Genomic DNA, 227,992 nt, shown 5'->3' on the forward strand with positions numbered 1-227,992 from the left:
GCGGCCAGCAGGCGGTCGGAAATCTTGCGGGCGCGATCCTCGTACTCGCCCGCTTCCTTGCGCAGCGCATTGCCCAGCAGCAGCGAGAACATCTGCCCGAACAGTTCGGCGGCGCTGCGTTCGGCAAAGCTGGGCAGGCGCGGCGAATAATGGTGGCATGCGAACAGGCCCCAGAACTTGCCGTCGACCACGATGGAAACCGATAGCGAGGCGCCCACGCCCATATTGCGCAAATATTCGATATGGATCGGAGACACCGCGCGGAACAGCGACATCGACAGGTCGAGCGGTTCGGCGCGCTCCACCGGCTCGACCGGACAGGGCGTGTCGGACACATCGGCGATGATGCGAAAGAAATTGCGCACGTAAAGCGCGCGGGCCTGTTGCGGAATGTCGCTGGCAGGGAAATGCAGCCCTAGAAAGCTGTCGACGCCGGGCTCCAGCGCTTCCGCCACCACTTCGCCGCTGCCGTCGGGGTCGAAGCGATAGACCTTTACCCGGTCGAAACCCGTCAGCATGCGCAATTGCCGCGCGCCTTCGCGCAGGATCGCGGACACCTGCTCGGTCGCGCCCAGCCGCGCGACCATGCCGCGCACCATCGACGACACCTCGATCTCGTCACCCTTGGCGGGTTCGCATTCGATCACGATGCTGCGCCCCGACAGGTGCAGCGCGACATCGAATTTGGGCTTGTCTGCGATCAGGCGGACAGAGAACATGCGTTCCACCGCGTCCTCTCCGCGCAGCGCGGACAGCCTTTCGCGCAGCAGGGTGATCGCCTGCGGCAGAAAGGTCGTGGCGGCCGACATGCCGATCAGGCCGCGCGGCTCGATATCGAGAAAGGGCTGCGTATTGGCCGCGCGTTCGACCACCCAGTCGCCGTTCAGCGCCAGCAGAAAGCCGAAGGGCTGGATCGAGCCCGGAATATGGATCGGCTCGCGGTCGCAATTGGTCAGGTCGACCGCACCGCTGCCGCCCGTGTCCTGATAGTTCAACGAAGATCCTCCGCAACAGCGGTCGCGGCGCGCCGGAACAGCTGGAAACATTCGATGGCGGCCGTTCCCGCCTCGTCCAGCCATTCGGGCGTGGCGGCACTGGCGGCTTCCTCGAAACCGGCGCAGAAATCCTGCCAGTCCGCGCTCATCGTGTCGGCAGGCGTCAGATAGGTCGCGGGCGCGTCATCGGGCACCGATTTCGCCAGCAGCCGCCCGCCCAGCTTCGATCCTTCCAGCACATATTGCGCGCCCCATACGCCCGCATCGCTCAGCTCTGCGGTGACCATCGGGGCGGGCAGCCATGCGCCAAGCGCAGCCAGATCGTCGGCCAGCAATGGCAGGCGGGGGGCGAAACCCTTCCACCCGCGGCCCGTTGCGGCCAGCTCGATTCCCGGCAGCGCGGCGGCATGGGCCGTCAGAAAAGCGCGGTAATGATCGGCACGCGACAGATCGTATCCGGCAAAGGCTGCCTCGGTCGCCTCGTGCTGCCGGCGCGTCTGTTCGCGCATCGCGAAGCGTGCGCCGGAGGCCGATCTGCCGCCTTGCGGCGCATGACCGGGTTCGGGGCGGAGGGCAGGGTTCATGCAGAGAGGAGTTTCGATTCGATCCGCGATACGGGCTGTCCGGTCAGCGTCTTGGCTTCTTCCGCGATCAGAATGTCTTGCAGCGCCTTGTGATAATGGCGGCGCATTTCGCCCAGCGACTTGGGATCGGCGACGATCGCCAGCCGTTCGATGGTCTTGTCCAGTGCCGCGCGGTTCAGCCATTCGGCGGCTGCGGCGGCATGGGCCAGCTCGTTCAGATCGGTGCTGCCGTGGCGCTGGCCGATATCGTCCTGATGGCGCACGCCCGCGCTGAAATTCTGACCGTCGAGTTCAGGGCTGGCGAATTCGCGCAGGGTGGGATCGTCGGGCGATCCGTCGTTCACCATCACCACGAAACGTTCTCCATCGACAATGGCCAGATGGGCTTTGTGAGGCAGTCGCATGGTGGAGTCTCCCGAAATGATTGCACCTAGGCGCCTGTAACGGACGAGGGCGCGTTTTGTGCCCCGCGCCGGTGATATGACGTTTCGGGATGTGGGGCAGTGTACAGCAAAGCTGAGCGTTGGATATAGCAACGCAAAAGAAAAGGGGCGCCCGCAAAGGGCGCCCCTCTCTTTGGTCCGATCGGGTCGGGAAACGGCCTTAGAAGCCGCCCATGCCGCCCATACCGCCCATGCCGCCCATGTCGGGCATTGCGGGGGCGGGCTTGTCCTCGACCACTTCGCTGATGGCAGCTTCGGTGGTGATGAGGAGGCCGGCAACCGATGCCGCGTCCTGCAGAGCGGTGCGAACGACCTTGGTCGGGTCGATCACGCCTGCGGCGGTCAGGTTTTCATAGGTGTCGGTCGCAGCGTTGAAGCCCTGCGTTTCGTCGTTTTCACGCAGCAGGTTGCCCGACACGACCGCGCCGTCGAAACCGGCATTGGCCGCGATCTGGCGAACCGGTGCCATGATCGCCTGACGCACGATGTCGACACCGCGGGTCTGGTCGTCGTTCTCGCCCTTCAGGCCGTCGAGAGCCTTGGTGGCGTAGAGCAGCGCCGTGCCACCGCCGGGGACGATGCCTTCTTCGACGGCTGCGCGGGTTGCGTGCAGCGCATCGTCGACGCGGTCCTTGCGTTCCTTCACTTCGACTTCCGAAGCGCCGCCGACCTTGATCACGGCCACGCCGCCAGCCAGCTTTGCCAGACGTTCCTGCAGCTTCTCGCGGTCATAGTCTGAAGTGGTGGACTCGATCTGCGCGCGGATCTGCTCGACGCGGGCCTTGATGGCTTCCGCATCGCCCGAACCGTCGACGATGGTGGTGTTGTCCTTGTCGATGGTGACGCGCTTGGCCTGGCCCAGCATGTTCAGCGAGACGTTTTCGAGCTTGATGCCCAGATCTTCGCTGATCATCTCGCCATTGGTCAGGATCGAGATGTCCTGCAGCATGGCCTTGCGGCGATCGCCGAAGCCCGGCGCCTTGACGGCAGCGATCTTCAGGCCGCCACGCAGCTTGTTGACGACGAGCGTTGCAAGGGCTTCGCCCTCGATATCCTCGGCGATGATCAGCAGCGGACGGCCCGACTGCACCACGGCTTCGAGGATCGGCAGCATCGACTGCAGGTTCGACAGCTTCTTTTCGTGGATCAGGATATAGGGATCGTCGAGTTCGACGGTCATCTTTTCCGGATTGGTCACGAAATAGGGCGACAGATAGCCGCGGTCGAACTGCATGCCTTCGACGACGTCGAGCTCGAATTCGAGACCCTTGGCCTCTTCGACCGTGATCACGCCTTCCTTGCCGACCTTTTCCATGGCTTCGGCGATCTTCTCGCCGACTTCCTTGTCGCCATTGGCCGAGATCACGCCGACCTGCGCGATTTCACCGGTGCCCGACACGTCCTTCGAACGCGCCTGCAGGTCTGCGACGACCTTGGTGACGGCGAGGTCGATGCCGCGCTTCAGGTCCATCGGGTTCATGCCCGCTGCGACCGACTTCATGCCTTCGCGCACGATGGCCTGCGCCAGCACGGTGGCGGTGGTGGTGCCGTCGCCGGCCGCGTCATTCGCCTTCGATGCGACTTCGCGCAGCATCTGGGCGCCCATGTTCTCGAACTTGTCCTTCAGTTCGATTTCCTTGGCGACCGAAACACCGTCCTTGGTGATGCGGGGTGCGCCGAAGCTCTTGTCGATCACGACATTGCGGCCCTTGGGGCCCAGCGTGACCTTTACCGCGTTGGCGAGTGTGTCGACACCCTTCAGGATGCGTTCGCGTGCATCACGCGAAAATTTCACGTCCTTGGCAGCCATTGTGATTTCTCCTCTTGGGAATTCTTGGAATCAGGAAACGCGAAACGCTCAGGCGATGATGCCGAGCAGGTCGCTTTCCTTCATGATGAGCAGGTCTTCGCCGTCGACCTTGACTTCGGTGCCGGACCACTTGCCGAACAGCACGCGATCGCCAGCCTTGACGTCGAGCGGGGTTACCTTGCCGTCTTCGGCCTTGGCGCCTGAACCGACTGCCACGATCTCGCCCTCGCTGGGCTTTTCCTTGGCGCTGTCGGGGATGATGATGCCGCCGGCGGTCTTTTCCTCGGCTTCGATGCGACGGACCAATACGCGGTCGTGCAGCGGACGGAATGCCATGATGATGACCTCTTCCAGTTGATATGGCGGGCAGGGGATGTAAGAAGCCCCCGAACCGCTTGGGTTGATGTGCTTTGGCACTCTCTGCCTGAGAGTGCCAGCGGCGCGGATATGGTCCGCCGTGACGGGGGCGTCAAGAATGGCGCGGCAGATTTTTTTGCGGTCTTTTCCCTGCAGCAAGGAAAAGGGGCGACTCCGCGTGGAAGCCGCCCCGTTGTTTACGCTGGCGCGATGACGTTTATGTTGCGCTTGTCACGAGGCCGAGACGTTCGCGCCGGTGCCAGCGCCATCCCATCAGGACGCTGGTGACGAGCAGCCCCAGGGCAAGGCCCAGCCACACGCCCTTGCCCGCAAGCGGGGTGTGAAAGCCGAGGCCCCATGCGGCGGCAAAGCCGAACACCCAATATCCGATCACTGCCATCACGAAAGGCACCCGCGTATCGGCCAGCCCGCGCAGCAGTCCTGCCAGCACGGCTTGCGCGCCGTCGAACAGCTGGAACCCGGCTGCGATCAGCAGGAACGACATGGCCAGCGCCAGCAGGTCCGCATTCGCCGGATCGTCCACCGCGATATAGATCGACAGCAGCAGTTTGGGCGCGGCCAGCATCAGCGTAGCGAACACCACCGCCATGCCGCCCGTCAGCGCCAGCACGGCCAGCCCCGCGCGGTGGATGCCTTCGCGCGATCCGGCGCCGTTGTGGATGCCGACGCGGATCGTGGCCGCCTGCGAAATGCCGAAAGGCACCTGAAAGCACAGGGCTGCCAGTTGCAGCGCCACCGTATGCGCGGCCAGTTGCAACCCGCCCAGCGCGCCCGTCAGGAACGCTGCCGCGCCGAACAGCCCGCCTTCGGCCAGGGTGATGGCCGCGATGGGCAGGCCGATCTTCCAGATTTCGCCCAGCCGCTGCCAGTCGGGCCGCCACAGCCGCCCGAACAGATAATGCCGCCGCATCCGCCGGTCGGACTGGATCACCGCGATATAGGCCGCGAGAACGGACAGGGCCGTAATCACGCTGGCGATGGCCGCGCCGCGCAGGCCCAGCGCGGGGGCGCCCAGATTGCCGAAGATCAGGATCCAGTTGCCGGTGGTATTGACCAGCAGGGCCAGCACGGTGATCCATGTCGCCACGACCGCGCGGTCCATCGTCGACACGAAAATGCGCAGCACGTTGGACGCGACGACGGGGATCGCCGCAAAAGACAGCACGAACAGATATTCGCCCGCCATGGCCGAAACCGTCGGGTCCTGCCCCGTCGCATGCATCAGCGGCTCTCCGCCAAGCGCCACGGTCATCACGAACAGGCCTGCGAACAGGCTCATCCAAAGGCCCATGCGGAACGAGCGGCGCATTTCGCGCAGCGCATGGCGCCCGCGCCCCAGCGCCGTCGCGGCCATCGGGGCGACCGCGCCGATCAGCCCCAGTGCGCACCACAGCGACAGCCCGTAGACCGACGTGGCAAGCGTAATCGCCGCCAGCTGCTGCGTGCCCAGCTGCGCCACGAAGATCACGTCGATGGCATAGACCGCCATCTGCAGCAGGTTCGCCGCCGCCAGCGGGATTGCCAGCCTTGCGGTCGCGATAAATTCCTCGCGCATGGGCCGCGCGCCCGGTGCGGGCGGAGCGGTTTGCAGCGGCGCGGAGTGTAAGGTCGTCATTACTATTCTCGAATCTCTATCGGGCAAAAAAATTGGGGCGGCGTCTTTGCGGACGCCGCCCCAGAGAGCTTCGAAGAGTTTCGAGGCTGTGAAAGTGGACCGTTCGGTCCGGACTTTCTTACTTGAGCTCGACAGTACCGCCGGCTTCCTCGATCTTCTTCTTGATCTCTTCGGCTTCCGCCTTGTTCACGCCTTCCTTGACGGGCTTCGGCGCGCCTTCGACCAGAGCCTTCGCGTCGGCGAGGCCCAGACCGGTGATCGCACGGACTTCCTTGATCACCTGGATCTTCTTGCCGCCGTCGCCGGTCAGGATAACGTCGAATTCGTCCTTTTCTTCAGCAGCGGCGCCAGCGTCGCCACCACCGGCCGGTGCCGCAACGGCAACGGCTGCTGCAGCCGAAACGCCCCATGCTTCTTCAAGCGCGGTTGCGAGTTCAGCGGCTTCGAGAACGGTCAGCTGCGACAGCTCTTCAACAATCTTCTGGATATCGGCCATTTCAATTCACTCCATTTCGTGTCGGGCGCCGGTCAGTCAGGCGGCCCGTAAATCGATCAGAACATATGTCCCTGTGTCGGGGCGTCTTATGCAGCGTCCTTGGCTGCATAGGCGCCGAACACGCGGGCCAGCTTGGCTGCGGGAGCCGTCGACAGCTGGGCGATCTTCGTCGCCGGGGCGTTGACCAGCCCCACCAGCTTGGCACGCAGCTCGTCGAGCGACGGCATCGAGGCGAGAGCCTTGACCCCTTCGGCGTCGAGCAGCTGGCCACCCATGGAACCACCGACGATTTCGAGCTTGTCGTTGCTCTTGGCGAAATCGATGGCAACCTTCGCAGCGGCCACCGGATCGACCGAAGTCGCGATCGCGGTGGGGCCGGTCAGGAACTCTTCAAGACCCTTATAGGGGGTCTCTTCGAGGGCCCGCATGGCAAGACGGTTCTTCGCGACCTTGTAGGTGGCACCGGCGTCACGCATCTTCTGGCGCAGGTCAGTCGACTGGGCGACCGAAAGGCCGAGGTTGCGGGTGACGACCACCACGCCCACCTCGTTGAAGATGGCGTTCAGCTGTGCGACCGAATCGGCTTTCTGCGAACGATCCATGCTTACTCCTTCACGTATGATCGCCCGCTTGCGGGCAGGCGATCGGCTCATTGTGTCCACGCACGCGGCATTGCGGCCGCCTGCGCAGTCGAGTCCGTCGATCAGGGAAGGAGTGCGCCGAAATGGCGCGGGCTGCGGCCGTTCCCCGCATGCGAGGGGGCCGCGTAAAACTCTTTTCCCCGTCTAGGCTGGACATTAAGACCGGCATATTCCGGTCACCAACTGTCTCGGACGGATGACGCGAATCCTGCACGGGGCGGGAAACGGTCGGGCGGCCCTTTGAAGCGGCGGGGGGCGAAAGTCAAGCCGGATGCGCGCTAGACGATGCGGGTCGCGATCCCGATGAACAGCCCAAGCCCGCACAGGAACATGACCAGCGCGATGGCAAGGACGGGGCGGCCGATATGGAACTGTTCGGTCCGGCGCAGGCCCGCCAGCGTGGTCCAGTATTCGATGGCCCCGATGGCGATGGCCGAAATCCCGATGCCGGCAAGGACCAGCGCGACGATCCGCGGGCTGTCGCTTCTGGCCAGCGTTCCCCCGGCCGCCATCGTGTCGAGCACCTTGTAGATGGTGAAGCCGAAGCTGAACATCGACAGCGCGGTGCGGATCCATGCCATCAGCGTCCGGTCGGCCGCCATGATGGTCCGTTCGGTGCCCAGGTCCAACGGCGGCTGGGTATTCTCGGCTGCGCTCATCTCGTCCCTCCTGAATGGCGGCCCCTTACTGCGCGGCGAGCATTAGGGGACGGGGCGCGCGGGGCTATCGGGGCTTACCCTGATGCGTCCCCGATATCTCAAAGCCCCGATATCATGCAGCAAGGCCGCCGGATTGCGCAGGGGCAATCCGGCGGCGGTGCGGGGCGGGTGGCCAGCCTTGCGTTCAGTCCGCCTCGTAACTCAGCAGATCGCCCGGCTGGCAGTCCAGTTCGCGGCAGATCGCTTCCAGCGTGGAAAAGCGGATCGCCTTGGCCTTGCCCGTTTTCAGGATCGACAGATTGGCAAGGGTCAGCCCGACGCGTTCGGCCAGTTCGGTCAGGGTCATGCGGCGTTCGTAGAGCAGGTCGTCCAGTTTCACGGCGATCCTGCTGATGCCGTCGTCGGTATCGGTTTTGGGAGGCATCAGACCGTTCCTTCCAGCTCTTCGCGCATTTCGGTTCCCTTGCGGAACACGCGGGCGAGGATGAAGAGGATCAGGACCAGCAGGATCGCGCTGAACGAAAAGCCGTCACCCACGTTCTCCGCATGGCCGTCCTCGGTAATATTGTTCAGCCAGATGGCCGCGGCGCTGATCGGAAATCCGATGATCTGGATGGTCAGCATGATCCACGCCATCCGGCTGAGCCGCGTGGCGTTTTCGGGCACGAAGGGATCGCCGTCGCGCACCGTATCGACCATCTGCCACAACAGCCGCGCGACCCAGAAGATCAGGGTGACCGCAACCCCCGCCATCGCGATCAGCAGGGCAAGCGCGGTAAAGGCCTCCAGCGGAACGCCCTCGCTGACCAGTTCGGCCTCGACCTGCGAGCGGAAGATGAAGATCGCGGGCACCGCCAGCAAGCAGGCAAGCGCGCCTAAAGCGGTAAGGCCCTGCATGACGACCAGCACGACCCGCGCGATGGCGAGCAGCGGATCGAGCTTTCGGGGCGGGGTGGTCAGCGGCATCGTATGTCCCTCCTTACAACTTTGGTGTTCAGGCCATTTCCGGCGCGGCGGCAACCGCGACGGTGACCGTGTCGGCAACGGGCGCCACGGTGGGAACCCACAGGCCCATGGCCAGCACGAAGGCGGCAAGGGCGGCGAAGCTTTGCGTGGTATAGCGTGTCATTTCATGTTCTCCGATATGTTCAATATCGAAAATCAATAAGGGCGACATCGTTTATCGTCAATCAATAAATATCGAAAAACGATAATTCCCTGATTGTTTTACGGAAAATTCCGGCGTTTCGCCCCTTGGCATGGCTGACCTGACGGCTGGATAAGCGAATCAATCGCATCCGCACCCTTTGACACTGTGGGGGTGCGACCCTATATGCAGCGGCGTCCGACAGCTTCGAGCAAGGCGGCCTTTGCGCGTAAGGTCACCACGGAATGGAAGCGGGGCATCAGCGAACGACGCGACGGCTGCAGGCCACGACTCACCGGATACAGGTGCTTTCGTGCTGTCTTGCGGCCTTTTGTCGTTTCTGGACCACCCCCTCGTGCACCAGATTTGCGGGCGGCCGTGCCCTTTCGAATCGCGATGGCGAATCGGAACAGGCGGCCACCCGACCGAGACGAACACCAAGGCGAAAGAGGCTCCCTTTCTATGGCGACCCAGCTCGACGATAACGCTATCCGCCAGGGCGGCAGCAAGAAAAAGCGCATCCGCAAGATCTTCGGCGACATTCACGAAGTCGTGCAGATGCCGAACCTGATCGAGGTTCAGCGCGAAAGCTATGAGCAGTTCCTGCGCTCCGATCCGGCCACCGGCTATGTCTCGGGCCTTGAAAAGACGCTGCGCTCGGTGTTCCCGATCCGCGACTTCGCCGGCACGTCCGAGCTGGACTTCGTTCATTACGAGCTTGAAGAGCCCAAGTACGACACGACCGAATGCCGCCAGCGCGGCATCACCTATGCAGCCCCGATGAAGGTGACGCTGCGCCTGATCGTGTTCGAAATCGACCCCGATACCGAAGCGCGCAGCGTTCTCGATATCAAGGAGCAGGACGTGTACATGGGCGACATGCCGCTCATGACCTCGAACGGCACCTTCATCGTCAACGGCACCGAGCGCGTGATCGTGTCGCAGATGCACCGTTCGCCGGGTGTGCTGTTCGACCACGACCGTGGCAAGACGCACTCTTCGGGCAAGTATCTCTTCGCTGCGCGCGTGATCCCGTATCGCGGTTCGTGGCTGGACTTCGAATTCGACGCCAAGGACATCGTCAACGTGCGTATCGACCGCAAGCGCAAGCTGCCGGTTACCGCGCTGCTGTACGCGCTGGGCCTCGATAGCGAGGAAATCCTCGAGCATTTCTACAACACCGTCGTGTGGCAGCGTGGTGAGGGCGGCTGGAAGATTCCGTTCACGCCCGAGGCATGGCGCGGCCAGAAGCCCGCGTTCGACATCGTCGATGCATCGTCGGGCGAAGTCGTCTTCCCCGCCGGCACGAAGATCAGCCCTCGCGCCGCGAACAAGGCGCAAAAGGACGGCCTGACCGACCTGCTGATCCCGACCGAGGAAATCTTCGGCCGCTATGCCGCCAAGGACATGATCGACGAGAGCACCGGCCGCATCTGGATCGAGGCGGGCGACGAAGTCTCGCCTGAGAACCTTGAAGCGCTGGACAATGCAGGCGTGGACCGGCTCGAGCTGCTGGACATCGACCACGTCAACACCGGTCCGTGGATCCGCAACACCATGCAGGCCGACAAGGCCGAGAACCGCGACATGGGTCTGGAAGCCATCTACAAGGTGATGCGTCCGGGCGAACCGCCGACGAAGGAAACCGCCGAAGCCCTGTTCGAAGGCCTGTTCTTCGACGGCGAACGCTATGACCTTTCCGCCGTGGGCCGCGTGAAGCTGAACATGCGCCTTGGCCTCGACGCCGAGGATACGATCACTACCCTGCGCCGCGAAGACATCCTTGCGGTCGTCAAGGAGCTGGTCGATCTGAAGGACGGCAAGGGCGACGTCGACGACATCGACAACCTTGCCAACCGCCGCGTGCGTTCGGTGGGCGAGCTGCTGGAAAACCAGTACCGCGTCGGCCTGCTGCGCATGGAGCGTGCGGTGAAGGAGCGTATGAGTTCCGTCGACGTGTCGACCGTGATGCCGAACGACCTCATCAATGCGAAGCCTGCCGTGGCTGCCGTTCGTGAATTCTTCGGCTCCTCGCAGCTCTCGCAGTTCATGGACCAGACCAACCCGCTGTCGGAAGTCACCCACAAGCGCCGCGTTTCGGCGCTTGGGCCGGGCGGTCTGACCCGTGAGCGCGCCGGCTTTGAAGTCCGCGACGTTCACCCGACGCACTATGGCCGCATCTGCCCGATCGAAACGCCCGAAGGCCCGAACATCGGTCTGATCAACTCGCTGTCGACCTTTGCGCGTGTCAACAAGTACGGCTTCATCGAAACGCCTTATCGCAAGGTCATCGAAGGCAAGGTCACTGGCGACGTCCAGTATCTGTCGGCGATGGAAGAGCAGAAGAACACCGTCGCGCAGGCATCGGCCGAAACCGACGCCAGTGGCCAGTTCGTCGAGGATCTCGTCTCGGCCCGCCAGAACGGCGAATTCGTGATGAGCCCGTCGGATCAGGTCACGCTGATGGACGTTTCGCCCAAGCAGCTCGTTTCGGTCGCGGCATCGCTGATCCCGTTCCTGGAAAACGATGACGCCAACCGCGCGCTGATGGGATCGAACATGCAGCGTCAGGCCGTGCCGCTGGTCAAGGCCGAAGCGCCTTGGGTCGGCACCGGCATGGAAGAGACCGTGGCCCGCGATTCGGGCGCCGCGATCGCTGCCAAGCGTGGCGGTATCGTCGATCAGGTCGACGCGACCCGTATCGTGATCCGCGCGCAGGGCGACGTCGAGGCCGGCCAGTCGGGCGTCGACATCTATCGCCTGCAGAAGTTCGAGCGTTCGAACCAGAGCACCTGCATCAACCAGCGCCCGCTGGTGAAGGTGGGCGAAGTGATCGAGACCGGCGACATCATCGCCGACGGTCCCTCGACCGATCTGGGTGAGCTGGCGCTGGGCCGTAACAGCCTCGTCGCCTTCATGCCGTGGAACGGTTACAACTACGAAGACTCGATCCTGATCAGCGAACGCATCGTGAAGGACGACGTGTTCACCTCGATCCACATCGACGAATTCGAAGTGATGGCCCGCGACACCAAGCTTGGGCCCGAGGACATCACCCGCGACATCCCGAACGTGGGCGAGGAAGCGCTGCGCAACCTCGACGAGGCGGGCATCGTCTATATCGGCGCCGAAGTGCATCCGGGCGACATTCTGGTCGGCAAGATCACGCCCAAGGGCGAAAGCCCGATGACGCCGGAAGAAAAGCTGCTGCGCGCCATCTTTGGCGAAAAGGCCAGCGACGTGCGCGACACATCGCTCCGCCTGCCGCCGGGCGTGTCGGGCACCATCGTCGATGTGCGCGTATTCAACCGCCACGGTATCGAGGTGGACGACCGTACCCGCGCCATCCAGAACGAGGAAATCGAACGCCTCGCCAAGGACCGTGAGGACGAGCGCGCCATTCTGAACCGTGCGACCTATAACCGCCTGCGCGACATGCTGCTGGGCCAGATCGCTTCGGCGGCTCCCAAGGGCGTGAAGAAGGGCGGCGAGATCACCGAGGACCTGCTGGACGAAGTCGAGCGCCACGAGTGGTTCAAGTTCGCGGTGGCCGACGACAACCGCCAGCAGCAGCTGGAAGCGGTGAAGAGCCAGTACGACGAGAGCGTGAAGGCCATCAACGCCAAGTTCGAGGACCGCAAGGAAAAGCTGGAGCGTGGCGACGAGCTGGCTCCGGGCGTGCTGAAGATGGTCAAGGTCTTCGTCGCGGTGAAGCGCAAGCTGCAGCCGGGCGACAAGATGGCGGGCCGTCACGGCAACAAGGGTGTGATTTCGCGCATCCTTCCTGCCGAGGACATGCCCTTCCTTGAAGACGGCACCCCCGTCGACCTCGTGCTGAACCCGCTGGGCGTGCCGTCGCGCATGAACGTCGGTCAGATCTTCGAAACGCATCTGGGCTTCGCGGCACGCGGGCTTGGCATGCAGATCGCTGAACAGCTCGACGAATGGCGTGCGAACAATCCCGACGCGATGGCAGGCCCGCCGCCCGCCGCGCTGATGGACAAGCTGAACGATGTTTATGGCGACAACTACGCCGACGACATCAACAGCCGCACGACCGAAGAAGTCGTCGAACTGGCGAACAACCTGCGCCGCGGCGTTCCGATGGGCACGCCGGTGTTCGACGGTGCGCGCGAAAGCGACGTGACCGACATGCTGCTGAAGGCAGGCTACGATTCGTCGGGCCAGTCGACGCTGTATGACGGCCGGACCGGCGAGGCGTTCGACCGCAAGGTGACCGTGGGCATCATCTACATGCTGAAGCTGCACCACCTTGTCGACGACAAGATCCACGCCCGTTCGATCGGCCCCTACTCGCTTGTCACCCAGCAGCCGCTGGGCGGTAAGGCGCAGTTCGGCGGCCAGCGCTTCGGCGAAATGGAGGTCTGGGCGCTGCAGGCATACGGCGCTGCGTACACCTTGCAGGAAATGCTGACGGTGAAGTCCGACGACGTTGTCGGCCGCACCAAGGTCTATGAAGCGATCGTCAAGGGCGACGACACGTTCGAGGCCGGCATTCCCGAGAGCTTCAACGTTCTCGTCAAGGAAATGCGCTCGCTGGGTCTCAACGTCGAACTCTCCTCGCTTGTCGATGAGAGCGATGACGAAGGCGGTCCGGCCCTGCCCGAGGCGGCGGAGTAAGGGGAGCGGGCCGTCCGAAACGGCGGCCTTCCCATCCGTCACCCAAGGTTTTCCCCTGATAGGGATGTGAGAAATGAACGAACTGACGAAATTCGCTAATCCGGCCGCAAAGCCCGAGACCTTCGACCAGATCCAGATCGGTCTGGCGTCGCCCGAGCGTATCCGCAGCTGGTCTTTCGGCGAGATCAAGAAGCCCGAGACCATCAACTACCGCACGTTCAAGCCCGAGCGTGACGGGTTGTTCTGCGCGCGCATCTTCGGTCCGGTAAAGGACTATGAGTGCCTGTGCGGCAAGTACAAGCGCATGAAGTACAAGGGCGTCGTCTGCGAGAAGTGCGGCGTCGAAGTCACCGTGACCAAGGTGCGCCGCGAGCGCATGGGCCATATCGAACTGGCCGCGCCCGTCGCGCATATCTGGTTCCTGAAGTCGCTACCCTCGCGCATCGGCCTGCTGCTCGACATGCAGTTGAAGCAGCTTGAGCGCGTGCTCTATTTCGAAAGCTATATCGTGACCGAGCCGGGCCTGACCCCGCTCGAGAAGTTCCAGCTTCTGACCGAGGACGAGCTGCTCGACGCGCAGGACGAATATGGCGAAGACGCGTTCAGCGCCGCCATCGGCGCCGAAGCGGTCAAGACCATGCTCATGGACCTCGACCTCGAGCAGGAACGCGAAGATCTGATGGAAGAGCTGGCGACGACCAAGTCGGCGCTGAAGCCCAAGAAGATCATCAAGCGCCTGAAAGTCGTCGAAAGCTTCATCGATTCGGGCAACCGTCCCGAATGGATGATCCTTGAAGTCGTGCCGGTCATCCCGCCCGAACTGCGCCCGCTGGTGCCGCTGGACGGTGGCCGTTTCGCGACGTCGGATCTGAACGACCTGTATCGCCGCGTGATCAACCGTAACAACCGTTTGAAGCGGCTGATGGAACTGCGCGCGCCGGACATCATCGTCCGCAACGAAAAGCGCATGTTGCAGGAAGCCGTCGACGCGCTGTTCGACAATGGCCGCCGCGGCCGCGTGATCACCGGCGCCAACAAGCGTCCGCTCAAGTCGCTCTCCGACATGCTCAAGGGCAAGCAGGGCCGCTTCCGTCAGAACCTGCTCGGCAAGCGCGTCGACTATTCGGGCCGTTCGGTCATCGTGACCGGGCCTGAGCTGAAATTGCACCAGTGCGGCCTGCCCAAGAAGATGGCATTGGAACTGTTCAAGCCGTTCATCTACGCGCGCCTCGACGCCAAGGGTCTCTCGATGACCCTGAAGCAGGCGAAGAAGTGGGTCGAGAAGGAGCGCAAGGAAGTCTGGGACATCCTTGACGAGGTGATCCGCGAGCATCCGGTTCTGCTGAACCGCGCGCCGACGCTGCACCGTCTGGGCATTCAGGCGTTCGAGCCCGTGTTGATCGAAGGCAAGGCGATCCAGCTGCACCCGCTCGTCTGCTCGGCCTTCAACGCCGACTTCGACGGTGACCAGATGGCCGTCCACGTGCCGCTTTCGCTGGAAGCCCAGCTGGAAGCCCGCGTGCTGATGATGTCGACCAACAACATCCTGTCGCCTGCAAACGGCAAGCCGATCATCGTGCCTTCGCAGGACATGGTGCTGGGTCTCTATTACCTCTCGATGGATCTTGAGGGCGAGCCCGGCGAAGGCAGCATGCTAACCGACATGGCCGAGGTGCATCAGGCTCTCGAAGTCGGCGCGGTGACGCTCCACTCCAAGATCCACACCCGCGTTCCGCAGGTGGACGAGGACGGCAAGACCTATCTGAAGCGCGTGGAGACCACTCCGGGTCGCATGCTGATCGGCGAATGTCTGCCCAAGAGCCACACCGTCCCGTTCGAGGTCGTCAACCGCCTTCTTACAAAGAAGGACATCGGCGACGTGATCGATCAGGTCTATCGTCACACCGGCCAGAAGGACACGGTGCTGTTCGCCGACGCCATCATGGTGCTGGGCTTCCGCCACGCATGCCGTGCGGGCATTTCGTTCGGCAAGGACGACATGATCATTCCGGACGCCAAGGTGCCGCTGGTCGAAGAGACCAAGGCGCAGGTTGCCGAGTATGAGCAGCAGTATCAGGACGGCCTGATCACCTGGCAGGAAAAGTACAACAAGGCGATCGACGCGTGGAGCCGTTGCGGCGACCAGGTCGCGGCCGCCATGATGGACGAGATCAAGGCCCAGCCCAAGGACGAGGAGACCGGCCGGATGAAGCCGATCAACTCGATCTATATGATGTCGCACTCCGGTGCGCGTGGCTCTCCGGCGCAGATGAAGCAGCTGGCGGGTATGCGCGGCCTGATGGCCAAGCCTTCGGGCGAGATCATCGAAACGCCGATCATCTCGAACTTCAAGGAAGGCCTGACCGTTCTTGAATACTTCAACTCGACCCACGGTGCCCGTAAGGGTCTGGCCGATACCGCGCTCAAGACCGCGAACTCGGGTTACCTGACCCGCCGTCTGGTCGACGTGTCGCAGGACTGCGTCATCGTCGAGGAAGATTGCGGCACCGATCGCATGCTGGAAATGCGCGCGATCATTCAGGGCGGTTCGACCATCGCATCGCTGGGCGAACGTATTCTGGGCCGCACGCTGGCCGAGGATATCGTCCACGCCAAGACCGGCGAAGTGCTGGCCACCAAGGGCCAGCTGCTGGACGAGGCGGCGATCAAGGTGATCGAGGATGCGGAAACGCAGGTTGCCAAGATCCGCTCTCCGCTGGTTTGCGAGGCGCAGCAGGGCGTGTGCGGCAAGTGCTATGGCCGCGACCTCGCTCGCGGTACGCCGGTGAACATCGGTGAGGCTGTTGGCGTGATCGCCGCGCAGTCGATCGGTGAGCCGGGCACGCAGCTGACCATGCGTACGTTCCACATCGGTGGTGCGGCGCAGCTCAATGAAACCTCGCACCTCGAAGCGGTGTCGGACGGTAAGCTTGTCTATCGCGACATGCCGACCATCACCGACAAGCGCGGCCGTCGCCTTTCGATGGCCCGCAGCGGTGAAATCCTCGTGATCGACGCCGAAGGGCGCGAGCGCGAAATGCACCGCGTCCCCTATGGTACCGTCATCCTGTTCGACGACGGCGCCGAGGTGAAGCAGGGCGACCGCATGGCAGAGTGGGATCCGTTCACCCTGCCGATCATCACCGAGCAGTCGGGTATCGTGAAATATCAGGATATCCTCGACGGCAAGACCATGACCGAGCAGGTCGACGAAGCGACGGGCATCGCCCAGCGCGTCATCACCGAATATCGCGCCGCGGGCCGTTCCAAGAAGGAAGACCTGCGTCCGCGTATGACCCTGCTGGGGCAGGCCGGCGACGAGACGGAGGCGGCACGTTACATGCTGGCCCCCGGCACGACGCTGTCGGTCGAGGACGGTGCGGAAGTGCAGGCCGGTGACATTCTGGCCCGTGCGTCGCGTGAAGCCGCCAAGACCCGCGACATCACCGGCGGTCTGCCGCGCGTTGCCGAGCTGTTCGAGGCGCGCAAGCCCAAGGACAATGCGGTTATCGCCAAGGTGTCGGGCCGCGTCGAATTCGTCCGCGACTATAAGGCGAAGCGCAAGATCGCGATCATTCCGGAAGAGGGTGATCCGGTCGAGTATCTGATCCCGAAGTCGAAGGTGATCGACGTTCAGGAAGGCGACTTCGTCAAGAAGGGCGACAATTTGATCAGCGGCTCGCCCGATCCGCACGATATTCTGGAAGTTTTGGGGATCGAGGCCTTGGCCGAATATCTCGTGAACGAGATCCAGGAAGTCTATCGCTTGCAGGGCGTGAAGATCAACGACAAGCACATCGAGACGATCGTTCGTCAGATGCTGCAAAAGGTCGAGATCACCAATGGCGGCGACACCACGCTGCTGCCGGGCGAACAGGTCGATCTGGAAGAAATGCTCGAAACCAACGCCAAGCTGGCGAAGGGCAAGGAACCGGCCGAAGGCAAGCCGATCCTGCTGGGCATCACCAAGGCGTCGCTGCAGACCCGCAGCTTCATCTCGGCCGCTTCGTTCCAGGAAACCACCCGCGTGCTGACGCAGGCGGCGGTCGAAGGAAAGAAGGACTCGCTGATCGGTCTGAAGGAAAACGTGATCGTGGGCCGCCTCATCCCCGCCGGTACCGGCGCGGGCATGAACCGCGTCCGCGTCGCCGCCTCCAGCCGCGATGCGGCGCTGCGCGCCCAGTATCGAAAGATGCAAGAAGCGCTGATCGCCGCCGATTCGGCAGAGGAAGAGCATGCAGCCGAACTGCTGCGCGATCCGGCCGACGATCTGGGCGACGATCCGCTGGCAGCGGTCGAGGGTGAAACCCACGGCACCGATGCGGATGCAGGCGATTACCTGAACCCCGAAGCGGCGGATGGTGACGGCGACAACGAAGCCTGATCGCTGACCGGCTGGCGGGGCAAACCGCCCCGTCGGTATGATTGAAAACGCCCTGTCGAGGTTCGTCCCCGGCGGGGCTTTTTCATAAGCGGCGCTTGTCCGCGCCGACTGTTTTACATGGATCTTAACTTCTTGCCGTTAACCCCTCGGCCATCGCAACGCGCGTTGAAGGTAAGGGGGCAATGGGGGCAAGGCAGGAAGCGGTGCTGAACCGCGACGAATTGCTGCTTGCCCGCAGGTTGGGCGATTATGCCGCGCATGCGCCGGTTGCCGCGATGTTGAGCGGCCTTTCCGCCATGATCGCCTGTGCCATTGCCCCGTCCGAACTAATGGCCATGTGGCACGCGCTGTGCGGCATCTGGCTGCTTGCCATCGGGGCGGTCAGCACCCTGCGCGTGTTGCATGCCGGCAGGATAGAGCCGGACACGATCGATTTCGGCTATATACGGCGGCAGGCTCGCAAGGCCGAGGCGCTGGCCTATGCCGATGCGGCGTTATGGGCACTGGGCCTGTCTTTCATCGCCTCGATGCTCGACCCGTCGACCCGCGTGACGGTCAACATACTGATCACCGGCATGCTGGCGACGGCGGCGATCCGCTTGCGGTCAATGCCGCGCATCGGGATCGCACTGACGCTGGCCTTTGTCGCAGGTGGAACCGCATCGACTGCGCTGCGCGGCGATCCGGTCGATTTCGTCAATGTGCCGATCATGCTCTTCTATGCGACGGTTGTGCTCTATTGCTTCCGCGCCGATGCGGCGGCCTATGAAGCGCGCTTCAACGCCGAATTCGCCGTGTCCGAAAGCGCCGAAACGATCCGCTTGCTGCTGCATGATTACGAAGCGCAGAGCGCGGACTGGCTGTGGCGTGTCGATCATTCGGGCTGCCTTGTCGGCGTGTGCGACCGCTTTGGCGAGGCGGCCTCGATGCCGCGGCCCGAACTGGAAGGAAAGGAACTGGTCAGCCTGTTCCGCCATGGCCCCGCGCGCGAGCATTTGTCGCACCGGCTGTTGCGGCGCGAACCGTTCCGCGATCTGACGCTGGAACTGGCCACCCGCGACGACGATCCGCTGGGCGGGCGCTGGTGGATGCTGTCGGCCTCTCCGCGTGAGGATGGCACGATCCGCGGTGTCGCCCGCGATGTAACCGCCACGCGCCGCACCGAACAGCGCGTCGCATACATGGCGCATCACGACGGCCTGACCGGCCTTGCCAACCGTTTTCTGTTTGGCGAGACGCTGGCCGGACAGCTGGCCCGCCAGCGCAAGGGCGACAGCTGCGCGCTGCTTTACCTCGACCTCGACCACTTCAAGACGATCAACGACACGCTTGGCCACAGCTGCGGCGATCTGCTGCTGACCGAAGCGGCGCGGCGCATAACCAGCAAGGTCAAGGGTCACGATCTGGTCGCGCGGCTTGGCGGCGACGAATTCGCCGTATTGCTCACCCGCTTCCGCGATGCGGAAGAAGCGCTGGCCGTGGCCGACCGTATTGTCGGGGCCATCACCGATCCCTTCCGGATCGAGGGACAAAAGCTGCATATCTCGACCAGCGTGGGCGTGGCGTTCTATAAGGGGCAGGGCGGCAATTCCGACGATCTGCTGCGACAGGCCGATCTGGCGCTCTATGCCGCCAAGGCGCGCGGACGCGCCTGCTTCGCGCAGTTTGAGCCATGGATGGAAGACCGCGAGCGAGAGCGGGCCGCGCTGGAAGCCGATTTGCGCAATGCGATCAAGCAGGGCCAGTTCGCGCTGCATTTCCAGCCGCTCGTCAATATCGATACGGGCGAGGTGGCCGGGTTCGAGGCGCTGGTCCGTTGGGAACATCCCACCATGGGCGTCGTCATGCCGGGCGAATTCATCCCGATTGCCGAGGATACCGGCCTGATCGTGCCGCTGGGCGAATGGATCATGCGCAATGCCATCGCGCAGGCGGCCGGTTGGCCCGGAGGGCAGCGCGTGGCGATCAACCTGTCCCCCATCCAGATGCGCAGCCCGCGCCTGATGTCGCAACTGGTGACCGCGATCGCCCATACCGGTATCGATCCTGCGCGGATCGAGCTGGAGATTACCGAAAACGTGCTGATGCAGGAGTCCGAGGCGAATGTCGCCTTGCTGCACAAATTGCGCGAACTGGGCGTGCGCATCTCGCTCGACGATTTCGGGACGGGCTATTCCTCGCTCAACTATCTACGCAGCTTTCCGTTCGACAAAATCAAGATCGACAAATGCTTCGTCGCCGATCTGGAAAAGCGCGAGGATTGTCAGGCGATCATCCGCGCGGTTACCTCGCTGGCGGGCACTTTGGGGATGGACACGGTGGCCGAAGGCGTGGAGCGCGAGGAACAGCTGGATTGGCTGCGCGCGGCAGGCTGCACCGAGGTGCAGGGCTATTACATATCCTATCCGTTCAATGTCGAGGAACTGAGCGACGGCCGCCCGTTCGACAGCGAATGCGAACGCTGGCGCGCGTCGATCCGGCGCCTTCCCAGCGCAGCCTGATCGTAGGGCCCGGCATAGGGTAAGGGCTTCGGGCGGCCCGTAAAATCCAAGTTCGGGGAAATCGCCCGATTTTGCAGTTGTCGGTTCCGCGCCCGCTTCCTAGACGATGCATATGGCCGATACGCTTACCATCACTTTCGCCCAACATAACCAGCGTGTCGGCGATATCGCCGGCAATGCCAAAGCCATGCTGGCCGCGCGTGAACGCGCCAAGGCGGCGGGCGCAGACCTGATCGTGTTCCCCGAAATGCACCTCATCGGCTATCCGCCAGAGGATCTGGTGCTGAAACCGGCATTGATAGAGCGTGCGGCGGCGGAACTGGACCGGCTGGCCAAAGCAACGGACGAGGACGGGCCGGGCATGCTGGTCGGCAGCGTGTTCGTGCGCGACGGGGCGCTGCATAACGGGGTGGCGTTGCTGGATGGCGGGCGCATCACGGCGACGCGTTTCAAACACGAACTTCCCAATTACGGCACGTTCGACGAACAGCGCCTGTTCACCCCCGGCGATCTGCCCGATCCGGTGCTGTTCCGCGGCGCGATGCTGGGCCTGCCCATCTGCGAGGATATATGGCACCCCGATGTGTGCCGCCATCTGGCCGATATGGGCGCGCAGATCCTGATCTGCATCAACGGCAGCCCCTATGAAATCGATAAGGACGTGCTGCGCATCGACGGCGTGGCCAAGCGGCGCGCGATCGATACGGGCCTGCCGCTGGCCTATCTGAACCGCGTGGGCGGACAGGACGAACTGGCGTTCGACGGGGCGAGTTTCGTCATCAACGCCGATGGCACGCTGGCCGCGCAATTGCCCGATTGGGAAGAGGTCGAGATTTCGACCCGCTGGGTAAAGGGGCGCGATGGCTGGTCCTGTGTGCCGGGCGCATTGCACCGGCTGGCCGATCATCCCGAAGATATTTATTGCGCCATGGTCACGGCATTGCGCGACTATGTCGATCATAACGGCTTTCCCGGCGTGCTGCTGGGCCTGTCGGGCGGGATCGACAGCGCGCTATGCGCCGCCGTCGCGGTCGATGCGCTGGGTGCTGACCGCGTGTGGAATGTCATGCTGCCCAGCCGCTTTACCAGTCAGGAAAGTCTGGACGATGCCCAAGCCTGCGCCAGGGCGCTGGGCTGCCGCCTGTCGACCATACCGATCCAGCCTGCGGTCGCCGGATTCGACGCCATGCTGGAGGATGATTTCGCCGACACACAGGTCGACATCACCGAAGAGAATATCCAGTCGCGTATTCGCGGGGTGACATTGATGGCCCTGTCGAACAAGTTCGGCCACATGCTGGTGACGACCGGCAATAAGAGCGAGATGAGCGTCGGCTATGCCACGATCTATGGCGATATGGCGGGCGGCTATAACCCGCTGAAGGACGCCTATAAGACGACCGTGTTCGAACTGGCGAAATGGCGCAACCGCGCCAAGCCCAAGATCGGCAAGGGTCCGCTGGGCGAGGTGATCCCCCAGAACATCATCGACAAGCCGCCCAGCGCCGAATTGCGCCCCGACCAGAAGGACAGCGATTCGCTGCCGCCCTATGACGTGCTGGACGGCATCCTCCACGGTCTGGTGGAACATGAAAAGAGCGTGGACCAGCTGGTCGCAGAGGGTTTCGAGCGTGAGACGGTGCGCCGGATCGAACGCCTGTTGCATCTGGCCGAATACAAGCGGCGACAGGCGCCCCCCGGTGTGAAGCTGGGTGCGCGCAATTTCGGCCGCGACCGGCGCTATCCCATCACGCACAGCTTCCGTTCGGGCTGAATGGCGCTATAGGGCTGGGCATGATCGTTACCCGCTTCGCTCCTTCGCCCACCGGCCATCTTCATGTCGGCAATATCCGCACGGCGCTGCATAATTTCCTGCTGGCCCACAAGGCCAGGGGGCAGGCAGGCGGGCGGTTCATGCTGCGTATCGACGATACCGATGCCGAACGCAGCCGCGAGGATTACGTCGACGCGATCCGCGCCGATCTGGCGTGGCTGGGCCTGAACCCCGATGGCGAGGAGAGGCAGTCGGCCCGGCTGGCGATCTATGATTCTGCCTTTGAACGGCTGAAATCGGCGGGGCGGGTCTATCGCTGTTATGAAACGGCGCAGGAACTGGATCTGAAGCGCAAGATCCTGCTGGGGCGCAAGTTGCCGCCGATCTATGACCGCGCGGCACTGGCGCTGACCGATGACGATCACGCGCGTTTCGCTGCCGATGGCGTGGCTCCGCACTGGCGGTTCAGGCTGGACCATGACGAGCCGATCGCATGGGAAGACGGCGTGCGCGGGGCGCAGCATTTCGATGCGGCATCGATGTCCGATCCGGTGGTGCGCCGGGCCGACGGTTCGTGGCTTTATATGCTGCCCAGCTGTGTCGACGATATCGACATGGGCATCACCGATGTGCTGCGCGGAGAGGACCATGTGTCCAACACAGCGGTGCAAATCCAGATGTTTACCGCACTGGGCGCCACCCCGCCGCGCTTTGCGCATGAGGCTTTGCTGGTCGGTGCCGAGGGTAAGCTGTCCAAGCGGCTGGGATCGACGGGCGTAGCCGATTTCCGCGAACAGGGGCTGGAGCCGATGGCAGTGAATTCGCTGCTGGCGCGGATCGGCACGTCGCAACCGGTCGAAGCGCAGCATGACATGGCGGCGCTGGCGCAGGGGTTCGATCTGACGACATTCGGCCGCGCCCCCGCCCGTTTCGACGAGGCGGAACTGCTGCGCATCAATGCGCAGTTGGTGCATGCGATGGACTACGCCGATGTCGCAGGCCTGCTGCCAGAGGGGATGGACGAAGCAGCATGGCTGACGATCAGACCGAATCTGGAAAAAGTGACCGAGGCGCATGAATGGTGGACGGTCGTGACCGGCCCCGTCGCCGCGCCCGAATTATCGGCAGAGGATGCCGCATTCGCGCAAGCCGCTGCCGATGCGGCGCAGACGCTGGACTGGAACGCAGCCGATAGCGGCGATGGCGCGTGGAAGGCGCTGACCAATGCGTTGAAACAGGCGACGGGCCGCAAGGGCAAGGCGCTGTTCCTGCCGCTGCGACTGGCGCTGACGGGCATGGACCACGGGCCTGACATGAACGCCCTGCTGCCCCTGATCGGTCAGACCCGCACGGTGGAGAGATTGCGGGCGGCGGCATAGCGCCTGCCCGCCGGTCTTACCCGCCGGCGGGAAGCGGTTGCACCACGGGGCGCGATTCCAGCACGGGTTCGGCAGGTTCCGGTGCTTCTGCCGGAGCAGGCTTTTCGGCCGAAACGGCATCGGGGATTTCGGTCTCGGCTTCGGGTTCGGCCTCGAACAGGCCTTCTGCCGCAGCTTCGGAACCGGCCGACCCGTCGATCAGCGTCGTGCTCTGCCGCACGAAATCGGTCTGTTCGGTGACGCCGGTGGGCGTGTCGCTGATCTCGATATCGCAGTTGAATTCAAGCCGCTCGCCAATCTCGCCCAGATCGGGGTTGTGATTGCCCTTCAGCGCCTCGATCTCTGCCGCACGCTGCACCAGATACAGGTCGCGCTCTGCCGCATAGGGGTCGCCGCATTTGTCGCGGACCGATGCGATCTGCGCATCCTTGTCCACTCGGTCGTTCAGCGAATTGAGCGTGCCTGCGGGGATCACGTAATAGGGGCTGTTGAACGGCTTGCCGACAACGGTAGGCAGAAATGCCAGATCGACCGTCCGCCCGACAAGGTCGCGCACAGTGGTCGATCCGATCAGCGGCAGATAGAGATAGGGGCCGGGGCCGACGCCGTAATAGCCCAGCGTATTGGCAAGGCCATTGGGTTCGTATTCCATGCCGAACGGCTCTTTCGCGGCAACATCGAACAGCCCGCCGATCCCAAGAGTAGTGTTGATCGCGAAACGGCCCAGCGTTTTCAGCGCCTTGCCCGGTTTCAGCTGCAACAGATAATGCAGCGCGCTGACCGGTTCGCCCAGGTTCGACAGGAAATTATCCACCCCGTCGCGGACCGGTTCGGGGATGCCGCTGCTATAGGCATCGGCGATCGGTTCGACGACGGCCATATCGACCTTGTCGACCACTTCGTAGCTGAGGGCGTTGATCCGTTCGGCAGGGTCGCCCTTGGGCGCGCCGACTTCGCCCGAGACGATGATTTCGCCCCCGTCGGCCACATCGCCGCCGTCAGAGGGCGGGGTTTCGGGTTCGGTGGCGGCGGGCTGTCCGGCCGATGCCGCTTCTTCGGGAGAGGGGAGGGGCTGTTCGGCGTCCTGCCTAAAGGCAAAGCTCTTGCGTTCCAGCACGCGCAGCACATCGGACGGCAGCGGCGTCGCCACGGCCATCGCGGCGGGCGATCCGCCATTGAGACTTTGGGCGAAACCCGCCTTGCCCGATACCGGCGCATTATCAGCAACACCGGCGCCGCCCATGACAAGCGCCGCCGCCAGACCCGAAATTACCATTCCACCTCACCTGATCCGGCCCGTACGGGGCCGCCCGTCTGTCGCAATTGCCCGATGTGTTCGGGGTAATCCCTCGCGGTAGCAGGATCGTATAAACCGCGAATGAACTCATGCGGTAATGCATAATCGGCCGCTTTGTGCCCATGTCGCACGTAAGCATTTGTATTGAATAGTATTTATGTCACGCGGCGGCTTCCTCGGTCGCTTGCACCGCTTCCAGCAATTTCGCCTCGATCTCTTTCATCCGGCTTTTCGAATGGATCTTGTCGCCCAGAAGATCGGTGACATAGAACGTGTCGGCGGCCCGTTCGCCGTAATTGGTGACATGGGCCGACTGGATCATCAGCCGTTCTTCGAACAGGGCGCGGGCCAGACGGTTCAACAGGGCGGGGCGGTCGCGCGCGCTGACTTCTATCACCGTAAAGCGGTTCGATGCGTCATTGTCGAATTCGATGCGCGGGCGCACGATGAACGCATGGGCGCGCGGGCGCGGCATGGGGCGGGCGGCCAGTTCGGGCACCAGCTCGTTCCGGTGGGCCAGCGAATCCTCGATCGCCTGTTTCAGCCGGTTGATCTGGTGCTGTTCGTGAAACGGGCGGCCCAGCGGGTCCTGAACCAGCAGATTATCGACCGCGACGCCATTGCGGCTGGTGTGGAAACGCGCGTCGATGATGTTTCCGCCCGCAAGATGAATGCCGCCCGCGATGCGGCTGAACAGACCGGGGTGGTCGCCCACGATCACGGTGACCAGCGTAGCGCCGCGGTTTTCCGAATAATGGCACTCGATCGACAGGCTGCGCTGGCCTTGCATCGCGTCGATCTGGCGCAGGTTGGGCACGATCACTTCGGGTGCTTCTGCAATCCAGTAACTGGCCAGCATCGCACTGCCCGCGCTGTCGACCAGTCCGGCGTCATCGCCCAGCAATTCGGCAACTTGCGCCTTCTTTATCTCGACGCCCTTTTCACGGCCCACGCTCTTGTGGCCAAGGCGGATGCGTTCTTCCGCCGCGAAGTAAAGATCGGTCAAAAGCTGGCTTTTCCAGCTGTTCCACACGCCCGGCCCGACCGCGCCGATATCCACCACGGTCAGCACCAAAAGCAGGCGCAACCGTTCGAGCGATTGTACCTCTGCCACGAAATCGGCGATGGTCTTGGGATCGGCCAGATCGCGCTTGAACGCGGTCGCGCTCATCAAAAGATGCTGGCGTACCAGCCATGAGACGAGCTCGGTCTCTTCGTCCTCCAGCCCCAGACGCGGGCCGACTTTCAGCGCATCCTCGGCCCCCAGCACCGAATGGTCGCCGCCGCGCCCCTTGGCGATATCGTGCATCAGCACCGCGACATAGAGCGCGCGGCGATGCTTGATCTTGCCGATAATCTCGGTCGCGGTGGGGCGGCTTTCGGCGCTTTCGCCCGATTCGATGCGGGCCAGCGCGCCGATGGCGCGGATCGTGTGTTCGTCGACCGTGTAATGGTGATACATGTCGAACTGCATCTGCGCGACCACGCGGCCGAATTCGGGCATGATGCGGCCGAACACGCTGGCCTCGTTCATCCAGCGCAGGGCCAGCTCGGGATTGTCGCGGCTGGTGAGCAGGTCGAGGAACAGGGCATTGGCGCGCTTGTCGCGGCGGATCTTGTTGTCGATCAGCCCCGAATCGCGGTCGGCCAGCCGCATGGCATTGGGGTGGACTTCCACCCCTTCGGCATTGGCGAGGGTGAATATCTCGACCAGCCGGACAGGGTCCTGCTGAAAGAAATCGTCGGTTGGCACATTGATGCGGCCGCCCGCTATCTCGAACCCGTGCACATGGCGCGTGCGTTCGCGCAGCCGTGTCATCAGGCTGGGGCGTTTGGACTTGGCGAATTGCTCGTCCAGCTGGGCAAGGAACACGCCGGTCAGACTGCCCACGCGCTTCGCCTGCAGGAAATAGAACCGCATGAACCGCTCGACCGCGCTCTTGCCGGGGCGGTCGACGAAATTCATCCGCGCAGAGACTTCGCGCTGCAGGTCGAAGGTCAGCCGGTCTTCCTCGCGCCCCGTGATCGTGTGCAAATGGCAGCGCACCGCCCAGAAGAAATTCTCAGCACGGCGGAACGCGCGATATTCGGCGCGGGTCAGCAATCCGGCATCGACCAGTTCGGATGCGGTGCGCACCTTATGAATATATTTGCCGATCCAGTACAACGTGTGCAGGTCGCGCAGGCCGCCCTTACCCTCTTTCACATTGGGTTCGACGACATAGCGCGAATCGCCCATGCGCTTGTGCCGCTCCTCGCGCTCCAGCAGCTTTTCGGCAACGAACTGCTTTTCCGATCCCGCGACAACTTCGCTCCAGAACCGTTCGCTCGCCCGTTCGTAGAGCGCCTGATCGCCCCACAGGAACCGCCCTTCCAGCAGGGCGGTGCGGATGGTCAAATCCTGCTTCGCCATCTTGACCATATCGTCGAGGCTGCGGCTGGAATGGCCGACTTTCAGGCCCAGATCCCACAGGAAATAGAGGATCGCCTCGATCACCTGTTCGCACCATGGCGTGTTCTTGATCGGCGTGATGAAGGCGATGTCGACATCGGATTGCGGCGCCATCTCGCCCCGTCCGTACCCGCCGACGGCGAGCAATGTCAGATGCTCGCCCGCGCTGCGGTTGGCGGCGGGATAGACATGGGTGATGACATGATCGTGGATCACGCGGATCAGCTGGTCGACCAGAAACGACTGCGCGGCCGCCATCTTGTGCCCTGCCGACGGCTCGGCCTCCAGCCGCGTGGCGATTTCCTTGCGGCCACTGGCCAGCGCGTCCTTGAAGATGGCAACAAGGGCGGGCCGCTTAACCTTGCCGCCCGCATCCTTGATCGCGGCATCCACGGCGGCGGACAGTTTCCTCCGGTCGATGATGGCGCGCTGGTTGGGAATGCGGGGCTGGCTCATGCAAATCCGTCGATTGGGGGCGGGCCGTGCGGCCCATTGCCTGACATATTGGCCGCACTAGCGCGTTTTCCAAGCCGGGGCCAATCTGCATATGCCCGTCTGCACAGGCAAGCGCGCGGCAGCGCACTCTTTCATAGGGCTGCGCCATGTGCCAAAGAGCGCGCGCCGCGGGACACCAGCATCGCCCGTGCGCCAAATGGAGAAATGCGAGTGTCGCTCGAACTGGCCGCCGCGGCGGCGAATGCGCCGATTTACTGGGAAAACCTGGGTCTGCGCCCGGGAATCGACCTCGGCTTCTTTACGCTGCGCTGGTATTCTCTGGCCTATCTGGCGGGCATTGCGCTGGGCTATTTTCATTTGACGCGCATGATCAAATCCCCCGGCGCGCCGCTGGCGCAGCGCCATGCCGAGGATCTGTTCTTCTGGTGTACGCTGGGCATCATTTTTGGCGGGCGGCTGGGCTATGCCACATTTTACGAACCGTCGCTGTGGGGCGATCCGATGGCTTTACTGTCCGTCTGGAACGGGGGGATGAGCTTTCATGGCGGGCTGATCGGCACGGTGCTGGCAATCGTGTGGGTGTCGTATCGCGGCAAACTCAACTTCATGCGCGTGGCCGATTATATCGCGGTGAATGTGCCCTTCGGCCTGCTGTTCGGACGACTGGCGAATTTCGTGAACGGTGAATTATGGGGCCGCGCCGCGGGGCCGGACGTGCCATGGGCCATGGTATTCCCGCATGGCGGTCCGGTCGCGCGCCATCCCAGCCAGCTTTACGAGGCGCTGCTGGAAGGTCTGGTACTGGGCGTGGTGCTGCTGTGCCTGTTCTGGCTGACGCGGGCGCGCTGGCGCACCGGCCTTTTGGTGGGTGTTTTCACGCTGGGATACGGGCTGTCGCGCTTTACTGTCGAGTTCTTCCGGGAGCCTGACCAGCAACTGGCCGAATTCGCGGTGCGCACCGGGTTTTCGATGGGCCAGTGGCTGACCATGCCGATGATCCTGATCGGGCTGGCGCTGATCGTCACCGCGCTGATCCGCCCCGCGCAGGGAGCCTCCGCCCGCGTCGCATCGGCGTGACGGCGCACGGCGTTGACAGGCCCGGTACAAGCCTGACCGACCGGTTCGCGCGGACCATCGCCCATCTGGGGCCGATTCCGCTGGCGCAATACATGGCCGAGGCGAACGCACATTATTACGCGCACCGCGATCCGCTCGGCGTGGCGGGCGATTTTATCACCGCGCCCGAAATCAGCCAGATGTTTGGCGAGATGCTGGGCGGCTGGCTGGCCGATATCGCGCTGCGGGCGGGCGCGGCAAATGGATGCTATGTCGAATTGGGGGCGGGGCGGGGCACTCTGGCCCGCGATGCGCTGCGCGTGATGAAGGGCGCGGGCCTGACGCAGCCGGTGCATCTGGTCGAAGGGTCGCCGGTTCTGCGCAAGGCACAGGGAGAGCTGCTGGCCGGATATGCCCCCACATTCCACGACAGCGTGGACAGCCTGCCCGAAGACCGGCCTCTGCTGATTCTCGCCAATGAATTTTTCGATGCGCTGCCGGTGCGCCAGCTGATCCGGACGAGCGAAGGCTGGCGCGAAATGGTGGTGGGGATGGCAGGCGGACAGTTCGTGCCCGTGCCCGGCGACCGCCCGATGGATGCGGCGGTGCCCGATGCCCGCCGCGATGCGCCCGAACATACGATCATAGAGGTATGCCCCGCCGCCAGTGCCATCATGCACGAACTGGCAGGCCGGATCGCGAAGCAGGGCGGCGCGATGCTGGCGGTGGATTACGGGCATTTGCAATCCTTCACCGGCTCCAGCCTGCAGGCCGTGCGCGCGCACCGCAAGACCGACCCGTTTACCGATCCGGGCGAGGCGGATCTGACGGCGCATGTCGATTTCGCGGCCTTGGCACAGGTGGCGCAAATGGCCGGATGCCGGATCGACGGCATGGAAACGCAGGGCGAGTTCCTGCTGGCGCTGGGCATTGCGCATCGCGCTGCGGCGCTGGCGCGGGCCAATGCGGATGCCGCGAAACCGGTGGGCGAGGCGCTGGACCGGCTGGTCTCTCCCCAGCGGATGGGGGCGCTTTTCAAGGTTCTGGCGCTGGCCGCACACGACTGGCCGCAAGGGGCCGGCTTCGCGCCTGCGGTACAATAGCGCAAAATCGCTGTTGGAAAATGACGGCATCGTGTCTATGGGGTGCGCGGACCGAGGCTTGCCGTGGCCCTGCTTTTCGTGAATTCTTTGCGAAACGGGACGCGGTCGGACGGGACATTCGTAGCGAAGCGGCGGGGCGCATCCTGTGTTCCGCGCAGTCAGTTCAGGGATTTGGCATGGCAGACGCGACCATCGACACCACAGGGACCGTCGAGGGTACCAGCGAAGGCGAGACCACAGTTCGCCGCCGCGACTTTATCGAGATTGCGGCCGTCAGCGCTGCGGGCGTGGGCGGTCTTGCGGTGCTGTATCCGCTGATCAGCCAGATGGCCCCGTCCAAGGACGTTCTGGCCGAATCCACGACCGAGATCGATTTGTCCGCGATTCAGCCGGGGCAGGCGATCAAGGCTGTTTTCCGCAAGCAGCCGGTATTCGTGCGTAACCTGACCGCCAAGGAAATCGCCGAAGCAGATGCCGTTTCGGTGTCGTCGCTGCGCGATCCGGAATCGCTGGAAGACCGCACGGCCGAGGGCAAGACCAACTGGCTGATCACCATGGGCGTTTGCACCCATCTGGGCTGTGTGCCGCTGGGCGCTGCCGAAGGTGAGAACAAGGGCGAATTTGGCGGCTATTTCTGCCCCTGTCATGGTTCGCACTATGATACCGCAGGCCGCATCCGCAAAGGACCCGCGCCGCTCAATCTGGAAGTGCCCGAATACGCATTCACTTCCGATACCACCGTGGTTCTGGGCTGAGGATAGAGTACGATGAGCTTCCCCTGGGCAAAGCATTACGAGCCGAAGAACCCCGTGATGAAGTGGGTCGACGAGCGCATGCCGCTCCCCCGCCTCGTCTATAACGCGATCGGCGCGGGCTATCCGGTGCCGCGCAACCTCAACTATTTCTGGAACTTCGGCGTTCTGGCCGGTTTCTGCCTCGTTCTGCAGATCGTGACCGGCGTCATCCTTGCGATGCATTACGCGCCGAACGCTCTGGTCGCATTCGATTCGACCGAACACATCATGCGCGACGTCAACTGGGGCTGGCTGATGCGCTATGCGCACGCCAACGGCGCCAGCTTCTTCTTCGTCGTGGTCTATATCCACATCTTCCGCGGCTTCTTCTTCAGCAGCTACAAGGCTCCTCGCGAGATGATCTGGCTGCTGGGCGTGGTCATCTTCCTGCTGATGATGGCGACCGCTTTCATGGGCTATGTGCTTCCATGGGGTCAGATGAGCTTTTGGGGCGCCAAGGTGATTACCGGCCTGTTCGGTGCGATCCCCGTGGTGGGCGAACCGCTGCAGATCTGGCTGCTGGGCGGATTTGCGCCCGACAATGCCGCATTGAACCGCTTCTTCTCGCTGCACTTCCTGCTGCCCTTCGTGATTGCGGGCGTCGTGATCCTGCACATCTGGGCCCTGCATATTCCGGGTTCGTCGAACCCCACGGGTGTCGAGATCAAGTCGGAGTCGGACACGGTGCCGTTCCACCCGTATTACACGGCGAAGGACGGTTTCGGGCTGGGCGTGTTCCTGGTGCTCTATACGCTGTTCGTGTTCTTCATGCCGAACTCGCTGGGCCATCCGGATAACTATATTCCGGCCAACCCGCTTTCGACGCCTGCGCATATCGTGCCCGAATGGTATTTCTGGCCGTTCTACGCGATCCTGCGCGCCTTTACCCAGGACTTCCTGTTCATTCCGGCCAAGCTGATGGGCGTGATCGCGATGTTCGCCGCCATCCTCGTCTGGTTCTTCCTGCCGTGGCTGGACCGTTCGCCGGTGCGTTCGGGCCTGTATCGCCCGCTGTTCAAGAAGTTCTTCTGGTTCGGCCTGATCCCCGCAATGGCAGTGCTGTTCTATTGCGGCGGTGCGCCTGCGGAAGAACCCTATGTGATGCTGAGCCAGATCGCGGCGCTGTATTACTTCGCCCACTTCCTCATCATCCTGCCGCTGGTCTCTTCGTTCGAGACGCCCAAGCCGCTGCCCGGTTCGATTACCGAAGCAGTTCTGGGCAAAGACCAGACCGCGGCTTCGGCCTGAGACTGACGAGACAAGAGAAAGACGCGTAAAGATGGCACGCCTTATTTCAATTTTCGTCGGCCTCGGCTTTGTCGTGGTATTGGCTTACAGCTTCATCGTGGGCGCCTATACGGCCGCGACCGAACCGCACGAACCGACGGCAGAGCACGAGTTCCACCTGCACACCCGCGACGCGCATCTCCAAAGCGCGGGCTGGACCGGCACGTTCGACGTGCAGCAGGTGCAGCGCGGCTATCAGGTTTACAAGGAAGTGTGCTCGGCCTGTCACTCGCTGCGCCACGTTGCCTTCCGCAATCTGGCAGAGCTGGGCTATTCCGAAGCCGAGGTGAAGGCCGAGGCCGCGGCATGGCAGGTTCCGGGTATCGATCCCAATACGGGTGAGGCAAACATGCGTCCGGCGCTGCCGACCGATGCATTCCCCTCGCCCTATCCGAACGCGGTGGCTGCTGCTGCTGCCAACAACAATGCGATCCCGCCCGATCTTTCGCTGATCGCCAAGGCGCGTCATGATGGCGGCAATTATGTTTACTCGCTGCTGACCGGCTATGCCGATGCAAACAGCTATGAACATGACGGCAAGGTTCTGAAGGAAGAATTCCCCGACTTCTCGACCCCGACCGGGCTGCATTTCAACCCCTATTTCCCGAACCTCAACCTCGCCATGGCGCCGCCACTGACCACCGATGGTCAGGTGACCTATGCCGACGGGACCGAGGCGAGTGTCGACCAGATGTCGAAGGACGTGGCAGCGTTCCTGGTCTGGACGGCAGAACCGACGCTGCAAAAGCGCCACCAGACGGGCTTCCCCGTGGTGCTGTTCCTGATCTTTGCCACCGTGCTGGGCTTCCTTGCCTATCGCAACGTGTGGCGGAACGTGAAGCACTAAGGCTTCGCGCTAGGGCACAAGAAAAGGGCCGCCGGTTCATACCGCGCGGCCCTTTTTCTATTCTTGCGAATTTCGTCTTAAACGCCGAATTTGCTGTGATCGGCGATTGACGAAGCCCCCTGCATAATGGCAAGCACCGCGGCGCCGATCAGGCACCGAGCGGGCGGGTATAGCATAGTGGTAATGCTCTAGCCTTCCAAGCTAGCTAGAGGGGTTCGATTCCCCTTACCCGCTCCAGCTCACTCCATGAGGACTTTGTGCGGTCGCCTGGTGTCACCCCGCCCGCCGCGGGAACAAGCGTTCAGTCGTGCGATTTGTCTTTCCGCGCCCCGATCCAGCGGGCAGCGGAAAGCGCAATGCCGAACAAGGTCACGCCCAACCCCAAACCCAGGTTGGTAGGGTCGATGGCTGCGTCTGCAAATGGCAGACTTGCCGAATAGGCACCGCCGATCACTGTCGCGCCTAAACCGACGGCGGAAACGGCAGGTGGCTTCTGCTGATCGATCCTGTCGGTTAGCAGGGGAAGCTGTTCTGGCGCGAATTCCAAGGCCTTTTGGATCGAGCGATTGAGGAAATAGCTGGACAACATCCGGCGCAACTCCGCCAAAAGGAATACGGGTGCCGCCATCACGACTGCGACCAAAGCCAGTTCTTCCATTGATGCTCCTTTCGACAGCCCCTTAAACGTCGTCGGCGCTGATCATTTCGGCACGGTCGATCTCACCCGTCATGACCGCCACGGTGGTCGCCACCGCGGCATCGCCCGACACATTCGTCGTGGTGCGCATCATGTCCATGATCCGATCGACACCCGCGACAAAGGCGATGGTTTCAAGCGGCACGCCCACGCTGGAGAACACCAGCGTCATCATGATCAGCCCCGCCCCGGGAATTCCCGCCGCGCCCACAGCGCCCAGCGTCGCGGTGATCGAGATCATGAAATAATCCGCCCATGAAAGGTCCACGCCGAAAATCTGCGCGCCGAACAATGTCGCCAGCCCCAGATACATTGCCGTGCCGTTCATATTGATCGTCGCGCCAAGCGCGATCACGAAGCTGGCGACCGAATTGGAAACGCCAAGGTTCCGCTCTGCACAGCGTAGCGTGACTGGAAGCGTCGCATTGGAACTGGCGGTAGAGTAGGACACGGCCATGGCATCGACGATGCCGCGAAAGAAATCCCGTACCGGCAGCCGCGCCAGAAATTTGATCATCGCCGAATAGATGCCGAAAATGATCAGCAGGCAGCCAAGGTAATTCAGCCCCACCAGCTTGGCGAGCGAGAGCAGCGCATCGGTGCCGAAACTGCCCGCGACCCACGCCATCAGCGCGAATACGCCAAACGGGGTCAGCTCCATCACGATCATGGTGATTTTTTGCATCACCACCGACCCCGCATCGAAGATTTTCGGCAACGGATGGCCTTCTTCGCCCGCCATCAGAATGCCGATGCCGATCAGCAGGGCAAAGACGATCAGCGGCAGCACATTGACGTCGGCCATCACCTGCACGGGGCTTTGCGGCACGATCGACAACACCATTTCGCGCCAGCTTTGCGTCGCCGCCTCGGGCACGGTGCCCATTTCGATGCGCGACTGGTCCAACCCTTCGCCCGGTTTCAGCAGCGTGCCCATCGTCAGGCCCAGCCACACCGCGATCTGGCCGGTCACTACGAACAGCATCATCGCCCGCCCGCCCACGGCACCCAGCTTGCGCAAGTCGCCGATGGCGGCCACGCCCGATACCAGGCTGAAAAAGATCAGCGGCACGACCAGCATCTTGATCGATGCGATGAAGACGTCGCCCACGATCTTGATGCTTTCCGCCCTCGGACCCCACACCAGCCCCGTGATCACGCCCAGAACCAGCGCGGCGATAACCCGCTGCCACAGCGGAATTCGGAACCAGGTGGAAAGCATAGGCGCGGTGTGATCCCTTTGATGGCCAGTTTCTGCGTATGACCGTTTCAGCGTAAGACTGTTTCAGGGGAAACTTGTGCCCGTGTGCCGCCGTGCCCGCAAGGGGGGCAGACGGTTTGCGCGGCGCGTGATCCCCGCCTAAAGGCGGCTTCCATGCGGATTATCGACAAGATCATTTCGGACCGCGGATCGAAATATGCGGTTTCGGGTGCGCCCTGCGCGTCGGCGGCAGAGGCGGGGGACTTGCTGGCGCAGCTGAAGCGCAACAAGCGTTTCGCCAAGGCCACGCATAACAGCTGGGGCCTGATCTGCGCCGACGGCCCGGTCAAGAATGACGACGGCGAGGCAGGGGCGGGCATGGTGATCCTGCGCATGCTCGAGCGCGAGGGACTGCGCGACCATCTGATCGTCGTCACCCGCTGGTATGGCGGCAAGCATCTGGGCGGCGACCGGTTCCGCCACGTGCAGGATGCGGTGCGGATCTATCTCGAAGGCTTGAGCTAAAGCGAGAGGGCCGCCAGCGCCGCGCGCTCGTAAATCCGGACCAGCGCCTCAAGATCGGGAATGGCGATCGCCTCGTCACGCTTGTGCATGGTGGCATTGCACGGGCCGAATTCGATGACGGGGCACAGGTTTTTCAGGAAGCGGGCATCCGATGTGCCGCCGCTGGTCGACATTTCGGGCTCCACCCCCGTCTCGGCGCGGATCGCATCGGCCAGCAGCGTGCTGAAATCGCCCGGCGCGGTCAGGAACGGCTCGCCGCTGATGACGGGACGGGCCACGCCGCCGTGGCGTTCGGCAATCGCCATCACGCGGGTCGCCAGCTCGTTGCCCGTGTGCCGGTCGTTGAACCGGATCGAGAGCCGCGCTTTGGCGACGGCGGGGATCACATTGGTCGCCGGATTGCCGACCTCAAGATCTGTAATCTCCAGGTTCGATGGCTGGAACCATTCGGTCCCCTCGTCCAGTACCAGCGCGTCCAGCTCGGCCAGCATGGCGACAAGGCGCGGGATCGGATTGGCGGCCAGATGCGGATAAGCGACATGCCCTTCGTTCCCGTGCACTTCCAGCCAGATATTCACGCTGCCGCGCCGCCCGATCTTCATCATGTCGCCCAGCCGGTTCACGCTGGTCGGTTCGCCGACAAGGCACAGATCGGGCCTTATCCCGCGCGCGTCCATGTGTTCCATCAGGGCCAGCGTGCCGAAACGGGCGGGGCCTTCCTCGTCACCGGTGATGATAAAGCTGATCGTCCCCGCCTCTTGCGGGATATTCGCTGCCGCCGCGACCATCGCCGCGATCTGGCTTTTCATGTCGACCGCGCCGCGCCCGAACAGCATGTCGCCGCGCACTTCGGGCGTGAACGGATCGCTGTTCCAGCCATGGCCGGTGGGCACCACGTCAAGATGGCCGGCAAAGGCGAAATGGCGGCTGTTTTCAGGGCCACTGCGCAGCGCCAGCAGGTTTTCGACCGGCCCGTCGGGCGCTTCGCCATCCATGCTGCGCCAGACGGTGAAGCCCAGCGGGTGCAACATCGCTTCCAGCGCGTCGAACACCGCGCCGGTGGCGGGGGTCACGCTGGGGCAGGCGATCAGACGGCTGGCAAGGTCCAGCGGCGAGAGTGTGGCGCTATCGGTCATCGCCGCACCGCCTAGCCCAAGGCGTCACAGTGGGGAAGGGGCCGCGGTGAAGACTGCGGCACGCGGATCAGAAAGGGAGGAACGGCCCGGCAAGGATCAGCGCGGCGGCGCTGCCGGCCACGATCGCAAAGCGCGCAATGCCCGTGGCCACGTGGGCGGTCTGGATTTGGGTAGCGGCGCGGGCGATTCGTTGAGCCATGGGGCGATGATGCGCCCGCAAACCCTACCAAAAGGTAAACAGGGCTTAACTCTCTTTCAGCCAGCGATAGAGCGCGTCGAGGCAACTGCGACCCAGCTGGGACGATCGCTCCGCGCTCCACCCCTGTACCGGATCGGGCAGATCGTCGTGATCCTTGAACGGCATTTCCAGCGTCATCGAGACACAGCCATAGCGCGCTGCAAGCTGGTTGGTCGCCATCGCCGGATTTCCCCGTCCGGCCGGCGTGATGGGATAGCCGTGCCGCGTCTGGAAATCGGGCGTCTGCGCGTCGAGCAGGGCGCTGTAACGGTCGAACCCTGCCTGCTGATGCGGTTGCAGCCCCGCCATCCCCTCAAATCCCGCAAGGAACACGTGGGGAATGGCTTCGTCGCCATGCACGTCGATGGCGAAATGGACGCCCGTTTCATCCATTGCATTGCGGATCGCCAATACCTCGGGCGATTGTTCTGGCGTCGGATTGTCCCATTCGCGGTTGAGGTTGGTCCCAACCGCATTGGTGCGCAAATGGCCCCTGAAAGAACCGTCGGGGTTGCAATTGGGCACGATGTGGAACCGCACCGCCTTGCGCAGTGCACGCGCGACCGGATCGCTGTGGTCGGTCAGCTTGGCGAGCGCACCTTCCATCCACCATTCGGCCATGCTTTCGCCCGGATGCTGCCGCGCGAATAGCCAGACGTGCTTTTCGCCTTCCCCCAGTTCGAGGCAATCGATCGGCCGCCCGTCGAGCGAGTGGCCCAGCACGCGATGGCCGACCCCCTTGGCCGCCGCGCTGCGCGCAACCAATTCCATGTGCCGTTCGAGCGAAAAAGGCGCGAAATAGGCGAACCACGCCAGATCGCCCGATGGCGTGTAACGGATGGTCAGCGTGCCGCCATCCTCGTTCGCGTCGAAACTGCTGGTCGCGCGGTTCCAGTGCAGCCGGTCCTCTGTCACTGCAGCGTGATATCCCGGCCAACCGGCGGGATAGGCCGAGTTGTTGAGATCGCCGATCTTTAGAACCAGCTCGCGTCCGTGTGCGCCGCTGATGCCGAAATGGAACCATTGCTTGAAGGCATTGCCGGGATCGGGGCGCAGTTCCAGCCATGCCTGAGCGCCCGAGATCCGGCGTGTTTCGATATTGCCGCTGTCGAAGGCGGCGTGGATGGCGATGGGCTGCACGGGATATCCTTGAACGGAAGGCTACTTCTGCTTGACGCTATAGCTTTCGCCGTTCTCGCCCGGAAAGTCCACGAACAGCGCCTTGGCCAACGCCTGTGCCGAGGCTGCGGGCTGGGCCAGCTCCTGCTTGGCCGCGACGACCTGTTCGGCGCGCCCTTCCCAGACGGACTGGCCGCTGGCGCGGTCGCGGATCACCACCGACATATGGGTGCCGACCTGTTCGGGCGGCGGGCCCGACAGATCGATGCCAAGGCCGACGCCTACGCCCGATCCATAGCTACCCGTCGATCCGCCGACGCCCACGCTGACGGGGCTGCCATCGCGGCCCGGTTGCCATGTGCTGCGGGTCAGCTTCACCTCTGCCACGCGGGTGCTGCTGCCCGATGCGGCGGGCGTAAAGCCGATGCGTACCAGTTCGGCCAGAACGGCGTCGTGATAGGGCGCGACGGCGAGCGTGGCCCCGCTCTCACCCCCAATCTCTCCGGCGCCAGATGGTGCCGACACGACGGAGATGCTGCCATATTGGCCTGCATTGGCGATTTCGGGTGCGTGAAAACGCGTAACCTGTATCGGTTGAAGCGAGGGTGCGCAGCCGCCCAGCATGGCGCTGGCCAGCACGGCGGGTATCAGGGTGGATCGCGTGAAATTTGTCGTCATCGGCTGTCCGCCTCTTGCAAAGCCCGCGCGTTGCGAGCCGTCAGTCAGTGGAAACTGGCCCCAAAGCGGCGTCAGTTCAAGCCATTAGGGACAGCGATACCGTTCGAAGCGGTCGGTCAGGGCGCAAGGAACAGGATCAGCGGCACCGCAAGGAACAGGGCAATCACTGCCATGCGCGGCAGCCACATGCGGCACCAGTCGCGGATATGGCCGAAATCGCGGATTTCCTTGTATTCCGCCTCCACAATGGCGTTCGCCTCGCGGTGGCGGCGCTGCGCGCGCGAATGTTTAAGCCGCTGGAACCGGCCCGTATCGTATCCGGCCGCATCGTCGGGCTGGGCGGAAAAGCGGTTCGAAATCCCGTCGAAGAACGAGGTAAAGCGGTGATGCTCCTCGCGATAGCGGCCGTCGGACGTCACGACCAGCGTACGGCTGGATGCCTCTGCCACCATGGTCGAACCGTCGCCGTCCTGCCACCAGCGCGATCCGCATTCGCCGCAGCGCATGGCACGGCCATCGCCCCCGACCAGATCGGAAGGGATGCTAAAGGCTTTGTCACATTGGCTACAGGTCACGCGCATGATGAGAACCGTTTGCTTTCAATAGCATTGGCTTTCAAGCGACCTGCCCGATCTTTACCGCCTTTTGCTGTGAGTTTAAACCAGAGCATTAATGCTACTCATTCCGCATAGGTAGTCCGCTTTCGACCTTTCGGAGAAGACGGGGCTGGGGCAAAATCGGCAATATGGAAGAACATATCCAGCCGAGTCCCGCGATGGCGGACGACGTGCCTGCCACAGCGGAACCCGCAGGACCGCTCTTGCGCAGCGCGCGTGCGTTCGGCATCGGCCTGCCTGTGTTGCTGGCGGGCGTGGCGATGGTCGCATATTGGCCCGATGGTGGCACAAATGGTGCCAAACCGGGCGTTCCAGCGGCCAAAGCAGCGCCCGTCACCGTTCCGACCCCTGCGATAGAGGTCGCGGCGGACGAGACAAGCGCCCTCAAAATCATGGAAATCGACGAGGAGAGCGCGGCGGAGCTGAACGCGACGCGGCCCTTCGACGGCAAGCCCGAAATCCCCGGCGCATTCCGCTTCGCCGCTGGTGCGGACGACCGCGTGCGTGCGACCGACTGCCTTGCCGCCGCCGCTTTTTACGAAGCGGGGGTCGACCGCGAAGGCCAGCGCGCTGTGGCACAGGTCGTGTTGAACCGTGTGCGCCATCCGGCCTATCCGAAAACCGTTTGCGAAGTCGTGTTCGAAGGGGCGGAACGCAAGACCGGCTGCCAGTTCACCTTTACCTGCGATGGCGCGCTGCGCCGCCGCCCCAGCGAGGTGCAGTGGCGCGCCGCGCAAAAGGTGGCGAGCGAGGCTCTGGCAGGATCGGTCGACAAATCGGTCGGCACCGCCACGCATTATCACGCGGACTATGTAGTCCCCTATTGGAGCCCGAACCTGCAGAAAATCGCGCAGGTCGGACCGCATATCTTCTATCGCTGGCCGGGCGGCTTCGGAAGTCGCCGGGTCTTCCGTGACCAAGGCAAGCGCGAGGAGCCGCAAATCGCCAAGCTGGCGTGGCTGTCGAACCATCGCGCCATGGACGATGCCGAAGCGCCCACCGGACCCGAACCGCAGAGCTTTGCCGAAATGGTCGGTTCATTGCCCCCGTCGCAGGCAGGGCAGACCGCCGGACGGCGCATCGTGCTGGGTCTGGACATGAAACAGCCGTCGGGCCGCTGGGCAATGACCGCGCTCGACAGCTGTGGCGGCAGGGCGGATTGCCAGGTCGTCGGCTATCCCGCTGGCCGCGCGGCAGAGGGGCGACCCGCGTTTCTTTATACGCGAGACGGCAATTCCGGCCTTGACCGCGCATTGTGGGACTGCCGGACCGTCACGCGCCCTTCGGCGGACCAGTGCCTGCCCGAGGACGACGCGGCGCTGAGACATCTGATGCGTGATCGCAGTCGCCTAGCCGCCAATTAGATAACAGGCTTATCAACTGCGAGCCAACAAAAAGGCGGCGCGGTCCCCCCGAACCGCACCGCCTTTCAATGGCGTAATTCGCTGCGGCTTACATCGCCAGCAGCTGTGCACCCATCGGCGAATGAGCGCCTACGCTTTTGTTCGTGGCCCAGATCGCCGCCTGCGTGCGATTGCCGACTTTCAGCTTGCGCAGGATCGCCTTGACGTGAACCTTTACAGTCGCTTCGCTGACATCCAGCGAACGGGCGATCACCTTGTTCGAATGGCCAGCCATCAGGCAGCACAGAACATCCGTTTCGCGCTGCGAAAGATTGGCCGAATCCAGCGCTTTTTCGGCACCAGCGGGATCGGAAAAGCTGATCGCCTGCCCTTCCAGAGCGTCGATGATGTTCGGCGGGACGATCTTCTGCCCCTGCGCAGCCAGCTTGAGCGTGGTGACTAGCGGGACATAGTCCATGTCCTTGACCAGATAGGCATGGGCACCGGCGCGGAAAGCATCCAGCATGACGCGCATATCAAGCATATCGACCAGAAGCACGCATTTCAGCGTGGGGTTCTGGGCCAGAATTGACTGGACCGCGCCCACCGCGTCGGTGGTGACATCGGTATCGACAACCGCCAGCGCATCGGCATCGGTGGCCGCCCAGTCGATATCGCGCACATCGGCGGCCGAGGACAGCACTTCGAATTCGGAAGCGGACAGAATACGTGCAAGCCCTTCACGCTGAAGCGGATTGCGGCAAACAAGAGATACGAGATCGGACATTTAGAAACCCCCACATGCGAGCCGAGTGAACGGCGTTAACGTCGCGAGCGGATGATCGTTTCAGACCCCGATCCCCCCCAGGAGAGGTCGAATCATCCGTTCGCAGTCGCAAAAAAAGGGAATCCGTCGAAAAACGCAATTTCAAAAGTTTACGGATTTTTAATGTCCCGATCTGGGACAATCAAAGGAACGATTCCTCGATCATCACAGTGTCGCCCGGAGCGATCATAAGTGGCTCGTCAGTAAGCTTAATCGTGCGGGGCGACGACCATGCGGCTCGCTGCAGAACAACCATTGTTTTGTTCGCGCGCGGCGTAAAACCACCAGCCTTGGCGATCGCCTGAAAGAAAGTGAGGTCCGGCGAATAGGGATATTCACCGGGCTGCGAAACCTCGCCAAGAACATAGACGGGGCGATAGGCCAGCACTTCGACCGATACCTTGGGGTCGAGCACATAGCCGCCCGACTTCAGTTCGGCGCCGATCAGCGCGGCGACCTCGTTCGGGGTTTTGCCCGTTACGGCAACCTTTTCGATCAGCGGCATCGCCAGATTGCCTGCACTGTCGACCTGAAATTCGTTCGTCAGCGAGGGTTCGTCAAAAACGGTGATCTTGAGATTGTCGCCCGCTGCGACGGCATAGCCCGAGCTGACGGACTTATTCGCTTCCGACACGCTGGCCGTAGGATAACCGGTGCTGGCGCAGCCGGAAAGGCCGAGGCCAGTGATGGCGATCGCGCCCGATACAAGCGCCGCGCGCAGAAACCGGCGGCCCGAAACCGCAGCGGTGCGGCGAAGATCGGCAGGCAAGGTCATCTCTATTCTCCCGTCGAAACAGATGGTTGCGAATCCCCGTCATAGGAGCCGCATGCACGAACATTAGGGTTGTCGAGTTATTTCAACCATTACCAATCGGAGACAACCCCTTTTGCCTTGGCGGATCGCTCCACCGGATAGGCAGGGGTAGTTCCTATGCGCGTTTGCCCGAAAGCGTAAGGCGGGCAATCATGTGACGTAGATTGACGTAACATGGATTCTGCATTGCCTGACTGCTTCACCCTCGATTCCTGCCTTTATGACAGTGCCTCGGCATCGCATGTGCGGTGTACGATTCGCGCTGTTCGAACAGGCGGTCTGTGGGGCGATCGCGATTCGGCAGTGAAAGCGGCGCCCTTGCGTTCGGGCATAGTTTCGGCGGGCAAAGCGCCATCTGCGGCGGACGTTGCGGCCCCAGGCCAACAGTTGAAACGCACGGGTGGCATGGTCGGAAGGCGTGTTTTTCCTAGATTTACCAATGCATTGATTTCATGTTGGCCGGGCGTGTGCATCCGTTTTGCTGGACAGCAACCCGCGAACGATAGAAACCGCTCCTTTACAGTTAACGCCTATAGCGGCGCGGCATTTGGCCGCGAGGCAGATTGCGGGGCCAGTATCTCTGCCTTGCGGATGGGTGGCAAGTATCAAAAGAGTTACGACTTTTGGGGGTCTAAGATCATTCTGAAGAATAGGGAGGGCCAGGCGGCCCGCACGTTCACTCGCGGTTTCAAACACAGTCTGCGCCGTACGGTGTCGGACCGGAGCCTGTTTTCGCGCCCTGCGGCACGCACCGCTGCCGCCATAGCGGCGGCAGTTGCGATGCAGACGGCCGCGCATGCGCAGCCGCTCGATGTCGATACGCCCGAAAGCCTGCTGCTGCGTCCGGAGACCGATGGCGTGCGCACAGGCAATGTGCTGATCCTTCCGCGTATCGAATATGATATCGAACACGACACCAATATCTATAACACCGACAGCTTTGAGGTTGAGGACACGCTTGCCGTCTTTCGCCCGAGTGTCACGGTAAGGCCCGACCTTGCGCGTCACGAAATCGCGCTTGAGGCCGACGCCATGTTGCGCCGCTATTTCGATACGACAAGCGAGAATTCGGACCAGTGGGGCGTTGCTGCCCGCGGGCGGCTGGATTTTGCCGAACGTACATCGGCCGATGCCTCGGTGCGCTATGCGCAAAGGATCGAGGCGCGCGGCACTTACGGCGACCAGTTCCTGACCGACGAGCCGCTGGCCTATGACGTGTTCGAGGTGCGCGGCGGGCTCCAGCGTACCGGGGGCGTGCTGGAACTGCGCGCTGGCGGCAATTTTTCCAAGGTGCGCTATGACGATGCCACGCTGGACGGGGTGGAACAGCCCAGCGATTGGCGTGACGAGAATACGCTGGGTGGCTTTGTCCGGGCAGACTACGAAGTGTCGGGCAAGCTGCGCACTTTTGTCGAGCTGAACGCAAGCCAGATCGATTACCAATCCAGCCCTGACGATACGCCGCGCGACTCGAACGGTTATGGCGTTCTCGTCGGCCTGCGGACCGAGGTGTCGGATCTGGTCGATGCCGAAGCGGCCATCGGCTATACGCATCGCAGCTTTGACGATCCTGCGGTCGAGAATTTCGACGGCTTCAACTTCCGCGTGTCGGGCCGCTGGACGCCTACTCCGCGCTGGCTGTTCGGGCTGGAAGGTGCACGGACTTTCGAACGCTCGCCGCAAGTGAATGTACCCGCCGTGCTGCAGACGCGCTTGCGTGCCGTCGCACAGCGCAGCCTTGGCCGCCGCATGCTGACGGGATTCGAAGTGACTTATGACAACTGGGACTATCAGGGCATCGACCGTGACGAGGCGCGCGTAGGCGGCGAGCTGACGCTGCGCTATCTAATCATCGACGAGATAACGGCCATCGCCGGTGCGGGCTATCGCAAGCAGACCGGTTCGGGCGTCGATGTCCCGCGCGAATACGAGGGGGCCAGCTTCCGCGTCGGCCTGTCGATAACGCTTTGATCCCGGCAACCCGCCTTTACGCCACGGCACATGCTGAGGCCTTCCCGAACCGATCAGGTCAGATTGTGGAATGGACATGCCCATGAACGTCTCTCAGCAGATTATGCAGCCGGGCATGCCTGGCCGGGCGCTTGTAGAGGTGGGGGACCAGCTTCCCGCTCATACCGACCGTGTCGATATTTCGAAGTCGATCTCTTTCCTGCAGCGGCATTTCTGGCTGATCGGGGCGGTGATCGCGGCTTGCATGCTGCTTGGCGCGCTCTATTCGGTGCTGGCGGAAAAGACCTATACGGCCACGGCTGTCACCAGCCTTGAAACATCGAACGAAGAGCTGATCAACACCGACGGTCAACAGAATAGCGCCGCTCCCGATCTGTCGGCCGCTTTCGTAGAGACGCAGGTGGAGATTATCTCTTCGCGCGAAATGGCAACGCGTGTCGCAACCGCGCTGGAAATGCTGGAAGGGTTGAGCGCTGCCGATCAGCGCGAGCTTATCGATACTCTTCAGGAAAACGTCGGCGCGGGCCGAACGGGCGAAAGCTATGCGCTTTCGATCTCTTTCGATGCGCCGACTCCCGAAGATGCGGCCAGGATCGCAAATGAATATGCCCGCCAGTTTACCTTGTGGAACGTGCTGGCAACCCAGACCCGCGCGGGCGAGGCCATGGGCACGATCAGCGAGCGGCTGGAGGAATTGCGTGCGCAGGCACAGGCCGATACCGCGGACCTGCAAAGCTATCGCATCGCCAACGACCTTCTCTCTACATCGGGCAGTTCGCTGACCGAACAGGAAATCTCGAGCTATAACCAGGAAGTGACCCGCGCACGCGCCGCTGCTTCCGAAGCACAGGCGCGGCTGAACACGGCCACGGCGCAATTGCGCAGCGGGTCGAGCGGCGAGGACGTTGGTGCCGCGCTGGGTTCGGGCGTGATCGGTTCGCTGCGTGCGCAGGAATCGACTCTGGCCGGACAGGTTGCGAATCTGTCGGCCCGCTATGGTCCCAATCATCCCGAACTGGTCCGCACCCGCAATGAACTGGACGAGGTTCGCCAGCGCATCCAGGCCGAAATCAACCGCGTCATTTCGAATCTGCGGGCAGAGCGCGACGTCGCCAACCAGCGCCTCGGTTCGCTGACCGGATCTTTGGGTGCGGCTCAGGCCAAGCTGTCGCGTTCGAACGCGGCCATGGTCGGGCTGAGCGAGCTGGAGCGCAAGGCCGAGGCATCTCAGGGCCTGTATGAAGCCTATCTCTCGAGCTATAAGCAATTGCTCGCCGCCGAGGGGACCGAACGGCCTAATGCGCGCATTATTACGCTCGCAGAAGTTCCCGCCAAGCCGAGTGCGCCCAATACGGTGCTGAACATGGCGCTGGCCTTGGTCTTGGGTGTGGGCTTGGGCGTTTTCGCTGCGATGATCGCCGACGCGACCGCCAAGGGCATTTCCACCCCCGAACAGATCGAGCAGGAGCTGGGCCAGAACTATCTTGCCTCGATCCCGCTGCTTCAATCGGTGTCAAAGGGTACAAACGGCGTGGGCGCTGTTCTGGAAGAGCCGCGCTCGCCCTTTACCGAGGCGTTCCGGTCGCTGATGATCGCGGTAGAGCAGCAATGCGATACCCCGCCGCAAGTGATTGCGATTACCTCGACCTTGCCCAAGGAAGGCAAGACGGTCACCTCGACCTGCCTTGCGCAAATGCTGGCGATGCAGGGACATCCGACGCTGCTGGTCGATTGCGACTATGTAAAGCGCGGCGTATCGCGCCTTCTGAACCTTTCGGACGAGACGCAGGGCCTGCTTGACGTGCTGTCGGGCAAGGCAACCCTGTCCGAGGCAATCCGCCACGGCAAGGAAGGCTTGGCCATCCTGCCCATCGTTTCGACCAGCGAACGGGCGGAATCGTTGATGAGCGGGCCGGAGTTCGAAGAATTCCTGACCGCGCTGCGGCAGGGTTTTAAATATGTGATCCTCGATCTTCCTCCGGTGCTGCCGATCGCCGCGACCCGCTCGATCGCGCAATATGCCGATACAACGATCATGTTGGCGCGCTGGCGCAGCACTACCGTTCAGGCGGTGCAGGCTGCGATCCGTCAGCTGCCGCGCGGCCGGGTGTCGCGTGCGGGGATTGCGCTGACGCAGGTCGATCTGCGCAAGCGGAGCCTGTTTTCCAAGCGTGACCCCAATTTCTATTACAAGGAATACCGGGAGTATTACGCGTGAATGCGGTCCAACCCGTAACATTCCACCGCGGTGACGATGCGCCCCGGCCGCGCTTTTCGGTGCCGCGCGTTGCCATCGTTCACTATTGGCTGGTATCCATGCGCGGCGGGGAACGCGTGCTCGAACGGCTGTTGCGCCTGTTCCCGCAGGCCGACATATTTACCCACGTCTATGATCCGGCGAAAATGTCCAACGCCATCAACGAGGCGAAGGTCACGACCAGCTTCATCAACAAGATGCCGATGAGCCGGAAGTGGTATCAGTATTACCTGCCGCTGATGCCCATGGCGCTGGAGCAGTTCGATCTGAACGGTTACGATCTGATCATTTCGTCGGAAAGCGGTCCGGCCAAGGGCGTGATCACCGATCCGACAAGCCATCACATGTGCTATTGCCACTCGCCCATGCGCTATTTGTGGGACCATTATCACCAGTATCGCAAGGGCGCGAACCCGCTGGCGCGGGCGGCGATGCCGATGATGTATCACAAATTGCGCGAATGGGACGTATCGTCCAGCGCGCGGGTCGATAACTTCGTCGCCAATTCCAATTTCATCCGCCAGCGCATCATGAAGAACTGGCGGCGTGAGGCGGATGTCGTCCATCCGCCGGTGGAAACGAACCTGTTCACGGCCTCGACCGAAATTGACGATCATTATCTGTGGGTCGGCCAGATGGTCCCCTACAAGCGGCCCGATCTGGCCGTTGCCGCATTCAATGCCAGTGGCAAGCCGTTGTTGATGGTGGGCACCGGCGGGATGGAAAAGCATCTGAAAAAGATCGCCAAGGCGAACATCAAATTTGTCGACCGCCTGAATTTCGACGAGCTGCGCCGCGCCTATGCGCGCGCGCGCGCGCTGGTGTTCACCGCGGAAGAGGATTTCGGGATTGTTCCGGTCGAGGCCATGGCGTCGGGCCGTCCCGTTTTGGGGTTCGGTCGCGGCGGCATTCTCGACAGCGTGGTGCATAACCACACCGGCATCTTCTTCGACCGGCAGACGCCCGAATCGCTGGCCGCCGGGATCGAGGAGATGGAGAACTGGCTGCCCCATTTCAATCCGTCCGACGCCGTCAGCCACGCGCAAAACTTCGCGCCGGAACGGTTCGACCAGCAGATCCGGCAACTGACCAAGCAATATAGCTGATGCGAGCGTACCCCGCTTGCGCTAGGCTTGGCACTGGCTCGGGCGCGCCTTGTGTGCGGCGGCAAACAACGCAAAACCGTCCGACAGGGGGACGGACCATGGGGAATGGCGCGGATCCTTCATGACGGTAACGTTCATCGGGTTGATCATGGCCGCCATCGGCCTGCTGCTGCTTATTCGCGGATCGCTGGCGGGCATGCTGGCTTTTCTGATGCTGTCGGGCATGATGGGCGGCTCTGCGGCGATCATCTTAACGGCGGTGGGTGGTTCATCCATCCCGCCAGCCCAGTTTGCGCTGGCCTTTATCTGGCTGCGCATGGTGATCCCAGGCAGTCGATTTCTCGACTCGCTCGGCCCCGCGTTTAAGGAAAATCTCTGGCTGATCGTTTTCGTCGTTTACGGTCTGGTGATTGCTTATGTCGGGCCGCGCCTTTTTGCGGGGCAGATCAATGTTACGCCGCTGCGATTCGAAGGGGGTGACGGCGGTCTTTTCGATACATCGCCGCTGATGCCGACATCGCAGAACATGACCGCGTCGGTCTATCTGATCGGCGCATTACTGACGGCGGTGGCCACCTATGTCGCCTGTATCTATCGTGGCGGCGCCAATGCACTGGTCAAGACTGCAGTGGTGATCGCATGGTTCCATTCGATTACGGGCATTATGGGGGCGGTCGGGCGCGGCACTCCGATTGAAACCTTCTTCACACTGCTGCGCAACGCCAATTACACCCAGCATAATCAAGCCTATGAGGGGTTCATCCGCATCAACGGCATCTTCCCCGAACCGTCGTCATGGGCCGCCTTTGCCTTTTCGTGGTTCGTGTTTCTGGCAGAATGCTGGTATCGCTCGATCGAGCCAAAGGCGACGGGTCGCGCGGCATTGCTGCTGGGGCTGGTGATGTTCTTCTCCACCTCTTCTTCTGCCTATGTCGGGCTGGGCGGTTACGCGCTGTTCTTCGCGGCGCGAATTGCGCTGTTCCCCACACTTGCCAGCCATTCGCGCATCAAGGAGGCGGCGATCATCGGGCTGGCCGGCGCGGTGCTAACGGCGATCCTGCTGGCCGCACTGCCAGCCTTTACCGAAGCGATCGGCGAGATGATCGACGACATGCTATTTGCCAAGGCCGATAGCGAATCCGGACGCCAGCGCTTGTTCTGGGCGCTGCAGGGCCTGGACAGTTTCGTTGTTTCATGGGGCCTAGGCATCGGGCCGGGCAGTTTCCGATCATCCAGCCTTGCGACGGCCATTATCGGTTCGTGCGGCGTGATCGGTGTGGTCAGCTTTGTGGCTTATCTGCTGGCGGTATTCGAACCGCGACGCGGTTCTTCATGGGGTGCGTCGGGGTCGCTTGCTGCACGACTTGGCGGGGCGGCGGCGACCGCGGCGGTGGTCTCGCAAATTCCTTCGCTGGTCGCAGCGCCTTCGCCAGTGCCGACAGGGGAATTCGCCATTCTTGCTGGCGCGGCGCTGGCATTGCGGCGCGTGAAGCCGCGCAACATGCAGCAAGGTGGCGACGGCGAGGCGGATGCCGGAATCGAGGTGGAGGAATTACCTCCCCTCCGTCGCGGCTGGCGTATCAGCGAGTAGCAGGTAAATAAGCGGCTTCGCGCCATTCAGTTGAATCGCCGGAAGAATTTGCGCGGGGCCGTTGAGGCCGCCGCGCGCATTGCCGGGATCAATTCGCCGGGATCAATGGACGGCGTCGTCGCTGTCGATGCTGTCTGCCATAGAGCGGAGGAGGTCGGGCAGGACATCGCGCATGCCCAGCATGTCATAGAAATTCACTGTCGCACCCAGCATGGCCATGCCTATTGCTTCAGGGCGGAATCCGCTGCTGATCAGCAGGCGATACCCGTCCAGCATGCGCTTTGACACATGGGCGAACGCTTCGAACGGCGGAGTGCCGCCATCGCCTTGCGGATCGGGAAGGAAAGGCAGAGCGGGGGTGCCGTCTTCGTCGTCCAAATTCCATCCTTCCTGCATCAGACCCGCTTTCAAATTGTGATCGAACATATGCCGTCGCCTCTTGTGGCCGTGATTGGAAATGTTCCGCGATGACACATCCTGCGCCAATCTAGCCGATGCAATTGACATGAAAAGTATCCCTATCCGTGCGCGCACCCTATGACTCGAAATCGATGGCCGAAGTCCGAAAGGCTAGAGAAACACCGCATTCCTGCCCTTCCCGTTGGACAGGAGGCAATTTCCCGACAGGATTATCAGGGTTTGTCAGAAACATGCGGGTCGGTCGCAAAACGGTGCAACGATCGCGGCAGGTGCTAAATCGGGGTATGCCGCGAATAGATTATGGCCGAACCTGCCCCCTTGGCGCATGGTCGCGGCGGATTTCCCGGCATTCTGGCGCTGCGCGCTTTTTCACTGCGCATTAGATGTGCCAATTTGAAATCAAACCGGCAAAGCCGTTTCATGGCTGTAATCTATGTTATTGAATTCGGAACAATACCGATGAGAGTCGCTCTACACTAATGCTAGCCCGCAAAGTCTTCGCATCCTCGGCATTTCTGACCGGCAGCCGGTTTCTGGGTCGTGGCCTGGATATTCTGGCTGCGCTGGTCATGGCGCGTTTCCTGTCGCCCGCCGATTTCGGTGTGGTGACAATCGGCCTTGCCGCGCTGATGGTGCTTGAATCCTTTACCGAATTGCCGGTTGAGGATGCGCTGCTGCGGGAAAAGCAGCTGCTGCGCGAGGATGTCGACACGGCCTTCACCCTGTCGGCGCTGCGCGGACTGGGCGTGGGCGCCCTGTTGTGCGCGGCGGCAGTGCCGCTGGCGATGATCTATGACGATAACCGGCTGGTGCTTCTGATCGCCCTTTTGGGCATCGCGCCGGTCGCGCGCGGCTTGCGAAGCCCGATGATGGTCGCCTTTGCGCGGGAGGTGAATTACAAGCCCGCAGCGACGATCGACGCGATTTGTCGCATCACCTCGTTTGTATTGGCGGTCGCGTGTGCCTGGTATACGCAATCCTATCTTTCGCTGGTGCTGCTGTCGGTCACGCCGCAAATTATCGAGATGATCGCCACCCATGTGCTGGCGCCCTATCGCCCGCATTTCACATTGCGCAAGATGCGTTTCATCCTGTCATTCGCGGGACAGGTCACGATCTCTCGCGTTATGGCGACCATCTCGACAGAGGGCGACCGGTTTATCGTGGGTGGCTTTGTCGGCAAGGCTGCGCTGGGCTTCTTTTCGATGGGTCGCAGTGTTGCGACGACGGCAAGCTGGTCGATGGCCATGCCCCTGCTGGCGGTGATGTATCCCGGCCTGGCGCAGATCAGGGAAGAACCTGCGCGCTTCCGGCGCAGCTATCTGCGCGGGCAGGCGATGGTTGTGTTCGCGATCCTGCCGCTGTCGCTGGCGCTGGCCGTATTGGCCGAACCGCTGGTGCGGCTGGGGCTGGGCGAGGAATGGCTGCCGGTCGTGCCTGTGATGCAGGCAATTTCAATATTGAACGCGGCGGCGACCTTTTCGATGCCGGCCCATTCGCTGGCCATGGCGACCGGCGAGATACGGCAAATGATCTGGCGCGAGTTCGCGACCCTGATTGTTTCGATACCGGCCGTGACGTTCGGCGCGATCCATTACGGATTGATTGGCGCGGTGATGGGGCGCGTGCTGGCAGGGCTGGTACATACTGCGATGAGCCTGCAGATGGTGTCGCGTCTTGCCGATGTCAGTATTGGCACGCAACTCGCGAACCCGTGGCGATCGGTATTGTCGAGCGCGGTATTCGCCGCCACGCTCTATATCGTTTCGAACGGAATGCCCGGCGACAGCTGGATCGAACTGGTCGTGCAACTGGGCGTGGCGGGCATTGCTGCAGGGCTGGCCTATGTGGCGGTGCATTTGGCACTGTGGAAGTTGTCGGGCCTGCCCGGCGATAGCCCCGAACATTTCCTGATCGATCTGATGCATTCAGGCTTGCGCCGTTTCGGCTCTGCACAAGCCCAGTCCTGATTGGCCTAGGCGCCATCCCCGCTGCCGCCGGGGATCTCCAGCGTGATCATCAACGGCAAATGGTCCGATCCGCGTTTGGGGCCAGTGCGGACATCGACGGCGCGTACCCTGCCGCGCAGATACAGCTGGTCCAGCGGCAGTCGCAACATTGCCGAATTGCGTGCAGGCCAGCTGGTTGCAAAGCCGGTGGCAAGGCGGAAATTACCGCTATCGCCAATGCTGCGGACAGCATGCGTCCATGGTGCCGAATTGAAATCGCCGGTCATGACCGACGGTCCGTTCACTCCTGCCGCAGCCTTGCGCATGGGGACGACCCAATCTTTCTGTTCGCCCATCGGCCAAGGCCGGTCGAGATGCGCGGCAAGGACGGTAAATGCCCTGCCATTAACATCCAGCGTCGCGGTCAGCGCCGACAGTGCCTTGCGGTTGTCCGCATCGCCATCGCCCGCAAGCGATTGCGAAGCCAGCAGCGGATAGCGTGAGAATAACACGGTCGAACATGGATAATGCACCGAACAGGACACCATCGTGGGATATTTGTCCTGCAACGCCTTGCCCCAATGCTTTTGCATTCGGCTAGCTTCCAGCAGAACAAGTATATCTGCATCCTGCGCCGCCAGCCATTCGGCATCGCGCGCGGATTGCGGATTGGACTTCAGCATATTGAATTCGATGATGCGGATCGTTTGGGTGCGGTGCTCCATGGGTGGGGCGCTTTTCAGCAGCGGACGAAATATCAGCAGTCCGGTAGCCAGCGCGGCCAGCATTACCGCGATACCCACTCCCAGCGCTCGCAGATCGCGCAGGAACCAGCAGGCAGCAGCAGTGCCGATCACCAGCAGTGGCCACCAGATGGCGGCGCCGATATTGATGTTGTCGGCCAGCGGCAGAAATACGCCCGACCATGAAACCGCCATCGTCAATGCTGCCAGCACCAGTATCGCCACCGCAGCCTTGCGCCGCAACCGATGCCGACGATGCCTGTCCGTCAAAGCGAAAGCAGGGTGTTGATCAGGTTCCGCGCAGCGCGGTCCCATGTCAGCTGATCGGCGCGGTCGAGGGCCCGGGCGGACAGATCGCTGCGATCCCGCGATCCGTCATAGACAGCCGCGATCGCAGCGGCCCACGCCGCAGGGTCGTCCTGCGCGACATATAACGCACCATCGCCGCAGGCTTCGGGCAGGGCGCCGCAAGGCGCGACGATGGCCGGTGTGCCTAGCCGCATGGCCTCCAGCGGGGGCAGCCCGAAACCTTCGGTCGTGGATGGAAAAGCGAAAACCGCGGCACTTTCGTACAAAGCGCGCAATTCGCCATCGCTGACCCGGCCGGTGAAAAGGACATTCGATGGAACGTCATAGCCTGCCGACACGAATTTCTCGCGGCTGGTCGAACCGAACAGCACCAAAGTGCGATCCTGCAACTCGGGACGAGCAAAGGCGCGCAACAGTACCGCGATATTCTTGTGCGCCTGAAGGCTGGAGAGAGCCAGCGTATAGCTGCCCTTTGCCAGATTCAGCCGTTTCAGCACAGCATCGTCTGCATTGTCGGCCAGCACATGGTCACATCCGTTATGGATAACGGTGATCTTTTCGGCGGGGGCGACCTTTGCGCTGATGATCTGGTCACGCGAATATTCCGATACCGTCAGTATGCGCCGGTGTCTTTTGCCCGCCATCGGCTGTTGCAAACGATACCAGCGGCGAAAACTGGACGAATAGCTTGCGGGCGATAGCAGAACCTGCACATCATGCATCATCGTCACCGCATTGCGGCGCAGCACGGGCCCCACGTTGCACAGGCTGACCACAGTTGCGCGACCTGCGCGCAGTGGCAACGTCAATTGTTCCCATGCGTTACCGTTCAGCGGGCCCACCACCCGATAGGGCAGGCCCAGCACTTTCGCGCGGCTTTGTGCGTCGGACGGTATCCATAATTCCAGCGATATGCGGCGGGCAAGCGACAGATCACTGGCGATCAACGCATGGGCATGACGGACCAGTTCCGTCGCAACCCGGTGCACGCCGACCGGCTCGGTAGCCAGAAACCGGCCATTCACGATGAAACGCCGTGCCGCCCTGCCGGCGCCGCTGGAATCGGACGGCAAAACGCAATCCAGCACAGGGGTGTGCGAAACCGGCGCGGCCTCGGCAGCGGGATGGCGGGCTCCGTTGTCGAGCAGGTCGTGCATAATACCCCCAAGCTGCAGCCTTGGCTTGTGAAGAACAAGCGCGCAAACGGATGATCGGCCGATCTTACGGGCATCCGGCGGCAGCACCAAGTGCAAGAATGATGTCGACTTAAACGATGCGCGGCTGCGGAAGCGGCACAATGAATTTGCCGCCTGCCTCGCGATAGGCGCCTTGCTGGGCAAGAATCTCATCGGCAAAATTCCATGCCAGCAGCAAGGTATATTCGGGCCGTTCCTCGAACAGAGCCTCTGGCGGGCGGATCGGAATATGGACGCCGGGCATCAGCAGGCCCTGCTTGTGCGTCGATATATCGGCGACGAAATTGATATGGTGCCGTCCCAGACCGCAGGCATTCAGCAATGCCGCTCCTTTCGCCGCCGCGCCATAGGCTGCAACGGAATGACCCCTGGATCGCAAATCCTCGATCATGGCGACAAGGCTGTCGCGCAGCACGGCCGCGTCATCCGCCAGATCATCGAAAAACGCGCGCGATGCGATGCCGATGGCGCGCTCTTCGGCTAGCAGATCCAGCACGCTGGCGTCGCGATCCTCGACCTTCTCGGCAAAAACACGCAGCGAACCGCCGTGGATCGACACGCGTTCGACCCGGTTGATGAACAATCCGTGGGCGCCCAGCAGATTATCCAGCGCGGTCAGCGAGAAATAGCACATGTGCTGATGGTGGATCGTATCGAACTGCACGCTTTCGACCAGATCGCGCAGATAGGGCACCTCGATCACGGCCGTACCATCGGGCTTTAACAAAGTGGCGATGCCGGTGACGAAACCGCGCAGATCGTCGGCATGGGTCAGCACATTATTGGCATGGACGATATCGGCGGGTCCGCGCCTTTGCCGCACATCATGGGCAAGGTTGGATGTGAAGAATTCGGGCATGGTATCGACCCGCCCTGCCCGCGCCGCCTTGGCCGGACCTTCCGCCGGATCGATGCCCAGCACGGTCACGCCCGCCGCGACGTAATTCTTCAGCAGATAGCCGTCATTGCTCCCGATCTCGACCACAAGGCTCGATCGGTCGAGCCGCCGCTCTGCCAGTCGCGCGTCGACATTGGCCTTCGCATGGTCGATCACGGTGCGCGAGACTGAAGAGTAATAAGGGTAATCGTCGGCGAACAGCACTTCGGGCCGCACGGTTTCGGTCAACTGCACCAAGGCGCATTCATGGCACAGGGCGACCACCAGATCGAAACGCGGTTCAGCGCGGCAATCCCATTCCGACGTCAGCAACCGGTCGGCCAGCGGCACTTCGCCCAGATCGAGAAATCGGTGCAGCCGGTCCGATCCGCAGGCGCGGCAGCGATCTTCGGTATGCGAGAGCGGCCGGTTGTCGAACACGGGGTTCAAAAGGCGACCGTCTACAGGCATCAGGCAGCGAGTTTCCGTTCCAGCGGAAAGAAATCGCGGGTTGCGCTGCCCTCGGCCACGCGCTGCCGCAAATGGGCGATGCGGTCGAAACCGGGCCCTTCGAACGCGGTGCCCGACAGACCCTGCGCTTCATAGGCTGCCAGCAATTGCGCGATCCCGTCGCGGCAATTCCAGCGCGGCTGCCAGTCGGGCAGGGCATCGGCGATATGGTCTGCGCTGACGCGATAGCTGCGCGGATCGCGCGCGGCATCGGCGGCATGGGCGATCAGCGCGCCGGGCACCATATCGCGCACCATGCGGGCAAGATCGCGCACGCGGAAATTTTCGGCCGAACGCGCCACGTTGAATATGCCGCGATGCACCTTGTCGCGCGGAGCCTCTGCCGCAGTGGCGAAAGCGTGGGCCAGATCCTCCACATGGATCAGCGGACGCCACGCGCTCCCTTCGCTTTTCAGGCGGACGGTGCGTCGGGTAAAGGCCCATGCGACCAGATTATTGACCACCAGATCGAAACGAAGCCTCGGCGACACGCCATAGGCCGTAGCCCCGCGCAGCGACACGGGGCTGAACCCGCTGTCGGCCAGCGGCATGATGGCGCGCTCTACCTCAACCTTGGATGTGGCATAGGCGCTGACCGGGCGCGGCGCGGCGCTTTCGCCTGCCATACGTCCGCGGCTGTCGCCATAGGCCGCGCAACTCGATGCAAAAATAAAGCGTGAAACGCCCGCAAGCTTGGCCATGCGGGCCAGCACGATCGAGGCAGTGCAATTGATGTCGTCGGTGAGGTCGGGGCGGTATGCGCCCAGTGCATCGTTCGACAATCCGGCCAGATGGATTACCGCGTCGAAACCCGACAGGCGTTCGACCACATCGGGCGCTGCGATGAAATCGCGGATATCCTGACCGATCTGCGGAATCTGTACCGGCGGCGCGCCGAAATCACAGCCGCCGAACAAGTCCGAATCCAGCCCCGCCAGATCGTGCCCGCGATCCAGCAAGACCGGCACCAGAACCGAGCCGATATAGCCCATATGTCCCGTGACCAGGATTTTCATTGCCCCAACCCCTTATTCGACGCGGAGTTCTTTCCGAAAATAGAATCCGACCGAGCCGAGACTAGGGAGCATGACTTAACGATTCGATGCAACTGCGCATAGAGCCATTGCCATGCCCGAAAGGGGCATAAAGCTGTGGGCACCCCGAAAAGGGGGCGATTTATCAGAATGTCAGCTTGATCTGGTGCGGTCGAGAAGACTCGAACTTCCACGGGCTTTCGCCCACAACGACCTCAACGTTGCGCGTCTACCAATTCCGCCACGACCGCATCCAAAGGGGAGAGGCAGGCCCGTTCGCAAATGGGCTGCCCCGTGGTAGGCGCGTGCCATTAGCAACGTCGTTGCGCCTGCGCAACCGGCAAATGCAATTGGCTGAAATGCCCGTGCGCGATGCGGTTTTATCGGCCCGCTATGCGCAATGGCGTCAGCTGGGTTTCCAGCCGATGTCCATGATTTCCGCCGATCGCGGCACATCGGTCACCATCTGGCTGACCTTGACGCTTTCGCCGGGGCCAAGCTCGCTGCGGCTGGCTTCCATTTCCCAGCTATAGACGATCCGCTTTTGCGAATCGCGCAGCACCACCAGCACCGGCGGCACGTGTTCGCTGCGACTGCCGGTATTGGTGATGGTGCCATTGGCCGCGAACAGCAGGCGGCCATTGGGCAATTCGCGGCGGTCCTGATCGTCGAGCGGGAAGTCCAGCACCAGGTTTTCCGATGCAGGTGCAAATGCCGTTTGGCCAAAGGGCAGCCAAGCGGGCGCCCCGAAATAGCGCGCCGCGCCATAAACCACCGCAGCCGCGACCACGAGCAGGACCGCGCAGATCAGCAGCAGGCGTTTCCACCGGCTTTCGCCCTGATCGAGATCTTCGTATTCGGCATCGACCGGCTCTGCATCCACCTCGGCAAAGGCGGGGGCAGCGGCGGCGGGCTCTTCCTCGACCACCGGGTCGGGTTCGACGTCGATCTCGACCTCGTCGACGATGGTGGCGGTTTCGGTGAATTCATCGATGTCCGCGTCTGCTTCGGCGACTTCGGCAACGGGTTCGGCGGTCGCGGTTGCGCCCACATCGGCCCAGCCGCGCGGCGCGGGCGGCGCATCGCTCCACGCGGTTTCGCTGGCGAAAGGCTCTGGCGCAGGCTCGGCAGGCGCAGGCTCGGCAGGGGGAGGCGCGGGTTCGGCAGCGGGCGCGGGTTGCGGTTCGGTGCTTGCGGCAGGAATTTCTTCCGCCGCCGCGCTCTCGAAACCGTCCTGATGCCAGCTGTGCCGGCATTTGGCGCAGCGAACGATGCGTCCTTGCGCGCCGATGGCGTTGTCGGGCACCGTATAGCGCGTGTGACAGGCGGGACATGCGATCTGCATAAGAAGAATCTAAGCCCGAGACGCGAATCAGGGCAAGTGTTGCGCAGCGAAGGGTTAACGATAGCGCAGTGTTATCCACATCAACGGTCCGCCAAGGGCTCGATTGCGCGCGCCAGATGCTATTGAAGCCATGGTGAAGGGGCGTCCGGGCCCCGCTTAACCCGCTGACGAGAAGAAAGATGCAGGCCACAGGCAGCGGATCGTCCCGTCCAGACCTTGTGAACGATGCCGCATTCGGCAGCGGCGGCCCGCAGGGGCCGGTCGCGCCCGGCGCGCAGCGTTCGCGCGAACCCATTGTGCGGTTCGAAAATGTCGGCCTGCGTTACGGGACCGAGCGCGAGATCCTGTCCGATATCTCGTTCCAGCTGCATCGCGGACGGTTCTATTTCCTGACCGGCCCGTCGGGCGCGGGCAAAACATCGATTTTGAAGCTGCTCTATCTGGCACAAAGCCCGTCGCGCGGGGAAATCGCGCTGTTCGGCGAAGATGCTGTGCATCTGGAACGCGCGGCCCGCCCCGCGTTGCGCCGCCGGATCGGTGTGGTTTTTCAGGATTTCCGCCTGGTCCCCCATCTGACGGTTTACGACAATATCGCCCTGCCGCTGCGGCTGGCGGGGGTGAGCGAGGAAGAAATGCACGGTCCCGTCGACGATATGATCGACTGGGTGGGGCTGGGCGCCAGCCGGCATGCGCGTCCCGAAACCTTGTCGGGCGGGGAACAGCAGCGTGTGGCCATTGCCCGTGCCGTCATCACGCGGCCCGACCTGCTGGTCGCGGACGAGCCGACGGGCAATGTCGATCCCGATATGGCGGTGCGGCTGTTGCGGCTGTTCGGCGCGATGAACCGGCTGGGCACGACCGTTGTGCTGGCAACGCATGACATGACGCTGATGGGGCGGATGAAGGATGCCTCGGTCATGCGGCTGGAGCGCGGGCGGCTGACCGATCCGACCGGCGCACTGCGCAACCCGCCGCACAGCTGGCAACCCGCCGAACGGAATGGCGATCCATGGTAGGGGGCGTGTTTTCCCCCGGCAGGCACGATCTGCGCATCCGGCTGTCGGCGCTGCGGGTCAATCCCGCGCGCTGGACGTTGAAGGCGGGGTCAGATCCCATCATCAAGCAGCGGGCCATCGTGGGGCCGGTGCCATGGGTGATCGCCATCATGACCGCGCTGACCGTGATCGCGGCGGCTGGCGGGCTGGCGCTGGGTTCGATCGCATCGACAGCGAGGGACGAACTGGCGGGCGGGGTGACGATCCAGATCGCCGGTCCGCCCGAGGCAGAGGCCGCGCGGCAGGCCGAAGCGGTCGTGGCGATCCTGTCCGAAGGCGATGGCGTGCAATCTTTGCGCCGCATGGATGAAGACGAACGCGCCGCCCTGATCGAGCCGTGGCTGGGTGATCTGGGGGCGGACGATTCGGGACAGGAAGCGGGTGAGGCCGATGACAGTCTGCTGGTCCTGCCGGAACTGATCGAAGTGCAACTGGCGGGCGAGGCGGACGGGGCAGCGCTGGCCGGATTGCGCGCGCGTATCGTAAAAGCCGCGCCCGACGCGCTGGTCAATGCCGATACCGGCTGGCTGGAACCCGTGGGTCAGGCGATCGAAGCGATGCAATGGCTGGCGTTGGCGCTGGTGGGCGTGCTGGCGCTGGCGACGCTGGCGGCGGTGCTGCTGGCCAGCCGCAGCGCGTTGGCCGCCAATCGCGAGATTATCGAACTAATGCATCTGCTGGGCGCAGCGGACCGGCAAGTGGCGCAATTGTTCCAGCGCGCGGCGGCCGTTGGCGCAGGCATCGGCGGTGCGGCGGGCTTTGCCGTCGCGGTGGCGGTGGTGATCGTTCTGGGCGGACGGTTCGCGGCGCTGGGGCCGGGCGAGGCTGCGCGCGGTTTAAGCGTCTGGCACTGGATATTGCTGGCATTGATCCCTGTGATGGCGACCGTTCTGGCGGCGATCACGGCACGTCTGACGGTGCTGGCGACGCTGCGGCGCATGGTGTGACGGCGCATCACGCTGTGCATCGAAATACGACATTTGCAGCCGGGCGATTGCCCCGCCGCGAAGTGCGGCTTAAAGCCCGTTTGTCATGATCCGCCGCATCCTGTCCTTTCTGTTGCTTGTCTGGGCGATCGGCTTCATCTGGTTCGCCGCCGTTCCTCCGCAACCTGCGGGAGAGGACAAGACCGATGGCATCGTCGTGCTGACGGGCGGCGCGGGCCGTATCGAGCGCGGGGTAGAGGCTTTGCGCGAAGGATGGAGCGGGGCCATGCTGGTATCGGGCGTGGGCCGCGAAGTGAAAGAGGCCGAACTCGCCGCGCAATTCGCCATTCCCTCCAGCCTGATGAACTGCTGCATTACGCTGGGCTATGACGCGGTCGACACGCGCACCAATGCCGAGGAAACGGCGGCATGGATCGCGGCCAACGATGTCGCCAGCATCCGTCTGGTCACGGCCGATTACCATATGCGCCGCGCGGCATCGGACCTGCGTCGCCAGATCGGTCCCGACGTGACGATCCTGCGCGATGCGGTGCACACCGAACCATCGCTCGCCATGCTGTTCCTTGAATATCACAAGCTGCTGATCGGCTGGGTCGCGGCGCTGTTCGACCTGTAGTGCAGCGGATGATGGCGTGGGCTCGCACGATCCTGTTCGCGGTGATCTTCTACACCGGATCGCTGTTCTATGTGCTGGGGGCGACATTGATGCGAGTCCTCTCGCAGCCTGCCTTGATGCGCGTGGCCGAAGGGTGGTCCCATTTCCACCGCTGGTGCGTGCGCCATATTCTGGGCATCGACATCCGGATAGAGGGCGCGCGGCCCGCGATTCAGGCCTTTTATGTGCTGCGCCACGAAAGCTTTTTCGAGGCGATCGATCTGCCGACCTTCTTGCCGGGCCATCCGGTGCCCTTTGCCAAGATCGAATTGATCCGCATCCCGCTATGGGGCGCGCTGGCCACCCGCTATGGCGTGGTCGGCGTGGACCGCGAACGCGGCGCGGCGGCGCTGCGCGACATGAAGCGCAAGGCCGACGCGATCAAACCCACCGGACGCGATTTCGCCCTGTTCCCCGAAGGCACGCGGGTAGAGGTCGGCGCGTCGCCCAAAATGCAATCGGGCCTTTATGGCATTTACCGCCTGCTGGGCCTGCCGATGGTGCCGGTCGCGGTGAACAGCGGGCATTTGTATCACCACATGCCCAAGCGGCGCGGCACCATCATATATCGCATCGGAGAGGTGATCCCCGCCGGTCTTGAACGCGCCGAAGTGGAACGCCGCGTGCGCGAGGCGCTGAATGCGCTGAATCCCGAATTTCAGGCCTGACCCGACTATTTGCCCTGCGTTCCGCCGTGGTCGCGGCGGCCGAAGTCGGGGCGGGCATCGTCCTGCCCTTCCTCGATGATAGAGCGGCGCACGGCGCGGGTCTGGGTGAAATGGTCGAATAGCGCATCCCCGTCGCCCCAGCGGATAGCGCGTTGCAGCGCCGACAGATCCTCGCTGAACCGCTGCAGCACTTCCAGCACGGCCTCTTTGTTCGACAGGAAAACGTCGCGCCACATGGTCGGGTCGGATGCGGCAATGCGGGTGAAATCGCGAAATCCGCCTGCCGAATATTTGATGACTTCGCTGCGGGTCACGTCCTCAAGATCGGATGCGGTGCCGACGATGGTATAGGCGATCAGATGCGGCACATGGCTGGTAATCGCCAGCACCAGATCGTGATGGCGCGCGTCCATCATCTCTACCTTGGCGCCAAGCGCCGTCCAGAATGCGGCGGTGCGATCCGCATCGTCCGGCGCCGCGCCATCGGCAGGCGTCAGAATGCACCAGCGATTGCGGAACAGGCTGGCAAAGCCCGCGTCCGGACCCGAATGTTCGGTGCCCGCGACGGGATGGGCGGGCACGATCGGCTGGCCGGGCAGGGCGGCGGCGATCGCTTCGGCGACCGACTGCTTGCACGATCCCACGTCGCTGATGATCGCATCGGGTTTCAGCGCGCCCTGCAATGTGGCGGCGGCAGCGCCCATCGCATTCACCGGCACGCACAGCACGACCAGATCGGCACCGGCGACGGCGGCCTTGGGGTCGTCGAACACCTCGTGCGCCAGTCCCCGATCGAGCGCGCGGATGCGCACGGCTTCGTCCGCGTCAAATGCGGTAACGCGCGTGTCGGGCAGGGCCTCTTGCGTGGCAAGGCCGATCGACCCGCCGATCAGGCCAAGGCCGATGATGGCGATCTGCCGGAACGGGGTATCGGTCACGACGCGGCCTTTGCGGCGGTGCGGATGGCGGCGGTGATGTCGTCCATCTGCGCATCCGAACCGATGGTGATGCGCAAGGCATGGGGCAGGCCTTGCCCCGGCAAATGCCGCACCGCATAGCCTGCCGCCGCAATGGCATCCTGCGCCGCCTCTGCCGTCAGCGCGCCCTGAAACAGCACCAGCACGAAATTCGCTTCGCTGGGAACGGCGGACAGGCCGTGATTGCCCAATGCCTCGATCGCCGAAACGAAACGCGCGCGGCTGGCGGCATTGGCGTTGCGCGAACGGGTGACGAAATCCTGATCCTCCAGCGCGGCCAGCGCGGCGGCCTGACCCGACAGGGTCACGTTGAACGGTCCGCGAATGCGGTTCAGCGCGTCGGCGATGGCAGGCGCGCCAAAGCCCCAGCCGATCCGTTCGCCCGCAAGGCCATAGATCTTGGAAAAGGTGCGCGTGACCAGCACATTGTCATGCGCCTTGGCCAATGCGATGCCGCCGTCGTCCTCACCCTCGGCCAGATATTCGCCATAGGCCTGATCGACCACCAGCAGCACATCGTTCGGAAGGCCCGCATGCAGCCGCGCCAGCTCTTCCGCGCCGATATAGCGGCCCGTGGGATTGTTCGGGTTGGCAAGAAACACCACGCGCGTCTGCGCGGTCACGCAGGCCAGCAATGCATCGACATCGGTGCCGTAATCGCGGTCGGGTGCGACGACGGGCGTTGCGCCGCAGCGGCGCGTGGCGATGTCGTAAACCGCAAAGCCATAGCGGACATAGACAATCTCGTCCCCCGGCCCTGCATAGGCCTGCGCCGCGATATGCAGGATTTCGTCACTGCCGGTGCCGCACACGATCTGCGCAGGGTTCAGGCCGTAAATTTCGCCGATCTTGGCGCGCAGGGCTTTGGAATCGGGATCGGGATAAATCGCGGGCCCCGCCACCGCCGCCCGCGCGGCCAGCGCCAGCTCGCTGGTGCCCAGTGGGTTTTCGTTGGCCGACAGCTTGATCAACGGCTTGCCGTCCGCGCCCGCCGACTTGCCGGGCACATAGGCATGGATCGCCTCGATCCACGGCTTCATGCGGGGGCCGCCCTTGGCTTCGGGCGCGGTATCGGGGCTGATCTGGCTGTTCATGGGGCTGCGCATTAGCCGCCTGCACCGCATTCGCCAATCGTGCAATTCGCGAAATCACGCCCGCGCGCGCATTGCTATCGTTGACAGAAGGGGCAAGTCGATCCAAGCGCGCCCGAATGGCAGACGCTGGCACGATCCATACCGAAGCCCATGTGCTGAAACTTTCCCGGCCGCTGCTGCTCGACAGCGGACGCAGCCTTGCGCCGGTCGAGGTCGCCTATCAGACATACGGGCGGCTGAATGCGGCCAAGGATAATGCGATCCTTGTCTGCCATGCGCTGACGGGCGACCAGCACCTTGCCAGCCCGCACCCCAAGACGGGCAAGCCCGGCTGGTGGCAGCGCGTGGTGGGGCCGGGCTTGCCGATCGACACCGACCGGTTCTTCGTCATCTGTTCGAACGTGATCGGCAGCTGCATGGGATCGTCCGGTCCGTCCAGCGCGGCAGAGGATGGCGCGCCTTTTGCGATGCGCTTTCCCGTCATCACCATCCGCGACATGGTCCGCGCGCAGGTCGCGCTGGTCGATCAACTGGGTATCGACCGGCTGCATGCGCTGGTCGGCGGGTCGATGGGCGGGATGCAGGTGCTCAGCTGGGCGGCGAACTGGCCCGACCGTTTCGGCGCGGCGCTGGTGCTGGCATCGGCGGCGCGGCACTCCGCGCAGAATATCGCGTTCCACGAAGTCGGGCGGCAGGCGATCATGGCCGATCCCGAATGGAAGGGCGGCGATTATTATGCGGAAAATGTCGACGATCCGCGGAAAGTCGGCCCCGAAAGCGGGCTCGCCGTGGCGCGCATGGCGGCGCATATCACCTATCTGTCGGAACAGGGCCTGACCGAGAAATTCGGACGGAACCTGCAGGACCGCGAAGCCAAGACATTCGGCTTTGACGCCGATTTCCAGGTCGAAAGCTATCTGCGTTATCAGGGTTTGGCCTTTACCGACCGGTTCGATGCGAACAGCTATCTCTATATCACCCGCGCCATGGATTATTTCGATCTGGCCGAGGAACATGGAGGCCGTCTGGCCGAGGCGTTCGCGGGGCTGAAAGCGCGCATGTGCCTCGTCAGCTTCGATACCGACTGGCTTTATCCCACCAGCGAATCGCGGCGGATTGCCCATGCGGTGAATGCGGCGGGCGCGCCGGTCAGCTTCGTCGAATTGTCGGCGCCGTTCGGGCATGACAGCTTTCTGCTGGATGTGCCCGCGCTCGACCGCGTGATCGAGGGTTTCCTGTGATGGTAGCGCCCCAATCCGGCCTGCGGCCCGATCTTGCCGTGATCGCGCAACATGTCGTGCCTGACAGCCGCGTGCTCGACGTGGGGTGCGGCGATGGCGCGTTGATGGCGGCGCTGGTGGCGGGCGGCTGCGACGCGCGCGGGCTGGAGATCGAGCCTGCCAATGTGGCCACCTGCGTATCGCGCGGGCTGTCGGTGCTGCAGGGCGATGCCGACAGCGATCTGGCGTTCTATCCCGACAACAGCGTCGATGTCGCGATCCTGTCGCAAACCTTGCAGACCACGCGCCGTCCCGATCTGGTGATCGAACAATTGCTGCGCATCGCGCCGCGCGGTTTCGTGTCGTTTCCCAATTTCGCCCATTGGCGGGTGCGCGCCAGCCTGATGTTCGGTGGCCATATGCCGGTCACCCGGCTGCTGCCCGAAACATGGTACGACACGCCCAATATCCACCATGTGACGATCGACGATTTCCGCGCTCTGGTGAACCGTCTGGGCCTTTCGGTCGAACGCAGCTGGTTTCTGAAAGGCGGGCGCGTCACCGCGTCGGCGGCGGCGAATTTGCGCGCCGAACATGCGGTGTTCCAGCTCGCCCGTTGACGGTCGCGAGCTAAAATCCGCGCTTCACAAGACGTTCCACGATTCCCCACAGGGGGTGGATAAATCCTGCCCTTAATCCGCTTGATGCTTGCCGGTGTGATAGGCATTACCCTGCTCTATGAATCAGTACGACCCTGTCCCCCTTCATGCCGTTTCCCCTGCCGATCAGGATGCACCCGCGCGCGTGCTGCCCTCTAACGTAGAGGCGGAGGCCGCCTTTCTGGGCGCGGTGCTGATTGACAATCGCGTTCTGGAAGAATTGCCGGTCAATCTGAACGCGGACCATTTCTTCGAACCGCTGCATTCGCGCATTTTCGAACGCATCATGGTGCTGATCGACCGCAAGGCGGTGGTCACGCCGGTCACGCTGAAACCGTATTTCGAGGATGACGAGGCGCTGAAGGAGCTGGGCGGGATTTCCTATCTCGCCCGGCTGACCGCCGATCCGCACGCACTGCTCGCGCCCAAGGAACTGGCGCAGCAAGTGTTCGATCTGGCGCTGCTGCGCGAACTGGTATCGGTGGGCCGCCAGCTGGTGACCGATGCGATGGACACGTCCGAAACGGTCGAGCCGATGCAACAGATCGAGCGGGCCGAAAGCTCTCTGTTCAAAGTGGCCGAGGGCGCATCGACCGGCAGCGAAACGCAGAGCTTTGCTGATGCGACGCGGACGTCGATCAAAATGATCGAACAGGCGCTGAATTCCGGCGGCCATGTTTCGGGCACCACGACCGGCTTCAACTCGATCAACGAGAAGACCGGCGGGCTGCACGATTCCGACCTTATCATCCTTGCCGGTCGGCCCGGCATGGGCAAATCCTCGCTCGCCACCAATATCGCGTTCAACACGGCGAACCGGCTACGCCGCGATCTGGCGGACGGGATCAGTGAAGAGGAATCGGTGGGCGCGGCGGTGGCGCTGTTCTCACTGGAAATGAGCGCGGACCAGCTGGCCACGCGTATCCTTGCCGAGAATTCGGGCATCAGCTCGCACAACCTCCGCATGGGCAAGATCAGCCGCGAGGATTTTCAGGCGCTGTCGCGCGCGTCGCAGGAGCTTAACGAGCTTCCGCTGTTTATCGACGATTCGCCGGGCCTGTCGATCGCGGCGCTGCGTGCGCGTGCGCGGCGGTTGAAGCGGCGGCATAATATCGGGCTGGTCGTGGTCGATTATCTGCAATTGCTGCAGGGTTCGGGCCGCGCAAACGACAACCGCGTGAACGAGATTTCGGAAATTTCACGCGGCCTGAAAACGCTGGCCAAGGAAATCCAGGTCCCCGTGATCGCGCTGTCACAGCTGTCGCGTGCGGTGGAACAGCGCGACGACAAGCGCCCGATGCTGTCCGACCTGCGCGAATCCGGCTCGATCGAGCAGGACGCCGATATGGTCTGGTTCATTTATCGTGAAGATTACTATGTCGCCTCGCGCGAGCCGAAACGCCCGCTGGAAACCGACGAGGCCAAGGTGCACGAGGCGCATGCCGCATGGGCCGCCGAAATGGAACGCGTGTTCGGTCTGGCCGAGCTGATTGTCGCCAAGCAGCGCCACGGCTCCACCGGCAAGGTCCGGCTGCGCTTTGAACCGCGTATCACCCGGTTCAGCGATCTGGCCGAGGACGATTATTCCAGCGATTACGATTAAGAGGCGGCAGACCTAGTCAGCGCGCATCTGTGCCTATTCAGCCAGTTCCTTCTTTGCCAGTTCGGCCTGCGCCCTGAATACCGGATCGGCCTGAAGTCGGGCGAAGGTGGCCGATGCGATGTTCCGGCCCGATACGGTGTCGCTATACCAATGGACGCGGCAGACGACGCGGCTTTGGCCAAAATCATAGCCGCGTTTCAGTATCTCGTTCTCTTTCGCGGGGACCAGTTCGGTCAGCACCAGCGCCAGCATCCAGCCGATGGCGGTGTGGCCTGACGGGTAAGATCCGTCGGTCCGCAGCACCTCTTCCTCGTCGGGCGTGCAGCTTCCCGCCTCGTTCTCGACAAAGGGGCGAACGCGCTGGTAATGGTTCTTGGCGCGATAGGTGGACAGGCCCGCATCGGTCATCGCGCGGCGCAGCAGCATTTCGGTATGGGGTTTCGACCCGTCGGACAGCGACATGCCGACGATGGGTTCGAACGACGATACCACATGCGGCCAGTTCAGATCGGCGTCCGACGCAGCCAGGGCCTGTCGTTCGGGCGGGGCGGAAATCGCATCGACATAGGCTTGCTGGTCGGCGGCCTTGGCAGCGGTTCCTGCGGCAGGTGGGGGTGGCAGCAAGGCCAGGCTATCGGGCGCATCGGCAGGGGCTAAATAACCTTTGGGCAGCGGGTAATTCTCGCTGATCACACCGACTTCCTCGATCGAGGTGGGAGGGGTGTTGGCGGTCGTATCGACCGGCGCGAGGGCTGTTGTGGCGCAAGCGGCGGGCAGCCACGCGGCCCCCGCGATCAGCAGCAGTGTCCATGATTTCGCCATCATACAGTCCCCCGGTTATGGATCGTCGGGACCGGTGCTATCGGTAGAACGGAGCGGGGAATATCGGTATTTCCCCCGAAAGCAATCAGTCGGCGGTGGTCGGAATGGTCGTGGTGTCCCGTTTCTCGCGCTCCATCCTGACGCAATCGAGGATTTTCGCGCCCGCCAGAAAGACTGAGCCGGTGCAAGCCAGAAACAGCAAATATCCGCCGTATCCGGGATATTGGTCGAGGTAATGCGTACCGCGCTCCGCCGCGCCAAGCCCCAATGCATAGATGACCAGATAGGCCTCTATCCGCGTCTTGATGACGAACAGCCGACCCAGCTTTTTGAGTTTGGCGGCGAACAAGGCTTGGTCAACTCCTCAACAGTTGCGGGCGAATCCTCTTGTTAAGAACTTGGTAACCTTTCTGACGGTTCCCGACAAAGTTGTTAACCATAATCCTTGAGCCCAACGGCCTCGCACAGGTGCCCGTGCGCGTTGCGGATATGGTCGGCGAGGGCTTCGTTGCCGATTTCGGCAGAGGATATCCGCTCGGGCCAATGGCGCGCGATCACCCCTTCCAGAAGGTCGGCCTTGGCGTCGTCCAGCATAAAGCGCGGGTCCACCGTTGCAGGGTCAGCCACCACGCGAAGCCGCAGACATGCTGGCCCTCCGCCATTGGCCATGGATTGCCGCACGTCGACGGGCAGCACCTTGCGAATGGGTCCGTTGCCTGCGACCATCGCATCCAGAAAGGCGCGCACGGGCGCATTGTCCCACGCTTCGGTCGGCACGATCAGCGCCTGCACCCCTTCGGGCAAAGTCACCAGCTGCGCGTTGAAGAGGTAACTCGAAATGGCATCGGCAAGGCTGACGGCACTGGCCGGAACCTCGACGATTTTGGCCGTGGGCAGCTTTTCGCGGATCGCGGCATAGAGCGCGTCTTTATCGGCGAAGGCCTGGTCGTGGCAGAATAGCACATCCTCGTTCGCGACGGCCACCACGTCATTGTGGAACGCCCCTGCGGCAATCGCCTCGGGCGCCTGTTCGGCAAAGATGCAGCGTCCCGGGTTCAGGCCGTGGCGGCGCGCGATGGCGCGGAACGCCTGCTCGTGCTGGCGGGCGGGAAATTTCCCGCCGGGGCGGCCATAGATGAAAATTTCGACCCCTGCCTCGGCATGCGAAGCGCCCATGCGCATATGGTTTGCCGCGCCTTCGTCACCGAAAGTGGGCGGCACGGGGCCGTGGACGGCAAAATGCGTCTGGTCTGCAAAGGCGATGCGCAATTGCCGCAGAGTGTCGGGCCATTCGATCGACCGGTGCGGCATGGTCACCAGATTGGCGACCGTCAGATGGCAACGCCCGTCCGCCGTATCGGGCGCGGGGGAAACGGTGGCGGCATTGGCGGTCCACATCGAACTGGCCGACCATGCCATGGCCGTCAGTGCCGGATCGAACTCTTCATTGGCGCACATGTCGTGCAGAAAAGCGCGGTTCGGGCGCGGCAGCGGCAGGAAAAAGCCCTGTCCCAGCCCCAGCCGCAAATTATGGCGCATCTTGGCAATGCCCTGCAGCGCCGCCTCTCGCGGAAAGGCCGTATCGCCCGCGTGGCGCGTAGCGGCCAGATTGCCAAGGCTGAGTCCCGCGTAATTATGCGAAGGGCCGACGATCCCGTCGAAATTGATCTCGCGCAGCATGGGCATGGTCCTTTATCGCGGCGCCCAGAACAGCGCATCGCCGGGGCGCAGTTGCAGCGCGGCGGCAGCCTCTGCCTCCACCGCCAGCGATCCGTCGTCGCGCGGCTCTACCCGTGCCATGGCGCAGCGGAAATCCTGTAACGCCCCCGCCGCGACCAGCGCGCGCTGGCAGTTCGCCGGTTCGCCCGTCGCCATGGAGGCACCGCGCGTGGCGGCAATCGTCTTCACCTGATCGGTGCGTGCGATCATCGTCGGGCCGGCATCGAAAATATCGACATAGTTTTCAAAGCGGAAACCCTCTGCCTCCAGCATGCGGCGGGCGGGGCGGCCGCTTTCGTGGGTCACGGCGATGGCATCGCGCGCTTCCTCGCTGATCATATTCACATAGATCGGGTTCTTGGGCATCAGATCGGCAATGAACTGGTTGCCGTGCAATGCGTTGAATTCGTCGGCATCGCGAAAGCTCATGCCGAAAAACCGGCCCGCGACACCGTCCCAGAACGGCGCGTTGCCCTGTGCGTCGACCACGCCGCGCAATTCGGCCAGCAACCGGTCGCCGAAACGCGCGCGATGCATGGCGATGAACAGATAACGGCTGCGCGCCAGCAACATGCCTAGCCCGCCCGCACGCGCATTGGGGTGAAGGAACAGCCCGCCGACCTCGCTCGACCCTTCCAGATCGGTGACGAGGTTCAGCATCTGGTTGCGGAATGTGCGGTCAAGCTCGCGGCTGTGGGTCGTCAGCGTGGCGATGCGATAGGAATAGAACGGCAGATCGCCGCCGATCCGGCTGAAGATCTGGCATGTGCCCAATATCCGGCCGCTGGCTGCATCCTCCAGCATCAGCACGAACAGATCATTGCCGATTTCGGAGTCGGCCGGTCGGGAGAAAGCGCGCGCGCTGGCGTTCAGCTTGGCGGTCAACGCGGGCCGGTCGGGCGGAAGGTTGGTAAAGCCGCCGCCGGTCAGCTTCGCCATTTCATACAAGGCTTCCAGATCGTCGGGACGCGAAGGGCGGATGATATGGGTCATGCATTCTCCGAAAGGTCGGGCGCGCCGTCGCCAAGACCATGCTGCGCAAGGCGGCGCAAAACCAGCGCCGACAATTGTGCGCGTTCGGCCAGCGATTCGACGATCAGATATTCGTCCGGAGAGTGGATCGCCCCGCCGCGCACGCCCATCGTATCGACCACGGGCACGCCGCAGGCCGCGATATTATTGCCGTCGCACACTCCGCCCGTATCGCGCCGCGCTGCGATCAGGCCCAATGCGCGCGCGCTATCGTCGACCAGAGCGAACAGGCGCGCGGCTTGCGGATCGACGGGTTTGGGCGGGCGCGATATGCCGCCGTGCAGATGCACCTCCACCTCGTGCTGCGCAGCAATCGCGTTGAGCAGGCCGGGCAGGCTGCCCTCGAACGCCTCCGCGACCTTGCGGCTTTTGGGGCGGATGTTGAAACGCAGCACCGCATGGTCGGGCACGACATTATTGGCGCTGCCGCCGTCGATCTTCGCCGGATTGATCGGCAGATCGGTGGTTTGCATTGCCTTCAGCCGCAGGACCAGATCGCTGGCAGCGACCAGCGCGTTGCGCCCGTCCTGCGGATTGCGTCCCGCATGCGCCGAACGGCCCGTGAAAATTACCGAGTAATTGCCCGAACCGCCCCGCGCGCCCGCCATCGTGCCATCGGGCATGGTCGCGGGTTCATAGGTCAGCGCCGCCAGCTTGTCCGCCGCCAGTCGCGCGATCAGCGGGGCAGAGGACTGGCTGCCCACTTCCTCGTCCGAATTGATCATCACATCATAGCCCAGCGTGGATGCCAGCGGGCTGCGCTCGAACGCCAGTAATGCCTCTGCCATGACCGCGATGCCGCCCTTCATGTCGGCAAGGCCGGGTCCGTTCAGCACGCCCCGTTCCAGTTCGCGGATCGTCTGGAACGGGTGGTCGGCGGGAAAAACCGTGTCCATATGCCCCGTCAGCAACACCCGCCGTGCCGCGTCGGGACGGACCGAAAGGACGAGATGCTGCCCACGCTGCAAGGCGATTTCGCGGCCCGCCGCATCGATGGCGCTGACGGGGGCGGGGTCTTCCATCCGCACCTCGCCCGGTAATTCGCCAAAGCAGGCCGCCAGCAATTCTGCCTGATGCGCCAGCCCGTCCAGATTGCCCGTCCCGCTGTTGATCGCGCTCCACGCCAGCGTGCGGTCCAACATGCGGGCGGGCTCGATGGCGGCCAGCATGGCGGCCTGTGCGGCGGTAATGGCGGGATCCTCTGGTTTCATATGCAACAAGAGGTAGTGCAGTCGGGGTCGTAATGAAACCCGCTCAGGTAAGTTCGCGCGCGATGGCGCAGAATTCCGCGATCGACAAAGTCTCTGCGCGGCGAGCGGGATCGATATCCAGCGTGGCCAGCGCGTCCAGCGCGCCCGCCACATTTTTCAGCGACTGGCGCAGCATTTTGCGCCGCTGGCCGAACGCCGCCTCTGTCACGCGGGCCAGCACGCGCATCGACACGCCCCGCGGCGCGGCGGCGGGGACGGCGTGGACGATGGCGCTCATCACCTTGGGCGGCGGGGTAAAGGCGCTGCGATGCACTTTCATCGCGATCCGCGCTTCGGCCCGCCACTGACCCAACACGGCCAGACGGCCATAGGCGCTGCTATTGGGACTTGCGACGATGCGCTGCGCGACTTCCTGCTGGAACATCAGCGTCAGCGACGTCCATCGCGGCGGCCATTCTTCCTGTCCCATCCAGCGGGTGAACAGCGCCGTGCCGACATTATAGGGCAGGTTGGCCACAACGGCATAAGGCCCGTCGAACAGGCTGTCGTGATCGATGGCCATGGCATCGCCCTCGATCACCGTAAGCCGGTCGGGAAAGGTCTCTCCCAGTTCGGCCAGAGCGGGCAGGCAGCGGCGGTCCATCTCAATCGCGGTGACCTTTGCCCCTGCGCGCAGCAGGGCGCGGGTCAGCCCGCCGGGGCCAGGGCCGATTTCCAGCACATCCCGGTCCTTCAACGAGCCGGGTATTGCGGCGATGCGGTCAAGCAATTGTTCGTCGAACAGGAAATTCTGGCCCAGTGCCTTTGACGCGGACAGCCCGTGTTTCGCGATGACTTCGCGCAAGGGGGGCAGTTGGGGCGCGTTCATGCCGCGATCCTGTGTCGCCGCGCGGCGCATTCGCCTGCCATGCGCAGCGCCGCCAGCATCGGCCCCGCATGCGCACGGCCCGTGCCCGCGATGTCGAACGCGGTGCCATGATCGGGCGAGGTGCGGATCACCGGCAGGCCCAGCGTGACATTGACGCCTTTGTCGAAATCCAGCGCCTTCAGCGGGATCAGTGCCTGATCGTGATACATGCACACTGCAAAATCATAGGTTTCGCGCGCGGCGGCGTGGAACATGGTGTCGGCAGGCAGCGGCCCGCGCACGTCGAACCCGTCCGCGCGCAATTGTTCGACGGCAGGCGCGATAATCGCCGCATCCTCGCTGCCCATGCGTCCGTTCTCTCCGGCATGGGGGTTCAGCCCCGCGACGGCAATGCGCGGTGCGGCAATGCCGAAATCGCGCTGCAGGGCGCGGGCGGCGATGGCGGTGCGGCGATGGATCAGCCGGGCGGACAGCAATGCGGGCACGCGCGACAGGGCGACATGGACCGTAATGGGCACGACGCGCAGCGACGGTCCGGCCAGCATCATCACCGCGTCGTCGGCGGGCGCGCCGCAGGCTTCGGCCACGAATTCGGTCTGGCCCGGATGGGTAAAACCGACCTTCGCCAGTTCGGCCTTGGCGATCGGGGCAGTCAATATGCCGCCAGCCTCACCCGATACGGCCATGGCGCTGGCACGGGTCAGGCTGTCCAGCGCCAGCCGCGCCCCCTGCGCATCGGGCTGGCCGGGGCGGTACGGGACATCGCCCAGATCGATCACCGGCAGCGCATCGGCAAACATATCGCCCGCCTGTGCCATGGTTTCGATGCGCGCGACCGGCAGATCGATGCCCACGCTGGCAGCGGCGGCCTGCAACAGGGTGGCGCTGCCGACGCAGGCGAAGGGAGGCAAAGCCTCTGCCCCGCGCATTTCCCACAGCCGCGCGATCAGTTCCGGACCGATTCCGGCCGGATCGCCTGTCGATACGACAAGCCCCGAAGGCGCCTGATGGAGCATCGGGGCCGCCGCTTCGATCAGTTATACTCGACGATGGCGTCGCGGCGCAGGTCGCGCATATAGTTCTGGGCGCGGCGTTCGATGCGCTCGTCCTCGATCTGGTTCATCACCTGATCGAAAGTCGGGCCGTTCAGCATCGGCGGGTCGGACCGGCTGCACACCATCATCGCGCGCAGCGGCTGGCTCGCGTCGCTGGCGGCCACGCCATAGGGGCGGGTCACGCCGCCGTCGGGCGTGCTCATCACCATTTCCTGCAGCTGGTTGGGCAGCTGGCGGATCGCGATCTGGTTCACCAGCACCGCTTCGGCACCGATCTTCTTCGCATCGGCCTCGACCGTGGAGCAACCGCCGGTGAACCCCTGCGTCTTGGTGCCGAAATCGGCGGCAAAACGGTTCATCTCGTTCATCGACAGGCCTGCGGGCATGTTGATCGTGATCTGGGCAAGGCTGACCTGACCGTCGCGCGGATCGGCCACCATCACCTGCCGCTTGTCGCGCATATACAGGATGGAATAGCCGCCGCAGCACGGGATCGGACCTTGCAACTGGCCGGTTTCCATCTGCGGCACGATCGCGGCCAGTTCGGGCGGCAGGCGATCCAGCCGCACGAAGCCCAGATCGCCGCCGCGCGCCGCGGTCGAGGCCTGCGAATATTGCGCCGCGACCGCCGCGAAATCGCCGGTTTCCTGCAATTGCGTCATGATCGCCTGCATGCGCTGTTCAACCTGTGCGTCGGCGCCTGCGGGGGCGGCCACGTAAATCTCGCCCAGCCGGTATTCGGCAGTGCCCTGATCGGCCTTCATCCGCTCGATCTGTTCGTTCACCTCGCGTGCGGAGACATTGACCAGCGGCGCGACATTACGGCGCAGCAATTGCTGCCACGCAGTCTGGGCCAGCAACATGCGTTGGATCGACGCGGGCGAGGAGCCGACCGACCTGGTCAGCTCGTCCAGCTCGGCCGAGGTGACGCCCAGTTCGCGCTGGGCATAGCGGTCGTACATCTGCAACACCTCTTCCGAGGTGATGGTGATCTCTGCCTCGCGCGCGTTCTGGATCTGGATCAGCTCGTCCACCAGCTGCTGGACCACCTGTTCGCGTTCCTGCGGGGTCAGGCGGCGCTGGTTCGTCGCTTCCAGCCATGCGACGCGCTGGTCGATATCGGTCTGGGTGATGATCTCGCCATTGACCTTGGCGCTGGCGGTGCGGACGCCGGAAGTACCGTTTGCCGCAGGGGTGCTTTCCATTCCGACCGACGGGCCGATCGAGGGTTGCGCGCTTTGCCCCTGCGCCGCTGCCGGAAGCACGGCGATCAGCGCCGCGGCACAAATTCCCGCCGCACCGCGCTGCAATCTGGCAATCGTCACATCTGTCGTCATCATCAGCATCCCTTGCCGCATCTGCCCCTTACGCCGGACAGGCGCGGTAAAATCCTTGTGTCACGGTCCGTTACCGGAGCGCCGCTTGCCGGAAAGGCAGCACGGCCGGTCCTGCCCGCAGCGTCCCCTGTGCCGTGATCCGGCTTAACCGTGGCTGAGCCGGTTCACCATGAAGCAGCCCGCCATGTGCATCCCGGGGGAAAGGCCGTGTAGGGCGGCAGCGCCCTTTCGGCAATGGCCCTATGGGCGTGCATGCACCGGCCGGACCTATCAGAACCCGATGCCTTTCAGCCGGAAACGCAGCAGAAACGTATCGCCCGCCTGCGCATCGCCGGTGCTGCGTGTGTCGCGCCGCCATGTCAGGCCCAGTTCGATGCACTCATCCTCATACGCAACGCCCAGCCGCGTGCGCAGCGGATCGAAACCGTCCGACGTATTGCCGGGGTCCTCGGCCGCGTCGGTCAGGTTGATCACGGTCGATCCGAAAACCGACATGTGGTCCATGAACGCGACCCGGCCCGCAAGGCGGATTTCCTCGCGGTCGCGCAAATCTTCCAGCGTGTCGGGAATGTCGCGGTTCAAGCGCAGATAGCCCGCTTCCAGATAGGTGTCGCGCGTACCCACCGCGACGTCCCATTCGTTGCGGCGCACGGCCAGCGTATCCTTGTCCACGCGGAAGCGATGCGCGAATTTCACCCATTCGCGCCAGCGCACATCGACCCGCCCGACGATATCCGACGTATCGCCGGTAAGGCCGGTGCCGTCGGGATAGAGGTCTGAATTGCCCGACATGCGATAGCTTTGCCCAAGGCTGGCATCGATCCGCCAGCCCGGCGCGGTCCAGCGCCAGTCGAATCCGTATGTCAGCCGCACCCCGTCTTCCACGCGGTCGTAACCGGGAAAGCGGTTGAGCGAGAAGAGATTGGTATCCTCAAGGTCGAAGGCGCGCGAATCCTCGTTCGGGATGTCGAGATTCTTGATGTCGGGCGTCGCGACCAGCTGGATGTGCGGGGTCAGAACCTGTGTCCCGCCCAGAAAGGCGCCCGTCAGCGGATAGGTCACATCGATCGCGCCCAGCGCCACCCCGCGACCCTGCCAGCCCGACCGGCCCCGATACAGATCGACGCTGGTCAGCGCGTTGTCGGTGGAGTGATAGGCATCGCCGCGGGCCAGCGCGGTCAGTTCCACCACCTGTCCCCACGGGGTTAGTTCCCGCAGGTTCCATTCCGCACTGGCAAAGGCACGCTGCGTATCCTGTCCGTCAGCGCGGAACAGGGCCATCGAATTGGCCTGCAGCATGATTTGCCCGCCCAGCAGCGGATCGGCGATGCGGCGGCGGTAATCGATCGCGGGCAACGCCATCGGCACCAGCCCCTGTTCCTCGTCCACGCGCAGGGTCTGCGTCGCCCAGCCGGCAAAGGATAAATAGGAATCCTCGTCGATCCGCTCGACATTCACCATCGAACGCAGGCGGTCGTCGCGGCTGATGTCGTAACGGCGCAGGAAAGTGCGGTCGCTGGCGACGCGGATCGATCCGGTAACGCTCCAGTTCTCGTCCAGCTGGAACCGGCCGTTCGCATCGAAATAGCCGCGCAGGTCCTTTTCCTCTTGCGGCGTGATCTCGGTCGCATCGCCGATGGGCACGCGCGAGGACGAGGTGATGTACCCCGTCAGCTGATAGGCTCCGTCCTCGGTCAGCGCGGCATAGCGCGCCTGCGCCATGGGCAGCACTTCGGTATAGGCGGTGCCCTTCAGCGTCAGCTCGCGATTGGCGGCGATGCGCCAGTAATAGCCCGCCTCGACTTCCATCCCGTTCGATGCGGAAAAGCGCAGGTCGGGCGTGACAAGGCCCGATACCGGCTGGCCGTCGGCGCGGATTTCCATCCACGGCAAAGGCACCAGCGACAGGCCGAACAGTTCCAGCTTTGCCCCGCGGAACCGGATCATCTGCGTGGCGGGGTCATAGGCGACATTATCCGCCGTAATGCGCCAGCTCGGGTCCTGTCCGCAGCCGTCGGCATCCTCGACCGGGCAGGGGCTATAGGCCGCGTCGGTCAGCGTGACACGCTCGTCGTCCAGCCGCTCGCCCCGACGTGCGGCCATGCGCCCGCCCTGTGCCAGCACCAGCAGCATGTTCTGCATCGCGCCCGCGCGCAATTCGTCGGTCAGTTCCAGCCGGTCGGTGAACAGCACATTGCCGCTCTGGTCCACCAGCCGGATATCGCCGGTCGCCACGATCTGTCCGGTGGAGCGGTTCCAGCGCACTTCATCGGCCTGCAACTGCTGGTCCTGCCGGCGCAGCAGAACGCGGCCCGACGCGACGATGATTTCGTCGCCGCTTTCATACCCCAGTTCGTCCGCTTCGAATGCGATCTGGTTCTCGTCCTCGGGCGCCTCGATCCCGAATGGCGATTCCGGCGTGCCTGCGGGGGGAGGGGGCGCATCCTCGACACTGTCGGGATAAAGCGCGTGATCTATTTCGTCCCAAAAGCCCGGTTCGTCGATAGTGACGGGCGGCATGTCTGCGGGCGTCTGTTCCAGCAGATCCGCTCCGCTTTGCGGTTGGGCATTGGCATTCTGACCGTTGCTATCCTGCGCCATGGCAGGCAGCGCTGCGACCAGCGCTGCGCCCGCCAGCAGGCGCGCGGAAAAGCCCGCGATCACGCGGTTGGCAGCCATAACTCGATGAGCCGGCGGCAGAATTGGGGCCTGACCGTTCGCGGGAATTCGCATGTGACGCTGATGCTCGATCTCGAAAGGCTCTGATACGCGCGGGCGATGCGCCGGGGGTTGCAAACTATGGCCCGACGGGTCGCATCGGGCGGGACGGCTTGCCTATCGCACCGCCGCTCCCTAACTGCAATCGCGTAAAACCAGTGCTTGCCGGACACCGAAACCGGTTTGCCGTGCCGCCAACCCCTTCCGGCGGTGCATGAAAGCAGAATGACAGCAGGATAAAGGTCACTCCCATGAAGATTACTTTCGCCGAATCGCTTCCCGCCGATCTGCGCGTCACCGTCCTGCCGGTGGGCGAGGGGGCGCTGCCCGAAACCCTGCCCGCCACGGTGCGCGACGGGGCCAAGGCCAGCCGCTTTGCGGGCAAGGCGGGCCAGCTGTTCGACGGCTTCGCCGAAGTGGACGGAACAGTGCAGCAGATCGTTCTGCTGGGAACGGGCAAGGGCGATGCATCTTCGCTGGAACGCGCGGGCGCGGTGCTGTCGGCGAAATATCTCACATCGGGCAAAAAGGCGCTGGGCATGGATCTGTCCGCGACCGGCATCGACGCATCGGGCGCGGCGGCGCTGCTGCTGGGTGCGCGGCTGCGGGCGTGGCGGATCGACACCTATCGCACCACGCTGAAGGACGAGCAGAAGCCTTCGCTGACAGAAATCGTCGTGACCGGCGCGCCCGCGGGCAGCGAAGCGGCATGGGATGACGCCGCCGCGGTCGCAACCGGCGTCGAATTCACGCGCGAACTGGTCAGCGAACCGGCCAATACGATCTATCCCGAAACCTTCGTCGAACGGTGCAAGGCGCGTCTGGAAGGCAGCGGCGTGGAAATCACCGTGCTGACCGTCGACGATATGGCGCGGCTGGGCATGGGCGCGCTGCTGGGCGTGGGGCAGGGGTCGATCGACCGGCCTGCGCGCATCATCGCCATGCACTGGAAGGGCGGCGGCGACGAAGCGCCGGTCGCTTTCGTGGGCAAGGGCGTGACCTTCGATTCGGGCGGCATTTCGATCAAACCTGCTGCCGGCATGGAAGAAATGAAGTGGGACATGGGCGGCGCGGGCGCGGTCGCAGGCACGATGCTGGCGCTGGCAAAGCGCAAGGCCAAGGCCAATGTCGTGGGCATCTGCGGCCTGACCGAGAATATGCCCGATGGCAATGCGCAGCGCCCGGGAGACATCGTGAAATCGATGTCGGGCCAGACGATCGAAGTGATCAACACCGATGCCGAAGGACGCCTTGTGCTGTGCGATGCGCTGACCTGGGTGCAGCAGACATTCAAACCCGCCAAGATCGTCGATCTGGCCACTTTGACCGGCGCCATCCTGATCTCGCTGGGCAAGGAACACGCGGGCCTGTTCTCGAACAATGACGAGCTTTCCGAGGCGCTGACTGCCGCGGGCAAGAGCGTGGGCGAGAAATTGTGGCGTTTTCCGCTGGCCCCCGAATACGACAAGCTGCTCGATTCGCAGATTGCGGACATGAAGAACGTGGGTCCGCGTTTCGGCGGCTCTATCACGGCTGCCCAGTTCCTGCAGCGTTTCATCCAGAACGATACGCCTTGGGCACATCTGGACGTGGCAGGCATGGTCTGGGCCGACAAGCCGGGCGCGACCTGGGACAAGGGGGCGACCGGCTATGGCGTGCGGCTTCTCGACCGGTTCGTGCGCGACACGCTGAAGGGCTGATGCAACAGCCGTGGCGCGGGTCGATTTCTATCATCTGACGCGCGACAGCGCGGAATCGGCCCTTGCCATGCTGGCGGGCAAGGTGCTGGGCGCGGGGCAGCGCATGATGGTCGTCAGCGCCGACCCCGCCCAGCGCAGCGCGATTTCGCGGCAATTATGGGAAGCGCCCGGTTTCCTCGCCAATGGTGAGGCGGGCGGTGAAAACGATGCGCGCCAGCCGGTGCTGATCGGCGAAAGCCCCGCTGCGGCCAATGATGCGGGCATCGTCGCGTTGGCCGATGGCCGCTGGCGCGAAGAGGCGCTGGGATTCGACCGTGCGCTTCTGCTATTCTCCGAATCGACGATCGCAGATGCGCGTGTATGCTGGCGCGCATTGGGCCAGCAGGCCGGTATCGAACGTCATTACTGGAGCCAGGATGCGTCGGGACGCTGGCGCGAGGGGCCCTGATTTAGAACGCTAACGTCCGGGGGGAACGAAAGCATGAAGACAGATCGCATGACCGCCATGGCCGCACTGGCCCTTTCCGCCTTGACCCTTGCCGCGTGCGGCGGCGGGGGGGATGCCGATGACGGCGGCACCACCATCACCACGCCCGACGGCAGCGTCACGGTTGGCGATGACGACGATGGTACCATGACCTTGCGTGCCGACGGGGCCGAGGCCGTGGTGAAAACCGGAACCGGCAGTGCGGAAAATCTGCCCAAGGGCTTTACCGCATATCCCGGCGCGAAAATCACCATGAGCGTCGAGGGCAATCAGGGCGGCAAAAGCGGCGGCATGATCGCCATGGAAACCTCTGCCCCGCCCGAAAAAGTGATCGCCTTCTATAGGAAACAGGCTGAAAACGCGGGGCTGGAGATCGAGAGCGAGGGCCAGTTTTCGGGCAGCCAGGTACTGGGCGCCCGCAGCGACGCTTTGGGCGTGAACGTGGTCGCCAATGGCGGCGATGGCAAGACACAGGTGCAAATTGCCTATGGGACCGAGGGATAGGGATCAGGGCGCGCGCCGTGGCGAGAGGCAATCTTAAAGGGCCACTCGGCCCCGTCATGCTGGCGCTATTGATCGGAGTGGCGCTGTTCATGGTCGTGGCAGTCAATACACCCGATCAGGCGGCGCAATTTTCCCGTCCTGACGGATTTTACGACAATATGTTCGGCAAGATCGGCACTGCGCTGCTCTTTGCGGCGGGTGTTTCGATCGTCGTGTTCATCGTGCGAAAGCTGTTCGGCAAATGACCGACGCGTGTAATTCCTTTCGCAAGTTCGGTCGCTCCGCATAACCGGCCCCACAACAGGCCAACCACAACAGGGTTGTGCCCGTCCGTCCGCGCGGCTAGGGGCGCGGGCATCGCGCGGCTGCCGATTTTCACCCGCGCGCACCCGATTTCACGCAGAGGAATAATACCATGGCGGTTACCCGCACCTTTTCGATCATCAAGCCCGATGCCACCCGCCGCAACCTGACCGGCGGCGTCACCAAGATGCTGGAAGAAGCCGGCCTGCGCGTCGTCGCTTCCAAGCGCATCCAGATGAGCCGCGAACAGGCCGAAGGCTTTTACGCCGTTCACAAGGAACGCCCCTTCTTTGGCGAGCTGGTCGAATTCATGATCAGCGGCCCCGTGGTCGTGCAGGTGCTGGAAGGCGAAGACGCCGTAAAGCGTAACCGCGACGTGATGGGCGCGACCAATCCCGCCGATGCAGCCGAAGGCACCATTCGCAAAACCTATGCCGAATCGATCGAAGCCAATTCGGTCCACGGTTCGGACAGCGACGAAAACGCGAAGATCGAGATCGACTTCTTCTTCAAGCCCGAAGAAATCGTCGGCTGATCATCCCGTTTCGGGACATTACAGCCCCGCAAGGACCATTAGGTTTCTGAACGGGCTTTGTAATATATTAGGCCCCCTCGATTTGCTATCCTGCCCCGATAAAGGGCATGAAGGGATCGAGGGGGCCTTTGTCATGTTGCGGGTATTTGCGCTGATCTATCTGTTGGTGGGCATTGCCCTGTCCGCGTGGATCGGCCTGTATCTGATGGCCGTCGTAGCACAGCCCGACCCGCTGGCACCCACCGTGCTGAACGCCATGTCGGTGCCGGGATCGTTCCTGACCCGCTTTACCGGACCCGATCAGCCATGGATGGACCTCTTGGTCTGGGCCGGATCGGTGCTGGTAAATTTCGGCTTGCTCAGCTGGCTGGCCGATAATCTGGGCGAATAGGGGCCCTAGAACTCATCAGCCGCGGCGCGCAGGCCCGCCAGCCGTTTGGGCGCGACCGCGCGCCAGCTGCGTTCGACCCATTCACCCACATGGTCCCAATCGACGCCGGGGCGGTTGAGGATCAGGCCGGCCCAGCCGCTGGCCCCGTAATAGGCGGGGCGGAACCAGATTTCGGGATCGCGGGCGGCCATTTCCTCCACCTCGTCCACGCCGGAGGTTTTGACCAGCACGGCAATATGCGCCTCGCCATGGTGGCGGTCGGCAAAATGAGCAAAGAACTTCCCGCTCTTCCCGCCGGTGTGCCACGCGGGACTGCCATGCGAATCGCGAACCTCTGCCTCGGGCAGGGCCAGCGCGATGCGGCCGACCCGTTCGAACAGCCAGTCGGCGCGAAACGGGCGGCTGACCAGATCTTCCAGACAGCGCGAATAAAGCTGGTGTTCGGCAAACAACACGCGCGCGGCCAGCGTTTCGCCGGTGTCGTCGGGCAGGATCGCCACCGGCGTCTGGCCCAGCACCGGCCCGTCGTCCAGCTCCGCCGTGACCAGATGGACCGAACATCCGCCATGGCTGTCACCGGCTGCAATCGCGCGGCCATGCGTGTCCAGCCCCTTGTATTTCGGCAGCAGCGAAGGATGGATATTGACCATGCGACCTTCCCACCGGCCCACGAATGCGGGGGTCAGGATGCGCATATATCCGGCCAGTGCGACATATTCCGCCCCCGCATCGCGGATCGCGGCATCCATCGCATCGTCATGCTCGGGCCGCTTCATCCCTTTGTGCGGCAGGGCAAAGGTCGCCACACCTTCGGCCCTGGCCAGCGCCAGCCCCTTAGCATCAGGATTGTTCGATGCGACCAGCACGATCTCATACGGACAGTTTTCGCGGCGGCTGGCGTAAAGCAGCGCGGCCATATTGCTGCCCGTGCCGCTGATCAGCACGGCGACGCGGGCCTTGGCGGCAATGGACGTCGATGACGGCGCGATCATGCCCGATCCGCCATTTGCGGAACCGGCCCGCCTGTCCGTTGCTGTCCGTGAAGCAATGTCATTTCCATACCCGATAGCGCACCAGTTAGCGCGGTCTCTCCCTATTGGCTTGGCAGGGCGGCGGCAAGACGGACAGGCGGGATAATGGCGGTTTCACTGTTGCCGCAACTGATGCGCGCGGCTAGCTAGAGCCCGACGGGCGCTCGCAAAAGGAAGTTGTGATGCGCGGCCTATGGCTTGGAATTATTGCATTAACATTCGGGACCGGTTCTGCCGCCCATGCACAGGAAAGCGCCGGGGAAGGCATAGTCGAAGAAGCGGAAGGGCCGCATCATCTGTCCCTTGTCATCGGCGGAACCCATGTGGACCAGGCGGATGAAACCGCGTTCACTCTGGGTGTCGACTATGAATACCGGATCAGCGAATTGCTGGGTGTCGGCTTTGTCGCTGAACACGCCTTTGGAGAGCTGGATTCGACCACGCTGATCGCGGCGGCCGACATCCATCTGTTCGAGGGGCTGGCCGTGCAGGTCGGACCCGGCGTGGAGTTTGCCGAGGGCGAGGAATTCCTGATGGGCCGACTGGGGGCGGTCTATGAATTCGAACTGGGTAACGGCATGACGCTGTCACCCCAGCTACACTATGATTTTTCCGAAGGGGAAGATGCGGTGGTGTTCGGCGCAGCCATCGGCCGCGCCTTTTAAACACTTGGCGAACCGCGGCGCACGCGTCCTATTGCGCGTGCGTTGCGGTCCAGTCGGCGCGGGCGGACCAATCGCCAGCCTTGCCCGAAACGGTGCAGCCGCGTGCGCCGGTGCGGATTTCGCCGATGCGGAACACGGTTTCGCCCGCGGCTTCCAGATCGGCGGTCAGCGAAGCGGCTTCATCAGGCGCAACCGCCAGCACCATGCCGATGCCGCAATTGAAGGTGCGCGCCATTTCCTCCGGCTCGATATTGCCCTGCGCCTGCAGGAACGCCATCAACCGCGGCTGGTCCCAGCTGCCCGCGCCGATATGGGCATGCAGATGATCGGGCAGCACGCGCGGCACGTTTTCCAAAAGGCCGCCGCCGGTGATATGGGCCAGCGCATGGATGCGGCCCGCCCGGATCGGGCCAAGCAGCGTCTTCACATAAATCTTCGTCGGCGCGATCAGCGCGTCGATCAACAGGGTTTCGTGATCGAACAGGGCGGGGTGGTCCAGCTTCCATTCCTTGTCCGCCGCCAGACGGCGCACCAGCGAATAGCCGTTGGAATGCACCCCCGAACTGGCAAGGCCCAGCAGCACGTCTCCGTCAGCGACCTTGTCGCCCGTCAATTGCTCGCCGCGTTCGACCGCGCCCACGCAGAAACCGGCCAGGTCGTAATCGCCCGCCGCATACATGCCGGGCATTTCCGCCGTCTCGCCCCCGATCAGCGCGCAGCCGGCCATCTTGCACCCTTCGGCAATGCCCGCGACGACACGTTCCGCCACGCCGTTTTCCAGCTTGCCGGTCGCGAAATAGTCGAGGAAGAAGAGCGGTTCGGCCCCCTGCACGATCAGATCGTTGACGCACATGGCGACCAGATCGATGCCGATATGGTCGTGCCGGTCGGCATCTATGGCCAGCTTTACCTTGGTCCCCACGCCGTCATTGGCGGCAACCAGCAGCGGATCGGTATAGCCTGCCGCCTTGGGATCGAAGAACCCGCCGAAACCGCCCAGCTCGCTGGTGGCGCCGGGGCGGGCGGTGGATTTCGCCAGCGGGGCGATCGCCTTTACCAGCGCATTGCCCGCGGCGATCGACACGCCGGCCTGTTCGTAACTATAGCTTTTCGGGCTGTCGCTCTTGTCGTTCATCGCATTTCCCGGCTGGGCACACAGGCCCCGATCAAGTCTGCGGTGCGCGGCAATATGCGCGACGCACCGGTGAAGGGGCAGCGCCTATCGCTTTCCGGCTTGGATTTCCACGGCCATTTGGGCAAAGAAGCGGGCATGAACGCCATTATGCTTCTTGTGCGTGGCCGCTAGGCCGCCCTAAGCCTTTTTCCGATATGTCGATTTCGCTTTCGAATCCTGTTCGCGACACGCTGCCTTACCGCGCGATTTTCGTCGTATTCGTGCTGACGGCGCTGGCTTTGGCGGGCTGGCGCGTCGCCGCGCAGGTCGAAGGGGATCGCGGCATCGCCCCCATCGCCAGCAGCGGCGATTTCGAAGTGGACGGCATTTCGGTGAACGCCACCGGCAAAACGGCCGAGGAAGCGCGCACCAATGGCTGGCTTCAGGCGCAGCGCAAGGCGTGGGACGTGCTCTATGCCCGCACCCATGCCGGTGCCAAGGCACCGCAAGTGCCCGATTCGCGTCTGGCTCAGATGGTATCCGCCGTGGTGGTAGAGCGCGAGGAGATCGGCCCGCGCCGCTATGTCGCAAAGCTGGGCGTGATTTTCGACCGCGCGCGCGCAGGGGAATTGTTCGGCCAGACCGATGCGATGGTGCGGTCCGCGCCGATGCTGGTGCTGCCGGTGACCTATTCGGGCGGAGTCGCGCAGCTTTATGAACATCGCACGCCGTGGCAGCGCGCATGGGCACAGTTCCGCACGGGTTCCAGCCCGATCGATTACGTGCGCCCGTTCGGCGCGGGCGGCGAATCGCTGCTTTTGACCGCGGGACAGGCTAGCCGCCGCAGCCGTAGCTGGTGGCGCAACATCCTTGACGAATTCGGCGCGGCGGACGTGCTGGTGCCGGTGGCGCGGCTGGAACGCCAATGGCCGGGCGGTCCGGTGGTGGGAACATTCACCGCGCGCCACGGGCCCGACAATGCTTATCTGGGCAGCTTTACCATGACGGCGGCGGACGATGCCGAATTGCCCGCCATGCTGGAACGCGCGGTCGAGCGCATGGATGCGGTCTATGCGCGCGCCATGGCCGATGGTCGCCTGCGGGTCGACAATACGCTGAACGTGGAAGAGGCGACCATCGACCCCGCCCTGATCGAGGCGCTGACACGCGAAGCCGCACCTGCTGCTCCGGCCAACGCGCCGCAGCCGGGCACTGCCGCACCGGTGCCGCAGCCGGTAACCGCGCAGCCCGCCGCTCCGCTCAGCCGGTTCGCGGTGCAGGTGGCCACGCCCGACCCCGCATCGCTGGATGCCGCGCTGACGGGCATCAACGGTACGCCGGGCGTTGCGAATACCACGGTCGGCAGCCTTGCCATCGGCGGCACTTCGGTGCTGCAGGTGGGCTATGCCGGCAATCTCGACGGTCTTGCCGAAGCCCTGCGCGCCCGCGGCTGGCAGGTGACGCAAGGGGCCGATGCGCTGCGCATTTCGCGTTAGGCCATGGCCGCGCCGCCCAAACCCTTTGCCGGACAGATCCCGCTGCCCCTAATGCGGCACGGCGGTTCGACCCGCATCGTGATCGGCCCCGCGAACGAGGACGTGCTGGAGGCCTGTCGCCTTGCCGATAGCTGGCCGTTTCGCACCGCGCTTTTGTGGGGAGAGCCGCGATCGGGCAAATCGCTGATCGCGCGCTGGTTTGCTGAAAGCGGTCTGGGCGACGCCATCGATGATGCGCAAGCGCTGGACGAGGACGCGATCTTCCACCGCTGGAACCGCGCGCAGGAAGCGCGCCGCCCGCTGCTGATCGTCGGGCCGCCGGTGCCGGACAGCTGGCAAGTCACCCTTCCCGATCTCGGCTCGCGGTTGGGCGCGGCGCTGAATCTGCGGATCGAAACGCCCGATGACACGATGATCGAGGGGTTGATCGAGGCGCATGCCGAAGCGCGCGGGCTTGCATTGGCGGACGGGGCCACCACTTACCTCGTGCCGCGCGCGCCGCGCAGCTTTGCGGGGGTAGAGGCTCTGGTCGCGGAAATCGACCGCATCAGCCTTGAACGCAAGATCCCCGCGACGCTGGCGGTCTGGCGCGAGGCGCTGGACATTCTGGGCGGCGGCACGGGCGAGCAGGGCGATCTCCTTTAACAGGCGGCCTGCTTTAAGTTGCGGTGATCGCCCAACCGATTGAGCTAAAACGCGCACGGCTTGCCCCGCGGCGCTGCAAATGCGAGTATAGAGCCATGTTTGACCGGCTGATCGCCTATCTCGACTCCGTGGCGGAACGCGATCCCTCGCCCCGATCGCGCTGGGAAGTGTTGCTGTATCCGGGCGTTCTGGCGCTGGGCATGCACCGGATCGCGCACTGGTTCTATGGCGGCGGGCTGTTCTTTCTGGCGCGCTTTGTGAACCATACCGCGCGTTTTCTGACCGCGATCGACATTCATCCGGGTGCGAAAATCGGCCGGAATTTCTTTATCGACCACGGGTTCAGCGTGATCGGCGAAACCGCCGAAATCGGCGATAATGTCACGATCTATCAATGCGTGACCCTGGGCGGCACCAACCCCACAAACGGCATTCCGGGCAAGCGGCATCCGACCCTGCTCGACGGGGTGATCGTGGGGTCGGGCGCGCAGATCATCGGCCCCGTCACCATCGGCGAGCGCGCACGCATCGGCGCCGCTGCCGTGGTGATCGAGGATGTGCCCGAAGGCGCGACCATGATCGGGCAAAAGGCGCGTTCGACGCTGGTGGCGGCGGAAACCTATCAAAAGCGGTTCATGCCCTATGGCACGCCCTGCAAGGACCCGTGCGAACCGGCGATGCCCCGCATGGACGAACTGGAAGAGCAGATCGCCACGCTGAAGGCCGAGATCGACCGGCTGCGCGCTGCCAAGGGACAGGGGCCGCTGCCAATGCCCGAGCGCAAGGTAGAGCCCGCGCCTGCCGGTGAAGAGATCATCGACGAGGTGGGCAACGGATGATCGTCGCCCGTCCGCGCTTTCGTAACGGGGGCGCTGCGTGAATAATGTCGTTCCGATCCATGGCGGATCGCCGCCGCGCGGCGGGGTGCAGCAGATCGGTTTCGACCGGCTCGAACTCAACCGCATCCTCGACCTTTACGGCCGCATGGTCGCCGCCGGACAATGGCGCGACTATGCGATAGATTTCGGCAAGGACGCGGCCAGCTTTTCCGCGTTCCGCCGCGCCGCCGAACGCCCGCAGGTCCGGATCGAGAAATGCCCCGCACTGCGCAGCCGCCAGGGCATGTGGACCCTGTTCGGCGAAGCGGGCCAGGTGCTAAAACGCGGGCACGAGCTGGCTGGCGTGCTGTCGCTGATCGAACGACGCTTGCTGAAGGTCGTGGACGACTAGGCGGGGGTCCTGCTGGCAGTTCTGTCAGCAATCGTATAGGCTGTTAGCCTGACAGGGCGGGGGTGCCAGTGTATAGCGAAGACGATCTGAATTCCGCGATCGCGGCGGGCGCGATCAGCAGGCAATCGGCACAGGCGCTACGCGATCACGTGGCCCATCTCCGCGGAATGCCTCGCGGGAGTGAGGAGAATTTCCGCCTGCTCAACAGCTTCAACGATATATTCGTGACTATTGCCGCGGTGCTGCTGATGGTTGCGGTGGGCAGTATCGGTGCGCTGGTCTATGCGCCGCTGGGCGCGCTGGCCGTGGCGGCTCTGGCATGGGCGTTGTCGGAATATTTTGCGCTGAAACGTCGCATGGCTCTGCCATCAATCGTGCTGGCGCTGGCATTTATCGGCGGCTGTGCCCTATTTCCCATATTGCTGGGATCGGCTTTGCAAATGGAGGAAGGCTGGTTCGCCATTCCCGCCGGACCGCTTGCAGCCATCGCGGCATTTGCCCACTGGCGGCGGTTTCGCGTGCCGATAACCATTGCTGCGGGGGCGGCGGCGCTGATCGTTATGGCGATCGTCGGCCTGCTGGCCATTGTCGAACAATTCGCGGGCGTACTGGCCCAAACGATGACCACGCCTCTGGTGTTTATCGGCGGGCTGATCACATTCGGATTTGCGATGGCGTGGGACACGCAGGATCCACAACGGCTCACGCGGCGCAGCGATGTCGCGTTCTGGTTACACCTTCTGGCCGCCCCGCTGATTATCCACCCGCTGTTTTCATTCTATGGCGTGTTTTCAGGCGTGGGCACCAATATGTGGGGCGCGGTGGCGATCCTTGCCACCTATGTCGTGCTGGGGCTGGTTGCGCTGGCCATCGACCGGCGCGCGCTGCTGGTATCGGCACTGGCCTATGTGCTTTATGCTTTGGGCGAAGTGGTGCAGGCCTTTGGCGCGATTGAGGCGAGTGTGTCGATCACCACCTTGGTCATTGGATCGGCGTTGCTCATGCTTTCGACTTTCTGGACGAAATTGCGCATGCGGGTGGTGCCGCTGGTCCCCGCCGAGTTGCGGGCCAAGCTGCCCCCGCTGTCACCGGATATGGACAATGCGCAAGTCGCAGCGGGATAGTTAGGTTCCCGCAACCCAACTTTGGGGAAGGGGGCATGCGGCGCCCCGCTCGGTCAATCGGCCCCTCTGCCTGTTAAAGCGCCGCAAGCGCGGGCACCAGCTCGTCATAATGGTCGATGATCCGGTCGGCCCCCAGCGCATCCACTGGCATGCCGGGATAGCCGAAGCTGACCGCGATGGCGGGCATGCCTGCCGCTTGCGCCGCTTTGACGTCGAACGCGGAATCGCCGACGAAGGCCATGGATTTGCCGCCGCACAGGTGGGCCAGATGATTCAGCATGTCGGGCAAAGGCTTGGCCCGGTCGGTTCCCAGCGTATCGCCGCCGACAATGGCGGAAAAGCGGTTCTTCAGCCCGATCTGATCCAGAAGATCCACGGCAAGCGCTTCGAGCTTGTTAGTCGCAACGCCCAACTTGATCCCGCGGGCCGCCAAAGCGTCCAATGCGCGCTCCATCCCGTCAAAGGCGCGCGTTTCCACCGCGATATTCGCGCGATAATGCGTCAGCAACCGTTCATATAGCGGTTCCAGCTCTCTGGCGGGCACGCGCTTTCCATCGCCCAATGCTTTCGCCAGCAGCTTTTTGGCACCGCCGCCGATCATAGGGCGTATCTCTTCCAGCGGAAGTGCGGGTCGCCCCGCCAGCATCAAGGCGTGGTTCAGGGCATGTGCGATATCGGGAGCGGTATCGAGCAAGGTGCCATCGAGATCGAAACCGATGACGTCGAAGCGGATCGGGGAATGGTCGGGTTCGGACATTGCCTGTGCGCGCATGCCCTGTCCCTATGGAAACCGCAACAAATTGCTGGCAAGTCAGCCCCACACGAATTCATCAAGCCCGAAACCACTACCCCTTATCCGACCGGAATTGCCGTGACCGAACCAAGAGAGCTTGCCGTCATTATCCTCGCCGCGGGCAAGGGCACGCGCATGAAAAGCGCGCTGCACAAGGTGCTGCACCCTATCGCCGGCAGGCCGATGATCGACCATCTGCTGGCCAGTGCCGCCGCGCTGAACCCCGCGCGTACCATCGTCGTCACTGGCGATCTGCGCGAACAGGTGGAGCGCGCGCTGGCAGGCAAGGCCGATTTCGCGGTGCAGGACCGGCAATTGGGAACCGGCCACGCGGTGCTGCAAGCGCGCGAGAAGCTGAACGGTTTTACCGGCGATGTGTTGATCCTGTATGGCGATGTGCCCTTTTTGCGCAGCACGACCATGGCTGAAATGCAGCAGAGGTTGCACGCCGGCGATGCGCCGCCCGCCGTGGTGCTGGGCTTCCGCCCCGACGATGCACGCAGCTATGGCCGGATCATTGCCGACGATAACGGCCGGATCGTGAAAATGGTCGAGCATAAGGATGCTACCGATCAGGAGCGCGCCTGCAACCTGTGCAATTCGGGCGTGATGGCCGTGCGGGGCGAGGCGTTGTTCGCCCTGCTGGACCGTGTGGGCAACGATAATGCGCAGGGCGAATATTACCTGCCCGATATCGTGAACCTCTCCACTGCCGACGGGCAGGCCTGTGCCGTGGTCGAAACCGCCGATCCGTCCGAAGTGGCCGGTATTAACAGCCGCATCGAACTGGCCGACGCGGAAAGCCAGTGGCAGCAATTCCGCCGTGCCGAAGCCATGGCCGCGGGCGTCACGCTGCGCGCACCCGAAACCGTGTTCTTCAGCTGGGATACGGCGCTGGGCGTGGATGTGGTGGTCGAACCGAACGTGGTTTTCGGCCCGGGCGTGACAGTCGCCGCCAATGCCACGATCCGCGCGTTCAGCCATCTGGAAGGGGCCCAGGTGGGCGAGGGGTGCGAAGTCGGCCCCTATGCCCGACTGCGCCCTGGCGCAGTGATGGAACCGGCGGCGAAGATCGGCAATTTCGTCGAGGTGAAGAACAGTACCATCGGCGAAGGGGCGAAAGCCAATCACCTTACCTATCTGGGCGATGCCACGGTGGGTGCAGGCGCAAATATCGGGGCGGGCACGATTACCTGCAATTACGACGGCTATTTCAAACACCGCACGGTCATTGGCGACCGGGCGTTTATCGGATCGAATTCGGCCCTGATCGCGCCGTTGAAGATCGGGGCCGATGCCATCGTCGCGGCGGGCAGCGCGGTGACCCGCGACGTGGGCGACGGCGAATTGCGGCTGGTGCGCGGCGAGCAACTGGTCAAGCCAGGCTGGGCGGACCGGTTTCACGACGCGATGAAAAAGAAGAAGGAAACGAAATGAGCGGGCTGGCGATAGAAGGGCGTTACAACGGCAAGCCGTTCCTGCGCTTGCTCGACAGCTATGTGCTGGCGGCGACCGGCTATCTGGACCCGATTGCCGACCGGTCGCTCACCGCGATGGAGCCGCAGTTTCACAAGGCATTCGGCCAGACCGGCAGCTGGCGGTCCATCGTGGAGCAGCGGATGAAATTCCGCCCCGGAATGCCCGGCGCCATCCGCGAGGTGTGGGACAAGGGGCGGCTGAAGTTCCTGCAGGCCAATGGCAAGGAACCCGATCCGCGCGAATTCACGCGCCATTTCGTCGACACCAATTTCCCGCACTGACGGGGCAAAAGGAAACCTATTAAATGTGCGGGATTATCGGGATCGTCGGTGCAGAGCCTGTCGCGGACCGGCTGGTCGACGGGCTGAAACGGATGGAATATCGCGGTTATGACAGTGCGGGCATCTGCACCATACATGACGGCGCGCTGATCCGCCGCCGGGCAGAGGGCAAGCTGGCCAATCTGGCCCGCGAAGTGGCCGCACGCCCTGCCGCAGGCGATGTCGGCATCGCCCATACGCGCTGGGCCACCCATGGCGCTCCGACCGAGGCGAATGCCCATCCGCATGCCACCCACGAAGTAGCCCTGGTCCACAATGGCATCATCGAAAACTTCAAGCCGCTGCGCGACGAGCTGCTGGCGCAGGGGCGCAAGTTCGAAAGCGAAACCGACAGCGAGGTCGTGGTCCATCTGCTGTCGAGCCGGATCGAGCAGGGCATGTCGCCGCAGGACGCCGTGCGCGAAGTGCTGCCCATGCTGCGCGGTGCATTCGCGCTGGCCATCGCATTCCGTTCCGCGCCCGACATGCTGATCGGCGCGCGTCTGGGATCGCCGCTGGTGGTGGGGTACGGAAAGGGCGAGACCTATCTGGGCAGCGATGCGCTGGCTCTGGCTCCGTTGACGCAGGACATCACCTATCTGGAAGAGGGCGACTGGGTCGTCATCACGCGGCAGGGCGCGCAGATTTTCGATGCGGATGGCCAGCCGGTCGAGCGGCCGGTCACCAAATCGGGCGCCAGCGCCGTTGCGATCGAGAAGGGCAATTACCGCCACTTCATGCAGAAGGAAATCTTTGAGCAGCCGACCGTGGTGGCGCAAACGCTGCGCAGCTATATCCGGCAGCTGGAACGCACCGTCGCCCTGCCGCAGATCGATTTCGATATCACCAGCATCAAGCGTGTAACCATCGTTGCCTGCGGTACCAGTTACTATGCGGGGATGGTCGCGAAATACTGGTTCGAAACTTTCGCCCGCGTGCCCGTCGATATCGATGTGGCTTCCGAATTCCGTTACCGCGATCCAGTGCTGGAGGATGGCGGGCTGTCGCTGTTCATCTCGCAAAGCGGTGAGACAGCGGACACGCTGGCCGCGCTGCGCCATTGCAAGCAGGCGGGGCAGACCATCGCGGTCGTCGTCAACGTGCCGACCAGTTCCATGGCGCGCGAGGCGGATTTGCTGCTGCCCACCCATGCGGGGCCGGAAATCGGTGTGGCATCGACCAAGGCCTTCACTTGCCAGCTTGCCGTGCTGGCGGCGCTGGCGGCGCATTTCGCGGTCAAGAAGGGCCGACTGAGCGCGGCGGAAGAGCGCGAGATCGTCGACCATCTGTTGGAGGCGCCCGCCAGCCTGAACGATGCGCTGGCCCATGACGACGATATTGCCGCCATGGCGCATCTGATCGCGCCTGCGCGGGATGTGCTTTATCTGGGTCGCGGTCCGGATTTTCCGCTGGCGATGGAAGGCGCGCTGAAGCTGAAGGAAATCAGCTATATCCACGCCGAAGGCTATGCCAGCGGCGAGATGAAGCACGGGCCGATCGCGCTGATCGACGATCTGGTGCCGGTGGTGGTGCTGGCACCGTCGGGCCCGCTGTTCGAAAAAACCGTCTCCAACATGCAGGAAGTGCGCGCACGCGGCGGCAGGATCGTGCTGATCAGCGATGCGGAGGGGATCGCAGAGGCCGGTGAAGGCTGCCTTGCCACCATCGAAATGCCGCGGGTCCACCCGCTGATCGCGCCGCTGGTCTATGCCGTTCCGGTGCAATTGCTGGCCTATCACGTTGCCGTGGCCAAGGGGACCGACGTGGATCAACCGCGGAATCTGGCCAAATCGGTAACGGTCGAGTGAATTGGCATGACAGAATGGATTGATAATTTATCGATCTAGGGTTGACAGAGATATAAGTCCGGTTATTCCTTCCGCAAATAAAGTTGTGGGAGGGAGTTATGGACATGCGTCGCCATTTCGCGCGTGCCGGAAAATCATCAGTTCAGTCGGTCCTGCTGGCCGGAACCGCTCTGGCGCTGGTTGCAGCGCCCGAGGCGCAGGCGCAGGACGCGGAAGAACCGCAGACCGATGACGAGGTTATCGTCGTTTCGGGCATCCGCGCGACCATTCAGGGCTCGATTGCGGAAAAGCGCGATAATGATCTGATCTTCGACGCGCTGGCAGCCGATGAAATCGGTGATCTGCCTGCCCTTTCCATCGCAGAGGCGCTGGAAACGCTGACGGGTGCCAGCTCGCACCGCGAAAACGGCGGCGCGACCGAAATCTCGATCCGCGGGCTTGGGCCGTTCCTCAGCTCGACCACCATCAACGGGCGCGCGGCCACCAATGGCAGCGGCGACCGATCGGTCAATTTCAGCCAGTTCCCTTCGGAGCTGTTCAACAAGGTCGGCATCTACAAGACCCAGTCGGCCAGCCTGATCGAGGGCGGCGTGGCGGGCCAGATCACTCTGGAGACGGTCAAGCCGATCGATTACGGCAAGACCCGCGTGCAGGGCGAATTCAAGCTGAACGTCAATCCCGACAACCTCGACATCGAAGAGGATCAGCGGTTTCAGGACCTCGGCTATCGCGCCACGCTGAGCTATATCGACCAGTTCCAGCTTGGCGATGGCGAACTGGGCATTTCGCTCGGCTATTCGCGCAACAGCTCGACCAATCCCGAACAGGAAGCTGCGATCAGCAATACGCTGAACTATTGCTCTAACGTGCCCGGTTCGGGCACCGGCGTGTTCGGGTCGGGCAATTGCAACACCGACCGTCCCGACACGGCCGGTACCGAAGATTACGTGATCGCGCAGAACGGCTATTCCTATCGCCAGAACATCACCGAGGATGAACGCGATTCGTTTTTCGCGGCCCTGCAGATGCAGCCGGGGCCGGGCGTCGACATCAATCTCGACTTCCAATATTCGAAGCGGGATTTCCGTGAAAAGCGCCACGACCTCAACTTTTCCGAGGGACGCCGTATTGACGGCGTGGGGGATGCATTCGGCCTCGATTACGATCTGATCACTGGTCCCTATGGCGAACTGTACCAGTTCACCGGCGAGACCAGCATCGAATCGAACAGTGAATATTTCGAACGTCGCGAGGATTACTACGGCGGCGGCCTGAACTTCGAGGTAGAGGCGACCGACCGGCTGACCTTCTCGGGCGATGTTTCCTATTCGGAAACGAAGCGTATCGAAGAGGCGACGCAGGTGCGCATGCGTATCCGCGACGGCGAGGATATCTTCGGCAATGAAGACCAATACCCGCTGGCCTATCAAAGCAATGGCAGCAGCACCGACGACCGTGTGGAAACTGCCTATCTGATCGCGCAGAACGGATCGCAGATCCCCAATTTCGTGGTGCTGGGTTTCGACCCCGACAATTACGATCTGTACCGCGACAATGCGCGCGTTCGCTACGATCTGGAATCCGACCGTTTCAACTCGATATTCTCATGGCGGGGCGATCTGAATTACGAATTCGACGGCTTCCTGAAATCGGTTCAGGGCGGCGTGCGTTTTCAGGAACTGAAATACAGCGACGTTCCCGGTGCTTCGACCGGCACCAGCCGGATCGAGAACGTGTATAGCAACGAGGCGCTGGCAATCGCCAATCAGGCATGCCGCACCGCCTTTCCCGAAAGCGGTTTCCTGAGCTCTGTCTCGGGCGGCAATCCGCTGGTCACGATCGTCGACGAGAACGGCAATGTAACCGGCAGCACCAATACGTTCGCGACATGGGATGCATTGTGCCTTGCCCAGACGCTGGAGGCGAACGACCCCAGCGGTCTGATCGAGTTCGACGAGAATGCCGTGCCGATCTATCCCGACGGATCGTTCGATTCCATCCAGAACAGCGATGTCCGCGAAAAGACCAAGGCCGTCTATCTGCAGGCCAATTTCGACGGTGATCTGGGCGGTTTGCCCGTCTTGGGCAATTTCGGCGTTCGCGTGGTCGAAACTACGGTCAGCTCCAAGGGTTTCCGCGGCGCACTGACCGCCGAATTCGACGATGTGACCGGCGAATTGCTGTCGATCAGTGAAGACCAAAGCACTCTGAGCGAGGTAAAGGCCAGCAACAGCTATACCGAATTCCTGCCCAGCTTTAACCTGACGGCCGAATTCCAGCCCGACCTGCTGGGCCGTTTCGCGGTCTATCGCGCGATGTCGCGCCCCGATCCGTCGTCCATGTCCTATGGCCGCACGTTCAACGCGCTGGCCGAAGGCGATACGCCGATCTATTCGATCGAGGATGCGATCGGCACGGCCAATGCCACCGGCAATCCGTTCAGCGATCCGCTGATGTCATGGAACGCCGATGTCGCGGTGGAATGGTATCCGGATGCGGATTCGATCCTGGCCGTGGGCGCCTATTACAAGAGCTTCAACGGCGGGTTTGAAACCGTTGGCCGGTACGAAACCTTCACCGTCGACGGGCAGGATCTGCAAACGCTGGTCACCACGACCAACACCACCGACGATACCAGCACGATCTGGGGTTTCGAAGTGACGGCGGCCCACCGTCTGGCCTGGCTGCCGCAGCCGCTCGACGGGCTTGGCTTCAAACTCAGCTATAACTTCGCGGATTCGAATTTCGAATTCGAGGACGATACGCTGGGCGCGATTACGACGGTCAATCCCGATGGCACGACTACGGTTAGCGAGGGGCTGATCCCGCCTGCCAATATCTTCGGCCTGTCCAAGCACGTATTGTCGGCACAGGCGTTCTATGAAATCGGCAATCTGGAGCTGCAGGGCGTGTACAAGTATCGCAGCAGCTATTTTCAGCAGTTCGTCTCTACCCCCGGGCGCGTCCGCTATGTCGATGACACCGGCGTGTTCGAGGCGCGAATTTCATACAAGCTGACCGACAATATCAGGTTGAGCGCGGAAGGGCTAAACCTCTTCAACGAACCGCGAACCGATTATCGCGGCACGACAAACAATATTAGTCAGGTCCTTTCCTATGGCCCCCGCTATTACTTCGGGGTCCGGGCAAGGTTCTGATCGTGGTGCCCGGTGCAAACCTCTCCAGTGCACCGGGCACTCTTTTTGTCCTACCAAAACATGCGCTATCCTTGCTAACGGCCCTTTACAAAATCGGGGCAATCTCGGACGACGGTGCGCTATGACTGGAACAAGACTATACCAATCGATCGCCGAGCAGATCGCTCAGCTGATCGACGACGGCGCCTTCCCGCCCGGCACCCGCTTGCCGGGAGAGCGCGAAATGGCCGAACGGCTGGGCGTCAGCCGCGTCACCATCCGCGAGGCAGAGATTGCGCTTCAGGCCGTGGGCAGGCTTGAGATCAAGACCGGATCGGGCGTGTATGTCAGCGAGCGTCAGCCAGAGCTGATGGGGGCACTGCCCGGCGCGTCGGCATTCGAAGTGACCGAGGCCCGCCTGCTGATCGAATCCGAAGCGGCGGCGCTGGCGGCGCATAACATCACCGAAGAAGGCATCGAAACGCTTGAAAAGCTTGTCGAAGACATGCGGTCGAGCGACGAGAAGATTTCGAACGAGGCGGACGAGAAATTCCACCTGACCATCGCCAAGGCATCGAATAATGCGGCGATCCTTCACACGATCCAGACCTTGTGGCGCATGCGCGAGGATATTCCGGACGTGAAGGCCACCTATGAATCGGTGTGCGTCCACGATGCCGACACCCGCACAGAGGAACACCGCGCCGTGTTCGACGCGTTGAAGAACCGCGATGCGGTCGCCGCGCGGGCAGCGATGCGCGAACATTTCCACCGGCTGTTGCAGGCCATGCTCGACGCGACCGAGCAGCAGGCTTTGGAGGAATTGCGCAAGCGTGCATCGGAAAGCCGCGAACGCTTTACCACCGCGCAAAAAATTGGTTAGCCAAATTGGATTTATAGAAAATCCTGCACTGGTCTGCCAAACTGCCTTGACATAACTGGCTCATCGTTTCAGTCTCTTTCCATAATAGGAAAGGGATTTGAGGATGCTTGCCCGATACGGCATTGGCGTCGCATTGACGCTGGCGATTGCTGCTCCGCTGCATGCGGAGGAATTTTTCGTTCGCAACCAGAACGAATATGCCCATGCGCTCAAGGGCGTCGAGGCTGGCGACATCATCATCCTCGCCAATGGCGAATGGAAGGATTTCGACCTTGTCATCACTGGCAAGGGCACGGCGAAAAAGCCCATCACGGTGATTTCGGAAGAGGCGGGCAAGGTCTTTTTGACCGGCCAGTCCAGCCTGCGCATCGGCGGCGAGCATATCCTTGTGACCGGTCTGGTCTTCAAAGATGGCTACAGCCCGCGCGGCGAAGTCATCTCGTTCCGCCGCAGCAAGGACGATCAGGCGCGCAACAGCCGCGTGACCGAAGTGGTCATCGACCATTTCAGCAAGCCTGACCGCACCGACGACGATTACTGGGTCGGCATTTACGGAAAGAACAACCGGTTCGATCACAACAGCCTTGTCGGCAAGACCAACAAGGGCGTGACCCTTGCCGTCCGGCTCGACAGCGCGGAAAGCCGCGATAACGGACACCGGATCGACCATAACTATTTTGGCCCGCGCCCTGTCCTGGGATCGAATGGCGGAGAGACGATCCGCATCGGTACCAGCCAGTATTCAATGTATAATTCGGGCACGATCGTCGAAAACAACATCTTCGACCGCTGTGACGGCGAGGTCGAGATCGTCTCGAACAAGTCGGGCGGCAATATCTATCGCGGCAATCTTTTCCTGCGTTCGCGCGGGACGCTGACCTTGCGTCATGGCGACGGCAATCTGGTCGAAAGCAATGTCTTTCTGGGCCACAGCAAGGACTACACCGGCGGCATTCGCGTCATCAATCGTGACCAGATCGTGCGCGGCAATTACATGGAAGGGCTGCGCGGCACCGGCTTTTCCAGCGCGCTGACCGTGATGAACGGCGTGCCCAATTCGCCGGTGAACCGCTATGTTCAGGTCGAAAATGCACAGATCGAACGCAATACGGTTATCGACAGCGCACGGGTGACGCTGGGTGCCGGCGCCGATGACGAGCGATCGGCACCGCCCGTCAAAAGCGTGATGCGTGCGAACCTGCTGGGCGGGCTCGACTCCGGCACATTTGTCGAAGTGGATGCGGATATCTCGGGCATTCAATTCGCGGACAATGCCGTCATCAAAGGCGATGTGCACAGCGATGCCGCTGCCCTGCGCCGCGTCGATACCGAAATGGCGCGCGCGGGCAACGGGCTGCTTTATCCCGCCGATCCTGCATTGGCGGAAATCGGCGCGCCCCGCGACCTGAAGGTGATGCCGCTTGCCGAAGTCGGCCCAGACTGGTGGCCGAAGCCTGAGGCCGAGGCGGAATTTGCCAGCGGGACTACCACCATGGTGCCGGCGGGGGAAGGCACGCTGGCGGACGCTGCGGCATCAGCCGCGACCGGCGATGTGCTGCAACTGGCAGCGGGCGAATATGGTGTCGATCAGGCCATCGCCGTGACCAAGGTGCTGACGATCAAGGGGGCGGGCGCCGACACGGTGATCCGCTTTACCCGCCCGTCGCTGTTCGATCTGCAACAGGGGGGCAATCTGCAACTGCAGAACCTGTCCATCGACGGATCGATGGCGCCCGATTCGGTTGGAAATTCGGTCATCCGCACCGGCAGCTTTCCGATCCAGTCGAACCTGATCGTAGAGATGGACGGCGTCAGCGTATCGGGTCTGACCGTCAATAAATCATTCAATGTGCTGACCATCGGGAAATCGGTGTTGGCCGACCGTATCGCGATCCGCGGCAGCAGCTTTGCGGACATCACCGGCACCATCGTTTCCGCTTCGGCGGAAACGGACGATTACGGCCTCTATAATGTCGAATATCTCGACATCGTGGACAGCCGCTTCGCCAATGTCGGAGAGGCGGTGGCGAATGTCTATCGCGGCGGCACCGATGAAAGCACGTTCGGCCCGTCCGTGACTTTTACCGGCAATACGCTGGCCAACATCGGCAAGGCTGCCACCAATGCCGAGGGCGCCTCGCTCTATCTGCATGGCGTGCAAACCGCCGATGTCGCACGCAACACGGTTACCGGTTCCGCACCGTTCAAAGTCGTCCACACCGTCGGCACGCCCGTCACCCGCATTCGTGACAACAGCTTTGCGAAAACACCCGCGCCGGTAGTGACGGAGTTGAATTACGAAGGACTTCCGCGCGCCGCGATGCAGGGCAATTCGGTCGACGGAAAGGCCCTGTGATGCGGACTGCGATGCATCGGGCGTTCGCCTCCCTGCTTGCCGCTACCGCGCTGACCTGCGTTGCGCCTGTGCCTGCGCTGGCCTCTGCCGCGACGGCGCAGCAAACGGCCGAGGGGCTGCCCCCGCTTTATGCCGAAGAGCTTGAGCGGGCGAAAAACTTCGTCGACACCATGATCGAGGCAGGTATCAATGTGCCCGTGCCCAGGGATCCGGGCGGCGGTTATACCCATGAACAGCACAAGCGGAATTTTCAGGCGATCCATCTGGGCGGCGATCTTTATCGCATCACCAAAGACCCGCGCTACGCCGCTTTCGTGCGCGACATGCTGCTGGAATATGCCGAACTTTACCCGACGCTAAAGGGCGATCATCCGGCTGCCAGCAACCAGTATAGCGGCCGCCTGTTCTGGCAGGTGCTGAACGATGCGATGTGGCTGGTCCATGCGGTTCAGGGCTATGCCGAAATCCGCGATACGCTGTCCGATGCCGACCGCGAACGCATCGACAATGACGTCTTCCGCCGCGCTTCGGACTTTCTTTCGAAGGATCAGGTCAGGACGTTCGACCGCATTCACAACCACGCCACCTGGGCGACCGCAGGCGTGGGGATGACCGGCTATCTGCTGGGCGACCGCGACATGGTGGACCGCGCCCTGCTGGGTTCGGACAAATCGGGCAAGGCGGGCTTTCTACGGCAGATGGACCTGCTGTTCTCCCCCGACGGCTATTACACCGAGGGACCCTATTACCAGCGGTTTGCCCTGCTGCCGTTCATGGTGTTCGGTCAGGCAATTGCCGACAACGATCCCGCGCAGCAGATTTTCGAGCGTCGCGACGGCATTCTGCTCAAGGCGCTGCGCGCGACGATCCAGTTGACCTATGCGGGCTATTTCTTCCCCTTCAACGATGCGATGAAGGACAAGAGCCTTCGCACCGCCGAACTCTATGACGGTGTCGCCATCGCCTATGGCCAGACGCGCGACCCCGCGCTTTTGTCCATCGCGCAGTGGCAGGGGCGCACCGTGCTGGGCGAAGACGGCTTGATGCTCGCCCGCGATCTGGAGGCGGGCAAGGCGCAGCCCTTTCCGTTCCGCTCCATGCTGTTCAGCGACGGTCCCGACGGCGATCTGGGCGCGGTCGCGGTTCTACGCGCGGGTGAGGGGGCGAAGCAGACCGCTCTCGTCGCCAAAAACAGTTCGCAAGGCATGGGACACGGCCATTTCGACAAGCTGAGCTGGCAGTTTTACGACAACGGGAACGAGATCGTGCGCGATTACGGCGCGGCCCGCTTCCTGAATATCGAGGCGAAGCAGGGCGGGCGCTATCTTCCCGAAAACGAAAGCTGGGCCAAGCAAACCATCGCGCATAATACGCTGGTGGTGGACGAGGTCAGCCATTTCGGCGGCGATGCCAGGCTGGCCGACACCATTGCTCCGAAACAGCTCTATTTCTCCGACGCGGACGGCCTTCAGGTTTCCAGCGCGGAAGTGACGGGCGCCTATCCCGATGTTGCGTTTAATCGCACCTTGGTGCTGACCGGCATGCCCGGCGGTGGCGGCAGGCTGGTGATCGATCTGCTGCGCGCCGATGCGCAGGGCACGCATGTCTATGATTTGCCGCTTCACTATAACGGCCACATCATGGAGGCCGACTTCGCGATCGAGCGGAATCTGGCGACCCGCCCGGTGCTGGGCGGCGACCATGGCTATCAGCATCTCTGGGTCGACGGCACGGCGACGCCCGATGCTGGCGATGCAGCGCTGACATGGCTGATCGACGGACGGTTCTATAGCTATCGTTTCGTCACCGACGGCACGACGCAGGTCGTGCTAGGCGAAAGCGGGGCGAACGATCCCGAATTCAATCTGCGCCGCGAACCGATGGTGATGCTGCGCGCACGGGCCGATGGCGGGCGCAGCTTTCTGTCGGTGCTGGAAAGTCACGGCCAATATGATGGCGCAGCCGAACGCACCGTCGCCAGCCGCAGCCAGATCGCATCGCTGCGCCATGTCGTGGCGGACGGCAATGACATCGCGGTGATCACGCCCGTCGGCGGCGCGCCGTTCGCCATCGCTATTTCGCACAATCCCGATCCGGCCCGGCGCCACCAGGCGAAGCTGGACGGCCAGACGATCCGCTGGACCGGCTTTGCCGCGCGCATTGCCCTTACCCCCAAGGAACAACGCAAATGACGAAGAACCGCCTCCGCTGGCTGGTCGTCGGACTGGTCGCCCTTGCGGGCATCATCAACTATATCGATCGCGGTGCGCTCAGCATTCTCTGGCCCGAAATTTCGGAAGAGCTGGGGATGACGAAGCTCGACTATGCGATCATCCTCAATGTCTTCACCTTCGCCTATGCATTCGGGCAGACCCTGTTCGGCAAGATTTTCGACTGGATCGGCACGCGCCTCGGCTTCGTGCTGTCGATCGCGGTGTGGTCGCTGGCGACGATCCTGCATGCCTTTGCGCGCGGATTGTTCAGCTTTGCGCTGTTTCGCGGGCTTTTGGGCGTGGCAGAGGCAGGCAACTGGCCCGGCGCGACCAAGGCCAATGCCGAATGGTTTCCGATCCGCGAGCGCGCATTGGCGCAAGGCATCTTCAATTCGGGCACGGCCATCGGCGGCATCATTTCTGCACCCGTCGTCGCCTATCTGTTCGTGTTTCTGGGGTCGTGGCACGCGACATTCATCACCATCGGCGTGCTCGGTTTCCTGTGGCTGGTGCCGTGGCTGATCGTTTATAAAAGCGGCCCCGATGCCCATCCGTGGATCGGCGCGGAAGAGCGGGACTATATCCTGACCGGGCAGCGCAATGCTGCATCGAACGATACCGCCGACTACGCCCCCGGATCGGGCGAGATCCTGTCGCACAAGGAAAGCTGGGGCGTCATTGCCGCATCCTTCTTCATCGATCCGATCTGGTGGCTGTTTGTCGGCTGGTTGCCGCTGTATCTGGCCGAAACCTATGGCTTTGGCGTGACCGATATCGGGCTTTACGCATGGGTCCCCTATGTCGGCGGTATGTTCGGCGCATGGTTCGGCGGGCTGATGGCGCAGAACCGGATCAAGGCCGGCTGGACCGTCAACAAGACGCGCAAGGCGACGATCGCACTGGGCGGGTTGATCATGCTGGTATCGCTGCTGTTGACGATGAAGGCGGCTACCCCCTTGATGGCCGTGCTGCTGATGGCCGCGATCCTGTTCGGGTTCCAGACCGCCATCGGCAATATCCAGACGCTGCCCAGCGATTTCCTCAGCGGAAGGTCGGTCGGCACGCTGGCGGGCTACGCCGGTACGGCGGCCAAGCTGGCGGTCGTCGGCCTCAACTTCCTCATCCCGATCATCACGATTGACAGTTACACGCCCGCCTTTGCGGTGGGTGCGGCGCTGGCGATCATGACGGTGCTGTCGGTGCTGGTGCTGTGTCCGGAAATCCGGCCGCTCAAGCCCAGGGCCGCTCGTTAATTCCTCTCCTACCCTCTCCAGATCAAAGGTTTGACATGAGCAAATTTACCAACAAGACCGCAATCGTAACCGGCGGGAGCCGCGATATCGGGCGCGCCGTTTCGATCGACCTTGCGAAGAACGGGGCGAATGTCGTCGTGAATTATCGCGGTGACGAGGCTGCCGCCGATGCCACCTTGGCCGAGATCGAGAAGTTCGGCGGCAAAGCCATCAAGGTTAAGGCCGACGTGACCAAAGCGGCCGAGGTCGATGCGCTGGTTGCGGCCGCGCGCGAGGCATTCGGCGATGCGATCCATATTCTGGTCAACGTGGCAGGCGGCATGGTCGAACGGCGTCCCCTGGCCGACATGGACGAAGAATTCTTCAACTATGTGATGCAGCTGAATGTCACCTCGACCTTCCTGACGACCAAGGCGGTCGCACCCTTCATGCCTGAAGGTTCGGCGATCGTGAACTATGCCTCGCAAGCAGGGCGCGATGGCGGCGGTCCGGGCGCCAGCGCATATGGTACGTCGAAGGGCGCAGTGATGACCTTTACCCGCGCCATGGCGAAAGAGCTTGGCCCCAAGGGCATTCGCGTCAATTCGCTCTGCCCCGGCATGATCGCCACGCTGTTCCACGACACGTTCACCAAGGATGAAGTGCGCGCCAATGTGGCCGCCGCTACGCCGCTGCGCCGTCAGGGCAATGTGGAAGAAGTCGCGCAGACGACGTCCTGGCTGGCGAGCGACGAAGCGGCCTTTGTCACCGGCGCGAACATCGACATCAATGGCGGCATGTTCTTCTCCTGATGGCTGCCACGAAAGGCCCGGCGGTCCCCCTCCCTGCCCGTCAGGGAGCGCCGGGCGTTTCTATGTTTAGGAGAGTGTAAACTGGTATGACAGTTTGGCATTATATAAAATATCAAACTGCACTAGAATAAATATTGACCAGATTGGCCGAATCCCGTAATTTCGGCTTCAAGAATAAAGCAAGGGGAGTCGGCGCGTTTCGGGCACGCCAGTGACGGTGCGAAGGGCGCGCCGATGGCGCAGGTCCGGCCTGCAATCTACGGTTAACAGCAATATTTGCGGTCCTGGTCAGGGCCGGTTTTCACGGTCCCGTCCGCGCGGCGGGGCGCGGGTTCTTACGCCCGAAAAGAACAGAACGATTTTGGGAGAAAATGGCATGGCTTTCGATACACGCTCGCAATCCGTCCTGAGGAAGCTGCCCGCCAGCGCGGCGCTGCTGGCCAGCACGGCATTGTTCGCAACCCCCGTTTTCGCACAGGATGCAGACCCGCAGCCCGCGCCTTCCGCAGCGCAATCGGCCCCTGCCGAAAGCGAGGCGATCGTCGTCACCGGCATCCGCAGCTCGCTGCAAAGCGCGCTGAACCAGAAGCGCAGCGCCGACAGCCTGATCGAGGTGATCGAGGCCGAAGACATCGGCAAGCTGCCCGACCAGAATCTGGCCGAAGTGCTTGAAAACATTCCCGGCATCCAGATCACGCGAGAGGCCGGCGTCGGCACCGGCGTGCAGATCCGCGGCACCAATGACAACCGGACCGAAATCAACGGCGTGTCCACTGTCGGTTCGGGCTCGGGCCGCGGCGGGATCAGTTTCGAAGACGTCAGCGCCAGCATCATCTCGTCGGTAGAGGTGATCAAGGCGCCCGAGGCGAAGACCATCGAAGGTTCGGTCGGCGGCACGATCAACCTGCGCACGATCCGCCCGCTCGACCTGAACGAACCGCTGATCGCGGCGCGCGTGCAGGGCGAATATAGCGAGCTGTCCGACAGCACCAAACCGCGCCTGTCGGGGACTCTCGGCAATCGCTGGGATACGGGCGTTGGTGAAATCGGCATCGTGCTCAGCGGCAGCTATGCCGAGCAGGAGGCCACATCGTTCCGCCCGCGCGTCGACCGCGATGGCGGTCTGGTGGAAAATGTGAATGCCAATGTCGTGCGCAATGGCACCGCGCAAAACCCTGCGGCCCGTCCTGCCGCGCAGGATTTCGACTTCGTCGGTATTCAGTTCCTGAATCAGGAGCTGGAGAATTTCGAATATGAAACGGTGAATTTCGCCGGCACGCTGGAATGGGCGCCGTCGGACAAGCTCAAATTCTATTTCGATACCGTCTATAACGATCAGGAACGCCGTCAGGACAGCTCGCGCGTGCAGGCTTCGGGCGTCAGCGCTCTGGTCGATCACATGGTGCCCGACACGTTCGAAACGGTCGATTTCGGATCGCTCGACGGAGTTGATCTGGGCAGCATCCAGGTGGCGGAAACCGGCGTGATCGAACCGATCCTCTCGGTCGATGGCGACGATCCCAACCTGCGTTTTTCCAGCGACGTGGGCGCGCGCCTGACCACCAGCGAAATCTATCGCCTGGGCACCGAGTTCGAGGCAGGCCGCTTCTCCGCCCGTGTAGAGGCATCGCGCTCGCTGGCCAATACGACCAGCCCCGACCTCAGCACCACGATCAATTTCATCAACCCGCATACGCCAACCGGCAATGGCAACGACAATGCCGTGCCGTTTGCCTATGATCTGTCGGGCAATTCGCTGACCTTCGGGATCAACCAGAATTCGCAATATGCGCCGACAACGGCCGAATTGCTCGACCCCGCAAATGTGGTGCTCCAGCAGATCGTGATCGGCAACGACAGCCAGCGGAACAAGGAAGATGCATTCCGCATCGACGCATCGGTCGATGTTTATGGCACCAATCCGTTCTTCACCTCGTTCGACTGGGGCTATCGCTACAGCAAGACGACCAGCACCTATAACGATGTCGGTTCGACGCTGACCCTCAGCCAGATGAACGATAGCCCGCGCGGCACCGCCTTTGCCGAGCTGCTGGTCCCCGGACCTGACAATTTCGGCGATGCCGACGGGCGAGAGCTGTATTTCGGCGACTTCCTGCTGATCGATCCCGACCGCGCCTTCAGCGACCGCGAAGGCACGCTGGCGATCCTGCAGGACGCGCTGAATTCGGTTCCCGGCATGCGCCAGATCGGCGAGGCTTCGGAGAATTCGGCCGGCTATTTCTCGATCGATGAAACGACCCATGCGGTCTATGGTCAGGCGAATTTCGAATATGGCCCGATCCGCGGCAATATCGGCCTGCGCTGGATCGACACCAGCCTCGATTCCACGGGTAATTCGGTGACCGGATCCGACGTTACGCAAGTCGTGACCAAGGGCGGCTATGCCAAGCTGCTGCCGCGCATCAACCTTGCCGCAGAGGTGACCGACGACGTCATGGTCCGCGCCAGTTGGGGCAAGGATATCAACCGTCCCGACTATGACCTGCTGTCGACATCGGTGTCCTTTGTCACCAGCGAGAATGCGGCGGTCCAGATCGGCAATGCAAATCTGAAGCCGGAAACGGTGACGTCCTATGATTTGTCCGCAGACTGGTATTTCGCCCCGTCTTCGGTGCTGAGCGTCGCGTTCTTCCACAAGAACCGCAAGGATCTGTTCGTAACGCAGCTGGAAGATGCGCCGCTGGACGCCAACGGTTTCCGCGACATCACCGCGCCATGCGAAGGGGGCGGCATTTACAACCCCATCGCGTTCCGCAACCAGCTGTCGCCCATCGGCGGTTCGGGCATGTGCGTGCCCATCCTGACCACGATCAACGATACGGGCAGCACGACGCAGACCGGCGTGGAAGTCACCTTCCAGTACGATCTGTCGCAGTTTGAAGACACGCTGGGCTTTGCGTCTGGCTTTGGCCTGCTCGCCAATTATACCTATCAGGAATATGGCGGGGGCGAGGCGTTCAATACGTCGGCGACGCGCGGTACCGATATCTTCAACGCGATCAACGGCATTTATGACGATGCGGACTTCGTGACCTATACCGCCAAACAGGGCCTGCTCGATTTCTCGAAACATGCCTATAACGTGACCGTCTATTACGAGAAATACGGCCTTTCGGCGCGTGCGCGCTACACATGGCGTGACTCTTTCCGCACGCTCGATACGGTCGGTGGTGCGACACTCAGCAGTACATTGGGCTTTCCGGTCGTCACCGCCGCGCGCGGCCAGCTGAACGGCAGCATCAATTACGACATCACCGAATGGCTGGCGGTCGGGGTAGAGGGCGTGAACCTCACCAAATCGACCATCAAGCAATATTGCGTGAACGACGGCGCACTGCTGTGCGGCGAGGGGCTTCCCGACCGCCGCCTGATCGCGGGCTTCTCGGTCAAGTTCTAAAAGCGGCCGGACGGGACCGGCTGGCGCAGGAATATCCCTGATCCGCGCCAGCCGGAAACCGGCCTGTCCATCCGGCAGCGCGGCTCTGCGTCCAATGCGGCCGAACAATGCGTGAAGGGACGCAAAAGGCCCACACCAGATTTTACTGCATCATGCGGGTCTTTGCGCGGCGATTGCCCCGATGCAAAGATTTTTGCAGCCAAAACGCGCCAAACCATGTATGCGGCGCGCCAACAGCCGTGTGATCGGCTGCGCGATTGCGGTTTCCAGCGATCCGGCCACAGGCCGAACGCCAGCGCAATTCCCCCGTTTATACCGCCCGCCGCCCCAGCGTCCGGCCCGCATTGTTCAGAGCACTATGACCTTTACGAATCTTCCGCCCCTTCTTGGCGACGCATTGGCCGATCGCGGCTATGAAGCCCCCACATCGGTACAGGCCGCCGTGCTGGCGGACGAGGCGCAGGGCCGCGACCTGATCGTCTCGGCCCAGACCGGATCGGGCAAGACCGTGGCGTTTGGCCTGTCGCTGGCCGGCGAATTGCTGGACAGCTTTGGCGAACTGGCCGGTGCGCCGCTGGCACTGGTGATTGCGCCCACGCGCGAACTGGCGCTGCAGGTGGGGCGCGAACTGGGCTGGCTTTATGCCAAGGCCGGCGCGCGCATCGCGACCTGCGTGGGCGGGATGGACCCTTCCAAGGAACGCCGCAACCTGCAGCGCGGCGCGCATGTCGTGGTGGGCACGCCGGGCCGGCTTCGCGACCATCTTGAGCGCGGCGCGCTCGACCTGTCGCGCCTGTCCGCTGTCGTGCTGGACGAGGCGGACGAGATGCTGGACATGGGCTTTCGCGAAGATCTGGAAGAAATCCTCGACGCGACGCCTGCCAGCCGCCGCACCCTGCTGTTTTCGGCGACCATGCCTGCCCCCATCGTGGCGCTGGCCAAGCGTTACCAGCGCGATGCGCTGCGCATTTCGACCGCAGGCAATTCGCGCGGCCATGGCGATATCGCGTTTCAGGCCGTCACCGTCGCTCCGGCAGAGATCGAGGCGGCAGTCGTCAACCTGCTGCGCTTGCACGAGGCGGAGACCGCGATCCTGTTTTGCGCCACGCGCGATAATGTGCGCCGCCTGCACGCCACCTTGCAGGAACGCGGCTTTGCCGTTGTCGCATTGTCGGGCGAACATTCGCAAAGCGAGCGCAACCATGCGCTGCAGGCGCTGCGCGACCGGCGTGCGCGGGTTTGCGTGGCGACCGATGTGGCGGCGCGCGGGATCGATCTGCCCAGCCTGTCTCTTGTCATCCATGTCGAAATTCCGCGCGATGCCGAAACGTTGCAGCACCGTTCGGGCCGCACGGGCCGCGCGGGCAAGAAGGGCACTGCCGTCATCATCGTTCCCTATCCGCGCCGTCGCCGCGTCGAATCCATGCTGCGCGGCGCCAAGATCGAGGCGGAATGGATGGGCGCGCCGACACCCGACCAGATCCGCGCGAACGATCGCGACCGCCTGCTGGCGGCACTGTTGCAGTCGCAGGAATTCGACGAGGAAGACCGCGCGCTGGCACAAAAGCTGATGGCAGAGCGTTCGGCCAAAGACATTGCTGCCGCGCTGGTGCGCGCGCATCGCGCATCGATGCCGCAGCCCGAGGATATTACCGAGGACACGCCCGAAGCCCGCCGCGCCGCGCAAAAGGAACGCCATCGCCCCGGTTTCGAGGATGTGGTGTGGTTCCGCATGGATATCGGCCGCAGGCAAAATGCCGATGCGCGCTGGATCCTGCCGCTGTTGTGCCGTCGCGGCCATATCACCCGGAACGAGGTCGGCGCGATCCGCATCGGCGGGCACGAGACTTTTTTCCAGGTGCCCCGCGCGATTGCCGACCGCTTTGCCCAGTCGGTCCAGCGCACCGCGCAGGACGAAAGCGGCGAGGAAAGCGTGCATATCGAGATGTCGGGACCGCCGCGCGAACAGGCCCGCGAAAATCTGCGCGACAATGCGCGGGGCAGGCCGCGCCCGCGCCCCCGCGCCAACCGCGCCGAGCGGCACGATGGCCCGCCGCGCGGAAAGCCGCGAGCAGACGGGCCGCGTTCGGACCAACCACGCGCTGACAGGCCCCGCTCTGACAAACCCCGCGCCGCCAAGCCGTTTGCCGGAAAGCCGAACGGGGGAAAACCGCATGGTGGCAAGCCGCATGGCGGCAAGCCGCACGCGCGCAAGCCCAAGCGACCCTCTGGCCCCCGCCATTGATCGGCCCAACTGATCGCCCCAACTGATCGCGCCGTTGATCGCCCAAACTGATCGCATGGCCGTTTAATTGCGCCCTGCGGTCCCCATCTGCCGTCAGGCGCGTTAGGGACGCATAGGGCGCAAGCAAGCGGAGGTATCGGACAATGGGCAAGCGGATCGTGGTCACCGGCGCTGCGGGTGCGTTGGGCAAGGCAGTGATCGCTGCGCTGACATCGCAGGGCCATGACATTGTCGGTATCGACATTGGCGACGCACCCGAAGGGGCGGGCGCTTTCGTCGGCGGCGTGGACCTGACCGACGAGGCATCGACCCGCTCCGCGTTCGAGCGGATTGCCAAGGACGGGCCGATCCACGGCCTTGCCAATATTGCGGGCGGTTTCGTCTGGGAAACCGTGGCGGACGGCGATCTGGCCAGCTGGCAGCGCATGTTTGCGATGAATGTGGTCACCGCTCTCAATGCCAGCCGTGCCGCCCTGCCCTTTCTGGGATCGGGCGCGTCGATCGTGAATATCGGCGCTGCCGCCACGGCAAGGGCCGGAACGGGCATGGGCGCCTATACCGCCAGCAAGTCCGGTGTCGCCCGCCTGACCGAGGCTTTGGCCGAAGAGGTCAAGGACAGGACCATTCGCGTCAATGCGGTGCTGCCCTCGATCCTCGACACGCCTGCGAACCGCGCCGACATGGGCGAGGCGGATGCAGACAAGTGGGTGAAGGGAGAGGAGCTCTCTGCCGTGATCGCCTTTTTGCTGTCCGATGCCGCCAGCGCGGTGACGGGGGCCAGCATTCCGGTTACGGGCCGCGTCTGACGCGGCCGATCGACCGGCGATACGGACCGGTCAGGCCGCGCGCTCTTCCAGGCCGGCGCGGTCGACGATCACCACTTCGCGGCGCGAGGGCAAGTCGATCAGCCCGTCGGCTTTCATGCGGGTAAACTGGCGGCTGACGGTTTCGATGGTCAATCCCAGCACATCGGCGATCTGCTGACGCGACAGCGGCAGGACCAGCAATTGCGCATGGTCAAGCTGCGCAGGGACCGCGTCGGCCAGCCGGTCGGTCATTTCGAGCAGAAAGCTCGCCAGCTTTTGCTCCGCGCTCATCCGGCCCAGCAACAGCATCCAGCGGCGGGTCCGGTCAAGCTCTGCCAGCGTGCGTTCCAGCAGGCGGTGTTCCAGCCGCGGATGTTCGCGGGCAAAGCGGTCGAAATCCTTGCGTTCGAACACGCAGACATGCGCATCGGTCAGCGCCTCGACCCCATAGGGTGTCGTCTCGCCAAAGGGGCGGCCAAGAAAGTCGGACGGATAGACAAGCCCAAGGATCTGCGCGCGTCCATCGGCGGTCTGCGTCGACAGTTTCAGCACGCCTTCGATCACATTGGCGACCAGAACGGCTTCCTCCCCCTCCCACAGTAATTGCTCGCCCGCTTTCAACGCGCGGCGGCGGCCAATGCCGTTCAGCAGGTCGATCTCTCCATTATCGAGATCGGCACAGATCGCGCGATTGCGGATCGAGCATGCCTCGCAGAAATGGCGCGCGCGTTGCTGAATAGTGGCCGACATCGCGCAGCCCATAACCGTTGAAACCGGTTTGGGCCAGTAAAACTGGCCAATGCGGGTTGTTAGACTTTGGTCTGGTCCAGATCGTCGAACCGGCCGTAACCGCCGCGGAAGAACAGTAGCGGGCCGACATCGCGCTCGGTCGTCAGGCTGACGACGCGGCCCAGCACGATCAGATGATCGCCCGCATCCATCTCGCTTTCGATGGTGCATTCGATGGTGGCGACGACATCGTCGAGCACGGGCATGCCGTGGTCGGACAGGCGATGCGCGATATCGTGGAACTTGTCTTCCTTGCGACTGGCGATCTGCTTGCACAGCTCCAGCTGATCCTCGCCCAGAACGTTCACGCAGAAATGCCCGCAATCGCGCACCTGCGGCCAGCTGCTGGACCCCTTGCCGACATAGAACGCCACCAGCGGCGGATCGAGCGAGACCGAACCGAAGCTGCCGACGACCAGCCCGACCGATCCGGCCTGTTCATGGGTGGCGGTGATCACGCATACGCCGGTGGGGTAATGGCCCAGCACGGTCCGGAAATGGGCCGGATCGATCTCTACGTCGATATGGGGCGTGTCTTGCGTCATCCCTGCTCCTTTGCCGTGCGCATGGTACCATTCATGTTCCAAGGCGCTTCCCTTGGCGCGCGCCGCGCGATAGGTCGCGGGCCATGTCGCATAAGTTCCGCCCCCAGACAATCGTGCTTTCCCTTGTGGCGGGAGCGTTGATCGCGGCCCTGATCGCTTGGCGGTCAGTGTCTTTCGGCACATCGTCCGGGGATGAAACGGGGTCCGGCCCCGTCGTGCTGGCTGCGGCAAGCATGCATGACGCGCTGGAAGATGCCGCCGATGCATGGGCGGCGCGCGGCCATGCGCGGCCTGTGCTGTCCTTTGCCGCCAGCTCTGCCATGGCCCGCCAGATTCAGGCGGGGGCGCCAGCCGATCTGTTCGTTTCGGCGGACGAGGAATGGATGGACGTGCTGGAGGAGAACGGCCTGCTGGTCGCCGGATCGCGGGGGGTGATGGCCAGCAACAGCCTTGTGCTGATTGCGCCCGCCGCGTCCGATGTCACGCTGGAGCCCGCCGCCGGCTTTCCGCTGGCCCGTGTGCTCCATGGCGGGCGGCTGGCCGTGGCGGAAACGCAAAGCGTGCCCGCGGGCCGCTATGCCAAAGCGGCGCTGGTTTATCTGGGCGTGTGGGACAGCGTGGCCGATCGGCTGGCCCCTGCCGAAAACGTTCGCGCGGCCTTGCAACTGGTGGCGCGCGGTGCGGCGCCTTTGGGCATTACCTATGCCACCGATGCCATGTCCGAACCTGCCGTGCGGATCGCAGGCACATTTCCCGCGTCGAGCCATCCGCCGATCCTCTATCCCGTGGCGCGGGTGATGGCGGGCGAGCACCCCGATGCCGAGGCGTTTCGCCGGTTCCTGCTGTCGGACGAAGGCGCGGCGATCCTTGCCCGCCATGGTTTTGGACCTGCCGCATAATGGGCGGGCGGTATAGGGTGCGCGCATGCTGACGCCCGCCGAATGGCAGATCGTGGCGCTTTCGCTGCGCGTCAGTCTTGTGGCGATTGCCGCCGTGCTGCCGCTGGCCTTCGCGCTGGCCTGGCTGCTGGCGCGGCGGCGGTTTCCGGGCATGGTGCTGATCGACGCGCTGGTGCATCTGCCGCTGGTGCTGCCGCCGGTGGTAACAGGCTATTTGCTGCTGCTGGCGTTCGGGCCGCAGGGTCCAGCGGGCAGGCTGGCGAAAAGCCTGCTGGGCATCACATTCTCGTTTCACTGGACGGGCGCGGCGCTGGCGGCGGCGGTGATGGCCCTGCCGCTGATGGTGCGGGCGATCCGATTGTCGATCGACGCAGTCGATACGCGGCTGGAAAGCGCGGCACGCACTTTGGGTGCGGGCCGGTGGGACGTGTTCCGGCGGGTGACCCTTCCGCTGGCGGCGCCGGGCGTGCTGGCGGCGCTGGTGCTGGGCTTCGCGCGCTCTATCGGCGAGTTCGGGGCGACGATCACCTTTGCCTCGAACATTCCGGGTGAAACCCGCACCTTGCCGTTGGGCATCTATACCGCCTTGCAGGTTCCGGGCGCAGAGGGAGAGGTGACGCGGCTTGCCATGATCTCCATCGCTTTGTCGCTGGCGGCGCTGGTCGCGTCCGAATGGCTGGTGCGGCGGGGCACAAACGGCAAGGGGCGGCCCGTATTATGAGCGGTCCGGCATTCGACATCGATATCGCGCTCGACCGGCCCGATCGCCGGATCGCGGTGCGCATTGCCGCGAGCAATAATCTGGTCGCACTGGTCGGCCCGTCGGGCATGGGGAAGACCAGCGTGCTGGACGCCATCGCAGGGTTGCTGCGGCCCGCGCGCGGCCATATCGCGGTGGGCGGCACCACATTGTTCGATGCGGCAGCGCGGATCGACCTGCCGCCCGAACGGCGCGGCGCAGGCTATGTGTTTCAGGACAGCCGCCTGTTTCCGCATCTGACCGTCGAACAGAACATTCGCTTTGGAATGCGCTATGCGGCGGGGCAGGCGCCTTTTGCCACGGCAGAGGAATGCGCCGATCTGCTGGGTATCGCCCATTTGCTGCATCGCCGCCCGCGCGCATTGTCGGGCGGGGAAATCCGCCGCGCCGCCATTGCCCGCGCCCTGCTGCGCGCACCGCGGTTTTTGTTGTTAGACGAACCGACGGCCTCTCTCGACGATGCGCGGCGGCAGGATATCTTGCACATTGTCGAGGAAATCCGCGACCGTTTCGCGCTGCCGATCCTGTATGTCAGCCATGACCGGAGCGAAGTGGACCGTTTAGCGGGACTTGTCGTCGAGCTTTAACCAACGGCGTCGATAGGGGGGCGTGACCCCGTATCGGGGCGGTTGATGAAAGCTTGGAAAATTGGCAGCGCAAAACAGGATTCTGGTCACCGGAGCAGCGGGCTTTATCGGCGCGGCGGTTGGCAGGGCGCTATTGCTGCGCGGCCATTCGGTTTTGGGGATCGACAATCTCGACGCTTATTATTCCGTCGCCCTGAAGCAGGCGCGGGTAGCGCAGCTTTGCGATGAATTCGGCGATCGGTTCGACTTTCGGCGCGCCGATTTTTCGGATCAGGCCGCACTCGACACAGCCGCCAACGGGGCAGATTTCGATGCCATAGTGCATCTGGGGGCACAGGCGGGCGTGCGCTATTCCATCGAGAATCCGCGGGCCTATGTGTCGTCGAATATCGCCGGCCATCTGAACCTGCTCGAACTGGCGCGGGCAAGACAGGTGCCGCATATGATCTATGCCAGTTCCAGCTCCGTCTATGGCGGTAATGACAGGCTGCCCTTCGCGGTCGAGGACAGGGTGGACAATCCGGTTTCGCTCTATGCAGCGACGAAGCGCGCAGACGAGTTGATGAGCGAAACCTATGCCCATCTGTTCCGTATTCCGCTGACCGGGCTGCGGTTTTTCACCGTCTATGGGCCGTGGGGAAGGCCGGACATGGCCATGTGGAAGTTCACCCGCAGCATGTTCGATGGCCGCCCCATCGACGTTTACAATCATGGCAGGATGAGCCGCGATTTCACCTATATCGACGATATCGTGTCGGGCATTATCGGCTGCCTTGCCAATCCGCCGGTCGATGATGGACAAGTGAAGGCGGGCGGCAGCGTAAAGCCCCATGCGCTATATAATATCGGCAATAACAAGCCGGTGCCGATCATGCATCTGATCGATGTTCTGCAACAGGCCTGCGGTGTAAGGGCGGACATCAATTTCATGCCGATGCAGGCTGGCGATGTCGCCTCTACCTTTGCCGATATTACGGCGTTGAACCGCGACACGGGCTATACGCCCGCCACCTCTATCGAAGCGGGCGTGCCCAGCTTTGTGGACTGGTTTCGCCGGTATCATTGCATGTAACGGAGCGCGTCGCCCCTGACACGGCAGGATTTTACGGCAAGCGACCTAGTCCGAACCGAACAGGTCGCGGGTAAACACTTTGTCTTTCACATCGGCGATATCGGCCGTCATGCGATTGGCGATGATAACGTCGCACTCGCGCTTTAGCGTATCCAGATCGCGGATAACGGTCGAACCGAAGAAATTATCTTCTTCCAATGCCGGTTCATAGATCACCACCTCGATCCCCTTGGCCTTGATCCGCTTCATGATGCCCTGGATCGAGGATTGGCGGAAATTGTCCGATCCCGCCTTCATCACCAGCCGGTAAACGCCGACCTTGGCAGGATTGCGCGCGATGATCCTTTCGGCCAGAAAATCCTTGCGCGTTTGGTTTGCGTCCACGATCGCGCGGATCAGGTTTTGCGGCACTTCGGAATAATTGGCCAGCAGCTGCTTGGTATCCTTGGGCAGGCAATAGCCGCCGTAACCGAAGCTGGGATTGTTATAATGCCCGCCGATCCGCGGATCGAGGCACACGCCGTCGATGATCTGGCGCGTGTCCATCCCGCCCGCAATGGCATAGGAATCGAGCTCGTTGAAAAAGGCGACCCGCATGGCGAGGTAAGTATTGGCGAACAGCTTGATCGCCTCTGCCTCGTTCGCGTCGGTGAACAGCACGTCGATGTCCGTCTTTTCCGCACCCTCCACCAGCAGGTCCGCGAAGATTCTGGCACGTTCGGATTGTTCCCCGACGATGATCCGCGAAGGATGAAGATTGTCCCACAAGGCGCGGCCTTCGCGCAGGAATTCGGGGCTGAAGATTACTTGATCCGTACCCAGCCGCTGGCGCACATCCTGTACGAAACCGACGGGGATGGTCGATTTGATCACAATGGTCGCATCGGGCGCATGTTCGGCCGCGCTGCGGATGACCGTTTCGACTGACGACGTATCGAACTTGTTGGTATGGACATCGTAATTGGTGGGGGTCGCCACCAGCACATAATCGGCACCTTTCAGCGCCTCTGCCGCATCCAGCGTTGCGGTCAGGTCCAGCGGACGGTTCGCCAGAAACGCCTCAAGCTCGGCATCGATAATAGGCGACTTGCGCCCGTTCAGCATGGCTACGCGCTCGTCCGAGATATCGACGGCGACGACTTTGTTGTGCTGGGCCAGCAGGACCGCATTGGACAGTCCGACATAACCGAGGCCAAAGATCGCGATTTTCATTCGGGCATTCTCACCTGATTAATCCGTATCCGCAATGCTGCAAGGCAATGAGATGGCCATTAGGAACATAAGGCAACAAAAATAAGACAGTTCTGCCGCGCTGTGTGGCCCTTTCCCTAGCGCATTTCAAAATTTCGACAATGCGGTTGCCTCAGCGAATCCTCTTTCCTATGCCGCACTGCGAAATGGGTTTAATTTCCGGCAATTGCCGGACCGGCGGCAATTCGGGGCCTGATGATGAACGTGCAGCGCGGGAATATCTTGCAACGAAAGGGTATCGTGCTTGCCGGAGGTTCGGGCACGCGCCTCTATCCGCTGACCAAGGGCGTTTCCAAGCAATTGGTGCCCGTTTACGACAAGCCGATGATCTATTACCCGCTGGCCGTGCTGATGCTGGCGGGCATCCGCGAAATCCTGATCATCACCACGCCGGAAGACAAGCCGCAGTTCCAGCGCCTGCTGGGCGACGGGTCGGCATGGGGTCTGTCGCTTGAATATGCGGTGCAGCCCAGCCCCGACGGGCTGGCGCAGGCGTTCCATATCGGCGCCGATTTCGTAAAGGGCCATCCCAGCGCGCTGGTGCTGGGCGACAATATTTTCTATGGCCACGGCCTTCCCGAACAGCTTGCCGCCGCCGATGCGCGACGCGACGGGGCCAGCGTTTTCGCCTATTGGGTGGCGGACCCGTCGGCCTATGGCGTTGTCGGTTTCGATGGCGAGGGAACGGCCACCAGCCTTGAGGAAAAGCCAGCCAATCCCAAGTCGAACTATGCGGTGACGGGGCTGTATTTCTATGACGACACGGTCGTCGACCGCGCCCGCGATCTACGGCCTTCTCCGCGTGGAGAGCTGGAGATTACCGATCTCAACCGGCTGTATCTGGATGAAGGGTCCCTGTCGGTGGAAATCATGGGCCGCGGCTATGCATGGCTCGACACAGGCACGCACGGATCGCTGCTGGACGCAGGCACCTATGTCCGCATTACCGAGGAGCGGCAGGGCCTGAAAATCTGTTGTCCCGAAGAGATCGCGTGGCGCAAGGGCTTTATCGGCGACGACCAGCTGCGCGCCATTGCCGAGCCGCTCAAGAAATCGGGCTATGGCCATTATCTGCTGCGGCTGCTCGATCATGGTTTGCGGTAAAGGGGCGGCGCGATGAATATCGTCGAAACCCGACTGCCCGGCGTGCTGATTATCGAGCCACGGGTGTTCGGGGACGAACGCGGCTTTTTCATGGAAAGCTGGAACAAGGCCCGCTTTGCCGAGGCAGGGCTGGACATCGACTTTGTGCAGGACAACCATTCGCGGTCCAGCCGCGGCGTTCTGCGCGGCATGCATTTCCAGAACCCCGGCCCGCAGGGCAAGCTGGTGCGGGTCGTGTCGGGCGCGGTGTATGACGTGGCGGTCGATCTGCGCCGGTCTAGCGAGACTTTCGGGCAGTGGGTCGGGGTGGAGCTGAGCGCGGCCAATCACCGCATGTTGTGGGTGCCCGAAGGGTTTGCCCACGGGTTCCTGACCTTGGAGGACGGAACCGACTTCCTCTACAAATGTCGCGGCGCATACGATCCGTCGGCCGAACATTCGCTGGCGTGGGACGATCCCGATGTCGGCATCGAATGGCCGCTGGACGGTATCGAACCGATCGTATCGGCCAAGGACGCGCACGCTGCGCCGCTGGGGCAGGTGGAGGCGTTTGCATGAGAGTCGCGGGCGCGTGAAAATCCTGATCACCGGCGCGAACGGACAATTGGGCAGGGCGCTGGTGGGGACCGCGCCCGATGGTCATGCGCTGGCCGCGCTGACCCGCGCCGATATGGATCTGGCCGACGCGGACAGCATCGCCGCTGCCATGGCGGCACACCGGCCCGATGTGGTCGTCAATGCCGCAGCCTATACCGCCGTCGACAAGGCCGAGAGCGAGCCGGAAATCGCGCAGCGGATCAATGCCGATGCAGTGGGCCTGTTGCGGCGGTGCTGCGCCGAAACCGGTGCGCGACTGGTGCATGTTTCGACCGATTTCGTGTTCGACGGGTCCGCATCGCGCGCCTATTGCGCGTCCGACATGCGCAATCCGTTGTCCGCCTATGGCCGCAGCAAGGCAGCCGGAGAGGATATGGCGGGCCCCGACGCGCTGATTGTGCGCACTGCCTGGGTCTATGCGGCGGGCGGTGCCAGCTTTGTCGCAACCATGCTGCGCCTGATGCGCGAGCGGGAGGAGATCGGGGTCGTCGCAGACCAGATCGGCGCGCCGACATGGGCAAGCTCGCTCGCCCGCACGATCTGGGGGCTGGTGGCAGGCGGTGCCAGCGGTATCCACCATTTCTCCGACGCGGGGGTCGCAAGCTGGTACGATTTCGCGGTTGCCATCGGCGAGGAGGCGGCCGCCATCGGGCTGATCGACCGGACCATCGCCGTCAAGCCGATCACGACCGCCGATTACCCCACGCCCGCCGTGCGCCCCGCTTTCTCGCTGCTCGACAGCCGGGAGACGCGCAAGGCCGCGGGCGTCGATCCCGTTCACTGGCGCCAGAATCTGCGCCTGATGCTGCAAGAGGTGAAAGCGCTTGGCTAACCTGCTCGTTACCGGCGGGGCCGGCTTTATCGGCGGCAATTTCGTGCATTACTGGCGCGCGAAATATCCGGACGACGCCATCGTCGTGCTGGATGCGCTGACCTATGCCGGCAATCGCGAGACGATCGGGGATGTCCGCGATGTCGATCTTGTCGTCGGCAATATCTGCGATACGGGCCTGGTGAACCGGTTGCTGGACGAACGCGGCATCGACACCATCGTCCATTTCGCGGCGGAGAGCCATGTCGACCGATCGATCAGCGCGCCGGACGAATTTATCGAGACCAATGTGATCGGCACGCACAGCCTGTTAAAGGCCGCGCGCGAGCAATGGGTGGAGAAGGGATCGGGTCGTCCGCACCGCTTCCACCACGTTTCGACGGATGAGGTTTACGGCTCGCTCGGCCCCAATGACCCGGCGTTCAGCGAGACGACGCAATATCAGCCGAACTCGCCCTATTCGGCGTCGAAGGCGGGGTCCGATCATCTGGTGCGCGCCTATCACCATACTTTCGGTCTGGAAGTGACGACCAGCAATTGTTCGAACAATTACGGTCCGTATCAGTATCCCGAAAAGCTGATCCCGCTGTTCCTGCTGAACGCTCTTTCGGGCAAGCCGCTGCCGATCTATGGCGACGGCATGAACGTGCGCGACTGGCTGCATGTCGAGGATCACTGCCGCGGGATCGAGGCGGTGCTGAAAAGCGGCACGCCGGGCGAAACCTATAATATCGGCGGCGGGCAGGAGCTTCCCAACCTCACCGTGATCGAGGAAATCTGCCGCGGCGTCGATGCGATCTTCGCTGCCGATCCGGCGCTCGCCCAGCGCTATCCCGATGCGCCCGCGGCCAATGGCCAGCCGACCGACACGCTGAAAACCTTCGTCACCGACCGCAAGGGGCACGACCGCCGCTATGCCATCGATGAGACCAAGGCACGTGAGGAAATCGGCTATGTCCCCAGCCGCGATTTCCCGACCGGCTTTGCAGACACATTGCGCTGGTATCTGGACAATGAGCACTGGTGGAAGGCCATTCTGGCGCGTGGCTGATGGCATAATTTCGGCCGTGAGCACCGGCGCGCGGAAAGGCTGATATGCGGCATCTGGTCCTGACCCGTTTCAACATCGCCAGCCCCGGGCGCGAAGTGGCGATCCGCAATTCGCCGGGCTGGCTGGACCGGCGGTTCGACCTGTTCGAAAAATACTGCCTGCCCAGCATGGCGGGTCAGGCCAATCGAAATTTCGAATGGCTGATCTATTTCGACAGCGGCACGCCCGCATCGTTCCGCGAACGGATAGAGCGTGACCGGAGCATTTGCCCCTTTACTCCGCGATATGTGCCCATGTTTGACGGACAGACGGCGGCACATGACGTGCGGCCCTTATTGGCAAATGGGGTGGGGCCCGTTCTGACGACACGGCTGGACAATGACGATGCCGTCGCGAGTGATTTTATCGATCGCATCCAGCAAGAGGGCGCATCGGCCCCCGCGCTGACGGTGCTGAATTTCACCAATGGTATCGCGATGCGGGACGGCCTGCTCTATCATGCGCAGGATCGCAGCAATCCGTTCACCACGCTGGTCGAACACGACCTTGCCGCTGTCGACACGATCTGGGGCAAGCCCCATCACCAGCTCGGCGATAAATGGACGATCCGGCAAGTGGGTGGCCCGCCGGTCTGGCTTCAGGTTGTGCACGGAGAGAACGTGACCAACCGGATCAAGGGCAGGCTGGTGGCTGAAACGGCGGTGGTAGATTCGTTCCGCCTTGCCGACAGAGTGGCCGTCGTACGGCCCGGCGCACTATCCGTTGCGGTCGATCATGCCGTTCTGGCCCCGTGGAGGCGTCTTCGCGAAGCGGCTTTTCGCGCGATCAAACCGCTGGTGGTAAAGGTCAGGGGCGAATAGGAGCCAAGGTGTGGGCCTAGCCACCCATTTCGCGGATCGGCAGGCCCATGCGGCGTAATCGGCGCAGGACGCGCTGAACCAAAGTCTTGCGCTGGCGCGAGCTATTGGTCTGCACGAATGATCCTTCGGGCACGGCTTCTCCCAGAAATTGGCCCAGCTTTTGCCAGCCATCGCCGCGCTCAAGCTCCATCACGAGCAAATCGCCGGGCCGGTCCCGAAAATACTCGATCACGTCCTTGTTATGCGCGTCATAGACCTCGCGATAGCGCGCCTCGTGCCCGACAGGGGCGGGCGCGTCGTCGCCATAGGTCAGTTGCTGGATGTGATAGGGATTGTCTCCGAAATGGCCGGCGATCGACTTGTACCATTTGTCCGTCTCTCGCAGGGTCAGGATAAAGCGCGAACCGGGAAAAGCCGCATCCAGTTCGCGGAACATCAGGGGCCACGGCATATCTTCGACCGCGTCGTAATCGCGCGCGATGGCCAGCCCCGTTTCGACGAAACCGGCGCGCAAGTCATCCAGCGGTGTGTCGCGTCCGAATACTCCGACAACACGATAACCAAGCTGTTGCAGCGCATCGCGCATCGAAGATGTGCCGGTCTTTTGAAAGCCGATACAAAATACTTTCGTCTTTTTCATGCAAAGGCTTTCCCGGTTCTGGCGGCAAGGGCCAGTTCCTGTTCGATGGCATCGCCCCAGGCTGTCCAGTTCAGAACACTCTCATACCGCTCGCGCGCGGCGCGGCGCATGGCATCGTATCTGCCGCGATCGTTCCACAGTGACAGGATCGCATCGCCAAAGTCGACAGGCGCTGCATCCATTGGCAGCAACAAGCCGGTTCGGCCGTCGTCCACGATGGTCGTAACCCCACCCGTCCGATAGGCGATAGAGGGCACGCCAAATGCCGCCGCTTCGCAATAGACTAGGCCAAAGGCTTCCTCGCGGCTGGGCATGACGAACAGAAAGGCGCTGGCGAACAGATTCAGCAGCTTTTCGCGCTCTGCCGGATCGCTTTTCCGCAAATAGCCGTGGACGGTCACGCCGGGCTGATCCTGCGCCTGTGGCGGAGTGACGCCCACAATATGCAATCGCGCCTGCGGCATGCGTTCGCGCAATGCGGCAAAGGCGGCCAACAGCACGGCTCCGCCCTTGCGTTGCCAATCCACGCCGACCCACAACAGGTCGAGCGCAGGCTTGGCCCGGTCGATCCACGAACGGCCGGGATCCTGTTCCAGATTGGCGCCGATCGGCACGACGCGCACACGACTGGCCGGAATGGAATGGGCGGCCATCGCAGTGTCGGCGGCCCATTGCGACATCAGGGCAAAGCGGTGACTGGCTGGACGGGTGAAATCCCGTTCCAACCGCATGGCACGCTGGCGCGTGGCAGGCGAAAGTGCCCGAAACTTGGCGTAATAATCGACGACTGAACAGAACAGCCCGTCCGATACGAAGACGACAGGCCATCGGTCACTGATCCGGGCCAGCTTATACGCGCCGCCCACTGCCAGAACGGCATCGGGGCGGAACGATTGCAACTGGCCTTCAATGCTTTGGGCATAGCATCTCTGCACCAGCGGGTTGCGGGTGATATCCAGACCCAGCCGCCGGCTTGGTCCGACCAGCCTGCCGGTCAATCCGTCCAGTCGCGGCGTTTCGATGACGGCCAGATCAGGCAAGCGCCGTTGCATTTCCTGTAATGCAAAGAATGGTGTCCCGCTCCAGTTGGAACGGTCGCGGGGATTGCCCATGGAAAGATATGCAACGCGCATCAGCGTGAACTCTCGTCCCGTTGCCAGCCGATTTCACTGCCGCCAATCCTTTTCAATCTGGTCAGGATCCGGCTGCCGACCATGATGCCCAGATAAATCGCAATATCGCCCATAGAGACCTGCCCGCTGGCAAGCAGGCTGCGCATGGTGGTCGATCGCTTCGTATCGGGAGTGGGATATAATCGCTGCAATTGCTCGTTCCCGCGACGCCGCCTTACCGCGACATGCAGCAGCGAGCGAAGGTCGCGCGGCGGAAATACAGTGAACGATATGTCCATGCTATCGCATCGCGCGACCGAACGCCGTTCCGTTGATGCAAAACGCGACCGGACATAGGCATCGTCGGCAATGATGTCGGGAAACGATCCGATACGGTCCACCCCTTCGCGCGAGAGGCCGAATACGCCCGATCCGACAAGATTATCCGTTATATAGGGCTGCTGCTGCCAGACCCGGTAATAGGCCTGCACCCCCGACGACGCGCCCGACAGGTCGAAGCGGATAGCAGGCGCGGCGGCCAGGACTTCGGGCTCTTCTAGTGCCTTGGCAGTGGCCAGCAGATCGCGATGGGTGACCAGCACATCGGCATCGACGAAGAAGCGGGGAAACGCGCTGGCCTGCGCATTTCCAGTGTTGAGCGCAAGCGGTTTCGAACCCCGATCCAGCTCTATAACACGGCAGAGCGGCTCCCTGGCTCGCGCAATCGTGGCCGTGTCATCGCTGCATCCGTTGCAAACCACGATCACCTCTGGCGCATTCGGATCACCGGGTGCGAACTGCCCCAGCAGCCCGTCGAGCAGACGGGCGATGACGCTGCCTTCGTTATGGGCAGGGATGATGACGGAATAGGGAGCCATGGAGCGTGTCAGTCCATGCCTTTAACCACGCGACGGACCTGCGCTGCCGCGCGGCGCAAGCGGCGCATTGCAATGGGGCGTGTGTATCGGCCCGATCGGTAATCCGCGATGAATTTTGCCCGCCATTCGGCATTGCGATCGCCGCCCTGCTGGCGCGTTCTTTCCGCAATGGCGGGGCCGTGATCGGCCAGTGGAACATCCATAAGGGCGGCAATCTGCGATACGGCCTGCGACAGGTCTGTTTTCGCATCTTCGAAATCCAGCGCAATGGCAGGACGGCCGCTGGTCGCAATCAACCTTTGCCAATCGGCATTGTGATCGGTCAATTGTACCAGGCAATCGTGGATGGCCAAGAAATCATATCGCGGTTCGGCGCCATTGCCCTGTTGCCTTGTGATCCACACGCCCGTCTGTCGTGCGATGGCAAAGGATATTGCCTGCCCCATAATGTCGCGCCGCCGCAAATGGACGAAACGCGCGTCCGGCAGCAGGGCCAGCATTGCGGCTATGCCGCCGAAATTGTCGAGATGCTGGCGGTGGACCTTGATCGAAAACACGCCATTCGGGGATGTCCGCCGCGCCTGAAGTCCATTGATGACATCCGGGAGAGGCCGACGGTCCAGCACTTCGCGCCATTTGGCCAGATTCGCCGGATTGGCATATTCGAACGGCGATCCGAACAGTCCGAGCGGTTGGATCGCGTGGCCAAGGAAATGGCTGCCACAACGCGGTGTCGAAGCGATGACGAGCGTTCGCTGCGCGACCGCTTCGGGAAAATCGAAACGGGCATCGAACTGATCGCTGTAGAGTGCCATGTATTCCACTATGCCAAGGATCGGTAAATCGTCATAAGATGCCGATTTCGCAGCTGCAACAACAGTCGGTTCGATAAAGCGATTTTTGCTCGCACAGCTTGCTGCACTGCACGATTTTGCGATACCAAGGAACGCGGGAGCATGTTTCCGTCAGCTCCTGTTGCCTTGCCGCCTGCTTCTGCCACGCCCTTACCGCGAGATTTCGAGTGAACCTTAAGCGCAAGGCAGTCTCTGGCGTCGCGTGGTCATCGGTCGCGAATATCGGCGAACGCGCGGGTGTGTTCCTGATCATGCTGTTGTTGCTGCGGCTGGTCAGCGTACAGGAATTCGGTACGGCGACCACTGCGATCATGATTGTGACGGTGCTGTATCCGGTCGCCCGTTTCGGCAGTTTTGAATATCTGATCCAGCATCCCGATCCCGACGATGCGCATCAATCGGCAGGTTTTGTCGCAACGCTTGCGTTCAGCATCCTTGCCTCGCTTGGCCTGTTCGCTGCTTCCTGGCCGCTGGCTCTGTTGTTCGACGATCCGGCATTGCAACCGGCCGTTGCGATGCTCAGCCCGATCTTTGTGCTTCGCGGCCTTGGGACTGTCCACGAAGCCATGCTGACCAAGGCATTCGGGTTCCGTGCCTTGGCCATTCGCCGTTTGTCCGGTGTGGCAGCGGGCGGTCTGGTCGCGATCGTAATGGCAAGTTACGGTTATGGCGTGATGGCGCTGATTGCCCAGCAACTGGTCAATCACGGGGTTTCCACGCTGTTGATGACGATCAGCCATCGATGGAGAGCTGACCTGTCTCGACTTGGCGAACTTGTCCCGCAAGTCTGGAAAATGGGCGCCCGTTATACCGTGTCGCAATTGTTCAGTTCGATGAACCTGTCAGGCTTCGGGCTGGTGATCGGGCTGTTCCTCGGCACAGCCGAAGCGGGGTTGTTCCGCCTCGCCTTTTCGGCGGTCGATCTATGCGTGCAACTGACGGTGATGCCCTTTGCCAGGGTGTCGGTTCCGATCTTCGCGCAGTTCCGCAGCGAAGTCGGGCGGCTGGGCGAGGCCTATCTCAAGGCATTGCAAGCGACCAGCCTGATGACCTTTATCGTCTTTGCGCTCATGGGTGTGCTGGGTCGTGAAATCGGGACGCTGATCTATGGCACCCGGTTTGCCGAGGCCGGGCCACTGGTGTCGGTATTATGTCTTTCGGTTTTCGCCAATACGTCAAACCGGCTGATCGCAAGCCTGCTTGGGGCCATCGGGCAGCCCGGCGAGCTGATCAGGATCTCTGCGGTGCAAGCAGTGGCCAGCTTGTTGTTCGCATGGCTTGCCGCGCCCTATGGACTGATCGTGGTGGCGGCGGCACATGTCGCGCGCAGTGCGATCACGACGCCGCTGGCCTATCATTTTCTGCGCAAACACGCCGGAGTGGCGCCGTCCGATGTCGCCCGCGTATTCGTCATACCGGTGGCCGCAGCAATCGTGGGCGTATTGCCGGTCGTTGCTTTCAGCCTGTTGCCCTTGTTCGAACAATTGCCGGTTTTCGTCCGCGTGGGGATCGGCGCGTCGCTGGGCGGTGTGACCTATCTCGTCTTTGTGGTGCTGGCGCAGCCCGCCCTGCTGCGCGGGACGCTGACCGCCGTCTCTCCGGCACTGGCCCGACGGGTCATGCAGATGCCGGTTCTGGGCGCAATGTTGCGTCGCGGCGCTGAAGCATAGGCGCACATCATTCTATTGGGCGGAGTGCTGATCGTTGGACCTTCTCTATTTCAAGATCGCCAGTGGAAATTTCGGTGACGATCTCAACGACTGGCTTTGGGACGGCTTGATCCCCGGCTGGCGCGATTGGGCGCCCGAAACGGTTCTGGTCGGCCTTGGCACAGTGCTGAAACAGGGCTTTGTGCCTGACGACCGGCGCAAGCTGGTTTTGGGATCGGGTTATGGCTATGGCGCGGCACCCAAGGTGAGAACGGCGGTGCAAAATTAGACCACGGTAGCGGCGGCGAAGTGCTGCTGCGGGCGGCGTAAAAGTCGTCCACTTTTTCCCTTTTCGCGATGCTGGCGAGGAGGGATGAGGGATTTACACCGTGGAACTTTACCTGAAGGTTCGTCTTGCCTGCGCGGGCGGCATGAGCGCCCGGGCGGCAGCGAAGCATTTCAACATATCGCGCGACACGGTCCGCAAGATGCTGTCGTATTCCGAGCCGCCCGGTTACCGTCGCAGCGCCCCGGTGCGGCGACCGAAGCTGGAAGCGTTCATACCGATCATCGACGGCTGGCTGGATGGGGACCGGTCGGTCCCGCGCAAGCAGCGCCATACGGCGAAGCGTGTGTTCGATCGCCTTCGCGAAGAGCATGGCTTCACCGGAGGCTACACGATCATCAAGGATTACATCCGGGATCGGGATCAGCGCAGCCGGGAGATGTTCGTGCCGCTGGCACACGCACCCGGCCATGGGCAGGCAGATTTTGGAGAAGCTCTGGTCGAGATCGGCGGGGTGGAGCAGAAGGCGCACTTCTTCGTGCTCGATCTGCCGCACAGCGACGCCTGCTACGTACGCGCCTATCCGGCTGCCGTTGCCGAGGCCTGGATGGACGGCCATGTCCACGCCTTTGCGTTCTTCGGCGCGGTGCCGCTGTCGATCGTCTACGACAACGACCGCTGCCTGGTCTCGAAGATCCTGCCTGACGGGACGCGGCTGCGCGCGAGGCTGTTCAGCGCCTTCCTGTCGCACTACCTGATCCGTGATCGTTACGGCCGCCCCGGCAAGGGTAACGATAAGGGCGGCGTTGAAGGCCTTGTCGGCTATTGCCGGCGCAACTTCATGGTGCCGATCCCCCGGTTCCCGACATGGGAGGCGTTCAACCTGTGGCTCGAGGAGCAATGCCGCAAACGGCAGAACGACCGGCTGCGGGGCGAGAGTGAGACGATTGGCGAGAGGCTGCGGCGCGATCTGGCGGCGATGCAGGAACTGCCGGCTTCCCCCTTCGAGGCCTGTGACCAGACCAGCGGCCAGGTCTCATCGCAGGCGCTGGTGCGTTACCGGACCAACGATTACTCGGTGCCGGTGCGCTTCGGCCACCAGGAGGTGTGGATCAGGGGCTATGTCGACGAGGTGGTGATCGGTTGCCGGGGCGAGATCATTGCCCGCCATGTGCGCAGCTACGAGCGCGAGGATGTGATCTTCGATCCGATCCATTACCTTCCCCTGATCGAACAGAAGATCAATGCCCTCGATCAGGCCGCACCATTGCAGGGCTGGGACCTGCCCGAGGTATTTACAACGCTGCGCCGGCTGATGGAGACGCGCATGGGCAAGCATGGCCGGCGCGAATATGTGCAGGTACTGCGCCTGCTGGAGAGCTTCGCTCTGGCCGATCTGCATGGCGCGGTGAAGCAGGCCCTTGATATGGGCGCGATCGGCTTCGATGCGGTGAAGCATCTCCTGTTATGCCGGGTGGAGCGCCGCCCGCCCCGACTGGACATGGCGATCTATCCCTACCTGCCCAGGGCCAGAGTGGAGACAACATCGGCGCGCTCGTACATGCGGCTGTTGACCGGCGGAGCAGCGGCATGAGCAGCCAAGCTCCCGAACTGCTGCTCGCCAGCCACCTCAAGACGCTCAAGCTGCCAACCTTCCTGCGCGAGCATGACAAGCTGGCCCGGCAATGCGCAGCAGAGGGCGTAGATCATGTCCGCTACCTTGCTCGGCTTGTCGAACTGGAACTGATCGACCGGGAACGCCGGATGGTCGAGCGCCGGATCAAGGCCGCGCGGTTCCCGGCCGCCAAGAGCCTCGACAGCTTCGACTTTGCCGCCATTCCGAAGCTCAACAAGATGCAGGTGCTCGAACTGGCGCGTTGTGACTGGATTACCCGTCGCGAGAACGTCATCGCCCTTGGCCCGTCGGGGACCGGCAAGACCCATGTCGCGATCGGTCTTGGCCTGGCGGCCTGCCAGAAGGGCCTGACGGTCGGGTTCATCACTGCTTCCGCGCTGGTCAGCGAGATGATGGAGGCACGCGACGAACGCCGCCTACTGCGCTTACACAAGCAGATGACCGGCTATAAGCTTCTCATCATCGATGAGCTGGGGTTCGTGCCCCTCTCCAAAACCGGCGCGGAACTGCTGTTCGAGCTGATCTCACAGCGCTACGAACGCGGCTCGACGCTGATCACCAGCAACCTGCCGTTCGACGAATGGACCGAGACGTTCGGTTCCGAGCGCCTGACAGGCGCGCTCCTCGACCGGCTCACCCACCACGTCAGCATCCTCGAGATGAACGGCGAGAGCTATCGCCTGGCCCAGAGCCAGGCACGCAAAGCACGTCCCAACCCCTGACAGAAACGGCAATCCGGGTGTTGGCGACCCCCGCTCGGGCTACGCCCTCCCGGCGCTCGCCAACACCCGGATCAAGTGGCCTGGTTTTGCTCCGCCCAATGGACGACTTTTACGCCGCCGTTGACAGACCAGCAGGTAAAGCGGGGCCAGTGCCGCAATCGCCAATCCGGAAACCGAGAAATCGATCATCCGCTTGATCGCCCGGTTGCGCAGCGACAGTGGCCGCGCCGCGACGATCATCGACGTAAAATCGCGATGCTGGCGCAGGCCGATAGCGCCCAGTTCGTGGCCGACTTCGGTGACCACCTCGCCATCGACACCGGCGGCGCGCAGAAAAAACGCCCAGCGCTTGCGCTTTTCCATGGGGCAACTGACGATAACCCTGTCCATGTTTTCAACATAGCGGCCCAGCCTGTCGAGCGTGCGGGGATCGTCAAACCCGACGTCGAGCATATCGGCCCCAACACTCACCTGATAGGACGAGGGCTCTGATATTATCGGGCCGCCATCGTCGATGACCAGCACGTTCTGCGCGCCCGGGCCCCAGTTGCGGCGGACATATCGTACCATGGCGATCCTGACGATCGACATCAGAACGATCGAAAGGGCGGTGCCCACGGTAAAGGCAATGCGGGAGAAATCTTCGGAGATTTTCGCGTAGAATGTGACGAATAGCAGCAGTCCGGTCGCCAGCATCATGGCAGAAATCACGCGCGAGACGGCAAAACCGGCATGGGTGAGTGCCTGCGCCGAATAGGTGCGATTGAAGAGGGCAAGCACTGCAAACATAGGCATCAGCAGCATTGCCTGGCGCATGGCCGAAGGCAGCAGGAAATTATCCTGGCGGAGGAAGCCGGAAATCATGAACGAGACCATGATAATCGCAAGATCGCAGAGCGCCACCAGCACATAGCTTTGCAGCCGCAGCCGTTCGAGGGACGGGGCAAGGGGCCGGATTGCGATCTCGCGCTGGGGCGAGATGTTCGCATATGTGTTCATCGCACTGGCATCTCCGGCGGGCGCTCTGCAATCGAAGCGTGTGATACTGGCCAGATTACCGGCAGCAACTTCACACATGGTCCGATTGAATTTACCATGTAGAGAGTATCAAACGACCTTTAGCGTCAAACTTCCAGTGTCTTAACCGCCTTGCACACAGATTGTGATGTCGCAGTGGCGCGAAACCGCGCTGATACGATGGTAAACGTTGTGACACTATGTAACTGGCCGGACAGACCGGCATGCTGCGCGGCGTAGACCATTTTGCGGTTCTTGTTGCAATGCAATATCGCCTTTTGCGTCATGGCTGTCCGGGCCTGCTTGCGCGGCTGGTCTGCGGTTCTGCGCATATCTGGCGCATGCCGGTGGCAATCCTTGCCAATAATGGTGTGCTGTTTTCCGAAAGCGCGCAAAAGGGCGCGCATTTCATCGAACTGGCCTGCCAGCGCCGCATTCCGCTGCTGTTCCTGCATAACATTTCCGGCGTCATGGTCGGCGGCAGTTTCGGCGCGGGCAATTGCGGCATGTGCGGCCGGACCTATTCCCCGCGTTTCATGTTCACATGGCCCAATGCGCGGATCAGCGTGATGGGCGGCGAACAGGCCGCCAGCGTGCTGGCCATCGCCCACCGCCCACCGTCGACTGCGACGCCGCGAAATGGAGCGAGGAGGATGCAGAGGCGTTCAAGGCCCCGATCCGCCAGAAATACGAGGACGAGGGCAATCCATACTATGCCATCGCGCGGCTGCGGGATGACGGGGTGATCGATCCGGCGCAAACGCGCGACGTGCTGTGCCTTGCGCTTTCGGCTACGCTCGAAGAACCCATAGCCGAACGCGCCCCGTTCGGCATCTTCAGGATGTGACGATCATGACCCTTGCTCTTATCGCTTCCGCCGCGCTGGTCCTGTCTGCCAATGCCGCCGTCCCGCCTCCCGCCGAAGGTGACGACCGAACGGCCATCCTTGCCACCGTCAATGCGCTGTTCGACCGGTTGGGCACCGCAGATGCCGAAGAATTCCGCGAAGTGATCGCGCCCGAAGGCATGATCTTCATCCATAACCGGATGGAGCCCGATGCCCCAAAGCTGCTGATCCGGTCCAATGCCATCATGACCGACCGCGAAGGGCCGGACGAGCATAAGCTGACTGAGCGGATGGGCATTCCCACTGTATTGCAGCATGGCGATATGGCGCATGTCTGGGCACCCTATGCGTTCTGGATCGATGGCGAGAAATCGCATTGCGGCATGGAATCGATCTCTTTGTCGCGTAGCGAGGGGGTGTGGCGCGTGACCAATATGACCTACTCGGTCGAACCCGTCGCCCAATGCGCCGCACTGGGCGCGCCGGAGAATTCCGAATGATTGCCAGGCTTCTTGTCGCCAACAGGGGCGAGATTGCCTGACGCATCATCCGCACAAAACGCGCCATGGGCGTGGCGACGGTTGCGGTCTATTCCGGTGCCGATGCCAAGGCGCTGCATGTGCGCATGGCGGACGAGGCGGTGCATATCGGCCCGTCGCCCGCTGCCGAAAGCGACCCGCGTCGACGCCGTCCGCGCCGCCAAGGCGGTGGACTATGAAGGCGCGGGCACCATCGAATTCATCGCCGACGCATACAAAGGGCTGCGCGCCGACCGCATCTTTTTTATGGAAATGAACACCAGCCTTCAGGTCGAGCATCCGGTGACCGGGGCCGTCACAGGCGCCGATCTAGCCGGATACAAAATTCCGGTTTGAAACCGGCGTTGAAAAAGGGGAAACCATATCTCCCCATGACGACCCAATGATCGCCAAACTGGCGGCGCACGCACATGATCGATCCATGGCACGGACCGATCTCGCCCATCTGGCTGCGCTGATCCAGATTTATCCCTTTCGATCAACTTCGCGGGTGAAACGCGGACAAGCGACAAGGCGGAACTCGACCAGAATTCGGTTATTTTTTATGGGGCGATTGGCGATGACCTGATTGTTTTTGATGAAGGGCGCTATTTCCAATTCTCGTGAGCATCGCGCGGCACCGGTCACCACTCCGCCGCAGACGGCGCCATCCTTGCCCCCATGCCGGGCAAGGTCATCGCATTGGACGTGGCCGAAGGGGACAGCGTCACCGAAGGTCAGCGCCTGATGGTGCTGGAAGCCATGAAGATGGAGCACGCGCTGACCGCGCCTTTCGCGGGCACGGTGCGCGATCTGGCGGCCAGTGTCGGCGGGCAGGTCGAGGTGGAGGCGATGCTCGCGCAGATCGAGGCCGAGGAAGGCGAGTAACCGGGGCGGGTTGAACCGGCCCGCCATTTCCGGCATCCGCCCGCGCCATGTCGGAACTTCTTACGCTTTTCCACGAACAGCCGCTTTGGGCGCAATCGGCCATCGGCCTTGTGCTGCTGGCGCTGGCGGCGCTGGTCGTCAATTTCCTGCTGAAGAAGGTGCTGCTGCGCGCGGCGGCGCCATTCCTCGACACGCGCAGCCTGACGGCGGATCGCGCGGCGGCGCGGCTGGCCAATGTCGCGCCGACCATGGTGGTGGGCAATGGCATCAATCTGGTGCCCAACCTGCCCGACGAGGCGGTGATCGTCGTCCACAATGTCTGCAATGCGCTGATCGTGGTGTTCATCGCCTTCGCCATCAGCGGGGCGCTGAACTATGTGAACGAACTCTACGCGCGCAGGCCCGAGGCGAAGAACCGCCCGATCAAGGGCTATGTGCAGGTGGTCAAGATCGCCGTCTATTGCGGCGCGGCGATTCTGGCCATTGCGACGCTGATGGACCGGTCGCCGCTGCTACTGCTGTCCGGTCTTGGCGCGATGGCGGCGGTGCTGCTGCTGGTGTTCAAGGACACGATCCTGTCGCTGGTCGCATCGGTGCAGATCGCGTCGAACGACATGCTGCGCGTGGGCGACTGGATCGAGATGCCGTCGATGAGCGCGGATGGCGATGTGATCGATATCGCGCTGCACACGGTCAAGGTGCAGAATTTCGACAAGACGATCACCACGATCCCCACGCACAAGCTGATTACCGACAGCTATCGCAACTGGCGCGGCATGACCGAGGCGGGCGGTCGCCGCATCAAGCGCGCGATCCATATCGACCAGAGCGCGATCCGCTTCATGTCGGACGAAGAGGCCGACGGGCTCCGCCGGTTCCACATTCTTGGCCCCTATCTGGCGGCGAAAGAGGCCGAGCTGGGCGAATGGAACGCGAAAAATGCCGGTGAAACGCATTCAGGCGATAGCCCCGTCAACGCGCGCCGCCTGACCAATATGGGCACGTTTCGCGCCTATGTGGTCGCCTATTTGCAGAAACACCCGCATGTGCGCGCGGATATGACGATCATGGTCCGGCAATTACCGCCCGCGCCAGAGGGTCTGCCGCTGGAAATCTATTGCTTTACCGACACGACCGCATGGGGCGAGTATGAGGCGATCCAGTCGGATATTTTCGACCATCTGATCGCGATCCTGCCCGAATTCGGCCTGCACCTCTATCAGCAGCCCAGCGGCATGGACATGCGCGCGGGTCTGGCAGGGGCGTCGGCCAAGGCATGACCGGCGCGGGCCTGATGCCCGCGCCGGTCGGCACCCTGATTACCAGTCATAGGCCTTGGGCAGATCGCTGCGATCGAGGTCGCGATAGCGGTTGCGCAATGCGCTTTGATGGTTGTCGAGCGGTTGTTCCACCCCGTCGATCCACACGCGTTCGGGGGCAGAGGACAGTTCCAGCGGATCGCCGTCCCATACCACCACATCGCCATGTGCGCCGGGGGCGAGCACGCCTGCCTGTCCTTCCATCCCCGCGATCCTGGCGGGGACCGAGGTGATGGCGGCGAATGCTTCGCCCCATGTCAGGCCGGTCGCGCCGGGCACTTTTTGCAGGCCCACAAGATTACCCGCATATTGCGGGGCCTGACGCGGTTGGAAATCGTCGGAGAACGGGCCGATGGCGACGGTCACGCCCGCGTCCTTCATCCGGCCGATATTGCTTTGCGTCGCGGCCAGCTCCTCGAACGCGACGGGCAGATCGTCCAGCGCAAAGGCGATGACGGGAACGCCCGCCGCCGCGATGTCCTGTGCAGCCAGCCAGCCTTCGTGCGCGCCCACCAGCACAAGGTCGAGCTTGGGAAACTCACCCTTCAGCGCCAGCACCGAACGAATGTCGGCTGCGCGATCGACCTGCACGTAGAGCGGCTGTGTCCCGTTCACCACCGGCACCAGGGCGGCAGCGTCGAAACGGGTGAGCAGCGCATCGGACCCGCGATCGGCATTGCTTTCCACCATGCGCGGGTCTTTGGCCGAAGATGCGCCTGAACGCGCGCCATATTCCTTCGCCTCGCGCAGGGCATTGCGCAGCAGCGCATGGGCCGCCGTGCGGCTGCCGCCCGCAAGCCGCGCGCCGGTTTCGTCGAGGTTGATGAACTGGAACGCCCGCGCCTTTGTCACCGCATTGGCATCGGACCCCAGATCGATGATTGCGCCCTGGCCCGAGAAAATCGTATTGCCCGCCGTGCCGATCACGCTGGCGCGGGTGACCCCGCCCATGCGGCTGACAAGGATATGTTGCGACTGGGGATTGATCGCGACCGACATGTCGAGCGCGGCGGAAAACGGCGAGCCGTCCGCCTCGCGGTCGTTGCTTTCGCTGACGGCGGCAACGTCCCACAGGCCCAGATCGGTGACGGCGGCGAACAGGCCGGGGGTGACCCATTTGCCGGTGCCGTCCACGACCGGAACGCCGGCCGGCACGGCAACGCCCGCGCCTGCCGCCACGACCTTGCCGCCGCGCACGACGACGGTGGCGTTTTCGACCGGCTCGCTGCCGTCGCCGGTCGCAACGGTCGCGCCGGTGATGGCCATGTCCTGCGCCGCGGCGGGGGCGGCGATGGCGGCGCAAAGCGCCAATGCGCTGATCAGCCTTTTCATTTCACATCTCCCTCACCGGGCTGGCCCAGTTCGAAATCGCTGACGGGGCGGCGTTTGGGGTCGCTGGAATCGAACATCAGCGCGCCGTCGATCCACACTTTCTCGGGCCGCGAATAGACCGACAGCGGATTGCCGTTCCACAGCACCACATCGGCGTTCTTGCCGGTTTCAAGGCTGCCGGTAACGCCGTCGATGCCCATGGCCTTGGCCGGATTATGCGTGATCCAGCCGATCACCCTGCCGTCGGGAATATCGATGCCCATGCGCCTGCCCGCGGCCTGCGCCTTGGCAGCTTCCTGATTAAGGCGCTGGATACCGTCCTGATCGTCGGAGTGGATGACGACGCAAGCGCCCGCGTTCTCGATCAGAGCGGCATTTTCGAGGATGCCGTCATAGGCCTCCATCTTGAAGCCCCACCAATCGGCCCAGACGGCCGAGCAAATGTCGTTCTCGCGCAGCAGGTCCGCGATTTTATAGCTTTCGACCGCATGGTGGAAGGTCGATACCTTATAGCCGAATTCCCTGGCCATATCGATCACCAGCGCCATCTCGTCCGCGCGGTAACAATGGTTGTGAACCTGGATCTCGCCGTCGAGCACGGCCTTTAGCGTTTCCTTGGCCAGATCGCGGTCGCTGCCGTCGTAATCCTGCGCGTCGATCCACGTCTGCCGGTTCACCGCGAAATTGCCCATGCGGGTCGAAGGCGCCTGCCCCCTGCCGCCATAAACGCGCTTGGGGTTTTCGCCGCAAGCCATTTTCAGCCCATAGGGCGCATCGGGAAATTTCATCCCCTGCACGGTCAGCGCGGGCACGTTCTTCAGCGTGACCGAACGCCCGCCCATCAGATTCGCCGAACCGGGCAGGATTTGCAGCGCGGTCACGCCGCCATTGGCCAGTGCGCGCGAAAAGCCGGGATCCTGCGGCCATACCGAATGTTCGGCCCATACTTCGGGGGTGGTGGGCGACGTCGCCTCGTTCCCGTCGCTGTGCGCGCCGACATCGGGCGAGGGATAGTCGCCAAGATGCGAATGGATGTCGATGATGCCGGGGGTGACGAATTTGCCCGTTCCGTCGATCCGGTCATAACCTGCGGGCACCCCCAGCGATGCATCGCCGATGCCGGTGATCCTGCCGTTTTCGAACAGCACGGTGGCATTCGCGATCTCGCCCCCCTTGCCGTCGAACACGGTCGCACCGGTCAGCGCGGTCGGTCGGCCCGGATAGGGGGTGTATGTCGATGGATAGGGTTGGGACGATACCGGCGCGGGCGACGCCGATTGCGTGCCCGTCCGGTCGGCGGCGCAGGCCGAAAGCGCAATTGCGGCGCAGGCCAGCAGCGCGGCTTTGGTGACGAAACTTCTGGAAGGCAAGATCAGGCTCCCTTTTCCGAAAGGGTGGGGCGGTTCGCACCATTCGCGCGATGCGCAAGATGGTATCAGTTGAACCTATCTCTTGCCTTGGCCGCCGCGGTCAAGGGGCTTTGCCTGCGCCTCGGCCTTACCGCGCTCTCGCTCTTGCCGCTTTACCAGCTGACTACCGGCAGGATCGAAGCATTGTCGTCGGTCCATGGCCGATGGCTGGCGGGCGGCAATTGCGCCCATGACGGACCTTCGGCCTCTATCAGCCGGTTGTATGCATCACGGTCGCGTGTCAGCGCGATCCAAAGCGATGGCGTGGTTCCGGTGGCCAGATCTTCGCTATCCTCGCGCATTGCACCGTGCCAGCGACCCTTTTTAGCCAGTGCGGCCACCATGGGCGCAAGGTCGAGATAGCGGTTGGAAACATGGACCAGCAGCAAACCGTTATCGGCCAGTACATCGCCGTAAATATCGAACGCCTCTTGCGTCAGCAGATGGACGGGGATCGCATCGGACGAAAACGCGTCGATGGCCAAAAGGTAAAGGCTGTCATGCGCCGCACGATCCAGCGCGATACGCGCGTCGCCGATCACGATGCGCGCATCGGGCGTGCAATCGGACAGAAAGCTGAACTCGCCCTCTTCCGAAAAGCGCACGACCTGCCGGTCGATCTCGTAAAAGACCCATTGCTGGGCGGGTTTGCGATAGCAGGCCAGCGTGCCGACCCCCAGTCCGACGATGCCGACCCGCGCATCTTCGGGCGCCTGTTGCAGTGCGATGCCGATGCCCGATGTAGTGCCGTAATAGCTGGTCGGATTGTCCTTTTTCGTGGGGTCGGTGAATTGCTGGCCATGCAGCGTGGTGCCATGGGTCAGGTAACGCAGCGCGCCGCTGGGCGAATTTTCGATGTGATAGGCCCCGAAATAGCTGCGTGCCCGATCTCCGTCGAGGCTGGACCGGATCGTCGACCATCCCTGATGGCCCAGCATCAGCATGACCAGCACCGGCACATAGAGCCAGCGGCGCGACGCGACGAGCAGGCCGATACAGGTGATCAGTACGACAAAGCCCGCCACTTGGACCTTTACGCCATAGATGGCGGCCTGCGAAAGCTCGTACGCAAGCCACGCCGTCAGCAAGAGCGCACCCGCCGCCAGCGCCGCCGAGAGCCAGCCACGCCGCCGCAGTAGCGGTGTGACAATGGGCAGTTCCAGCGGCCGCAGCAGCATGGCCGCCGCGATCAGCAAGATGGCGTGTTCGTAAATCCAGTCGAATACCAATGGCGCGATCAGGGCGCAGAAAATGCCGCCGATCGCCCCGCCCAGTGCCGTCATCAGATAGAACAGCGTCAGATGGCGCGGATCGGGGCGCAGGTCGAACAGCCGCTTGTGCAGGGCCACGGCGACCAGAAACAACAACGCCGCCATCGAGATCGCGATTTTCATGCTGGCCTGTCCGGCGGGCGACACGGCCAGCGCGCCGACGAACAGCAGGGTGATCGGCGCGATGGTCGAAAGATGCCCTGCCAGCGTCCCCTCTTCACTGAACGCGACCGAATAGCTGAGAAGATAGAGCCCCAGCGGAATCACCCACAGCATCGGCGCGGCCATGATATCGGTCGTCAGCAGGGTGGTGGTCGACAGCATCAGGCCCGACGGCACCGCCGCCAGCGCCAGCCACAGCGCCATCAGTTTTGGCGTGGCGGCGGGTGCCTCGCGCTCTTCCTCGTCAGGAGAGACATATTCGGCAAAATCGCTGCTGGCGTGCCAGCGCGACCAGCCCGCGAAGCCGACCATCACGATCAGCGCGACAAATCCCGCGCTCCATAAATGGCTTTGCGTATCCAGCGGCATGGTGGGTTCGAAGATCAGCGGATAGGCGATCAGCCCGCCGAAACTGCCCAGATTGGATGCGCCATAAAGCACATAGGGATCGCCTGCTTCGGGAGAGGCGGCGAACCAGCGCTGCATCAGCGATGCCTGTGACGACAGCATGAAGAACACCGGCCCGATCGACAGCAGGAACAGGGCGGGCACCCATAATGCTTCCCAACCCGGCGCAGCGGGCGGCAGCGGGAATAGCGCGATCGGCAGGGTCAGGGCGGCGGCGACCAGCAGGGCCAGATGTAGCACGATCTGTCGCCGCATCGGTTGGTGCGCAATGGCATGGCTGTACAGATATCCGCCCAGCAACAGCAGTTGGAACACCACCATCGCGCTGTTCCAGACATTGGGCGCGCCGCCCACCACCGGCAGCGCAAATCGCGCAACCATCGGCTGGATCAGGAACAGCAGGAAACTGCCGGTCAGGATCGTGGCGACGAACAGGTTCTGGCGCGCGAAAATGGTGCGCGGCTGTCTGGCAACGGCTTCGGTCAACGGTAAATCGCCCTCATCGCTTCTATGCATAGGGGATCGGCTGGCCCTTGCAATCCGGGATGGGGGGATATTCCCCGCGTTTGAGCAGTTGCAGGAAGGGGCGCGCTTGGCCTAAGGCGCGGCTTGGTATGAATGGCGGCCACAGGCTGCGACAGCAAAGGGCACGACATGTCGGTTTTGAAGGGCAAGCTTGTCACACTGATTGGCGGTAGCGGCTTTTTCGGAACGCATGTGGCGCAGGCCCTGCTGGAACGCGGCGCACGGCTGCGGGTGGCATCGCGCAATCCCAAGGATGCGTTCTCGCTGCGTCCGCTGGCCAATCTGGGCCAGATTCAGTTCGCGCGCTGCGACATCCGCAGCGAGGCTTCGTTGGCGGCGGTGATCGACGGGGCCGATGCGGTGGTCAATCTGGTCGGCGCGTTCGCGGGCGATTTAAATGCGGTAATGGGCGAAGGCGCGGGCGATGTCGCGCGGATCGCGGCGGCCAAGGGTGTGTCGGCACTGGTCCATGTGTCGGCCATCGGCGCCGATGCGGCGTCGGACATCGATTACCAGAAGTACAAGGGCGAGGGCGAACTGCATGTTTTGGCCGCCTTCCCCAAGGCGACCGTGCTGCGCCCGTCGATCCTGTTCGGATCGGACGATCAGTTCCTCAACATGTTCGGCGGGATGATCGCTGCCATGCCGGTGATGCCTGTGTTCGCGCCCGACGCGAAACTGCAGCCCCTGTTCGTCGACGACGCGGCAGAGGCGGTGGTGGCCGCGCTGGAAGATCCGGCGAAACACGGCGGCAAGATTTACGAGATCGCAGGCCCCGAAGTGGTCACCATGCTGGATCTGAACGAACGGATTGCCGCCGCGCAGGGCCGCAATCGCCATTTCGCCGCGCTGCCCGACATGGTCGGATCGGCCATTGCAACGGCTTCGGGTTTCCTGCCCGGCGCGCCGATCAGCGGCGACCAGTACAAGATGCTGGCGCAGGGCAATGTGGCCAGCGACGATATGCCGGGGATCGCAAAGCTGGGCATCCAGCCCCGTCCGCTAAGCCTGTTCCTCGACCGCTGGATGGTCCGCTATCGCAAGCATGGCCGGTTCGGCGACGAACGCGCTGCCTGAGTTCGTGGATCCTAAATTACTGGACCCCGAATTCGTGCACTAGGCGTTGACGTCGGCGTAATGGCGCGGCGGCGGGACGCCATCTACCTTGTCGGATAGCAGCGGTTGAAAGCTGGGCCGGCTTTTCAGCACCGAATACCAGCCGCGCGTGGATTCGTGCCCGCGCCAGTCGATCCCGCCCAGATAATCGACCACCGAAATCTGCGCCGCCGCCGTCAGATCGGCCAGGCTCATCGTCGCGCCCGCCAGCCAGCGGCGGTGGTCGATCAGATAGTCGCAATAATCGAGATGCTGGTCCGCCAGCCGCATGGCATCGCGCAGCGCGCGCGAATCGGGCGCCTGTTTCAGCACCACCCGCTTGGCATAGCGTTCCGTGAGGAGCGGGGCAGTGACATCGCCCCAGAAATTTTCGTCGAACAGCGCGACCAGACGGCGGATTTCGGCCCGGTTGGCGGCAGGCCCGTTGATCATCGGGTTCTTTTCGACCGTCTCTTCCAGATATTCGGCAATTGCGCGGCTGTCGGCAAGGACGGTGTCCTTTTCCTCATGCCGCAAGGCAGGGGTCCGCCCCGCCGGATTGATCAGATAGAATTCGTCGCGCAACGCCCACGGATTTTCGGGCTCCAGCGTATAGGGCACGCCCTTTTCGCTCATCAACAAGCGCAGCTTGCGACTGAACGGGCATAAAGCGAAGTGATGAAGCCGCCACATGGCTGTTGAAAATTCGTCCCTCGATTGCCTTTCGCCGGCGATCCCTGTCCCTCTCGCACCGCCTGCGAATCCACTTTTTCGATAGACTCCTGTCATGGGGCCGCGTCAACAAGGCTTACCAATAATAGTGTGCCTGTTCATAAGGTGTTGCGTGGCTTTGCGGCAGCAGGCGGCGGGGCAGGCGGGCGGTTCTTGCCAAAGGCGCTTGTGCGCAAAGCCGCCATTTGCGATGGCACCGCCCTTATGGCGGACGCACGCATCATCGATATCACTCTGGACGAGGCCACGATCGTGTGGCGCAATCCGGATATCGAGCAGGAACGCCGCGTCGCCATCTTCGACCTGATCGAGGAAAACAGCTTCAAACCGCTGCGGTCGTGGGAGGCAGGGCATCTGGGCCCCTATCGTCTTTCCTTGTCGGTGGTTGACGGCAGGCTGTCGATCGCGGTCAAGGACGAGGAAGACCGTCCGCTGGAAACATTGCTGCTGGGGCTGGCGCGGTTCCGCCGCCCGATCCGCGAATATTTCGCCATTTGCGACAGCTATTACCAGGCGATCCGCAAGGCGACGGCGGGCGAGATCGAGACGATCGACATGGCGCGGCGCGGCATTCACAACCGTTCGACCGAATTGCTGATGGAGCGGCTGGAAGGCAAGGTCGAAACCGATTTCGCCACCGCGCGCCGCCTGTTCACGCTGATCTGCGTGCTGCATATCCGGGGTTGATGGCCGAAATCGTGAAGAAATACAGGCGTATATGGCGTATGGGCGCGGTCGTGCTGGCGGGCGCGTTGCTGACGGGCGCGGGATCGGCATGGTGGCACGCGGCCCATTGGGAACCGTCCGCCAAATCCTATCCGGTGCAGGGCGCATGGCTGGACCAGCGCCACGATGCGCGCACCGTGCTGACCCTTGCCGAAGGGGGCGCGGATGGCGCGCCGCTGGTCCGCTTTCTCTATGCCACGGCCAGCATCGGCGCATCGGGCCGCAACGAGCGCTTTGCCGAAGAGCATGAGCGGGCGGGGCGTTCGGGCCTGCCCGTCGGGGCGGTGCATGTGTTCGACCCTTGCGTCCCTGCCGACCGGCAATCGGCCAATTTCGTCACCCTGGTCCCGCGCGACGGCGATCTGCTGCCGCCCGCGGTGCAGCTGGACGCCACCGGCGAGGATTGCCCGCGCCCCGTCCGCGCGGCCGAGGTGGAGAGCGAGCTGGTTACATTCCTCAACCAGATCGAGGCGCATGCAGGCCGCCGCGCCATTCTGGCCCCCAGCGCCGCGTTCGAGGAAGCCTATGGCTTTGGCGCGCGGTCGCAGCGTCCGCTGTGGCTGGCGCAGGACCGCGCGGAACCGGCCTATGCGGGCGGAAACTGGACGATCTGGACGGCGAACAGCGCGCTCAGCCTGCCGCAACTGGACATGTCGATCGGCTGGCTGGTGATGCGCAGCGATCCCGCCGAAGAGGCAGGCTGAGGCAATATCTTGCACAGTTAGCTGCATGCCAAGGGTTGCCCCCGCGCGGGGCGATTGGGCAGACCGGCGCGCAAATTATTGATCGGAGCAACGATGGCGATTCTCTCGGACCGGTGGATCCGCGAACAGGCACAGGCAAGCGGCATGATCGAACCGTTTGTCGAGGCGCAGCGGCGCGACGGCTGTATTTCTTACGGCCTGTCGTCCTATGGCTATGACGCGCGCGTCGCGGACGAGTTCAAGATCTTCACCAATGTCGACAGCGCGGTCGTGGACCCCAAGGATTTCGCCGCCAACAGCTTTGTCGACCGTCAGACCGATGTCTGCGTGATCCCGCCCAACAGCTTTGCGCTGGCCCGCACGGTCGAATATTTCCGCGTGCCGCGCGACGTGCTGGTCATCTGCCTTGGCAAAAGCACCTATGCGCGCTGCGGCATCATCGTGAATGTCACCCCGCTGGAACCGGGCTGGGAAGGGCATGTCACGCTGGAATTTTCGAACAGCACCCCGCTGCCCGCCAAGATCTATGCGAACGAAGGCGCGTGCCAGTTCCTGTTCCTGAAAGGGAACGAGCCGTGCGAGGTGAGCTATGCCGACCGCACGGGCAAATATATGGGGCAGCGCGGTGTGACGCTGCCCCGTCTTTAAAGCCTAGTCCAGATCGGCGGCAGAGTGACGCTCGGCAATTGCGCCGGGGGTCCGTTCGGGCGACCCATTGACGCGCAGGCCGCGCCGCACGGCGGGGCGCGCATCGATGGCCTTCGCCCAGCGCTGCACGTTTTCATAGCTGGCGACATCAAGGAACTCGGCCGCGTCATACTGGCGACCCAGCGCCAGTTGCCCGTGCCATGCAAAGATCGCGATATCGGCGATCGAATAATCGCCCGCCATGAATTCACGGGTCGCCAGATGCTGGTCCAGCACGTCGAGCTGGCGCTTCACTTCCATCGTATAGCGGTCGATGGGATAGCGGTAACGCTCGGGCGCATAGGCATAGAAATGGCCAAATCCCCCGCCCAGCAGCGGCGCGGTGCCCATCTGCCACATCAGCCATGACAGCATCTCGGCCCGAAGCTCGGGATCGGTGGGCAGGAATGCGCCGAATTTCTCGGCCAGATGCAACAGGATCGCGCCCGATTCGAACACGCGGAACGGTGTGTCGCCGCTGCGGTCTATCAGCGCGGGAATCTTGGAATTGGGGTTCACCGCGACAAAACCGCTGGTGAACTGGTCCTGCTTCATGATCTCGATCTTCCACGCGTCATATTCCGCGCCTGCGTGCCCTGCGGCCAGCAATTCCTCGAACAGGATCGTTACCTTTTGCCCGTTGGGCGTGCCCAGCGAATAGAGCTGGAACGGATGCTCGCCCACCGGCAGATCGCGCTCTTCGCGCGCGCCTGCGGTGGGACGGTTCAGCGCGGCGAATTGTCCGCCGTTCTCGCCTTCCAGTTTCCAGACCTTGGGCGGGGTATAGATGTCGTTCATTGCGGAAGGCTCCTGCGGAAAATCTCATGGGCCGGTCATGTGCGCGCCGGGGGTTGGCACGGCGGGATGCGGGGGCGATATGGGGTCGATGATCAAAGACGCAATCGCCGCCGGAATTTACAGCGATAATGCGGCGCTTCGCCGCGCTGCGACAGGTGGGGCGGCACTTTGCACCATTACCGCCATCGACGGCAGCTTTTCGCGCAGGCTGGGCGCGCAAATGGCGATCGGTGCAGACGGAGCCATTACCGGCAGCATGGCCGACGGCTGTCTCGAGGCTGCGCTGACACACCACGCGGCAGAGGCGGCGGAAGAAGGAAAGCCGCGCTTTCTGCATTTCGGCGGCGCGGGCGATCCGATGGATCTGCGCCTTCCGTGCGGATCGCGCATCGCGGTGACGGTCGATCCCGCGCCCGACCGTGCGGCGGTGGCGGCGGCGGTGGCGGCGCTGGATGCGCGCCAATGTGCCGAACTGGCGGTGCCATTGGCCGATGGCGACATATTTCTGCGCCATTTCCGCCCCGAATTGCGCATCGTCGCCATCGGCACCGGTCCCGAACTCGCCGCGTTCGAGGCATTGGCCGCGGCACATGGCGCGATCGTCGATGCTGTCCGCCCGTTCGGCGAAGGGGGCGGCTGCGGTGTAGCGGATGGCCTGTCGCTGGGCGCCGCGCCCGACCTGCCGCTCGATCCGTGGAGCGCGGTGGTTGTGCTGTTCCACGATCACGAATGGGAACGCGCGATCATCCCGTGGGCGGTCGCCAGCGACGCATTCTATATCGGCGCACAGGGCGGCGCGCCCACGCGCGATATGCGGCTGGCGCATCTGGCGGCGCTGGGGCTGGCCGACAGGGCGGCGGGGCGGTTGCACGGGCCGGTCGGGCTGATCGAGCGCGCGCGCGATCCGGCGGTGCTGGCACTGTCGGTTCTGGCCGAGATCGTCGCGTTGTACGAGGTGACCGGCCCGTGAAAGCGCGCCGGTGATCGCGCCGCAGCGCATTTTCGCGGCGACGCTGGCGGCCGGACTGTCGCGCCGTTTCGGCGCGGACAAGCTGGGGCAGCGGTGGGGCGAGACGGATATTCTGGGCGCTTCGCTGGCTGGGCTGGACGGGTTCGACTGGCTGGAGCGCGCGGTTGTCGTGCGGGCAGGGCGCGCAATCACGGCGGGAAGGATCATCGCCAACGATCATCCCGAACGCGGCATGGGCCATTCGCTGGCCCTCGCGGCGCAAGCGGCCGACGCGGCGGGGGCGGATTTCCTGCTGGTCACTCTGGGCGATATGCCATGCCTGCGCGCGGCCAGTCTCAACCGCTTGTTGCAAGCCTGTCCCGACCGCGCCGATGCCATGGCATCGCTTTGCGCGCCCGGCGCGCCGCCCGCGCCGCCTGCCGTCTTTGGTCGGGGCTGGTTCGGGCGAATAGCCCGTTTCGACAACGACAAGGGCGCGCGCGATCTGTTGCGCGATCCCGCGAACGGGGCGGTTCTGGTGCCGCTCGACCCTGCCGAGGCCATCGATATCGACACGCCCCAAGATTTTGCCCGTCACCACGGTGACGAATAGCGCCGTGCCTGTCATCTACCGGTAAGATTTGCGAAATAGCGGAAGCATCCATGACTGACATCAACCGACGCCGCTTCCTTGCGGCCACCAGCGCCTTTGCAGGGCTTGCCGCCAGCGGCTGCACCACCACCCCGTCGGGCCCCGCCGCACCGCGCGCGCTGGTCTATGGCCAGCTGGCCCAGGACCCGCTGGGCGTGCTCGACCTGCCGCAGGGTTTTTCCTATCGCGTGATCTCGAAACTGGGCGATGCGATGGACGATGGCGGCACCGTGCCCGACCGCGCCGATGGCATGGGATGTTTCCAGCTGGCCAATGGCAAGATCGCGCTGGTCCGCAATCACGAGCTGAAGCCGAACCATGATGCGGGCGGCCCGCTGAACAGCGGGTTCGGGCGCAGAAAAGACGGCACCGTGCTGCCCGGCGGCACAACGACATTGGTGATGGACCCCGAGACGCTGGCCGTCGAAAAGCAATATCGCTCGCTGGCCGGCACGATCCGCAATTGCGCGGGCGGCACGACCCCGTGGGGCAGCTGGCTGACATGCGAAGAGGCAAAGCTGGACGATGTGACCGAACCCGGCCACGGCTGGGTGTTCGAAGTGCCTGCCGCGCATGAAGGGCTGGTCGATCCCGTCCCGCTCAAGGCCATGGGCCGATTCAATCACGAGGCTGCGGTGATCGATCCGGTCAGCGGCTATGCCTATCTGACCGAGGATCGCGACGACGGCCTGATCTATCGCTTCATTCCGGACGAACCGGGCAATCTGGCCGCAGGCGGACGGCTTCAGGCGCTGACGGGTATTGCCGACACGCGCAACTGGAAGGGCCGGATCACGATGAAGCCGGGTGAGCCGATCCCCGTCGGCTGGGTCGATCTGGACGATGTAGAGGCGCCCAATGACGATCTGCGCCTGCGCGGCGCGGCCAAGGGTGCGGCGCTGTTCGCGCGCGGCGAAGGCATTCACATGGGGCCGGACGTTTCCGGTCGCAGCGAAGCCTATTTCTGTTGCACCAGCGGTGGGGCCGCCGGATACGGACAGGTGTTTCGCCTGATCCCCGGCGCGGATGGCGATATGCTGGAACTGTTTTACGAATCGACCGACCGGCACGATTTCTTTTACGGCGACAATCTGACCGTATCGGACAGCGGCCATCTGATCGTGTGCGAGGACAGCTATGACGATGTGGTCGACAACCATATCCGCGGCATCACGCCCGAGGGCGCGGCCTATCCGATTGCGCGGCTGACGATGCAGACCGAACTGGCAGGAGCCTGTTTTTCGCCCGATGGCAAGACTTTGTTCGTCAATGCCTTCAGTCCGACAAGGACATTTGCGATCACGGGACCGTGGGTCGCCTGAAGAACATATAACGCCGGTATCGCAAAGGGCCTGCCGCCATGCGCGGCGGGCCCTTTTCCTATGCGCGGGCAGCTTTTGCCGCATGCGCGGAGCGGGGAAATGCGCCGGACGCACGCACCCTTGCGGGCACGTTCCATACATTGATCATGTTCGGAAAATGGAGCGGGCGAAGGGATTCGAACCCTCGACCCCAACCTTGGCAAAATCAAAATGCCCCTACGCCACGCTTGGAGATAGAACTATAATCATATAATAATCAATATCTTGAATAGATTATCACTACGCTAGCGGGGCCTTCGGTAGCCGTCAAAACGCCTTTTTTCTGCTTACGTATTGCTTACTTTTGGAGTATGCTCAATCCGCGTAAGCAAAGCAGGATGAACGATGACCAAGCTGACCAAGAGGGCGATTGACGCCCTGCCCATCCCAGCGAAGGGACAGACCTTCCATTGGGATAGTGAAACGCGGGGTTTTGGTGTTCGCGTCGGCGCATCCGGCACGAAAACTTTCGTCGTCCAATACCGCAACGTCGAGGATCGAACGCGGCGAATGAAGCTCGGCCGCTATGGCATACTGACTGTCGAGCAGGCTCGCGATCAGGCCAAGATCAAGCTCGGCGAAGTCGCGGCCGGTGTTGATCCCGCCGAGGAAGTGGCGCAGTCTCGCCAAGACCCCACAGTGACCGAGCTGTGCGACTGGTATCTAGAAGAAGCGCGAGCCGGGCGCATACTGGGAAGGCGCAATCGGCCGATCAAGGTATCAACGCTCGACATGGATGAGAGCCGCATCAACACGCACATCAAGCCCCTACTCGGGCACCGTGTCGCCCGCCGCTTGAAGATCGCGGATGTCGAGGCGATGCAGGCGGATGTTATCGCGGGAAAGACAGCGAAGCCGCGTGCAGGCGGACGCGGCGGTGTCGCCACTGGCGGAGCAGGCGTTGCGCCGCGTGTAGTGGGCACTCTGCAAAGCGTTCTATCTCATGCAAAGCATAAGGGGCTGTTAGCAGAGCATCCTACGAAGGGCGCTCGCAAACTCGCGAGCAAGAAGAAGAAGCGCCGGCTTAGTATCGCCGAAATCGAAGATCTTGGCGCGGCGATGGTGGTGGCCGAACGTAATGGCGAGAACCCGGTTGGGATCGCCATCGTCAAGCTGCTGCTGCTGACGGGCTTCCGCCGTCAGGAAGGGCAAGCGATGTGGCGCTCCTGGCTGCGTGCCGAGGGCGGCTATGTGGCCTTCCCCGATACCAAGGGCGATGAACAGGCGCGGGCTATCGGACCGGCGGTAGTTAAGCTGATCCAAGAGCAGCCGGTGATGGAAGGGAATCCGCACGTATTCCCTTCAGCGGAAACGACCGGTCCCATCACGACCGCGCCGACTTGTCTCGCCCGCTTGAGCGCCATCGCGAAGATCGAGGAAATTACGCCCCATACCCTGAGGCATACCTTCGGCAGCGTCGCGGGCGATCTCGGCTTTTCGGAGCTGACGATTGCCGCGATGCTTGGCCATGCCTCGCAGACAGTAACGCAAGGCTATGTGCATGTGGATGAGGCGTTGCGACTGGCTGTGAGCCGCACCTCCGCGGAAATCTCGAAAGTTTTGGAGCTTGGCGCCGAGCGCGCAGCATTGCGTCTCAGAGATGCTGCCTGACAAGCTTCATTGCCTATATGTTGCAGGCGCGGGCTGTTCGCCTTCCGAAAGTTGGGCACCTATCCATATCGACGAGGCGCTGAAGCTCGCCGTGCGGCGGACCTCGGACGAAATCGAGCGGCTGCTTGAAGAGGGAGTTGCAAGACTGGAAGCGATGCAGCTTGCCTCCTGACCGCCCAAGTAGGTTGAGCCAAAGGCTTTATGCACATTGATGCCCGCAAGGATCGCGCCGGGTTGCGCGCTGGGTAAATTGTGAGTGGCACCGAGCGCAGCAAACAAGTCCGCGTATCGCGGCCAGCGGCCCGTTCGGGCGGCAAGTTGATCAACGGGCTTGAGGCAAGTTGAGCCTATGCGAGCCAGAGTTACGCGTGACGCGAAGCAGGCGACCTTCCTGCTCGTCAGTCAGAAGGTAGAGTGCGCCGTCGGACCCGGCGCGGACATCGCGAATGCGCGCACCAAGTTCGGCGAACAATGTCTCTTCCTCGCCAGTGGGAACGCCGTCGCGCAACTTCCAGCAGGCGTTTACTGGCACTGGCGCAGATGGTGCCTGCGGCGCGACCTGGGCGTCCGCGCACTTGGTTACATCGAGATCTTTTCCAGAGCCGGGGGTGCTGACTGGCCTGCGATCCTCGACCTCCCCACATAAGGCGGCGCGCTGTCCCAAAAAAAATGGGAACAATCCCAAAATCGGTTGCAAATCACTTTCAACAATCCTATAAGGTTATCGCCGAAAACAGAGTAGCAGGGTGGTGATTCCTGCGCTCTCTTCCAAGAGAGTTCTGCCTTGTCCTCGGCGTCAACCTGGCAATTCGTCGGGGTTGGCGCAGAGGCTTCCGTTTGTCGGTCTCCCCGTGCGCCTGCCCCGATTGGGGGTATTCGCGCAAATGGTCTCAATCACAAAAACTCCGCTGCTGGAGCCGCTTACAAAAGCGGTGGCAGCCCTTTCCGTTTCCGGCCTGATTTCGGTCCTCGTCGCGGGTTTCACGGACGAATTTGCCCGAATCTGGGTGATCACTTTCCTGCTGGGCTGGCCGCTCGGCTCCCTCTTTGATCGGGCGGTCAGCCGTCTTGAAAGGGGGATGGCATGAGCGCCGCCGATCAGGAACTGCCGGAGCGCAGCCGTTTCGGGGGAAGCCAGACCCGGACCCTCATTGTCACCCTCGTGATCCTGGCCGTCGTCCTGGGCGGGCTGTTCCTGTGGCGCACGATGCGCACCGGGCAGCAACAAGGCTGGCAGCAGCAGGCGACGTCCGTCGCCGCGACCGTCGTGACGCCGCAAGACGTGCCGGCCGCTCTGCAAGCGGTCGGGGGCTTGCGCGCGGTTCGGGAGGTGACGCTCTCGCCGGAGATCGCGGGGCGCGTGACCGCCATCCGGTTCGAGGCCGGTTCGCAGGTCCGCAGCGGCGCCTTGCTGGTCCAGCTTTTCGATGGTCCCGAGACGGCCGATCGGCAGGCGGCCCAGGCCAGGGCCGCGTTCGCCCGCGTGCAGGTGTCCCGTTCCGAGGAGCTTGCGCCGACCGGCGCGGAGCCGCGCGAACTGCTCGAACAGCGCCGCGCGGAGCGGGACCAGGCGGTCGCCGCCGTGCGCCAGCTCGACGCCCGGCTCATCCAGAAGCAGGTGCGCGCACCCTTCTCCGGCGAGATCGGCATTCGCCGCGTCAACCTCGGCCAGTTCCTCAATCCCGGCGATGCGATCGCCACGCTGACCGACCTCTCCAGCCTCTATGTCGAGTTCGCCCTGCCGCAGCAGGAGCTGGGACAGCTGCGGCGCGGATCGAGCGTCACCGTCACCAGCGACGCCTTCCCCGACCGGACCTTCACCGCGCGCGTCAACGCGATCGAGCCCCAGATCGGCCAGGACACCCGCAACGTCACGGTGCAGGCGGTCCTGCCCAACCCGGACCGGGCGCTACGGCCCGGCATGTATGTGACGGCCGCGCTCGAGTTGCCGCCGCAGACCGGCGCGCTGGTCGTGCCCGCGACCGCGATCCAGACCTCCGCGCAGGGCGACAGCGTGATCGTCATTCGCGGCAAGGATGCACGTAAGGCCGGCAAGGCCGAGATCGTGCCAGTGCACACCGGCCGCCGTATCGGCAACAGCGTCGTCATCGCCGGTGGCCTGAAGCCCGGTGACGTCGTCGTCACCGAAGGGCAACTGCGCGTGCAGCCGGGCGCCGAGGTCAAGGTCTCGCGCCTCGTGAAGACGGAGGAGCGCTGAGATGGCCTTCACCGACATCTTCATCCGCCGCCCGATCCTCGCGATCGTCGTCAGCCTGCTGATCCTGCTCGTGGGCGTCAGTGCGATGTTGAGCCTGCAGGTGCGCCAGTATCCGCGCATGGAAAGCGCGACGATCACCATCGACACGGCGCTGCCCGGCGCGACGCAGGACGTCATGCAGGGGTTCGTCACCACGCCGATCGCACAGGCGATCGCGACCGCCAGCGGCATCGAGTATCTGACATCGACCTCGACCCAGGGCACAAGCCGGATCAGCGCCAAGCTGGTACTCAATGCCGATGCCGACCGTTCGATGACCGAGATCCTCGCCAAGGTGCAGCAGGTCAAGTTCCGCCTGCCGGCCGGCGTCACCGATCCGGTAATCAACAAGATCACCGATGGCGCCTCGGCCATCCAGTATATCACCTTTACCAGCGAGACCGTGCCGGCGCCGCAGATGGTCGATTTTGCGACGCGCGTCGCTCAGCCGCTCATCACATCCGTTCCGGGCGTCGCGTCCGCGCAGATCAGCGGCGGTGCTCCGCTCGCGATGCGTATCTGGGTGGACCCGGTCAAGCTCACGGCGCGTGGCCTTTCGGCCAGCGATGTCGCCACCGCACTGCGGTCCAACAATGTGCAGGCGTCGCCGGGCCAGCTCAAGGGCGCCAACACCGCCATCAACATCACCGCCGGAACCGATCTGCGTGATGTCGAGGCGTTCCGCACGATGGTCATCAAGACCGGATCGGACGGAATCGTACGGCTCGGCGACATCGCGACCGTCGAGCTCGGCGGCCAGAACTACGACGCCTCCTTCATCACGTCCGGCAAGCCGGCTGTCGCGATCTCCATTTCCCCGACGCCGGACGGCAATCCGCTGGAGATCGTCGAGGCGGTGAGGACACTGCTTCCCGACATCCAGCGAGTTGCGCCGCCCGGTCTCGAAGTCACCAACACGTTCGACGTGGCGCATTTCGTGAACGCGTCGATCGAGGAGGTCCAGCGCACGCTGATCGAGGCGGTGATTATCGTGATCGTCGTCATCTTCCTGTTCCTGGGTAGCTTCCGCGCGGTCATCATCCCGATCGTCACCATTCCGCTGTCGCTGCTCGGCACGGCGGCGCTGATGCTGGCGTTCGGCTTTTCGTTCAACCTGCTGACCCTGCTCGCCATGGTTCTGGCGATCGGTCTCGTCGTCGACGATGCCATCGTGGTGGTGGAAAATATCCACCGGCATATCGAGGAAGGCTTGAAGCCCTTCGACGCGGCGCTTGTCGGCGCGCGCGAGATCGTCGGGCCGGTGATCGCGATGACGATCACGCTGGCGGCGGTCTATGCGCCGATCGGGCTGATGGGTGGGCTCACCGGCGCGCTGTTCCGCGAGTTCGCGTTCACGCTGGCCGGATCGGTCATCGTCTCGGGCGTCGTGGCGCTCACGCTGTCGCCGATGATGAGCGGCAAACTGCTCCATGCCAAGCTGGGCGAAGGCAGGCTGTCCCAGGCGATCGAGCGCAACATGCACAGGCTAACGCAGGGTTATGCCCGACTGCTTGACAAGACCTTGGCCGCACGCGGCGCCGTGCTGATCGTCGGCGTCGCCATGCTCGGTGCGATCGTGGTGCTGTTCAGCGGCTCCCAGCGCGAACTCGCGCCGCCGGAGGACATGGGCTATGTCTTCGTCCAGACGAAGGCGCCGCAATATGCCAATGTCGATTATACCTCACGCTTCAACGCCGAGGTCGATGGCATCTTCCGCTCGCTGCCGGAGTTCGCAAGCAGCTGGTTCGGCACCGGCGGAGAGAACAATGCCAATGGCGGCTTCGGCGGTGTCGTGCTCAAGGAATGGGGCGATCGGACACGCAGCGCCGACGACATCCAGGGCGAGCTGACCGGACGCAGCGGCGCGGTCACCGGCGTCTATGCCACAACCTTCCAGGACAGTCCGCTGCCCGCCGGCAGTGGCGGGCTGCCCGTGCAGATGGTGATCCGGTCGGCGGATGATTATCCCGAGATCTTCCAGACGCTCGAAGCGATCAAGGGCGCGGCCTGGGGCAGCGGCCTGTTCGCCTTCGTCGACAGCGACCTCGCCTTCGACAGTCCCGAAGCGCATATCAGCATCGACCATGAAAAGGCAGGTCAGCTCGGCATCTCCATGGCGGAGATCGCAGACACGCTGGCGACCCTGGTCGGCGAGAACTATGTCAACCGCTTCAACTGGCACGATCGTTCCTATGATGTGATCGCCCAGGTGCCGCAGGAGCAGCGGCTGACGCCCGACAATCTCGGCCAATTCTACGTCAAGGCATCCTCGGGCAGCCTCGTGCCGCTGTCCACGGTCGCCAGCGTGGAGATCCGTCCCCAACCCAACAGGTTGCCCCAGTTCAACCAGATGAACTCGGCGACGCTCTCGGCGGTGCTGTTGCCGGGCGTGACGATGGGCCAGGCGGTCGACTTCCTCAAGAGCCAGCCGCTGCCGGCCGGCACCACGGTCGACTGGCTGTCGAACAGCCGCCAATATGTGCAGGAAGGCAACCAACTCACCATCTCGTTCGGCTTCGCGCTCATCGTGATCTTCCTGGTGCTCGCGGCGCAGTTCGAGAGCTTCCGCGATCCGCTGGTGATCCTGGTGACGGTGCCGCTCGCCGTGTGCGGGGCGCTGGTGCCGCTCTATCTCGGCTTCACCACGCTCAACATCTACACCCAGATCGGCCTCATCACGCTGATCGGGCTGATCTCAAAGCACGGCATCCTGATGGTCTCCTTCGCCAACCAGATGCAGCGGCAGGAGGGAGCAAACCGGATGGAGGCTATGCGGCACGCCGCCGCCGTGCGTATGCGGCCCGTGCTGATGACCACCGCCGCGATGGCGGCGGGCCTGGTGCCGCTGCTGTTCGCGGGCGGCGCGGGCGCCAACAGCCGGTTCGCCATCGGCATCGTCGTGGTCATGGGCCTCTTGATCGGCACCCTGTTCACCCTGTTCGTGCTGCCGACCATCTACACGCTGATCGCGGGCGACCACCGCCCCAAGGCGGATGCACAGAGCGACGAACTCCCGGCCGAAGGAGGTCTGGCCCATGCGTAAATCGAGACTCTCGCTCCTGCTCTTGCCGCTGCTCGCTTCGGCGTGCGCGGCCGGCCCTGCCTATAAAAGTCCGCTCAGCCCCCCGGCGGCGGCAGGGCCGTTCGTTACGGAGGCGGCCGGATTTGATCGCGCCGCCGAACTACCGGATGACTGGTGGCGGCTCTACCGCGATCCGGCGCTCGACGAGTTGGTGGCCAAGGCGCTGGCCGCCAACACCGATCTTCGCGTCGCCTCCGCCAATCTCGCAAGAGCCCGCGCGGTCCTGTCGGAAGCACGCGCCGGACGGCTTCCGTCCACCGACATCTCCGGCGGCGTCAGCTATGGCGACGGCGTCCAGGGCGCTGCCGGCCAGGGTGGCGGGCAAGGCGGAACGCCCGTCGGCGGCGATGCGCAATGGTCCCAGAATGCAGGCGTTGCCCTGTCCTGGGAAGTCGACCTGTTCGGGCGGGTGGGCCGCGCGATCGAAGCGGCGCGCGCCGACACGCAGGCCGTCGAGGCCGCGCGCGACGCCGTGCGCGTGACGGTGGTCGCGGAGACGACACGGGCCTATCTCGACGCTTGCGCCTCGGCCTATGCGCTGTCGGTGGCGCGGGAGTCGTTCGAGACCAGCAACCAGAGCCTGCGGCTCGTCACCGCGCAGGAGCGGGCCGGATCGGTCGGCAAGCTCGATGTCGAGCGCGCCGGTGCGGCCGCCGCAACCGCGCGCGCCGCGATCCCCGCGCTTGAAGGCCAGCGGCAGATCGTCCTGTTCGAGCTGGCGGCGCTGCTCGGCACCACGCCTGACCAGGTGCCGGAAGCCGCGCGCGCCTGCGCGGTGGCGCCCGAGCCGCTTGCCGCCATCCCAGTCGGCGATGGCGCGGCGCTGCTGCGCCGCCGGCCCGACCTTCGCGAAGCCGAGCGGACGCTCGCGGCCGACACAGCGCGGATCGGCGTGGCGACGGCCGATCTCTATCCCAGGATCAGCCTGGGCGGCTCCGGCAATTTCTTCCGCAACGATTTCGTGCGCGGGGGCGACAGCTTCTCCTTCTCGCTCGGGCCGCTCCTGTCATGGAGCTTCCCCAATATGTCGGTAGCGCGCGCGCGGCTGCGCCAGGCCGAGGCCCAGGGCGACGCCTCGCTCGCAGCGTTCGACGGCCGCGTGCTGACCGCGCTCAAGGAGGTCGAGCAGGCGCTGACCAGCGTCGCGACCGAACAGGAGCGGCTCGACGCCCTGCGCGAGGCGCAGGAGCGGTCGGAGCGTGCCTATCGCTTCGCCGATCTGCGTTATCGCGCCGGCTCGGTCGGCTATCTCGACGTGCTGGTGGCGCAGGCCGACCTGCTCAACGCGCGGACCGCTTACGCCACTTCCGTTCGCCAGCTCGCTTCGGTGCGGGTCGACCTGTTCAAGGCATTGGGCGGCGGGTGGCGCGACGTGCCTGTGACGGCCGACGCCAGCGGCGCGAGCCGGAACTGAATGGAGCAAGCCCCTCGGCATCCGATCGAGGACTCCCGCGTCCGGGTCCTCGTTTCGGGCCGGGGATACGGTCGCAACGATCGGGACGCGCTTAGACCATTGTCCAGGAAGGGATGTCATGTTCAGCAGTTTCAAGGTCATTGCTGTCGTCGTCGATGAAACGCAGCGTGATAACAATGTGGCGGACCATGCCGCGCGGCTCGCCAAGCGCCATGGCGCGCATCTGATTGCCATCTACAGTGCGGCCAACCCGGAGGTCTCGCTGAGTGGCAGCTATGCCGTCGGCAAGGAGGCGATCGGTGACGTCCTCACCCACATGCGTTCCGAGCACGACAGCAAGGTGCTCAAGGCAGAGACGTTTCTGGCGGAACTCTCCCATCGCTACGATCTGAGTGTCGAGTTCCGTTTGATCTGGCGACAGGGAGACGATCTCGATCTGACAGCGCACGCACTCCATTGCGACCTTCTGATCCTCGCGCATCCCATGCCCGAGCGCGTGTCGAGCCTGCGTCCCGATCAACTGTTGCTGAATGCCGGAACGCCGGTGCTGATCGTGCCCGCGCAATGGGAGGGAGCGCGTATCGGAAGCAGGACCGTGATCGCCTGGAACGGCAGTCGGCAGGCCCGCCGGGGCATCGTCGACGCCATGCCGTTCCTCGCGCGATCCGAATGGGTGAAAGTGCTGCTGGTCGATGCCGACCGCCATCCCGAGAAGCACGGCCCCTATCCCGGCACCGACATGGCCCACTATCTTGCCCGCCACGATGTCGAGGCCGTCGAGGTCGAGCGGATAGAGGCGGGAGATCAGTCCGTCGCCGAGGCGATCCTGTCCTTCACGGCCGACCAGGACGCGGACCTCCTCGTCATCGGCGCCTACAGCCACCCGCTCCTGTTCGAGATGCTGCTGGGCGGGGTGACGCGCCCGCTGCTGACCGACACGACCGTTCCGCTGTTGATCGCACTTTGATCTCTAGGTTGGGCAAATGCAGCCAGTAAGAATCTATTGTCAGGCGACGCGATTTGATTGAACTGCGACATCTTCGTTACTTAGTAGCGGCCGCCGAAGCTGGAAGTTTCAGCCGGGCTGCACGCGCACTAAATATCAAACAAGCAACGCTCAGCCGGCATATTCTAAATGTAGAGAAGCGGCTCGGTTTAGCGCTATTCGACCGAAGGACGCGCGGCGCCACACTTACGCGAGACGGCGAGACGTATCTTCGCACCGCGCAACGGATCGTGGACGAGTGGGAAGAACTGAACGCCTGGGTGCGTTCGACGCGCAATGGAGAGGCCGGCAGGCTGGGGGTGGGCTTCTATACCTCCTTTGCGGCCGAGAACCTGCGCGCCTCCCTGAGCGAGTTTGGCGAACGTCATCCCGAGGTGAAGCTGTGCGGGTTCGAGCGCGACCGCAAAATGCTGCTGGCCGGGATCGAAAACCGGGTGCTCGATATCGCGATTATGGTTGGCGAGTCGCCTTGTCCAGGGCTGCTTAACCGATCATTCTGGAGCGAGCGGATGATGGTGGCTATGCCGGAAGACCATCGCCTTGCAGCCTGTGAAAAGATTCACTGGGCCGACCTCATCGGTGAACGCTTTCTGCTGACGCAGCGAGATCCCGGTCCAGAAAGCTGTAACATGATCTTTAGTAAGCTCGGGATGCCAGGCTACTCGCCTGAGATCGACATGGAGGACATCGGGCGCGATACTGTCCTAAGTATTATCGCGCTCGGTATGCATATTTCGATTGTCGAGGAATCTACTCTCGGCATCCATGTCCCCGGCGTGGTCTTCCGCGAGGTTCACGAGACCAACGGCCACGCGCGGATCGGCTTTTCCGGCTATTGGCGCGAAGACAATGAGAATGCGGTGCTGCGCCGGTTTCTTAAGTTCGTCACCGCCCGCTATTCGATGCCGTCTGTGCCTGTGCCGCAACCATCGTCTCAGCAAACGGGAAAGGAGCCGTCATGACGCAAGGAAAGACACTCATTATCGTGCTGGTCACGCTCATCATCGGGTTCGGAGCAGGTTTCGTGCTGCGCCCGATCATCGTCCCCGTCGATCGGACAGCGATCGTCGCCGGCTCGCCTGCCGCCGCCCCGGCGCCGGCCGAGCCGCGCGGGACGCAATATTTCGCGGCGCATCTCGATGAAGCGCGGCAGGTCGTGGCTCAATGCGCGGAAGGGACAGTGCGGAGCGCTGAGTGCGCCAACGCGGAGCAATCCGTGATCGAAGCGGAAGGCCGGGAGCGTTTCAAGAAGTTCATGGGGAATTGAGGCGAGCGAACCAGCCTTCAATTCCCCTGCGTGCGGTGCCGGCGAAAGGCCCGGTCGGTTTCCATGAAGCGGGTGAGCATTGGCGCGACCAGCTTGTCGGGCGGGACCGGCGCTCCCCCGGTCTCGGCCGCGAGGGCGGCGGCATAGGCTTGCAAGTCGCGATGCACGGCGGCGGGCAGCTCCACCGAGAGCTTGACCGGCCGATCGTCGGCCAACGGCCCCAGCTTCAATTTGCTCATCGCGCGCCTCCGATCGGCTCCAATACAAGGTCGCGCGTGATAACCACGCGCAAAGGATGGCCCGGCCGAATGGTGAGCGTCGGCTGCACATTGAGCTGCCGACGCACGATCTGCTGGCCGGTCTGGTTGATGGTGTCTTGTGAGCCGCGGCGCAGCGCGCGGGTCAGGTCGTCCTCGCTGTCCGCGCCAAGCTCGGCCCCGACGCCGAGCAAGGTCGAGACGGCGGCGGCTTTGAGCAGATTGCCCCAATGCTGGTTCACGCGGTCCTGCAAGCCGGCGTATCCGGCCGCATCGGCGCCGGGCTGGCGCTCGAGAACGATCGAGCGGCCGTCCGGCAGGATCAGCCGATCCCAGGCCAGCAGCACGCGCGTCTGTCCGGCAGCGATCTCGCTGTCATATTCGCCGATCAGCCGCGCGCCCTGCGGAATGAGCAGGATGCGGCCCGTGGGGCTGTCATAGACGTTGGCCGTCACCTGGGCGGTGATCTGGCCGGGAAGGTCGGAGCGGATGCCGGTGATGAGTGCGGCGGGCACGATGCTGCCGGCCTGCACGATGTTGGGCGAGGCCGGCGCCATGAGCCGCTCGACGCTCACCGTGCGCGCATTGGACGCCTGCGCCATGAAGGCCCGCTTGGCGGCCTGGTCGCCCTGCGCGGCCGAGCCATCTGGTTGTCCTGGGGGCTGCGGAGCGGCAGCGTCCGGCGCTGCCATCGCGAGATTCGGCAGAGACGGCATTGCAGCGGCCCCGGCGCTGCTACCGCCGAGGAACACGCCGCTCATGCGGGCGGATTCACGTTCCTGCTCGGCGCGCTGGCGGGCGGCTTCCTCGGCCTGGGCGCGCGGATCGGGCTGGGCGCCGACCGGCGGGACCGGGACGTTCTCCCCGCGCTGCTGGGCGGAGACGATCGGCCCGCCGAGGTCGCCGGGAAGCGGCGCCCCAAGTTTCGGGACTTGGCCGTAGTCCTTCGGCCCCGAATTGATCGTCTCGGACGTGGCGCGGCCATCGGTGCTGTAAAGTTCCTTAGCCTCCTTCTCGCCGGGCGGCTTGAGCGCGTAGATCAGCGAGCCGCCGATGCCGAGGCCGGCGGCGACGCCCATGACGGCCAGCGCTTTGCGCGAGAGCCGCATGACACGGGGTGGCTCGCCGCGAAGCTGGAAGGCTTGAGGATCGGGGCGCGGCGTCTGCGGTGCGGGCGCTTCGGGCAGGGAATTGTCGGCGGGATCGCTCACGGCCGCCCCCTGCGCCCATCGTCCCGCACGATGCGGACGCGCTGCTCGCTGCGCCGGTCGCCCAGGCGCAGCTCGGCGGCGGCGAACAGCCGGTCCACCACCATGTAGCGGCCCTGCACGCGGTAATTGACCAGCTCGGCATCGCCGGCCGCGCCGGTCACGAACAGCGGCGGCATCTCGCCCTGCGAGATCCCGGCCGGAAACTCGATGAACACCTGGGCGGAATCGTCGAAGGCGCGCACAGGCTTCCACGGCACACGGTCGCCGTCGATCCGGTAGCGGAAATTGAGCGCGGACACGTCCACGCCGGTCGCCACTGGCGCGGCCGATGCAGCCGCCGCATTGCGTCCCTGCAAGGCGATCAGCGCGTCATGCGGATAGGTCCACGATACCGAGGCCATGTAGGTCGAAGCCGTCGCGCGCAGCTCCACATGATAGGTGCGCCGATCGGTGTTGATGATGAGGTTGGTGGCGATGTCGGGCCGCGTGGGCTTCACGAGAATATGCACGCGCGCCGTCGCGCCGCTGCCGCTCACCGTATCGCCGATGATCCACCTGACCGTATCGCCCGCCGCGACCGGCCCCGGCCCCACGAGCTGCTCGCCTTCCTGCAAGGCGATGTCCGTCACCTGGCCGGGCGCGGTATAGACCTGATAGAGCGCGCCCTGCGTCCAGGGATATTGCTGGATGGCGTTCACATAGCCGTCGCGGGTGGGCTGCACGCGGGCAGCGGCATTGGCCGCCCCGACGCGGCGGCGCGGATCGGCAGGCTCGGAAGTCGGCGCGCTGGCCGTCACCGGCTTCAATTGGCCGGGGAGCGGCAGCGGCTCGGGGATCGTCACCACCTCGACGGCACGCGGCGGCTGTGCGGCCGGCGTCGCTGCGATCTCGCGCGGCGGATCGTCGTAAGCGATTGCGGGCGGCTTCGCCGAAGTAGTGGCGCAGCCGGCAAGCGCGGCGGCGGAGACGAGCAAGGCCGCCGAAGCGGAGCGGCGGAAAGGCGTGGGCGTCATTGCGACAGCTCCTTTGACCAGTTGAGGGCGTTGACGAAGACGCCGAGCGGATTCTTGCGCAGCGCGTCGGGTGTGCGCGGCGGTTGCACGACGATGGTGAGAATGGCCGACCAGCGTTCGATGGCGGTGAGGCTCCCGTCCTGATAGCGCCGCTCGGTCCAGGCGACGCGGAAGCTGTCCGGCGAGGCGCGAATGACGCTCGACACCTCCACCGCGACCTGCACGCGGCCGACATTGGCGAAGGGGTCGTTGGCGCGGGCATAGTCGTTGAGCGCCATCGCGCCCCGATCGGTCGTGAAATCATAGGCTCTGAGCCAGTTCTGGCGGACGATGACGGGATCGGCTGGGATCGCCCTGACCTGCTCGATGAAGCGGGCGAGATGGAACGCGATCTGCGGATCGGTCGCGCGGTAGCCGCTTTCGGCCGGCGCGACCGCCTGCGCCTCGCCGAGCCGATCGACCTGCACCACCCAGGGCACGATATGGCCGCGAGCCGATTGCCAGACGAGGCCGGCGGCAAGACCGCCGGACAGCGCCAGCGCGCCGAAGAAGGCGAGGCGCCAGTTCTTCGCCTGCACGCGCGCGGCGCCGATGCGGTCGTCCCACGCCTGGGCGGCACGCTGATAGGGTGTCGTGGGTTCGGGGGTCTGGCCGTAGCGGATGGTGGGGCGTCGGAACATGGAGGGTCAGTCCTTCTCTTTGATGTCGGGACCGCCGCCGCCGCCGTGGCTGTCGCCCGCCTTCACCGTATGGGCGACGACGGTTGCGCCGTGGGTCATGGACTGGCGGCGTTTCATCGCGGCGGCCCATGTGGGTTGGGCGGACGCGCCGGCCGACGCGGAAGCGCCAGCGGGTGCGGCGGCCGGGGCAGCGGGCGCAGCCCCGCCGGTGATCGTGCCGCCGGTGGCGGTAAATCCAGCGCGGGCGCCCGAACGGAAGTTGGACTTAATCGCCTCGCCGCCCTTGGCGGCCGCTTTGCGCAGGGGCGAAAGGACAGCGTTCGCCGCGCTTCCCGCCGCCGCCTGGCCGACAGCGGCCATGCCGCCCGCGACAGCGCCCCCGCCGCTCTTGCCGAACGAACCGAGGCTGTAGGCGCTGGTCGCGCCGCCTGCCATCTGCGCGCCGCCACGGGCAGCAGCGCCGGTCATCCTGCCGGCCGCAACGACAGCGGAACCGGCCGCGCCGATGCCAAGCCGCGCCGCCGCAGCGCCGCCGATCAGCGCACCGCCTGCCGCCAGGGCGGTCCCCGCCGCCGCACCCGCGCCGAGCTGGGGACCACCCGAGACGATGCCGCTGGCGATGCCGGGACCAAAGATCGAAAGACCCAGCAGCGACAGCGCGGCAAGCGCGATGGCCATGACCTGGTTGATGTCGGGTTCCACGCCCAGCCCGGCGGCGGTGAACTGGCTGAACAGCGTCGTGCCGATGCCGGTGATGACGGCGAGCACCAGAACCTTGATGCCGCTGGAGACGACATGACCCAGCACCTTCTCGGCCATGAAGGCGGTCTTGTTGAAGAAGGCGAAGGGAAGCAGGACGAAGCCGGCGAGCGTCACCAGCTTGAACTCGATCAGCGTGATGAAGACTTGCACGGCGATAATGAAGAAGGCGAGGACGACGATCAGCCAGGCGATCAGCAGCACGAGGATCAGCGCGGCGTTGGCGAAGAACGCCCAAAGGCTGGAGAATTGCCCCGCCGCATCCATCAGCGGCTTGGCCGCCTGGAGTCCGGTGGCCGCGATCGTGCCGGGCTTCATGAAGTCGTCGATGGTCAGCGTCCCGCCGCTGGCCTGGAGACCGAGGCCGGCGAAGCTCTCGAACACGATGGTCGCGAGCAGCGGGAAATTGCCGATGATGAAGGCGAAGGTGCCGATATAGAGCGTCTTCTTGACGAGGCGTTGCAGCACGTCCTCGTCCGCGCCCCAGGCCCAGAACAGGCCGGCAAGCGTCACGTCGATGGCGATCAGGGTGGTCGAGAGGAACGCGACCTCGCCGCCGAGCAGCCCGAACCCGCTGTCGATGTAGCCGGTGAAAGTGTCGAGGAAGGTATTGATGACGCCGGTGTCGTTCATGGCGTCTTGTCCTGAGCGTCACCCTGCCGGAAGAAGCGGCGGCGGTTCGCGGCCCAGGCCGCTTCGCAACCGCTGTCGGGCATGGTAAGCGTGGCGCAGCGTTCCAGCTCGCTCGCCAGATGCTCGTCGCCTTCGCTGCCGGCGATCGGAATGATCTCGCGCGGCGGGGCCGGCCGCTCCCGCAGGCCGAGGATGCCGATTGCCAGCATCATGCCCGCGAGCGCGGCAATCCCTGCGATCTTCCCCGTCCGCGACATGGGCCGTCTCAGTTGCCCATGAAGCGGCGGAACCGCTCGCGCCCTTCGGCCTCCTCGGCGGCCTGCCGGGCGGATTCGAGCGCCTGCGCCCGGCCCTGCGCCGCGACGGCGGCGGTGAGGTCGGCGAGCTGCTGCGATTGGAGGGCGAGGAGCTGGTTGCCGGCCTGTGCCGCCTGAAGCGCGCCGGTCGCGGACTGGCTGGCCGAGACCAGGCTGTCCATCGTCGTGCGCGCGCCCTCGATGTTGCCGACGACGCCGGCCTGCACCTGCAAGGCATCCTGAAAGGCGCCGACACTATCCTCCCAGCGGGCATTGGCGTTGGCGACCATCTGCGCGTGATCGCCGGTCAGGGCCGCGCCCTTGTAGCGGGCGCCAAACGCCTGCTGGATGTCCTGCACGTCATAGGCGATGCGCTGCGCCTCGGAGAGAAGCTGCTGCGTGCGCTGAACCTGCTGCTGGAGCTGCTGGAGCGACGAGAACGGCAGCGAGGTGAGGTTGCGCGCCTCGTTGATGAGGCTCGTCGCCTGGTTCTGAATTTGCTGAATCTGGTTGTTGATCTGTTGCAGCGACCGGGCGGCCGTCAGCACATTTTGGGCGTAATTGGTGGGGTCATAGACGATCCCGCCGAATTGCGCGTAGGCCGGCATCGGCAGGGCGATCGGCACGACGGCCGCGCTGGCGAGGACGCCGGCCACGATGGCGCGGCGAATGGGGGGCAGTCTCATAATTCGATCTCCATGTCTGGCGTGAGGGGAAGCTGGTGCTGGCGGTCGGAGGCCGGTTCCGGCAGCAGCTCGACGGCCCAGGCGCAGCCGCGGTGCCGCAGCCATTCGGCGGCGAAACCGGCTTGCCCGTGGGCTTCTATGATCTCGGTGATGCGGAGCTGGTCGGACTTGGCCGAGGCGGCGGTGAAGGCCAGCGCGACCTCGCCCAGCCCCAGCTCGAACAGGCGATTGCCGCGCCTGCTTTGACAGTAATAATCCCGTTTCGGGGTCGCCCGGCTGAGGATTTCGATCTGCCGGGCGTTGAGCCCGAACCGCTCGTAGATGGCCGCGATCTGCGGCTCGGCCGCGCGTTCGTTCGGCAGGAAGATGCGCGTCGGGCAGGACTCGATGATGGCCGGCGCGATGCTCGACGTTTCGATGTCGGCGAGGCTCTGCGTCGCGAAGACGACGCTGGCGTTGCGCTTGCGCAAGGTCTTCAGCCACTCGCGGAGCTGCGCGGCGAAGTCCGGGCTGTCGAGGACAAGCCAGCCCTCGTCGATGATGATGAGCGTCGGCGAACCGTCCAGCCGTCCCTCGATCCGGTGGAACAGATAGGAGAGCACCGCGGCGGCCGAGCCGGCGCCCACAAGCCCCTCGGTCTCGAACGCCTGCACGTCGGCCTCGCCCAGCCGCTCGGCCTCGGCGTCGAGCAGCCGGCCCCACGGCCCGCCGATGCAATAGGGCGCGAGCGCCTGCTTGAGCTGCTGGCTCTGCAACAGGACCGCGAGCCCTGTCAGCGTGCGTTCGGCCGGCGGTGCGCTGGCCAGCGAATTAAGCGCCGACCAGATATGCTCCTTGGCCTGGGGATCGACCGCGACGCCTTCCGACGCGAAGATCGCCGCCAGCCATTCGGCCGCCCAGGCGCGTTCGGCGGGATCGTCGATGCGGGCGAGCGGCTGTAGCTGGACGCCGGTATCGGCATCATCGGACAGCCCGCCGCCGAGATCCTGCCAGTCCCCGCCCATCGCCAGCGCGGCAGCGCGGATCGAACCGCCGAAGTCGAAGGCGAAGACCTGGCCGTTCTCGTAGCGGCGGAACTGCATCGCCATCAGCGCGAGCAGGACGGACTTGCCGGCCCCGGTCGGGCCGACGATCAGCGTGTGGCCGACATCGCTGCCGTCCGGGTGAAGGGAAAACCGGAACGGGGTCGAGCCTTCGGTCTTGCCGTAGAGCAAGGGGGGAGCACCGAAATGCTCGTCCCGTTCCGGCCCCGCCCATACCGCTGACAGGGGGATCAGGTGGGCGAGATTGATGGTGGAGATCGGCGGTTGCCGGACATTGGCGTAGGTGTGGCCGGGAAGTGAGCCGAGCCATGCTTCAATGGCGTTCATGCCCTCGGGGATCACGGTGAAGTCGCGGCCCTGAATGACCTTCTCGACCAGCCGCAGCTTCTCGGCCGCTATGGCGGGGTCGCGGTCCCACACCGTCACCGTCGCCGTGACATAGGCCATGCCGGCATAGTCGGCGCCCAGTTCCTGCAATGCGGCGTCGGCGTCAGCGGCCTTGTTGGAGGCGTCGCTGTCGAGCAACGTGGACGCCTCGTTCGTCATCACTTCCTTGAGGATCGCGGCGACGCTCTTGCGCTTGGCGAACCATTGGCGGCGGATGCGGGAGAGCAGCTTGGTCGCGTCGGTCTTGTCGAGCATGATCGCGCGCGCCGCCCAGCGATACTCGAAGGCGAGCCGGTTCAGTTCGTCCAGCAGGCCGGGGAATGTGACGCTGGGGAATCCCGTGATCGTCAGCGTGCGGAGATGATGGTCGCCCAGGCGCGGTTCGAGTCCGCCAGTGAGCGGCTCGTCGGCGAGCAGCGCGTCCAGATGCATCGGCGTCTCGGGGACGCGCACGCGCTGGCGCCGGGTCGAGATCGTGCTGTGCAGGTAGGTCAGCGTCTCGCCGTCGTCGAGCCAGCGGACCTCGGGCACGAAGCCTTCGACCAGATTGAGAACGCGGTCGCTGCGATCGGTGAAACTCTTGAGCAGCTCCCACGGATCGACGCCGGACGTTGACCGGCCCTCATAGAGCCATCCTTCGGCCCGCGCGGCTTCCTCGGCCGGCGGCATCCAAAGTAGCGTCAGGAAATAGCGGCTCTCGAAGTGCGCGCCTTCCTCGCGAAACTGCTCGCGCCGCTCCATATCGACCAGTGCCGAGACCGGATCGGGAAACGCAGCTTCGGGATAATCGAGCGCGGGTGTGCGCTGCGCCTCGACGAAAATCGCCCAGCCGGAGCCGAGCCGGCGCAGCGAATTGTTCAGCCGTGCGGTGGTCGCCACCAGCTCGGCCGGGGTGGCACTATCGAGATCGGGGCCGCGGAATTGCGCCGTGCGCTGAAACGAGCCGTCCTTGTTCAGCACCACGCCTTCGCCGACCAGCGCGGCCCAGGGCAGGAAGTCGGCGAGGTGCGCCGCCTTGTGGCGGTATTCGCGCAAGCTCATCATGGCTGCATCCATGTCGGGAAACGGAGGTGACGGCGCGCGACGTCCACGAACTGCGGGTCGCGCCGCGCTGCCCAAACGGAGATCGCGTGGCCGATCGCCCAGATGACCAAGCCGGCGATCCACAGGCGCAGGCCGAGGCCGATGGCCCCCGCCAGCGTGCCGTTGACGATGGCGAGCGCCCGCGGCGCACCGCCGAGCAATATCGGCTCGGTCAGCGCCCGGTGGACCGGCGCGTAATAGCCGGGGATCGGCTCGACAGGATCGCCGGCGCCGTTCACGCGATCAGCGCTCCGCCGCCGAAGCTGAAGAAGCTGAGGAAGAAAGAGCTGGCCGCGAACGCGATGCTGAGGCCGAACACGATCTGGATCAGGCGGCGGAAGCCGCCGGACGTATCGCCGAACGCCAGCGTCAGGCCGGTCACGATGATGATGATGACCGCGACGATCTTCGCCACCGGCCCCTCGATGGATTCGAGGATGGACTGGAGTGGCGCTTCCCACGGCATCGACGAACCGCCGGCATGGGCTGGGACGGCGAAGGTCAGCGCGAACGCGCTGGCGGTGGCGGTGAGCATGGCGCGGCGTGCGCCATGCCGAAGGGCATGGATCATGGCAGGTCTCCCGGTTGGGTGGTGGAAAGCGGAGTGAGGCGGTAATCGCCGGTAGCGGGATCGAGACCGCTGACGCGGGCCAGCTCAGCGAGCCGGCGGCCGTGCGCGTCGCGGACCAGGACGGCGATTAGGTCGATAGTCTCGGCGAGGAGCGCTCGCGGCACCGTAACCACGGCCTCCTGAATGAGCTGCTCCATACGGCGCAGCGCGCCGAGCGCGGTGCCGGCGTGGATCGTGCCCACGCCGCCGGGGTGCCCCGTTCCCCAGGCTTTCAGGAGGTCCAGCGCCTCGCTCCCGCGCACCTCACCGATGGGGATGCGGTCGGGGCGCAGACGCAGCGAGGACCGCACGAGATCGGACAGCGTGACGACGCCATCCTTGGTCCGCATGGCGACGAGGTTCGGCGCGGCGCATTGCAACTCGCGCGTGTCTTCGATCAGGACGATGCGGTCGGCGGTCTTGGCGACTTCGGCCAAGAGCGCATTGACCAGCGTGGTCTTGCCGCTGCCGGTCCCGCCCGCGACGAGGATGTTGGCGCGCGCGGCGACGCCCTGGCGGAGCGTTTCCGCCTCCGCCGCCGACATGATCCTGGCGGCCGCATAGTCGTCGAGCGTGAAGACCGCGACGGCGGGCTTGCGGATGGCGAAGGCGGGCGCGGCGACGACGGGCGGCAGCAGCCCCTCGAACCGCTCGCCGCCTTCGGGCAGCTCGGCCGAGACGCGCGGGGACCGGGCATGGACTTCGACGCCGACATGGTGGGCGACCAAGCGGACGATGCGCTCGCCGTCCGCGGCGGCCAGCGTGATGCCGGTGTCGCTGATGCCTTCGCCGAGCCGGTCCACCCACAGCCGGCCGTCCGGGTTCAGCATCACTTCGATAACGGCGGCATCGTCGAGCCAGGCCGCGATCGACGGCCCCAACGCCGTGCGCAGCATCCGCGCGCCACGTGTCTTCGCCTCGGAACGGATCGGGTGGACGGTCAAGAAAAAGCCCCTGGTGAGGGCCGGGCGAACCGCCGCCCGGCGTCAGGGGCACATCAAGAGAGACAGAAAAGACCGGGCTTCAACAAGTAAACGCGGGCGTCGTAGGCTGGCGAAGAACGACAGGGAGCAGCGTAGGCCGCTCATTCTTCTTGAGGCGGCAAGTCCTCACTGATTTCCTGTCTGACCTTCGGCCCCTTCGCGAGTCGGCGGCCGAGCGCATCCATGAAGGCATCGTAGCGGTCGCCGCCCTGCCGACGCATCGCGGCGCGCTCGCTCTCGGGTGGCGGCGGGGTGTTCGACAGCCAGAAGCGGACAAACATCGCGACCATCTCGACGCCGATCCCCGTGTCGCGCTCCAGCCGGGTCAAGCGCCGGTCCAGCTTGTCGAGCCGCTTGGCGATGGCGGCCTCGCGCTGCTCGTCGGCATCGGGCGACAGGAAGGATGCGATAGCGGCCTCGGCGATCAGCGAACGCGATTGCCCGCGCCGATCGGCATAGGCTTCAAGCGCGTCCTTGAGGTCGGGATCGAGATAGACCGACAGGGGGGATTTCGTGGTCATAGCTCGATGCCGTCGTCGGGATCGAGCGACGCCTGGCGGGCCACGCGCTGCATCTGGCGGCGCACCGCCGCCTGCCGCGTCGCGTCGCTATCGGGATCGGGCTCGTCCAGCTCGAACTCGTTGGCGGGCGCTGGCCGGGGCGTCGGCGCAATGTCGATATGGTGCTCCAGCGCCGGCTCGCGGCGCAGGTCCGCATTGTCGGCATCGTCCTCGGCATCCGCCTTCCTGGCGGCCTTTTTCTTCTTGGGCTTCTTCGGCGCTCCATGCTCGATCGGTTCGGGCATCGGCGGCGCCTCGATCGGCGCCAGGCCGCTCCAGTCGTCGGGGCGCGGCGGGCCGCCTCCGACATTGCTATCGGGCGGCGACATCACCCGCTGCGTGAACCGCCGGTCCTTGAAGTAGCGGACCTTCTTCGCCCGGATCGGCGGGATGCCGGCGACCATGACGATCTCATCGTCGGGCGGGAGCTGCATGATCTCTCCGGGGGTGAGAAGCTGGCGGGCGGTCTCGGAGCGCGACACCATCAGATGGCCGAGCCAGGGTGAGAGGCGATGCCCGGCGTAATTCTTCATCGCCCGCATCTCGGTCGCGGTGCCGAGCGCGTCCGATATGCGCTTGGCGGTGCGCTCGTCGTTGGTGGCGAACGACACGCGCACATGGCAATTGTCGAGGATCGCGTTGTTCGGCCCATAAGCTTTCTCGATCTGATTGAGGCTTTGGGCGATGAGGAAGCTCTGGATGCCGTATCCGGCCATGAACGCCAGCGCGCTCTCGAAGAAGTCGAGCCGGCCGAGCGCGGGAAACTCGTCGAGCATCAACAGCAGCCGGTGGCGCGACCGCCGCGCCTTCAAGTCCTCGGTCAGCCGGCGCCCGATCTGGTTGAGGATGAGGCGGATGAGCGGCTTGGTGCGCGAGATGTCGCTGGGCGGCACGACGAGGTAGAGCGTCACCGGCAGCTCGCCCTCGACCAGATCCTTGATGCGCCACTCGCAGGTGCGCGTGACCTGCGCGACGACGGGATCGCGATAGAGACCGAGGAACGACATGGCGGTCGAGAGCACGCCCGATCGTTCGTTGGCCGATTTGTTGAGCAGCTCGCGCGCGGCCGAGGCGACGACGGGATGGACGCCCGCCTCGCCCAGGTGCGGCGTCGTCATCATCGCCCATAGCGTGCTTTCGATCGGGCGGCGGGGATCGGACAGGAAGGCGGCGACGCCGGCCAGCGTCTTGTCGGCCTCGGCGTAGAGCACATGGAGGATCGTGCCGACCAGCAAGGCATGTGAGGTCTTTTCCCAATGGTTGCGCTTCTCCAGCGAACCTTCCGGGTCCACCAGCACGTCGGCGACGTTCTGCACGTCGCGCACTTCCCAGGCGCCCTTGCGGATTTCAAGAAGGGGGTTGTAGGCGGCCGACGCGCCATTGGTCGGATCGAACAGCAGCACCCGCGCGTGCTGGGCGCGGAAGCCGGCGGTGAGCTGCCAGTTCTCGCCCTTGATGTCATGGACAATGGCCGAGCCGGGCCAAGTGAGCAGCGTCGGCACCACCAGCCCCACGCCCTTGCCCGATCGCGTCGGCGCGAAGCACAGCACATGCTCGGGACCATCGTGGCGCAGATAGTCGCGCCCGAGCCGACCGAGCATGACGCCGCTGTCGCCCAGCAGCCCGGCGGCGCGCACTTCGTTGCGCCCTGCCCAGCGCGCCGAGCCATAAGTCTCAGCGTTCTTCAGCTCGCGCGCGCGCCAGACCGACATGCCGATGGCGACGACGATCGCGGCGAACCCGCCCGACACGGCGATGAACGCGCCGGTCTGGAATATCTCCGGCGCATAGGCGTCGAAAGAAAACCACCACCAGAAGAAGGCCGGCGGCGGATAGACCGGCCAGTCGCCGAGCATGAACCACGGCGCCCCAAGCTCGGGCTGATAGGCGAGCGCCGCGGCCGTCCATTGCGTCGCGGCCCATATGGTGCTGAGCACGATCAGGAAGACCGTGAATACCTGACCCCAGAGGATTTTGGTTGCCGACATGGCATCGAAGTCGATGCGTGCCGGACATCAAATCAAGCCGCTGTTATTATAGGGGAAAGTCTAGCGTAGAAATACAGGGAATAGCGTAGTTACGCCCATGACTGGCTGTCTAGCATCTGCTACCGAAGGGCAAAGGCTGATCAAATCCCGTATATCTTGCCTCGCCGCGTGAAGGCTGCCTTTGCTCCTTCGAGGATGCTGCAGGTGATATCCCGCGTCTGCTCATGGTCTATCGAGCCGCGTGACGTAATGACCGCTTGCTCACTGTTCGCGCCGAGCACGACGATCTGCTCGGCGTCGCCTAGAACGGCAATGTTCGGATTGTGCGTTACGATGATGATCTGGCGTCGCTCCTTCGCCAATCGGATGACAGGGACGAGCTGTGAGTAAATGAACTGTCCATCGAGATTGTCTTCCGGCTGGTCGATCAAAAGCGGGTTCGGATTTTCCGAAGATAGCATTAAGGCTAACAGGACGGATTGCTGTTGCCCGAGAGAGAGTTGGGCGAACTCACGCGTGCGATAGTGCTTCTGACCGCTCCCATCTGTGACCTCGCGCGTGACAGTGAGATAGGGCCGGTCAAACACCTGCATCGTTTCCAAGCGCGCAAGCGTTTTGGGTTCGCTGAAACGCTCGATGAGAGTGTTTGCCTCCTGTGTGTTGAAATACGACGCGCCCTCGTCACTAACGAGCGATGCAATTGCCAAAGGGTCTTTCGCCCTGATGGCGGCGAGGAGTTTCGGGACGGTGAGGTGGCGTTCGATCACCGAAGCGCGGGGCACCTGATTGGTCCGCCACCCCATGATCTCGATCAGCAGGTCTCGTGCCTGCGGCGAATGGGCGTTCTCCTCGAACTTCAGAGAGACATTCAGATCTGACAGCGCGCTGCGAAGTTTCACCGTGGCCGATGCCGCAAATGCCCGTCGTTTTTGATAAGTTGCAGCACGCGCTGACCAGCGCTTTACGGCAACCTCATCGCGCTCTTTGATCTTCTCCGACAGACGGGGTTCCCACGTTTTCAGGTTTGTCACCGATGTTTGGTGTGTAGCTTCATCTCGTGTGAGCTGCGCAATGTAGGTGGTGTTCACGGTGATGCCTTGGGCTTCCAAGGCGCTCTTTTGGGAATCCACAGTCGCGAGCAGGGTCGTCTCTTTCTTCGACCACTCCTCGACCTTGGTGGTGACAACTTGGCTGAGTGCCTGCGATCCCGCTTTGAGATCGCCTTCCGACACTGACAGGTTGCTCTCGAAGTCATCGGCCTTCGTTTTGATCGCGGCGAATTCGTCCTTCCCGAGAACCAGCTTGCTCTCGTCGGCCGCTGCCTTGAGCAGACCGAGCGACGTCTTTACCGCTTCGTAGTTCAAATTTTTGGCGATGGCGCGCGCATGTTCCATTACGCTACGCCTAGATTGACGCTCGGATTCTATCTGCTGATAGGTTTCGATCAGACCCTTTGCGTTTCCATCCGTAAACTTCTTGATCTGCTGCTTAGTGATGCTCAATTCACGCTCATATTGGGGAATGAGGGCAACCTTCCCGCGTGCTTCGTCGATAGCGATTTCCAACTCGGCGATCTCTGCGCGGATGCGCTCTTCTTCTACCGTCTCGCTGAGCACGTTGGTGAAGCGGTCAAGGTAACGCAGTAAAGCGCCCGGGTCTGCCTGAGCCTGCTCGCTAATTTTCTGCGTTTCGCCCTGGCCGTAGCACTCCACCGGGATGGTATCCGGGCCATCAAACGGATCGTTGATATTGGTTCCGCAATCGTCACCCTTGCTCCAGCAAAGTCGGTGAGCAGCTCCGGCTCCATCGACAAATTGTATATCAATACGTTCCGGCCAAACGTCCGAGTTGACGACCGAAGCGCCACTGGGCGTCTTTGAAAACGCCCGGACGCCTTCGAACATCGTCGACTTCCCTGTGCCACGGCCGCCGATGATACACGTCAGGTTAGAGCTGAAATGAATCGCTTGATCCTTCAAAAATCCGCCCTTGAACCGGATGCCGGTGACGGTCGGCACGCTCTTGGGCAACTCGTCTTCAAGCCGCACCCGCGAATCCCCTTCGGTCATCGCGTGACGCACGGATTCGAAGGTGAGCGATTGCATTTTGTATCGCGTCACCTTGTTGTCGCCTGCGGCATTGCGGCCAAGCGCCTGCAAGGTGTGAGAATCGGAGTTCAGGACACGCGCGAGCGTTGGCAACGTGCCATCGTGAAGCTCGCTTCTCGTTTTGCCCAAGCCTTTGCGCACGTTGTCGGGGTCATTGACGCTGTAGGATATGGACGACCCCGCATTCTTCAGTTCGATGCCGAGCAAGGCAGGGTGGTTGATGATGTCGGCCTTGTATGGCGGAGCCCCTGGCACTTCGACTTCCAATCCCTTCGGTCCGTCCACATGCGCGAGCACGCCGAAACCGCCCAAGACGTGCATCTTCGTGAGGCAGTCCACCATCGGGTTGTCGACGCGCGACGTGGGCAGGCCCAAGTCGCGGACAGTCAATTGCGAATAAAATGCACTAAGTGATTGCAGGGACGGCAGATAGCAAAGCAGATGACCCTGCATCGTGCTGAGTTCGACCGCAGGAACGACGAGCAGGTTATCAAGCGCCGCAGCCGTAATGGCTGGTGCGACATTGTTGATGGCGTTGTGATCAGCGATTGCGATTACCGACAGGCCGTGAGCAATCGCTGTCTGCACGATGTTTGTTGGAGTGGCAGTTATGTCTGTTACGTCGTGTGATCCACCATAACTGTGAATGTGAAGGTCGCCGCGCACAAAACGCGCACCGTTCGTCAGCGCGATTACATCCGCAAAATCATCACTATCGACCATCGAGAGCCTCCCCCTTCGGTGAGGCTATCACAATCCAGCGACATGAGAACGCGGTGTTTTATTTCATGTTGGTGCGGTCGACACCCGGCGCCCCCGTAAGGCGACGGTGCTTGCGCCCTCCCGGACTCACAGGCATTCTTGTCGCATGTATCCTCAAACTAATCCGGAGAAGGCAGCTCTTTACTTCAAAGCCGTGGACGAAATTCGTGCGCGGCTTCGATGCGTGGACGACCTGTTGACCGGCAACATGGCACCGTTGCTTATACACGAGTTTTGCCAGTTGCAGCTCCGTCTCGCCGCCGAGTGTCTGGCGATCGCGTGCCTGGCCGCGCAGGGCGACTTCGAAACGCACAAAGCGTTTCGTGACAGGTATGAGCCGGGCGCTATCTTCAGGGCGCTGGAAGCACTGTATCCCGCATTCTTTCCGACGCCCTCTATCATGCAACGTGTCGGCGAAGGCCGGTGGCATTTCGACGGCGACGGGCACGGCAATACGATCACGCGCGCGGATATCGAAGAAATCTGGAACTTGTCCGGGGCGCATTTGCATCGTGGATCGGCGAAGCGATACCTGACGGACGCCCAAGACATTGACCTGCTGGCAGTAGCACGCCTCAAAGAAAGATTCTGGAATCTGCTAATGGACCACCTGATCGTTCTCGCTGACCAACAATCCCGATTTCACGTCCATGTCGAGCGGAACACCGACGACATTCAATGTCATTTTCTGTTTCTCGACAGGGAGGCAGGGACCGCTAGGGTCGAACCCTACAATGCGATCGTCGGTGAGCGCGCTATTTGATCGACGGCTTTCGCAAAATCCAGTTGCCGAACTAACCAGCCCGCTAGCTACTCAATCCCTTCAACTAAAGCCCCAGCCCTCGTCCTCTCCCAAATGACCAATCGACGCCGCCATTGGTCCGCATGACGCCCGAGATATGTTTGCCGATCTGGCGGTCGAGCGACGGGGACCAGGGCACGAGCTGGAAGCTCAACCCGTTGTCGATCATGGCGAAGCGGCCCGAGGCGAGCGTGACGCGCTGGCGCGCCGTGCCCGCGACATATTCCCCGGCCTTGGACGGCGCGTGCGGCAGGCCAATTTCGGCCGACAAGTCCTTGGTGGCCACGTCGAGTTCGCGCCGCCGCAGCGTGTCGAGCAGGTTGCGTGCGAAGATGATGCGCTGGCCCTGCCGCCGCGCCAGCCCTTCATCGGCCAGATGCTCGGCGCGGGCCTCCATCGCGGCGCGCACCTCGGTCCCGAAGCCGCCGCCGAGGTCGCGGCCGTCGCTCGACAAGTTGCGGCGGTCGAGCCAGGTGGCGCCCGGCGCGTGGACCTGCGCGGACAAGTCCGCGTCCGACCGGACGGCGAGCGCCACCCGCTGCCGGCCCTTGCGGTCCTCGAAATGGCGCAGCTCGACGATCGCGCCCGGCTTGCAATCGCCGGTCGCCTCGATGTCGGAAAAGCGGATGTGGTGGGTGCGCCCGTCGATGCCGTCCACGATCGCATAGGCTTTGCCGGTCAGCTCGTCATGCAAGCCGCGATCGACCAGCCTGCCGATAACGGGCTGGGCCGGATCGGCGTCGAGGACATAGCTGCCGGCGCCCCGGTCGATGCCGCGGTCGCTCATCGCCTTGTGCATCCGCTTGATGATGTCGCCGCGCTCGCCCAGCTCCCGCAGCGCCGCCTGGGCGCCGCCAGCCAGCGTCCACTTGCCGGGCGCGATCTCGCTGGCGAGGCCGAGGCGCTCCAGCTTGCGCAGCCGCCCCATCCTCAGCACATGGTCGCCATCCGGCCGCACGCCGGGCTCAGGCGCCATGTCGATCAGCCCGTCGCGCTGCATGGCGCGGGAAAGGTCGCGGTCGATCTCGGTCCAGCGTTCGGCCTCGACCTGCCGCTCCAGCGACTGCCGGATTTCAAGGTCGGTGCGCAGGCCGAGTTCCTGGGTGACTATCTCGCGCGCAGTCGCCCGCATCCCTTCGCGGATATAGTCGCGCGAAATAACGAGGTTCTGCCCGTCCTCGGCGACGCCCCGCACGATGATGTGGACATGGGGGTTGTCGGTGTTCCAGTGCTCGACCGCGCGCCAGTCCAGGCGGGTGCCGAGATCCTTTTCCATTCGCGTCATCAGTTCGCGGGTGAAGCCCTTGAGGTCGCGCATCTGCTCGGCGTCCTCGGGCGAGACGATGAAGCGAAAATGATGGCGGTCGTCCTCACAGCGCGCCGCAAACTCGTTGCGGTCGAGGCCGTCCGCCTCGGCGCCGAACAGCACGCCCCGCTCGCCGTCGCGGGTGACGCCATCGCGTTGCAGATAGTTGAGATGGGCGGCGAGCGAGGCGCGGCCGCCATGCCGGACCACGCGCGCCTTGACGACGACCTGGCGCGATCGGTGGCCGAGCCGGTGGGTGGCGCGCACGCTCGCCACGCGGCCCCGCCCGAAGGTCGAGCGCCCCGGCGCGACGATGCGGCCACGGCGCGAAACATGACCGCCCGCACGCTGGGCGGCGGCAAGCGCCTGGGCAATGATCGGGAGCGCGCGCTGGCTTCCCCGCGAGCGGATACGCCCTGGCCGGACACGGAAATCATCGTCACGGCTCATGACGCGGAACGCCGCAATGTGCGGCAAACCCTGCTGTCTGCTGGTTTTCGGCTCTCGCCGCACATTGCGCGGTTTCCGCGCACATTGCGCAGCAATGACCAAAAGCCTTGAGAATCAAGGCCACAACCGAGGCGCAGGGGCTCCGCACATTGCCGCCCTTTATCTTGCCCTCCAGCTTCCCCCTTCAGAAAGTCAGCCCTGCTCCCTTCCGGCGCTGCGAAAGCGTGCGCCGAAACCCGCCAGAGCGCGCGGGAGCCGCTCATGGCGGGGAGCGGCCGGAAAGCGGGACGAACAGGCCGTTGGAAGGTGGAGCAGCATCGGCCATGAAAAGCCCGGAGCGGTCGTCGGTCGGCCGCTCCGGCTGCGCGTCGGACGCCGTGCGATCGGCGGACGGTTGCGCGGTCGAAAGCGCCCCCGGCCGCACCGCGAACAGCGCCGCGCGACGCCATGCGAAGGGATCGGACGGCGGTGCGGCGGCAAGCTGGCTGTCGTCCGAACCGCCCCTGATCGACGCCAGCTTTGCGAGATAGGCGCGCGTCTCGGTGGGCAGCGGACGGCCGCGCGACAGATGTTCGTCGTAGCGGCCCGGCCCGGCATTGTAGGCCGCCAGCATCGCCGTCACGTTGCCGTAGCGGTCGTGCATCTCGCGCAGATAGGCCGCGCCCGCCAAGATGTTGTCGCGCGGATCGAACGGATCGGAGCCGAGGCGATGGCGCGTGCGCAGGCCCGCCCAGGTGCCGGGCATGATCTGCATGAGGCCCATCGCCCCGGCCTCCGAGACGGCGCGGACATCGCCGTTGCTCTCGACGCGCATGACGGCCCATATCCAGCGTTCGGGGATGCCGAAGCGCCGGGCCGCGTCCGCTACATGGTCCGCATAGGAATGGCGTGCGGTCAATCGCTCCGGCGGCGTGTCCTGCGCCAGCGCGGCAACGGGCGCAGCGCCCGGCGCAAGCAGCAGCAGGACCGCGAGCATGGCGGCCGACCCGCCCCCGCTCCGCCGCCAGCCTGCCAGCGTGCTCGCTCCGGTAAAGGGTGCGCGCGATGCGCCGGCCGGGGGCCGCCCTTGACCTTCGCTGCGCGCGCCGGCCGGCCTGCGACCGAGCGGGACGGAGGGATGAGACGGCCTTTCCGCGAGCAGAGGGATGATCGGGGACGGCACCGATCAGCTCCGATCGTCGCGCGGCCGGGGGCGTTTCCACGACAGCCGGAACGTCCGCCCATCATCATCGGCGCGGAACAGCACCGGCCGGAACGCCGCCGGGAAAAGCGGGCTGTCGATCTCCAGCGCAATGTAGTCACCGGCGCGCTCGCCGACCCGTTTCCACGCGCCCCCGACTTCGGGGCCGTCCTCGTCGTCGAGGTGGACGCGGTAATCGGGCGCGTTTTCGGCGTCGCTCGGATCGAGCGTGACCAGCACGATTTGTTCGTTGATGCCGAAATAGCGGGCGCGGCCGGCATAGCCGTTGGTGGTGGATTCAAAGATATTCACTTGCATGGCCGATCTCCTTGGCTTCGGGGGTGGAAGGTGTTGGGGACGGCGCGCGCAGCCAGAGCGGCGTGGCGCGTCCGATGACGGCGGAGGCCGGCAGCGGGCCGAAATAGCGGCCGTCCAGACTGTCGGGATGAGCGGGATTGAGCAGCAGCAGCTCGTCCGGCCGCAGGGTGCGGCATCCCTGCCAGACCGGCAGCGGACGGCCCTGGCCGTCACGCGCGCGGGCGATGGCGACGCGCCGGGCATCGACGCTCACGGCATCGCCGTTCCTGCACACGCGCTGCCCGGCCTTCGCCGCGACATGCTTCAGGAGCGGCACGCCCTCGGGCAGATAGCCGCGCGCCGCCAGCCAGCGGGAAAGTTGCTCGGGCGGCGCCATGGCGACCAGCGCGCCGGTGGGCGGGTCGCGGTCGGGATGGATGCGGTAGAGCCCGATCGGCGCGCTGGCGCTGGCGTTCCAGATGACGCGCGGGAGCGGATCGGCGACGGCGACGGCGACGAAGGCCGCGGCGAAGGCGGACGCGGCGATGGCCGTCGCCATGACAGTGCGGCGGCGCTTCATCCTTCGATCTCCCGGCGCTTGAGCCAGGCGCAATGGCGTGCGATCGTGTAGAGGCGCGGCTGATGGCCGGCTGCGATGCGATTGTGGACGTGCCGCCAATGGTCGGCCGCCGCGTCGCAGGGATCGACGCCGGCCGCCTCAACCGCGTCGATTGCGGCGAGCACCTGCTGGACCTTGGGCCAGCCCTCGATCTTGAGCAGGATGTCGCCGCCTGGCCGCACGAACGGCAGCGTCGCATAGGGCTCGTTGGCCGCGACCGCGCGCACCACGTCGATGCGCGAGACGATCGTGCCGAAGTCGTTGGCCGCCCAGCGCACGAACGCGAAGACGGCGCCCGGACGGAAGCCGACGACGCGGGTTCGGCGCGTCAGGATGCGGTCATGGGCGATCCGGCCGAAGCGTATCCAATGTTCCAGCTTCTTCTCGATCCAGGTCAGTTCGACATGGGTGAGACCGTCGCGGGCGAGCGCGCTGAACGCGCCGCCGCCGCGCACGGCGGGGGGCCGGTCGTCGATCATGGGAGGTCTCCGGGGATGGGGATCGCTATGGGCGCGAGCCGAGGCCGGCGGCTTGTCCGCCGACCGTGCGCCGAGCCTGCTAACATGGCCGTGCTGTTCACAGCCGCGTGCGCCGTTAGCAAGAATCCGAAGGATTCTTTTCTATTAGCACCGTTAGAAGGGGACCGATTCCGCGAGGATTTCTGCGGGTTTGCGAGCATCGCGCGTTCCCGAAAGTCCGAGTCTCGCGTTCCCGATCGTCCGAATCCGTCCGTTCCCGATAGTCCGAACCTCATGGCCAGTTCTCCACAGGCTTGAGGCCGACGCGGCGCATGGCGGCGTCGAACGGATCGACGGGGATGGGGGTGAAGTTCAGCCGGTCGCGGCCGAGCGCATGTTCGAGCGTGAGGACGTAACCGGGGAGCGGTTGGCGCGCGACGATGGCGCGCAGCTCGAACGCGAACCGGCGCAGCGGCGAGAGCACGCCGGATTTGAGATAGAGATGCGGAACGTCAAAGCTCCAGCCGCCCTGCTGGCGGCCGCCATGCTTGCGCACGATGCGGTAGAGCCAGCGTTCGAGGCCGCCGGTCAGGTCGAAATAGGCGCGGTCAATGGTCAGCACGAGCGCGCGGTCGAGCACGCCGGCATAGAACCAATCGGGCAGGATCAGCTCGATGCCGAGCGAACGGCCGTTGCCGTCCGCCAGTTCCCGCCATTCGTTGATCCATGAGAACCGGTGGCGGCGGCGCTGGTGCCGCTGCCGGATCGAAGTGGCGACGGTGGTGGATTGCAGGCGGTCGAGCGCGGCCTTCAGCCGCTCGTAGCTCGCCTTGCCGGTGCCGCGCCGGGTGAACGCCAGTATCTCGTGCGGCGTCGTCACCATCAGGCGCGAGGTCGGCCGTCCGGCGTCACGCGCCTCGATGAGCTGGCTCGCCGCCCAGATCAGCACGTCGGCGTCCCAAATATTCGCCATGCCATGCTCGGGGACGGCCTCGACCGAAATCCATGTCGCGCCCATGCGGAAGTCGATGGGCGCGGTGCGGCGGGCCTTGCCGAGCGAGAAGAACGGCCAGGCCATCAAGTCCTGCGCGTCGCGGGCCGCAAGGTCGCCGGGGACCGAGCGGAACAGCTCAAGCTGCGTGCGCTCGGCGCTCGACCGGCCTGAAAGGGAGCGTGCGGTGGGCATCGGTGCTCAGCGGCGCACGCAATCGGTGGGCAAGCGCTTGGCGGGATGGACGACGCCGCTGCCCGGATCGGAGGTCGAACGGCGGGTGCCGAGCGCGGCCCAGGCGTCGAGGTCGTCGATTGCATAGACGATCCGGCCGCCGAGCCTGCGGAACACCGGGCCGGTGCCGTAGCAGCGATGCTTTTCCAGCGTGCGGGTCGAGAGGCCGAGATGGATCGCCGCGTCGGGCGTCTTGAGATAGCGTGGCGTTGTGGCGGCGACAGGCTCGGCCATGATGATCCTCCTGGTGATGGCCGGCCCCGAAAAAGGGGTTCGGCGGACAGAAGGGAATGGTGGCGAAATGCCCCCTATGCGGAGAAGGGGACGCCGGAGACTGGGTTGGGAATGTCCCCCTCAGCCGCCGCGCAGCAACCGGATGTAGCCACCATCGCGCAGTTCGATGGCTTCCTTGAGCCAGCGCCTGATGCACTTGCGCTCAGCGCTGTCCGTCCATTTGGTGGGAGTGTAACGGCGAACCTTGGGATGGATCAGAGAGGCGGCCAACTCGCGCTGGCTGGCGCCGGCGCGGCGGCCGTCGAGCACTTGCAGCAGGGTGAGGAGATGTTCGCGCCGGAAGGGCGGGGGACGCAGCGCCGGTGGGCCGGCCGCCATGCCGCTGAGGCGGCGGCACAGGCGCTCGGCGGACGCGAGGCGCGCGAGGGGATCGAGCTCGATCGGCAGCATCACCGCCATTGGGCGGCGGCACGAACCGCACACGCACAGATGTTCGTCGCCATCAGGATCGGCGAGGATGACATGCAGGAAGTCGCCCATCCTAATCTGCGCGCGAATGTCGCCCAGCGCCTCCATGTCGAGGGGGCTGGCGCCGAGGCCGGCGAGCACTGGCGCTATGATGATGCTGGCCGGTGACAGGTCGGGGCGCGCGACCGCCAGCTTGCGGTCGAAGGCTGCGCCAGGCGCGGCGTGGTAGCTGATGCCCCAGCGGTTCACCAGGGCGGCGGTCGCCTCGTCGGCGGTGGTCGCGCCGCGTTTCACGTGGCCGAGCGCGCGGGTATAGTCAGCGCGATAGCGGGCATTGCGGCTGAGATAGCCGATGGCGATGTCGGAATATTGCAGCGCCTCGTCCCCGGCTTCGTCCGGGGGCGCGCGCCAGTCCCTCTCAGGCGGCACGGCAATCCTCCCAAGCGTGGCTCTCTATGGAGCGCGTCAGGGAATGTTCTCAGCCGTGCGAGCGTCGAGAAGCCCTGCCGGGCGGAGAGGCGCATAGCGGATTAAAGTCAGCGATTTGACGAGGTTTCCGCATTTTCGACTGTGTGACCCCGGCCCGCACCTACAGTTGGGGCGGCCGCATGTAATGGCGATAGCCGGTCTCAGTCATCCATCGGGCGCGCGCGAGATGGGAATCATGCACAAGGCGGGCGCGTTCGGGTTCAGCCTCGGGTTCAATCCCGAAAATGATCCGCACGGCCTCGCGCCAGTCGGCGTTTTCGTCCGCCGCATCAAGCAGCCGCCAGTAGGTGCGGACATGGCGTTCGTCATAGTCGGTGACGTGCGGTGCGTCGGGTGCACGGTCCTCGAAAGCGGCTATCGCCATCGCCTCGTTCCGCCTTCAGCTATTGCTCCGTGCGCCCGCAGATTGATGGCTTATACACCACAATGGACCGAAGTAATCACGCCATCCACGCTATGGCCGGATGACGCGGAGAGTATAGCCGGGCGAGCATCGGCGCCCATTACTTCCGCGATTTCTCCACCGCACCGCGCACCAACATAACGCCTTCGCCGCGTTCCGAATCAAGGAAGACGATGCCCGCCTCCTCCAGCGCCTTGACCACCTGATGGCGCGTATCTTCGCGCACGGGCAGGTTATTCTCGGATTCGAGGCGTTTCAGCGCGGTCAACGCAACAAGGGCCTCGTCGGCAAGCATCTCCTGGGTCCAATTGAGAAGCGCGCGTGCGGCCCGCACCTGGCGGGAAGTAATCATGCGCGGTCACGTTCACGAGCCCGGCGCTATACGCCATCAAAACGACTATTATAGTCGTCTTGGCATAGTGGCATCAGACACCGCGAGCCGGGCGAACGCCCGGCGAGCGCGCCTCTTTCAGCGGCCGCGCGGACCATTGGGAAGCGCGGCCGCCGCCGATCCGGGGAGCGGGTCGGCAGCGTCATGCGGACGGTAAAAGCGAAACCGCAGGGCCGGACGGTCCAGCCCTGCGGCTTGAAACGGTTAACCCGTCTTGAGGCGCTGCATCCCCTCGGCCAGTGTCCAGAGCGCGCGATTGAGCGTCACATTCTGGTCGATGCCGTTGATCGGGCGCGAACGGCTGCGGCGGATACGGCCCTCGGCATTGTGCTTGTGGCCATGCAATCCGCCCCGAATGACGTTCTCCTGTATCACGTTGAACGTGGTCCACAGGCTATCGCCCCGATCCTCGTAGCGGCGCGGCGCGATGATCTGCTCGGGGGTGAGCGGGCTTTCATCGTCGCCATAGCGGGCGACAAGGCTGACCTCGCCAAGCAAGCGCTGCTCAACCTCGGACAACCGAACCTCCTTCATTGCCGCGCTGGCGTCGATCAGCCGGGGGAAGTCCTCGGCCACGGTGTAAACGCCCTCGATAATGTCGTGCTCGATATTGCCCTTGTGCGGCACGCGGACCTCCTCGAACCGCTCGCCTGCAATCATGCTGTTGGTGCAGACGAAACGCAGCATACCGGCGAACATCTGATATGCGCTGGTGCCATCGTGGCTGTTCACGATGATGACCTCGGCCGCCTCGGGCTTGCCGATACCCTCATCCCGGCGCAGGCGCAGCATGTGCTTGGCGTGGCCGTGGCGGCTGCCGTCGCGGGGGACGGACTGCACGGCGAAGAACGGGAACCATCCTTCCCGGCGCAACCCCTCAACGATGTCGATGGTGGGGACATAGACATACCGCTCGGAACGGCTGTCGTGCGCCTCGCGGGCGAAGATGGACGGGACGTGGCGATACAGCGCCTCATTGTCGAGCGGCTCATAACCGCCGATCTGATGACTGTTGCGGCCGAACCGGGTAGCAAGGTGGTGGATGGTCATGGGTCTTCCTTTCATTGGGCTTGGGTTTCCGCGCAGCGGAAGCGCCGCGCTGAAACCCTGCCCGTCGGCGAGACCGGGGGTGCAAACGGAACGCGGCTTCGCGGGGAACCGGCTGCACGGAACGCGGCTGCTGCGTGGAGGAAGCTGGGCGGAAGCCGCTTGGAGTGCGCCGGGGGCAGAGCCCCAAGCACGGCGCCGCGCGAGCGGCGCATTCGATCGAGTTACTAGGCGACTTGCATTCTCTCGATGTCGGCCGGATCAAGATACAAGGGTCGCGTAGATTGCCAGGCCAAGGGGGGCACGAAGAGTGACGCAGAAATTAGTCGGGTCAACACATCCAGATTGGCACGATATGTCTCCGTTCGTAGTTCATTTCACAAAAAAGTCCGCCCATCAGAGTGAATATGACAATTCAATATCTATTCTTTCTGAGAGGAGGGTTGAGGCACGCAATCGCTTCGGAAGCGGAAAGAATTACGCCGAATCCCCGAAATGCGTGTGGTTTAGCGAGGTGCCGCTTCATCAACTCAAACGCCTCGCAGACAAGCGAGGGTCTTATGGCATCGGATTTCGAAAAGATTTCATCGTCGCACGAGCCGGCGGACCGATCATGTATGCGTATCAAGATACGCCGCACGCACTGGCGCTGCGAGCGATGATACAAGAATCGGTCGGCGACCCCGAAAGTCCTGTCTGGAAGATCGCGCCCTTTGTCGATCAGCCGGGATTATACGGCAGCGCCTCTTATTTCTTCGAATGGGAACGCGAATGGCGGATCGTTGGCGACCTCAGTTTCGAGGAATCCGATCCAGCATTTCTCATTATTCCTGAAGGCCTGCACGATGCTGCCAAGGCTTTTTTCGAGGATGCAGAACAGGAGCAGCTCGGACCCAGCTATAAATGTCCATTCATTGATCCCTATTGGAGCTTAGAGCAGGTCAATAGCGTCCTGTTCCCGTGAGATGGCCGAGAGTGTAGCGCCCCGCTCCGTTGGATGGTCGGGGCGCTATAGGATCAGTCGGAAACCAGCTCGTAAGTGCCGCTCGTTTCGTCCTTGAACAGCCTGAGATAGACCGGCGTGCCACCAAGGAGGGTCAGCTTGAACGAGACGTAAGCCCTGTTCTCCTTGCTTGTCTTCGCCCATGCAGCGCCGAAGTCGATGCGATCGTCGTCGACTGGATGGATGCGAAAGTCAGGCGCCTTGTCGTTATCCTTGCCTTCAACCCGGCGCAATTCAACCTGCTCACGGACTCCGAAGGAGCGTATTTCGCCGGTGTAGCCATTCTCAGTGGTGGTGAAGATGCCGCGGATCATGTCGTCAGTCCTTTCTTGCCTCGGGACCGCACCCATTGCGGCCTCGATGGCTGTCGCCCGGACGGGGGATGACCGACCTGCATCCGAAGGACAGAACGCAGTGGCTGGCGGCAGCGGGCGGCTTTTTTGCTTCGCGATGCAAAGCCGGGCTCGCCCGGCGGCGGAAAAAAGCCGCCCGCTGCTGTTGCGGGAAGGCGGGCGAACCTCGGCCAGACAAGCCTTTCGAGAGGCCGTGTGGCGGTCGTGTCGTGGAGGATCGACTGGCGCGTGGAATGGGTGACGGTAGCCTCCGCAGGTAATGCGGCCCGCGCGGCACGCGGCGAGCCCCTGCCGTTGCTGCCTGGCTTGTTCGGTTGATCCAAGGCAATCAAGGCTCGGCCGATGTGACTGCGGAGTGTCCATGAGCAAATTTGTTCTGCCAATGCCCGAATATAACCGGGTCCATCAGATTATTCATGGCGTCATCAAAGATGAGGGGAATGTTGAACGTGGTTGCACGTTCTTCTCGATCGTCGGGTCGTATCTGTTGAATAAGCACTACGGAATTGCCGCCACGGCGGTTGCGGGCGGATTCGCGCTCTGTGTCGATGATGCTCCCAAGTGCATCTTCTATGGCAAGGATGAGGGCGGTAAGTTCAGTTGGGGCAACGATGGCTTCCATATGTGGGTGCAGACGAAAGATCATGTCATCGACTTTATGGCGCCGATCTACGCTGAGTCGTTCGCCATTGCCCAACCCGATGTCGTGCTCCCGCGCAAGATGTTCCAGAAACGCCTTGAGGACGACAAGCAGAGCCTGGACGATTTACAGGCTACGGGCGACTATATGGTCTTTCCTGATCCCGATCTGAGCGAGGAATTGATCGACCATTTCCTGAGCCGCCCGATCAATACCGACCTGTTGGGCATAGCCGAGGCGTGGTTCGGGAGCCGGCGCGGGAAGCAGCGGCCGACGATCAGCATGGGCAGCAACGACGGAATCGTGCGGCATCTCACATTACCCCCCCACAATAGCGCGCGGAGCTTGGTAGGCATTCAACCCCGCCTATGAAACAGGAACGGCCGCGCCCGGTCAGGGCGCGGCCGCATTTTTCGGCCTCTCGTCAAAGGTAAGGCCGGGACCGCCATAGCAGCCCCGGCCCGTCACCTATTCAGCGGCTACCGCATAGTGCGACTGCTCGCCTTCCAACGGCTCCACCATATCCCCGCCGTCCTGCGCTTCGGTATTGGGGGCCTCCGCTTCGGACGGCTGCGCGTCCGTCTCGAAATCCTCCTCCTTCACCTCCACGGCCTCCGGCGCTTCGGCTTCCGGCTCGACGGTTTGCAACACAGTTGGCAACCATCCCGTTCCGGCGACAAGCCGCTCCGCCTCGTCGGCCATTGCTTCCTTCTTCAACGGCTGGATGCGCTCCGCTGCCTCCGGGGAGATGGCCTCGCTCACCGCCTGCGCGATATGAGCCTTGGTGACGCGCCCGAAATAGCTACGCGTGTTCGCGGTCCACGTCGCCGTCATGTCGAGCCCGATGGCCTGCGCCAGCCCGTCCGCCGCCTCGATGCGGGTGACGGGACGTTCCCACGGCACCTTCACCGCATTGACGGTGAGCGACACGCAATGCGCCAGCAATGCGGTGCGGCTTTCGGCGTCCAGCCCGGCGAGAAACGACCACAGGTCCGCCGTCTCACCCGGAAGCTGCTCGCCCCACTGGTCATGCCGCGCCGCCAGCGCCTCGCCCGCCTCGGTGTTCGCGATGCCCTCGGCGTGGGTGGTGAGGTCTTCGCTCTTGGCGGTGACGGTGAGACAGGACTTGCCGAACCCATGATAGAACAGGTCCAGCACCAGCGCGTGGGTCAACGCGACCATCGCCATGTCGGGCTGCTCGCCAAGGGCCAGACGAAGGCCGAGCGTCCGATGCGCCGTGAGGTCACGAATGAGGCTGTCGGAAATGGGCTTGCCCGCGTCGGCCTCCCCCAATTCCACTTCTTCGTCCGCATCCTCGTCGTGTTCGTTGGCTCCGCCGTCCTCCACACGGATGCCGTCGCTGTCGTCCTCCGGGTCCGCTTCCGGCTGCGGCTCGTCCTCGGCACGGACATAACCGCGCTCGATCTTCACCTCGCCGGTGGAGCCGAGCGAAACGAAAACGCCGCCACGCTCGATCACCGCAGGATCATAGGCAGAACGCTTGGCGCAGAGCGCATCGATCTCGTCGCTCAACGCCTGCGCCTTCGCCGCCACGGCCTCGGGCATGTCCTCATAAGAGTCATAGCCTTCGATCAGCGCATCATGGGCTTCCGCTGCCTCCGACAGCCGCACCTCGTCCTTATCGGACAGGGCGATATGCTGCGGATAATAACGCCGCATCCCATGACCGTGGGGGAAGTCGATGCTGACCTCGCCCCATTTCCAGCCCTCGGCCAGAACCTCCCCGGCGATCTCGCGCAACCGCTCCACCACAAGCGTATCGAGCAAGCCTGCATCCTCGAAGAAACCACCGTCATCCTCGGTGAACAGGTCACGGATGATCGTGCCGCCCGCCTCGACATAGGCGTCCGCCCCGATAAACACCGCCCGCCGGTCAGTCGCCGGGATATTGCTTGCGGTAAGATCGCGCCGGATGATCCACGGCTCCTTGTTCCATGACAGGTTCTCGAAGACCTGCTCCTGCCGGGCATGGTCGTCGGTGATGGTGAACGCGGCCAGTTGGTCGAGCGTAAGGCCGTCTTGCCGATACACATCCATCAGCTTCGGGCTGATCGCACCGAGACGCAGCCGCCGCTTCACCACATCAGGGGACACGCCGAACCGCGCACCGATTTCCTCCGCACCCCATCCCTTGTCGCGGGACAGTTCATGGAACCGCTCGAACTGGTCGGCGGGGTGCATCGGCGTCCGGGTGACATTCTCGTCAAGGCTGATCTCCGCCGCGTCGTTCTCGGTGTCGAGATAGCAGCGGATGGGCTGCGTCCGTTTTATCTGCTTGCGCTTGGCGCGCAGCAACTGCGCCAGCCTCCGGCCCTCGCCAGCGGTGACGAAATAGCAGCCGGTCGGCACGCCGTCCTTCGTCTCCGGTTCCACGACAAGGTTCTGGATCATCCCCTTGTGCTGGATGGACGCCGCCAGCGCCTCGATCGCTGCCTCGCCGTGCGGCACCTTTCGCGCATTCTTCGGCGACTTCTTGAGCTTGTTGAGGGGCACGAAAATCTCGATGCCCGACACCGGCTCGGCGGCACTGGTTTCGATCTGAACAATCTTGGTCATCTTCCTACTCCTTGGGTTTCCGCGCAGCGGGAAGCGCCGCGCTGAAACCCTGCCCGTCGGCGAGACCGGGGGTGCAAACGGAGGGACGGCTTCGCGGGGAACCGGCTGCACGGAGCGAAGCGCAGGAAGCTGGGCGGAAGACGTTCCGAAGTGCGCCAGGGGCAGCGCCCCAAGCACCGGGCCGCTTGCGGCGCCACAAAGAGACGCACCCTTGCGGCGGACAGCCGGCGCGGCGGCGTGCGCGCGGACACTGGGGGCCAGCCGTTGCCGCGCCCCCGACCAGAGCAAGAGTGCCACGCGGGCCGAGAAATACGCGCGAACCCTGGGCGGCCTTAGCCGCCAGAGTGCGCTCACCAGATCCCCGCGTTCTGCTCAGGGGCGTTGCGGGGTGTCCCCGCTCGAAGGGGTCTGGCGAGACCCGCTGGGGCTCGGCAGCAGGGGAAGGCCTTCCCCCGCAAGCCATTCAACCTGCCCGGAAAACAAAAGGCACCGGCGGTATGTCGGCAAGCTCTGCTGAATCCGTGCATTCGTCGGCACGGGACGGCTCCGCTTTTCGCGTTATCCTTCGATTTCGACGCCGATCAGTGTCGGGATGGCCGTTTCGATCGGAGTATAGAGATCGACTTCCGCTTCCGGCGTCTCAAGGCTGACGATCAAGGCGTAACGTGCTCTGTCGTTGAAGCGCTTGAGCCCGGTTCGCTCCCGCCACCAGCCGGTGATCGGGTGGATATAAAGCATGTTCCGGGCGGCAAGCTCGACGGCCGGGCCTTCCCAGATGTCGACATGCAGCGATCCGGCCGAGATGGCGCGCTCACCGAACAGCCAGCCATCATTATTCTCATTCACCGGCCGCGGGTCATTCTCCTCGCGCCCTTCTGCGTTGTTCCTGCGCAGGAAGTTCGCGGTGGTCTCCCGCGACCGTTTCAAGTCAAAGCGAAGGCCGAAGGATTGGTAGCGCGCCGGGTCGATTGCCGTGGCGAAACTGGGATTGGGCTCGATGAAATAGGAGAGCGTCACCTTCAGCCGCACACGCAGATTGTCGAGGTCTTCGAGAATCTGGCGTGGCCAGGGCAGCGGATAGACATGGGCCTCGTTGAAGCGGACGCCTGACGCCTCCTTGCGGAAGGGCTGAATCTCCCTTTGGGCGACAAGCGCGAGATCGTTGATCGCGGATGCGCGAGCGCGGGCAAGGCCGGGAAGGCCGTAACCATAGCGGCGGAGACAATCCGCCTTGTCGCGCTTGGCCGCGCAGGCAGCGATGGCCTCGGTCATGGGCGGGGTCCAGCGCGCACTATGGACCATCAGCGCCCGGATGGTTTCCGGCCAATAGTCGGGATCGTCTGCCGCGATCTGCGCGGCTAAGCGGGCCGCCTGCGCGGTCGCCGCGCTGGTCGCCCAGAAGCTGTCGAGCGGGCGCTGACCGACATCGCGCGCGGTGGTCAGAAGCGAAAGAGAGTCGAGGCCGGCAATCGCTTCAGTTTTCGCGGGGCTGATCGCCCGGTTGCCTGCCTCGAACACGAGGTCGGGCTTGAACGGCGATTGGCCCGAGCGCCAGAGGTAGGAGGTGCGGCTGTAGGGGCTTCCGGCGCCGACGGTCGCCATCGGCGTCCAGCCCTCGTAGCCGGCTTCCGCGATCTGGCTCTTTTCGGTGTAGCCGCCGATCGCAAGCGCATTCCAAGCCTGACAGGGATCTTCGGCCGGAAAGGCATCGGTGTCCGCGATCTCAGCCGGATCGGCGTGGTCGGGGACATTGCCGGCGGCGAGGACGATGAGCCTCTTGGGCGCCGGGTTCTCCTGATCCTCGGATTCGGCGCCGGCCGCGGCCTGGTCGATGGCGGCGCTCCATGCAGTCGCGTCGGCACCGCTACGTCCACCATTGGTAACGGCCATGCAGAACATACGCGCTCGGTCAGGGTTCTGGATTTCGGCGCGTGCGATGGCGCCTTGGGTGATGGGACCGTAAGCGTGCGGGTCGTTTGGGGGAAAACCTGCGGGCGGCAGGATTTTGACCGACTCCAGTCGGTGGGTAAGGCGTCGCTGTTCCTGATCGGCCAAGGGCGCCACGAGGTCGCCGTGCAGCGCCAATCCCGCCATGCCGGTGCCGTGGCCGGAGCCTGGCGCATGATCGTCACCGCCCCAGGCGGGATCGACGCTCAAGAGGTCTTCGACCGCCAGGGCGGGCTCGATGAGCGGATGGGCACGATTGACGCCGGTATCGAGGAGGCAGATGGCCGGCGCCTCGCGGCCGGGCCAGATCGTCCGTTCGGCAAGGTCTTCGATGAACGCGCGCGCCTCGTCGCGCAGGTCATGGGTGAAAACATGAGGATTGTCGCTGGCGCGCCGCAGCTCGGCAATGCCGCCAGTGGCGAACAGCAACAACTCGATCGCGGCACGGCGACCATAGACTGGAACGACGATGGTTTCGGGAAAGCGCAGGAAGGTGTCGCCCTCGCCGACATGGAGCCCAAGCTGGGCGGCGGCTTCGAGAACGCGGTCAACCCTGTCGCGGAAGCACCACAGCGACCACCACATTTCCGCTTGAGGGTCTTCAGGCAATGCGGCGGGATCGTCCCGCCAGAAGGTGCGGATGCGCGCTTCGCGGATATGCTCGATCGTCTCGACGCGGGTTTTCCCTTTGGGCGAGCCGGTGCGCTCGTTGAGCGGCCCGAAAGTGTAATCCTGGAACACCGCTTCGAGCGTGTCGCGCATGTCGTCGGGCACGAACAAGGCGATGCGACGCGCGCCTTGTTCGGTGAAGGTCACAGCGCCTTGCCGGGTTTTCTCCCGCGTGCGTTCGAGCGTGGTCGGGCCGGCTTGCGGCGACAGCTCCACTTCAAGGAAAGTGCCGTCCGGCGGAGGAAGGAGCGCAACGCCGTCCGGCCTCTGTCGGGCCTGTTCGGCCTGTTGAAAGGCCGAAGCGAGTTCGGCGATCAAGCGCTGGCCGTGGTCCTCGCGGATGCGGATGAGCGGGCGCTGCCGGGCATTGCTGCCCGGAGATTTGAACGCAACGCTGTGAGCCAGTCCCGAAATGTCGAGATGCGGTCGGTCGTGTTGCGCCACAGGTCAGTGTTTCGCAGAGAACGCGGTGCGCATCGCTTGGCGCTCGGCGAGGCGAGCGATGATGTCGGGCGTGGCGATCTGGTCGCGCTGGTCGAGGATCGCGGCCTTGACGGCTTCGTCGGCTGCGCGCGCAATCTCGGCCTGGCTGAGGCCGCGCGCCGCCTTCTCGATGGTGGACCAAGCCAGGCGGGGATATTTCAGCGGCTTGAGGTTGGCCTTGACCACGGCCCGCACCTGTTCGGCCGAGGGCAGCTCGAACTCGATCACGTCGTCGAAGCGGCGCAGCAAGGCCCTATCGAGCAATTCGGGATGGTTGGTTGCCGCCACGAGCGGACTATCGGTGGCGCTCTTTTCCTCCATGAACTGAAGGAAGCTGTTGAGGACGCGGCGCATCTCGGCAACGTCGTTCGAGGCCGTGCGATGCCCGCCTACGGCATCGAACTCATCGAACAGATAGACGGCGCGGCGGCGCAGGGTCTCGTCGAACACAAGCCTGAGCTTGGCGGCGGTCTCACCCATGAAGCGGGTAATGAGCGTCTCCAGCCTTATGATGAAGAGCGGCAGCTTCAGCTCGCCAGCCAAGGCTTCGGCGGTCATGGTCTTGCCCGATCCGGGCGGACCGACGAACAGGAGCCGCCGGTTAGGGGCCTTGCCATGCTCGCGCAGCCAGTCCCGTCGACGTTGCTGGAGAAGAGCATTGCCGAGCCGTTCCGAGACTGCGGCCGGGAGGATCACGTCGGCGAGCGTCACCGTAGGTTCGCGAAGATCGAGGAGACCTTCAAGATCACCGCGCGGGCGGGCGAAAACGATAGGAATTGATGGGCTGACACCGCGCGCGGCGCGCGCCGTATCGACAGCCGTGCGCAAGTCGTTTGCGGTGTCTCTGCGACCCTGCCGGGCCTCAGCAGCGGCAACCTGCAAAGCGATCGAATAGAACTGCTCGTCGTCGCCTTCCGCTCGACTGCGCAGCATGGCCAATATCTGTTTGGCATTAGACACTGAATTTACTCGATTTCTTTCTCACACACATTTCCCCCATCGTTCCTGATTCAATAACGCAAACGCTCCAAGAATTGAAGAACAAGCTGGGGCGGGCGCGCGATATTCGCAAAACCTTCGTGGCGGTCGGCTCCAAAGCCGCCGGACCAGAGACGCTCGCCGCGCCTCATTCCCCGGCTGGCAACAAGCGAGCGGCTAAGATTGACGTCGGGCCTTTCATCGTTCGCGTAAGCAAAAACAGCTCCGCGTAAGCAGGAGCGGAAAGGCGCGTAAGCAACTTTTCGCGTCAGGATGAGAGCACGCGGAAGAACGCCGAATGAGCAACCTTGAGGGGCGTGAAATATGGAGGATAGGCCTATTTCCGCCGGGAGCACGCCAGAACCACGCATTTCCTGGGCATTTCCTGCTTACGTATTGCTTACTTTTTGTTCCTGACGGAGCGCGTAAGCAAAAAAGGCGGCTGTGAAAGCCGCCTAACTGCATGATCTTGCTATGGAAAACTGGAGCGGGCGAAGGGATTCGAACCCTCGACCCCAACCTTGGCAACTGCCTCTCGGCATTTTCGCTATCGTTTTCGTATTCAGTAAAATCTACGATATTCCAGGCAATATCAATTGCTTGTTTCTCACATCGAGTCCCCATTGGTACGCTGCGATTTCCGGCGGTTTCCCTCCTACTGCTTCCCCCCTGCTTCCCCGGCCATGCTGCACCTGTGTGGGGAAGCAAATATCAAGCGCGTGGGCCACCGGAGCGCAGGAGCAACTTCGAAAGGAATGACAACTCAAATCAAGGACAAATCGCATGACCAGACTAACTAAACGCACCGTCGAGGCGCTCAAATCCAACCGAGAGCGCGACACCTTTCTTTGGGACAGCGAACTGCGCGGTTTTGGCGTTCGCGTTAAACCCAGCGGCACCAAAACATTTATCATCCAATATCGAAACCAAGAGGCGAGGACCCGTCGCTGTGTTATAGGCCAATATGGTGTTCTGACTGTCGAGCAAGCCCGCGACCTCGCCCAAAAGAAGCTCGCCGCTGTGATCGACGGGGCCGACCCATCCGCCGAACGGCACTCGGTCCGTACGGGGCTGACAATCGCAGCAGTTTGCGATTGGTATCTTGCCGAGGCCGAAGCCGGTCGGCTGATCGGACGAAACCGCCGCCCCATCAAGGCGTCATCGGTCGCAGGTGATCGAAGCCGTATTGAACTCCACATTAAGCCGCTGATCGGCAATCGCGTGGTCAGCCAATTGAAATTGGCAGATATTGAACGCTTGCAAGGTGATATTGCGGCTGGTCGAACCGCCCGAGCGAGGCGCACAAGCCGAGGTGGGCAAACGGCTGGCGGCTCAGGCGTTGCTGCCCGCGCCATCAGCACGCTTCGCGCTCTACTCAATCACGCCCGCCGCCTCGGCATTATTGAGGTTAGTCCGGCAACAGGCGTGCGCATCATGGCCTCGCAGAAGGTGAAGCGATATCTGAGCGCTGGCGAAATCCGTCACCTTGGCAAGGTGATGACGCAGATGGAACGCGAGGGCGAACACCCGGCCGGCCTCGCTGCGATCCGCGTCATGCTTCTCACCGGTTTTCGCCGCATGGAAGTGCTGGCAATGCACAAGGCATGGGTTCAGCCCGACGACAATCTCGTCCGTTTTCCGGATACCAAGTCCGGTCCGCAGATCCGCGTGGCCGGAGACTCAGCAATGCACGTGCTGGAGGCTCAGGCTTTGTCCAGTCATTCGCCCTTCATCTTCCCGGCGGATTGGGGCGATGGGCATTTCGTAGGCGTCGTTCGGGTGCTGGGCCGAGTCTGCGCGCGTGCAGGCCTGGACAAAGTGACACCGCACACCCTGCGCCACAGCTTTGCCAGCATGGCAGCGGCGCAAGGTTTCAGTGAACTGACCATCTCGGGCCTACTCGGTCACGCCCCGCGCGGCGTAACCCAGCGCTATGTGCACCTGGATACCGCGCTCATCATCGCGGCGGATCAAGTGGCGGCAGAGATTGCGCGACTATTGGACGGTGGCGAGTTGCGGAGCGTGCGGGAGATCAAGCAAGCGCGCACACTGGCAGCTTTGCGTGCAGTTGCATGACGCCTACTTGGCTAAGATTGCCCAAAAGTCAGATTGAAAAACTGCGGTAGCTCGTGGATAGCGCTCCAAATCAAAGCCCGTCTCCAGAAATGGGGATGGGCCTTGTGGATAAGCTTGTGGTCTGTTCGGACTATCAGGAACCGGGATTCACGGACTATCAGGAACCCAAAGCTCGGACGATCAGGAACCGAAACAGGCCTCAAACCCGCAGAAATGCTTGGCTCCAGCATCCCTTAACAATGCTAACGACAATCCTTCTCGGATTGTTGCTAACACTAGGCACAGCGGCGCGCGGCTCCTCAGCGCTTTGGGGTGCGCCGTCACTGCGCGCCTTATGCACTCGGCAGGTGCAAGCTTCGCGGCTGCTTGCTAGAGATTAAACGATGAAGACCGACCTCGATCATCTTCCCCCGCAAAAGCAGCGCGAGATCGAGCGCGTCGTGCAGCTTATCTTCGAAGAATTCGACGATGCCTTCGCGCTCGCTAAGCATGAGTGGAAGAAGGCCGGGCGGATACTTAAGGTCATTCTTTACGGCAGCTATGCTCGCGGGACCTGGGTCGACGAGCCTCACACGGCCAAGGGATACCGCTCCGACTTTGATCTTCTGATCATCGTCAACGACAAGCGACTCACTGACAGGGTGAAGTACTGGGCGAAGCTCGATGACCGGCTAATGCGCGAATATGGCGTTACCGGTACGCTCCAGACGCCGGTCAATTTTATCGTGCATACCCTGCAAGAGGTGAATAACGGGCTGGCACATGGGCGCTACTTCTTCATGGATGTGAAGGAGGACGGGGTTGCGCTCTACCAATCCGACGACACCGACCTGCATACGCCCAAGCCGAAGACGCTGGAACAGGCGCTGGCGATGGCTCAGGAGTATTTTGACGAGTGGATGCCGTCAGCCGAGCAGTTTCTCATCCAGGGGAACGAGGCCACGAAAAGAGGCTGGAACAAGAAAGCAGCGTTTGAACTGCACCAAGCGGCTGAGCGCCTTTATCACTGCGTTCTGCTCGTTTGCACCTTCTATACGCCGCATAACCACAATCTTGCATTCCTGCGCACCCAGGCTGAACGGATCGACCCGCGTCTTACTTACGTCTGGCCGCGTGAAACGAAGCGTGATCGCGCACGCTTCGAGAAGCTCAAGGAAGCTTACGTGAAGGCGCGCTACTCGAAGCACTACCGCATCAACAAGGAAGAACTCGATTGGCTCGGTGAGCAAGTCGAAGAGCTGGGTCGCGTCGTCCACGATGTATGCACAGAACGCCTCGAAAAGCTTCAAGCCGATGCCAAATCGTGCCCGGATAAGCAGTAGACGCCGATTTGATTGGCCGGCAGCTTATCGATCTGGCTTGCCGGAAGCAGACCTTCGGCTATCGACCCCATTTCGGTGGTAGCAGCGCATTCGACCTATCGCCAAAAGCGGTCGTTCATGAAGAACCGGTTGTCGTTGGTAACGCGCCTCAATCCCAGCCATTCTGGTACGAGATCTGAACGCCCAAAAACAGTTGATCGTATAGCGGCAGCTACGCGCTACACTCTCCGAGACACAACAAATCGTCGCGAAAAATTCAGAATGTCAGCGGTCGACAAAAGGGCGGTCGCGAACCGCAGTCGAAAACGGCGCCGGGTTTAAGCCAGCGCCGTTCATCGTTCTCATTCAATGCGAAGTGGCCTGAGAATCAACCGTTGCATGAATACTCAAATTGCGCCGCAAAATAACCGGCGTTCTGGATTATGCGATGACGTTGAAAGATGCCAGACCGCCATTCGAAGCACAGATGTTTTGCGCACCTTGCTCGGCCGCAGCTATGGCCTGTCCCACTTCGGGTAGAAATGGCCCGATATCCGTTTGCTGAGCAACCGCGGCAGAAGAGCCAAATGCGATTGCAGCCGAGAGTGCCAGAACCCTCGTTTTAGTTTTGAACATGGTATTTTCTCCGTGGGCTCTGAGCCCTTCACGCCGATATAGTGGCTTGGATCTCCGGACCTCGGCCGAGCAGCCTGGTCAACGGACGCGATACGCCGACCGGGCGTGCTCGGAGCAATCCAAGCCGCTTATCGTCGCTCCGACGAAAATGATTCCGCGCCTGACCAATCCCATGAATCAGGCAAGAGCGACTCGCTCCGGTCGGTCTCCTGGCTCGCGGGTCATCACTTGAAATACACCTTCCCGAACCAAACAATCAGTCCAGTGGTTGCGGAGTGACCCGCCAGTATTTCTCGCTCGCCGCTTACAGTTGCAGGGACAGCCGCAGATTTGACCTTGGAGGGCCTCACTGTGTTCCCGTTACCGGTGCGAACTTGAAGCTGAATGCGCGCAACTTTGCATGCAGCTGATTTTGAGTATCGGTACGCAGCTTTGAAAACAAGGGCTGATGCGCTCGTTTCGCGTCGAATAGCGCGAAAAACATCGTCAAACCCCATCGATGGAGATCCAATCCCGTCCCATCTCCAATGCCTGTGTTGGCGTCGCCCCAACCAACTGCGCGATCAGTTCAGCCGACTCGACGAGTCGTGGGCCAGGACGATTGAAAAGATGGTGGCCATCAACGGCAAAGACCTTCCCTTTGCGAACCGCGGTAAGGTCTTTCCAACCGAAGTGGTCGACGAGCGACCCCAGATCGGCGAGCGTTTGTGGCAACAGATATCCGCAGGGCATCGCAACGATCAGATCGGGATCGGCGGCAATCAAGTCGTCCCAATTCAGCCACGAGGAATGTTCTCCGGCTCGCGCGAACAATGGGTGACCGCCGGCCGCCTCGATTAGTTCGGGTACCCAGTTTCCTGCGGCCATCAGCGGATCGATCCATTCGATCGCGGCGACACGCGGGCGATCCATCCTCTCCGCGCTACTTCGGGATAGCCCTGACATCCGCTCCTTCAAGTCACCGACGACCGATGATGCACGCTCGGGAATTCCCGCCGCTTCGGCGACCTTAGCGAAATCGCTCCATACATCTTCCAATGTATCGGGTGCCAGCGACAGCAGCGTCGGGGCGGTTCCGATCCAGTCGCCGAGTGCTTCTTCCAGATCGGCAGGGGTGACCGCGCAGACCGCGCATTGCGATTGGGTCAAGATGAGGTCGGGCCGCAAGTCCCGCAGAAGCGCGGTATCGACTTCGTATACCGACAGTCCTTGCCTCACGATTTCCTGGATCCGGTCGTCGATCTGCCGCGACGTCAGTCCTTTCTCGAGTCTGGTCGACGTGACGACCGGCAATGCCTTTACGAAAAGCGGATAATCGCATTCGTGCGAGCGACCGACGAGGCTCTCTCCCAATCCGAGTGCGACGGCGATTTCGGTCGCGCTCGGCAGGAGGGACACGATGCGCGGCTGCGCCATGTCAGGCGAACCGTATTCGCGGAGAAGGTCCGAATAGCGTGGGAGCGGCTCTGGCGAGGAGCCAGGACGCCAACAACAGTCCTGCGAACCATAATGCATCGTTCGCGAAGATCTGTCCCACGATCGCCATCGTGAAAGTCTCTGTCCCGCCTACCACCAAAGCAAACCCGAATAGCGCAGCCTCGTAAACAGCGAAGCCGATCAGAAAGGCGCCAAATGTCCGAAGGGTGCTCAGCTCGTTTTGTTCTCCCATGATGATGGCACCGGCGAGCATGGCGAGAATAGATGCGATGCCCAGCGCACCGCCCCAGGCGAACGCATATCCCGTGTGCGGGTAGCCGAGGACGGTGAACCCCAGCAACTGGTTGGTCGCCCAGATCGCGAGGATCGTCGTTAACGCGAGCGAGCGGCGCATGGTCGCGGCGGTCACGATCGTAACAGCCACGAACGGCATCATGCAGGCGGCAACCAGCGATCCGCCCACCGTCGCCAAGGCAAGTGTGACAGGCCATGCGAACCTCGCAATGTCGGACTTTGCTATCATTTCATCCGTCATCGAAATTCTCCTTAGAAACGCGCGCGCGCGCCAATGGCGAACGAGCGTCCGGGCGTCGCGAAACTGAAGACATCCTCGTAATCGGCGGCCGTCAAATTCTCGACTCGGCCGAACAGCTCGACATTATCCATCACCCTCACGTCGGCGTTGACGTTCAGCAGAAAGTAGTCGTCCAGTTGCACGCGAACCGGCACGAACGAGGGATCGATGAAAGCGCTGTCGATCGTCTCTCCATTGTAGCGCGCAACGAGCGTGACCCCTCCGGCATCCTTGGGAGCGCGCCAGTCGACAGCCAGGCTGGCGGTATGGGAGGGCCGCCGCACTTCGCGCGCGCCATCCTCGTGGGAACGCAGATAGGTGTAGGCTCCATTGACGCGCCAAGCTTCCGCGAAGCGCGCCTCGCCGAACACTTCGACGCCGTTTCTCTTGGATACGGTATCGCGATTGCCAGGGCTGGCGACGAAGTTCGGGGGCGGAAAAGAAGTGAAGATCTCTTCGTCCAGTTCGCTCTCGAAATAGGTGACCCCGATTGAAGCGCGCTCACCGAACAGCGACTGGTCGATCCCGATCTCCCATCCGCTCGACTTCTCGGGCCTGAGGTCGGGATTGCCGATGAAACGGCCGTCCACGAACCCATATAGTTCGTAGAACGAGGGGTTCTTCACCCCCGATCCGACGGCCCCGCGCACTCGCGTAGCCGCAGCGATCCGATAGCTCGCCTGAAGCCTGTACGTGGTTGTATCGGCGAACTGGTCGTTCCAGTCCCTGCGGATGGATGCGGACGCGCTCGCTCGGTCTCCGAGATCGATCGCATACTGGCCGACGAGACCGACATTGTCGATCTGTCGGCGACCGGTGAATGCGAAGCCGGTCGGATCGGTGTTACGGAAGCGTTCGCGTTCGACATCGAGAGCCGCCGTGACCCGGTGGGTCAGACCGCCAGCCTCGATACGCAACGTCGTATCGTAGGACCCTTTCAACCTCTGGCCCTCGCTGCCATAGCTGCGTCCAGTCGAAGCGAAACCGTCGCGCCGGGTATCCGCGATCTGGGCCGAAAACGCTTGGGTCCAGCGATCGTCGAGCAAGTCTAGCTCGCCCCTGATGAGCACATAGATAGCCTCGTTCTCGAAGCGGTTGCCGGGGCTATCGACCTGGAATCCGAAGGTCGGACTTCCCGGATCGGAATCGCTGTCGTTGAATTCGGCATTGGTGCGCGCGTAGCGTAATACACCAGTGAGGCGTGCATTGGTTGATGGCGCGAACGTCGTCTTCAGCGAGACCGCACCACTGTCGTTCGCAAGATCGCGCGTGCCGTTCCGGGCGCCTGGCGTGCCATCGGTGGTATTGAGTGTGGCGGACAGCGCGTAGTCGAGATCGCCACTATATCCAGCGATCCGGGCAGCACCGTTCACCATGCCGAACGAACCGGCTTCGATCCGCGCGACCGCCCCGGGCGCATCGCGGCCGTCGAGAGTGATGTACTGGATGACGCCGCCGATCGCGTCCGACCCGTAGATCGCGCTCTGCTGTCCGCGCAGCACCTCGATCCGCGAAGCCTCGTCGGCGATAAGCGTTCCGAAATCGAACTCGCCGGCATAGGGATCCGACACCTCGATCCCGTCAACGAGGACGAGCGTATGGTTGGCTTCAGCACCGCGCAACCGAAGCTGTGTCTGACCGGGAACCCGTCCGACCGCGACCCCTGGGACGTCGCGGAGCACGTCGGACACCTCGCGGACTTGCCTCCGGTCGAGGATTTGCTCGTCGAGGACGGTGACCGATCCGCCGATCCGGTCGAGCGGCATGGGATCGGTGGCGCGGTTCCCGGTGACGACGATCGAGGTGTTGGATGTCTCTGGATCGGCAGCGGGATCGATGGTCTGAGCGAGCGATGGAGCCGGCAGAAGCACGGAAGACAGAAGCGACAGGTGAATGTATTTCATGAGAACGAATTTCCGGGGCGCCGGGCGACTTGGCCGGAGCGTCCGCACGAGTGCGGTCGACGAGACTGCTAGGGACGGACGCGTGCATCCCCCGGCAGTCCTGCCGATGCGGCTCCAACCGCTACTCGTCGCCCGGACGAAATTCGTTTCGCGCCTGGCCAATCCCATGAGCCCGGCAAGAGCGACACGCGCCGGTCGGTCTCCTGGCTCACGGGTTGTCGCACGAAACATACCTTCCCAGACGACAATTGCCGCCCAGTGGTTGTGGAGCCAACCCCACCCATGTTACGCGCTCGCCGCTTACAGTTGCAGGGACAGCCGCAGAATTGGCCTATCGAGACCTCACTGCGTTCCCGTTACCGGCACGCTTTATCGACATTTGATTCTGCCGACGCTCGTCTCATAGACTTTGGTCGAATGAGCGGCAAGCGCGCAGTTCCAGAGCAACGCAGCAAGACGATGGTCGCCGTTTTAGGGGGTAGGTGGACTTAATCCATCGTATCTGTTTAGGTCACCAACTGAAATGCCCAGATGTTGATCCGTCGACCTTTGGATTGGCACCAGCTTTCGCTTTCGTCTGAGATCGATTCTCAACCCTTTCTTAAATATCGCGAATGGTGTCGGAAGCCGTACGGCAGCATTTTAGTTTCTAATGCGCAAGCCGGACAGATCGCATACGGTCCAACTTCGTCGCCGGTTCAATGTCCTCTATATTGAATGCGCGGCCTAAAAGCCGACCGTCGCACACCCACCCTAAACCACGACATTAAAGCGTCAACATTATTGACCCAGAAGCTGACACATAGGCCGTCCACGAGCGTGGCTGCAACCAATCGTCGAGTATCCCGTGTGCGCTCGTAATCCGAATATCTGGCGCTTGGTGTGCGATGATCGCGTCGTTGCGCTGCCTTGGCGTTGCATCATTTAGCGACGCTCTTAGACACTGCCGCTACAGAAACTTTGCAGCTTGGTTGCTAATCAGAAGCACACTCGCAACGCTATCACTGCAGGTCGCTGGCAGCGCCGGATACAGTCGCGATGCACTCCGCTTGCAGGCGTAATCGGCGTGGGGTATTTGTCCGTAAGCGTCTGATTTGAAGAAAGGTCAGCGTCCGGTGCTTGCACGTCAGGCGTCAGCGCGATGACTAAGCGCCCAGTTCCACGGCAGCAGTTCATCGATTCGGTTGGCGGGATGGTCGTCGATCATGCGGGTCAGGACGTCACTGAGCCAGGCATATGGCTCGACCTTGTTGAGCTTTGCCGTCTCGATCAGCGAGCAGATCACCGCCCAGCGGTGACCGCCACCATCGGAGCCTGCGAACAGGTGGTTCTTGCGTCCAAGCGCAACCGGACGGATCGCCCGCTCGACCGGGTTGGTGTCGAGCTCGACGCGCCCGTCGTCAAGGAACCGGCTGAGGCCGGCCCAGCGCGCCAGCGCATAGCGGATGGCATCGGCCAGCGTGCTGCTGCGCGGGATCTGCGCCAGCTGCGCCTCGAGCCAGAGCTTGAACGCGGCCAGATGCGGCGCGCTGAGCGACCGGCGCCATGCAAGGCGGTCTTCGGGAGAACGACCGCGCGCCTTCGCCTCAACTGCATAGAGATCCGCGATCCGGCGCAGCGCTTCTTCCGCCACCGGCGAGCCGGTCTGCTGATGGACGTCATAAAACTTGCGCCGCGTATGCGCCCAGCAGGCGGCAAGCACGATGTCGCCCTTCGCCGTGAGGCGCTCGAACCCGGCATAGCCATCGACGTGCAGCACACCCTTGAAGCGCTCAAGATGGGCGAGCGGACGCTCGGCCTTGCGATCAGGCGCGAACAGATAGACCGCCGCAGGTGGTGCAGGCCCGCCCCACCCGCGCTGTTCGCGGGCATAGACCCACAAGCGCCCGGTCCTGGTCCGTCCGCGCCCCGGATCGAGCACCGGAACCGGCGTATCGTCGGCGAACAGATGATCGCTGGCGAACACCTCGGCACACAGCCGCTCGTGCAGGGCTCCGAGCCACCAGCATGCACCGCCGACCCATCCAGCAAGCGTCGAACGCGCCAGATCAACGCCGTGACGGGCGAAGATCCGCGACTGACGGTAGAGCGGGGTATGGTCGCAGTATTTGCTTACCAGCACCTGCGTCAGCAGTGCAGGTGTTGCCAGCCCGCCTGCGATCACGCGCTCGGGAGCGGGAGCCTGAACGAGGCTGCCGCATGCACGGCAGGCATATTTGGGTCGCGTTGTACGGATGACGCGCAGCTTTGCTGGCACCCAGTCGAGCATCTCGGAGACGCTCTCGCCCATACTATGAAGCGCACCGCCGCAGCACGGACAGGCCTCGTGCTGCGCGTCGATCACTACCTCTTCGCGCTCCAGATGATCGGGCAGCGGCACGCGGTGCGCACGCCGTCTGACCGCATCGGCATCGCCAGCGATGACCGGACGGTGCTCCTCGATGCGGGCGATATCGGCATCGAGGTCTTCCAGACCCAGGACCAGCTGGTCGGGATCGAGCCGCTCGGAGCGGCGCCCGAACTGCATGCGCTGGAGCTTTTTGATGATCGCCTGAAGGCGCTCGATCTCGTCATCGCGGGTCTCGACCAACGTTGCCATGTCGCGCACCAGCTGGTGCAGAAGACCGACATCGGACGGCAGATTGTCGAGTTCGAGCCGCATGGATTCTGCTACCACGAAGACCGCATTTTCTCAAGCTTTTCTGCCGGTTTTGCGCGGGTTTCCGGCAGCTTTTCAGCCCGCTTTTCGCGGCTTCCACTGCTGCTCCGGACGCCGCCAGTCGATCCCCTCGATCAGCATCGCCAGCTGCGCCGAAGACAGCACTATGCTCTCGCCCACCTGGTGCACGCTCGGCCACACGAACCCGCCATGCTCCATCCTCTTGGTGAACAGGCACAGCCCGCTCCCGTCCCAGAACAGGATCTTGATGATGCGCGCATTGCGCCCCCTGAACGCGAACAGGTGACCCGAGAAGCTGTCTTCCCTGAGCACTTCCTGCACCATGGTTGCGAGCCCATCGATCCCCTTGCGCATGTCGGTATGACCCAGCGCCAGATGCACCTTCGTACCTGCCGGAAGCAGCATCATCGTCCATTCTCCTCAACCCGCACCGTCACCAGACGCACATTCTCGCTCGCTCCAAGCCCGAGCTGCGCGCGCCAGCGGAACAGCAGCGAAGCCGCGATCCCGTGCCGCCGCGCAACCTGCGAGACCGTCACATGAGGCTCGAGCGTCTGCATCGCGATCGCGCGCTTCTCGTCCTCGCTGAAGCTGCGGCGCTGCACCCGGTCCGCCTGTTCGGGCCCACGCAAAGCGCCGCCGGTCAACCCCGCATCTGCAACTCGCGGCAGATTATTAGGACTAAGCCTGTCCTTAGTCCTAGGACTAGCAGCGCTGCTTATTGGCGGCCTCGCGCTCGGATGCAGCCGCGCCCGCCAGTCGACCGGAACCTCCCGTTCGGCCAGCAGATCGCGCCAGCGCGCGAGGCTATGACGCGAGATTGCCAGCGCTGCCGCATACTCGCGCACCGTCATTCCGCTCCATTCGAGCGCCTCGACATGCATCGCCCAGTACGCCTGCGCTGCCTGGTTGCGGCGGTCGGTCGTCAGCTTGCCGCCCTTGCGGCTGCGCTTGCGTCGACGCTCGGCCGCCCCGCGTTCGACCCGGATCTTGGCCGTTTTCCTGTCCGTCAGCACGTCGAGCCAGCGCACGAAAGTCGTCTCGGTCAGCTTGTGCACACGGCAGTATTTGCGCCGCGACAAGCCGCTGCGGCGCCACGCCTCGACATGCACCGACCACCACTCGCGCCGCGCAGGATTATCAAAATGGGAAAGACCAGCCATGCAACCTCCGGCCACCAGGAGAACACCCGATGGACGAAAATTGCACCCCGGAATTCAGGTGCCGAAACCGGACGCTTACGAAGAAAGAAAATGAGGGCGAGATAAAAGCGCCGCCGTCGGTCGGGGCGCAGGTGGTTGGTTTCGTTCAGTAATATGCGACGGCACCCATATTGCCCCTGCGGCGCTAATTTCAAAAAGTTCTTTGCTATCAAACAGATTGGCGACGGCGCTTGGCGTTCTGCGCTGTTTTCGTTCGGTAACCCGCTTTCGCCCGGACGTCCTTCGCCGTCCCGATGAGCATCGGTGCATTTGACTGGAGTGCTTGCCCCCACGCCTCTGCGCTGCGGCGAAAGAACGACAGCTGCGGCGTAGGAACGTCATGTGGCGCAGGGTGCCCTAATCGATCGATACTCAGTGCTGATGGCGGGCCGGCCTGTTCCCTCCATGCTTCCCAAGGTCGGTCCGTCATCACCCGAAAGATGAAAGGATCGACGGCTATGCCATCTGCGAGCACGACAGAGCATCCTTGCGAGCAATGCGGGCCCCAGGCCATCGAACCGATCGCCATGCGCGTACCCGAAGCCTGTCGCTATCTCGGGATCGGACGCAGCACACTCTATGTGCTCATTTCCAGAGACGAGATCGAGATCATCAAGATGGGGAGCGCAACCCTCGTGCTCACAGCCAGCCTGCGCTCGCTGGTTGAGCGGCTACGTCGTCCTGCCGATCAGGTACCGGGGACCGCTATATGATTACGGCGCATCCTGACTTGCTGAAAGCTGTGGTGCTTGCCGCAATCGTGAGCATGCCAGATCATTCCAAACGTCAGCTGGTCTCGAAGATCAAAGCGCGGCGTGCAAACGCAGAAGAAGCGCTGGCCGCCAGATTGGTGATTGCGCTTTCGCAGCGATCCTAGGCTCTCTGGCTATGGCAGCTACGCGCCCCAATATCGGTCATTCACGAAACTGCAGTCGATCTCCAAAAGCTGCCGGTCGTCGGGATGACTGTCACTGATCCGTCCGACCACGGTTCGAAGAATATCAGTCGCCCAACTTGACCTCTTCACGTACGTCCGGCCCTACAGGGCGCTCGAGCGCTTTTTCGGCCTCCTCCAAGAGTTCCGGGGTCAGGTCGGTAGTCCGTGCCGGGAGAGGGGTGCCATCTCCCATCTCACCATTGGTCTCGATGTCTTCGATCAGCATCTTCATCTCGGCGATTTCCTTGACCTGCGCTTCGATGATCGAGTCTGCGAGCTTGCGAACACGCGGATCGGTGATCTCTGCTCGCGAACTTGTCAGAACGGCGATCGAGTGATGCGGGATCATCGCTGCCATGTATTCTTCATCGTTGACGGTCGCCTGGCTGCGAACCAGCCACAGCGCCACCGCGAAGGTCAGGGCACCGACGCCCAGGATGATCAAGTTCTTGGTCTTGTCCTTGTACATGCCCCACATGAAGAGAAGCATTACGATCATCATCATGCCGCCCATCACAAAAGTCATCCAGAAGCGGGTCTCGCTCCAGAATACGTGATCGAGCTCGTACGTATTTAGGTTTCGTGGACAAAGGGTATCCAGAGTTTGACTGAGGCGAGCGCGACGAAGCCGAGATAGGATTCCTTGGTTTTGTCGTAGCGGGTCGCAACGCGTCGCCAGTTCTTGAGTTTATTGAACAGTCGCTCGATCAGGTTGCGCCACTTGTATTTCGCGCGATCATGCGCGGCGGGATTACGCCGGCCCGCCTTGGCCGGGATCACCGCCTCGACGCCCGCCGCCTCAATCTCTTCGCGGATCGCATCGGCATCGTATCCCCGATCAGCCAGGAAGGCCTCGATCCGGTCAGTTATCATGCGGAACAGCGGTGCGAAGCCCTGCACATCGTGCGCTTGCCCCGGTGTCAGCACGAAGCCGAGGGGCAAGCCTCTGGCATCGCACCTTGCGTGGAGCTTGGTGGTGAAGCCGCCGCGCGATCGGCCAAGCGCCTCGGTTTGCTGAGTCCCCTTTTTATGCCGACGGCACAATGATGTGCCCGGACCACGGTGCTATCGATCATGTCGGCGGCTGTGTCGCGCCCCGCCAGTTCCGCCAGCGTCTCCAGCATGGCATCGAACACGCCGGTCGTAACCCATCGTCGATAGCGCCGGAAAACGCTGTTCCACTTGCCATACTCATCCGGCAGGTGACGCCACTGCGCTCCGGTCCGCGCGATCCACATCATGCCTTCGAAATAGGGGCGGTTGTCCTGCGCCGGACGGCAGCCACGACCCCGCTCAGGTGGCAGCAGCGGCCCGATCACTTCCCACTCTTCGTCCGTAACGCCAATCCGCTCGCCCAAGGCTGCCTCCAAAAGCCAGCCTTGAATCAAGGTCCGAGTCCACAGTCAAGCTTTGTCCACGAAACCTAGCAGTTAACCCATTCGAGCCGCCTATAGCTATACGGCAGCTCACGGCCCAGAGGCCCTCGGACAGCTATGCGCCCTCATTCCGGACATCCGGATGAAGAGTAAAGACGCTCGAAAGCAGAACCTCCGCTTTTTAAGAGGATACCGATTACGTTCAGTACGGCACAAACGTCCGGCCGAAAGCTTGAGCGAAACTACGAAAATTAGATCTCAGATAATTTATCTGGGCTGCTTCACGCACAGTTCTGCCAAGGGCTGCTTACACATTGCTTGATGCCCCTTTACGCCGTTTGTGCGGATGATCGATCGGTACCGATCTTGTGTGCCGGGTCTCCGGTAGCAGTTGGAATTCCATATCCAGTTACCATTTCACAGGCCGAGAGCCCGTGAAAGGACACAAAAGATGAGTGCAGCAAATGGCCGGATGACCTGCCCAGTGGATGGAACCACCTTGGTTATGAGCGAACGTTCGAGCATCGAGATCGACTATTGCCCCACATGTCGGGGCGTCTGGCTCGACCGCGGGGAGCTGGACAAGATCATCGAACGTAGTGCGCAGCCCGCCCCCTCGCGGGCACCGGCACAGCCTACATCTCCTTCGCACGACTTTGGAAATCGCGGAAGTTATTCCTCGCACGGTCATTCAGGGCGCAAGCGCAAGAAGAGCTTCCTTGAGGAACTGTTCGACTGAACATCCTGTAGCCAACTCCCAAGCGCCAAATTTCGTCACACCTGTCAAAGTGTATTTTCAGCTGTACGCCGGCATGGGTACGCATTGCATCCCCGACCGGGCGCTTGGGCGTAGGCCATTCAGAATTGTCAGATTGTGAAGTTCGTCTCTCGTTCGACAGGACAGGACAGGACGTTTCTGATACGGCTGCATTCGCTCCAGCCTCACTAATTCCCCCTAGCTTTCTTGGTTTTCTAGAAGGGCCTCTACGAAGTAAGCCTCCGTGCGCGCGAGAGAACGCATCTCCCTTCACAAGTGATCCCGACCGCCCCGTTCCTATCCCCAAAGCCCAGCTGTCAATGCAGTATACCCCGCGTATCCCGCCACCAGAAAACCACCCTCCAGTCTGGACAGCCGTTTGCCTGTGAAAGCGAAGGCCATCACCAGCGCGGATACACATAGCAGGACCCAAAGATCGAACTGCAAAATGCTCGCAGGTATTCGCGTCGGCGATACCATCCCGGTTATGCCCCCGATAAAAAGAACGTTGTAGATGTTCGAACCCAATACGTTGCCGAGAGCGATCTCGCCTTCGCGTTTGAGCGCTGCGATCGCCGACGTCACCAATTCCGGCAGTGATGTACCGACTGCCACTACTGTCAGGCCGATCACTTCGTCCGATACGCCCAAACTGGCCGAGATGGTAATCGCTGCATCGACGAGCATGCTGCCGCCCCAGATGATCAGAGCCATTCCTGCGAGCAGGAAAACGATTGCCAGGACTACCGAGCCGCGCGATTCCGCCCTCGGGACAAGCGCGGGGTCAACCTCTTCAAGCGCCATGGCCTTATCGAAGACAGCTCCGTGTTCACCACCTGCGAGCTCCTGACGAATGGCAAGATAGATATATCCAACTATACCGAAGACGAAGAACATTCCGACGGCTCGGGTCAGACCGACCGTATGGCCAGCAATGATCAGCATGCCGATGCAAAGCAATCCCATTCCGCCATCACGCCAGAGAACCCTTCGCGGCACTGCAAATGGCGCGATCACAGCTGCTACACCGAGGATGAGCAGAAGATTTGCTATGTTCGAGCCGACGATGTTGCCAAGGGCCAGCCCAGGCGAGCCAGCCAAGGCTGCCTGTATACTCGCCGCCAATTCAGGCATGGATGTTCCCATGCCGACAATCGTCAGGCCGATGAGCATCGGTGAGAGGCCGAGATGTTCCGCGATGCGAACGGCGCTTCGCACAAGTAGCTCACCTCCTCCGATGAGCAGAACGAGACCAAGTAAAAGCAGTAAGTAAGTCATGGCTTAAGGTCCGTACCGATGCGCGCGCTTAGCGTGTCAGAGCCGTTGCGGCGAGTGCCGCAACGATGCGAATGCGGTAGTGTACGCGTACCGCCGCTGCTAGATCCGCTTGAGCGCCATGCCCGAAACCATCAATGCAGCGCCGTGCTCGCATGTTGGATTGTGCATAGGACAGGCTTGCATCTTTAGCCGCCACTAGACTCAGTTGAAGTACATTTGGAGAAGCCAAATTAGCCGATGATCATCGCCCAATATCCGGGGCCGTCCTCATTTCCAAGCCATACCGCGTTGAGCAGTTCTCGGGTGCCTCTATAGAAGGCAGCCTCGCGTAGCGGATGGAAACAAATGAGCTTTGAGTTGCCCTCGACATTTTTCAACTCCGATGTGCTGGCGTCTGCCTGTCTGCTCTTGGGTCTCCTCGCCTCACGCATGATCGCTGGCCGCGCCTTGCTGAGGCGCGACGATATAACGGAAAAGGTCGCCCGGCGGTGGACCGCAAACGTGCGCAACGTTCTCATCCTCGTCGCCGTGGTCGGCTTGATCATGATCTGGGCGCCGCAGCTACGAACTTTCGCCCTATCCCTGACAGCGGTGGCAGTCGCGATCGTTGTGGCGACCAAGGAACTGATCTTGTGCCTTTCCGGCGCTGCCCTTCGGACATTCACGAGAGCATTCTCGGTCGGAGACATAATTGAGGTCGGCACAACGAAAGGCGAGGTGCTCGATCTAAACCTGCTTGCAACCCAGCTGAGAGAGTTCGAAGGCATCGATGGTTCAGTTGTGCCAACCGGCCGTATTGTGACCCTACCGTACAGTCTTCTGTTTTCGTCCCCGGCAAAAGTCCTGCCCCACTCTCGCGCACGCATAGAGCATGCATTCACCATGACCTTCGAACCCGACGTCAATCTATTTTCGAGGGTTCACGAACTTCGTGCTATTGCAGTTGAGGCCCTCGCTAAAACCGTCGCAGCCGAGGGTAATAGCTCTTCGAGCCAAGTGGAGGCTGAACGCTGCGACATTGAACTTGGCACCAGCGAGATTGGAAAATATCGTCTTCGAATCACGCTCCTCGGAGCTCGAGAGCCGCGTCGCGCAGAGAACGCGGTCGCCTGTGCAGTCGGCGCCTTCATTGAGTCTCAACGGACTTCTTCCTCTACAGAATAAATCAAAAAGACCGGCAGCGCTCACGTTCGCGCAAATGTAACCGGCGCCTGACGAATGCCCCGCAAGCCGCAGCTGATTGCTTGGACCAAGCCGCTAACCGCCTGGTCCCTTCATTAGGCGCGCCGGCGCCTGCCGGATAAGCCAAAGCCGCGTATCAGCCGGTCTACTACACCTTCGCATACCAAGCCGATCGCCGAGCCCACGATCACATCGCTGAGATAATGAGAGCGGCGCGGCACTTGCAGGAGCGCTATAGCGGTGGCGGATCCCACGGCGACAGCCTTATGCTCGGGGAAAGCGCGCCCGAACGCTGCGCCCACGGCCAGTGCGCCCGCCGAGTGCCCCGATGGAAAACTGGTCTCGTCATGACTGGCGGAAACGCCTGCTTTCACGCGATGATCGTCTTCGCCTTCGCGCGCGTCCGGGCGCACCCGGTCGACGCGCTTCTTCAGAACATTCTTGGCCTTGGTCGCAATCGTATGGGCGGTAAGCATACGTACTCCGGCCAGCGTCAGCTTCGCATCGCGCCTGATCAGCCCAAAGATGATAATTGAAGCGCACAGGGCGCGCATGGGCGGCTGATCGCCGATCTCACCAATCAGGGAGAGCGCTTGGACAGCAGCTTTGTCCGACGGCGCTACTTTCTCGACAAGAGCCGCATCTGCATCTTCGATGGTCTCAGCGGTATTTTCGAGCAGGGCGGAAAGCTTCTCCATTCGCTAACCAGCTGCCTTACCGAGAACCAGCTTGAAACCAGACCAAACCGACATAGCATCTTCGTCCATATTATCCTCATCAGCGTGGGGCTAGCGTTGGCCCGATTTAGATCGCAGGTATCGGTCGCGCCGAACCGGATGGGTAGGATTGACCTGCACGATCGGCATCGAACGGCGTGGCGAATAGCCCAAGCCTGCACCCCGACACCGGATAAACCGATGCGGTCCGACATCACGATTGTATTACATCGTCAGAAGGGCCCGGTCCGCGAATTCTCAAAGCCGCCGGGGGCAATGAAAGTTCCCACAATACGTATGACATAGAAGGATACGCGCAACGGACGGCGTTCCGCGGGGTCGCACATTACCGCCGAATTTAAACAGTCATGTGCGACATGCACTGGTGAGGAAACAGCAGCGCGTTCGTTATTCAATCCCACGATGAGCAATCACATTGAACTTGCTTGGTGAACGCATTTGTCCGCTCCCGGTATGGCAACCCTGCTCAGACTTTTGTTAGAACTGATATGCTTCTATTTACCCTTTGTGGCATCGTAGGGGACTGCAGCAATGCGATGGAAATGGATCGGCTCGAACCTCACTCGCGTTTTATTCGGTCTTTCCCTTATAGGCCTGACGCTAATTGTTGTGATCCAATTTGGCGGCAACCATCCATCGGAGCAAGTCGAAGCCGCGGGAGATTTCACGGGCGCACTCAACCGGTCAGGTTTCATGAACCCATTTGGTGGGGCGTAGTGGCGTGGCATTACCGGTTTGTATTCGCTCGCCTGTGGGCTCCCGCTGACAGCTAAAACGCGCTGATTGCGTCTAGTGAACTACGTTTTTGCAAGCTACCGCCATCAGCATCTTTAGCGGAGGTCGCGTCCAGACCGGAGCGCAAATAGTCTCAGAGCCATGGCTTCAAGATTGGCTATCATTGCGCCAGTTTACTGCGCTTAACCCACCGAATGAAACGCCCAGCGCCGCGTTTGCATTATCGCTGGTACTCTTCCCAGGAAAACGCGTGTTGTTGTTAATGCCGCAGAAGAAGAGGAATGCTTAAGTTCGAAAGCATGTCATGGGTGACACCACCAAAAATGCGTTCAGTGATCCGCATGCGGCCATAAGCGCCCAACACGATTAGCCCGCATCTTCTCGCGGCCGCGGCTTCTGTTATCGTCTGCGCCACTGGCATGCCATCGAATTGAAGTTCAACCATATCGCATTCGATACCGTGCCGAGAGAGGTACTCTGCCCCGGCGATCGGGGGAAAATCGAATTGCGCCCCTTTCTTCTTTTTCATCGCGACGGTGACCAGGAATACACTTTTCGAACGCTTTAGCAGTGGGGTGGCTGCACGCAGCGCGTGGGATGCCTCCGCCGACCCGTCCCAAGCGACAAGGGCTGGCTGGTCTAACTCAAGCCGTTCGATGTTCTCCGGCAGGACAAGCACTGGACAATCAGCTGTCAGTGCGATTTCACCCGCCGTGTATGACGGTAGCGATCCACCAACCCTAGGCTCTCGAGCACCTAGAACTATTATATCCGTCAAAGCCGAACGGCGAAGCATGGCATGCGAAACTGGGCCGCTATCCTCTATCCAGTCCCAAGGCACATTCTCGTTTGCGAGATCGACTTCGGACTTCTTGCGAAGGTTGCGTGCTTCCTCACGCCAAATTGGCACCATAGCTGCGAACGCCGCGCCATAGGGACCGGCTGAAACAGTCGTTTCGAACGGCATCGAGTTCAGAAGGGTGAGATGGCCATCAAGATATCGGGCCAGATCGAGAACCAGATCCAAGCGCCGTGGGTAATCTTCGTCGTTATAGGCATTGAATAGGATCGTTTTCATCATTTGCCCTCCAACACGGACGGAGAGTTCCGTCCGAACTCCCTTAAGGATAGGACGGGTCGACGAAGGCGTAATTGATCCAAGACAATTTAGAACGAAGATGCACCAGCAGCATTCAGCACTCAGCCACCTAAAAGCGGACCGTCTTCAACCGGCCCAAATTCCGCCGCTTCAAATTACAAGCGAATTGGGCAATCAGATTGGACACCTTCACTGATCGCACTCCAAGCTGGACACACGCCAAACCAATCCTTGCACCTTGGAATCGGGAGGTTCAGTGTGTCGCAATGCAAACGCCAGAGTGCGCCACGAAACTCCGATTTGTGCTTCCCCCGCGCTTCCCCGGAGCAACCGACAGAGCGGGGAAGCAGAATTCGCCAACTTGCGATCCGCTTAAGCGGTTCAATTTTCTAAAGAAAAATGGAGCGGGCGAGGCGATTCGAACGCCCGACCCCAACCTTGGCAAGGTTGTGCTCTACCCCTGAGCTACGCCCGCTCTGAACGCCTGCAATCGGTGGGTTGAAAGCCCTTCCGATCGGGGTGAGGCGCGCCGTTAGCATGGGGTATGGGGGGCGGCAACAGGAAAATTCACACAAAGCGCATTTCTTTGCAAAAACATGGGCGCCGCTTGGGCGGATGGCGGATTGGGGGTTGGTGAACCCTTGGAAAACGGCGCAAACCTCTCCACATTGACCCGATCACCGGACAATAAACCCGCCCGATGCCGAACAGGCGCACAGCGGCGGCAGGACACTTCAGGAGAATCCATTTTGGCGAGCATGGGCCTCAACCTCGACGAACAGAAAGCGGTCGAGCGTTTCCGTGAGCAGATCGTCGAGCCTTCGATGAAAAGCCTCGTCATCCTCGACTTCTGGGCCGAATGGTGCGGGCCGTGCAAGGCGCTGACCCCGACGCTGGAAAAGGTTGCCGCCGACTATGCCGACAAGGGCGTGGTCCTGGCGAAGGTGAATGTCGACGAAGAGAAATTCATCGCCGCGCAGTTCCAGGTGCGGTCGATACCTACCGTCTATGCCATGTTTCAGGGCCAGCCCGTCGCCGATCTGACCAGCGCACGCACCGAGGGGCAGTTGAAACAGGCGCTGGACCAGATCCTGTCGCAACTGCCGGTGCAGCCGCAGCCGGCAGGCGAAGAAGAGCCGCAGCAGGACATCGCGCCGCTGATCGCCATGGGTGAGGACGTGCTGGCCAGCGGCGATGCCGAGCGGGCCATGGGCGTGTTCGCGCAGATCGTGCAGATGGCGCCCGACAACGCGGCGGCCAATGCGGGGCTTTTGACGGCGATGGTCAATGCGGGCCATTTGGCCGAGGCAGAGGCTGCGCTGGGCGAATTGCCGCCCGAACTGGCAGGCGATCCCGCCATCGAACGCGCGAAGGCCGCGATCGAACTGGCAAAGGACCGGCCCGACGACGGCGCGCTTGACGATCTGCGCAAGGCCGCCGCCGAACGCCCTGCCGACATGGACGCGCAATTCGAATTCGCGCAGGCGGCCTTTGCCGCCGGTTCACGGGACGAGGCGGCAGAGGCACTGCTGGCGATGGTCGGCAGCGATCCGGCATGGAACGATGGCGCTGCCAAGGCCAAGCTGTTGCAAATTTTCGAGGCGGTCGGTCTGGAAGATCCGTGGGTCGCCGCCACCCGTCGCCGCCTGTCGCTGCTGCTGTTCGGATGATCGGCAGAGAGGACATGGGTTCGGGCCTTGAAACGACGCGTATTTCAATTTTCCCGCTGTCGGGCGCGATCCTGTTTCCCGGGCTGCAATTGCCGCTGCATATTTTCGAGCCGCGTTATCGCGCATTGATCGAGGATTCGCTGGCGCGCGACCGGATGATCGGCATGATCCAGCCGCATCGCGCATCCGAAGGCGCGCCCTTGTTCGATGTCGGCTGCCTTGGCCGGATCGGAGAGGTCGAGGCGCTGGAGGACGGGCGTTTCAACATCGTGCTCGACGGGGTAAGCCGGTTCCGCGTGATCCGCGAGTTGGAAGTGGACACGCCGTTCCGGCAGGTGCGCGCCGAATTGCTGACCGACGATGACGAGATTGCGCTGCTTCCCGTCGAGCGCGCGGCGTTCGAGGAAGAGGCGAAAAGCTTTGCCGATGCGCAGGGCTATTCGGTCGATTGGGAACAGGTGTCGCGGCTGGACGATATGTCGCTGATTAACGGGGTGGCGCAGGTCGCCCCGTTCGATGCCGCCGCGAAACAGGCCTTGCTAGAGACTGGCACCTTGGGAGAGCGGTGCAATCTGCTGGTGCAGCTGATGCAGTTCTTCGGCCGCCACGGCGACGACGATTCGGTCACGCTTCAATAGGGGGCTGCCAATAAGCGTCGGGCGGCAGCCTCAGACGCCGAGGCTGCCTTCGATCCCGTTGATCACGAATTGCGCGGCCAGTGCCGCCAGCAGCACGCCCAGCAGCCGCGTGATCACCGCTTCGAACTGCTGGCCCAGCAGCTTCATCAACGGGGCAGAGGCAAGCAGCGCCGCCAGCGTCAGCACCATGACCGATCCCAGCGCGGCAAGGATCACGAAGGTCTGTTCGATGCCCTCTGCGCGGGCCATCAGCAGCATGATCGATGCGATTGCCCCCGGCCCCGCCAGCATGGGCATGGCCATGGGAAAAACCGACACATCCTCGATCTCCGGCGTGGCTTTGACCATGTCGGCGCGTTCATGGCGGCGTTCGGTGCGTTTTTCGAACACCATTTCCAGCGCGATCAGGAACAGCATGATGCCGCCCGCGATGCGGAACGAATCCAGCTCGATATGCAGCGCGTTCAGCAATTGCTCGCCGAACAGGGCAAAGACCAGCAGGATTGCACTGGCGATGACGGTCGCGCGGATCGCCTGCGCGCGGCGGTCGCGCGCGGGCATGTCGCTGGTAAGGCCGTAATAGATCGGCGCGCAGCCCGGCGGATCGATCACCACGAACAATGTCGCAAAGGCAGAGGCAAAGAGTTCGAGCATATCAGGCCGCGCAGCTTGCGCCGCCGGGCGCCGCCACGTCGCGGGAGAAGACGGGATCGCCCCATTCGTCGCCGTCCTTCATGCGGATGGCGATAGTGCGGGCGCAATCGTCCGCGACCGCGATATCCCAGCGTAATGTTCCGTCGCGGCTGATGCCATAGGGCGCGTCCGAATGGGCGGGCGGCTGCGGTGCAGGCGGCTGCGGTGCAGACGGCGGGCCTGCGGGCGGTCCGCCGCGTGCGGCACACGTCGCGGTATGGGTGGCGATGATATCGGGCGCGGCGACTGGCTGTGCCGCAGGTGCGCCCTGATCCATCGTCCAGCGGTACGAACCGTCATCCTGCCGCTGCCATGCGGTAGTGAACCAGCCGGTCGAACCGTCGGCCCCCTGCCATGCGCCAAAGCTGACAGAAAGCGATCCGTCGCAGCTCGACCAGATTTCATGCGGCTGCCAGCGGAGCGTTTCGGCAGGGTCGGTCCGCCCTTTCAGCCATTGCTGCGCATTCACGACCTGCGGCACGAACATGATCGCGTCCTTCGTCGCATATTCGCGAAAAGCGCTCCATTGCCCCTTTTCGCGGGCGCGCTGGCCAAAGGCGATTTCCGCCGCGACGATCTGCCCCGGCTGCGCAACCGGTTGCAGCATACGGCCATAGCGGTCGCCACCGGGACGCCCGCCCTGACTGCCGCAGGCGGCCAATGCGACAAGCGCCGACAAGGCCAGCCCGCCGCGCAGCACGACACGCGCCTTACGCAATCTTTTCGCGCCTTTTTGCAGCCTGCAGCGTGTTGTGCAGCAGGCAGGCAATGGTCATCGGCCCGACCCCGCCGGGGACGGGCGTGACGGCAGAGGCGACCTCCATCGCGCTGGCAAAATCGACATCGCCGACCAGCTTCGTCTTGCCTTCCCCGGCAGCTACGCGGTTGATGCCGACGTCGATCACGGTCGCGCCGGCTTTCAGCCAGTCGCCCTTGACCATTTCGGGTCGGCCCACGGCGGCCACGACGATATCCGCGCCGCGCACCACCGCGGGCAAATCCTGCGTACGGCTATGCGCGATGGTCACGGTGCAGCTTTCGCGCAGCAGCAGCATCGCCATCGGCTTGCCCACGATGTTCGAACGGCCGATGATCACCGCGCTCTTGCCCGAAAGGTCGCCCAGCCTGTCTTTCAGCAGCATCAGGCAGCCCAGCGGCGTGCAGGCGACGAAGCCATCCTGTCCCGTGGCCAGACGGCCCGCGCTGCCGATGGTAAAGCCATCGACATCCTTGTCGGGGTCGATCGCCTCGATCACTTTTAGCTCGTCGATATGTTTGGGCAGGGGCAATTGCACCAGAATGCCGTCGACGGCGGGATCGGCATTGAGCCGGTCGATCAACGCCAGCAATTCCGCCTCTGCCGTGTTGGCGGGCAGGCGGTGTTCAAAGCTTTCCATGCCCGCCGCGACACATGCCTTGTGCTTCGACCGCACATAGACCGCGCTGGCGGGATCCTCACCCACCAGCACCACGGCGAGGCCCGGTGCGCGACCGGCAGTGGCGCCAAACGCGCCCACGCCCGTCGCCACATCGGCCCGCAGACTGGCGGCGAATGCCTTGCCGTCGATGATCTCGGCCATAATTAGTAAACCGCCACCGAACGGGCTACCGCGCTTAAAATCATGATCAGCACGTTCAGCCCGACGATCAGCACCAGCGGAGAAAAATCGATCGCGCCGGTATTGGGCATGATCTTGCGGATCGGTTTGAGCATCGGTTCCAGCAGCGCGTTCAGCGCGGTGTAGATTGCAGAGACGAACTGGTTGTGCATGTTCACGACGTTAAAGGCGATCAGGAGCGACAGCACGAATTGCACGATCACCAGAACGACGATGATATCGACCAGATAGCTGAGGATCTGGATGAGCAGGGCCAGGAAAACGGGAATGGCTTGTGGTCCTTGGGCCGGAAGGTTGAGGGAACGCCTCGTCTAGCCGAGGGGAGCGGGCAAGGGCAAGCGGTGTGGCGTCGTCACCCGTCCCAGTCGATGCTGGCGATCCGCCAGCTTAGCTGGTCCGCATCGGCGCCGGGCACATCGTTCGCGCGGCGCAGTGTCATGGTGCCGGTCAGTTCGACAGCTAGATTGTCGACCGATGTGCCGTATAGCGCGACCGGCACGGTGTAATAGAGCGAACCGGCGGCGCCTTCCTGTTGCCCGTCTTTAATGGCGACGGTGATGCCGGTCAGATTGGCCCAGCGCGGCGCGGTGCCGCCGGTACGCACTTCCTTGCGCCACGCGCGTCGGGCAGCGTCGGTATCGCCGGCCTCTACCGCGCCCTTCCAATATTCCAGCAGCGCGGCGGGATCGGTGCTTTCGGGGCCAGGCAGGACCAGCGTGAACGGGACCGGCTCGTCCTGTGCGGCCGTCGGCGTCTGCTCCACCGGCGCTGGGTCCGGCTCGCCCGCCTCTCCGCAGCCTGCCAGCAGCAGGGCCAGTGCGGGAAGGGCAGGCAGAATGCGCATCAACGGCTCCGCACGATGGTGCCGGCACCGCGTTCGGTGAAAATCTCGATCAGCATGGCGTGCGGCACGCGGCCATCCAGCACGACCGCGGCTTCGCAGCCCGCGTCCACCGCCTGCACGCAGGTTTCCAGCTTGGGGATCATGCCGCCGGTGATCGTGCCGTCATCGACCAGTTTCTGCACATCGTCGGGGAACAAATCGGTCAGCAGCCCGCCCTGCTTGTCAAGAACGCCCGGCACATCGGTCAGCAAGAGCAACCGCGCCGCGCCCAGTGCCGCCGCGACCGCGCCCGCCATGGTATCGGCGTTGATGTTATAGGTATGCCCATCGGCATCCGCGCCGATGGGGGCGATCACGGGGATCAGCCCCGATGCGACAGATGTTTCGATGATACGCGTGTCGACCTGTTCGGGTTCGCCCACAAAGCCCAGATCGACGGCTTCCTCGACCGCGCTGCCCTCTACCTTGCGGCTGCGGGTGACCTTGCGGGCGGTGACCATGCCGCCGTCCTTGCCCGAAATGCCGATGGCGCGCCCGCCCGCCTTGGAAATCCAGCCAACAAGTTCCTTGTTGATCGCGCCCGACAGGACCATCTCGGCCACTTCGGCAGTCTGCTTGTCGGTGACGCGCAGGCCATCGATAAAGCTCGATTCCACGCCCAGCTTTTTCAGCATCGCGCCGATCTGCGGCCCGCCACCGTGGACGACGACCACATTGATGCCCACCGCGCCCAGCAGCACGACATCCTCGGCAAATTCGCGCGCGGCTTCGGGATCGCCCATGGCATGGCCGCCATATTTGATCACGAAGGTGCGACCGGCATATCGCTTCATGAACGGCAGGGCCGTCACAAGCGTTTTTGCCTTGGCGAGAAGCGCCTTGTCGTCGGGGTTCAGCGGGTTGACCATAGTGCGCCCGCCCTTTGCATGGGCGGGCGCCAGTTTCAATTGATTCGCGAACCAATCGAACCCTGCATCGGGGTTGCGGCGAATTATCCGTGCGCGCCGAACTCGTTCGCGATGGCCGTCGATATGCGCAGAACCAGCGCATAGGCGTGTTCGATGGGTTCGATGTAATCGCGGCGGATCGCCTCGTACCCCTGGTCGCCGCCGTCGGGATAATCGCTCGGCTCGTCGATCGCGTAATCGCCGATGCTGGGGAAATTGGTCGGGAAGGCCCGCCGCAATTGCGCCAGCGCATCGTCGATCCGCAGGGTGAAGACCATCTCCATCACATCCTCGCGGCTGATGTCGTTGGATCGCGAGAAGACCGGCACCTGCACGATTTTCAGGAACATGTGCTGCAACAGCGCCAGCCGCAGCGATTGCAGCAGACCGATGGAGCGGCGCTTGTCCTCGCGGTCGGGGATCGGCGTGCCCCATCCGTCGCGGCTGCCGGGTGTGGCATCCAGCAGGCGATGCAGATGCATGGCATCGACGCGCAGGCGGCTGGCAAGGCGGCGGAACACGCCCGCCCGGTCGTCCTTGGTCAGATATTCGGCAAGGGTCAGGCAGGCATCGGTCAGATGCTCCTCCGTCCCGCGATAGGGGCGGCTGGCCCAATAGGCCGAATTGAACAATTCGCCATAAGCCGCCACCGTCTTGATCGAGGCCAGCGCATCGGCACTGCGCAGCAGGCGCAGCATCTGTTTACCGCGCTCGCTTTCAGTCAGCAGGTTGGCGATTTCCTCGCGGTTGGTGTCGGCCGCCGTGCCGAAACCGGCAATCACGTTCACCGGATAGCCCAGCTGCTGCAGGATCGCATTATGCGGGATCGCGCGGATTTGCCGCAGGCTCATCTTGCGGTCGGCGGTCAGGTCCGACTGGCGGCGCGAACGGCGGCTGCCGGTATCGTTCAGCAGGCCAAGGCCGAATGCCGTGATCGCACGGCTATAGGTGTCGGACACTAGATGCATGTTCTGCACCCGCCGGATCGCGCGATAGAAATCGAGGCTGAGGTCGGTGCGGCGATAGAACATGTCGGTGGGCGCATCGGGGTCCGCCTCACGCGGGGGGTTGCTGGCGATCGACGCCAGCGTCGCCAGCGCCAGTTCGGGGGTGCCGAACCAGAGATAGCCGTCCCCGCCCTGAAAGCTGACTTCGGGTTCGAGGCGGATGTCGCGCCGCGCGAACCGGCGCCGCGCCCATGGCGACAGCGGCCATTCCAGCCGGTCCTTCATCGACACGGGATGCGCGCCGCGGCCCATGCTCTCGCCATGGGTGTTGAAGATCAGCGCGGCGACGTCGGCCCCGTCCTTGCCGGTCAGCCCGTTCGCTTCCATCGCCTCGGCCAGACGGCCCTGCAGCCGTTCGATGGCCAGCGCGGCGGGGATCTGCCCGACAAAGCGGCCCGCGTCGGAAAATCCGGTCTGGATCGCCACGCGCCCGCGCTTTTTCGCATAATCGCGATAGGCTTCCTCGGCCAGCAGCGCATCGAGGAAGCGGCCACCATGTTCCAGCGCGGTTTCGGTCTCGAACAGGGGCGAAACGTCGATCTTGTCCTCTACCCCGAACAGCTTTGCGAAATAGAGCGCGGCCAGCACGGTTTGCGGCTGTTCGCATTCGGCGATCAGCATGCGGATCGGCGCATCGGCATCGATGTGGCGCAAAATCTGCTGCATGGCGAGGAACTGGCGGATCGCCGTGCTGCTTTCGATGGCGAGCGCGGCGAAATTCGCGTCGAGCGGCTGGATCGCCTCCAGCCCCGAACGGATCGCGTTCAACGCGGCCTGGCTGGCGATGTCGAGTTTCGATTCCGGGTCCACGCGGCGGCGAATCGCGTTCTGCAACTGGCTGGAATTGACGCGGAAATGCACCCAGCCCATGCCAAGGCCATCGGCGCGCATGGCAGCGGCGGCGGTCAGCAATTCGATGGCCGTGTCGGTATCGCCCTCCGCTTCGGCGCGCTTTTCCAGCTCGGCCACGATGGGGGCAAGGCTGGTCATCTTGTCGGGATTATTCGCCGTCAGCGAATTGGCGGCATGCGACAGGGCGGCGGGGTCCGACATGTCCTTGCCAAACAATGCGGCCATGCGGCTGGCCAGCTCGCCCGCATTGACCAGCTTTGCCGACAGGTCGGGCGCGATCCCCGCAAGGCTGGCGGCATAGCTGGCCAGACGCTCCGACTTTTCGGCAAGGCGATAGCGGATCGACGTGTTCCAGCCGATATCGGTGCGGCCGTCCATGTCGTAACCGACCCATGTGGCAAAGCGCACGGGCGTAGGGCGCAGGCTTTTCCAGTCGGCAGGGAACTTGTCCTTCGCCGACCGATAGATCGCCCGCACCGCGCGGTCGCGCGCGGCCTGTGCGCGGCTGATCGCCTCCATCGCGGCGTCATGTTCCGAATCCAGCGTGATCTGCGTGCGTTCATGCGGCGCGACGCATGCCGAATCGCTGGTCACATCGCCGCTGCTGGCGGCGGCGGCCACGGCCTTGGACTGGACGGGCGTCAGCAAAAAGGTCGGGTGCGCGGTGAACACGACATGGATCATCGGATCGGCCCAGCGCCGGGCATAGGCGTTGAAATCCTCCCCCTCGCGCACGGCGAAGGGGGCAAGATTCCGGTCCGCCGCGATCGGCATCAGCATCCGGTCCAGCTTTTGCGCGCGGGCCTTCAACCCTTCGCATTCCAGCGCGCTGACCAGACCGTCGATGTCCTTCAGCGATTTTCGCCCCGCCTCCAGATCGCGCGAGAGTTCCAGCCCGAGCTGGAACACCGGATTGTAAATCGGCGTATCCCGCGTGTGGCGGTGAAGGACTTGCAGCCTTTCGTTGAGCTCTTCGATCTGGGGCGTCATGGCGTTCTCCGGAGCGAGGGTTGGGGAGGGTTTGTAGATGTTAGCGCGGCAGCGCTGCGGCTTCGCGCGCGAGCGCCTCGATCCGTGCCTTGTCGACCGGACCGCCTGCGGGCATCGCATCGCCCGGCGCGACCCAGCTGCCGCCGACGCACAGGATCGACGGATGGGCAAGGTAATCGGGCGCATTCTTCACCGACACGCCGCCGGTGGGGCAAAAGCGCGCTTCGTGGAACGGGGCGGCCAGGGCTTTCAGCGCGGGCAGGCCGCCATTGGCTTCGGCAGGGAAGAATTTGAAATGCGACAGGCCAAGATCCATGCCGCGCATGATATCGGCGCTGGTCGCGATGCCCGGCAGAAAGGCGATGTCATTGGCGATGGCCGCCTTGCCCAGATTTTCGGTCAGCCCCGGCGAGACGACGAATTGTGCACCGGCCTTGGCCACCGCATCCAGTTGTTCGGGGTTCAGAACCGTTCCCGCACCGACGATAGCGCCCGGAACCTTGGCCATTTCACGGATCGCGTCCAGCGCGCACGGGGTGCGCAGCGTGACTTCGAGGCAGGGCAGGCCGCCCGCGACCAAAGCCTCGGCCAAAGGGACGGCCTGTTCGATTTCCTGCACCACCAGCACGGGGATAACGGGGGCAGCTTCCATGAACTCGCGGATGTTCGCCATGTATGGTCCTACTCTTGAAAATGGGAATGTTTGTGTGCCGGGATGTCGCGCCGACTGAAATTACAGGCAGGCCAATAACAGTATAATACCAAAGTTACAGGCCAAAATTGCAGTCCAATTACAGACCGGCCAGCGCCAGCATGGCCGATCCGCCTTTTTCCGCCTCGTCCGCGCCAAGCCGCATCATCGCGAACAATTCGCGTCCGACGCCAAGGGCGGGCGGCGGCGGGGTGGCCGGTTCGCGCGCGGACAGATCGGCACTGGTCGAAAGCGTGCCGTTCACCGCGTCGACGCGCACGATGTCGCCGTCGCGCAGAAAAGCGATCGGTCCGGGCTGTTCGCTGCCATGGGTCAGCGCCTCGGGCGTGCAATGGATCGCGGCGGGAACCTTGCCCGATGCGCCCGACATGCGGCCGTCGGTGACCAGCGCCACCTTGAACCCGCGATCCTGCAACACGCCCAGCGGCGGCGTCAGCTTGTGCAATTCGGGCATGCCATTGGCGCGCGGTCCCTGAAACCGGACGACAATGACGACATCCCTGTCCAGCTCGCCCGCCTTGAACGCCTCGGCCACTTCGCTCTGGGTTGTAAAAACGCGGCAGGGGGCTTCGACGACCCAGCGCTCTTCGTCCACAGCGCTTGTCTTGATCGTGGCGCGGCCCAGATTGCCGGTCAGCAGGCGCAGGCCGCCATCGGCCTTGAACGGCGTTGCAGGCGGGCGCAGCATGGTGTCGTCACCGCTTTCGGGCGGCAGTTCGCGCCACGCCAGCCTGTCGTCCACCAGCACGGGTTCGTCGGCATAGGCGCGCAGCGACTGTCCGCCGACGGTAGTGATATCTTCGTGCGCAAGGCCCGCATCCAGCAATTCGCGGATGACATAGCCCATGCCACCCGCCGCGTGGAACGCGTTCACATCGCCCGCGCCATTGGGATAGACCCGCGCGATCAGCGGGACGACTTGCGATAATTCGTCGATGTCCTGCCAGTCGATGATTATGCCCGCGCAGCGCGCGATGGCAGGCAGGTGGATGACATGATTGGTCGACCCGCCGGTCGCCAGCAGCCCCGCCACCGCGTTCACGATGGCTTTTTCGTCGACGCATCTGGCCAGAGGGCGCGGGTCTTCGCCTTTCAGCGAAATCTTGGCCAGCTGGTGCGTGGCCGCGCGGGTCAGCTGCGTGCGCAGCGGTGTGTTGGGCGGGATGAAGGCGGCGCCGGGCATGTGCAGGCCCATCATTTCCATCATCATCTGGTTGGAATTGGCCGTGCCGTAAAAGGTGCAGGTTCCCGGCGCGTGATAGCTGGCGCTTTCGCTGGCCAGCAATTCCTCGCGCCCGACCTTGCCTTCGGCGTAAAGCTGGCGGGTCTGCTGTTTCTGCTTGTTCGAAATGCCGGTGGGCATCGGGCCCGACGGGATCAGAATGCACGGCAGATGGCCGAACCGCAGCGCGCCCATCAGCAGGCCGGGTACGATCTTGTCGCAAATGCCCAGCAGCGCCATGCCGTCATAGGTTTCGTGCGAAAGCGCCACGGCCGTCGCCAGTGCGATGGAATCGCGGCTGAACAGCGACAGTTCCATGCCGTCCTGCCCTTGCGTGACCCCGTCGCACATTGCCGGCGTGCCGCCCGCGACCTGCGCGGTCGCGCCGACTTCGCGGGCGTACAGCTTCATCGCCTCGGGGTATCGGCCATAGGGCTGATGCGCCGAGAGCATGTCGTTATAGGCGGTGACGATCGCCAGATTGGGCGAGACCCCGCTGCCGATCGCGCCCTTGTCGTTCCCGCTGGCCGCGAATGCGTGGGCAAGGTTCGAACAGGCCAGCTGCGTGCGGTTGGGCTGTCGCTGTGCCTCGCGCTCCATCAGTTCAAGATAACGGCCACGCGTGTCGCGGCTGTTGTCGATGATGCGCTGCGTTACGCGGGCGAACTGGTCGTTAAGTCTGGGCATGGCGCCTTCCCCGGGATTTCAATCGTTTTGCGAACGCCGATATCGTCAGGGACTCGGCCGTCCGCCTATATTGCATTGCAGCATATCAGGTCTGTGACCTTCATGCAGGTTTTCGCGTTCGGGCGGGAAGGGCGCAACTTCCAGCCATCTTGATATCAGGCCTTAGCCCCTCTGCCTCTCACCCTTCTGCCGGTTACCCTTCATGCCACGTTACTCCGTCGCGTTCGGTCAGGCCAATGGCTGCGGTCGGACCCCAGCTTCCGGCGGTATAGGCCTTGGGCCTGGTATCGTTCGCGGTCCAGCTGGCGCGGATGCCGTCGATCCAATCCCATTGCGCCTCCACCTCGTCACGGCGGACGAACAGGGTCTGGTCGCCTTCCACCAGATCGAGGAGCAGCCGTTCATAGGCGATCCGCCGTTGCGGACCCGAAAAAGCCTCGGGCATCGCAATGTCGAGCGGAGTCGCGCGCAGGCGGATGCCTTCGCGGTCCAGACCGGGGACCTTGCTCATCAGCGACAGGCGGATGTTTTCGCGCGGCTGGATGCCGATGACCAGCTGGTTGGGGACCGTTTTTGCTCCGCGGCTTTCGAAGATCGAATAGGGGATGCAGCGGAACTGGACCACGATCTCGGTCATGCGGATCGGCAGGCGCTTGCCGGTGCGTAGATAGAACGGCACGCCCTTCCAGCGCCAGTTGTCGACATGCGCCTTGATGGCGACGAATGTCTCGGTATCCGAATCCCTGCCCAGCTCGTCGTCGTAGCCCGGCACAGCCTCGCCCTTGATCGCGCCGGCGCGGTACTGGCCGGTGACCGTCTCGCCCGCGACGGCGGGGCGCAGCGCGCGCAGCACCTTGACCTTTTCGTCGCGGATCGCGGTGGCGTCAAAACTGGTCGGCGGCTCCATCGCCACCAGCGCCAGCAATTGCAGCATATGGTTCTGCACCATATCGCGCAGCGCGCCGCTGGTGTCGTAATAGCCGACCCGCGATTCCAGCCCGACCGTTTCGGCGACACTGATCTGCACATGGTCGATATGCGCCGCGTTCCACAGCGGTTCGAACATGATATTGGCAAAACGCAGCGCCATCAGGTTCTGGACCGTTTCCTTGCCCAGATAATGGTCGATGCGGAAAATCCGGTCTTCGGGAAAGGCCGATGCAACCGCGTCATTGATCTCGCAGCTGCTGCCCAGATCGGTGCCGAGCGGCTTTTCAAGGCCGATGCGGACATTGCCCGTCGCCATGCCATTGGCGGCCAGCCCCTTGATCGTCGGTTCGAACAGGAAGGGCGCGGTCGACAGAAAGATCGACAAACCCTCGTTCTCGCCGCTGCCGATCGGCCCCACCTTTTTCGCCAGCGCATCGAAGCCCTCCGGCGTAGAGGCGTCGAGGTCCTGATAGCTCAGGCAGGCCAGAAACGGCTCGATATCCAGCTCGCGCCCCTCGGGCAGGAATTTTTCCAGCGCGGCGCGGGCAAAGGCGCGGAATTCCTCGTCCGAATGCTCGCTGCGCGCGGTGCAGATGATCTGCATGTTTTCGGGCAGGAGCTTTTCCGAATGCAGCGCGCATAAAGACGGCAGCAACATGCGCTGCGACAGATCGCCGGTCGCGCCGAACAGAAGGAGCTTGTTCGCGGTGAATTGCATGGCGGACAGGCTCCTGCGGGGCGGCGGCGGGATCGGATGGCGGTGCGGAGGCACTTTTCGCGGGAATAGTCGCGGGGCGGATAGTGTCAACTCTCGATCATCGCTTGCGAATGCGGATTCGGGAAATGATCTTGCGTCAGATGCACTTCACGCTGATCTCTTTGGCCAATAGCGCGGCCATGCCATAGGATGTGAGGAAGCTGACATCGGCGGCATCGCGGCCAAGGCCGATCTTCACGATGTCGGCAGGCCCCGCCATGCCGGTCGCATCGATCAGATGCCAGCTGCCGATGCCTTCGCCTTCACCATCGGGATCGGCCAGAAACACCTCGGCCACGGCGTGGAAATCCTGCGGCTGTACGTCGGGCGCATAGCACGAGACAAAGCGCGCGGGGATGGCCGATGCGCGGGCAAGCGATACCACGACATGCGCGAAATCACGGCATACGCCGCGCCGTTCGACAAAGCTGTCGATGGCAGTGGTGGTCGCATCACTGGTGCCCGGCGCATAGGCGAAATGTCCCGCGACCCATTGGCGGATCGCCTCTATTCGTGCGCCGCCCGCGGTTCCGGCAAATTCCGCCTCGACAAAGGGCTGAAACCGGTCGGCGGGGCAAAAGCGGGAATCGAACAGATAGGGCACCGTTTCGCCCGGCAGGCGATGCGGAGGCAGCGCGTTCAGCGTTTCGATCTGCGCCAGATGCCGGTCGATCTGCGCGGTGATCGCATAGTCGGCAGTGAAATCGCCCTGACAACGCAGCCAGATGCGTTCCCCCACCATATCCTCACCCGGCACGCGTGCCATATGCTCGCTCGCTCCGATGGTCAGGCCGGGGCCCGACAGTATCTGTTCGGGGATGGCGGCAGCCTCCATCTGCAGCAGGAAGTCGGTCGGCTGGTCGAAGCGAAAGGCGATATGGGCTTCGATGGCGATGTTCATGGGGGCGCGGTTCTTTCGCTTGCGTTGATCCTGCCGACCCAACGCGCCACCGCCCCGCCGTTTCCGGATTTTCGAAGAATCGGGCGAAAAGGTCGGGTCTGGGCGACCGTGGCCTATTCTCCCAGCAGGTGCAGCACCACCTCGCGTCGGTGCGGGCGGGCGCGGTGTTCGGCCAGATAGATCCCCTGCCATGTCCCCAGCGCCAGCGCGCCGTTCACCACAGGGACCGACAGGCTGACGCCGGTCAGCAGCGATTTCAGATGGGCAGGCATGTCGTCGGGCCCTTCGTCATCGTGCAGCCAGCCGCCATCTTCGGGCGCGATCCGGTCGAGCCAGTCCAGAATATCGCCCCGCACCTCGCGCGCGGCATTTTCCTGAATCAGCAGAGAGGCCGAAGTATGGCGACAGAACAGCGTCAGCAAACCCGTGCCGATGCCCTGATCGCCGACCCAATTTTCCACGTCGCGCGTGAATTCGATCAATGCGCGACCGGGTGTGGATATTGCAAGCGTGCTTGCGGATTGTTTCACGAATGTTTCTCCGATGTTCATCTGCGTCTGCTATCTGTCACCAAGTCGGGTATGACGCAGCGCAGGAAACCTTGAAATATCAGCGCTTGGCGAGTGTTGCTGAAATGTGCATTACAGTGGCAATTCGGGAAATTTCGTCACGGAAACTTCATTTTAGCTGTCGCCACACTAGCTTATCGCGGTAAAGGCAAAACGATGGATGGCACGATTTACGATAGCAGGAGCCTTGCACGGCTCGCCTTCGACGGGGGTGCAGAGGATTTGCGCGGCCCCGTGAACGCGCCTGCCTACGTCGATCGTGTCGGTCGTGCGCCGGTCGATGCATCGCGCATCGCGGTGATATGCAATCCGCGCAGCCACGGGGTCAAAACCAAGGGTCTGGACGTTCCGCCGGGTGTCGATGTGCTGTCGCCACGCACCCGCGCCGATCTGCGTAAGACGCTGAACGAATTCAAAACGCGCGGCGTCGAACTGATCATCGTCGCGGGCGGCGATGGCACCGTGCGCGATGTGCTGACTTGTGGCGGATCCTTGTGGCAGGAACAGGCTCCCGCCATTGCGGTATTGCCCAAGGGCAAGACCAATGCACTGGCCATCGATCTTGGCGTCGACCCCGAAGCCAGCGTCGCCGATGTGATCGATGCCTGGCATGCGGGCCGTTTCACCATGCGCCCTGCGATAGAGATCAGCCGTCCCGACGAAACTGGCGCCCCCGTGCGCGGTTTCCTGTTCGGTGCGGGCATTTTCGTCAGCGCCACCGATCTGGCGCAGACCACACACCGTTTCGGCGCGTTCAATAATGTCGCCGTGGCGCTGTCGATGCTGGGTTCGATTGCCAATGTCGCCTTCGGTTTCGGCGGCTCCGGCTGGCGTGAGGGGAAGCGGATCGGCATTTCCGCGCCCGGCACGCCCGATTCCAGACCCGGCATGGATGTCGTCGGCACGCGCAACCGGCTGATCATGCTGGTATCGACGATGCACCGTCTGCCCTTGGGTGTGCGCCCCTTCGGGCGTGAACGCGGCGGCATGAAGCTGCTGGCGACCGAAACGCCGATCCCGCATTTCCTCGTCAATTTCTGGCGCACGATCCGCGGCGGCGACGATGCGAAACTGGCCAGGGCGGGTATTCACCGGCTCGACGCCAGGGAACTGGATATTGACGTCGAGGACGGCTTCGTTCTTGATGGCGAAGTGTTCCCCGGTGGCCGATATATCCTGCGCGAGGGTGCGCCGATCGCCTTCGTCACGCCGTGACGACCGCCCCTGACGGCGCGGCGCTGCACGACCGCGTCACACATGCGCTGGCCGCGCCGGTCCGCGATGAAATCCGCGATTTCGCAAGAGCATTGGGCGAGGCGCATGATGCGCGCGCGGTGATCTTTTACGGCTCCAACCTGCGCAGCGGATCGCTGGACGGTGTGCTCGATTTTTATGTGCTGACGGGCGGACCGCGCGAAAAAGGCCTGTGGCCGCGCGTCGCCTATCACGAGCGGCCCCATAACGGCACCATCCTGCGCGCCAAGGTGGCGGTGATGCGCCTGTCGACCTTCCGTCATGCGGCGGAAGGGCGCCATACCGACACCACCATCTGGGCCCGTTTCGTGCAGCCCTGCGCGCTTGCATGGACCGGCGACCCGCAGGCCGCGTCCGAAGTGACCGCTGCCATCGAAGCCGCCAGCATGACCGCCGCGCGCTTCGCCGCTGCGCTGGGCGAACCGCAGGGGACCGAGCGGGAGTTCTGGCAGGCCTTGTTCCGCGCCACATATCGCGCCGAATTGCGGGTTGAAAAATCGGGTCGCGAACAGCAGATTCTGGATTTCGGCGCGGATCATTTCGGCGGGTTGCTGACGGCCGCATGGCAGGCCGCCGGTATCGCATTTGACGCCGACGGCGATGTGCTGCGCCCGCATCTTTTACCGCAAGAGCGCAAGGCTCTGCTCGACCGCTGGGAACGGCGGCGGCGGATGGGCAAGCCGCTGAACGTGGTGCGCCTGCTGCGCGCGGGCACCACGTTCGAGGGCGGTGCCCGCTATCTGGCGTGGAAGATCGAACGGCACAGCGGCGTCGTCGTGCCGCTGACACCGTTTCGGGAACGGCATCCGATCCTGATGTCGCCCGTGCTGGTGGCGGGATACTGGCAGGCACGGCGCAGGAAACGCGCCGCGCTGTCATCCGACGATTAGTCGTCCTTGTCGTCGGGCTTTGTATAGGGGACGAATTCGCCCAGGAAGATAATCCCGCTCATGAAACCGGACTGGTCGCGCATCTGCACCGTATCGACATCGCAAAGTTGGCCAATGGTGGTGCGTGTGACCATGATGTCATTGCTGCGCAGATAGTTGGCCCCGTTTTCGGGCCGGTTCACGTAAAGCGTGCTGCCGACCTTATAGACAATGGCCGTCTTGTCATAAATCGTCGAGCTGGTGATCCGGCTCATCTGGATGCATTTTTCGGGCGTTCCGGCAACGCGCCCTTCCAGTGCCTTGGCAAGGCGCTGTTCGCCCTTGCTGAGTTCGGTGGGCTTTTCGTCATCCTGCGCGGCCTGCGCGACAATCGGGGCGAGGGCGACCAATGGCGCCAGCGCGCCCAGTGCAAGTGCGGATAAAGCAGTTTTCGTCTTCATATCCATTCTCCTCACCGACAATCTAAGCCGTTTCGTCTGAACTTCTACTGACCAGACGGAGACGATGCTACCAGGCATTACCCGCATCGACCGCCGCTTTTTCCTGAGGGGTGGAGCGGCGGCCCAGAACCGCGTTGCGATGGGGAAACCGGCCAAAGCGCGCGACCATGCGATGGTGCGATCGGGCAAAGGACAGCAGGAAGCTGCTGCCCATCGCGGCAAATTCCCGCAACGACCGGCGCTGGTCTGCAATCCGTTCGCTATGCATCAGCGGCAAGGCAAGAAACTGGCGTCCGGCCAGCGTCAAACCCTTGTCCCACCCGCGGTCCAGCGCGCCCCTGGCAATGGCCAGCGCCAGCGGATCGCTTGCAAAGCTGCGCGGATCGTCGCGGAACAGGTTGCGGGGCAGCTGATCGAACAGCAGAACGGCGGCACGCGCGGTTTGCGGATCGGTCAGAAATTCAGGCGCGGGGCGGCGGTGCAATGCCCGCCATTCGCGCGCGAAGCGGTGTTTCAGCAGACGGTCGATGTGCGGCCCGCCGCGAAACCAGTCTTCCGGCCCCAGTAAATGGAACCAGACATACAGGATTTCCGCCGCCCACGGGCGCGCGGCAAGCATCAACCCGTGCCGCCTACCGTCAGTCCCTCGATCAACAGGCTGGGCTGTCCCACGCCCGCGGGCACGCTTTGCCCTGCCTTGCCGCAGGTGCCGATGCCTTCGTCCAATGCCAAGTCATTGCCGATGCCGACCACTTTGGTCAGCGCGGTCGGCCCGTCGCCGATCAGGGTCGCGCCCTTGATCGGGGCGGTGACCTTGCCGTTCTCGACCTTATAGGCCTCTGTGCAACTGAACACGAATTTGCCCGACACGATATCGACCTGTCCGCCGCCAAAGCTGGTGGCATAGATGCCGTCCTTCATCCGGCTCATCAGTTCGGCCGGATCGTCATTGCCGCTGCGCATGAAGGTGTTGGTCATGCGCGGCATGGGCGCATGGGCATAGGACTGGCGGCGGCCATTGCCGGTCGGCTCCACCCCCATCAGCCGTGCGTTCAACCGGTCGTGGATATAGCCCTTCAGGATGCCATCCTCGATCAGCACGTTTTCGCGTGTGGGCGTACCCTCGTCGTCGATGCTGAGCGATCCGCGCCGGTTCAGCAGCGTGCCGTCGTCCACCACGGTGACGCCGGGGGCGGCGACACGCTGACCGATGCGGCCCGAAAAGGCACTGGTGCCCTTGCGGTTGAAATCGCCTTCCAGTCCGTGGCCCACCGCTTCGTGCAGCAGCACGCCGCACCAGCCGGGGCCCAGCAGCACGGGGCACACGCCGGCAGGGGCGGGCACGCTTTCCAGATTGGTGAGAGCCTGCCGCAAAGCCTCGTCAATCGCGCGGTTCCAGCTCGCCTCGTCCATGACGTCATCATACAGCTGGCGTCCGCCCATGCCGAACGAACCGCTTTCGCGCCGTCCGTTGGCCTCTGCCACGATGGCGACGTTCAGGCGGACCAGCGGGCGCACATCGGTGGCGACAAAGCCGTCGGGGCGCACGATTTCGACCACCGACCACGATCCGGCGAGCGAGGCGGTAACCTGCTTGACGCGCGGATCGCGG

General features: G+C 63.2%; 209 protein-coding genes, 3 tRNA genes, 2 pseudogenes and 2 riboswitches (2 of these 216 only partly in view). Of the genes and pseudogenes, 99 read left to right on the forward strand and 115 right to left on the reverse strand.

Going from position 1 to position 227,992, the window contains the following annotated elements; translation table 11 throughout:
- The 12 genes from LOZ77_RS15565 to LOZ77_RS17865 all read right to left on the reverse strand — a co-directional run.
- Positions 1-995: the 5' end (the start) of an HWE histidine kinase domain-containing protein gene (locus tag LOZ77_RS15565; protein ID WP_230279885.1), read on the reverse strand. Its footprint begins 1,564 nt before the window's first position; the window shows 995 of its 2,559 coding nt (coding positions 1-995); its start codon is at positions 993-995; the stop codon falls past the left edge of the window.
- Positions 992-1,579, reverse strand: coding sequence for a biliverdin-producing heme oxygenase (locus tag LOZ77_RS15570; protein ID WP_230279886.1), 588 nt, complete (start codon positions 1,577-1,579; stop codon positions 992-994). Before LOZ77_RS15570 ends, LOZ77_RS15565 begins: the two co-directional genes overlap by 4 nt.
- Complete coding sequence (locus LOZ77_RS15575; protein WP_230279887.1) at positions 1,576-1,983, reverse strand: host attachment protein; 408 nt, start codon at positions 1,981-1,983, stop codon at positions 1,576-1,578. Before LOZ77_RS15575 ends, LOZ77_RS15570 begins: the two co-directional genes overlap by 4 nt.
- A gap of 199 nt (positions 1,984-2,182) precedes the next feature.
- On the reverse strand, positions 2,183-3,832 hold the full coding sequence (gene groL, locus LOZ77_RS15580; protein ID WP_230279888.1) for a chaperonin GroEL: 1,650 nt from the start codon (positions 3,830-3,832) through the stop codon (positions 2,183-2,185).
- 48 nt (positions 3,833-3,880) lie between these two features.
- The gene (groES, locus tag LOZ77_RS15585; protein ID WP_230281903.1) at positions 3,881-4,168 is read right to left on the reverse strand and encodes a co-chaperone GroES; all 288 of its coding nucleotides are present in this window, start codon (positions 4,166-4,168) and stop codon (positions 3,881-3,883) included.
- A 238-nt stretch (positions 4,169-4,406) separates the two neighbouring features.
- On the reverse strand, positions 4,407-5,825 hold the full coding sequence (locus LOZ77_RS15590) for an MATE family efflux transporter (protein WP_230279889.1): 1,419 nt from the start codon (positions 5,823-5,825) through the stop codon (positions 4,407-4,409).
- Positions 5,826-5,943: 118 nt separating this feature from the next.
- Complete coding sequence (rplL, locus tag LOZ77_RS15595; RefSeq protein WP_230279890.1) at positions 5,944-6,321, reverse strand: 50S ribosomal protein L7/L12; 378 nt, start codon at positions 6,319-6,321, stop codon at positions 5,944-5,946.
- An 86-nt stretch (positions 6,322-6,407) separates the two neighbouring features.
- Positions 6,408-6,923: a 50S ribosomal protein L10 gene (rplJ, locus tag LOZ77_RS15600; protein WP_230279891.1), complete on the reverse strand. Its 516-nt coding sequence runs from the start codon at positions 6,921-6,923 to the stop codon at positions 6,408-6,410.
- Between the two features lie 317 nt (positions 6,924-7,240).
- Positions 7,241-7,621 (reverse strand): YidH family protein, encoded by a 381-nt coding sequence (locus tag LOZ77_RS15605; protein WP_230279892.1) that lies wholly within the window; start codon positions 7,619-7,621, stop codon positions 7,241-7,243.
- A gap of 184 nt (positions 7,622-7,805) precedes the next feature.
- Positions 7,806-8,045, reverse strand: a complete 240-nt coding sequence (locus tag LOZ77_RS15610; RefSeq protein ID WP_230279893.1) for a helix-turn-helix transcriptional regulator — start codon at positions 8,043-8,045, stop codon at positions 7,806-7,808.
- Positions 8,045-8,587: a DUF2975 domain-containing protein gene (locus LOZ77_RS15615; protein WP_230279894.1), complete on the reverse strand. Its 543-nt coding sequence runs from the start codon at positions 8,585-8,587 to the stop codon at positions 8,045-8,047. Before LOZ77_RS15615 ends, LOZ77_RS15610 begins: the two co-directional genes overlap by 1 nt.
- Before the next feature lie 28 nt (positions 8,588-8,615).
- A complete protein-coding gene (locus LOZ77_RS17865; RefSeq protein ID WP_255671140.1) occupies positions 8,616-8,750 on the reverse strand; it encodes a hypothetical protein in 135 nt (44 codons plus the stop codon).
- A 480-nt stretch (positions 8,751-9,230) separates the two neighbouring features.
- Between LOZ77_RS17865 and rpoB the strand changes: the two genes are divergently transcribed.
- The 5 genes from rpoB to gltX all read left to right on the forward strand — a co-directional run bounded on the left by rpoB (position 9,231) and on the right by gltX (position 23,447).
- Entirely contained in the window at positions 9,231-13,409 is a 4,179-nt protein-coding gene (gene rpoB / locus LOZ77_RS15620) for a DNA-directed RNA polymerase subunit beta (RefSeq protein ID WP_230279895.1), read from the forward strand.
- A gap of 73 nt (positions 13,410-13,482) precedes the next feature.
- Positions 13,483-17,793, forward strand: a complete 4,311-nt coding sequence (rpoC, locus tag LOZ77_RS15625) for a DNA-directed RNA polymerase subunit beta' (protein ID WP_230279896.1) — start codon at positions 13,483-13,485, stop codon at positions 17,791-17,793.
- 182 nt (positions 17,794-17,975) lie between these two features.
- Complete coding sequence (locus LOZ77_RS15630; protein ID WP_230279897.1) at positions 17,976-20,294, forward strand: bifunctional diguanylate cyclase/phosphodiesterase; 2,319 nt, start codon at positions 17,976-17,978, stop codon at positions 20,292-20,294.
- 112 nt (positions 20,295-20,406) lie between these two features.
- Positions 20,407-22,068, forward strand: coding sequence for an NAD+ synthase (locus LOZ77_RS15635; RefSeq protein WP_230279898.1), 1,662 nt, complete (start codon positions 20,407-20,409; stop codon positions 22,066-22,068).
- A 20-nt stretch (positions 22,069-22,088) separates the two neighbouring features.
- Complete coding sequence (gene gltX, locus LOZ77_RS15640) at positions 22,089-23,447, forward strand: glutamate--tRNA ligase (protein WP_230279899.1); 1,359 nt, start codon at positions 22,089-22,091, stop codon at positions 23,445-23,447.
- A gap of 16 nt (positions 23,448-23,463) precedes the next feature.
- On the opposite strand, the gene LOZ77_RS15645 is transcribed toward gltX, so the two are convergent.
- Both LOZ77_RS15645 and LOZ77_RS15650 read right to left on the reverse strand, forming a co-directional pair.
- Positions 23,464-24,723 (reverse strand): VacJ family lipoprotein, encoded by a 1,260-nt coding sequence (locus LOZ77_RS15645; protein WP_230279900.1) that lies wholly within the window; start codon positions 24,721-24,723, stop codon positions 23,464-23,466.
- 181 nt (positions 24,724-24,904) lie between these two features.
- Positions 24,905-27,652, reverse strand: a complete 2,748-nt coding sequence (locus LOZ77_RS15650) for a [protein-PII] uridylyltransferase (protein WP_230279901.1) — start codon at positions 27,650-27,652, stop codon at positions 24,905-24,907.
- A 204-nt stretch (positions 27,653-27,856) separates the two neighbouring features.
- On the opposite strand from LOZ77_RS15650, the gene lgt reads away from it, so the two are divergent.
- The 6 genes from lgt (at position 27,857) to LOZ77_RS15680 (ending at position 32,976) form a co-directional block, all read left to right on the forward strand.
- Positions 27,857-28,729, forward strand: coding sequence for a prolipoprotein diacylglyceryl transferase (gene lgt, locus LOZ77_RS15655; RefSeq protein WP_230279902.1), 873 nt, complete (start codon positions 27,857-27,859; stop codon positions 28,727-28,729).
- Positions 28,726-29,811, forward strand: coding sequence for a class I SAM-dependent methyltransferase (locus LOZ77_RS15660; protein WP_370638024.1), 1,086 nt, complete (start codon positions 28,726-28,728; stop codon positions 29,809-29,811). The genes lgt and LOZ77_RS15660 overlap by 4 nt, the downstream gene beginning before the upstream one ends.
- 176 nt (positions 29,812-29,987) lie before the next feature.
- Positions 29,988-30,566 carry a ubiquinol-cytochrome c reductase iron-sulfur subunit gene (petA, locus tag LOZ77_RS15665; RefSeq protein ID WP_230279903.1) on the forward strand — a complete coding sequence of 193 codons (579 nt, stop codon included), beginning with the start codon at positions 29,988-29,990 and terminating at the stop codon, positions 30,564-30,566.
- Positions 30,567-30,578: 12 nt separating this feature from the next.
- On the forward strand, positions 30,579-31,853 hold the full coding sequence (locus tag LOZ77_RS15670; protein ID WP_230279904.1) for a cytochrome b/b6: 1,275 nt from the start codon (positions 30,579-30,581) through the stop codon (positions 31,851-31,853).
- Between the two features lie 31 nt (positions 31,854-31,884).
- The gene (locus LOZ77_RS15675; protein WP_230279905.1) at positions 31,885-32,739 is read left to right on the forward strand and encodes a cytochrome c1; all 855 of its coding nucleotides are present in this window, start codon (positions 31,885-31,887) and stop codon (positions 32,737-32,739) included.
- Between the two features lie 163 nt (positions 32,740-32,902).
- Positions 32,903-32,976: transfer RNA gene (locus tag LOZ77_RS15680), tRNA-Gly, on the forward strand.
- Positions 32,977-33,040: 64 nt separating this feature from the next.
- On the opposite strand, the gene LOZ77_RS15685 is transcribed toward LOZ77_RS15680, so the two are convergent.
- Positions 33,041-33,397, reverse strand: a complete 357-nt coding sequence (locus tag LOZ77_RS15685) for a hypothetical protein (RefSeq protein ID WP_230279906.1) — start codon at positions 33,395-33,397, stop codon at positions 33,041-33,043.
- Between the two features lie 22 nt (positions 33,398-33,419).
- Positions 33,420-34,658 carry a dicarboxylate/amino acid:cation symporter gene (locus LOZ77_RS15690; protein ID WP_230279907.1) on the reverse strand — a complete coding sequence of 413 codons (1,239 nt, stop codon included), beginning with the start codon at positions 34,656-34,658 and terminating at the stop codon, positions 33,420-33,422.
- A 153-nt stretch (positions 34,659-34,811) separates the two neighbouring features.
- On the opposite strand from LOZ77_RS15690, the gene LOZ77_RS15695 reads away from it, so the two are divergent.
- Complete coding sequence (locus tag LOZ77_RS15695) at positions 34,812-35,162, forward strand: YigZ family protein (protein WP_230279908.1); 351 nt, start codon at positions 34,812-34,814, stop codon at positions 35,160-35,162.
- Here the strand turns inward: LOZ77_RS15695 and dapE are convergent.
- From dapE to LOZ77_RS15715, 5 genes are all read right to left on the reverse strand, one after another.
- Positions 35,159-36,298 carry a succinyl-diaminopimelate desuccinylase gene (gene dapE / locus LOZ77_RS15700; protein ID WP_230279909.1) on the reverse strand — a complete coding sequence of 380 codons (1,140 nt, stop codon included), beginning with the start codon at positions 36,296-36,298 and terminating at the stop codon, positions 35,159-35,161. The genes LOZ77_RS15695 and dapE overlap by 4 nt on opposite strands.
- 67 nt (positions 36,299-36,365) lie before the next feature.
- A complete protein-coding gene (locus LOZ77_RS17870) occupies positions 36,366-36,497 on the reverse strand; it encodes a hypothetical protein (RefSeq protein WP_255671141.1) in 132 nt (43 codons plus the stop codon).
- 45 nt (positions 36,498-36,542) lie between these two features.
- Positions 36,543-37,676 carry a M14-type cytosolic carboxypeptidase gene (locus LOZ77_RS15705; RefSeq protein WP_230279910.1) on the reverse strand — a complete coding sequence of 378 codons (1,134 nt, stop codon included), beginning with the start codon at positions 37,674-37,676 and terminating at the stop codon, positions 36,543-36,545.
- Between the two features lie 21 nt (positions 37,677-37,697).
- Positions 37,698-38,333: a DUF4136 domain-containing protein gene (locus LOZ77_RS15710; protein ID WP_230279911.1), complete on the reverse strand. Its 636-nt coding sequence runs from the start codon at positions 38,331-38,333 to the stop codon at positions 37,698-37,700.
- Positions 38,334-38,449: 116 nt separating this feature from the next.
- Complete coding sequence (locus LOZ77_RS15715; protein ID WP_230279912.1) at positions 38,450-38,914, reverse strand: zinc-ribbon domain-containing protein; 465 nt, start codon at positions 38,912-38,914, stop codon at positions 38,450-38,452.
- A 164-nt stretch (positions 38,915-39,078) separates the two neighbouring features.
- Here LOZ77_RS15715 and LOZ77_RS15720 point away from each other — a divergent pair, with 164 nt between their 5' ends.
- Positions 39,079-40,314, forward strand: a complete 1,236-nt coding sequence (locus tag LOZ77_RS15720) for a cell wall hydrolase (protein ID WP_230279913.1) — start codon at positions 39,079-39,081, stop codon at positions 40,312-40,314.
- A gap of 88 nt (positions 40,315-40,402) precedes the next feature.
- Here LOZ77_RS15720 and LOZ77_RS15725 read toward each other — a convergent pair whose 3' ends face one another.
- Both LOZ77_RS15725 and LOZ77_RS15730 read right to left on the reverse strand, forming a co-directional pair.
- The gene (locus tag LOZ77_RS15725) at positions 40,403-41,080 is read right to left on the reverse strand and encodes a response regulator transcription factor (protein ID WP_230279914.1); all 678 of its coding nucleotides are present in this window, start codon (positions 41,078-41,080) and stop codon (positions 40,403-40,405) included.
- Between the two features lie 181 nt (positions 41,081-41,261).
- Entirely contained in the window at positions 41,262-41,894 is a 633-nt protein-coding gene (locus LOZ77_RS15730) for a polysaccharide biosynthesis/export family protein (protein WP_230279915.1), read from the reverse strand.
- A 750-nt stretch (positions 41,895-42,644) separates the two neighbouring features.
- Between LOZ77_RS15730 and LOZ77_RS15735 the strand changes: the two genes are divergently transcribed.
- The 4 genes from LOZ77_RS15735 (at position 42,645) to LOZ77_RS15750 (ending at position 48,858) form a co-directional block, all read left to right on the forward strand.
- Positions 42,645-43,904 carry an outer membrane beta-barrel protein gene (locus LOZ77_RS15735; protein ID WP_230279916.1) on the forward strand — a complete coding sequence of 420 codons (1,260 nt, stop codon included), beginning with the start codon at positions 42,645-42,647 and terminating at the stop codon, positions 43,902-43,904.
- Positions 43,905-43,986: 82 nt separating this feature from the next.
- Entirely contained in the window at positions 43,987-46,122 is a 2,136-nt protein-coding gene (locus LOZ77_RS15740; protein WP_230279917.1) for a Wzz/FepE/Etk N-terminal domain-containing protein, read from the forward strand.
- Positions 46,119-47,267: a glycosyltransferase gene (locus LOZ77_RS15745; RefSeq protein WP_230279918.1), complete on the forward strand. Its 1,149-nt coding sequence runs from the start codon at positions 46,119-46,121 to the stop codon at positions 47,265-47,267. The genes LOZ77_RS15740 and LOZ77_RS15745 overlap by 4 nt, the downstream gene beginning before the upstream one ends.
- Positions 47,268-47,388: 121 nt before the next feature.
- On the forward strand, positions 47,389-48,858 hold the full coding sequence (locus LOZ77_RS15750) for a glycoside hydrolase (RefSeq protein WP_230279919.1): 1,470 nt from the start codon (positions 47,389-47,391) through the stop codon (positions 48,856-48,858).
- A gap of 102 nt (positions 48,859-48,960) precedes the next feature.
- On the opposite strand, the gene LOZ77_RS15755 is transcribed toward LOZ77_RS15750, so the two are convergent.
- Complete coding sequence (locus LOZ77_RS15755; protein WP_230279920.1) at positions 48,961-49,284, reverse strand: hypothetical protein; 324 nt, start codon at positions 49,282-49,284, stop codon at positions 48,961-48,963.
- 473 nt (positions 49,285-49,757) lie between these two features.
- Here LOZ77_RS15755 and LOZ77_RS15760 point away from each other — a divergent pair, with 473 nt between their 5' ends.
- The gene (locus LOZ77_RS15760) at positions 49,758-51,248 is read left to right on the forward strand and encodes a lipopolysaccharide biosynthesis protein (protein ID WP_230279921.1); all 1,491 of its coding nucleotides are present in this window, start codon (positions 49,758-49,760) and stop codon (positions 51,246-51,248) included.
- Positions 51,249-51,253: 5 nt separating this feature from the next.
- Here the strand turns inward: LOZ77_RS15760 and LOZ77_RS15765 are convergent, their stop codons facing one another.
- From LOZ77_RS15765 to LOZ77_RS15790, 6 genes are all read right to left on the reverse strand, one after another.
- A complete protein-coding gene (locus LOZ77_RS15765; RefSeq protein ID WP_230279922.1) occupies positions 51,254-52,213 on the reverse strand; it encodes an endonuclease/exonuclease/phosphatase family protein in 960 nt (319 codons plus the stop codon).
- 23 nt (positions 52,214-52,236) lie between these two features.
- Positions 52,237-53,436, reverse strand: a complete 1,200-nt coding sequence (locus tag LOZ77_RS15770) for a glycosyltransferase family 1 protein (protein WP_230279923.1) — start codon at positions 53,434-53,436, stop codon at positions 52,237-52,239.
- A 109-nt stretch (positions 53,437-53,545) separates the two neighbouring features.
- Positions 53,546-54,823: a class I SAM-dependent methyltransferase gene (locus LOZ77_RS15775; protein ID WP_230279924.1), complete on the reverse strand. Its 1,278-nt coding sequence runs from the start codon at positions 54,821-54,823 to the stop codon at positions 53,546-53,548.
- The gene (locus LOZ77_RS15780) at positions 54,823-55,878 is read right to left on the reverse strand and encodes an NAD(P)-dependent oxidoreductase (RefSeq protein WP_230279925.1); all 1,056 of its coding nucleotides are present in this window, start codon (positions 55,876-55,878) and stop codon (positions 54,823-54,825) included. The genes LOZ77_RS15775 and LOZ77_RS15780 overlap by 1 nt, the downstream gene beginning before the upstream one ends.
- Positions 55,879-56,060: 182 nt before the next feature.
- Positions 56,061-56,147 (reverse strand) — tRNA-Leu (locus tag LOZ77_RS15785).
- Between the two features lie 155 nt (positions 56,148-56,302).
- Entirely contained in the window at positions 56,303-57,241 is a 939-nt protein-coding gene (locus LOZ77_RS15790) for a zinc-ribbon domain-containing protein (protein WP_230279926.1), read from the reverse strand.
- 179 nt (positions 57,242-57,420) lie between these two features.
- Between LOZ77_RS15790 and ftsE the strand changes: the two genes are divergently transcribed.
- The 4 genes from ftsE (at position 57,421) to LOZ77_RS15810 (ending at position 60,566) form a co-directional block, all read left to right on the forward strand.
- Positions 57,421-58,257 (forward strand): cell division ATP-binding protein FtsE, encoded by an 837-nt coding sequence (ftsE, locus tag LOZ77_RS15795; RefSeq protein ID WP_230279927.1) that lies wholly within the window; start codon positions 57,421-57,423, stop codon positions 58,255-58,257.
- Positions 58,251-59,243, forward strand: a complete 993-nt coding sequence (locus tag LOZ77_RS15800) for an ABC transporter permease (RefSeq protein WP_230279928.1) — start codon at positions 58,251-58,253, stop codon at positions 59,241-59,243. Before ftsE ends, LOZ77_RS15800 begins: the two co-directional genes overlap by 7 nt.
- An 85-nt stretch (positions 59,244-59,328) precedes the next feature.
- Entirely contained in the window at positions 59,329-59,859 is a 531-nt protein-coding gene (locus LOZ77_RS15805; protein WP_230279929.1) for a YdcF family protein, read from the forward strand.
- Between the two features lie 8 nt (positions 59,860-59,867).
- Positions 59,868-60,566: a lysophospholipid acyltransferase family protein gene (locus tag LOZ77_RS15810; RefSeq protein WP_370638025.1), complete on the forward strand. Its 699-nt coding sequence runs from the start codon at positions 59,868-59,870 to the stop codon at positions 60,564-60,566.
- Positions 60,567-60,571: 5 nt separating this feature from the next.
- Here the strand turns inward: LOZ77_RS15810 and LOZ77_RS15815 are convergent, their stop codons facing one another.
- Complete coding sequence (locus LOZ77_RS15815) at positions 60,572-61,504, reverse strand: prephenate/arogenate dehydrogenase family protein (protein WP_230279930.1); 933 nt, start codon at positions 61,502-61,504, stop codon at positions 60,572-60,574.
- The gene (hisC, locus tag LOZ77_RS15820; RefSeq protein WP_230279931.1) at positions 61,501-62,637 is read right to left on the reverse strand and encodes a histidinol-phosphate transaminase; all 1,137 of its coding nucleotides are present in this window, start codon (positions 62,635-62,637) and stop codon (positions 61,501-61,503) included. The genes LOZ77_RS15815 and hisC overlap by 4 nt, the downstream gene beginning before the upstream one ends.
- A 116-nt stretch (positions 62,638-62,753) precedes the next feature.
- Here hisC and LOZ77_RS15825 point away from each other — a divergent pair, with 116 nt between their 5' ends.
- The 3 genes from LOZ77_RS15825 to LOZ77_RS15835 all read left to right on the forward strand — a co-directional run bounded on the left by LOZ77_RS15825 (position 62,754) and on the right by LOZ77_RS15835 (position 66,119).
- Complete coding sequence (locus tag LOZ77_RS15825; RefSeq protein ID WP_230279932.1) at positions 62,754-63,878, forward strand: homoserine O-acetyltransferase; 1,125 nt, start codon at positions 62,754-62,756, stop codon at positions 63,876-63,878.
- Positions 63,878-64,477, forward strand: a complete 600-nt coding sequence (gene metW, locus LOZ77_RS15830) for a methionine biosynthesis protein MetW (RefSeq protein WP_230279933.1) — start codon at positions 63,878-63,880, stop codon at positions 64,475-64,477. Before LOZ77_RS15825 ends, metW begins: the two co-directional genes overlap by 1 nt.
- Before the next feature lie 118 nt (positions 64,478-64,595).
- Entirely contained in the window at positions 64,596-66,119 is a 1,524-nt protein-coding gene (locus LOZ77_RS15835) for a replicative DNA helicase (RefSeq protein ID WP_230279934.1), read from the forward strand.
- A gap of 33 nt (positions 66,120-66,152) precedes the next feature.
- Here LOZ77_RS15835 and LOZ77_RS15840 read toward each other — a convergent pair whose 3' ends face one another.
- From LOZ77_RS15840 to LOZ77_RS15880, 9 genes are all read right to left on the reverse strand, one after another.
- The gene (locus LOZ77_RS15840; RefSeq protein ID WP_230279935.1) at positions 66,153-66,944 is read right to left on the reverse strand and encodes a phosphatase PAP2 family protein; all 792 of its coding nucleotides are present in this window, start codon (positions 66,942-66,944) and stop codon (positions 66,153-66,155) included.
- A gap of 82 nt (positions 66,945-67,026) precedes the next feature.
- Entirely contained in the window at positions 67,027-67,290 is a 264-nt protein-coding gene (locus LOZ77_RS15845; protein ID WP_230279936.1) for a hypothetical protein, read from the reverse strand.
- Between the two features lie 83 nt (positions 67,291-67,373).
- A complete protein-coding gene (locus LOZ77_RS15850) occupies positions 67,374-68,621 on the reverse strand; it encodes an N-succinylarginine dihydrolase (protein ID WP_230279937.1) in 1,248 nt (415 codons plus the stop codon).
- A gap of 12 nt (positions 68,622-68,633) precedes the next feature.
- Entirely contained in the window at positions 68,634-69,653 is a 1,020-nt protein-coding gene (locus tag LOZ77_RS15855; RefSeq protein WP_230279938.1) for an arginine N-succinyltransferase, read from the reverse strand.
- Complete coding sequence (locus tag LOZ77_RS15860) at positions 69,650-70,903, reverse strand: hydrolase (RefSeq protein ID WP_230279939.1); 1,254 nt, start codon at positions 70,901-70,903, stop codon at positions 69,650-69,652. The genes LOZ77_RS15855 and LOZ77_RS15860 overlap by 4 nt, the downstream gene beginning before the upstream one ends.
- A 43-nt stretch (positions 70,904-70,946) precedes the next feature.
- The gene (gene rsmA / locus LOZ77_RS15865; protein ID WP_230279940.1) at positions 70,947-71,771 is read right to left on the reverse strand and encodes a 16S rRNA (adenine(1518)-N(6)/adenine(1519)-N(6))-dimethyltransferase RsmA; all 825 of its coding nucleotides are present in this window, start codon (positions 71,769-71,771) and stop codon (positions 70,947-70,949) included.
- Complete coding sequence (gene pdxA / locus LOZ77_RS15870) at positions 71,768-72,787, reverse strand: 4-hydroxythreonine-4-phosphate dehydrogenase PdxA (protein WP_230279941.1); 1,020 nt, start codon at positions 72,785-72,787, stop codon at positions 71,768-71,770. The genes rsmA and pdxA overlap by 4 nt, the downstream gene beginning before the upstream one ends.
- Positions 72,788-72,804: 17 nt before the next feature.
- Positions 72,805-74,166 carry a peptidylprolyl isomerase gene (locus LOZ77_RS15875; RefSeq protein WP_230279942.1) on the reverse strand — a complete coding sequence of 454 codons (1,362 nt, stop codon included), beginning with the start codon at positions 74,164-74,166 and terminating at the stop codon, positions 72,805-72,807.
- Between the two features lie 267 nt (positions 74,167-74,433).
- A complete protein-coding gene (locus LOZ77_RS15880) occupies positions 74,434-76,842 on the reverse strand; it encodes an LPS-assembly protein LptD (protein ID WP_230279943.1) in 2,409 nt (802 codons plus the stop codon).
- Between the two features lie 290 nt (positions 76,843-77,132).
- On the opposite strand from LOZ77_RS15880, the gene LOZ77_RS15885 reads away from it, so the two are divergent.
- The 6 genes from LOZ77_RS15885 (at position 77,133) to LOZ77_RS15910 (ending at position 80,801) form a co-directional block, all read left to right on the forward strand.
- A complete protein-coding gene (locus LOZ77_RS15885) occupies positions 77,133-78,581 on the forward strand; it encodes a leucyl aminopeptidase (protein WP_230279944.1) in 1,449 nt (482 codons plus the stop codon).
- 10 nt (positions 78,582-78,591) lie between these two features.
- Positions 78,592-79,029, forward strand: a complete 438-nt coding sequence (locus tag LOZ77_RS15890; RefSeq protein ID WP_230279945.1) for a DNA polymerase III subunit chi — start codon at positions 78,592-78,594, stop codon at positions 79,027-79,029.
- A 33-nt stretch (positions 79,030-79,062) separates the two neighbouring features.
- Positions 79,063-79,572, forward strand: a complete 510-nt coding sequence (locus LOZ77_RS15895) for a hypothetical protein (protein WP_230279946.1) — start codon at positions 79,063-79,065, stop codon at positions 79,570-79,572.
- A 17-nt stretch (positions 79,573-79,589) separates the two neighbouring features.
- Positions 79,590-79,817, forward strand: coding sequence for a hypothetical protein (locus LOZ77_RS15900; protein ID WP_230279947.1), 228 nt, complete (start codon positions 79,590-79,592; stop codon positions 79,815-79,817).
- 170 nt (positions 79,818-79,987) lie between these two features.
- On the forward strand, positions 79,988-80,410 hold the full coding sequence (gene ndk, locus LOZ77_RS15905) for a nucleoside-diphosphate kinase (protein WP_230279948.1): 423 nt from the start codon (positions 79,988-79,990) through the stop codon (positions 80,408-80,410).
- A gap of 133 nt (positions 80,411-80,543) precedes the next feature.
- Positions 80,544-80,801 carry a hypothetical protein gene (locus LOZ77_RS15910; RefSeq protein WP_230279949.1) on the forward strand — a complete coding sequence of 86 codons (258 nt, stop codon included), beginning with the start codon at positions 80,544-80,546 and terminating at the stop codon, positions 80,799-80,801.
- Between the two features lie 5 nt (positions 80,802-80,806).
- Here LOZ77_RS15910 and purN read toward each other — a convergent pair whose 3' ends face one another.
- A complete protein-coding gene (gene purN / locus LOZ77_RS15915) occupies positions 80,807-81,793 on the reverse strand; it encodes a phosphoribosylglycinamide formyltransferase (RefSeq protein WP_230279950.1) in 987 nt (328 codons plus the stop codon).
- 221 nt (positions 81,794-82,014) lie between these two features.
- Here purN and LOZ77_RS15920 point away from each other — a divergent pair, with 221 nt between their 5' ends.
- A complete protein-coding gene (locus LOZ77_RS15920) occupies positions 82,015-82,497 on the forward strand; it encodes a hypothetical protein (protein ID WP_230279951.1) in 483 nt (160 codons plus the stop codon).
- 28 nt (positions 82,498-82,525) lie between these two features.
- Here LOZ77_RS15920 and purM read toward each other — a convergent pair whose 3' ends face one another.
- Positions 82,526-83,632 (reverse strand): phosphoribosylformylglycinamidine cyclo-ligase, encoded by a 1,107-nt coding sequence (gene purM / locus LOZ77_RS15925; protein WP_230279952.1) that lies wholly within the window; start codon positions 83,630-83,632, stop codon positions 82,526-82,528.
- A gap of 194 nt (positions 83,633-83,826) precedes the next feature.
- Between purM and LOZ77_RS15930 the strand changes: the two genes are divergently transcribed.
- The 5 genes from LOZ77_RS15930 (at position 83,827) to LOZ77_RS15950 (ending at position 88,106) form a co-directional block, all read left to right on the forward strand.
- A complete protein-coding gene (locus LOZ77_RS15930) occupies positions 83,827-85,107 on the forward strand; it encodes a heavy-metal-associated domain-containing protein (RefSeq protein ID WP_230279953.1) in 1,281 nt (426 codons plus the stop codon).
- Between the two features lie 3 nt (positions 85,108-85,110).
- A complete protein-coding gene (locus tag LOZ77_RS15935; protein WP_230279954.1) occupies positions 85,111-85,752 on the forward strand; it encodes an ATPase in 642 nt (213 codons plus the stop codon).
- Positions 85,753-85,847: 95 nt separating this feature from the next.
- On the forward strand, positions 85,848-86,591 hold the full coding sequence (gene epsC, locus LOZ77_RS15940; protein WP_230279955.1) for a serine O-acetyltransferase EpsC: 744 nt from the start codon (positions 85,848-85,850) through the stop codon (positions 86,589-86,591).
- A gap of 37 nt (positions 86,592-86,628) precedes the next feature.
- Positions 86,629-86,982 carry a DUF2794 domain-containing protein gene (locus tag LOZ77_RS15945; protein ID WP_230279956.1) on the forward strand — a complete coding sequence of 118 codons (354 nt, stop codon included), beginning with the start codon at positions 86,629-86,631 and terminating at the stop codon, positions 86,980-86,982.
- A 68-nt stretch (positions 86,983-87,050) separates the two neighbouring features.
- Positions 87,051-88,106 (forward strand): hypothetical protein, encoded by a 1,056-nt coding sequence (locus LOZ77_RS15950; RefSeq protein ID WP_230279957.1) that lies wholly within the window; start codon positions 87,051-87,053, stop codon positions 88,104-88,106.
- 73 nt (positions 88,107-88,179) lie between these two features.
- Here LOZ77_RS15950 and LOZ77_RS15955 read toward each other — a convergent pair whose 3' ends face one another.
- Positions 88,180-88,878 carry an HAD-IA family hydrolase gene (locus tag LOZ77_RS15955; protein WP_230279958.1) on the reverse strand — a complete coding sequence of 233 codons (699 nt, stop codon included), beginning with the start codon at positions 88,876-88,878 and terminating at the stop codon, positions 88,180-88,182.
- 93 nt (positions 88,879-88,971) lie between these two features.
- Here LOZ77_RS15955 and glmU point away from each other — a divergent pair, with 93 nt between their 5' ends.
- The 12 genes from glmU to LOZ77_RS16015 all read left to right on the forward strand — a co-directional run bounded on the left by glmU (position 88,972) and on the right by LOZ77_RS16015 (position 109,608).
- Positions 88,972-90,336, forward strand: coding sequence for a bifunctional UDP-N-acetylglucosamine diphosphorylase/glucosamine-1-phosphate N-acetyltransferase GlmU (glmU, locus tag LOZ77_RS15960; protein ID WP_370638087.1), 1,365 nt, complete (start codon positions 88,972-88,974; stop codon positions 90,334-90,336).
- Positions 90,333-90,659 (forward strand): hypothetical protein, encoded by a 327-nt coding sequence (locus tag LOZ77_RS15965; protein WP_230279959.1) that lies wholly within the window; start codon positions 90,333-90,335, stop codon positions 90,657-90,659. Before glmU ends, LOZ77_RS15965 begins: the two co-directional genes overlap by 4 nt.
- Positions 90,660-90,682: 23 nt before the next feature.
- On the forward strand, positions 90,683-92,506 hold the full coding sequence (gene glmS / locus LOZ77_RS15970; RefSeq protein ID WP_230279960.1) for a glutamine--fructose-6-phosphate transaminase (isomerizing): 1,824 nt from the start codon (positions 90,683-90,685) through the stop codon (positions 92,504-92,506).
- Between the two features lie 104 nt (positions 92,507-92,610).
- Positions 92,611-95,664: a TonB-dependent receptor gene (locus LOZ77_RS15975; RefSeq protein ID WP_230279961.1), complete on the forward strand. Its 3,054-nt coding sequence runs from the start codon at positions 92,611-92,613 to the stop codon at positions 95,662-95,664.
- A gap of 121 nt (positions 95,665-95,785) precedes the next feature.
- Positions 95,786-96,526 carry a FadR/GntR family transcriptional regulator gene (locus tag LOZ77_RS15980; protein WP_230279962.1) on the forward strand — a complete coding sequence of 247 codons (741 nt, stop codon included), beginning with the start codon at positions 95,786-95,788 and terminating at the stop codon, positions 96,524-96,526.
- A 103-nt stretch (positions 96,527-96,629) separates the two neighbouring features.
- Positions 96,630-98,882, forward strand: coding sequence for a polysaccharide lyase 6 family protein (locus LOZ77_RS15985; RefSeq protein WP_230281907.1), 2,253 nt, complete (start codon positions 96,630-96,632; stop codon positions 98,880-98,882).
- Complete coding sequence (locus LOZ77_RS15990; RefSeq protein WP_230279963.1) at positions 98,882-101,074, forward strand: alginate lyase family protein; 2,193 nt, start codon at positions 98,882-98,884, stop codon at positions 101,072-101,074. Before LOZ77_RS15985 ends, LOZ77_RS15990 begins: the two co-directional genes overlap by 1 nt.
- Positions 101,071-102,348, forward strand: coding sequence for an MFS transporter (locus LOZ77_RS15995; RefSeq protein ID WP_230279964.1), 1,278 nt, complete (start codon positions 101,071-101,073; stop codon positions 102,346-102,348). The genes LOZ77_RS15990 and LOZ77_RS15995 overlap by 4 nt, the downstream gene beginning before the upstream one ends.
- Before the next feature lie 35 nt (positions 102,349-102,383).
- The gene (locus LOZ77_RS16000) at positions 102,384-103,139 is read left to right on the forward strand and encodes an SDR family NAD(P)-dependent oxidoreductase (RefSeq protein WP_230279965.1); all 756 of its coding nucleotides are present in this window, start codon (positions 102,384-102,386) and stop codon (positions 103,137-103,139) included.
- A 376-nt stretch (positions 103,140-103,515) separates the two neighbouring features.
- Positions 103,516-106,557: a TonB-dependent receptor gene (locus LOZ77_RS16005; protein WP_230279966.1), complete on the forward strand. Its 3,042-nt coding sequence runs from the start codon at positions 103,516-103,518 to the stop codon at positions 106,555-106,557.
- 358 nt (positions 106,558-106,915) lie between these two features.
- A complete protein-coding gene (locus LOZ77_RS16010) occupies positions 106,916-108,802 on the forward strand; it encodes a DEAD/DEAH box helicase (protein ID WP_230279967.1) in 1,887 nt (628 codons plus the stop codon).
- Positions 108,803-108,945: 143 nt separating this feature from the next.
- Positions 108,946-109,608 (forward strand): SDR family oxidoreductase, encoded by a 663-nt coding sequence (locus tag LOZ77_RS16015; protein WP_230279968.1) that lies wholly within the window; start codon positions 108,946-108,948, stop codon positions 109,606-109,608.
- 30 nt (positions 109,609-109,638) lie between these two features.
- Here LOZ77_RS16015 and LOZ77_RS16020 read toward each other — a convergent pair whose 3' ends face one another.
- The gene (locus tag LOZ77_RS16020) at positions 109,639-110,358 is read right to left on the reverse strand and encodes a Crp/Fnr family transcriptional regulator (protein WP_230279969.1); all 720 of its coding nucleotides are present in this window, start codon (positions 110,356-110,358) and stop codon (positions 109,639-109,641) included.
- 59 nt (positions 110,359-110,417) lie between these two features.
- Positions 110,418-110,942: a flavin reductase family protein gene (locus tag LOZ77_RS16025; protein WP_230279970.1), complete on the reverse strand. Its 525-nt coding sequence runs from the start codon at positions 110,940-110,942 to the stop codon at positions 110,418-110,420.
- A gap of 83 nt (positions 110,943-111,025) precedes the next feature.
- Between LOZ77_RS16025 and modA the strand changes: the two genes are divergently transcribed.
- The 4 genes from modA to LOZ77_RS16045 all read left to right on the forward strand — a co-directional run bounded on the left by modA (position 111,026) and on the right by LOZ77_RS16045 (position 114,260).
- On the forward strand, positions 111,026-111,841 hold the full coding sequence (gene modA, locus LOZ77_RS16030) for a molybdate ABC transporter substrate-binding protein (RefSeq protein ID WP_230279971.1): 816 nt from the start codon (positions 111,026-111,028) through the stop codon (positions 111,839-111,841).
- Positions 111,842-111,866: 25 nt separating this feature from the next.
- Entirely contained in the window at positions 111,867-112,562 is a 696-nt protein-coding gene (gene modB, locus LOZ77_RS16035) for a molybdate ABC transporter permease subunit (protein ID WP_230279972.1), read from the forward strand.
- Complete coding sequence (locus LOZ77_RS16040) at positions 112,559-113,188, forward strand: ATP-binding cassette domain-containing protein (RefSeq protein WP_230279973.1); 630 nt, start codon at positions 112,559-112,561, stop codon at positions 113,186-113,188. The genes modB and LOZ77_RS16040 overlap by 4 nt, the downstream gene beginning before the upstream one ends.
- A gap of 61 nt (positions 113,189-113,249) precedes the next feature.
- On the forward strand, positions 113,250-114,260 hold the full coding sequence (locus LOZ77_RS16045) for an NAD-dependent epimerase/dehydratase family protein (protein ID WP_230279974.1): 1,011 nt from the start codon (positions 113,250-113,252) through the stop codon (positions 114,258-114,260).
- A 45-nt stretch (positions 114,261-114,305) separates the two neighbouring features.
- Here LOZ77_RS16045 and LOZ77_RS16050 read toward each other — a convergent pair whose 3' ends face one another.
- Positions 114,306-115,472 (reverse strand): nucleotide sugar dehydrogenase, encoded by a 1,167-nt coding sequence (locus tag LOZ77_RS16050; protein WP_230279975.1) that lies wholly within the window; start codon positions 115,470-115,472, stop codon positions 114,306-114,308.
- Positions 115,473-115,706: 234 nt separating this feature from the next.
- Between LOZ77_RS16050 and rfbA the strand changes: the two genes are divergently transcribed.
- The 5 genes from rfbA to LOZ77_RS16075 are packed head-to-tail and all read left to right on the forward strand — an operon-like array spanning position 115,707 to position 119,955.
- Positions 115,707-116,615, forward strand: coding sequence for a glucose-1-phosphate thymidylyltransferase RfbA (gene rfbA / locus LOZ77_RS16055; protein WP_230279976.1), 909 nt, complete (start codon positions 115,707-115,709; stop codon positions 116,613-116,615).
- A gap of 12 nt (positions 116,616-116,627) precedes the next feature.
- On the forward strand, positions 116,628-117,173 hold the full coding sequence (rfbC, locus tag LOZ77_RS16060; protein WP_230279977.1) for a dTDP-4-dehydrorhamnose 3,5-epimerase: 546 nt from the start codon (positions 116,628-116,630) through the stop codon (positions 117,171-117,173).
- Positions 117,174-117,186: 13 nt separating this feature from the next.
- A complete protein-coding gene (rfbD, locus tag LOZ77_RS16065; protein WP_230279978.1) occupies positions 117,187-118,044 on the forward strand; it encodes a dTDP-4-dehydrorhamnose reductase in 858 nt (285 codons plus the stop codon).
- Positions 118,037-119,095 (forward strand): dTDP-glucose 4,6-dehydratase, encoded by a 1,059-nt coding sequence (gene rfbB / locus LOZ77_RS16070; protein ID WP_230279979.1) that lies wholly within the window; start codon positions 118,037-118,039, stop codon positions 119,093-119,095. The genes rfbD and rfbB overlap by 8 nt, the downstream gene beginning before the upstream one ends.
- A 44-nt stretch (positions 119,096-119,139) precedes the next feature.
- Positions 119,140-119,955 (forward strand): glycosyltransferase, encoded by an 816-nt coding sequence (locus LOZ77_RS16075; protein WP_230279980.1) that lies wholly within the window; start codon positions 119,140-119,142, stop codon positions 119,953-119,955.
- 16 nt (positions 119,956-119,971) lie between these two features.
- On the opposite strand, the gene LOZ77_RS16080 is transcribed toward LOZ77_RS16075, so the two are convergent.
- From LOZ77_RS16080 to LOZ77_RS16095, 4 genes are read right to left on the reverse strand one after another with little or no spacing between them, the layout of a single operon-like run.
- The gene (locus LOZ77_RS16080) at positions 119,972-120,595 is read right to left on the reverse strand and encodes a sulfotransferase family protein (protein WP_230279981.1); all 624 of its coding nucleotides are present in this window, start codon (positions 120,593-120,595) and stop codon (positions 119,972-119,974) included.
- Positions 120,592-121,707 carry a glycosyltransferase family 4 protein gene (locus LOZ77_RS16085; RefSeq protein ID WP_230279982.1) on the reverse strand — a complete coding sequence of 372 codons (1,116 nt, stop codon included), beginning with the start codon at positions 121,705-121,707 and terminating at the stop codon, positions 120,592-120,594. Before LOZ77_RS16085 ends, LOZ77_RS16080 begins: the two co-directional genes overlap by 4 nt.
- Before the next feature lie 20 nt (positions 121,708-121,727).
- Entirely contained in the window at positions 121,728-122,585 is an 858-nt protein-coding gene (locus LOZ77_RS16090; protein ID WP_230279983.1) for a glycosyltransferase family 2 protein, read from the reverse strand.
- A gap of 8 nt (positions 122,586-122,593) precedes the next feature.
- Positions 122,594-123,400: a Stf0 family sulfotransferase gene (locus tag LOZ77_RS16095; protein ID WP_230279984.1), complete on the reverse strand. Its 807-nt coding sequence runs from the start codon at positions 123,398-123,400 to the stop codon at positions 122,594-122,596.
- 206 nt (positions 123,401-123,606) lie between these two features.
- On the opposite strand from LOZ77_RS16095, the gene LOZ77_RS16100 reads away from it, so the two are divergent.
- The 4 genes from LOZ77_RS16100 to istB all read left to right on the forward strand — a co-directional run bounded on the left by LOZ77_RS16100 (position 123,607) and on the right by istB (position 127,732).
- Entirely contained in the window at positions 123,607-125,109 is a 1,503-nt protein-coding gene (locus LOZ77_RS16100) for an oligosaccharide flippase family protein (protein ID WP_230279985.1), read from the forward strand.
- A gap of 34 nt (positions 125,110-125,143) precedes the next feature.
- Positions 125,144-125,377, forward strand: coding sequence for a hypothetical protein (locus LOZ77_RS16105; protein ID WP_230279986.1), 234 nt, complete (start codon positions 125,144-125,146; stop codon positions 125,375-125,377).
- Between the two features lie 100 nt (positions 125,378-125,477).
- Positions 125,478-126,968, forward strand: a complete 1,491-nt coding sequence (gene istA, locus LOZ77_RS16110; RefSeq protein WP_081261070.1) for an IS21 family transposase — start codon at positions 125,478-125,480, stop codon at positions 126,966-126,968.
- Positions 126,965-127,732: an IS21-like element helper ATPase IstB gene (istB, locus tag LOZ77_RS16115; protein ID WP_048578302.1), complete on the forward strand. Its 768-nt coding sequence runs from the start codon at positions 126,965-126,967 to the stop codon at positions 127,730-127,732. Before istA ends, istB begins: the two co-directional genes overlap by 4 nt.
- A 39-nt stretch (positions 127,733-127,771) precedes the next feature.
- Here istB and LOZ77_RS16120 read toward each other — a convergent pair whose 3' ends face one another.
- Positions 127,772-128,641 carry a hypothetical protein gene (locus tag LOZ77_RS16120; RefSeq protein ID WP_230279987.1) on the reverse strand — a complete coding sequence of 290 codons (870 nt, stop codon included), beginning with the start codon at positions 128,639-128,641 and terminating at the stop codon, positions 127,772-127,774.
- 419 nt (positions 128,642-129,060) lie between these two features.
- Between LOZ77_RS16120 and LOZ77_RS16125 the strand changes: the two are divergent.
- The 7 genes and pseudogenes from LOZ77_RS16125 to LOZ77_RS16140 form a co-directional block, all read left to right on the forward strand.
- Positions 129,061-129,596: pseudogene (locus LOZ77_RS16125) on the forward strand (carboxyl transferase domain-containing protein); the annotation flags it as partial.
- A gap of 5 nt (positions 129,597-129,601) precedes the next feature.
- Entirely contained in the window at positions 129,602-130,096 is a 495-nt protein-coding gene (locus LOZ77_RS16130; protein WP_230279988.1) for a nuclear transport factor 2 family protein, read from the forward strand.
- A gap of 71 nt (positions 130,097-130,167) precedes the next feature.
- On the forward strand, positions 130,168-130,314 hold the full coding sequence (locus LOZ77_RS17975) for a biotin carboxylase N-terminal domain-containing protein (RefSeq protein ID WP_370638026.1): 147 nt from the start codon (positions 130,168-130,170) through the stop codon (positions 130,312-130,314).
- Entirely contained in the window at positions 130,304-130,471 is a 168-nt protein-coding gene (locus tag LOZ77_RS17980; RefSeq protein WP_370638027.1) for a hypothetical protein, read from the forward strand. The genes LOZ77_RS17975 and LOZ77_RS17980 overlap by 11 nt, the downstream gene beginning before the upstream one ends.
- Before the next feature lie 25 nt (positions 130,472-130,496).
- A complete protein-coding gene (locus LOZ77_RS17985; protein ID WP_370638088.1) occupies positions 130,497-130,703 on the forward strand; it encodes a hypothetical protein in 207 nt (68 codons plus the stop codon).
- A gap of 92 nt (positions 130,704-130,795) precedes the next feature.
- Entirely contained in the window at positions 130,796-131,002 is a 207-nt protein-coding gene (locus LOZ77_RS17990; protein WP_370638028.1) for an acetyl-CoA carboxylase biotin carboxyl carrier protein subunit, read from the forward strand.
- A gap of 47 nt (positions 131,003-131,049) precedes the next feature.
- Positions 131,050-132,282, forward strand: a complete 1,233-nt coding sequence (locus tag LOZ77_RS16140; protein ID WP_230279989.1) for a mechanosensitive ion channel family protein — start codon at positions 131,050-131,052, stop codon at positions 132,280-132,282.
- A 39-nt stretch (positions 132,283-132,321) separates the two neighbouring features.
- Here LOZ77_RS16140 and LOZ77_RS16145 read toward each other — a convergent pair whose 3' ends face one another.
- From LOZ77_RS16145 to LOZ77_RS16155, 3 genes are all read right to left on the reverse strand, one after another.
- The gene (locus tag LOZ77_RS16145; RefSeq protein ID WP_230279990.1) at positions 132,322-133,653 is read right to left on the reverse strand and encodes an amidohydrolase family protein; all 1,332 of its coding nucleotides are present in this window, start codon (positions 133,651-133,653) and stop codon (positions 132,322-132,324) included.
- Positions 133,650-135,023 (reverse strand): amidohydrolase, encoded by a 1,374-nt coding sequence (locus LOZ77_RS16150; RefSeq protein ID WP_230279991.1) that lies wholly within the window; start codon positions 135,021-135,023, stop codon positions 133,650-133,652. The genes LOZ77_RS16145 and LOZ77_RS16150 overlap by 4 nt, the downstream gene beginning before the upstream one ends.
- A 152-nt stretch (positions 135,024-135,175) precedes the next feature.
- Positions 135,176-137,389 (reverse strand): spermidine synthase, encoded by a 2,214-nt coding sequence (locus LOZ77_RS16155; protein WP_230279992.1) that lies wholly within the window; start codon positions 137,387-137,389, stop codon positions 135,176-135,178.
- A gap of 168 nt (positions 137,390-137,557) precedes the next feature.
- Here LOZ77_RS16155 and LOZ77_RS16160 point away from each other — a divergent pair, with 168 nt between their 5' ends.
- Positions 137,558-138,505 carry a complex I NDUFA9 subunit family protein gene (locus LOZ77_RS16160; protein WP_230279993.1) on the forward strand — a complete coding sequence of 316 codons (948 nt, stop codon included), beginning with the start codon at positions 137,558-137,560 and terminating at the stop codon, positions 138,503-138,505.
- A gap of 39 nt (positions 138,506-138,544) precedes the next feature.
- On the opposite strand, the gene LOZ77_RS16165 is transcribed toward LOZ77_RS16160, so the two are convergent.
- Positions 138,545-139,216 carry a glutathione S-transferase family protein gene (locus tag LOZ77_RS16165; RefSeq protein WP_230279994.1) on the reverse strand — a complete coding sequence of 224 codons (672 nt, stop codon included), beginning with the start codon at positions 139,214-139,216 and terminating at the stop codon, positions 138,545-138,547.
- Positions 139,217-139,459: 243 nt separating this feature from the next.
- On the opposite strand from LOZ77_RS16165, the gene LOZ77_RS16170 reads away from it, so the two are divergent.
- The 3 genes from LOZ77_RS16170 (at position 139,460) to dcd (ending at position 141,333) form a co-directional block, all read left to right on the forward strand.
- Positions 139,460-139,942, forward strand: a complete 483-nt coding sequence (locus LOZ77_RS16170; RefSeq protein ID WP_230281908.1) for a UPF0262 family protein — start codon at positions 139,460-139,462, stop codon at positions 139,940-139,942.
- Positions 139,942-140,685, forward strand: a complete 744-nt coding sequence (locus tag LOZ77_RS16175; RefSeq protein WP_230279995.1) for a glycoside hydrolase family 25 protein — start codon at positions 139,942-139,944, stop codon at positions 140,683-140,685. The genes LOZ77_RS16170 and LOZ77_RS16175 overlap by 1 nt, the downstream gene beginning before the upstream one ends.
- Before the next feature lie 93 nt (positions 140,686-140,778).
- Positions 140,779-141,333, forward strand: a complete 555-nt coding sequence (gene dcd, locus LOZ77_RS16180) for a dCTP deaminase (RefSeq protein ID WP_230279996.1) — start codon at positions 140,779-140,781, stop codon at positions 141,331-141,333.
- 3 nt (positions 141,334-141,336) lie between these two features.
- Here dcd and yghU read toward each other — a convergent pair whose 3' ends face one another.
- Positions 141,337-142,170 carry a glutathione-dependent disulfide-bond oxidoreductase gene (yghU, locus tag LOZ77_RS16185; protein ID WP_230279997.1) on the reverse strand — a complete coding sequence of 278 codons (834 nt, stop codon included), beginning with the start codon at positions 142,168-142,170 and terminating at the stop codon, positions 141,337-141,339.
- Positions 142,171-142,258: 88 nt separating this feature from the next.
- On the opposite strand from yghU, the gene LOZ77_RS16190 reads away from it, so the two are divergent.
- From LOZ77_RS16190 to LOZ77_RS16210, 5 genes are all read left to right on the forward strand, one after another.
- Positions 142,259-143,140: an XdhC family protein gene (locus LOZ77_RS16190; RefSeq protein ID WP_230279998.1), complete on the forward strand. Its 882-nt coding sequence runs from the start codon at positions 142,259-142,261 to the stop codon at positions 143,138-143,140.
- 10 nt (positions 143,141-143,150) lie between these two features.
- A complete protein-coding gene (locus tag LOZ77_RS16195; RefSeq protein WP_230279999.1) occupies positions 143,151-143,732 on the forward strand; it encodes an NTP transferase domain-containing protein in 582 nt (193 codons plus the stop codon).
- A gap of 50 nt (positions 143,733-143,782) precedes the next feature.
- A complete protein-coding gene (locus LOZ77_RS16200) occupies positions 143,783-145,093 on the forward strand; it encodes an alkaline phosphatase PhoX (protein WP_230280000.1) in 1,311 nt (436 codons plus the stop codon).
- A 384-nt stretch (positions 145,094-145,477) separates the two neighbouring features.
- Positions 145,478-146,743 carry an integrase family protein gene (locus LOZ77_RS16205; protein ID WP_037487098.1) on the forward strand — a complete coding sequence of 422 codons (1,266 nt, stop codon included), beginning with the start codon at positions 145,478-145,480 and terminating at the stop codon, positions 146,741-146,743.
- On the forward strand, positions 146,733-146,915 hold the full coding sequence (locus tag LOZ77_RS16210; protein WP_037487100.1) for a hypothetical protein: 183 nt from the start codon (positions 146,733-146,735) through the stop codon (positions 146,913-146,915). Before LOZ77_RS16205 ends, LOZ77_RS16210 begins: the two co-directional genes overlap by 11 nt.
- A 150-nt stretch (positions 146,916-147,065) precedes the next feature.
- Here LOZ77_RS16210 and LOZ77_RS17995 read toward each other — a convergent pair whose 3' ends face one another.
- Positions 147,066-147,275 (reverse strand): PQQ-dependent sugar dehydrogenase, encoded by a 210-nt coding sequence (locus tag LOZ77_RS17995; protein WP_370638089.1) that lies wholly within the window; start codon positions 147,273-147,275, stop codon positions 147,066-147,068.
- A gap of 352 nt (positions 147,276-147,627) precedes the next feature.
- On the opposite strand from LOZ77_RS17995, the gene LOZ77_RS16220 reads away from it, so the two are divergent.
- The 7 genes from LOZ77_RS16220 to LOZ77_RS16250 all read left to right on the forward strand — a co-directional run bounded on the left by LOZ77_RS16220 (position 147,628) and on the right by LOZ77_RS16250 (position 155,769).
- Positions 147,628-147,831, forward strand: a complete 204-nt coding sequence (locus LOZ77_RS16220; protein ID WP_150113460.1) for a DUF2798 domain-containing protein — start codon at positions 147,628-147,630, stop codon at positions 147,829-147,831.
- Entirely contained in the window at positions 147,828-148,961 is a 1,134-nt protein-coding gene (locus LOZ77_RS16225; protein ID WP_051585709.1) for an efflux RND transporter periplasmic adaptor subunit, read from the forward strand. The genes LOZ77_RS16220 and LOZ77_RS16225 overlap by 4 nt, the downstream gene beginning before the upstream one ends.
- Position 148,962: 1 nt before the next feature.
- Complete coding sequence (locus LOZ77_RS16230; RefSeq protein WP_037487106.1) at positions 148,963-152,043, forward strand: efflux RND transporter permease subunit; 3,081 nt, start codon at positions 148,963-148,965, stop codon at positions 152,041-152,043.
- Positions 152,036-153,496, forward strand: a complete 1,461-nt coding sequence (locus LOZ77_RS16235) for an efflux transporter outer membrane subunit (RefSeq protein ID WP_037487108.1) — start codon at positions 152,036-152,038, stop codon at positions 153,494-153,496. Before LOZ77_RS16230 ends, LOZ77_RS16235 begins: the two co-directional genes overlap by 8 nt.
- Positions 153,497-153,614: 118 nt before the next feature.
- Entirely contained in the window at positions 153,615-154,463 is an 849-nt protein-coding gene (locus tag LOZ77_RS16240) for a universal stress protein (RefSeq protein ID WP_037487111.1), read from the forward strand.
- A gap of 53 nt (positions 154,464-154,516) precedes the next feature.
- Complete coding sequence (locus LOZ77_RS16245) at positions 154,517-155,464, forward strand: LysR family transcriptional regulator (RefSeq protein WP_230280001.1); 948 nt, start codon at positions 154,517-154,519, stop codon at positions 155,462-155,464.
- Entirely contained in the window at positions 155,461-155,769 is a 309-nt protein-coding gene (locus LOZ77_RS16250) for a hypothetical protein (protein WP_037487114.1), read from the forward strand. Before LOZ77_RS16245 ends, LOZ77_RS16250 begins: the two co-directional genes overlap by 4 nt.
- Before the next feature lie 17 nt (positions 155,770-155,786).
- Here the strand turns inward: LOZ77_RS16250 and LOZ77_RS16255 are convergent, their stop codons facing one another.
- The 14 genes from LOZ77_RS16255 to LOZ77_RS16320 form a co-directional block, all read right to left on the reverse strand.
- A complete protein-coding gene (locus LOZ77_RS16255; RefSeq protein WP_037487118.1) occupies positions 155,787-156,008 on the reverse strand; it encodes a DUF2274 domain-containing protein in 222 nt (73 codons plus the stop codon).
- Complete coding sequence (locus LOZ77_RS16260) at positions 156,005-157,237, reverse strand: TrbI/VirB10 family protein (RefSeq protein ID WP_037487120.1); 1,233 nt, start codon at positions 157,235-157,237, stop codon at positions 156,005-156,007. Before LOZ77_RS16260 ends, LOZ77_RS16255 begins: the two co-directional genes overlap by 4 nt.
- Positions 157,234-158,250, reverse strand: a complete 1,017-nt coding sequence (trbG, locus tag LOZ77_RS16265) for a P-type conjugative transfer protein TrbG (protein ID WP_230280002.1) — start codon at positions 158,248-158,250, stop codon at positions 157,234-157,236. The genes LOZ77_RS16260 and trbG overlap by 4 nt, the downstream gene beginning before the upstream one ends.
- A complete protein-coding gene (trbF, locus tag LOZ77_RS16270) occupies positions 158,247-158,930 on the reverse strand; it encodes a conjugal transfer protein TrbF (protein WP_037487123.1) in 684 nt (227 codons plus the stop codon). Before trbF ends, trbG begins: the two co-directional genes overlap by 4 nt.
- Positions 158,931-158,936: 6 nt before the next feature.
- Positions 158,937-160,322, reverse strand: a complete 1,386-nt coding sequence (gene trbL / locus LOZ77_RS16275) for a P-type conjugative transfer protein TrbL (RefSeq protein ID WP_037487124.1) — start codon at positions 160,320-160,322, stop codon at positions 158,937-158,939.
- Positions 160,319-160,579: a putative entry exclusion protein TrbK-alt gene (trbK-alt, locus tag LOZ77_RS16280; RefSeq protein WP_037487126.1), complete on the reverse strand. Its 261-nt coding sequence runs from the start codon at positions 160,577-160,579 to the stop codon at positions 160,319-160,321. The genes trbL and trbK-alt overlap by 4 nt, the downstream gene beginning before the upstream one ends.
- Before the next feature lie 8 nt (positions 160,580-160,587).
- Positions 160,588-161,304, reverse strand: a complete 717-nt coding sequence (gene trbJ, locus LOZ77_RS16285; protein WP_037487127.1) for a P-type conjugative transfer protein TrbJ — start codon at positions 161,302-161,304, stop codon at positions 160,588-160,590.
- The gene (trbE, locus tag LOZ77_RS16290) at positions 161,301-163,778 is read right to left on the reverse strand and encodes a conjugal transfer protein TrbE (RefSeq protein WP_230280004.1); all 2,478 of its coding nucleotides are present in this window, start codon (positions 163,776-163,778) and stop codon (positions 161,301-161,303) included. Before trbE ends, trbJ begins: the two co-directional genes overlap by 4 nt.
- Complete coding sequence (locus tag LOZ77_RS16295) at positions 163,775-164,056, reverse strand: VirB3 family type IV secretion system protein (protein WP_230280005.1); 282 nt, start codon at positions 164,054-164,056, stop codon at positions 163,775-163,777. Before LOZ77_RS16295 ends, trbE begins: the two co-directional genes overlap by 4 nt.
- A complete protein-coding gene (locus LOZ77_RS16300) occupies positions 164,053-164,388 on the reverse strand; it encodes a TrbC/VirB2 family protein (protein WP_370638029.1) in 336 nt (111 codons plus the stop codon). Before LOZ77_RS16300 ends, LOZ77_RS16295 begins: the two co-directional genes overlap by 4 nt.
- Positions 164,385-165,371, reverse strand: coding sequence for a P-type conjugative transfer ATPase TrbB (gene trbB / locus LOZ77_RS16305; RefSeq protein WP_230280006.1), 987 nt, complete (start codon positions 165,369-165,371; stop codon positions 164,385-164,387). Before trbB ends, LOZ77_RS16300 begins: the two co-directional genes overlap by 4 nt.
- Positions 165,372-165,511: 140 nt before the next feature.
- Positions 165,512-165,931 carry a CopG family ribbon-helix-helix protein gene (locus LOZ77_RS16310; protein ID WP_230280007.1) on the reverse strand — a complete coding sequence of 140 codons (420 nt, stop codon included), beginning with the start codon at positions 165,929-165,931 and terminating at the stop codon, positions 165,512-165,514.
- Positions 165,928-167,958, reverse strand: coding sequence for a conjugal transfer protein TraG (locus LOZ77_RS16315; protein ID WP_230280008.1), 2,031 nt, complete (start codon positions 167,956-167,958; stop codon positions 165,928-165,930). The genes LOZ77_RS16310 and LOZ77_RS16315 overlap by 4 nt, the downstream gene beginning before the upstream one ends.
- A 140-nt stretch (positions 167,959-168,098) precedes the next feature.
- Positions 168,099-170,789: a TrlF family AAA-like ATPase gene (locus LOZ77_RS16320; protein WP_230280009.1), complete on the reverse strand. Its 2,691-nt coding sequence runs from the start codon at positions 170,787-170,789 to the stop codon at positions 168,099-168,101.
- A gap of 145 nt (positions 170,790-170,934) precedes the next feature.
- On the opposite strand from LOZ77_RS16320, the gene LOZ77_RS16325 reads away from it, so the two are divergent.
- Entirely contained in the window at positions 170,935-171,591 is a 657-nt protein-coding gene (locus LOZ77_RS16325) for a hypothetical protein (protein ID WP_230280010.1), read from the forward strand.
- A 64-nt stretch (positions 171,592-171,655) separates the two neighbouring features.
- Here LOZ77_RS16325 and LOZ77_RS16330 read toward each other — a convergent pair whose 3' ends face one another.
- A complete protein-coding gene (locus LOZ77_RS16330) occupies positions 171,656-173,212 on the reverse strand; it encodes a VirD2 family relaxase/mobilization nuclease (protein ID WP_230280011.1) in 1,557 nt (518 codons plus the stop codon).
- 57 nt (positions 173,213-173,269) lie between these two features.
- On the opposite strand from LOZ77_RS16330, the gene LOZ77_RS16335 reads away from it, so the two are divergent.
- Entirely contained in the window at positions 173,270-173,497 is a 228-nt protein-coding gene (locus LOZ77_RS16335) for a hypothetical protein (protein WP_230280012.1), read from the forward strand.
- 148 nt (positions 173,498-173,645) lie between these two features.
- Here the strand turns inward: LOZ77_RS16335 and LOZ77_RS16340 are convergent, their stop codons facing one another.
- The 10 genes from LOZ77_RS16340 to LOZ77_RS16385 form a co-directional block, all read right to left on the reverse strand.
- Positions 173,646-174,362 (reverse strand): lytic transglycosylase domain-containing protein, encoded by a 717-nt coding sequence (locus tag LOZ77_RS16340; RefSeq protein ID WP_230280013.1) that lies wholly within the window; start codon positions 174,360-174,362, stop codon positions 173,646-173,648.
- 189 nt (positions 174,363-174,551) lie between these two features.
- Positions 174,552-174,884 carry a DUF736 domain-containing protein gene (locus LOZ77_RS16345; RefSeq protein WP_230280014.1) on the reverse strand — a complete coding sequence of 111 codons (333 nt, stop codon included), beginning with the start codon at positions 174,882-174,884 and terminating at the stop codon, positions 174,552-174,554.
- Entirely contained in the window at positions 174,865-175,443 is a 579-nt protein-coding gene (locus LOZ77_RS16350) for a S26 family signal peptidase (protein ID WP_230280015.1), read from the reverse strand. Before LOZ77_RS16350 ends, LOZ77_RS16345 begins: the two co-directional genes overlap by 20 nt.
- The gene (locus LOZ77_RS16355) at positions 175,440-175,961 is read right to left on the reverse strand and encodes a DUF2840 domain-containing protein (protein ID WP_230280016.1); all 522 of its coding nucleotides are present in this window, start codon (positions 175,959-175,961) and stop codon (positions 175,440-175,442) included. Before LOZ77_RS16355 ends, LOZ77_RS16350 begins: the two co-directional genes overlap by 4 nt.
- Positions 175,962-176,232: 271 nt before the next feature.
- Positions 176,233-177,126, reverse strand: coding sequence for a replication initiator protein A (locus LOZ77_RS16360; RefSeq protein WP_230280017.1), 894 nt, complete (start codon positions 177,124-177,126; stop codon positions 176,233-176,235).
- 6 nt (positions 177,127-177,132) lie between these two features.
- The gene (locus LOZ77_RS16365; RefSeq protein WP_230280018.1) at positions 177,133-177,399 is read right to left on the reverse strand and encodes an AlpA family transcriptional regulator; all 267 of its coding nucleotides are present in this window, start codon (positions 177,397-177,399) and stop codon (positions 177,133-177,135) included.
- A 120-nt stretch (positions 177,400-177,519) separates the two neighbouring features.
- The gene (locus LOZ77_RS16370; protein ID WP_230280019.1) at positions 177,520-178,296 is read right to left on the reverse strand and encodes a DUF2285 domain-containing protein; all 777 of its coding nucleotides are present in this window, start codon (positions 178,294-178,296) and stop codon (positions 177,520-177,522) included.
- A 160-nt stretch (positions 178,297-178,456) separates the two neighbouring features.
- Positions 178,457-178,720 (reverse strand): DUF2285 domain-containing protein, encoded by a 264-nt coding sequence (locus LOZ77_RS16375; RefSeq protein ID WP_230280020.1) that lies wholly within the window; start codon positions 178,718-178,720, stop codon positions 178,457-178,459.
- A 139-nt stretch (positions 178,721-178,859) separates the two neighbouring features.
- Complete coding sequence (locus tag LOZ77_RS16380; protein WP_230280021.1) at positions 178,860-179,111, reverse strand: XRE family transcriptional regulator; 252 nt, start codon at positions 179,109-179,111, stop codon at positions 178,860-178,862.
- Positions 179,112-179,354: 243 nt separating this feature from the next.
- Positions 179,355-180,200, reverse strand: a complete 846-nt coding sequence (locus tag LOZ77_RS16385) for a DUF932 domain-containing protein (protein ID WP_230280022.1) — start codon at positions 180,198-180,200, stop codon at positions 179,355-179,357.
- A 307-nt stretch (positions 180,201-180,507) separates the two neighbouring features.
- On the opposite strand from LOZ77_RS16385, the gene LOZ77_RS16390 reads away from it, so the two are divergent.
- On the forward strand, positions 180,508-181,161 hold the full coding sequence (locus LOZ77_RS16390) for an abortive infection system antitoxin AbiGi family protein (protein ID WP_230280023.1): 654 nt from the start codon (positions 180,508-180,510) through the stop codon (positions 181,159-181,161).
- Positions 181,162-181,214: 53 nt separating this feature from the next.
- On the opposite strand, the gene LOZ77_RS16395 is transcribed toward LOZ77_RS16390, so the two are convergent.
- Complete coding sequence (locus tag LOZ77_RS16395) at positions 181,215-181,514, reverse strand: DUF736 domain-containing protein (protein ID WP_230280024.1); 300 nt, start codon at positions 181,512-181,514, stop codon at positions 181,215-181,217.
- Between the two features lie 400 nt (positions 181,515-181,914).
- On the opposite strand from LOZ77_RS16395, the gene LOZ77_RS16400 reads away from it, so the two are divergent.
- Positions 181,915-182,565: a DUF2026 family protein gene (locus tag LOZ77_RS16400; protein ID WP_230280025.1), complete on the forward strand. Its 651-nt coding sequence runs from the start codon at positions 181,915-181,917 to the stop codon at positions 182,563-182,565.
- Between the two features lie 96 nt (positions 182,566-182,661).
- Here LOZ77_RS16400 and LOZ77_RS16405 read toward each other — a convergent pair whose 3' ends face one another.
- The 3 genes from LOZ77_RS16405 to LOZ77_RS16415 all read right to left on the reverse strand — a co-directional run bounded on the left by LOZ77_RS16405 (position 182,662) and on the right by LOZ77_RS16415 (position 188,829).
- Positions 182,662-184,770 (reverse strand): ParB/Srx family N-terminal domain-containing protein, encoded by a 2,109-nt coding sequence (locus LOZ77_RS16405; protein WP_066859801.1) that lies wholly within the window; start codon positions 184,768-184,770, stop codon positions 182,662-182,664.
- Between the two features lie 558 nt (positions 184,771-185,328).
- Positions 185,329-187,830, reverse strand: coding sequence for a S8 family peptidase (locus tag LOZ77_RS16410; protein ID WP_066859799.1), 2,502 nt, complete (start codon positions 187,828-187,830; stop codon positions 185,329-185,331).
- 3 nt (positions 187,831-187,833) lie between these two features.
- On the reverse strand, positions 187,834-188,829 hold the full coding sequence (locus tag LOZ77_RS16415; RefSeq protein WP_066859796.1) for an AAA family ATPase: 996 nt from the start codon (positions 188,827-188,829) through the stop codon (positions 187,834-187,836).
- Between the two features lie 801 nt (positions 188,830-189,630).
- Here LOZ77_RS16415 and LOZ77_RS16420 point away from each other — a divergent pair.
- Together LOZ77_RS16420 and LOZ77_RS16425 are read left to right on the forward strand one after the other, a co-directional pair.
- Complete coding sequence (locus LOZ77_RS16420; protein ID WP_119587876.1) at positions 189,631-190,923, forward strand: site-specific integrase; 1,293 nt, start codon at positions 189,631-189,633, stop codon at positions 190,921-190,923.
- 383 nt (positions 190,924-191,306) lie between these two features.
- Complete coding sequence (locus tag LOZ77_RS16425) at positions 191,307-192,245, forward strand: HEPN domain-containing protein (RefSeq protein ID WP_119587875.1); 939 nt, start codon at positions 191,307-191,309, stop codon at positions 192,243-192,245.
- A 420-nt stretch (positions 192,246-192,665) separates the two neighbouring features.
- Here LOZ77_RS16425 and LOZ77_RS16430 read toward each other — a convergent pair whose 3' ends face one another.
- From LOZ77_RS16430 to LOZ77_RS16460, 7 genes are all read right to left on the reverse strand, one after another.
- Positions 192,666-192,860 carry a hypothetical protein gene (locus LOZ77_RS16430; protein ID WP_230280026.1) on the reverse strand — a complete coding sequence of 65 codons (195 nt, stop codon included), beginning with the start codon at positions 192,858-192,860 and terminating at the stop codon, positions 192,666-192,668.
- A gap of 181 nt (positions 192,861-193,041) precedes the next feature.
- A riboswitch (cobalamin riboswitch) is annotated at positions 193,042-193,253 on the reverse strand.
- Between the two features lie 93 nt (positions 193,254-193,346).
- Entirely contained in the window at positions 193,347-194,276 is a 930-nt protein-coding gene (locus tag LOZ77_RS16435) for a cobalamin-binding protein (protein ID WP_037447548.1), read from the reverse strand.
- Position 194,277: 1 nt separating this feature from the next.
- Positions 194,278-194,832 (reverse strand): hypothetical protein, encoded by a 555-nt coding sequence (locus tag LOZ77_RS16440; protein ID WP_051749615.1) that lies wholly within the window; start codon positions 194,830-194,832, stop codon positions 194,278-194,280.
- Between the two features lie 11 nt (positions 194,833-194,843).
- Positions 194,844-196,775 (reverse strand): TonB-dependent siderophore receptor, encoded by a 1,932-nt coding sequence (locus tag LOZ77_RS16445; RefSeq protein ID WP_037447551.1) that lies wholly within the window; start codon positions 196,773-196,775, stop codon positions 194,844-194,846.
- Between the two features lie 175 nt (positions 196,776-196,950).
- A riboswitch (cobalamin riboswitch) is annotated at positions 196,951-197,154 on the reverse strand.
- A gap of 747 nt (positions 197,155-197,901) precedes the next feature.
- Entirely contained in the window at positions 197,902-199,437 is a 1,536-nt protein-coding gene (locus LOZ77_RS16450; protein WP_230280027.1) for an IS66 family transposase, read from the reverse strand.
- A 72-nt stretch (positions 199,438-199,509) separates the two neighbouring features.
- Complete coding sequence (gene tnpB, locus LOZ77_RS16455; RefSeq protein ID WP_230280028.1) at positions 199,510-199,863, reverse strand: IS66 family insertion sequence element accessory protein TnpB; 354 nt, start codon at positions 199,861-199,863, stop codon at positions 199,510-199,512.
- Positions 199,860-200,618 (reverse strand): transposase, encoded by a 759-nt coding sequence (locus tag LOZ77_RS16460; RefSeq protein ID WP_230280029.1) that lies wholly within the window; start codon positions 200,616-200,618, stop codon positions 199,860-199,862. The genes tnpB and LOZ77_RS16460 overlap by 4 nt, the downstream gene beginning before the upstream one ends.
- A gap of 566 nt (positions 200,619-201,184) precedes the next feature.
- On the opposite strand from LOZ77_RS16460, the gene LOZ77_RS16465 reads away from it, so the two are divergent.
- Together LOZ77_RS16465 and LOZ77_RS16470 are read left to right on the forward strand one after the other, a co-directional pair.
- Positions 201,185-201,370 carry a helix-turn-helix domain-containing protein gene (locus LOZ77_RS16465; RefSeq protein WP_230281911.1) on the forward strand — a complete coding sequence of 62 codons (186 nt, stop codon included), beginning with the start codon at positions 201,185-201,187 and terminating at the stop codon, positions 201,368-201,370.
- Entirely contained in the window at positions 201,367-201,534 is a 168-nt protein-coding gene (locus LOZ77_RS16470) for a hypothetical protein (protein ID WP_158586864.1), read from the forward strand. Before LOZ77_RS16465 ends, LOZ77_RS16470 begins: the two co-directional genes overlap by 4 nt.
- Before the next feature lie 124 nt (positions 201,535-201,658).
- On the opposite strand, the gene LOZ77_RS16475 is transcribed toward LOZ77_RS16470, so the two are convergent.
- The gene (locus LOZ77_RS16475) at positions 201,659-202,195 is read right to left on the reverse strand and encodes a DUF305 domain-containing protein (protein ID WP_230281912.1); all 537 of its coding nucleotides are present in this window, start codon (positions 202,193-202,195) and stop codon (positions 201,659-201,661) included.
- Positions 202,168-202,913: pseudogene (locus LOZ77_RS16480) on the reverse strand (IS5 family transposase). The gene LOZ77_RS16475 and the pseudogene LOZ77_RS16480 overlap by 28 nt, the downstream one beginning before the upstream one ends.
- Before the next feature lie 562 nt (positions 202,914-203,475).
- On the opposite strand from LOZ77_RS16480, the gene LOZ77_RS16485 reads away from it, so the two are divergent.
- A complete protein-coding gene (locus tag LOZ77_RS16485; RefSeq protein WP_370638030.1) occupies positions 203,476-203,709 on the forward strand; it encodes a zf-TFIIB domain-containing protein in 234 nt (77 codons plus the stop codon).
- 315 nt (positions 203,710-204,024) lie between these two features.
- Here LOZ77_RS16485 and LOZ77_RS16490 read toward each other — a convergent pair whose 3' ends face one another.
- Positions 204,025-205,005 carry a calcium/sodium antiporter gene (locus tag LOZ77_RS16490; protein ID WP_230280031.1) on the reverse strand — a complete coding sequence of 327 codons (981 nt, stop codon included), beginning with the start codon at positions 205,003-205,005 and terminating at the stop codon, positions 204,025-204,027.
- A gap of 345 nt (positions 205,006-205,350) precedes the next feature.
- On the opposite strand from LOZ77_RS16490, the gene LOZ77_RS16495 reads away from it, so the two are divergent.
- Complete coding sequence (locus tag LOZ77_RS16495) at positions 205,351-206,169, forward strand: mechanosensitive ion channel domain-containing protein (RefSeq protein WP_230280032.1); 819 nt, start codon at positions 205,351-205,353, stop codon at positions 206,167-206,169.
- Positions 206,170-206,282: 113 nt separating this feature from the next.
- Here the strand turns inward: LOZ77_RS16495 and LOZ77_RS16500 are convergent, their stop codons facing one another.
- The 3 genes from LOZ77_RS16500 to LOZ77_RS16510 form a co-directional block, all read right to left on the reverse strand.
- Entirely contained in the window at positions 206,283-206,885 is a 603-nt protein-coding gene (locus LOZ77_RS16500; protein WP_230280033.1) for a phosphatase PAP2 family protein, read from the reverse strand.
- Positions 206,886-207,918: 1,033 nt separating this feature from the next.
- Positions 207,919-208,740, reverse strand: a complete 822-nt coding sequence (locus LOZ77_RS16505; RefSeq protein WP_230280034.1) for a universal stress protein — start codon at positions 208,738-208,740, stop codon at positions 207,919-207,921.
- Positions 208,741-209,158: 418 nt separating this feature from the next.
- A tRNA-Gly gene (locus LOZ77_RS16510) sits at positions 209,159-209,233 on the reverse strand.
- Positions 209,234-209,516: 283 nt separating this feature from the next.
- Here LOZ77_RS16510 and LOZ77_RS16515 point away from each other — a divergent pair.
- The gene (locus tag LOZ77_RS16515; RefSeq protein WP_230281913.1) at positions 209,517-210,428 is read left to right on the forward strand and encodes a tetratricopeptide repeat protein; all 912 of its coding nucleotides are present in this window, start codon (positions 209,517-209,519) and stop codon (positions 210,426-210,428) included.
- The gene (locus tag LOZ77_RS16520; protein ID WP_230280035.1) at positions 210,425-211,066 is read left to right on the forward strand and encodes an LON peptidase substrate-binding domain-containing protein; all 642 of its coding nucleotides are present in this window, start codon (positions 210,425-210,427) and stop codon (positions 211,064-211,066) included. Before LOZ77_RS16515 ends, LOZ77_RS16520 begins: the two co-directional genes overlap by 4 nt.
- 30 nt (positions 211,067-211,096) lie before the next feature.
- Here LOZ77_RS16520 and LOZ77_RS16525 read toward each other — a convergent pair whose 3' ends face one another.
- From LOZ77_RS16525 to LOZ77_RS16580, 12 genes are all read right to left on the reverse strand, one after another.
- Positions 211,097-211,720 (reverse strand): MarC family protein, encoded by a 624-nt coding sequence (locus LOZ77_RS16525; RefSeq protein ID WP_230280036.1) that lies wholly within the window; start codon positions 211,718-211,720, stop codon positions 211,097-211,099.
- Position 211,721: 1 nt separating this feature from the next.
- Positions 211,722-212,477, reverse strand: coding sequence for a hypothetical protein (locus tag LOZ77_RS16530; RefSeq protein WP_230280037.1), 756 nt, complete (start codon positions 212,475-212,477; stop codon positions 211,722-211,724).
- Positions 212,470-213,339: a bifunctional methylenetetrahydrofolate dehydrogenase/methenyltetrahydrofolate cyclohydrolase FolD gene (gene folD / locus LOZ77_RS16535; RefSeq protein ID WP_230280038.1), complete on the reverse strand. Its 870-nt coding sequence runs from the start codon at positions 213,337-213,339 to the stop codon at positions 212,470-212,472. The genes LOZ77_RS16530 and folD overlap by 8 nt, the downstream gene beginning before the upstream one ends.
- A 2-nt stretch (positions 213,340-213,341) precedes the next feature.
- Positions 213,342-213,629, reverse strand: a complete 288-nt coding sequence (locus tag LOZ77_RS16540) for a YggT family protein (RefSeq protein WP_255671284.1) — start codon at positions 213,627-213,629, stop codon at positions 213,342-213,344.
- A gap of 101 nt (positions 213,630-213,730) precedes the next feature.
- Positions 213,731-214,222, reverse strand: coding sequence for a hypothetical protein (locus LOZ77_RS16545; RefSeq protein WP_230280040.1), 492 nt, complete (start codon positions 214,220-214,222; stop codon positions 213,731-213,733).
- A complete protein-coding gene (gene argB, locus LOZ77_RS16550; protein ID WP_230280041.1) occupies positions 214,222-215,130 on the reverse strand; it encodes an acetylglutamate kinase in 909 nt (302 codons plus the stop codon). The genes LOZ77_RS16545 and argB overlap by 1 nt, the downstream gene beginning before the upstream one ends.
- A gap of 83 nt (positions 215,131-215,213) precedes the next feature.
- On the reverse strand, positions 215,214-218,018 hold the full coding sequence (locus LOZ77_RS16555) for a phosphoenolpyruvate carboxylase (RefSeq protein ID WP_230280042.1): 2,805 nt from the start codon (positions 218,016-218,018) through the stop codon (positions 215,214-215,216).
- A gap of 40 nt (positions 218,019-218,058) precedes the next feature.
- Positions 218,059-218,691 carry a bifunctional 4-hydroxy-2-oxoglutarate aldolase/2-dehydro-3-deoxy-phosphogluconate aldolase gene (locus LOZ77_RS16560; RefSeq protein ID WP_230280043.1) on the reverse strand — a complete coding sequence of 211 codons (633 nt, stop codon included), beginning with the start codon at positions 218,689-218,691 and terminating at the stop codon, positions 218,059-218,061.
- 118 nt (positions 218,692-218,809) lie between these two features.
- Positions 218,810-220,639 carry a phosphogluconate dehydratase gene (gene edd, locus LOZ77_RS16565; protein WP_230280044.1) on the reverse strand — a complete coding sequence of 610 codons (1,830 nt, stop codon included), beginning with the start codon at positions 220,637-220,639 and terminating at the stop codon, positions 218,810-218,812.
- A gap of 193 nt (positions 220,640-220,832) precedes the next feature.
- Positions 220,833-222,287, reverse strand: coding sequence for a glucose-6-phosphate dehydrogenase (gene zwf, locus LOZ77_RS16570; protein ID WP_230280045.1), 1,455 nt, complete (start codon positions 222,285-222,287; stop codon positions 220,833-220,835).
- Positions 222,288-222,423: 136 nt separating this feature from the next.
- Positions 222,424-223,227, reverse strand: coding sequence for a transglutaminase family protein (locus tag LOZ77_RS16575; RefSeq protein WP_230280046.1), 804 nt, complete (start codon positions 223,225-223,227; stop codon positions 222,424-222,426).
- A gap of 113 nt (positions 223,228-223,340) precedes the next feature.
- A complete protein-coding gene (locus LOZ77_RS16580) occupies positions 223,341-223,757 on the reverse strand; it encodes a secondary thiamine-phosphate synthase enzyme YjbQ (protein WP_230280047.1) in 417 nt (138 codons plus the stop codon).
- A 195-nt stretch (positions 223,758-223,952) separates the two neighbouring features.
- Between LOZ77_RS16580 and LOZ77_RS16585 the strand changes: the two genes are divergently transcribed.
- The gene (locus LOZ77_RS16585; RefSeq protein WP_230280048.1) at positions 223,953-225,011 is read left to right on the forward strand and encodes a diacylglycerol kinase family protein; all 1,059 of its coding nucleotides are present in this window, start codon (positions 223,953-223,955) and stop codon (positions 225,009-225,011) included.
- Positions 225,008-225,940, forward strand: coding sequence for a hypothetical protein (locus LOZ77_RS16590; protein ID WP_230280049.1), 933 nt, complete (start codon positions 225,008-225,010; stop codon positions 225,938-225,940). The genes LOZ77_RS16585 and LOZ77_RS16590 overlap by 4 nt, the downstream gene beginning before the upstream one ends.
- On the opposite strand, the gene LOZ77_RS16595 is transcribed toward LOZ77_RS16590, so the two are convergent.
- From LOZ77_RS16595 to tldD, 3 genes are all read right to left on the reverse strand, one after another.
- Complete coding sequence (locus LOZ77_RS16595) at positions 225,937-226,380, reverse strand: hypothetical protein (RefSeq protein WP_230280050.1); 444 nt, start codon at positions 226,378-226,380, stop codon at positions 225,937-225,939. The two genes, LOZ77_RS16590 and LOZ77_RS16595, sit on opposite strands and share 4 nt — an antisense overlap.
- Positions 226,381-226,447: 67 nt before the next feature.
- A complete protein-coding gene (locus LOZ77_RS16600) occupies positions 226,448-226,999 on the reverse strand; it encodes a DUF924 family protein (RefSeq protein WP_230280051.1) in 552 nt (183 codons plus the stop codon).
- Positions 226,999-227,992: the 3' portion of a metalloprotease TldD gene (gene tldD, locus LOZ77_RS16605; protein WP_230280052.1), read on the reverse strand. 434 nt of this gene lie beyond the right edge of the window; the window shows 994 of its 1,428 coding nt (coding positions 435-1,428); its start codon lies off the right edge, out of view — the gene reads right to left on this strand; the stop codon is at positions 226,999-227,001. The genes LOZ77_RS16600 and tldD overlap by 1 nt, the downstream gene beginning before the upstream one ends.

The organism is Croceicoccus sp. Ery15 (assembly GCF_020985305.1).
Classification (GTDB): Bacteria; Pseudomonadota; Alphaproteobacteria; order Sphingomonadales; family Sphingomonadaceae; genus Croceicoccus.

What these genes read in the sequence shown, in the direction of transcription:
- LOZ77_RS15760 (WP_230279921.1), top strand. Translation starts at nt 49,758, where the DNA reads ATGCTAGCCCGCAAAGTCTTCGCATCCTCGGCATTTCTGACCGGCAGC.
- LOZ77_RS15575 (WP_230279887.1), bottom strand. Translation starts at nt 1,983, where the DNA reads ATGCGACTGCCTCACAAAGCCCATCTGGCCATTGTCGATGGAGAACGT.
- LOZ77_RS15715 (WP_230279912.1), bottom strand. Translation starts at nt 38,914, where the DNA reads ATGCGCGTGACCTGTAGCCAATGTGACAAAGCCTTTAGCATCCCTTCC.
- LOZ77_RS15750 (WP_230279919.1), top strand. Translation starts at nt 47,389, where the DNA reads ATGACGGTAACGTTCATCGGGTTGATCATGGCCGCCATCGGCCTGCTG.
- LOZ77_RS15790 (WP_230279926.1), bottom strand. Translation starts at nt 57,241, where the DNA reads ATGCAGATCGCATGTCCCGCCTGTCACACGCGCTATACGGTGCCCGAC.
- LOZ77_RS15855 (WP_230279938.1), bottom strand. Translation starts at nt 69,653, where the DNA reads ATGACCCATATCATCCGCCCTTCGCGTCCCGACGATCTGGAAGCCTTG.
- tnpB (WP_230280028.1), bottom strand. Translation starts at nt 199,863, where the DNA reads ATGATGCTGCTTCCGGCAGGTACGAAGGTGCATCTGGCGCTGGGTCAT.
- LOZ77_RS15740 (WP_230279917.1), top strand. Translation starts at nt 43,987, where the DNA reads ATGAACGTCTCTCAGCAGATTATGCAGCCGGGCATGCCTGGCCGGGCG.
- LOZ77_RS16430 (WP_230280026.1), bottom strand. Translation starts at nt 192,860, where the DNA reads ATGTTCAAAACTAAAACGAGGGTTCTGGCACTCTCGGCTGCAATCGCA.
- groES (WP_230281903.1), bottom strand. Translation starts at nt 4,168, where the DNA reads ATGGCATTCCGTCCGCTGCACGACCGCGTATTGGTCCGTCGCATCGAA.
- LOZ77_RS16205 (WP_037487098.1), top strand. Translation starts at nt 145,478, where the DNA reads ATGACCAAGCTGACCAAGAGGGCGATTGACGCCCTGCCCATCCCAGCG.
- LOZ77_RS17990 (WP_370638028.1), top strand. Translation starts at nt 130,796, where the DNA reads ATGCCGGGCAAGGTCATCGCATTGGACGTGGCCGAAGGGGACAGCGTC.
- LOZ77_RS16220 (WP_150113460.1), top strand. Translation starts at nt 147,628, where the DNA reads ATGGTCTCAATCACAAAAACTCCGCTGCTGGAGCCGCTTACAAAAGCG.
- LOZ77_RS15965 (WP_230279959.1), top strand. Translation starts at nt 90,333, where the DNA reads ATGAGCGGGCTGGCGATAGAAGGGCGTTACAACGGCAAGCCGTTCCTG.
- LOZ77_RS16440 (WP_051749615.1), bottom strand. Translation starts at nt 194,832, where the DNA reads ATGACGGATGAAATGATAGCAAAGTCCGACATTGCGAGGTTCGCATGG.
- trbJ (WP_037487127.1), bottom strand. Translation starts at nt 161,304, where the DNA reads ATGAGACTGCCCCCCATTCGCCGCGCCATCGTGGCCGGCGTCCTCGCC.
- LOZ77_RS16020 (WP_230279969.1), bottom strand. Translation starts at nt 110,358, where the DNA reads ATGTCGGCCACTATTCAGCAACGCGCGCGCCATTTCTGCGAGGCATGC.
- LOZ77_RS16400 (WP_230280025.1), top strand. Translation starts at nt 181,915, where the DNA reads ATGAGCAAATTTGTTCTGCCAATGCCCGAATATAACCGGGTCCATCAG.
- LOZ77_RS15590 (WP_230279889.1), bottom strand. Translation starts at nt 5,825, where the DNA reads ATGACGACCTTACACTCCGCGCCGCTGCAAACCGCTCCGCCCGCACCG.
- rfbC (WP_230279977.1), top strand. Translation starts at nt 116,628, where the DNA reads ATGAATATCGTCGAAACCCGACTGCCCGGCGTGCTGATTATCGAGCCA.
- LOZ77_RS15615 (WP_230279894.1), bottom strand. Translation starts at nt 8,587, where the DNA reads ATGCCGCTGACCACCCCGCCCCGAAAGCTCGATCCGCTGCTCGCCATC.
- LOZ77_RS16375 (WP_230280020.1), bottom strand. Translation starts at nt 178,720, where the DNA reads ATGGCGATAGCCGCTTTCGAGGACCGTGCACCCGACGCACCGCACGTC.
- dapE (WP_230279909.1), bottom strand. Translation starts at nt 36,298, where the DNA reads ATGACCGATAGCGCCACACTCTCGCCGCTGGACCTTGCCAGCCGTCTG.
- LOZ77_RS16040 (WP_230279973.1), top strand. Translation starts at nt 112,559, where the DNA reads ATGAGCGGTCCGGCATTCGACATCGATATCGCGCTCGACCGGCCCGAT.
- LOZ77_RS16075 (WP_230279980.1), top strand. Translation starts at nt 119,140, where the DNA reads ATGCGGCATCTGGTCCTGACCCGTTTCAACATCGCCAGCCCCGGGCGC.
- modB (WP_230279972.1), top strand. Translation starts at nt 111,867, where the DNA reads ATGCTGACGCCCGCCGAATGGCAGATCGTGGCGCTTTCGCTGCGCGTC.
- LOZ77_RS15710 (WP_230279911.1), bottom strand. Translation starts at nt 38,333, where the DNA reads ATGACGACAAATTTCACGCGATCCACCCTGATACCCGCCGTGCTGGCC.
- LOZ77_RS16240 (WP_037487111.1), top strand. Translation starts at nt 153,615, where the DNA reads ATGTTCAGCAGTTTCAAGGTCATTGCTGTCGTCGTCGATGAAACGCAG.
- LOZ77_RS16600 (WP_230280051.1), bottom strand. Translation starts at nt 226,999, where the DNA reads ATGCTTGCCGCGCGCCCGTGGGCGGCGGAAATCCTGTATGTCTGGTTC.
- LOZ77_RS16490 (WP_230280031.1), bottom strand. Translation starts at nt 205,005, where the DNA reads ATGACTTACTTACTGCTTTTACTTGGTCTCGTTCTGCTCATCGGAGGA.
- LOZ77_RS17870 (WP_255671141.1), bottom strand. Translation starts at nt 36,497, where the DNA reads ATGGCTCAACGAATCGCCCGCGCCGCTACCCAAATCCAGACCGCCCAC.
- LOZ77_RS16355 (WP_230280016.1), bottom strand. Translation starts at nt 175,961, where the DNA reads ATGATCGACGACCGGCCCCCCGCCGTGCGCGGCGGCGGCGCGTTCAGC.
- LOZ77_RS16345 (WP_230280014.1), bottom strand. Translation starts at nt 174,884, where the DNA reads ATGCAAGTGAATATCTTTGAATCCACCACCAACGGCTATGCCGGCCGC.
- LOZ77_RS15910 (WP_230279949.1), top strand. Translation starts at nt 80,544, where the DNA reads ATGTTGCGGGTATTTGCGCTGATCTATCTGTTGGTGGGCATTGCCCTG.
- LOZ77_RS15780 (WP_230279925.1), bottom strand. Translation starts at nt 55,878, where the DNA reads ATGAAAATCCTGGTCACGGGACATATGGGCTATATCGGCTCGGTTCTG.
- rplJ (WP_230279891.1), bottom strand. Translation starts at nt 6,923, where the DNA reads ATGGATCGTTCGCAGAAAGCCGATTCGGTCGCACAGCTGAACGCCATC.
- LOZ77_RS16425 (WP_119587875.1), top strand. Translation starts at nt 191,307, where the DNA reads ATGAAGACCGACCTCGATCATCTTCCCCCGCAAAAGCAGCGCGAGATC.
- LOZ77_RS15605 (WP_230279892.1), bottom strand. Translation starts at nt 7,621, where the DNA reads ATGAGCGCAGCCGAGAATACCCAGCCGCCGTTGGACCTGGGCACCGAA.
- LOZ77_RS15930 (WP_230279953.1), top strand. Translation starts at nt 83,827, where the DNA reads ATGTCGATTTCGCTTTCGAATCCTGTTCGCGACACGCTGCCTTACCGC.
- LOZ77_RS16595 (WP_230280050.1), bottom strand. Translation starts at nt 226,380, where the DNA reads ATGAAGACGAAAACTGCTTTATCCGCACTTGCACTGGGCGCGCTGGCG.
- LOZ77_RS16310 (WP_230280007.1), bottom strand. Translation starts at nt 165,931, where the DNA reads ATGACCACGAAATCCCCCCTGTCGGTCTATCTCGATCCCGACCTCAAG.
- LOZ77_RS15860 (WP_230279939.1), bottom strand. Translation starts at nt 70,903, where the DNA reads ATGAAACCAGAGGATCCCGCCATTACCGCCGCACAGGCCGCCATGCTG.
- istB (WP_048578302.1), top strand. Translation starts at nt 126,965, where the DNA reads ATGAGCAGCCAAGCTCCCGAACTGCTGCTCGCCAGCCACCTCAAGACG.
- LOZ77_RS16465 (WP_230281911.1), top strand. Translation starts at nt 201,185, where the DNA reads ATGCGCGTACCCGAAGCCTGTCGCTATCTCGGGATCGGACGCAGCACA.
- LOZ77_RS16250 (WP_037487114.1), top strand. Translation starts at nt 155,461, where the DNA reads ATGACGCAAGGAAAGACACTCATTATCGTGCTGGTCACGCTCATCATC.
- LOZ77_RS15800 (WP_230279928.1), top strand. Translation starts at nt 58,251, where the DNA reads ATGGTAGGGGGCGTGTTTTCCCCCGGCAGGCACGATCTGCGCATCCGG.
- LOZ77_RS15805 (WP_230279929.1), top strand. Translation starts at nt 59,329, where the DNA reads ATGATCCGCCGCATCCTGTCCTTTCTGTTGCTTGTCTGGGCGATCGGC.
- rsmA (WP_230279940.1), bottom strand. Translation starts at nt 71,771, where the DNA reads ATGAACGCGCCCCAACTGCCCCCCTTGCGCGAAGTCATCGCGAAACAC.
- pdxA (WP_230279941.1), bottom strand. Translation starts at nt 72,787, where the DNA reads ATGCTCCATCAGGCGCCTTCGGGGCTTGTCGTATCGACAGGCGATCCG.
- LOZ77_RS16420 (WP_119587876.1), top strand. Translation starts at nt 189,631, where the DNA reads ATGACCAGACTAACTAAACGCACCGTCGAGGCGCTCAAATCCAACCGA.
- LOZ77_RS15775 (WP_230279924.1), bottom strand. Translation starts at nt 54,823, where the DNA reads ATGCCTGTAGACGGTCGCCTTTTGAACCCCGTGTTCGACAACCGGCCG.
- ftsE (WP_230279927.1), top strand. Translation starts at nt 57,421, where the DNA reads ATGCAGGCCACAGGCAGCGGATCGTCCCGTCCAGACCTTGTGAACGAT.
- LOZ77_RS16520 (WP_230280035.1), top strand. Translation starts at nt 210,425, where the DNA reads ATGATCGGCAGAGAGGACATGGGTTCGGGCCTTGAAACGACGCGTATT.
- LOZ77_RS15720 (WP_230279913.1), top strand. Translation starts at nt 39,079, where the DNA reads ATGGAAGAACATATCCAGCCGAGTCCCGCGATGGCGGACGACGTGCCT.
- LOZ77_RS16505 (WP_230280034.1), bottom strand. Translation starts at nt 208,740, where the DNA reads ATGATGAAAACGATCCTATTCAATGCCTATAACGACGAAGATTACCCA.
- LOZ77_RS16485 (WP_370638030.1), top strand. Translation starts at nt 203,476, where the DNA reads ATGAGCGAACGTTCGAGCATCGAGATCGACTATTGCCCCACATGTCGG.
- purM (WP_230279952.1), bottom strand. Translation starts at nt 83,632, where the DNA reads ATGAACGACAAGAGCGACAGCCCGAAAAGCTATAGTTACGAACAGGCC.
- LOZ77_RS16190 (WP_230279998.1), top strand. Translation starts at nt 142,259, where the DNA reads ATGATCAAAGACGCAATCGCCGCCGGAATTTACAGCGATAATGCGGCG.
- LOZ77_RS15675 (WP_230279905.1), top strand. Translation starts at nt 31,885, where the DNA reads ATGGCACGCCTTATTTCAATTTTCGTCGGCCTCGGCTTTGTCGTGGTA.
- LOZ77_RS15630 (WP_230279897.1), top strand. Translation starts at nt 17,976, where the DNA reads ATGGGGGCAAGGCAGGAAGCGGTGCTGAACCGCGACGAATTGCTGCTT.
- LOZ77_RS15935 (WP_230279954.1), top strand. Translation starts at nt 85,111, where the DNA reads ATGGCCGCGCCGCCCAAACCCTTTGCCGGACAGATCCCGCTGCCCCTA.
- LOZ77_RS16525 (WP_230280036.1), bottom strand. Translation starts at nt 211,720, where the DNA reads ATGCTCGAACTCTTTGCCTCTGCCTTTGCGACATTGTTCGTGGTGATC.
- LOZ77_RS16365 (WP_230280018.1), bottom strand. Translation starts at nt 177,399, where the DNA reads ATGGCCGAGCCTGTCGCCGCCACAACGCCACGCTATCTCAAGACGCCC.
- LOZ77_RS15725 (WP_230279914.1), bottom strand. Translation starts at nt 41,080, where the DNA reads ATGTCCGATCTCGTATCTCTTGTTTGCCGCAATCCGCTTCAGCGTGAA.
- modA (WP_230279971.1), top strand. Translation starts at nt 111,026, where the DNA reads ATGTCGCATAAGTTCCGCCCCCAGACAATCGTGCTTTCCCTTGTGGCG.
- LOZ77_RS16200 (WP_230280000.1), top strand. Translation starts at nt 143,783, where the DNA reads ATGACTGACATCAACCGACGCCGCTTCCTTGCGGCCACCAGCGCCTTT.
- LOZ77_RS16025 (WP_230279970.1), bottom strand. Translation starts at nt 110,942, where the DNA reads ATGACGCAAGACACGCCCCATATCGACGTAGAGATCGATCCGGCCCAT.
- LOZ77_RS15825 (WP_230279932.1), top strand. Translation starts at nt 62,754, where the DNA reads ATGGCAGACGCTGGCACGATCCATACCGAAGCCCATGTGCTGAAACTT.
- LOZ77_RS16380 (WP_230280021.1), bottom strand. Translation starts at nt 179,111, where the DNA reads ATGATTACTTCCCGCCAGGTGCGGGCCGCACGCGCGCTTCTCAATTGG.
- LOZ77_RS16300 (WP_370638029.1), bottom strand. Translation starts at nt 164,388, where the DNA reads ATGATCCATGCCCTTCGGCATGGCGCACGCCGCGCCATGCTCACCGCC.
- rpoB (WP_230279895.1), top strand. Translation starts at nt 9,231, where the DNA reads ATGGCGACCCAGCTCGACGATAACGCTATCCGCCAGGGCGGCAGCAAG.
- LOZ77_RS16010 (WP_230279967.1), top strand. Translation starts at nt 106,916, where the DNA reads ATGACCTTTACGAATCTTCCGCCCCTTCTTGGCGACGCATTGGCCGAT.
- LOZ77_RS16015 (WP_230279968.1), top strand. Translation starts at nt 108,946, where the DNA reads ATGGGCAAGCGGATCGTGGTCACCGGCGCTGCGGGTGCGTTGGGCAAG.
- LOZ77_RS15955 (WP_230279958.1), bottom strand. Translation starts at nt 88,878, where the DNA reads ATGCGCGCACAGGCAATGTCCGAACCCGACCATTCCCCGATCCGCTTC.
- LOZ77_RS15885 (WP_230279944.1), top strand. Translation starts at nt 77,133, where the DNA reads ATGAAGATTACTTTCGCCGAATCGCTTCCCGCCGATCTGCGCGTCACC.
- LOZ77_RS15685 (WP_230279906.1), bottom strand. Translation starts at nt 33,397, where the DNA reads ATGGAAGAACTGGCTTTGGTCGCAGTCGTGATGGCGGCACCCGTATTC.
- LOZ77_RS16450 (WP_230280027.1), bottom strand. Translation starts at nt 199,437, where the DNA reads ATGCGGCTCGAACTCGACAATCTGCCGTCCGATGTCGGTCTTCTGCAC.
- LOZ77_RS16555 (WP_230280042.1), bottom strand. Translation starts at nt 218,018, where the DNA reads ATGACGCCCCAGATCGAAGAGCTCAACGAAAGGCTGCAAGTCCTTCAC.
- glmS (WP_230279960.1), top strand. Translation starts at nt 90,683, where the DNA reads ATGTGCGGGATTATCGGGATCGTCGGTGCAGAGCCTGTCGCGGACCGG.
- LOZ77_RS16130 (WP_230279988.1), top strand. Translation starts at nt 129,602, where the DNA reads ATGACCCTTGCTCTTATCGCTTCCGCCGCGCTGGTCCTGTCTGCCAAT.
- LOZ77_RS16315 (WP_230280008.1), bottom strand. Translation starts at nt 167,958, where the DNA reads ATGTCGGCAACCAAAATCCTCTGGGGTCAGGTATTCACGGTCTTCCTG.
- edd (WP_230280044.1), bottom strand. Translation starts at nt 220,639, where the DNA reads ATGCCCAGACTTAACGACCAGTTCGCCCGCGTAACGCAGCGCATCATC.
- LOZ77_RS15810 (WP_370638025.1), top strand. Translation starts at nt 59,868, where the DNA reads ATGATGGCGTGGGCTCGCACGATCCTGTTCGCGGTGATCTTCTACACC.
- LOZ77_RS15770 (WP_230279923.1), bottom strand. Translation starts at nt 53,436, where the DNA reads ATGCACGACCTGCTCGACAACGGAGCCCGCCATCCCGCTGCCGAGGCC.
- LOZ77_RS16005 (WP_230279966.1), top strand. Translation starts at nt 103,516, where the DNA reads ATGGCTTTCGATACACGCTCGCAATCCGTCCTGAGGAAGCTGCCCGCC.
- LOZ77_RS16575 (WP_230280046.1), bottom strand. Translation starts at nt 223,227, where the DNA reads ATGAACATCGCCATCGAAGCCCATATCGCCTTTCGCTTCGACCAGCCG.
- LOZ77_RS16385 (WP_230280022.1), bottom strand. Translation starts at nt 180,200, where the DNA reads ATGACCATCCACCACCTTGCTACCCGGTTCGGCCGCAACAGTCATCAG.
- LOZ77_RS15975 (WP_230279961.1), top strand. Translation starts at nt 92,611, where the DNA reads ATGCGTCGCCATTTCGCGCGTGCCGGAAAATCATCAGTTCAGTCGGTC.
- LOZ77_RS16500 (WP_230280033.1), bottom strand. Translation starts at nt 206,885, where the DNA reads ATGGAGAAGCTTTCCGCCCTGCTCGAAAATACCGCTGAGACCATCGAA.
- folD (WP_230280038.1), bottom strand. Translation starts at nt 213,339, where the DNA reads ATGGCCGAGATCATCGACGGCAAGGCATTCGCCGCCAGTCTGCGGGCC.
- rfbA (WP_230279976.1), top strand. Translation starts at nt 115,707, where the DNA reads ATGATGAACGTGCAGCGCGGGAATATCTTGCAACGAAAGGGTATCGTG.
- LOZ77_RS16140 (WP_230279989.1), top strand. Translation starts at nt 131,050, where the DNA reads ATGTCGGAACTTCTTACGCTTTTCCACGAACAGCCGCTTTGGGCGCAA.
- LOZ77_RS16090 (WP_230279983.1), bottom strand. Translation starts at nt 122,585, where the DNA reads ATGGCTCCCTATTCCGTCATCATCCCTGCCCATAACGAAGGCAGCGTC.
- LOZ77_RS16350 (WP_230280015.1), bottom strand. Translation starts at nt 175,443, where the DNA reads ATGAAGCGCCGCCGCACTGTCATGGCGACGGCCATCGCCGCGTCCGCC.
- LOZ77_RS16435 (WP_037447548.1), bottom strand. Translation starts at nt 194,276, where the DNA reads ATGGCGCAGCCGCGCATCGTGTCCCTCCTGCCGAGCGCGACCGAAATC.
- LOZ77_RS15610 (WP_230279893.1), bottom strand. Translation starts at nt 8,045, where the DNA reads ATGCCTCCCAAAACCGATACCGACGACGGCATCAGCAGGATCGCCGTG.
- LOZ77_RS15650 (WP_230279901.1), bottom strand. Translation starts at nt 27,652, where the DNA reads ATGAGCCAGCCCCGCATTCCCAACCAGCGCGCCATCATCGACCGGAGG.
- LOZ77_RS15995 (WP_230279964.1), top strand. Translation starts at nt 101,071, where the DNA reads ATGACGAAGAACCGCCTCCGCTGGCTGGTCGTCGGACTGGTCGCCCTT.
- LOZ77_RS16405 (WP_066859801.1), bottom strand. Translation starts at nt 184,770, where the DNA reads ATGACCAAGATTGTTCAGATCGAAACCAGTGCCGCCGAGCCGGTGTCG.
- LOZ77_RS15635 (WP_230279898.1), top strand. Translation starts at nt 20,407, where the DNA reads ATGGCCGATACGCTTACCATCACTTTCGCCCAACATAACCAGCGTGTC.
- rpoC (WP_230279896.1), top strand. Translation starts at nt 13,483, where the DNA reads ATGAACGAACTGACGAAATTCGCTAATCCGGCCGCAAAGCCCGAGACC.
- lgt (WP_230279902.1), top strand. Translation starts at nt 27,857, where the DNA reads ATGCGAGTGTCGCTCGAACTGGCCGCCGCGGCGGCGAATGCGCCGATT.
- LOZ77_RS16560 (WP_230280043.1), bottom strand. Translation starts at nt 218,691, where the DNA reads ATGGCGAACATCCGCGAGTTCATGGAAGCTGCCCCCGTTATCCCCGTG.
- trbK-alt (WP_037487126.1), bottom strand. Translation starts at nt 160,579, where the DNA reads ATGTCGCGGACGGGGAAGATCGCAGGGATTGCCGCGCTCGCGGGCATG.
- LOZ77_RS16255 (WP_037487118.1), bottom strand. Translation starts at nt 156,008, where the DNA reads ATGAGCAAATTGAAGCTGGGGCCGTTGGCCGACGATCGGCCGGTCAAG.
- LOZ77_RS15920 (WP_230279951.1), top strand. Translation starts at nt 82,015, where the DNA reads ATGCGCGGCCTATGGCTTGGAATTATTGCATTAACATTCGGGACCGGT.
- trbG (WP_230280002.1), bottom strand. Translation starts at nt 158,250, where the DNA reads ATGACGCCCACGCCTTTCCGCCGCTCCGCTTCGGCGGCCTTGCTCGTC.
- LOZ77_RS16470 (WP_158586864.1), top strand. Translation starts at nt 201,367, where the DNA reads ATGATTACGGCGCATCCTGACTTGCTGAAAGCTGTGGTGCTTGCCGCA.
- metW (WP_230279933.1), top strand. Translation starts at nt 63,878, where the DNA reads ATGGTAGCGCCCCAATCCGGCCTGCGGCCCGATCTTGCCGTGATCGCG.
- LOZ77_RS16545 (WP_230280040.1), bottom strand. Translation starts at nt 214,222, where the DNA reads ATGCGCATTCTGCCTGCCCTTCCCGCACTGGCCCTGCTGCTGGCAGGC.
- groL (WP_230279888.1), bottom strand. Translation starts at nt 3,832, where the DNA reads ATGGCTGCCAAGGACGTGAAATTTTCGCGTGATGCACGCGAACGCATC.
- LOZ77_RS16515 (WP_230281913.1), top strand. Translation starts at nt 209,517, where the DNA reads ATGGGCCTCAACCTCGACGAACAGAAAGCGGTCGAGCGTTTCCGTGAG.
- LOZ77_RS16165 (WP_230279994.1), bottom strand. Translation starts at nt 139,216, where the DNA reads ATGTGGCGGCTTCATCACTTCGCTTTATGCCCGTTCAGTCGCAAGCTG.
- LOZ77_RS15840 (WP_230279935.1), bottom strand. Translation starts at nt 66,944, where the DNA reads ATGATGGCGAAATCATGGACACTGCTGCTGATCGCGGGGGCCGCGTGG.
- yghU (WP_230279997.1), bottom strand. Translation starts at nt 142,170, where the DNA reads ATGAACGACATCTATACCCCGCCCAAGGTCTGGAAACTGGAAGGCGAG.
- petA (WP_230279903.1), top strand. Translation starts at nt 29,988, where the DNA reads ATGGCAGACGCGACCATCGACACCACAGGGACCGTCGAGGGTACCAGC.
- LOZ77_RS16320 (WP_230280009.1), bottom strand. Translation starts at nt 170,789, where the DNA reads ATGGTCGATAGTGATGATTTTGCGGATGTAATCGCGCTGACGAACGGT.
- hisC (WP_230279931.1), bottom strand. Translation starts at nt 62,637, where the DNA reads ATGAACAGCCAGATCAGCCCCGATACCGCGCCCGAAGCCAAGGGCGGC.
- LOZ77_RS17865 (WP_255671140.1), bottom strand. Translation starts at nt 8,750, where the DNA reads ATGACACGCTATACCACGCAAAGCTTCGCCGCCCTTGCCGCCTTCGTG.
- LOZ77_RS16235 (WP_037487108.1), top strand. Translation starts at nt 152,036, where the DNA reads ATGCGTAAATCGAGACTCTCGCTCCTGCTCTTGCCGCTGCTCGCTTCG.
- LOZ77_RS16360 (WP_230280017.1), bottom strand. Translation starts at nt 177,126, where the DNA reads ATGCCCACCGCACGCTCCCTTTCAGGCCGGTCGAGCGCCGAGCGCACG.
- LOZ77_RS16340 (WP_230280013.1), bottom strand. Translation starts at nt 174,362, where the DNA reads ATGCTCGCGGTCCTGCTGCTGCTTGCGCCGGGCGCTGCGCCCGTTGCC.
- LOZ77_RS15755 (WP_230279920.1), bottom strand. Translation starts at nt 49,284, where the DNA reads ATGTTCGATCACAATTTGAAAGCGGGTCTGATGCAGGAAGGATGGAAT.
- LOZ77_RS16230 (WP_037487106.1), top strand. Translation starts at nt 148,963, where the DNA reads ATGGCCTTCACCGACATCTTCATCCGCCGCCCGATCCTCGCGATCGTC.
- LOZ77_RS15980 (WP_230279962.1), top strand. Translation starts at nt 95,786, where the DNA reads ATGACTGGAACAAGACTATACCAATCGATCGCCGAGCAGATCGCTCAG.
- LOZ77_RS15985 (WP_230281907.1), top strand. Translation starts at nt 96,630, where the DNA reads ATGCTTGCCCGATACGGCATTGGCGTCGCATTGACGCTGGCGATTGCT.
- dcd (WP_230279996.1), top strand. Translation starts at nt 140,779, where the DNA reads ATGGCGATTCTCTCGGACCGGTGGATCCGCGAACAGGCACAGGCAAGC.
- LOZ77_RS15850 (WP_230279937.1), bottom strand. Translation starts at nt 68,621, where the DNA reads ATGCTGCGCGAGATCAATTTCGACGGGATCGTCGGCCCTTCGCATAAT.
- LOZ77_RS15880 (WP_230279943.1), bottom strand. Translation starts at nt 76,842, where the DNA reads ATGGCTGCCAACCGCGTGATCGCGGGCTTTTCCGCGCGCCTGCTGGCG.
- trbF (WP_037487123.1), bottom strand. Translation starts at nt 158,930, where the DNA reads ATGTTCCGACGCCCCACCATCCGCTACGGCCAGACCCCCGAACCCACG.
- LOZ77_RS16585 (WP_230280048.1), top strand. Translation starts at nt 223,953, where the DNA reads ATGGATGGCACGATTTACGATAGCAGGAGCCTTGCACGGCTCGCCTTC.
- gltX (WP_230279899.1), top strand. Translation starts at nt 22,089, where the DNA reads ATGATCGTTACCCGCTTCGCTCCTTCGCCCACCGGCCATCTTCATGTC.
- LOZ77_RS15730 (WP_230279915.1), bottom strand. Translation starts at nt 41,894, where the DNA reads ATGACCTTGCCTGCCGATCTTCGCCGCACCGCTGCGGTTTCGGGCCGC.
- argB (WP_230280041.1), bottom strand. Translation starts at nt 215,130, where the DNA reads ATGGTCAACCCGCTGAACCCCGACGACAAGGCGCTTCTCGCCAAGGCA.
- LOZ77_RS16325 (WP_230280010.1), top strand. Translation starts at nt 170,935, where the DNA reads ATGTATCCTCAAACTAATCCGGAGAAGGCAGCTCTTTACTTCAAAGCC.
- trbL (WP_037487124.1), bottom strand. Translation starts at nt 160,322, where the DNA reads ATGAACGACACCGGCGTCATCAATACCTTCCTCGACACTTTCACCGGC.
- LOZ77_RS15645 (WP_230279900.1), bottom strand. Translation starts at nt 24,723, where the DNA reads ATGGTAATTTCGGGTCTGGCGGCGGCGCTTGTCATGGGCGGCGCCGGT.
- LOZ77_RS16225 (WP_051585709.1), top strand. Translation starts at nt 147,828, where the DNA reads ATGAGCGCCGCCGATCAGGAACTGCCGGAGCGCAGCCGTTTCGGGGGA.
- LOZ77_RS15695 (WP_230279908.1), top strand. Translation starts at nt 34,812, where the DNA reads ATGCGGATTATCGACAAGATCATTTCGGACCGCGGATCGAAATATGCG.
- LOZ77_RS16395 (WP_230280024.1), bottom strand. Translation starts at nt 181,514, where the DNA reads ATGATCCGCGGCATCTTCACCACCACTGAGAATGGCTACACCGGCGAA.
- LOZ77_RS16495 (WP_230280032.1), top strand. Translation starts at nt 205,351, where the DNA reads ATGAGCTTTGAGTTGCCCTCGACATTTTTCAACTCCGATGTGCTGGCG.
- LOZ77_RS15895 (WP_230279946.1), top strand. Translation starts at nt 79,063, where the DNA reads ATGAAGACAGATCGCATGACCGCCATGGCCGCACTGGCCCTTTCCGCC.
- ndk (WP_230279948.1), top strand. Translation starts at nt 79,988, where the DNA reads ATGGCGGTTACCCGCACCTTTTCGATCATCAAGCCCGATGCCACCCGC.
- LOZ77_RS16000 (WP_230279965.1), top strand. Translation starts at nt 102,384, where the DNA reads ATGAGCAAATTTACCAACAAGACCGCAATCGTAACCGGCGGGAGCCGC.
- LOZ77_RS16145 (WP_230279990.1), bottom strand. Translation starts at nt 133,653, where the DNA reads ATGAAAAGGCTGATCAGCGCATTGGCGCTTTGCGCCGCCATCGCCGCC.
- LOZ77_RS16170 (WP_230281908.1), top strand. Translation starts at nt 139,460, where the DNA reads ATGGCGGACGCACGCATCATCGATATCACTCTGGACGAGGCCACGATC.
- LOZ77_RS16460 (WP_230280029.1), bottom strand. Translation starts at nt 200,618, where the DNA reads ATGGCTGGTCTTTCCCATTTTGATAATCCTGCGCGGCGCGAGTGGTGG.
- LOZ77_RS16445 (WP_037447551.1), bottom strand. Translation starts at nt 196,775, where the DNA reads ATGAAATACATTCACCTGTCGCTTCTGTCTTCCGTGCTTCTGCCGGCT.
- LOZ77_RS15875 (WP_230279942.1), bottom strand. Translation starts at nt 74,166, where the DNA reads ATGATGACGACAGATGTGACGATTGCCAGATTGCAGCGCGGTGCGGCG.
- LOZ77_RS16095 (WP_230279984.1), bottom strand. Translation starts at nt 123,400, where the DNA reads ATGGCACTCTACAGCGATCAGTTCGATGCCCGTTTCGATTTTCCCGAA.
- epsC (WP_230279955.1), top strand. Translation starts at nt 85,848, where the DNA reads ATGTTTGACCGGCTGATCGCCTATCTCGACTCCGTGGCGGAACGCGAT.
- LOZ77_RS15670 (WP_230279904.1), top strand. Translation starts at nt 30,579, where the DNA reads ATGAGCTTCCCCTGGGCAAAGCATTACGAGCCGAAGAACCCCGTGATG.
- LOZ77_RS16080 (WP_230279981.1), bottom strand. Translation starts at nt 120,595, where the DNA reads ATGAAAAAGACGAAAGTATTTTGTATCGGCTTTCAAAAGACCGGCACA.
- LOZ77_RS16210 (WP_037487100.1), top strand. Translation starts at nt 146,733, where the DNA reads ATGCTGCCTGACAAGCTTCATTGCCTATATGTTGCAGGCGCGGGCTGT.
- LOZ77_RS15835 (WP_230279934.1), top strand. Translation starts at nt 64,596, where the DNA reads ATGAATCAGTACGACCCTGTCCCCCTTCATGCCGTTTCCCCTGCCGAT.
- LOZ77_RS16175 (WP_230279995.1), top strand. Translation starts at nt 139,942, where the DNA reads ATGGCCGAAATCGTGAAGAAATACAGGCGTATATGGCGTATGGGCGCG.
- trbE (WP_230280004.1), bottom strand. Translation starts at nt 163,778, where the DNA reads ATGATGAGCTTGCGCGAATACCGCCACAAGGCGGCGCACCTCGCCGAC.
- LOZ77_RS15990 (WP_230279963.1), top strand. Translation starts at nt 98,882, where the DNA reads ATGCGGACTGCGATGCATCGGGCGTTCGCCTCCCTGCTTGCCGCTACC.
- LOZ77_RS15690 (WP_230279907.1), bottom strand. Translation starts at nt 34,658, where the DNA reads ATGCTTTCCACCTGGTTCCGAATTCCGCTGTGGCAGCGGGTTATCGCC.
- LOZ77_RS16160 (WP_230279993.1), top strand. Translation starts at nt 137,558, where the DNA reads ATGTCGGTTTTGAAGGGCAAGCTTGTCACACTGATTGGCGGTAGCGGC.
- zwf (WP_230280045.1), bottom strand. Translation starts at nt 222,287, where the DNA reads ATGCAATTCACCGCGAACAAGCTCCTTCTGTTCGGCGCGACCGGCGAT.
- LOZ77_RS16335 (WP_230280012.1), top strand. Translation starts at nt 173,270, where the DNA reads ATGACCGCCCGCACGCTGGGCGGCGGCAAGCGCCTGGGCAATGATCGG.
- LOZ77_RS16050 (WP_230279975.1), bottom strand. Translation starts at nt 115,472, where the DNA reads ATGAAAATCGCGATCTTTGGCCTCGGTTATGTCGGACTGTCCAATGCG.
- rplL (WP_230279890.1), bottom strand. Translation starts at nt 6,321, where the DNA reads ATGGCCGATATCCAGAAGATTGTTGAAGAGCTGTCGCAGCTGACCGTT.
- LOZ77_RS16085 (WP_230279982.1), bottom strand. Translation starts at nt 121,707, where the DNA reads ATGGGCAATCCCCGCGACCGTTCCAACTGGAGCGGGACACCATTCTTT.
- LOZ77_RS15570 (WP_230279886.1), bottom strand. Translation starts at nt 1,579, where the DNA reads ATGAACCCTGCCCTCCGCCCCGAACCCGGTCATGCGCCGCAAGGCGGC.
- purN (WP_230279950.1), bottom strand. Translation starts at nt 81,793, where the DNA reads ATGATCGCGCCGTCATCGACGTCCATTGCCGCCAAGGCCCGCGTCGCC.